We start from the raw sequence: 220,680 nt of genomic DNA, 5'->3' as shown, positions 1-220,680 counted from the left end.
GCTCGCCATCTTCAGTTTCCTTTGGTCAGAACCGTTGGGTTTGACGGAGCGCTGGTAACTTTTGCGGACAGCATGTCCGAAGACGCAAACCGCGCAGCTCTGGCGTTTCGCTCTGAAGTGGATCGTCAGAGCTGGGATGAGGTCACGGAGTCATCCGCGTCTTTGGGTTCTGCTTTTGTGCGTTTCGATACGCAGGTTATTTCGCATAAGCAGATGCTGGACAGGCTTCAGCGTCTTGTTGGCCAAAAAGACTGGTACAATACGCAGCTTCCCACAGGTCGCAAACTGTGGCGTGTACCGACGGTTTATGGAACCGACCTGGCACCGCAACTGACCGATGCCGCAGCCGCCGCAGGGTTAACACCGGAAGAGGCAACACGTCGCCTGGGTCAATCACGGGTGCGGGTTCTGACAATCGGGTTCGCGCCCGGACAACCTTATCTTGGGCCTTTGGGACCCGAGTTCAACATTCCCCGGCTGCAAAACCTGACCCCCATGGTGCCTGAAGGCGCATTGGTTCTGGCCATCTCGCAATTTGTCCTGTTTTCGGGCCCAACACCAACCGGGTGGCGGCATGTCGGGCAAACCGCATTTAGATGCTTTCGCCCGGAGATGTCCGAGACCTTCCCCCTTAGCCCCGGAGACGAATTGCTGTTCGAACCTATATCTCGCGAAGAGTTGGAACATATCCGCGCGAACAATGCAGACGGCAGCGGCGGTGCCACCTACGAGGAAATCGCGCCATGAGCCTGATTGTCCGTCGGATCGGCCCCTCATGCACAATACAAGATCAGGGGCGCATTGGGTATCTGGATCAGGGTTTGTCCCGCTCTGGCGCTGCCGACATATTCGCTTTGCATGAAGGGGCTGCGTTGCTGGGGCAGAGCCCGGACCTTGCGGCGCTGGAAATGGCCGGGATGGGAGGCGAATTCGAAGCCGCGCAAGATATGCACATCGCTTTGACCGGTGCACCAATGCAGGTGACCGTTGATGGTAGCCCTGTGGCCTGGAATGCGTCGCATCATTTGGTCGCCGGGCAAAGACTGGTCATCGGGGCCGCTGTGAAAGGGAATTACGGCTATCTTCATTTAGGGGGTGGAATAGAGTCTGAGGTTTTTCTGGGATCGCGGGCGGCGCATTTAACGGCGCGGATCGGTCAAGCGATACAACAGGGCGACAGGCTGAGCTGTGGCCCTCATGCGGGTAAGAGCGGGTTGAAACTGCAGCCCGCTGATCGGTTTTCAGGTGGCACGTTGCGTGTGGTGGCCAGCTTTCAAACACCGCTGTTCGATCAGGCGACGTTGGATCGGTTTGCTGCGACCACATTCCGACGCGGTGCACGCGCAAACCGGATGGGGATGCAAGTGGACAGTGACGGCGACGGGTTCGCGGCATCGGGGCAATTGAACATATTGTCCGAAGTAATCACCCCAGGCGATATTCAAATGACCGGCACAGGTGATCCGTTCATTCTGTTGCCGGAGTGCCAGACCACTGGGGGTTATCCTCGTATCGCAACCGTTTTGCCCTGCGATATGCCCTGTGCGGCACAGACACCTGCGGGCGGTTTCATCCATTTCGAATTTGTCAGCATGGAAGAGGCCAACGCGTTACACACAGCCTTCCTGTCAGATCTTGCGCGCCTGCCTTCGCGGGTTGAACCTCTGGTCCGTGACCCGCATGACATACCGGACCTGTTGTCCTACCAATTGATCGGCGGAGTGATCTCTGCCACCGATTAAGGAGATATGCCAATGCCAAGCGTCGATCTGAACGCTGATATGGGGGAAAGCTTTGGCCCCTGGAAGATGGGCGATGACGAAAGCCTGCTGAAAATCATCACCTCTGCCAACATCGCCTGTGGGTTTCACGCAGGTGACCCGGATGTGATGGCGACGACCATGCAATTGGCAGCTGAGAACAATGTGGGCATTGGTGCGCATCCCGGTTTTCCCGATCTGCAGGGCTTTGGTCGCCGGAACATGAAAGTGCCCCATGACGCGCTGCGCAATCTGGTCCGGTATCAACTGGGTGCCGCGATGGGCATGGCAAAGGCGGGCGGCACAAAAGTTCGGCATCTCAAGCTGCACGGCGCGTTGGCCAATATGTGCTCGGTCGATATTGATATGGCGCGGGCCTGCTATCAGGGCGCTTTGGATGTGGACCCCGACATTATCGTCATGGTGCTTGCGGTCACAAAGCAGGAAGACGCCGTGCGCGAACTTGGCTGCAAATGGGTGGGCGAGATCTTTGCCGACCGCGCCTACAATGACGATGGCACCTTGGTCGACCGAAGCCTGCCCGGTGCCGTGATCCATGACGCTGATGTGGCCGGCCCACGCATTCTGAACATGGTCCGCGAAGGCGCGATCATAACGGAAAGCGGCAAACGGCTAGAGACCTCCATCGACACGATTTGTCTGCACGGAGACGGACCAACGGCGGTTCAAATCGCCCGTTCCGTCAGGGAAAGCCTGATCAGCGGCGGCGTCGAGGTGACGAAGTTCGTCCGATAACCTTACACACCTTTAGTGCTGCGTTGTCATGAAAAAAGGGCTGTGGAGAACCACAGCCCAGACCCAACAGGAGAGTATTTTGCCGAACCTTATGATGGTCCGATCATGAAACAGGTCACATTGCGGGCCTGCAATCGGCGACACGCCAGATCGGCCTGCTCACGGGTCATGCCCTGAAAAGTTGCGTCAAACCCGCGCGAGCTTTGGTTCACCTTGCGCAGCGTGCCCTCCAGCGTCGTCATTTCTGACAAAGCGGTTTTCAGCAGCACCTTCTCGGCCTCATACCGTGTGGTGTAACGCCCCACATTGACGCCCCACAGATGCCCACCCGACGAAGAAAGCCGGGTGACAACTTCCTGCTCGGGCTCGGGTTGCTTCGCCGTTTCGGTTGAGGCCAGCACCAGATCGGACGGGCGTTGCGCCGGGCGTGTACCCGTTGCTTGTTCAGGCGAGGTGGTCGACGCGATATCTGCCTGGGCTATTGCCGCTGCGATACCGTTGGTGATCCGGTCGCGATTCTGATCTGCTGTCGCCGCCACTGCATTTGCAACCTGAGTCGAAGCGCTTGGGCGCACAACCGGACGCAGGCTGGTTTTGGGTGGCCCGCTCAGGCGTGCGACCTGTGTGCCCAATCCTGCATTACCCGCATAAGCCGGGCGTGCCGGTTTGCGAATAGGTGCACGCGACGGGGCACGACGGAAACCCAGATCCAAAAGCTCGGCCACTTTGGCATTGCGCGATGCGCCCGACTTTCCACCAAAAACGGTCGCTATGATCCGTTCATTTTTGCGCTTGGCTGACGCCACCAGGTTGAACCCAGCAGCGCGCGTATACCCGGTTTTGATGCCATCTGCCCCTTTGTACGCAGCCAGCAGGCGACGGTTGGTATTTGGTACAGTCTTGATCCCGGCATGTGTCGATTGACGCGAGAACAGGTTATAATACTGCGGGTAATCATACAGCAGGTGCCGTCCCAGCGTGGTCATGTCACGTGCGGTGGACAAATGCCCCGACTCGGTCAGACCATGCGCGTTCTTGAAAGTGGTACGGCTCATCCCCATGGCCTTCGCGGTGCGGGTCATACGGCGGGCAAAAGCTGCCTCGGACCCGCTGATAGCGATACCGATAGCGGTTGCCGCGTCATTGGCTGATTTCACCGCAGACGCTCGGATCAGATACCGGAAGGCAATCGTCTGTCCCGTTCGCAGGCCCAGCTTGGATGGAGGTTCTGCCGCAGCTTTCTTGGTGATCCGCACAGGGGTATCCAGCGTGATCTCACCGTTTCGCACCGCTTCGAACGCAATATAAAGCGTCATCATCTTGGTCAGCGATGCCGGATGCAGCCGCGTATCGGCATTGCGCGAATGCAAAACCTCACCGGTGCGGGCGTCAATAACCATTGCCGCATAGGGTGCCGCCATGGGCTTGAGCGGCGCAAACGCCAGCGCACATAGCATCGCTATAAGGAATAAGCCCATTCGGGCCGGAACTGTCCGCCGAATCTGCACGATCTTTGCCTCTGTCTGCCTCGCGCCGCCGGGTTTTCCCGGTCGGCAAAATATATTTTATTGCGTTAAAGGCTAACACAGGGGGGGCATAAAAGAAACTGAAAGCTTCGCTTTTCGCGATTTCGTCATATGCGCCACAAAGCGCTATATGTAGATAAACCAATCGCGCAGACCCACCAAATGCGCGATTGTGGCATCGCTTTGCCGGAGCACAACAAGGTTTTTCCGGGACTGCGGCCAAAAGGCAACATCATCTCAAACTACACACCAGATCGGCCAAGTCGCCCAAATCGCGCAGCTCGCGGAATCGCGGGCTGTCAACCGGGGCGTCAGCGTGCTCAACCTCCCACACCAGACCGTGTGGCACATAAACCCCCCAGCATCCGGCCTGAATCGGGGCCACCACATCCGAGCGCATGGAATTGCCGACCATCATCGCAGACGCCGGACCATCCCCGTGGGATTCGAAAATCGTCTGATAAGTTTCTGCGGTCTTTTCCGACACAATCTCGACCCCATCGAACAAGTCGCCAAGCCCGGATTGGGCCAGTTTACGCTCTTGATCGATCAGGTCGCCTTTGGTGATGAGTATGACCCGGTACGCGTCGGACACGCTCTCAATCGCATCACAGGCATGCGGCAACAGCTCGATCGGATGTGCCAGCATCTCTTGCCCGGCATCGATCAATTGCCGAATAACCGAGGCCGGAACACGATCTTCTGTCACTTCGATGGCGGTTTCGATCATCGACAGAACGAATCCCTTTATCCCATACCCATAGTGACGAATGTTGCGCTTTTCCGCGGCCAGAAGACGCTCCATCAGGTGATCCCGGTCAGCGTGATCCGCCAGCAATTCAGCAAAATGGGCCTGCGTCAGCTGGAAAAACCGTTCGTTGTGCCAAAGGGTATCATCTGCATCAAACCCGATTGTGGTCAGTTTTTCCGTCATCTTATTTACGTCCGCTTGCTCTTTTCACCGGCCATGCCCACGTTATATAAGCGCCAAGATAAACCCCAAGCCTGAATCGGACAGTTACACACGATGCTGGAAAAGACCTGGATGATGTCTGACACACCGGACGACGACGGAGACGCGTCAGTCCTGCTGCAGACGCGCCCAAAAACCAAGCGTCCGCCCCTGTACAAGGTGCTGTTGCTGAACGACGATTACACGCCGATGGAATTTGTCGTGCACGTGCTGGAGCGTTTTTTTGGCATGACCCACGCCCAAGCGTTCGAAATCATGCTGACCGTTCACAAAAAGGGCGTGGCCGTTGTCGGCGTCTTCAGCCATGAGATTGCCGAGACCAAAGTTGGCCAGGTGATGGATTTTGCCCGCAGGCACCAGCACCCGCTGCAATGCACCATGGAACGCGAAGAATAAGGCGCCCCGCCTGTCGCGCCCTCTCCTTTCTCTGCCGGAATTGCCCATGTCCCCTCGCCTGGTACTTGCATTGCAAAACGGTTTGTCGCTGTCGCAACCGCTAACTGTGATCGGCCCGGTGCCAGACCACAACCTGTCAGCGCTCCCCGCTGACGCGCAGGTGGTGCAACCGTTCAAACCTTTTCACGATCATTTTGCGGCGCAAGGCTTTGACACGGTGCCCGAAGCGGACGCACCCTGTCAGGACGCTATCGTGTTTTTGCCACGTGCCAAGGCGCTGGCGCGCGCGATGATCCAGCGGGCGTGTTCACGGGCTGCTGGGGTTGTCGTGGTCGATGGTGCCAAGACTGATGGGGTGGACAGCATATTGAAAGATGTGCGCAAGCGGGTTGATGTCGTGGGCCCCCTGTCCAAAGCACATGGCAAGATTTTCTGGTTTCAGGCTGATGCTTCTGCTTTCGAAGACTGGGCCGCGCCTACGGCGCAGATGGTCGGCGGTTTTCATACAGCGCCGGGGGTGTTTTCGGCAGATGGGATCGACCCGGCCTCGGCCATGTTGTTGAAGTCGCTGCCTTCCAAACTGGGCGCTCGCGTGGCTGATCTGGGCGCGGGTTGGGGTTTTTTGTCCGCAGACGTATTGAAGCGCGATGACGTCAAGTCTTTGCATCTGGTAGAGGCGGATCAGACCGCTCTGACATGCGCGCGCAAGAACGCTTCTGACCCAAGGGCTCAGTTCTATTGGGCAGATGCCGTCACTTGGACAGCACCCGAACCCATCGACACCGTTGTCATGAACCCCCCGTTTCACACCTCGCGCAACGCGGACCCGGCTCTGGGTCAGGGATTTATCGTCTCAGCCGCACGCAATCTAACCCGCAACGGAACCCTTTGGATGGTGGCCAATCGCCACCTGCCCTACGAGACCACACTGAACGAACATTTCGCTCAGGTCACTGAAATTGCCGGAGACAACCGGTTCAAGGTGCTTCAGGCCTCTCGCCCTCGGCGTTAAGGCTCGCTAACCTGCCCCCAATTCAGGAGGATTCGGATGTCCTTTTCCATCGCTGGCAAGACAGCAATCGTAACGGGCGGAGCCAATGGCATCGGGCTGGCCATCGGACGCCATTTCGCGGATGCAGGTGCAAATGTCATGTTCGCCGACATGGACGAAAAGCGCCTGGTCGATGAATTGGGCGAACAGGCAGAAGACGGAAATATCCGTTATTTCGCGGGCGATCTGCGCGAAAAACTGACCATAGCAAACCTGCTATCGGCCACTTTGGATGCTTTTGATCAGGTTGACATCCTGATCAATGGAGCGCGGCAAGTGATCCCTTCGGACCCATTGGACCCTGATGACGACTCGGTGCGCACCCTGCTGAACCAGAACCTGATGCCGGCCCTACGGCTGAGCCAATTGGTTGCGAAACGCATGATCAAACAGGCGGACGGGGACGAGGAAAACCTTGCCGGGTCGATCATCAACCTTTCGTCCATCGCAGCCCGCCGAACACATCCCGACCTGATGGCCTATTCCGTGTCGACTGCGGCGCTGGATCAAATGACCCGATCTCTTGCAGTTGCGCTTGCACCGAACCGTATTCGGGTCAACTCGATCGCATTGGGTTCGGTCATGAGCGCATCGCTACAATCGACCCTGAAGGAAAACCGGGACTTCCGAGACGATATCGAAAAGCACACGCCGCTGGCCCGTATCGCTTCGGCAACAGAGCTGACCGAAACCGCGCAGTTTCTGGCATCCGATGCAGCCGGTTTCATCACAGGTCAGATCCTGACAATCGACGGCGGGCGTACATTGCTTGACCCCGTAGCTGCCCCAGCCCACTAAGACACATGTTCGATACAGAAAAATCCACTGCCTCCGCCTGGTTCCGACAACTGCGCGACGATATTGTCTCTGCGTTTGAAGCCCTTGAAGACAGCCACGACACTGGACCGTTTTCCGATGCAAAACCCAGTCGGTTCGAGGTCAAAGAAACCAAGCGCCAGTCTGAGGATGGCTTGGATGCAGGGGGCGGGTTGATGTCTGTGATGCGTGGCGGTCGCGTGTTCGAGAAAGTTGGCGTCAACATCTCGACCGTCTACGGCACATTGGGTGAACGCGCGCAGCACGCAATGGCGGCGCGCAAGGGCATCCCCGGCATGACCGAGGATCCCCGTTTCTGGGCCTCGGGGATCAGCCTGGTGGCGCATATGCAAAACCCTCATGTCCCTGCGGTGCACATGAACACACGCATGTTCTGGACCCCACACGCCTGGTGGTTCGGTGGCGGATCGGACCTGAACCCCTGCATTGAATATGATGATGACACACGCCATTTCCACGCCACCCAAAAATACCATCTGGATCCGCATGGCGTCGCGCATTATCCGCGCCTGAAAGACTGGGCAGACGAGTATTTCTATATCCCTCACCGCAAACGTGCACGAGGCGTGGGTGGAATTTTCATGGATGACTACTGCACCGGTGACTGGCAGGCCGACTTTGCCCTGACTCAGGACATCGGTCGTGCCTTCCTGCCTGCCTTCCTGCCATTGGTTGAAAAACGGCGCGTTCAGGGTTTTTCGAACGCGGACAAGAACACCCAGCTGGTGCATCGCGGCCTTTATGCCGAATACAACCTGGTCTACGACCGTGGCACCAAGTTCGGGCTGGAAACCGGACATGACCCGGATGCGGTTCTGATGAGCCTGCCGCCGATGGCAAAGTGGGTCTGACGCTCAGAACGTATCCATGATGAAATTGTCATAGCAGTAATTCTGTGCCGACGACGCCGACATGTTTTCCCCAACCCGGCTAACCGTGATCGAATAACCTGGATTGGTATCGGCACCCGGAGGTGGGGTCAGCGAAAATTGCACGGTTCTGACCCCCTTTTCGTAAGCGCGCCAAATGTAGATACGCTGCGAATTTGGCACGCCCAGTGTACGAATCGCATAGTCGCCAATCCCGCACCAGTAAGTTACGGGTGCCGACGATCCAAGAGCTTTGACCTCATAGACCCCATCCGGAAGCGCTGTAATCTCGGTTCGAAATTGTGGCCGGATGTCCAGCCCGAAGCCTACCGCGTCGGCCATTGCGGGCATCAAAGCAAGCGCAGTTGGGGCGAAAATCCTTACAAATTGCATAACTTGAATATCCCGAGAATTGATCATGAGTACTTTGAACATAGCGGCAGCAGTCTTTGAGTAAAGTGGTGCAAACCTGCCTCGACGGTGACTGGGTGGCGCAAGGAATTTTTTCTACCCTTATTGCGCAGAGACGGTACAATAGACCTAAGTTTATGGTTTTAATCATATAATGGCGATCCTGTGAGCAAGAGCTTTCCAAAAGACTGGTTCGATTTCCCGCCCGAGAAATACGCTGACCTTGGCGCGATGTTCTATCTGGCGGGACTTACAAAAACTCATCAGAAACGCACCCTTGCACAGGTGCTGTATGCGTTCGAGACGCCGTTCCGCCTTGGTCAGTATCACATCTTCCGGCAAAACGGATTTCCCCGTGGCTTTGTCACCTTTGCCGGGCTTAGCACTGAGGCCGAGTACCGCTATGCAGTGCAGGAAAAACCGTTGAAGGAAGCGGATTTTACCGGTGGGCCTTCCTTTTGGATCGTTGATCTGGTCGCCCCTTTTGGACAGACGAGCCAGATTGTTGATATCCTCAAGCAAGAGATCCCTCATCCGCGTGTGCGGACAAACCGGATGGACAGCGACATGACGCGAAACCGGATTGTCGAGTGGACTCGGGATCAGGCAGGCGAAGTTCATATGCGCCTGTATCGGAAACGAGAGTTTGAACAGGTGTTGCAGCAGGGCGAAGAATAGGTGGTCTCGGTTACAATCACAGGCGAATTGACCGGCGACGTGACCGGTTCCCCACCCAACGTGGCGATGGGGCAACCGACGTTGGACAATGGCACGTTTACACCCGCAACCCAGACCTGGACCATTGCAACGCCGCCCGCCAACGGCACCGCTTCGATCGACCCGAATACAGGCGAGTGGACCTATACGGTAGACCCAGCCTTTTTTGACAGTCTGGACAACGGGCAGGTGGTTTTCGATACCTTCTTCATCAGTGTAACGGGCACCACGCTGATTGGGCCGTTCACCGTGCCGTTTTCCAACGATCCGGACCCTGTGGCTGTCACGATCAGGATCGAAGGTGTGTGCTTTGCCGCCGGTACGTTGATCGAAACCGAGGACGGCCCGCAGGCCATTGAAACACTGCGCGTGGGCCACAAGGTGGCAACCGCAGATCACGGGCTGCAACCTATTCGCTGGATTGAAAGCAGTGTGCTTGCGCCCGAACGATTATGCACAGAACCTGCAATGCAGCCGGTTCGAATCTCGGCAGGAAGTCTGGGGCCAAACACACCGTGCCGGGACCTTCTGGTTTCGCAACAACACCGCATTCTGGTGAAAGGGCCAAAGGTGGATTTGCTGTTTGGCGCTGCCGAGGCGCTGGTGGCTGCAAAACATTTATGCGACTGGCCGGGCATTTTTGTGGATGCCTCTGTGGAGGCGGTAGAGTACCTGCATATCTTGTTGGATCGGCACGAAATTCTGAATGCGGAAGGGGCGCAAGCTGAAAGCCTGTTTCTGGGGGAAGAAGCGCTTTACACTCTGTCCTCCGACGCGCTTCGGGAACTCGCTGCAATCTTTCCGGACCAGCCAGCCTCGGGTCACACCGGATTTGGCCGCGCCGCGCGTTTGATCCTGCGCGAACATGAGGCGCGCGCGCTTGCCTGAATTTACTGGCCCGCCCCGATACGCCCGCCAACATCCTGCGGCGCCAAGGCAACCGTCTTGATCACCGCGTGACATGGGCTGCCCACCTGCAAGTTTAGCGCCGCAACTGATCGACGTGTGACGCGTGCCAGAACACTACCTGCCGGGGTTGTGACGGAAACAATTGCACCAGGCCCCTCACCCGACCGGATCGAGGCCACCGAACCGCTGAGCACGTTCAACGCAGACAATCCCTCGGGCTTTTGGTTAGACAAGATCACCTCTTGCGCCGGGATACGGATGCGCAATTGCGCCCCGACGTCATGCGCAATGCGCGGCAGGAACAATCGTGCGCCGTTGGCATTCAACTCTGTCAGCCCGTCAGCGTGGTGCTGCGCGACCTGAACTTCCAAAACGGCCCCAACTGCGCGCACCCCTGCGGGGGCCACCGAAGGATCGGCTAAAACCTCGGAAGCGGGCCCATGACGCACGGCTTTTCCGTCTTGAAGCGCAACAACCGAGGTCGCCAGACGCGCGACCTCAGCCGCCGAGTGGGTTACATAGAGAATAGGAACCGACACCTCGTCCCTGAGACGTTCGAAATACGGCAGAATTTCCGCTTTCCGCGCTTCGTCCAGCGCAGCCAGAGGCTCGTCCGCAAGAATAAGGCGGGGACTTGCCAGTAGCGCCCGCCCGATAGCCACGCGTTGTTTCTCGCCCCCAGACAACCCGGCTGGACGGCGATCCAGCAGGTGGCCAATGCCCAGCATAGCAATGACCTTCTCAGGATCTTCCCGCTGCGCCCTTTTCGGAGCAAACCAGCGACCGTAAGCCAGATTTTGCCGTACGGTCAGATGGGGAAATAACCGCCCTTCCTGAAAAATATACCCCAAACGCCGACGGTGCGGCGGCAGCCATTGTCCGCGATCTGTGTCGAACAAAACCCAATCCTCGACCGCCACGCGGCCCGCCTCGGGCCGCAGCAGCCCAGCCACTGCATTGACGATGGTCGTCTTGCCCGACCCCGACCGCCCAAACAAAACGGTCACTCCGGGCGGTGCCTCAAAGCGGACATCCAGATCGAGATCCGGCAAACGATGTTGCAACCGAACGGAAAGGCTCATGACCCGGCCACCCGTGCAGCAGCGCGCCGTCCGACGTATTCTGACAAAAGAAGCGCGCTCATCGCGATAACGATTGAGATAAGAACCAGTCGCGTTGCCGCCGCCTCCCCGCCCGGCACCTGCAGGAATGCATAGACCGCGGACGGAAGCGTTTGGGTCTGGCCGGGGATGTTAGACACAAACGTGATGGTGGCCCCGAATTCGCCCATTGCCTTGGCAAAGGCAAGAATTGCACCGGCAATGACCCCCGGCAGGATCATCGGCAAGGTCACTGTCAGAAAAACCATCGGGCGTGACGCCCCCAGCGTGGCCCCTGCCTGTTCCAGCTTTTGATCCACCGCTTCGATGGACAAGCGTATGGCCCGGACCATCAACGGGAATGCCATGATCCCGGCAGCCAGCGCTGCCCCGGTCCAGCGAAACGCGACAACGATCCCGAACTCTGCCAGAACACGCCCAAGCGGCCCTTGAATGCCAAATGTCAGCAACAACAGATACCCCGTGACGACAGGTGGCAGGATCAGGGGCAAATGCACCAGACCATTCAACACCTGACGGCCGGGAAACCGCCAGCGGGCCAGCGCGTAGGCTACGAATATGCCAAACGGCAATGTCGCCAGCGTCGCCCAGAACGACACGCGCAGAGACAGCTTTAACGCTTCAACTTCGGCAGGGCCCAACCAGTCCACGAGGATCACCCGCCCGGCAGGGAAAACCCCTGCTCTTGAAAAACGGACAACGCCGCATCGCCGCGCAAATGATCCAGAAAGGCCTGTGCTCTACCCTGTGCAGATGATGTGACGGCCGCTGGATATATGATCTCAGGATGCAGGTCGTCGGGAAACGTCGCCAAAACACTGACCCGTGTTTCCACCTGTGCATCTGATCGATACACAATACCCAAGGGCGCAGCCCCTGCCGCCACAAGTGCCAGAGCTGCGCGCACATTGTCGGTCTGCGCCACATGGTCCTGTAATGCGTCCCATTGATTCAGGTTTTGCAACGCGGCTTTGCCGTAGATACCTGCTGGCACGGCATCAACCAGGGCCATCGCCAGAAAACCGCCATTCAATTCAGCCTTTAGGTCGTGACCAGGTTGGATCTCTCCCCAACTTTCTCGACCTGTCGCACCAATCACAACCAGACCATTGCCCAGCAAATCCACCCGTGAATTCGCCCGGATCAAACCGTCCTGCTCCAGTATGTCCATCCAGTCAGGATTCGCCGAGATGAACACGTCCGCAGGCGCGCCCTGCTGAATTTGTCTCGCCAGTACCGACGATGCCGCGTAAGAAACCGTGACACGGTGCCCCGTTTCCGTTTCATAGCTTTCAGCAATCTCGTCCAGCGCTGTCTTCAGACTCGCCGCTGCAAAAACCAAAACACCTTCGGCCCCGGCGCGGACTGGCGCCAACGCCAATACACCTAAGACCAGTGCCACCATCCAGAAACGGCGGGTGAAGGTTAGGGTCATGTACACTCCCGACCAGAAAATTGCAGTCCCTTCGGAAATATCGGAGGGTACAGCCCCCACGCAAGCGCCTTTGAGAAATTACCGAGTTCCGTGCCTCTGCGTTGCAGAAAGTCCAAAAGGGTCAAGGCGTCGATTAGACATGACCATCATCACACCGCGAATATTCAGATTTGCGGCAGCACGGGATTATTCAGTGTTCGGAACTCCAGACGGACAGGGCAACACGGATCGGCCAAACTATAGAATTCAAGAAAATCACTCAGACCCTCTTGCACCCGCCCTCAGGCTTGGCTACATGCAGCGTCACGGGTGATTAGCTCAGTTGGTAGAGCGCTTCGTTTACACCGAAGATGTCGGGAGTTCGAGTCTCTCATCACCCACCATCCTTTCCCCACATTGTATCAAAGTCTTACGCGACTAGCAGCTATAGCTGTGATGCGTATGAAGCTGTGTCCGCTGCGCCTCCGCTGCACTTAGACAGAAAAGATGTCTCCAAAACAGGAGATATGGGCCATGGCAACAATCGTAAAACGGCCTAGCGGAAAGTGGCAGGCGACGGTTAGGAAGGATGGGCAATCCCGATCTAAGTCCTTTCTAAAGCGTGCTGATGCGGCGAAGTGGGCGCGAGAGACGGAGTTGAGCGCGGACAGAGGATTGCTTACCCCAGCCCTCAGTGTGAGCGCATCCGAGATGACACTCGGTGAGTGTGCTGCGAAAATACCGAGATAACGTCACTAGCGAGAAACGGTGTGCGGACAATGAAAGCTATGCAATAAATGGGTTCCTGCGGAAGTACTCCAAGCTAGCCAACAGGAAGGTCAACAAGCTGCGATCCGCTGACTTTGTCCACTATCGTGACCAGCGCATTAAATCCATGAAGGCGGCGACTGTGGTGAGGGAACTGGGTTGGCTGCAGCACGCCCTTGATGTCGCCTGCGAGGATTGGGGGCAGAACCTGCCACAGGGGAACCTGGTCAAGCCTGTCCGGCGACCCAAGATCGACAACCGCCGCGAGAGGCGATTGCAGGAGGGAGAATGGCAGGCTTTGTTGGGTGCCGTGAACCAAGCTCGGTCTCCTTTTATGAAGCCGTTGCTGACGCTGGCTTTGGAGACCGGGATGCGACGCGGTGAATTGCTGTCGATACAATGGAGGCATGTAGGCATTGAGCGTCGGACAGTGTTCTTGCCGCAAACAAAAAACGGTCGCGCCCGTACAGTGCCTCTCAGCCCGAATGCCGTTGCCGTATTGATGGGCCTGCCACGCGGAGAGGACCGTTGTTTCCCCCTGTCTGGTAACTCTGTGCGATTGGCCTTTGAACGCCTCAGACAACGTGCAGGTGTGGTTGACCTTACATTTCATGATATTCGGCACGAGGCCGTGTCCCGCTTTGTGGAAAGCGGTTTATCGTTGGTGCAGGTCCAAATGATCAGCGGACATCGGGATTTGCGGATGCTGATGCGTTACACCCACCTGCAGGCCGATGACATCGTGGCAAAGTTGGCAGCCGTCGAACATGTCTAAATCGGCGTGATGCTGTTCAGGGTGGTCGTAGTCTCTCGATGCGTCAGTTTTTGACCACCCTTCTCCCTATCAAGCGACAACACTGCCCCCCTAGCCTTTTGGCTGTCCGGTGGCTGGCTTTCTGTCCCGCACACATTTGGAAATGACATTAACCCTTCCTCTTTGGAACACACAGGCGCTAACCCTCCGTCTTGTGAACTAACAAGCGTTACCACTCCTTCAGTTGAGCGAAACCCCTCCCTCAGTTGAGCATACAGGTTTCGCTTGGTCAGTGTTGATCGGGTCGCTTAGACGGCTTGGCCTTCCTTCACTCCAATGCGAGTGGAGAAAGTGGTAATTAAGCATAAGTAAATAAACACTAAATCACGCTGACCCGTAAGCAAAGGTACTAAAAAGTAGGCTATTGATCCCTCTAGTTTAGCCATTGCGTGTTCACCGGGATTTTCTCCCAATCGCCCTAACGGGGCAAATCCATCTGCTCGGCATCAGTCAGAGCGTTTTCCAAAAAATGGGTCCAATGGACCAAACACAGGAGACTTTAAGCCCCTCGGTCTATACAAGAAAGGGCCTATACGTCGCCGATCTGGTACTCACCTCAGGGATGAGTGATATTAGCTTAAGACTAAAACTCACTAAGTCTGATCTGGGCTCGATGCGGACCTTCGCTGCAGTACATCCGAACGACCACTCTGCGGACAAAGCGAACGCTCAATCGTTTGACTTTCGCCCCAATCTGTATTCTGGAAGTTTGGCCAAGGCCGATTTCAACGCGTCACCCCATCCATCGGAAACACTGCGAAAGTACTGGTCGTCAGCTTCGAATCTTGACCGCGTACCGCCGTCAAGGCTGTCTTCATCGTAGAGAAGCATGTCAAGCGGAGCCCCGACAGACAGATTGGCCTTAATCGTAGAGTCAAAGCTGACCAGCAAGAGTTTTACGGTTTCTGGGAAGCTCATTTCCGGATCATAGGCGCGCACCAGAATCGGGCGACCATATTTTGTCTCTCCGATCTGAAAGAACGGGGTGTCATCACCGGCCTCGATGAAGTTGCCCTCAGGGTAGATCAGAAACAGGCGAGACGGGCCGCCCTTGATCTGACCTCCAACAATGAGTGTCGCGTGAAAAGCGCTGTCAGCTTGCTGACCGGATCTGGCATGTTCCTCGATGACGTCGTTCAGTGTAGCCGCGACCAGTTGCGCGACTTGAAACATTGTCGGCGCTTCCAGTATGGACGGCGAGCGTTCTTCCGGCACTTTTGTACGTTCTTCCAGAAGGCTTATTGTGGCCTGAGTGGTCGCAAGGTTTCCGGCTGTTAGGATTGTGATCGACCGATCCCCCTCGACTGTCCAATTGAACATCTTGTTGAAGGTCGAAACATTGTCCACGCCTGCATTCGTGCGCGTATCGGACATGAACACCAGCCCGCGATTCAGCCGCATGCCCACAGCATAGGTCATCAAATTCTCCGTTACTGCTGTGCGACCTGCAACTGCACTGTCAATTGCTCGCCCGCTGTACCAATTCTGTTCCCTATTACCGGTGCGGCTTGGGCATAGTCCAGCCCGGTTGCAACGCGGACGTAACGATCGTCAGGTGAGATCCCGTTAGAAACATCAAACCCGACCCAGCCAAGCCCGTCCAAATGCACCTCTGCCCAGGCATGGGTCGCGTCTTGCAGTTCCGTTTCGTTCATCATCAAATAACCGGATACATAGCGCGCTGGCACTCCGATCTGTCGCGCGCATGTAATGAAGATATGCGTGTGGTCCTGACACACGCCGCGCCCAGCTTTGAGGGCATCTTCTGCGCTCCAGCCCGGGTGCGAACTACCAATTTCGTACGCGACCTGAACTCGAATTTTTTCGGAAAGAGCATGCATCTGCTCCAGCGGTTCGCCTTTGGGTAATGCGGCTATCAGTTCGGCAACCCCTTTTCCCGGCGTTGTCTGCTGGGTTCCCCTTTTGAACAACCACAAGGGCGTCGACCCTTCGTGACGCCCCAAGATGCCATTGGTGTCTTCCACCTCAACAACACCTTCAGAGATCAACGAAATACTTTGGGTGTTTGTTTCGAAACTGATCAATTCCACGGTGTTGCGATGGTAGTCTTCAAACGTCAGTTCTTTGCGCCCGCCGGTGATTTCGGTGTTCCAGCTTTCAATGCTTTGATTGCGAAATGACTTTGGCGTCTTCCTCAGCTGCTGCAGCCCGAAGGGAACCGGCGCGTCGAAATCGTATCGTGTCTCGTGTCGAATGTGCAGTTTCATTGGCTACTCGTAGAACCGGTAATCAATCTCGATTTGACGGCTTAAGTTGCCGAGATCCGTCAAAAAATCCTGAATGTACTCATGGAGCCCAAATTCAAAGATATCGGAAATCTTCTGGTCCAGGTATTTTTCGTAGAGAGCATTTGACGCCTCGCATGACGGTCCGGCAAAACCATAGTCCTTCTTCAGGTAAGACAGGTTCTCTTGAATCTTTCTGCAGCAGAAGTGAAGACTGCGCGGCATCCGCTGATCCAGGATCAGGAACCGGGCAATATCTGACGGTCGGGTTTTTTCGCCATGGGTCATTCGATACCCCCCGCCTGCGCCGACGGACCGGAGGATGCTTTCCCATTGGATGTTGTCCAAGGACGAGCCGACCGAGAAGGCTGTGGGCAGAAGTACATAGTATTTCACGTCCAGAATGCGCCCGGTATTGTCGGCCCGCTCGACAAATGTGCCAATGCGGGTGAAGTCGAAAATGTCATTGCGCAGCATTGTTCCCAATGTGGCACCACGGACCAAAGCCGCCTGTTGCCGAATAAGCTCCAGCGTCGCTGGCAGGTCCCGCTCATTCACACGCCGCTTCATGACCTCATCAATCTGCATCCAAGTCGCATTTACAGCACTCCAGACATCGTGGGTCAGCGCGGTTCGAACAAGGCGCGCGTTGTCTCGTGCTTGCTTGATAACCGACTTGATCGAGGACGGGTTGTCAGCGTCACGCAGCATCCAATCGACGGCATTCTCTTTTGAGATGTCATCGTATTTGGCGTGATACCCGTCCAGAACCCCGGCCGTCTTCAGAACAGAGCCCCATTCTTCGGCGGAGTTCTTAGTACGGGTCAACGCCATCCTCTGACCTGTTTCCAGCAGCCTGGCCGTGTTTTCCGCTCGCTCCAGGTACCGGGACATCCAGAACAACCCACCAGCAGTTTTTCCCAGCATGGTCAGTCCTCCAGAACCCAAGTGTCTTTGGTCCCGCCACCCTGGCTCGAGTTCACGACCAGTGACCCTTTCTTCAGCGCTACGCGGGTCAGGCCGCCGGGTGTGATATTGATCCCTTCAGGTGACACCAAAACGAACGGACGCAAATCGACATGTCTGGGGGCAAGGCCCGAACGCGCGAAAATCGGCACCGTCGAGAGCGATAAGGTCGGTTGAGCAATATAGTTGGCTGGCCGCGATTTGAGCTTGTCGCGGAAAGCCGAAATCTCCTTCTTGCTGGCAGTCGGGCCGATCAACATCCCGTAGCCGCCAGACCCGTGCACTTCTTTCACAACAAGCTCGGAAAGATTGTCCAGTACATAAGACAAAGAGCCGGGGTCACTGCACCGCCAGGTAGGAACATTCTGAAGCAGAGGCTTCTCGCCCGTGTAGAACTCAACGATCTCGGGCATGTAGGAATAGATCGCCTTGTCATCGGCAATACCCGTTCCGGGCGCATTGGCGATTGTGATGCCGCCTGCGCGGTAAACGTCCAGAATGCCAGGCACGCCCAATGCGCTATCAGGGTTGAAATTCAGCGGATCCAGGAAGTCGTCATCAACCCGGCGATAAAGCACGTCGATGGGAGTATAGCCTCTGGTGGTGCGCATGCAGACGCGTCCGTCGACAACCCGCAGGTCGTGACCTTCAACCAATTCCACGGCCATCTGATCAGCAAGAAACGCATGTTCGTAATAGGCCGAATTATAGATGCCTGGGGTTAAAACCGCGACAGTGGGTTCCCCGTCTGCACAAGCCGGTGCACAGGCCGCCAGCGACCGTCGTAGATTGCGGGGGTAGTCAGAAACATTCCGAACATTGGTCGAGCTAAAAAGCTCAGGGAACATCTTCAGCATCGTCTCCCGGTTCTCCAGCATATAGCTGACCCCGGATGGCGTTCGGGCGTTGTCTTCCAGTACGAAAAACTCGTCTGGGCCGGTTCGCACCAGATCGACGCCGACAATGTGCGTATAAACCTGACCGGGCGGTGAGACACCAAGCATCTGCGGCAGGAACGCTTCATTTCCGGCAATCATCTCAGCCGGCACACGCCCGGCCCGGACTATTTCCTGACGGTGATAAATGTCGTGTAGAAATGCGTTGATTGCCCGCACCCGCTGTTCGATACCGCGTTCCAGCCGCTGCCATTCGCGCGTTGAAATGACTCGTGGCACGATATCAAACGGTATCAGGCGTTCCTCGGCCTCGGCTTTGCCGTAGACGTTAAAAGTTATACCCGTCAGCCTGAAAACCTCTTCGGCTTCGCGCTGTTTCGCCCTCAGTCGTGATGCGTCTTCCGCATTGAACCAGCGGCCGATCTCTTCGTATGGACCTCTGAGCGATCCATCGCCGTTGAACATTTCATCAAAATACACACTCATGCTTTGAGTTTTACGCATAGATCAGATTTTTCAAGTCATTCAGGCTTGGTTGGAAGCTGCCTTTAGAAGGAGCGTCTAATTTTCAGGCTAACTGGATAATTTCGTGAACTTAACAACGTGGCGTTCTTCGTGTCTCTAATTGAAGTCACATTCAGTGTTTTGAGTTCAACAGTATCTGGTTTTGTACTGCATCCGAACGTCCGCATTGGGCTCAACTCGGTCATTCGCTACCGATCTTAAAAACGTCCGCTTTGGGACCGGACGAGAATTTGCGGCACATTTTTTTGGGAGGGTATCTTACTTAAATGTGTAGCCAATTGCCCCCATACCCCCCACGGCAGGTGACGACCGCTGCGCCTCCGCTGCAAACGCGTTACTGCTCTTAATGAAATTCAGCTTTTAGGTTGAACCAAAACACACTTGCAGCATTGCATTGCTTTGTCGATTGTGAGAGCGTCAAGCTACTGGCAACGCAAGACATCTTTCAATGGGGTGTCGGTGGCGGCAGTGGAAAACAGCACCTTGTTGCACGTGCGGGTTGGGTTAGAGCGCTTCGTTTACACCGAAGATGTCGGGAGTTCGAGTCTCTCATCACCCACCATCCGTTCCAGAAAAACTTCGACACAGACACACCCCTCGGGGCCTAACTCCGTTGTTACATGTCTTGAAAACCTATCGCGAATAGAACCCATCTCGAAGTTCTTTTCTCAAAAGCAGACGCTCAGGGTATTCCTTCAGAAACTGTTCGGGTGGCTTGCCTTCCCATACCTGCGCGTAGACCCGCATCTTGTTACCGCCATATATCTTTGCAAGGTCTTCGTTGGAATAGCCACGGGCCCAAAGGTCATCGGTAATTGCCGCAAGGATTTTGGCCAGTTCGCCGTTACCGGTCGCTCCTTTGTTGAACGCATCGATCATATAGCCGCCATCGTCGTACATACTCGCGTTTGCGGTCGCCCATTGCACGACAAGTTCAAGCGAGAACATGTCATCCGTTGCAATTCCAACGTGGTCAACACCCACAAGCTGGACATAATAGTCGATCATATCAGCGGCCTGCTTAGGTGAGATATCCTCGGGCCAGACACCGTCCATCATCCATTCTGTGAACGTTGGGGAAACGTAGCCACCGGACTTGGCCGCGCGCAGCGCCTCATCGTCGGGAATGGCCCGATAACACCCTTTTAGCGTCGCATTGGGCCCATTCGCGTACAACCCTGCAGGAACCGAGTGCGTGTAAACATAGGGCACGCCGGGATAGTTCTCATCCATGTAGTCCATGGCGTCATTGGCCGTTTTCGAGCCCGTATGGCTTAGGTCCAGGAGGATGCCAAACCTGACCATTTCATCGATGACCGACTTCCCCCAGGGGGTCAGACCAATGTCGCGGCCGTTATAGGCCGCCAACTGCCCAGAACCAGTTCGGAAAATGTCATTGTAAGCCAGGATCATACTTTTGATCCCTATGTCCTTGAGCACGGCCATCTTCCTCAGGTCGCCGTCCAAAATCGTGGCCGTTTGGCTGTTCCAGATCACCGCCGTCTTGCCCTGTATGTGGGCAGCTTCAATATCACGGGTTTCATTCACGATGAGATAGTTTTCCGGTTGCTGGGCCATGGCAGCACGGAAGTGGTAATGTTGATCAAGAAAGGTGTCGAAAGACATATCCGCAGCGGCAAGCGTCATCTCATGCCCGGTGATACCGTTTTCCCGCGCACGCGCGAAGTAAGTGTGCAGCTGCTCGTCTTCAGTCCAGCCAGTGCCATAGGGGCTGGCCAACATGCCGAGGACAATTGTGTCCTGCACAAACTGCTTCGCCTCTTCTGACGCCTCCCACGTCTTGCTTTCCTCGCTCGCATGTAACGCGCCACCAAAAGTGATCGCTATGGCGCTTACGGCCAACAGGGTCTTCATGACAGAGCCTCCTAAGTTGATATGTTTTGCCGCCGCATGAACCCCCTTCAAAAAACGACCCGGGTTCTTAGGCCGAACAGCGTAATGCTGTCCTGAGTGGGGTTCAGCAGCGGGTTGGAAATGAACTGCACCGATGGTGTGATCTGCAATCCCGGTGAGATTGAAAACCGGTAGAAAGCTTCAAGCGTGAACTGTGTCCCGTCTATGCCCCTGGCTTCGGCCCAGTTCAGGCCAACACCAGCCAAATCGGTATTGCGACCGTAATATCCCAGACCGGCAGATATCGACCGATCGTAAAGAGCTGCTGTTCCTTTTGAGGCCCCTGCCCGAAAGAACGGCATCCACTTATTGTCGACAAACCATGCCGCAGAAAATGCAGCGCCATAGTCTTCCGCTCGGCTGCCATCATCAGCCGCATCCGCATGCCAGAGGGTCAAATGGATATTGTCGAAATAGATACGATCAAAGCCGGAAGTGTACCCAAGTTCGAGTGATTTGAAGAGATTGCCGTCGCTGAACACATCGAAATTTGGGTCAGACGGGTCTGCGTTCGCGTCCGACACGCTCGCAACTGCGTAGAGTTTTTCGCTTAGCTTAACCCCACCCGCGATCCCCAATCCTTGATTGGGTGTATTGATCGTCGGGTTGGTGTTGAAGGACAGGTTCTGGAATCCGCTGTAGGGACTGACCAACCCATAGATGTCCACGAAGTCCGTGACATCAATCTGCCCAACTTGCAGCGTCCACGACCCGTTCTCGGCCCTTTGGGTCCAAAACAGGTTGGTAAGTAACAAACCGTTGTCGTTGAACGCTGTCCCCGTGATAGAGAGGGCACCACCATCAAGCCCGAGAAATTGGGGGGCAACGCCGGTATAACTGTGTCGCTGCTCGATCTTGAATGTCACAGAACCACGCTCGGTTGCCTGCCAACTGCCATAGAACCGAGCAATTCCACCGGCCGCTTCACCGGTGCCCAGATCAGCATTTGTGGTTTGGCCAAGCGCCAAGTAATCAATGTTGAATCGAAACCCGTCCTCGGCCAGCCGGTCTTTCCACGTAAACCAACCCGGGGCTACGTTGCGCGGAAAATCTGAACGGTATTGCGGATCGGTCAATCCGTCGCCGGGTTCAAGCTCGGCTTGCACCGAAGAAGGGCCGGACAATCCTTGGGCCGAGGCCGTGCCAGCAGATGAAATTACCAAGGCAGTAAGCAGGTTCTTTATCATTCGGACGCTCTTGCCCCGCCCGTCTTGCGATCACCCGCCGCGCGGATGCGATCAGCGGCACGCTGTTTCCACTCCAACCTGTCCGCCTCGGTTTCTAGGGTTTCAACACTGTCCGTTTCCAGTTGGAATGTCGCGCTCATGGGCATCAGGCCATCCACGACCATCATGCTCTGAACGGACGGGTCAATTGTCAGCCTGCCCGTCAGTCTTACCGGTTCATGATAATAGCTGGGTGCCCAATCGTCGTTCAACCGCACACGGATCATCTGGTTAGGAGGAGGCGGAGGCATGTGGCTGCACATCCCACGCTCTGGCACCAAGTAGGCCACAGGTCGCCCGTCAGGATCACTTGGGGCTGGAATGGCAAAGCCGGCCAGTGTGACGGTCTGGCCGTTATGTTGCGGATTTCCATCCGTTGCTGCTTTTCTTCGGCGTTCTGTCACGACCTCTCGCTGATCGAGCAGCCAGTCGATATCAATGTCCTCTGCGGCCAAAGCATCCTCAGTCTCAGCCAGCAGTTCTTGCCATTTCTGCCGTTCTTCTTCGCTGCCATTGCCCTGCTCCATCCTGCCGCGCAGTCGGACAACAAACAGAACATCGTCGAACTGTTCCGGGCTGAGATCTCGATAAGGGTCTTCAAAGACTTGCGCGGATGGGTCTGGAAGGTCCGCCCAGTCCACCGCAACCCCATTCGCGGCCAACGCGGGGGGAGCACACCAAACCAACCCTGCGACTATTATGGATCGTAACCAATTGCGCATGAACACCCTCCGGCTGCGGTATCAATCAGTCCAGCGTATTTTTGTATATCACGCCATCCTTCATAATCAGGCGGATAGTTTCAGGGCTTTCCGGCCTGGGGTCCGCACCGAACCATTGATCGCCCGTCCCAACGACAGAGAAGTCTTCGAGAGGATTTCCATCAATCAAAAGGATGTCGGCATAAGCGCCAGCTTCGATCACACCAAGCTTTCCAGCCGTATACGGGTTCATAAAGTCACCCGACAAAGCGACCACCTCACCACCTGTCGATGTCAGCGTCACCAACGAGGTGAACGGGCCGAAAAATTCATTGTTCAGGTGTTTTTCGTAGGCAATCTGGATATTGCACGCCTCCACCGACCCTACACAGTCTGTCTGGAACCCTCGCTTCACCGGGCATTCCTTCATGTTGTCGATATAGCCCGCAAACGTGGCCGAGGCAGATTTTGCCTTGGCAAGGCTCGACGGGACGTTTGCCACCGCAGGAATATCAAGCAAACCGGGATCAAAGGCCGTTAGGTTGGTCGTGATGTATGCCCCCTTTTCGTTCATGACCTCAGCGATTTCACAATCGAACGAGAACCCATGTTCGATCGACATCACACCTGCATCCAGCGCATTCAAGATTGCTTCTTTTCGGTAAGAATGCGCCATGACGTAGCTGCCATATTCATTTGCGACTTGCACGGCTGCTTTGATTTCCTCTGGCGATCCAGCCAGCAATTGCCATGGATCAAAGGCAGAAACCACGCCGCCGGATTGCATGAATTTCAACTGCGTGGCGCCCATGCGAAAGTTGTTGCGCGCAAACTTATAGACGTCATCGACACCGCTGATCTCTTGCGCCAGGTTCAGACGGCTCATGTTCGTTTCAGCGCCCGGTGGAGCAGTGAAATTTGCGAAGTCTGCATGACCACCCCGTGTTCCAATAAATGCCCCGGAAGGATAGTACCGGGGGCCGTCGATTTGCCCTGCATCAATGGCCCTTCGCAGCCCGCCATTGGCGCCACCCGCATCCCTGACTGTGGTGAAACCCTGCATCAAATACATCTCGGCCATCCGTGCACCGTGAATGGCAAAGTCCTCCCATGTCGTGTTGGCCTCCATCGCCGGCAGCGTCGGACCCATCAGCATAAGGTGAGCGTGAAGTTCAATGAAGCCGGGCGTCAGCGTTCGCCCACCACCGTCAATGACAGTTGCGTTGGGTGCATCGATCGCGTCGACGGAAACCGCCTTGATCAGATTGCCTTCAACAAGAACACTCGCATTTTCGATACGCTGCTCATTTACGCCATCAAAGACATGGACGTTGGTGAACAACGTTTGCGGCTCGTCCTGATCCTGAGCCGACGCAAACATAGGAAAAGTCAAAACCGCTACTGCAGTCACTGACGCGTAAAAGGACATTCGTGAGCCAGACATAAGGTCCCTCCTCATATTCATGTTTTTATAACTGTAGAGTGGAAACTTTTAGGTCGGTTGCCACTTTTGCATTAAGATGTTCGAATATGAAGGCTAAAGTGGCCACCGAGTAAAACTGCTGGTCCAACCAAAGGTGACAAGCTTGCCGTTCAACTCAACCTCTCAAGAACACAGCGAAGGCTTTATCCGCCTTGCTTTAGCGGCCCCGTTTTTGCAGTTTCTCACCACCCGAGGGATCAATCCACAACCAGCTTTGGATCAGGTCGGATTGAAAGCTGAACTGTTGTCCGACCCTTCTGTCTATGTCCACTCAGAGTTGGTCTATGGTCTGTTGAATGCCTTCTCTGAACTGTCGGGCGATCGATTTCTTGGACTGAATGTAGGGGAAACATTCGATCTGCAAGGATGGCCTCCGTTCGCTGATGCCTTGCAATCGACAACAACGCTTTTCGAATTTTTTGCGCGTTTTGTTGGGCTTGTTCCGCAGGAATCCAACTCTGTGCGGCACAGTCTCGTCATAGAAGCCGACAAAGCGATTTATCGGATCGAGAGACAACAGGAACCAACGGTTCAACCTATTCAGGTCACAGGTTTTGGGGCCGCAATATACGTGCGTCTGTTGCAAACCGTTGTCGGAAGTTCCTGGGACCCCGCGCAAGTGCGTTGGGAAAGCAGATACATCAATGGCCTGCCACTCGACTACAAAGGGATCGAGGTCGGCCTTGGAACCGATCCCGGGATGCAAATCAGCTTTCCCGTGGAATGGCTGTTCCTGAACCACGTTTCAAATGCATCGGCTGCGCCTGTCGCCTCAGTTCGGGAAAAGGAAGAAGTGACCGTGGTCGCTGCATTGCGATCTGTCTTGCGCGACAAGTTGGATGAAACCGATTTAGGGCCAGAAGTGGTGGCCGGGTTGCTGGGTATACCACCAGAACGATTTTCCCGAGCGCTTCAGCAGCAAGGCACAACGCTGCCCCGCGAGATCAAGCGGCTGCGCGTTGATGTCGCCAAAGAACATCTGAAAAAGAGTGCGATGACAATTGCCGAGATTGGACTAACGCTCGGCTATTCGGACAAGTCCCATTTCACCCGGTTTTTCCGCGGGCAAACCGGCACAACGCCGACGCAGTACCGACTGGAACAGAAGTCAAAGTAAACTTCGCAAGATCCCGCGCTGCATCCGCTTACGTTCCGTTTGCGCGAATATCGCCTGAGCAATTGCCGGACTTTTGGTAAACCCGGTTTACCTCGGAAGGTCACTGAGCTGCGCGTTGCTTTCTTTCCGGCCAGAACTCATCAACAACGACATATGCCGCAATGACAAAGAAAGCGGCGCTGGCGACTTGAAAAACGCGCGTGATGCTTTTGACGTCCGCCTCATCCGAAAACGGAGAAATCGACCCGCCATAAACGATAAGCACCGTCGTTAACGCCGAACCTGCCGCTGCAGCCAGCGGGATCTGAGTTTTTCCAAGGGCCCCGAGTGACAGGCAGAAAAACAGGCATACCAGGATCGGTGTCAGAATGACTGGCGCGATGACGTTTAGCTCATAGCAGATGATGGATATTGCCGCTCCGAGAAGGTTTGCTGTCAGCATGGCTTTGGCAACCGTTTTGCCCATCGATGGCATTGCAGCAAGTTGCTGGCTCAGAAGCGCAACAAAGAACAGGACCAACAACGCAGACGCGCCTGAGATAAAAAACGCCATGGCAAACGGCACCGTTACAAGCGACATTCTTACAATCCGCCGATTGGGATCAAAGTCCGAAGACGCCGCGGCTTTCTTCTGAGCGCCAGTCTGAGGTTCGGCGGGTAACAACACAAACATCAGGGTCGATACGAAACCTGCAAATAGCAGGTTCAACGGTATCCAGAACACCAGCACCAACGCCAAATCCTGTGATTGCAAAACAAGATTTGGAATCATCAATGCACCCATCAGGGCGATGACACCGGGCAGAACTCCTGCTCCTGAAACTGACCACATGAAGGACAGGATAATCCCGATGGCCACCAGAATGAGAAACACAACAGGATATGGAGCAAAGACCGACGACAGAAGGAAGGAAATGAACATCAATCCAATCGAAAAGACGAACAGTTTCGCGAAGGCCGCCAAGGGTAAAGCAGCAGGTGCCTGAAGGAACAGGGCGGTGAACACAGCCCCAACCACGGCAAGCGGCCACCCCAGAAACAGACCCAAGGCGAAGACACCGGTCACACCCAGTGCAAGCCGGATAACGGAGTTCCGATCCTCAGTACGCATAGGACAGGATGGACACCAAGCGAATGTAGGTCCGACCGACCATATTCAGCAGCGAGTTGTCGCTCAGATACATGATCACATCAGCCTGGCCGTTTAGTTGGAAGCGAAGATCATCTTCGGCGTTTCCGGCCTCATATCCTGGCAGAACGATCCGCACCGGAAATCGTTCCGGTTCACGCAGAAAGCCTTTGGTGCTGGGCGGGCTTGCCAATTGTCCCGGCTCATCCCCACCACTCAGGGATACGGCCGCGCTAAAACTCTCAATCACGCCCGGAACAATTTTGCCGGGGTGCATGTCCAGCACGACGTCAACCGGCGATCCCACCGAAGCGCGGCCAAGGTTGTTCTCGGTAAAGTAAGCCTCAACCCAGACATCCGTTGCATCCAAAAACGTCAACAGGTCCTGACCGGATCTGGCATATGTACCGGGGGCGATCAAAAGATTGGATATCACGCCCGTCGCCGGGGCACGTAATTCCGTCCATTCAAGGTTCAGCTCTGCATCTGCCAAAGCCGCCAAAGCGCGCTGAATTTTTGGGTTTTCGATACCGTCATCACCCAGCCTTTGCTTGGCTTTTTCCAAATCCGCTTTGGCATTTTCGAAATTCGCTTCAGATTCTGCAAGCTGCCCGCGAGCGTCATCGGCCTTTGAAACGGCGATCAACCCTTTCTTTTCAAGCGCAAACACGCGCTCGGTTTGAATGCGCATCGTATCAAGATCACTTTGCGCCCTGGCCAGTTTGGCTTGTGCAGCGCTTACCTCGGCCGAGGAGGCCCCCACTTCCTGTGTGGCCGCTTCCAGATCAGCTTCAGCCTTGTCGCGGTCGATTTCATAAGGTCTTGGGTCAATCCGAACCAGAACATCTCCTGCCGAGACGACCTGACCGTTTTCAACAAGAACCTCGGTCACTGTCCCAGTGACCTGCGGTACGATCTGGGTCGCGATGGCCTTTACCCTGGCGTTTCCGGTGAACGGTGTTTTTCGGTCAGCGACGAGGTACCAGACCAGAAAGATCAGAATGACGGCCAGCGTTGTCCAAATCGTCTTCCTCATTTTGCTTCTCCGTCCGCAACACCTTCAGTTGCGGGTGGGGAGTCGATCCAGACTTTGAACAACTCATAAAAGACGGCGAACAGAACCGGCCCCATAAATATGCCGATCAGACCGTAAGCCATCATGCCTCCGAGAACACCGATCAGGATAACCAGCATGGGTGTCTCAAGACCCTTTGAGATGAACACTGGTCTCAGGAAGCTGTCCATTATGGCAACGGGAATGGCCAATATTGTGAAGATCAAAGCCGCACCCCCGGACATCGAACTCCATGCGTAGATGATAACTGGCAAAAGAACCAAACCGGGCCCAATCTGAATGATCGAGAGTATCAGGCAGATAAATGCCAACGTTGCAGCCGATGAAATCCCAAAGAGAACCAGCAATATCCAAACAACGACGGCCTGAATGGCCGCCACGCCGATCACGCCTTTGGTCACGTTTCGGATTGTTGCTCCGGCCAGTGTAATGAATTCGCCGCCACGCGGAGCGAAAACACGGTTCGCAAAACGCTGCAAACCTTGAACCAGAGTTGGTCCGGGGCTGAACAAGGCCCCCATGATCAACACGGACAAAGCAAGACCGAGTAGTCCGATACCGATCCCCAGAACCTTACCAAAAAGCGACTTGGTGATCTCAAGGATTTGCGCACCGTATTTTGCCAACGCGCCGTCCAGATTGCGCTCAAACATGCCCCAAACTTCGGAAATTTTGTTTCCGACCAACGGCAGTTCCTTAAGGCCTTCTGGTGCCGGTGGGATTTTCAACTCACCTCTGTCGGCCTGCTCGGCAAAATCTGACCCAAGTTCTGCGGCACCGGATACAGCCGTTGCGACCGGCCCTAGGGTTAACACCAGGCCCAATAAAACCAGGATTGTCGCAGCAAGCTTTTTCCGCCCTCCCATCTTGGATTGCAGCCAATCAAACACAGGGTAAAGCGCGACGCACAGGATCGTGGCCCAGATGACCACACTGGCAAGCGGGGCCACCATGACCAAAGCGCTGTAGAGGAACAATCCGAGAAAGAGCAACCGTATCGCGAGGTCGACAATCTTCGCATCTTGAGTCTTTTCCATACCATCCCTCCAAAAACTTGTTTTGTGTACATTATACTCAAAAAACGTAATATGTATATTTTTTAACCCGCAAAAGACGTTAGCAAGTTGAAGAGTTTAAGAAGCCCGGCCGCGATTTAATTTCATGAAGCGCATTGCGGTCTACGCCAGAGAAGAACCGGCTAAACTTGGCGCTGCTTATTTTTGATTTTTGTCATCGTCCTGCGACAGGATCGTATCCGCCACAGTGGTCGCTGCGGTCACAAAGATACCGAGGCCAACAATGATATACACCATCGTAAAAATCTTCCCCGCCGCGGTTTCAGGAGAAAAGTCACCGAACCCAACCGTGGAGATTGTAACAACAGAAAAGTAGATAGAATCCAGCCAGCTCCAACCTTCGACATAATGGTAAAACACCGATGCCCACAGGATCATACCGGTAGTGAAGGCAAGCAGGCCCTTCACCCTGCCATCCTTAAAGGCGACGCCTATCCCTCGTGTTATTCTGGTTAACGAATTCATAACACCACAATACCTATAAATGCATTTCTACATAGTGTTTTTTGAATTTAACGTCTGAGCGATCATTTTTAGGTCGCTCTTTCCTTCCAGGATCGCATGTTGGTTGGGGTCGAGATTCAACTCAGAAAAATCAATACGCTGCAATCTGTGCGCTTCCCAGATCACCCAGCTCGAAGCAAATGGTGGCGACGCCGTCCGGTTCGCAAACAGAAAAGCCACCGCCCTCAGGGAGCGATGGCGATCTTTTGTGTTCAGAACTTCAATCTGCAACTGGTTAAGTTGCAGATTGATGCGCGCGTTCACGACATCAAGTTAATCCGGCAGGCGACGGTCTAACCACACTTGGAATGCCCGCAACTGCGGCAGGTCATGCAACCCTCGATCATCACCATGTCATACTGACCGCAGGATGGGCAGGCTTTGCCGCGTGGTGCGTCCATGTTGACGACTTGTGCCTGTGGGTCGGATTTCAGACCCATCCCCTCGCCTTCCAGAAAACCGATATTGATCATGTGCTGCTCGATCACACCGCCAATCGCGGCCAATATCGACGGGATGTATTTCCCCTGCACCCAGGCCCCACCACGCGGGTCGAACACGGCTTTCAGCTCTTCGACGACAAAGGACACATCCCCACCGCGACGGAAAACGGCCGAGATCATGCGGGTCAGTGCCAGCGTCCAGGCATAATGCTCCATGTTCTTCGAATTGATGAACACCTCGAAGGGGCGGCGGCGACCTCCGATGACGATATCGTTGATGGTCAGGTAAATCGCATGCTCGCTGTCGGGCCACTTCAGCTTGTATGTGGACCCTTCCAACGCCTGCGGACGGTCCAGCGGTTCGGACATGTAAATCACGTCTCCACCATCGACCTCATGCGGCGCATCTGCGCTTTCTCCCGGCACTTTGTCATCGCTTTCCGAAACGGTCAGGACCGAGCCGGTCACATCATTCGGACGGTAGGTGGTGCAGCCTTTGCAACCCTTATCCCAGGCTTGCATATAGACATCCTTGAACGCATCAAAGCCGATATCTTCAGGGCAGTTGATCGTCTTGGAAATCGAACTGTCGATCCATTTCTGCGCCGCCGCTTGCATCTTGACGTGATCGGACGGGGACAGGGTTTGCGCGTTGACGAAATAGTCCGGCAGTTCTGTGTCACCGAACTTGTCGCGCCACATCTGCACCGCGTAATCCACGACCTCTTCTTCGGTCCGCGAACCGTCTTTCTGCAAAACCTTGCGCGTGTAAGCGTAGGCAAAAACCGGCTCGATACCCGACGACACGTTGCCCGCGTACAATGAGATCGTACCGGTCGGCGCAATCGAAGTCAGAAGCGCATTGCGGATACCATGGTCTCGGATCGCGTCACGCACATCCTCATCCATCTGAAGCATCGTGCCGCTGGCCAGGTATTTCTCGGCGTCGAACAGGGGGAACGCCCCTTTTTCCTTCGCCAAGTCGACCGACGCCAGATACGCGGCGCGGGCGATTGCGTGCAACCAGCGCTCGGTCTGACGCGCCGCGTCGTCTGAGCCATAGCGCAAGCCCAACATCAGCAGCGCATCCGCCAGACCGGTTACGCCAAGACCGATGCGGCGTTTGTCCTGCGCCTCGGCCTCTTGTTCGGCCAGCGGAAATTTCGAGGCATCCACCACGTTGTCCATCATCCGAACAGCGGTGGCGACAAGCTTTTGCAAAGCCTCCTCGTCCAGATGGGCTGCGTCCTCAAACGGGTCCGCGACCAGACGCGCCAGGTTGATCGAGCCCAACAGACACGCGCCATAAGGCGGCAGAGGTTGTTCGCCGCACGGATTGGTGGCGGCAATGGTTTCAACGTAGCTGAGGTTATTGGCCTGATTGATGCGGTCGATGAAGATTACACCCGGCTCGGCATAGTCATAGGTCGCCTGCATGATCTTGTTCCACAGATCACGCGCCTGAACGGTGTGATAGACCTTGTCGCCAAACACCAGCTCCCACGGGCCATCGGCTTTGACGGCCTCCATGAACGGATCAGTTACAAGCACCGACATGTTGAACATGCGCAGACGGGCCGGGTCGGACTTGGCGGTGATAAACTGTTCGATATCGGGGTGGTCACAGCGCATGGTCGCCATCATCGCCCCACGGCGCGAGCCTGCGGACATGATCGTGCGGCACATCGCATCCCAGACATCCATAAAGCTCAGCGGGCCCGAGGCATCTGCCGCGACGCCTTTAACGTCTGCACCGCGCGGTCGGATGGTCGAGAAGTCATACCCGATCCCGCCGCCCTGCTGCATGGTCAACGCAGCCTCTTTCAGCATGTCGAAAATGCCGCCCATACTGTCGGGCACTGTGCCCATGACAAAGCAGTTGAACAGTGTCACCTGTCGCGCGGTACCCGCACCCGCTGTGATCCGCCCCGCAGGCAGGTATTTGAAGTCCTCCAGCGCCTGATAGAACTCTTTTTCCCAATGCGAAGGGTCTTTTTCGACCCGCGCCAGATCGCGGGCAATACGCCGCCAACTGTCTTCGACCGTCTGATCGATGGGTGTGCCGTCCGCTTGTTTAAAGCGGTATTTCATGTCCCAGATCTGCTCGGCGATGGGGGCGGCAAAGCGGCTCATTGGTGATTCCCTGTTCTGAAAGAGGTATCCAGAGTACCCTAAATCACACCCAGACCACAACACCTTGATGACTGCGTACTGTGAGCTACAATATAAAGATCGGCCTTGGGACGACTCTGTGGGAAAGCTGTGGATAAGTACGTAAACCTCATAAAACTGTCTGTCGGGTCAGAAAGCGTCGATACGCTGATAGCCTGGCAGGACAGCAGAAAGCCCCTGTATCATGACGGCTGTCCGCGCCACGTGACCCGCATGTGGCCCAAGCGCGAGGCTGAGATTCTGAATGGCGGCTCAATCTATTGGGTTATCAAAGGCGTGATCCAGTGTCGTCAGCGCATCCTGCGATTGGATGAGGTGATCGGAGAGGACGGCATCCGCCGGTGTGCCATTGTGCTAGACCCCGAGGTCCATCGGACTCAGAACGCCCTGAAGCGCCCGTTTCAGGGATGGCGTTATCTCAAGCCTGAGGACACACCAGCTGATTTGCCCAAAAACCGCGAGCAGGACGATGCCCTGCCGGATGACCTCAACCGCGCGCTGGCAGAGATAGGGGTGCTTTAACGCAGCCGATCCAGCAGGTCAGACAGAACCGCCTTCTCCGTCGCGTCGTATTTAGCAACCCGGCTACGCCACAGCGTGGCCTGCGATTGCAGGATCAGACCGTCAGACAGGATTTTCAGGTGGTTGGCCCGCAGCGTTTCGCCAGTCGAGGTGATGTCGGCGATCGCCTCAGCGGTTTCGTTCATTACCGTGCCTTCGGTCGCGCCCTGGCTGTCGACCAGAGTGTAATCGGCCACACCTGCATCGGTCAGGAACTCTCGGACCAGCCGGTGATACTTGGTCGCAATCCGAAGGCGGTGGCCATGGGTCTTGCGAAACGCCGCCGCCGCGGCATCCAGATCGTCAAGCGTATCGACATCGACCCAACAGGCCGGCGTTGCAATGATCAGATCCGCCTTGCCAAAGCCCAGCTGCGAGATCTCTTCCAACTGCTGTTCCCAACGCGGCAGTTTCTCGTGCACCAGATCAATACCGGTGACACCCATGTGGATCCGCCCCGCCGCCAGTTCGCGCGGGATTTCCCCGGCAGACAGCAGAACCAGCGAGACCCCATCAATCCCTTCGACCTTGCCCGCATATTCCCGATCTGATCCGCTGCGGGACAAAGCAATGCCGCGCTTCTCGAACCACGAGAAGGTCTTTTCCATCAACCGGCCCTTCGAGGGCACGCCCAGTTTCAGGCTCATTGCGCGCCCTCCTCGATCTCGAGCATCAGGTCGGGCCTCAGCACGCCACCAACGGCAGGGATTTCGGCCCCGTTGCCCAATTGCCGGGTCAGCGCATCATAGCGCCCGCCGGTCGCGATCGGAGGCAGATCGGGGCGGCCTTCGGCATAAAAACCGAAAACAAACCCGTCGTAGTATTCCATCGAGGTCCGGCCATACGCGGCTTCAAAATCCAAACGCGCGACATCGACACCACGCGCCTGCAACGCGGCCACGCGGGCCTCCAGCCGGTCCAGCGCCGGGGAGATCTGTGGCAAATCCACCGCGACGTCGCGCAGTTGCTCCATCGCAAAGGGCATGGTCTCACGCACATTCAGCAGCGTTTCCAAGCCGACAAGCTCACTGTCAGAAATCGGCGGGGTATCACGATCCTCGCGCAAAGCTTCGATCCGCGCCTCGATTTCCGAGGCCCGACGTTTTCCGATCATAGGCGCGTCAAATACCATCGGTTCGGTGGCGTTCAGCAGATCAGACCGCAGCTCGGGCTCTGGCGTCCTGCCCGCGTAACGATCCAGCAGAACACGGAATCGGCGTGGCCGCCACAGGTGGCGCATCAGCGCGGCTTTGCGAGGCTCGGTCGTACGCAACCCGGCCACAGCGGCCGTCAGGATACCGATATCCCCGGTGGCTGCACGCAACGGCAAACCGCGCAGTTGTAGCGCAAAAAGCGAGAAGACCTCGGCATCGGCCCCGGCAGGATCGTTCCGGTCAAACACCTCATAGCCGACCTGAATGTATTCATTGGCCCGGTCCGGGTCGTGTTCCTGCCGCCTGAAAACCTCACCCGAATAGGTATAGCGCGCGGGCTCGGCCCCGTCGCTCATATGCATCTGCACTACGGGCAACGTGAAATCCGGGCGCAGCATCTGTTCGCCGCGCAGGGCGTCCGACGTCACATAGGCGCGGGCGCGGATGTCTTCGCCGTAAAGATCCAACAAAGTTTCCGCCGGCTGCAACAGGGGCGTATCCACGACCTGAGCGCCAGCCGCCTCGAACCGGACACGCATCATTGCGGCGCGGGCCTGTATCTGGGAACGGTTGGGCATGGGTCAGTCCTGACTTTCCAGAATTTCGCGCACCTTCGCGACCAGATCACCGCGTGGCACTTCGAACTGGCTGGGGCGCTCTTTCCATTCCTCCAGCGTGGCGCTTTCGGCGATCTTGGCACCAAGGATCAGGTCCTTGATCTGCACGATGCCATTGGCTTTTTCGTCACCGCCTTCAATCACTGCTATTGGAGAATTCCGCTTGTCCGCGTATTTTAGCTGATTGCCGAAGTTCTTGGGATTGCCCAGATAGACCTCGGCGCGAATGCCCGCGTTACGCAGCTCCGCCACCATTGCCTGATAGTCGGCCATCCGGTCGCGATCCATGACCGTGACAACCACAGGACCTGTTGCTTGGGCAGCGATCCGCCCCTTTTCACGCAGAGCAGCCAGTAGACGGTCAACGCCGATCGAGATACCGGTCGCAGGCACTTCCTGCCCGGTGAAGCGTTTGACCAGATCGTCATAGCGCCCTCCACCCGAGACCGACCCGAACTGCCGCTTGCGGCCTTTCTCGTCGAAAATCTCAAAGGTCAGTTCAGCCTCATAGACCGGGCCGGTGTAGTAACCGAGACCGCGTACAACGGACGGATCTATCTCGATCCGGTCCGAACGGTAACCGCCTGCATCCAGCAGCGCGCCAATCTGTTCCAACTCGGCGATGCCATCCGCACCGATCTTGCTGTTGCCCACGGCCGCGCGCAGGTTGGCCAGCGTTCCGGCAGTATCCGCAGCCTTTGAGGTCAAAAACGCAATCACCGGCTCGGCTTGGTCATCGCTCAGGCCCACGCCGTCGATAAATGCGCCTGAGGCATCCAACCGGCCTTTGGTCAGCAGTTCACGCACACCAGCCTCGCCCACCTTGTCGAACTTGTCGATGGTGCGCAGAACGTTGTCGCGCGCGGCGGCGTCCTCGCCCAGGCCCATCGCCTCGAGCACGCCGTTTAGAACCTTGCGGTTGTTGACCCGGACCAGATAGTCGCCACGCGGAATACCCACGGTCTCCAACGTATCCGACAACATCGCGCAGATCTCGGCGTCTGCAGCCATCGAGGCCGTGCCGACCGTATCCGCATCACACTGATAAAACTGACGATACCGCCCCGGCCCTGGCTTTTCGTTGCGCCAGACCGGACCCATCGCATAGCGGCGATAGGGTGTCGGAAGGTCGTTGCGGTGTTGCGCATAAACCCGCGCCAAAGGCGCAGTCAGGTCATAGCGCAAGGCCATCCAATCGCCATTGCCGCCTTCGTCGAATTCCTGCCAGGCAAAGACGCCTTCGTTTGGGCGATCCACGTCGGGCAGGAACTTGCCCAGCGCCTCGACTGTCTCAACCGCGCTGCTTTCCAACGCGTCAAACCCGTAACGATGATAGACACCCGCAATCGTCCGCAGCATCTCGGTGCGCTGCGTGACTTCCTCGCCGAAATAGTCGCGGAACCCTTTTGGCGTTACGGCCTTGGGGCGGGGCTGTTTCTTGGGCTTGGCCATGTGGGGCGTCCTCGGGAGTGTCCTTGTTCCGCGCGCGGTCTATCCCATGGCCCGCATCGGGGCAAGGCGCGCTTTCTCTGGCCATGGCGGCACAGGGTCGCTATGACCGGCACATCAAGGAGAGCACCATGCAGCATCTGGAAGAACAGATCGCCCATCTGACTCGTACGGTCGAAGAACTGAACACGGTTGTCACCCGTCAGCAAGGTGAGATCGACCGCCTGACGCGTCGGGTCGAAATGCTGCTGCAACGAGAGGCAGAACGCGCGCAGGAAGGATCAGGCGGTGTTGTCTTTGGTGACGAACGCCCACCACATTACTGAGGCGCTACAGCCCTAGCGTTGATTTCACCGCATTGTCGACGACACCACCCAAAAGGGCGTTCTTGTCTGCTGCGCACCCCTCGGACAAAGCAGCGATGAAGGTTTCGCGCAGCTGGGTTTTTTCCTCATCAGTCGTCGCGTGGTCTTCGATGTTGATTTGCCGGTTGTAGAGTGAAAGAGCCGTCATCTTCTCAACAACGGACACAACAAAAGCTTCGTCGCCATCTGCCTCTTCCGCAATCGAGGCGCAGGTGTAGTGCATAACAGGTAGTGCGTCCTGCACCATCTGCTCCGCCGCCTCATCAGCCAGCGCAGCGCCGGATAGAGACACGCAAATCCCTGCAACAAAGGTCTTGGTTAGGGTCATACGCATGGCGATCACTTCCAGTTATGTCCGATAATTGCACCGGCTACACCGCCGATGGCCGCCCCTTTGCCGTCACCGATCAAAGCGCCTACGCCAGCACCGATCAAAGCACCTTCAATCGTCTGCTTTTTCTTCTTGTCATCCTTGTCATCCGCCAGACCCGCTGAGGCGGACACCAAAGCCAGCGATGCTGCCGCACCAAATAGAACTGTTCTGAACGTGAGACCTGCAAACGTCATATCAATGCCCTCCCATGGCATGACCTAAAGACATTTCTATCAGATCAGCCTAACGAGGCGCTAACTGTCTGGCAACAAAGCGGTGTCAGATCTCTTCGACGCTCATCACACCTTCCAGCGATTTGATCGCCCCCTTGATCTGCGGGTTGATCGGAAACTCGCGCCCAAGATCCATTTCAACGTCACCCGGCAGGCTTGGGTCCAACAGCAGCAGTTGGATCGGACCTCGCGCTGCGCCTTTGGCAGCAGTCGCGGCGTCTTCCAGCACTTTGGCGACGGTTGACACCGCCTGCGCCTCATCAACGAAAATACGCAGCCCGGTTGCCCCGGCTTCGGCCACCAGCGAATCCGCCGGTCCAACCGACCGACCCAGCAGCTTGAGCTGGTCGGCCTCCATCGTTGCCTCAGCCGTCAGCACAACCTGCGCGCCGGTTTCAAGAAACTCGCGGCATTTCTCCAATGTATCTGAAAACAGCGTGACCTCATAAGCGCCTGTTGGGTCCGAGAGCTGGGCAAATGCAAAACGGTTGCCCTTGGCCGATTTCCGTTCCTGCCGTCCGGCGACAACACCAGCCATCTTGGCGATCAGTGGGCCAGAGCGGGCCTTTTCCATCACCTCATCCAACGTCAGGACCTGTTTGCGTTTAAGCGCAGGCATGTAATCGTCTAGCGGATGGCCGGAGAGGTAGAAACCGATCGCCTTGAACTCTTCGCTCAACCGTTCAGCAGGCAGCCAATCCGGCGTCGGCGACAGGCGAGGTTCAGGTAGGTCATCACCGGCTTCACCAAAAAGAGACACTTGGTTCGAGTTCTTTTGTTCATGAATCGCCGCCGAATACTGCACCAGACGATCAAGGCTTTCGAACACACGGCGGCGGTTTTTGTCGAGCTCGTCAAACGCCCCGGCCCGCGCCAACATTTCCAACGGGCGTTTGCCGACTTTCTTCAGATCCACACGACGCGCAAAGTCAAACAAGTTGACGAACGGTTTTTTCGCGCGCCCTTCAACCACAAGGTTCATCGCCTCGACGCCCACGTTTTTCAGCGCGCCCAGCGCATAAACCAGTTCACCGTTCACTACATCGAACGTCGCGATGGAACGATTCACACATGGCGGCACGTAGGGCAGTTCCAGCCCTTTGCGAACTTCTTCGAAATAGACCGCCAGCTTGTCGGTCAGATGAATATCGCAGTTCATGACACCCGCCATGAACTCGACCGGGTGGTTCGCCTTCAGCCAGCCGGTCTGATAGCTGACCACCGCATAGGCGGCCGCGTGGGATTTGTTGAAGCCATAGTTGGCGAATTTCTCCAGCAGGTCGAAAACCTCGCTGGCCTTCTTGGCATCCACGCCATTCTCGCCCGCGCCTTTTTCAAACTTGGGGCGCTCAGCGTCCATCGCCTCCTTGATCTTCTTACCCATCGCACGGCGCAACAGGTCAGCACCGCCAAGGCTGTATCCCGCCATGACCTGTGCAATCTGCATCACCTGTTCCTGGTAAACGATGATGCCCTGCGTTTCCTCAAGGATATGGTCGATCAGTGGATGAACCGAGGTGATCTCGCGAAGACCGTTTTTCACCTCACAATAGGTCGGGATGTTTTCCATCGGACCCGGACGGTACAGCGCCACAAGGGCCACGATATCCTCGATACAGGTCGGCTTCATGCGCTTGAGCGCGTCCATCATGCCCGAGGATTCCACCTGGAACACCGCCACCGTTTTGGCTGCCGAGTAGAGCTTGTATGTCGCTTCATCGTCCAGCGGGATGGCGTTGATCTGGTTCTCAGCCCCTTCAGCGGGTTCGTAAAGCTCGGTGCCATCGGCAGCGATATGCAGAGGGCGACCGGACTTGAAGATCAGGTCCATGGCGTTCTGGATGACGGTCAGGGTTTTCAGGCCCAAAAAGTCGAATTTGACCAGCCCGGCCTGTTCCACCCATTTCATGTTGAACTGGGTCGCGGGCATATCCGAGCGCGGGTCCTGATACAGAGGCACCAGTGCGTCCAAAGGCCGGTCCCCGATCACCACCCCCGCAGCGTGGGTCGATGCGTTGCGTAGCAATCCTTCGACCTGTTGGCCGTAGGTCAGAAGGCGATCCACCACCTCTTCGTTCCGCGCCTCTTCCCGCAGGCGTGGCTCGTCTTTCAGCGCTTTTTCAATGGAAACAGGTTTGACGCCCTCAACCGGGATCATCTTGGACAAACGGTCCACCTGCCCGTAAGGCATCTGCAAAACCCGCCCGATATCGCGCACGGCAGCTTTCGACAAAAGCGCACCAAAGGTGATGATCTGTCCCACCTTGTCGCGCCCATATTTCTGCTGAACGTAGCGGATCACCTCTTCCCGGCGGTCCATGCAAAAGTCGATATCGAAATCCGGCATCGACACCCGCTCGGGGTTCAGGAAGCGTTCGAACAGCAGCGAATAACGCAGCGGATCAAGGTCGGTGATCGTCAGCGCATAAGCCACCAGCGAACCCGCGCCCGAGCCCCGCCCCGGTCCCACCGGGATATCCTCATCCTTGGCCCATTGGATAAAGTCGGCAACGATCAGAAAGTAGCCCGGGAACCCCATTCCTTCGATAATGCCTAGTTCGAAATCCAACCGTTCCTGATATTCCTCGGGCGTCACCGCGTGGGGGATCACTGCCAGACGTTTCTGCAACCCCTCGTTTGCGATACGGCGCAGTTCAGCCACTTCGTCATCGGCAAATTTCGGCAGGATAGGATCGCGGCGATAGGCCATAAAGGCACAGCGCTTGGCGATCTCGACCGTGTTCTCAATCGCTTCTGGAAGGTCCGCGAACAGCGTCACCATCTCCTGCTGCGACTTGAAATAATGCTGTGCGGTCAGTCGGCGGCGGCCGTCTTGCTGGTCGACATAAGCCCCTTCGGCGATACAGATCAGCGCGTCATGCGCTTCATACATGTCCGAGGTCGGAAAATAGACGTCGTTGGTGGCGACCAGCGGCAGGTTTTTGGCATAGGCCATCTCTACATGGCCGCGCTCAGTCAGGCGTTCCGCTTCTGGCTGGCCGTCCTCACCCGGATGGCGCTGAAGCTCAATGTAAAGGCGATCCGGGAACATGCCCGCCAGCCGATCCACCAGCGCCTCAGCCGCAGGACGTTGACCCTGTTGCAGCAGCATCCCAACCGGCCCGTCCGGACCGCCGGTCAAGCAAATCAAACCGTCCGACCGATCCGCCAGCTCGTCCAAAGTGACCTGTGGCAACTGCCCGCCCTTGTCCACGTAAAGGCAGGAACTCAGCTTCATGAGGTTTTCATACCCAACCTCGGATTGCGTCAGTAACACCAAAGGCGCGGGCGCTTTGGGTTTCTCACCCGGTTGCGCCTGCACGTAGGTCAGATCAACCTGACACCCCATGATCGGCTGCACACCCGCGCCGCTTGCGGTGACCGAGAACTCCAATGCCGAGAACATCGAGTTGGTGTCCGTCACGGCTACGGCGGGCATCTCCATCTTCTCGCACAATGCGGGCAGCTTTTTCAGCCGCACAGCGCCTTCCAACAGTGAATATTCGGTGTGAACGCGGAGGTGAATGAATCGAAGATTACTGCTCATGCGGGGTAAGCTACCCCAGCCTGTCGCGTTGCAAAAGCGCGAACCGCAGCTTTGGAATGCACAAAAAATCGGCGTTGATTATTCGGCTTTTTCAGAAGGTGCTTCGGGATTGAACGGGCTGCGCATTCAAAAAGCGCTTTATTTACAAGTGCCTGCCTTCTACACAAAAGCAGGAAAAGCATGCTGTGCGTTCGTAATGGTACATCATATAGGCAGTTTTTCTTGCCAGATAAGCCGCGCTGTTTCTAACATCTTACGGCAAGCACTTCGCCCGCCGCTCTTTCTACGTCGCATCGAAGGAGGGCCTAAGGGGCGCAACAGGGTAACGCGACGGGTTTCTCGAATGAATATCACGTTTCTTCTGAACGGAGAGACAGTGGAGCTGGCGGATGTCAATCCAACGGCGACCCTGCTGGATTGGCTGCGCGAGGATCGCGGCCTGACTGGCACCAAAGAAGGCTGCAACGAAGGCGATTGCGGGGCCTGCACCGTTATGGTCACGGATGAAGACGGCCACAAGGCACTGAATTCCTGCATCCTGTTCCTGCCCCAATTGCATGGTAAAGCCGTCCGCACCGTCGAAGGCGCCAGGGGCCCGAGTGGCGAAGCCCACCCGGTGCAACAGGCGATGGTGGATCTGCACGGATCTCAGTGCGGGTTCTGCACACCCGGCTTTGTGATGTCGATGGTCGCCAGTCATGCAAATGGCGCAACAGATCACGACACCCAGCTTGCAGGGAACCTGTGCCGCTGCACTGGTTACGCCCCAATTATCCGCGCCGCCAAAACCGCCGAGGCTGAACCAACCCCAAAATGGATCAACGACGACCGGTCCTTCTCTTGTTCACAAATACCTCGGAGGGAGGCCGCAGGCCGGGGGGCAGAGCCCCCCTTCCTCCCCAACAGCGCTGACGAACTGGCGTCTCTGTTTGCCGAGCACCCTAGCGCCACTCTGGTTGCTGGCGCAACCGATGTAGGTCTTTGGGTCACCAAGCAGCTGCGTGATCTGGACCCGGTCATATTCCTCAACCGTTGTGATGACTTGAAAGAAATCAAGATCACCGATACCGAAGCCCGCTTCGGTGCAATGGTCGACATGAACCGCATGGGAGAGGCCCTGGCCGACCTTCACCCGTCCTACGCCGAGATGATCCGCCGCTATGCCAGCGTTCAGGTCCGCCATGCAGCGACCGTTGGGGGCAACATCGCCAATGGCTCTCCTATCGGAGACAACCCACCTGCCCTGATTGCTTTGGATGCAAAACTACATCTGCGCAAAGGGGATGCGCGCCGCTCGATCCAGTTGGAAGAGTTCTTCATTGACTATGGCAAGCAGGATCGTGCCCCGGGTGAATTCGTCGAAGCCGTCAGCTTCCCGCGTCAGCCTGACAGGCTGAAGGCATACAAGCTCAGCAAACGGTTCGATCAGGATATCTCGGCCGTTTGCGGCTGTTTCAATGTGACCGTTTCGGACGGCACCGTCACACAGGCGCGTATTGCGTTTGGCGGCATGGCCGGTATCCCGAAACGGGCAACCCATGTCGAGGCCGCGCTGATCGGCAAACCCTGGACACGCGAGACCGTTGCGGCCGCGCTGCCCGCTTTTGCCGAGGACTATTCACCACTCACGGACATGCGCGCCTCGGCAACTTATCGTCTGGAAACGGCCAAAGCGATGCTGGAACGCTATTTCCTCGAAGACCAGGGCGAGATCACCAATGTGCTGGAGGTGTCGGCATGAGCGTGACCAAACCCCTCCCCCACGACGCGGCACCGCTGCATGTGTCCGGCTCGGCGCGTTATGTGGACGACATCCCGACACCAAAAGGCACGCTGCATCTGGCATTTGGTATCAGCCCGATTGCCAAGGGTAAGATTACCGCGATGGATCTTTCAGATGTGAAGGCCGCCGAAGGTGTCGTGATGGTGATGACGGCCGAGGACCTGCCTTTCGCCAATGACGTCTCGCCCTCGATCCATGATGAACCATTGCTGTCGGACGGCACGGTTCACTATATCGGCCAGCCCGTATTTCTGGTCGTCGCCACCAGCCATCTGGCCGCGCGCAAGGCCGCACGTCTGGGCAAGATCGATTATGCCCAAGAAACCCCAATTCTGACGGTCGAAGAAGCGCTTGCCGCAGACAGCCGGTTCGAGGATGGCCCGCGTATTTACGCCAAGGGCGATGCGGATGCCGCCATTGCAGGCGCGGCACATGTGATCGAAGGCACGTTCGAACTGGGCGGACAGGAGCATTTCTACCTGGAAGGTCAGGCCGCCTTGGCAGAGCCAAATGAAGGCGCAGATATGCTGGTGCACAGCTCGACCCAGCATCCGACTGAAATTCAGCACAAGGTGGCGGACGCGTTGGGCGTTCCGATGCATGCTGTCCGGGTCGAAACCCGGCGCATGGGCGGCGGCTTTGGCGGCAAGGAAAGCCAAGGCAACGCGCTGGCCGTCGCTTGCGCCGTTGCCGCGCGTGCCACAGGCAAAGCCTGCAAGATGCGCTATGACCGCGACGATGACATGATCATCACCGGCAAGCGCCACGCGTTCCGCATTTCCTACAAGGCTGGGTTCGATGAGCATGGGCATATTCAGGGCGTTTCGTTCCTTCACTACGCCATCTGCGGTTGGGCGCAGGACCTGTCCCTGCCCGTCGCCGACCGCGCCATGTTGCATTCGGACAATGCTTATCTGCTGCCCAATGCGCGGATCGAAAGCCACCGGTTGAAAACGAACACCCAATCCGCCACCGCCTATCGCGGCTTTGGCGGACCGCAGGGGATGGTTGGGATCGAGCGCGTGATGGATCACGCCGCGCATGAACTGGGGCTGGACCCGGTCGAGCTGCGTCGTCGGAACTACTATGAACCTGTACATGCAGTTGCTGAAGTCGCGCCTCGGGAGAAACCTCTGGGCCACCCCGACCCGCATGAGGACCTGACCAGCCGCGGCGCGGTGGAAACCGGGAACGCGCCGGTGCGCGCCCTTCCTGCCGGTGGCAACACGACGCCCTACGGCATGGAGGTCAGCGATTTCGAATTGCACGGAATGACCGATGCACTGCTGAAATCCAGCGACTACGCCGCGCGAAAAGCCGCCATTGCGGAATGGAACGCAAAAAATAGCGTGATCAAGAAAGGCATTGCCTTCTCTCCGGTCAAGTTCGGGATTTCCTTCACGCTGACCCACCTCAATCAGGCAGGTGCGCTGGTGCATGTGTACCAAGACGGCTCGGTCCACCTGAACCATGGCGGCACGGAAATGGGACAGGGCCTGTTCCAGAAAGTCGCGCAAGTCGCCGCGTCGCGCTTCGGCATTCCGCTTGAGATGGTGAAAATCACCGCCACGGATACAGCCAAGGTGCCCAATACCTCAGCCACGGCGGCGTCCTCGGGCAGTGACCTGAACGGCATGGCAGTGAAAGCCGCTTGTGATACGATCCGCGACCGGATGGCAGACTATCTGGCGGAACGGCATCAGGCTGATCCATCGATGGTCAGTTTCTCCGATGGTCACGTTATGGTTGGGGAAGAGAAATACACATTCGCCGAAGCCGCAGCGTTGACCTATCAGGGCCGGATCAGCTTGTCGGCGACTGGATTCTATAAAACGCCCAAGATCGAATGGGACCGGATCGCAGGGCGGGGGCGCCCGTTCTTCTACTTCGCCTATGGCGCGTCGGTCTCCGAGGTCGCTGTGGATATGCTGACGGGCGAAAATCGCATTCTACGCACGGACATCCTGCATGACGCGGGCGCATCGCTGAACCCCGCATTGGATATCGGGCAGGTCGAAGGCGGTTACGTGCAAGGCGCAGGCTGGCTGACAACCGAGGAACTGGTCTGGGATGGCAAGGGCAACCTGCGCACACATGCGCCCTCGACCTACAAGATCCCTGCCTGCTCTGACCGGCCTGACATTTTCAATGTCGCGCTTTGGGATGGCGCGAACCGCGAAGACACGATCTATCGCTCGAAAGCGGTTGGCGAACCGCCCTTCATGTTGGGCATCTCAGCATGGCTGGCCCTGTCGAACGCGGTCGCGGCCTGTGGCGATACCTACCCCGCGCTCGACGCGCCTGCCACGGCCGAAGAAGTCTGGCGCGGTGTTCAAAGGATGAAGGGAGGCATCTGATGGGATTTGACCTGGAGGCTTTGAGGGAGGCGGTCGAAACCCATGGACGAGTGGTCCGGGTGGTTATTGCCGGGATCAAAGGATCGTCTCCGCGCGAGGTTGGCGCAGCCATGCTTGTCTGGAAGGACAGTCAAAGCGGCACCATCGGCGGAGGGACGCTGGAATATCAAGCAGCCAAGGCGGCGCGGGCACAGACCCAGGCTTCGCTCCTGACACATCACGCGCTTGGACCCGAGATGGGTCAATGTTGTGGTGGCGCGGTATCGTTGCTCAGCGAGGTCTATGACCGCGCGGCGCTGGAAACGCTGGATGAAACTCTCATCGCGCGCGCCACATCAGGCGAAGAGATGCCGCTGTCGGTCAAACGATTGCTGGCAACTGCGCGTGGTCAGGGGATCACACCTGAACCCCAGATGGTTGACGGCTGGATGATCGAGCCAGTGCACAAACCAAACCGGAACCTTTGGATTTGGGGTGCCGGTCATGTTGGACGGGCTTTGGTGGATGTTCTCTCACCGCTGCCCGACCTTGCGATCACCTGGATCGACACTGGCTTGGATCGGTTTCCCGACACGATTGCCGCCGGAGTTACCACGGTTCCAGTTACCAAACCGGCCGAACTGGTTCGACACGCACCGACCGATGCCGAGCATCTTGTGCTGACCTATTCACACAATTTGGACCTGGAGCTGTGCAACAGGCTGCTTTTACATGATTTCGGCTTTGCGGGACTGATCGGCTCGGCTACGAAATGGGCGCGATTCCGGTCGCGGCTGGCGGCCCTTGGGCATTCGCCCGAGCGGATCAGCCGGATCACCTGTCCAATTGGTGATCCGAACCTGGGCAAACACCCGCAGATGATCGCCGTCGGCGTTGCCGCGCAGCTGTTGCGCCCGGCCCGGCAGAACGAGTTGAAGAAGGACCTGAGCGCGTGACCACTCCACTTCTGAGCCTGCAAGGGCTGACCAAAGCCTATCCCGGTGTCGTGGCCAATGATCAGGTGTCTTTTGACATCGGCGAGGGTGAAGTTCACGCCCTGCTGGGGGAAAACGGCGCGGGCAAATCCACGCTGGTCAAGATGATCTACGGGCTGGTGAAGCCCGACAGCGGCACGATGCTGCTGCGAGGTCAGCCTTTTGCGCCGCCCGAGCCGCGCGCCGCGCGGGCGGACGGGATCGCGATGGTGTTCCAGCATTTCTCGTTGTTCGACGCTTTGAACGTGGCCGAGAATATTGCGTTGGGGATGGAGAACCCGCCACCGATGGGCGATCTGGCCTCGCGCATCCGCGAAGTGTCCGAGACCTACGGATTGCCTTTGGACCCATATCGCACGGTTGGCGATCTGTCGGCGGGTGAGCGGCAGCGGGTCGAGATCATCCGTTGCCTGTTGCAGGACCCCAAACTGTTGATCATGGACGAACCGACGAGCGTGCTGACCCCGCAAGAGGTCGAAATCCTGTTTGAAACGCTGAACAAGCTGCGATCCGAAGGGACGTCGATCCTGTACATCTCGCACAAGCTGGAAGAAATCCGCACGCTGTGTGATCACGCGACGATCCTGCGGCTGGGCAAGAATGTGGGCGAATGCGTGCCTGCTGAAACTTCCGCGCGGGACATGGCCGAGATGATGGTGGGATCAACCCTGCAAACGCCTGAACGGTCGGGGCGCGAATTTGGTGAAATTGCGCTGGATGTCAGTGGACTGTCCGTCCCGTCGCCCTCGGAATTCGGTACAGCGCTGAAGAACATCCACATGACTGTCCGCAAGGGTGAGGTTTTGGGCATCGGTGGCGTTGCCGGGAATGGGCAGGATGAATTGCTGGGCGTGTTGTCCGGTGAAATTCTGACCGCCGCGGATGCGATCAAGTTCAACGGCCAGCGGATCGGCAAGCTCGGCCCCACCGCGCGGCGCAAGCTGGGTGTGCTGACGGCCCCCGAAGAGCGGCTGGGTCATGCGGCAGCCCCGGATATGAGCCTGACGGAAAACGCCTTGCTGACCGGATCGGTGCGGGAAGGGCTGGAAAGCAACGGTTTCCTCAAGTGGGCCGAAACCAAGAGCTTTGCCGAAAAGATCATCAGCGCTTTTGACGTCCGCACGCCGGGTCCAGAGAATGCCGCCCGGTCTTTGTCTGGCGGGAACCTGCAGAAATTCGTGATCGGTCGTGAAGTGCTGCAAAACCCCGATGTTCTGGTTGTAAACCAGCCCACCTGGGGCGTGGATGCTGCTGCTGCGGCATCTATCCGGCAGGCCATTCTGGATCTGGCCGCCAAAGGGACTGCCGTGGTCTGCATCAGCCAGGATCTGGATGAGCTGATGGAAATCTCGGACAGCTTTGCGGCGTTGAATGAAGGACGGCTAAGCGCACCGCGCCCGACTACAGGACTAACCGTGGACGAGATCGGCCTGATGATGGGCGGCGCCCACGGAATGGAGGTGGCGCATGTGTGAACCGTGGCGTCGCCTTCGGCGAGAGTATTTTAAAAAAGATGAAGAACGCAGGGGGATGTGCAGGTGATTGTGTTGGAAAAACGGCCACAGCCGTCCAAGGCGTGGTCCTATGCGACCCCTCTGGTGGCGGTTCTGGCGACAATGGTGTTTGGAGGGGTGTTGTTTGCCATTCTGGGCAAGAACCCGATCGAAGCCATTGGCACCATTTTCTGGGAACCGCTGTTTGGCGAGTTTGCTTTCTACTATCGCCCACAATTGTTGGTCAAAGGCGCGCCACTGGTTTTGATTGCTATTGGCCTGTCTTTGGGCTTTCGGGCTGGTATCTGGAACATCGGGGCTGAAGGTCAGTACATCATGGGTGCCATCTTTGGTGCAGGTGCTGGACTGACCTTTTATCCTTTGGATGCGTTTTACATCTTCCCGATCATGGTGATCGCAGGCGCGTTCGGCGGCTGGCTTTGGGCGATGATACCGGCCTTTCTGAAGGTGCGTTTTGGCACCAATGAAATCCTGGTGTCGCTTATGCTGGTCTATGTGGCCGAGCAGATGCTAGCCTCGGTTTCGCTGGGTCTGCTGAAGAACCCAGAAGGTTTTGGCTTTCCCGGATCGCGCAACCTGCAGCAATATGACAGCGCGCATAATGCCGAGTTGATCGCCGGGTCTGGGATGCATTGGGGCGTGGTTACAGCACTGATTGCTGTGATCTTTGCCTATGTGCTGCTGAACCGGCACATGCTGGGTTTTCACATCCGTTTGACAGGTGAAGCGCCACGTGCGGCGAAATTTGCAGGCGTGAACCCGGCGCGGCTAATCCTGTTCTGTCTGGGCCTGTCCGGGGCACTGGCCGGGCTGGCAGGGATGTTCGAGGTCTCAGGGCCTTCGGGCGTGGTCAGCATAGACTTTAACGTTGGCTATGGCTTCACCGCGATCATCGTTGCCTTTCTGGGCCGCCTGCATCCGGTGGGCATCCTGCTGGCCGGAGGCCTGATGGCGCTGACTTATATTGGCGGGGAAATCGCGCAGTCTCAGCTGGGTCTGCCCGCTGCTGCGATCCAAGTCTTCCAGGGGATGCTTTTGTTCTTCCTTCTGGCTTTCGATCTTCTGACAAACTACCGCATCCGTGCGGCGCGTAGCGAGGTGGCATAATGGACCTTGGTGAAATCAATCCCGTCCTTCTGGTTGCCTCGCTGATGGTGGCCGCAACCCCCCTGCTGCTGGCCGCGATCGGAGAGCTGGTCGTTGAAAAAGCAGGCGTTCTGAACCTTGGCGTCGAAGGCATGATGATTGTGGGTGCGATCAGCGGCTTTGCAATCTCGGTCGAGACCGGGTCGCCCTGGTTGGGCTTTGTCGCGGCGGCCATTGGGGGGGCGGTGCTGTCACTGCTGTTTGTTTTGCTGACACAGGTGGCCTTGGCCAATCAGGTGGCAAGTGGTCTTGCCTTGACCCTGTTCGGGCTGGGATTCAGCGCGTTGATGGGGCAAAGCTATGTGGGTGTCAAACCCCCGAGCATGGGCGAAATCCATATCCCGGTGATCAGCGATATCCCGGTCATCGGCCCGATCCTGTTCCAGCATGACCCGATCCTTTATGTTGGTATCGCTTTGACCGCAGCGGTCTGGGCGACGCTGAAATACACCCGCGTCGGCCTGATCCTGCGCGCGGTTGGCGAAAACCACGATGCCGCACACGCGCTGGGCTACAAGGTCATCAAGATCCGCATCATGGCAATCCTGTTCGGCGGGGCCTGTGCGGGTCTGGGCGGTGCCTATATCAGCCTGATCCGCGTGCCGCAGTGGACCGAAGGCATGACAGCCGGTGTGGGCTGGATCGCTCTGGCCTTGGTGGTGTTTGCCAGCTGGAAACCGTGGCGCGCCTTGTTGGGTGCCTATTTGTTCGGCGGCATCACCGTGTTGCAGCTTAATTTGCAGGCAGCGGGCGTTGCCATTCCTGTCGAGTATCTGGCAATGTCGCCTTACATCATCACGATCCTTGTGCTTGTGATCCTTTCGGCCGACAAGAGCAGCGCACCTGCCTCACTGGGCCGGACCTTCCATGCCTCGAACTAGGGGCCAACTGAACCAACTTGGGGAGTAACACATGAAATTCACTACACTTCTGGCAAGTGCCGCCATGGCACTGGGCCTGGCCTCGGGGGCCATGGCCGAAGACAAAACCAAGGTCGGCTTCGTCTATGTCGGCCCCGTGGGTGACGGTGGCTGGACCTATGAGCACAACAAGGGCCGTCTGGCTGTCGAGGACCACTTTGGCGACAAGGTTGAAACCGTCTTTGTGGAGTCGGTTCCAGAAGGTCCGGACGCTGAGCGTGTGATGACCCAGATGGCGCTGGAAGGCGCTGACCTGATCTTCACCACCTCGTTCGGCTACATGGATCCAACCATCAACGTGGCCAAGAAATTCCCGGATGTTAAATTCGAGCACGCAACCGGCTATAAGACAGCAGACAACGTCTCGGTCTATTCAGCACGTTTCTACGAAGGTCGCGCCGTCCAGGGCCATATCGCGGGCAACATGACCAAGTCGAATATCATCGGCTATATCGGGTCCTACCCGATCCCCGAAGTTATCCGTGGCATCAACTCGGCCTATATCCACGCCAAGAAGGTGAACCCGGATGTCGAGTTCAAGATCGTTTGGGCCTACACTTGGTTTGATCCGGCAAAAGAGGCTGACGCCGCCACCGTTCTGATCGAACAGGGTGCAGACGTGATCCTGCAACACACCGACTCGACCGCGCCGCAGGCTGCTGCACAAGAGGCTGGCAATGTTGTCACCTTTGGTCAGGCGTCTGACATGAGCGAATACGCTCCGTTCCCGCGCGTCTCGTCGATCATCGATGATTGGGCTCCCTACTATATTGCCCGGACCCAAGCCGTCATGGATGGCACTTGGGAAAGCGCCAACACTTGGGATGGCATCCGCGAAGGCATGGTTGCAATTGGCGAGATTTCAGACGCCGTTCCGGCTGATGTGAAGGAAGAAGCCCTGGCACTGAAAGCCGCCATGGCTGCGGGCGAGTACCACCCCTTCACCGGTCCGCTGAAAAAGCAGGACGGCAGCGACTGGCTGGCTGAAGGCGAAGTGGCTGATGACGGCACGCTGGCCGGCATGAACTTCTATGTCGAAGGGCTGGAAGGCGAAATCCCGCAGTAAGTTGCTCGGAAAGTACCATGAAAAGGTCCGCAGGTTTTCTGCGGGCCTTTTCGTTTGCCTCGAAGAACCGGCGCCTGGAGATTCAGAGGTTCTGCTCTGCAACGTGATGCAGGCTGAGGCCCTCAATTTCGCAAGGTGGTGCTTCATTTGTCACCATGGTGTCGATCCTGTCGAAACCCGCGACCTGAAACTTCGGCGATCTGTTCCACTTGCCCACGTCAGCCACCAACAGCGCTTGACGGGATTGCTGCAGGATCATGCGACTGACATCCGCGTCAATGGCCTTGTAGTCCAGCAGCCCATGGTTCGGTGACAAGCCACCTGCCCCGATTACACCAAAATCTGCGCGGAACCTTTGGTAATCCAGCAATGTTTGCCCGCCAACCACATCGCGATCTTCAGGCCGCAGGACACCTGCAGTGAAATGGACCTCGGCCGTGACCGAACCGCAAAAGATGGTTGCGACTTCAAGGTTGTTGGTGACAACAGTCAGATCGGAATGCTCCAGCAAGGCCTCGGCCACGTATTGCACGGTGGTTCCGATGCCCAGCATCACCGTTGCCCCCTGCGGGATCAATTGAGCGGCGGCCTGACCGATGGCGCGCTTGGCCCCTTCGTTCATAACTCGGCGCGATCTGAAGTTCAGATTGACCGGATTGCTGGGGGCCACCACCCCGCCATGTACCCGACGCGCAAGACCCTCGTCGCACAGCGCATTGATGTCGCGTCGAATGGTCTGTGTGGCCACGTCGAATTGCCGGGACAAGTCCGTAATCGATTGCAGACCCGACTGACGGATCAGATCCAGGATCGTCCTTTGCCTGTCGTTCAAGTCCAAGACCCCGCCCCTTTCAGATGTTTGGTGCGATCCAATCCGGGTACAACCCGCTGTCATCAATGTATTTTTGCACGCGTTGGCCGGCAAAAAGGCCGTGATTGGTGATCAGAACTGATCTCCAGCCATGCGATTGCGCCCCCAGAATGTCGGTATGCAACGTATCCCCGACCATGACAATACGACGCAGGTCGACCGCGCCCGACCTGCGTTCGACCTCATGATACACGGATGCAAAGGGTTTGCCGTGAAACTGCGGCTTCAGCCCAAGCCGGGATTGCAAGTCATGTGCGTAAAATCCGGGCTCGCGCGTCAGGCAGGTTTCACGCGGCGCAACCAGATCCGGGTTCGCCACAACAACGGGCCGGGGGTTGCGGGCCAGACTGTCGAGCAACAGCGCCTGACGATCGCTGTTCCAATCCAGCGTGCTCAGAAACAGGATGCCGCCCGCCCGATCGTAGACTTCAATATCGTCCAGCAGTTGAAATGTGGGCACATCGACCTCATCCCCGGCCCAATCAGCAGGGGCGGCAACACCCCAACTCTGACCGCTTGGCAGATGCGGTAAATGTCGCTCGCACACCATTCTGCTGGAAACGATCTCTTCCAACGTAATATCAAAGCCCAGATCCCGGAAAACTTCGCGCGCTTGGGTGGCCGCGTAACTGGCAGCATTGGTCAGCACAAACACTGATTTACCAGCCGCGCGCAGGTCAGAGACGCGCCGGGCCGCACCCGGTATCGGGATCGTTCCCGTATTGAGCACACCATACGCATCAAAGACGAACACGTCGGCGTGATCTGCAATTTCCCCCAGATCGGGGATATGTTGCAACGCGCCCGTTTGGCTTGGCGCTGCGGGCAGGCGATCGCGAATGTCTTCGTACCAGCGAAACGCCATATCCGGCGTGACGGCACGCGAGATGTCGTCCCATATGGGTCCCGATGGCTCTATATTTGGGATCGATGACCGCGTGCTTGTGTCAGCGCTCATGTATTCAAACGACGCCCAGAGGCCGCATCAAATAGATGCAGATCTGACAAAGCCGCCCCAAGTTCCAGTTCACTGCCAGGTTCAGGCATGTGAACACCCTGAAGACGAACACCCAGAGGCGAAGGCGTGCCGTTGGTAGACACTTCGCCATGCACGATCGTGTCCGCGCCAAGCTGTTCGACAAAACCGGTTGTGAGCTTCACGTGCATCGCATGGCCGTGCCCACGGTGAAGATGTTCCGGGCGAATGCCAACATTCACCGATGTGCCTGCCGGTGCCTGAATGGGCGCGTCGGACGCAATCATTTGCTCTCCGATCTGCAAAGAATGCCCATCAGACCCAACCGTTGCGTCGATGAAGTTCATCGCCGGTGTGCCGATAAACTCTGCGACAAAGCGCGTTGCAGGGCGCAGATACAGGTCCATCGGTGTGCCGATTTGTTCGATCTGACCCTCGCTCATGATCACGATGCGGTCTGCCAGCGACATCGCTTCGACCTGATCGTGGGTCACATAGATAAAGGTGCCGTTCAGCCGGGCATGGAGGGCTTTCAGCTCGGCCCGCAATTGGGTACGCAGCTTGGCGTCGAGGTTAGACAGCGGTTCATCGAACAAGAACACTTTCGGTTTGCGTACGATGGCACGCCCCATGGCAACGCGCTGGCGTTGCCCGCCCGAAAGCTGGCGCGGTTTGCGATCCAGATAATCCGACAGGCGCAACGTACGCGATGCCTCGGCAATGCGCTCGGCAATCTCGTCTTTCGGCAGACCTTCGTTTTTCAGGCCATATTCCATATTCGCGCGCACGGTCATGTGCGGGTAAAGCGCATAGTTCTGGAACACCATTGCAATGTCCCGATCTCCGGGTTCCAGATCATTCACACGGCGACCATCAATATCCAGATCACCCGTCGTGATGGTTTCAAGTCCTGCAATCATCCGCAGGATAGTCGACTTGCCACAGCCCGATGGGCCGACCAGTACGATGAACTCACCATCCTGGATCTCGACATTGACGTCGCGCACAGCCGACACGCCGCCGGGATAGGTTTTGCCCAGGGATCTGATGCTCAGATTGGCCATATTATTTCTCGCTTTCCACAAGCCCTTTGACAAAGAGCTTTTGCATTGCAATCACAACCAGAACCGGCGGGATCATCGCCAGAACGGCCGTACCCATGATCAGATGCCAGACCGGCAGGCTTTCACCCGAATTCACCATGCGCTGAATGCCCATAACGATGGTGTAGAGCCCTTCGTCCGTGGTCACCAAAAGCGGCCACAGGTATTGGTTCCAGCCAAAGATGAAAAGGATAATGAACAGCGCCGCGATGTTTGTGCGGCTCAGCGGCAGCAGGATGTCCCAGAAAAAGCGCAATGGTCCGGCGCGATCAATCCGCGCGGCCTCGATCAGCTCATCAGGGATGGTCAGAAAGAACTGACGGAACAGAAGCGTTGCTGTAGCCGAGGCAATCAACGGCACGATCAGCCCTGCATAGCTGTTGAGCAGCCCCATTTTGGTGACCACATCAAAAGTGGGCAGAATGCGCACCTCGACCGGCAGCATCAGGGTGATGAAGATCATCCAGAAAAAGACCATGCGGAACGGAAACTTGAAATAAACCACAGCATAGGCCGAGATGATCGAGATGGCGATTTTGCCGAAGGTGATCCCAAACGCCATAATCGCACTGTTCAGCATCATGCGGCCCAGCGGTACTCCGCCCGCTTCGGGCAGGCCCTGGCTAATCAACAGGGAATAGTTCTGCCAGCCCTGATCGCCAAACCACATCGGGATGGGGGACGAGGACAGCGCACCTGCACTGTGTGTTGATGCCACCAGCGCCATCCAGACCGGAAAGCACAGGAACAGAACACCGGTGATCAGCGCAGCATGGGTCAAGAAGGTCAGGAAGGGGCGATTTTCGACCATCAGTAGTTCACCTTACGCTCGATATAGCGGAATTGGATGAAGGTCATGCCAACCACCAGTGCCATCAGAATAACCGACTGAGCAGCTGAACTGCCGTAATCCTGACCGACGAAGCCGGTGGAATAAACGCGATAGACAAGGATCGAGGTCGCATCGACCGGGCCGCCTTCTGTTGTCGCGTGGATCAGGGCAAAGGTGTCAAAGAAGGCATAGACAAGGTTGACCACAAGCAGAAAGAATGTGGTGGGCGTCAGCAGCGGGAACACAATCGTCCAGAACCGCCGCGCCGGGCTGGCACGGTCAATGGCAGCAGCCTCGATCAGCGATTTCGGGATGCTTTGCAAACCGGCCAAGAAGAACAGGAAGTTATAGCTGATCTGCTTCCACGCCGCCGCGACAATCACCAGCAACAGCGCCTGATCACCATTCACATAATGGTTCCAGTTCACCCCCAAGCCTTTCAGCCAATAGGCGACAATGCCAAGGCTTGGGTTCATCAGAAAATACCAGATCACCCCGGCCAAAGCGGGCGCGACTGCATAGGGCCAGATAAGCAGGGTACGATACGCGGTCGCGGCGCGGATCACACGGTTGGCCGCAACGGCCAAACCCAGCGAGATGCTCATGGCGAGGGCGGCAACCGAAACGCTGAAAATCAGCGTGGTTTTGAATGATCTGAGATAACCGGGGTCGGCAAACAGTTCTGCATAATTCTGCATTCCAACCCAGTTGCGGGAAAACCCAAACGCGTCTTCAACAAAGAAAGAGCTTTCTAAAGCCTGATAGGATGGCCAGAAAAAGAAGATCAGCGTGATGGCGATCTGTGGTGCCACCAGAAGGTAAGGCAGCAGCTTGGATCGGAAGACGACGCGTTTCTGCATGTCGGATCTCAGTAGTCAGTAGGATCGAGAGGATCGAGAACGCGGCCCCCTCAAACCAAAGGGGACCGCGCCATGAGGGGGTATTTTAGCTGTTTGCGTCCTGGAATTTACGCAACAGGGCGTTACCACGTTCAACAGCGTCATCCATTGCGGTCTGAGCGTCTTTTTCACCCGACCAGACAGCTTCCAGCTCTTCGTTGATCACGTCGCGGATCTGAACGAAGTTGCCAAAGCGCAGACCTTTCGAAGCCGGTGTGGGCTCGTTCAGGCTCAGCTGTTTGATGGCGGTATCGGTGCCCGGATCGGTCTCATAGAAACCCTGTTCCTTTGACAGCTCATACGCAGCTGTGGTGATGGGAACGTAACCCGTGGTCTGATGCCAATTGGCTTGCTGCTCAGGCTCTGACAGGAACTGGAAGAACTCGGCCGCGCACTTGTATTCGGGCTGTTCGTGTCCGTTCAGAACCCAAAGGGTCGCGCCACCGATGATCGAGTTTTGCGGGGCATCAGCCAGAGCGGAATCCAACGGCAACATGGTTTGACCGAACTCGAAATCCTTGATGTCGTTCTTGAAGCCGCCATAGTAAGCCGACGAGTTGATCCAAAGCGCGGTTTCACCGTTCACGAACTGACCGCGGCTGTCACCCCGACGACCGCCATAGACAAACAGCCCCTCTTTGCCCATGTCGGCGATACGTTGGATATGGTTTACAACCGCGTCGTTGTTGAAGGTGAATTCGGTCGACAGGCCGGCAAAGCCATTTTCTTCTGAGCCAAAGTCAATGTTATGCCAAGCCGAATAGTTTTCGAGGTTCGACCACGACTGCCAGCCGAAAGAAAACGGCTTTTCAACACCGTTGGCCTTTAGTGCGCGCGCCACCTCTTCCACTTCATCCCATGTCGTCGGAACGGCAACACCCGCCGCGTCCAGAGCGGTCTTGTTGTACCACAGAACCGGGGTCGACGAGTTGAAAGGCAGCGACAGCAGGTTGCCGTCGGTGTCCGTGTAATATGAAATCACAGCCGGCAGATATTTCGACTGATCGAATTCGATGCCCGCGTCTTCCATCAGCTTGTAGACAGGATAGATCGCACCCTTGTCGCCTGCGGCCATCATGGTTGCAGTGCCAACTTCAAAAACCTGAACGATATGCGGCTGCTCGTTGGCGCGGAAGGCGGCGATGGCGGCGGTCATGTTCTCGGTGTAGTTGCCTTTGTAAGTCGAGTTGATCACACAGCTGTCCGACTGTGCGTTGAAATCATCGGCAAACTTGTCGGTGATTTCGCCCAACTGGCCGCCCATGGCGTGCCAGAACTGAACTTCTGCCTTATCGGCGGCAAAGGCGGTAGGCGCAGCGAAAATCGCAGCGGTCGCAGCAGCGTATTTCGTCGTTGTTTTCATTGGATCCTCCAGGCTGGGTCACAAAGCAATGTTGGGGCAGGTCGTGTCAAGATTGACGCCTGACCGCCCTGTAAAGCGATTCTGTAACGTTCACATGAAGTACCACAGTGTTCAAATGAACCAAAACGAAGATTTTCTTCTGACCTTGACGGAAAATACCAAGAGTTCTGTTTCAATTGAACACACAGCGCCCATTTCCGCGAAATAGACCTTTTTGATCACTGGGTGCTGAGCGCAGTTGCATTTGCGTCCGTTTCCAGTGTGTCTTAGGCCAAGGCAACTGAACCTAAAGGCAGAGTCTTGGCGTCCGAGCTGTTTCGGAACACATAATTCACATTTCGATGAAGATTTTACGACTGAAGATCTGTCTTGTGATGTTTTGCAACCGGTTGCGGGAATTGGTCGATAATGCATAATGAACTTACAATGACAATCGCCTCAATGCCCCTTCCCTTTTGCCCTTGGAGCCACCCTTGAGCGTGACACTCAAAGACGTCGCTGCCCTTGCCGGTGTTTCGCGATCTGCTGTCTCTCGCACCTTCACCGAAGGCGCTTCGGTTTCGGCAAAAACACGCAGCAAAGTCGAAAAAGCGGCGCGCGAATTGGGTTACAGCCCCAACGCACTTGCTTCGTCTTTGACGACGGGGCGGACAAAGCTGATCGGCTTGATTTCGAACAACTTCCACAACCCCATTTTCCTTGAGGTCTTCGATCAATTCACACGCGCCTTGCAGGAACGCGGCCTGCGCCCATTGATCGTGAACCTAACGGATGAGACCGAGCCCGCCAATTCCGTCCGCATGTTGCGGCAATACTCGGTGGATGCTGCCATCGTGGCGTCGTCAACGCTGCCGCCGAGCTTTGCCAAAGCTTTTCACGACGCGGGCGTGCCCGTGGTGCATACATTTGGACGTTCGGCCACTTCACCCGAAGTGCATGTCGTCGGCATCGACAACGTGGAATGCGGGCGTATGGCCGCCCGTGAACTTTTGGCACGCGGGTACACACGCGTCGGCTATCTGGGCGGGCCCAAAGACGCGACCTCGGCCCTGGATCGACATCGCGGCTTTATGGAAGAGATGGCTGAGCACCCGGAGATTGAAGTAAACCATTGTTTTGCTGGGGCTTACTCTTTCGAGGCAGGGCGGGTCGAGATGCTGGGCCTTTTGACCAACAACCCAGCCCAGGCTTATTTCTGCGGTGACGACATCCTGTCGATTGGCGCACTTTCAGCGCTGAAGGATCACGGTTTGCAGCCGGGCAAAGATGTTGGAATCATTGGGTTGAACGACATGGAAATGTCGCGCTGGGAAAGCATCGACCTGACGACGATCCACCAGCCGATCAAGCAGATCATTACCTCATCCGTCGATCTAGTTGTCGAGATGTTGAAAGAGCCCCAGCGCTATCCCGAGGCCCGTATTTTCCCCTGCCGGGTGATTGAGCGGGGCACGTTGCGGCCCCGCCCCTGATCAGCGAAACATTGGCGGGCGGGCATCCTGCCACGCACCATCCGCTTTGCCCGAAGCAACAGCCGCATGGACAGCGGCGATGGAGCGGACCCCATCAGCCGCCCCCGGCAGCCCATCCCGGCTTTCACCACGAATTGCATCGGCCAGATCGCAATAGATATTGGCAACAGCCAGCGGGAACCCTTCGGGGTGCGCGATTGCGACCCGAGACAAGCGCTGAACCTCGTCGTGAAGTCCGCCCTCACCCTTTTCGATGATCTGAGTGCGCCCACCCACCGGGGTATAGATTAACTGGTTGGGTTGCTCGGACGCCCAGCGTAACCCGCCGGTTTCGCCAAAGACCTGAATGTCAAAGCCGTGTTGCCGCCCGATTGCCACCGATGACGTCCAAAGGCGTCCAACCGTGCCGCCCTCCATCCGGAAGTTGATCATTGCATCGTCTTCCAGTTCACGGCTCGCGATGGTCGAAGCCATATCGGCGGAAAGGGTCTTCACCTCGTCATCGCAGATAAAGCTGGCCATATGCAGCGCGTGGATACCGCAATCTGCGAACTGCCCCGAGACACCTGCCATCGCAGGATCATAGCGCCAGCGTACACGCGGGTTGTCTGCGTCGGTCGCATCGCCATGGTGGCCATGGCTGAAGTTCGTCACAACCAACCGCACCTTGCCGATGTCGCCTGCACGCACCATCGCACGCGCCTGACGCACCATCGGGTAAGCGGAATAGCAATAGTTCACCGCGCAGATCTTGCCCGAAGCTTCAGCGACGCGGACGATCTCTTCGCCCTCTTCAACCGTCATGGTCATCGGCTTTTCGCACAACACGTTAAAGCCCGCCTCAAGATACGCCTTGGCGATCTCGAAATGAGTCGAGTTTGGCGTGGCGATGGTCACCAGATCAATTCGATCATCCCGGTCTTTCTCGCCCGCCAGCATCTCTTGCCAGTTGCCATATGCACGGTCGGCAGCAACACCCAGTCGTTGCGCGTATTCGCGGCCCGCTTCGGGCCGGTGGTCCAGCGCGCCAGCAGCAAACTCAAACAGCCCGTCAGCCTGCGCGCCCAATCGATGGGCAGGCCCAATCTGGCTGCCTTCACCGCCTCCGATCATGCCCCATCTCAACTTAGCCATGGTCATCGTCTCTCTTTAGAATTTCATAGATTGAGCGATCAGAAATCGCTGATGTCTTTCCATTGTCGCTGGTCTGACGACGCCAAGGCGGCGGCCAGCACGCGGTTGACCTCGTGCCCGACACGGAAGGTCGGCCAGATCGCTTCTCCGGTGTGTATGGCCTGCAGAAAGTCCTTGGCCTCGATGATGATCTGGTCCTGATAGCCGGTGCCGTGACCCGGGCCCTGACAGAAGGGTTCATAATCCGGGTGCGCGGGACCTGTCAGAATCTTGGTGAACCCACGCGCGGCTTCGGGCCCTTCCCGCTTATACAGCCACAGCGCGTTCTGATCCTCCTGATCGAACCGGATTGCGCCCTTTGTGCCTGATATTTCATACGCATAGCCCATTTTACGACCCGTCGCGACGCGGCTGAAATACAGGTTGCCCATAACGCCGTTTTCGAACCGGCACATCATCTGGGCATGGTCGTCATTCGTGACTTCACCTCCGGGCCGAGTTTTATGCACGGTTTCCACATCGGCCATCACCTGAGCAATCGGTCCAACCAGGGCCATCGCTCCGTTCACCATATGCGGGGCCAAGTCGCCGATTGTGCCATTGGCCATGCCCGTTGTGCGCCACGTGGCGGGGGCCTGCGGATCAGCGTAAAAGTCCTCGGTGTGCTCACCCCGGAACCACGTGATGTCGCCGATCTCTCCATCGGCGATCAGTTGGCGGGCAAACTGGCTGGCGGGCGTGCGAATATAGTTGAACCCAACCATGTTCACAGCGCCTGCGGCTTCGGCCGCCGCAACCATTGCCTGACTGTCTTCCAGCGATGCACCCAAGGGCTTTTCACACAACACGGGCTTGCCCAGACCAAAAGCTGCTTCGGCAATCTGACGATGCGTGGATTGCGGTGAGGCGATCACAATGGCTTCGACCATGGGGTCTTTAACCAGCACACGCCAATCGTCAGTCGCGCGTTCAAAACCATAGGCCAGGCGGTAACGTTCAGCGCTTTTGGGGCTGGACGCACAAATGACTTCAAGCCGGGGCCTTAATGCGGTGTTGAAAACCGCGCCAACGGCCGACATGGCAACGGAATGAGCCTTGCCCATATAGCCGCCACCCACAATTCCAATTCCGATTTCAGGCATCTGCAACGGCTCCGAACATATCATTTGCAACCGGTTGCAAAATCAGTATCGTGTGAATCGATTCAGCGCAAGGTCCAAACTTTGCACACCCCACTTTGCCGGAGGACATGACTTGAGCGCTTTGTTAGACGGTATCAAAGGAAACCGCTTCGCCGTTTTCGGGCGTGCTGGCATGGATATGTATGCGGACCCGATCGGTGTCAAAAGCGAGGACGCCGACACCTTCCATGCTGATCTGGGTGGTTCTTCAGCAAATATTTGCGCCGGGTTGGTCAAATTGGGCAGTCAGGCCTCTCTGATCACGTCAGTCTCAGACGATGCGGTCGGTCGCTTCTGCCTGAACCGCTTGCGCCACTATGGCGTAGACACCACCTATATCCGCGTTTTGGGCGGTGAATACCGTATGTCGCTGGCCGTCTACGAAAGCCGGACCGAAAACTTTCAGAATGTCATCTACCGCAACGGTGCCGTCGATTTTCAGGTCACCGAAGAGGACATGGACAAGGTCGATTATTCGTCCTTTTCGGCAGTCATTTCGGCGGGCACGGTCTTTGCATCCGAACCATCACGCAGCGCCACATTCCGTGCGTTCGAAAACGCGCGAGCTGTTGGCCTGCCAATCATATTCGATATCGACTACCGCCCCTACAGCTGGCCTTCGCCCGAGGTAGCCGCCGAAGTCTTGTCGCGGGCCGGTGAAGCCAGCGACCTGATCGTCGGCAATGACGAAGAGTTCGGGTTCATGGCTGGCGGTATCGACAAGGGCTTTGCCAAGGCCAAGCAGCTGGCAGAAAAACCCGGTCGGATCGTCATCTACAAAATGGGCGAAAAAGGTGCCGTCACGCTGCTGGACGGGCAAGAGATCGAAACCGGCATCTATCCGGTCACGGCCGTCAAACCCAATGGGGCAGGAGACAGTTTCATGGCGGGTCTATTGGCCTCAATTGCTGCGGGCCATGACTTGAGGGATGCTGTCATGCGCGGCTCGGCCTGCGCATCGATCGTTGTATCCCAGCCAGGATGCGCGCCAGCCATGCCCACGACCTCGGAATTAGACGCGTTCCTCGCCTCACACTCCGGCCCGACCACATAGGAGACACCCATGCACATCGCGCCCTATGACAATCAGAACAAGCCCATCGTCGATGCCGATGACCCAACGGTTCCGCTGAATTATTTCAACATCGTTAAGCTGAAAAAGGGTGAGGCGTTCGAATACCAGGTTCCCGGCTATGAAACCTGCATCGTACCAGCCACCGGCAGTGTCGATGTGGACGTTGAAGGCGTTGCCTTCCCGAAACTGGGTAACCGGGGCGAAGATGTCTGGGATGGCGAACCCGAAGGCGTCTATGTGCCTGTCGGCGCGAAAGTGCAAATGGTTTGCGTGTCAGATGAAACCGAAGTGTTCATTGCCGGCGCCAAATACGACAAGGTGCTGGACCCGTTTGATGTGCGCCAGCACGACCTTGTTCAATACGGCAGCGACGACACCAAAACCCATCGAAAGATCAAGCATATCCTCGGGCAAAAACAGCACGACAAAGTCGGCCGCCTGTTGGTGAGCGAGCTGTTTACAGTTGGTCAGGGCGGCTGGTCGGGCTTTCCCAGCCACAAGCACGACACCAACCGCCTGCCGGACGAAACGCGCCACGACGAGACCTATAATTTCCGCTTCAAACCCAACTGGGGCTCGGGGCTACAGATGTTGCAACGCGATGATAACGAACCCGGTGACGCCTATCACATCGTCGATGGCTCAACGATCTGCATCGACAAGGGCTATCATCCATGCTGCGTTCTGCCGGGCTATGAGATGTATTATTTCACCATCCTCGGCGGGCTGAGCCAACGCTCGCTGGTGCAGTATTTCCAACCCACACATGCCTATCAGATCGAAACGATCCCGGGCATCAAAGACATGATCGCGAAGTTCAAATGACCCTCGTCACACTGAAAGACGTCCTGCAACCAGCCTATGAACAGGGTTACGCCGTTGGCGGGCTGGTTACCCTCGGTTGGGAAGACATGCGCGCTTATGTGGCCGCTGCAGAAGCCGAGAATGCGCCTGTGATTTTGCAGGCCGGACCCAGCTGTCGCGAACACACACCACTTCCCATTTTAGGCAAGATGTTCCGTTATCTGGCCGAAAATGCCTCAGTCCCGGTCGTGGCTCATCTGGATCACGGGTACACGTTCGAAGACTGCAAGATCGCGCTGGACAGCGGGTTTACCTCTTTGATGTTCGACGGGTCCCGCAAGCCATTGCAACAGAATATTGACGAGACCGCCGCAATTGCCGAAATGGCCCACGCAGCAGGGATTTCCTGCGAAGGCGAAATCGGCTTTGTCGGATATTCGGGCGGCGAAGGATCGAACGGAACGGACCCAGAGGAAGCCGCTAAATTCGCACGTGAAAGCGGGGTGGACGCGATGGCGATTTCGGTTGGCAATGTTCACTTGCAGCAGAACAAAGAAGGTGGCCTGGACGAGGCGCGCATCGCCGAGATTGATGCCTTGACCGAGGTGCCTTTGGTCATTCACGGCGGGTCAGGCGTGCCGGTAGAACAGCGCAGCAAACTGGCACGAGAGACCTCGATCTGCAAGTTCAACATCGGGACGGAACTGCGTATGGCGTTTGGTCACGCCATGCGAGACGCCGTCAATCGTGATCCTGAAAGGTTTGATCGGGTCACCATACTGAAGGAAACCCACGACCCGGTCGAGGCCGCTGCCCGCACCGTAATCCGTGCCTTTGGCGCGCCACCCCAACGATAACGTCCGCGAGCGCCTTTAAATCGTAAAAGCAACCCGGAAGGCCTCAAGCGCCGTTTCCGGGTTGTCTGCTGCGAAAGCCTCCAGACCGACAGGTCCATGATACCCCATGTCATCCAGCGCCCTTGCAACGGCGGCATAATTGATCTCACCGGTTCCGGGTTCACACCGGCCGGGATTGTCAGCAACCTGAACTTCTCCGATCCATGGCAGGCATTTCTTGCACCAACGGACCAGATCCCCTTCACCGATTTGCGTGTGATATAGATCCAGATTGATGCGCAGACGTGGATGATTGACAGACGAAACCAGAGCCAGAACGTCTTCGGTCGACCCAAAGGGACAGCCGGGATGGTCCAGCAGGTTTAGGTTTTCCAACGTGAAAACAACATCTTCCTGTTCCGCCAGATCACAGATACGTTGCAGCGTGTCGCGCGCTGTCAGCCACATGTCACCGGTCACGACGTCATGTTGCCAGATGGGAATTCCACCATCGCCCAAACCAGTACCGTGTAGGTTCAGACGATCCACACCCAAGCGCTTGCCAACCTGCGCTGTCTCGCGCGCAGATCGCAGCAACATTTCAGCCCCTTCATCATCCGCAAGACGCCCCTGAAGATACCCGTTCATGATCGTGTAGTTCGCGCCAACGCTTTCGAGCTTGCCCAGATCCCACGAAGGCCAGTTCCAAAGGCCCACACCAAACCCCATTTCGGTCAGCCGCGCGGCACGCCAGTCTATGGGTTTGTCTAGCCAAAGCATTTCAGCGCACGCCGCAAGCTGAAAGGGTCTAGGCATGTCAGCTCTCCAGATGTTTCGACGTTCTCAGATCGAACCACCTTCGACCATGAAGTTCCCGGCGCTGCACATAGCGGCGTCGTCCGAGGCTAAAAACAGCACCATTCGGGCGACATAAACCGGTTCAATCGGGTCCGGCAGGCATTGCCGGTCCACCTGCTTGGCCAGCGCTTCGGGCGTGACCCACAAGTCTTTCTGACGGTCGGTCATGATCCAGCCGGGCACGACCGCATTCACACGGATTCGATAATCGCCCAACTCGCGCGCCATCGTGCGGGTCAGGCCGTGGACTGCTGACTTGGCCGTAGCATAAGCCGGGAAACCCGCCCCAGCCTCCCACCATGAGTTTGACCCGATATTGACGATCGAGCCTGCACCCTTCGCGATCATGCCGGGAGCCACCGACTGAATGGCAAAAAACATGTGGCGAATATTGGTCGCCATACGCTCATCCCAATACTCAGGCGTCACATCGCGCCAGTCGTGGCGGTCATCATGGGCGGCATTGTTGACCAACACATCCGCTTCACCCAACTCTTCAACCAACTGCCCCATTGCGGCGTTCATCGCCTCAATGTCGCGCAAATCGCATTGGGTAAACGCGTGCTCGCCTTCCAAGTCCGACAGCAGCGCAAGCCCAGCCTCAGCATTGAGGTCTAGGAACCCGACCTTGGCCCCCTGATTGGCAAAGGCCCTTACAGTTTCCGCACCAATTCCTCCGGCCCCGCCTGTAATGAGAACCGTCTTGCCTGCAAGGCATGGGTAATTGGCGAAATCTTTGCTCATCCGTCTCGCTCCATGATCCATTCGACCTCAGGGGCCGGTACAAAACGCCATTTTCGCAAAGGTCCGGCCATGACGTTCAAGTAGTACATCTCAAACCCATAGGGTGCGCCGCAAGGGTGATGACCGCGCGGGACAGTCACAACATCGCCATCGGATACGGCCATCGTTTCATCCAGTTGACCGTCATCGGTATAGACACGCTGAATTCCAAACCCATTGGCAGGGTTGAGTCGATGGTAATATGTCTCTTCCAGGTAGGTGATCCGGGGGAAGTCATCCTCGTCATGGCGATGACTGGGGTATGAAGACCAATGCCCGTTTGGTGTGAAGACCTCTGTCACCATAAGGCTATCGGCATAGTCCTCGTTCTCCATCGCGATGTTATTGATGTATCGCGTGTTCACACCCTTGCCGCGTTCGGTGAGTGTGATGCCATCAGGCCCGATCCGGCGCGCTTCATGACCGCCTTTGCCCGGCGCCGAACACACGGCCATTACGCAATCGGTCTCGGCGACAGCTTCCCATTCGGTGCCGTTGGGCAGGTACAAGCAATGCGGCGGCGTCTTTTCGAACACGTTCATCCTGTCGCCCAACACGCCCCAATCCTGCCCGGCACCAGTGATTTTCGCCTTGCCTTCGACCATCACTAGAATGACTTCCCGGTCTCCTGTGACTTCAGCCGCCCGATCCCCGGCCTTTAGGTGATAAAGCCCAAACCCTACATAACGCCATCCGGCGCTGGCCGGGGTTATGTCATGCACCTTGCCACGGGTGCCAAAGGGTTTTTTGAGCAGGTGTGCCATAGTTCTTCTCCGATTGGGGCGGGCTCAACGACCCGCCCGATTGGGCCTTATGCGGCCTGTCTGTTACGCAAGGCTGACAAAGCATCGGCCAATTCCGACTCGCTCCATCCCTCTGACACAGCGCGGCGCAGGATATCGGCCTGGCTGTCCGGCGCATTGCCACCAACCGGCGGGTCGGTGTCGAGGTTGGTTGGAAAGGGATAGCCCTCGGCGGTTGCTCCGATCGTAGCTTCGATTTCCAAGGCACTCAGATCACCACGTTGTTTCAAGGCCGCAAGTGCAGGAAACACGGCTTGAGACATGGCGGCACGGTCGACGGCTTCCATCGCGCGCCCGAACGCTGACGACACCTGAAGCAGATTGGCCATCCTGTGAATGTCGCTGCTGCTGTTTTCCCCCGCTGCGTGGAAAAGCGCGGGGTTGAAGAACACCGCATCGCCCTTGTTCAGTGGCAACTGGATGTAGGCCTGCTCGAAATGGTCCCTGTGCGCGGGGTCGTGGAAGGCGAGGTATCCGGGCGCGTAAAGCTGCGAAAAAGGTAGCAGCTTGGTTGGCCCGCTTTCGACCGGCATATCGCAATGCGCCACTGCCCCTTGCAAGGTTAGCGCAGCCGTCAGGTGATGGGCATGCGCCGGATACCGCGCTGCGCTGTCCGCAGTCTGGAACCCAAGATGGTAATCCCGATGCGCTTGCTGTGCTTTGCCGCCCGGACGCACCTGATTGACCTGCGCGGTCATCTGGTAATTCGGCCCCAGCCACGCCTCACACGCCGCTGCAACTGCAGCATTGCCGAAATAGAGTGCGAACCCTTCCGGATCACGCAGGCACTGTTTTTGCAGCGCATTCCAGATCCGGTCATTGGCACCTGACGCAGCAAAGTGATCGCCCTCGCCGCCAGCGCCCTCGCGCTCTTCTTCGATGATCTCGCGGAAGACGTCGCTTGCCCGGTCGATCACCGAAGTATCTGCATAGGCACCTTTCAGAACGATCACGCCAGCAGATTTGCCCAGAACCCTTGCCCATTCTGCCAGAAGGGACTTTCGCTGATCGGCATCTGTCAACGCAGTGCGCAACACGTCCATGTCATATACTGGCACGTTCTTTTCCACCGCTACGGCATAAGGAACCGCATCGGCTGTCAGGTTTTGCGAGGTCAACACCTTGAATTCATCCAGATCACAGGATTCCCGGTCGAAATACCCGACATACCCAAGTTCCTGTTGGACCATGACATACTCCTCTCTCATGGCTTCGGTGTTGCCCCGTGGGGCGGTGATTTAAGTGCTGATCTCCAAACCTGCCTTGCCGCAAACTTCGACGATGTGGTCGTAGCCCATTTTGGAGTACTCGTAGGGCGGCGCCTTGGCGGGGTCCTGTTCTGCCTCGACCACGATCCAACCGTTGTAATCCATCGCTTTCAATGCATTTGCGACGGCCTGAAAATCGATGCAGCCATCGCCAGGCACGGTGAAGGCTCCTGCGATCACTGCATCCAGGAAGCTGCGGTTGTTCTCACGCGTGTCTTGCACAACATCAGGGCGGATGTCCTTGAAGTGAACGTGATGTACGCGATCACCCCAGCGGTTCAGCGTGGCCATCACATCGCCACCACCGAACAGCAAATGGCCGGTATCGAAACACAGCTTCAGTTCGGGGCCTGACCCCTCCATCAGCCAGTTCACCTCATCCTCGCTTTCGATGATTGTGCCCATGTGATGGTGATACGCCATCGGCATACCTTGATCAGCCTTCCACTTGGCCAACTCGCTCAGCTTGGCGGCATAGGCCAGAACCTCGTCTTTGGACAATTTGGGGCGGGCATTGACCGGCGTGCCGATCTGCCCCTGAACGGTATTGGAGCATTCGGCATAAACGATGCACGGGCTGTTCAGCGCAACAAACTGCTCTACTTGCTCACGAACAGCAGCCACCTCGGCGTCAAAGTCGTTGACCAAGGTTGCTCCCGAACACCAACCGCCACAAAGCGCGATATCGTTGGCGTCCAGATAGGCACGCAAGCCTTCGGTGTCGCCGGGCATCCGCTGGCCACGCTCGACGCCGGTATAGCCAATCTCGCGCGCTTCTTTCAGCGCCTGTTCCATCGTATAGGCCGCAGTCAAATCCGGCAGGTCGTCATTCTGCCACGCAATCGGAGAGATACCGATCTTCACGCTCATTTCGTGTTTCTTTCCTTGATGGCGACTTCATAAGCCGCGCGTTTTTCATTCACTTCCGGACGGATGCTGACCTCGGGCACAGCCACTTCCCACCACGTTCCGCCATACTCGGTCGAGGGGTACGGGTCGGTGTCGATCACCACAACGTATGGGCCTTTGATGTCACCGCGTTTGGCCAGCGCGTCCTCAAGCTCGGCAATTGAGCTGACCTTGACAGAGGTGGCCCCCATCGCTGCCGCATGGGCCGCAAAGTCGATGGCAGAAGCCGTTTCGTGGACTGTGTGATCGAGAAGGTTGTTAAACTCGGCCCCGCCCGTGCCCATCTGCAAGCGGTTGATGCAGCCGAAACCGCGGTTGTCGGTGACAACAACGGTGAAGGATATCCCCATCATCGCTGCCGTCGCCATTTCGGAATTCGCCATCATGTAAGTGCCGTCACCGGTAAAGCAGATCACATCCCGGTCCGGCTGGGCCATTTTGATCCCCATCGCGCCCGCGATCTCATAGCCCATACAGCTGAAACCGTATTCCATGTGATAGGCCCCTGGGCGCGGTGCTTTCCACAGCTTGTGCAGCTCGCCCGGCATCGTGCCTGCGGCACACATCGCCACGGTGTTTTCATTGGCGGCCCGCTGCACCGCACCGATCACTTGCATATCCGTCGGCAGCGCATTGCTGTCTTTTGGCGCATCGGTCAGCGCATCAACCTTGCCAAACCAGTCGGACTTCAACGTCGCAGGCAGGTCCGGCGCACGATGGTTACCCAACGCTTCAGTGAGTTCTCCCAAACCAACGCGCGCGTCGGATTGCAACGGCATTGCGCCATGCTTTTCGGCATCATAAGCGGCGGTATTCAGGCTGATCAGTTTACGTTCGGGGTTGGCAAACAGACCCCAGGACCCGGTGGTGAAATCCTGAAATCGAGTGCCAACGCCCAGCACAAGATCAGCCTCGGCGCAGATGTCGTTGGCGGGTTCGCCACCAGTCACACCAATGGGCCCCAGGTTCAGCGGATGATCCCATGCCAATGCGGATTTCCCCGCCTGTGTTTCGGCCACCGGGATGTTGTGCGCCTCGGCAAAGCTTTGCAGCGCGGGGGTTGCGTCCGAATAATGCACGCCGCCACCCGCGACGATCACAGGGCGTTTGGCCGCCTTGATTGCCGCCACAGCCCGCGCCAGCTCACCCTCATCCGGGCGAATGCGACGCTGATACCAGACGCGAGGCTCAAAGAAGCTTTCGGGATAATCATATGCCTCGGCCTGTACATCCTGGCAAAAGGCCAAGGTGGCCGGACCGCAGTCCGCCGGGTCCGTCATGGTACGGAAGGCGCGCGGCAAAGCCGTCAGCAGGTGTTCCGGGCGCGTGATGCGGTCGAAATAGCGGCTGACCGGTCTGAAACAGTCATTTGCACTGATGGTTCCATCCGAGAACACTTCGGGTTGCTGCAAAACCGGATCAGGACCACGCGTTGCGAACACATCTCCGGGCAGTAGCAAAACAGGCAGGCGGTTCACATGGGCCAGAGCGGCAGCGGTAACCATATTGGTGGCCCCCGGCCCGATCGACGAGGTCACAGCCATCGCTCGCTTGCGGCCCAGTTGCTTGGCATAGGCAATCGCACAATGCGCCATGGTCTGTTCGTTATGGCCACGATAGGTGGGCAGGCTGTCTTTCACACCATGCAGCGCCTCACCCAAACCGGCAACGTTGCCATGGCCGAAAATGGCCCAGACACCTGCGATAAAGGGCTCTCCGGCCTCGTTCATCTGCGCCCCAAGATAACGCACCAGAGCCTGCGCCGCTGTCAGTCGGACTGTCTTGCTCATCATGATCCCTTTCAACTTGAAACCGCTGCCAGCGGCCCACAGGTTGCTTTTTTACGAAGATGTCAGGCCAATGCCTCAAGCCTGAATTGAGTGTGAGCTCAGGTGTCACCGCCCGTTCGGATGCCCTCGAAAGGGCATCCGGGTGTTCAAAGTTTAGACTGTACCGCCCAAAGACCCTTCCAGCTCGGCCATTTCCTGACCACCGGCCATCAGGTCCTGCAACTGTTCAGGGGTAATCTCACCACGGGTCGCCGTACCCAGCGTTTTGCCTCGATTAAGCACCGTAAACCGGTCACCCACTGCCAAAGCGTGGCGCACGTTATGGCTGATGAAGACCACGCCAACCCCCTGACTGCGTACCTTGTCGATAGTCGCCAGAACGTTCGAGGTTTGACGTACGCCAAGGGCCGAGGTCGGTTCGTCCAAGATCAGAATCTTGGCACCAAAATACACGGCACGAGCAATGGCGACGGTCTGCCGCTCGCCACCTGACAAGGTGCCCACGGCCTGATCCGGCCCGCGCAGGTTGATGCCCATTTTGCGCATCTCTTCCATGCAGACATCATTCGCCTGTTCGACATCGAAGCGCTTCATCAGGCCCTTACCTTTGGTCGGTTCGCGCCCCATGAAGAAATTGCGCGTGACGCTCATCAGCGGGATCATCGCCAGATCCTGGAACACGGTCGCAATGCCCGCCTCCATCGCATCCCGAGGCGTGTCGAAATGCAGCGGTTTGCCTTCGAAGAAGATCTCGCCCTTGGTGGGTTTGTGCACGCCCGACATGGTCTTGATAAAGGTCGATTTCCCTGCACCGTTGTCGCCCAGCAGGCAATGACATTCACCCGGTTTGACGTCAAAGCTGACGCCCGCCAAAGCGATGATGTTGCCAAAGTGCTTTTCGATGTTCTTCATTTCCACGATGGGCGCCACATCAGTCGCCGCATCGCCGTGGTGGAACTTGGTATCTTCGGTCATATCAACGCTCCCCGGTTACGCGTTTACGGATCGCGTTGTTGAACAGAACCGCAATCAACAGCATCGCGCCAAGGAAAACCTGGAACCAGTCCTGATCGAAGTCCGTATACGTCAGTCCGATGACAACCATACCGAAGATGATCGCACCAAAGAACGCGCCAATGGCCGAGCCATAACCACCGGTCAGCAGACAGCCGCCGATTACGGCTGCGATGATCGCCTCAAACTCTTTCTGGAACCCACGACGTGCGTCGGTCGAACCAGCGTCGATTACGGTAATGATGGCGACCAGTGCGGCACAGCAGGCGGTCAGCATGAACAGCGAAACTTTGACCCGGTTCACCGGCACACCAGAGTTTGACGCCGCCGTGCTGTCACCGCCCGACGCGAAAATCCAGTTCCCTGCCGGGGTACGCAACAGCACGTAAGTGGCTGCAAGCGCCAGCACGATGAACCACAGGATTTCGACCGGAATTCCGGGCACTTTAGGCGCACCGCTTTTGAAGGTTTCGATCATGCCTTTCTCGGCCAACCAGGTAAACAGGCCGCCGAAAGCCTCGCCTGAAAAGAACGGAGCCAGCCAGTCGTTCTCAACCACGTCACGAACGCCACGCAACTGCGTCGATCCTCCGGTGGCGGCCTTCAGGCCAACCAACGACAGACCGCGTAGAATGAACAGGAAAGCCAGGGTCACGATGAAGGATGGCAGACCTGACCGGATCACGATGTTTCCGTTTATCGCCCCGACAAATGCTGCGAAAACAAAAGTCATTGGGATCGCGACGATCAGAGGCAACTGCCAGGTGACCACACAGACGCCAAAGAACAGGCCCGCAAACGCCACCATCGAGCCGATGGACAGGTCAAACTCCCCCCCGATCATCAACAGCGCGGCACCGATGGCCAGAATTCCCAACTGTGCGGCAGGTGTCATGAAATTCATGATCCCGGCCAGGGTAAACATCGAGTCGTCTGCTGTGATGGCAAAAAAGATTACCACCAGCACGACACCGGCCATCGCACCGAGTTCGGGCCGCTTCATGAGTTTGGTCATGAAAGGCTCTTTTTTGACCCTTTCGTCCCCGGCGACTTGAGCTGAGTCACTCATCGTTTCCTCCCATTTGGGTTGGAACGGCGCTGCTGCGCCGTCCCAGTTTATTCAGGTTCCGGAATGGATCAGCGAATGCCCTGCGAGGACAGTTCGATCACCTGAGCGGCCTTCTCCTGAGTCACCAGGTTGGGACCTGAAGGAACATTACCACCGGGCATCAGGCCGTATTTGGCGTGCAGGCCCATAAAGTTCACCGACAAGTACCCTTGCAGATACTGTTGCTGATCAATGGCAAAGGCGGCGTCACCGTCCGCGATCGACTGCAGGAAGTTGGCCGACAGGTCAAAGGACGCAACATTCACATCCCGGCCCGAGCCCTTGACGGCAGCAACAGTCGGCTCACCGGCCGAGCTTGCACCCAATGCCATCACAGTATCGACCGCTTCGTTTGCAGCCAGAGCAGCGGCAACTTTCGACTCGATTTCCGACGGGTCATTCGAGGTCGGAAGAACTTCGACATCACCACCGAAACCTTCCGCAAAACCTGCACACCGCAGGTCCAGCGCAACGTTGCCCACTTCGTGGTTCACACAGATCGCCGTTTTGCCACCCATTGCTGCCAGTTCTTCACCAGCGGCCTTGCCGGCGTCAAATTCGTCCTGACCCACATGCAGCAGCGCACCCAGTTCTTTCGAGACGTCCGAACCCGAGTTGATCGAGATCACCGGGATTCCGGCAGCTACGGCACGTTCAATTGACGGGCCAAGCGCATCCGCATCCGGGATCGAGACGATCAGGCCGTCGGGCTCCTGGTTCACGGCAGCATCGATCAACTGCGACATCGCCACCATGTCAAAAGTTTCTGGTGCACGGTATTCGACGTTCACGCCGACATCCTTACCAGCCTGCTCGACGCCGTTTTTCACAACGTTCCAGAATGCGTCGTTGGCCTGGCCGTGCGATACGACCACGATTTCCTGTGCAAACGCAGGTGTCGCCAGGGCCAAAGCCCCTGCAGCTAGCGCGCCTTTCACAAATTTCTTCATTTCAGTTTCCTCCCATGATTTCAGTCTGATCTTAAGTCGAGGGACCAACCCCGATCATCCGGCTGTGCCGAATCTGATTGGCTGCGGCACAAAAACCGAGCTGACGTAAGTTTGAAGAATTTCGATCATTTTGCAACCGGTTTCAAAATTTCTTCCATCCGAACCGGTTGTCCGGATTGCATCGACAGTGTCGCGGCCTCGGCCATGGCAAGCGCGGCAACACCGTCTTTCAACGAAACAGGAACCTTTGAACCGTTCACAACAGCGTCGACAAACGCGGCCCATTCCACCTTGTAAGCGGGCATGTAACGTTCGAGAAAGAAATAGGTTGGCTTTGCCCCGACAACGCCCTCTGCCGTCGATTTGACCACCGTATTTTCCAGCATGTTCTGCGCTTGCAGCAATCCGCCTGAACCCAGCAACTCGACCCGCTGGTCATAACCATAGGCCGCACGGCGCGAGTTCTTGATAACAGCAATACGACCATCTGCATAAGTCATTGTCACCGCAGCGGTATCCACATCACCAGCCGCGCCAATCTCGGCATCTACAAGAGACGACCCGACGGCAGTAATGACAACCGGAACCTCGCCCATAAGATAGTTTGCCATGTCGAAATCGTGGATCATCATGTCCCGAAACAGCCCGCCCGACACTTTGACATAGCTGACTGGAGGCGGTGCCGGGTCAAACGAGGTGATCGACAGCAGCTCTGCTTTGCCGATTTCACCCGCCTCTAAACCTGCTTTCAATGCCGAAAAATTGGGGTCGAACCGGCGGTTAAACCCAATCATCACAGGCTTACTCCGCCCAGACACAGCATGAAGACATTGCGCAGCACGTTCCAAGCTCAGATCAACCGGCTTTTCACACAACACGGCTTTGCCTGCGGCTGTGGCAGCTTCAATCAAGTCAGAATGCGTATCGGTTGGCGTTGCGATCAGAACAGCATCAATTTGGGTGTCTGCAATGATCTCGTCCGACCCACGCGCCTGCGCCCCGTATTCGCCGGCAAGGCTTTCTGCCGCTTCTGGCACGGCGTCTGAAACAGCACAGAGCTTGCTGCTTGGGTGGGCCGAAATGGCCTGCGCATGTACCCGTCCGATGCGTCCGGCGCCCAGCAAACCAACCTTCAACATGCAGCTCTCCCGAATCTAGTTGTTGGACGTAACAATGATTCTGTTTGCAACCGGTTGCAATATCTTTTTTCAACGGATCAGTAATCTTTGCGACGCCCCCTGCGAAGGGGTCTCCAAACAAGGTCTACCGTGGTCTTCCGATGATACACCACGCGCCGAATTCCGCGCATTTGCGCGTCTACGGGAATCCCCCAATTTCCGAACGCGGTGAAACAGGGTAGGTTTCAATTAAGGAACACACACACTACCACTCTGTGACCCCTTAAAAGGGGCTGGCATGACCCCCTCGTCCAGCCCCTTAAACTTTCCGATACCTGTACTGATCAACCCGCCGCATGGTGGCTTCAGAAACATGTCCGCACCCAACGAAACAACGAGTCGTTTTGGCGACAGAGCAAAACGAGACTGCGCGCTTCATTGGTTTCAAGTGTTTCGTATGAAGATGGCGATCCCTGAAGGACTCGAACCCTCAACCTGCTGATTAGAAGTCAGCTGCTCTATCCAGTTGAGCTAAGGGACCGCTGCGCCCTTCTTGCGGTTTTTATTGTCCGGGTTCAAGGGCCAAGCGCATGAAGGCGCTGTTTGGGTCGTCCTGATAGCCAAAGATCGGGCCGCAATAGGAATATCCCAATGTCTCATAAAGCTTGCGGGCGGCTTCATATTCGGAAAGATGGGCTGCTCCGGTCTCCAGAACCAGGGCCTCAATCCCCTCGGCACGTGCCAAGTCTGCCAAGTGCTGCATCATCAGCCGCGCCAAACCACGGCCCCGCGCCTGCGCTAGAATATGCACTGACTTCACCTCGGCGGTTCCGTCGGGCAGCATCTTCATCGCGCCACACCCTAAAGGTTGCTGACCCTCATAAATCGCCCAGAACTGAATCCCCGGCCCGGCCAGCGACTCGGCGTCCATTGTATGGTTGCTTTCGGCAGGACCTGCCGTTTCGCTATGAGCAAAATGCGCGTCCACCACGGCGCGAAGTGCGTCCGAGGTTGGATCGGCCCTGCGAATCTCAATCATTCAGTGGGTCCAGGGGCCGCGCCGGTCGGTGGCGAAATTCTCGCCATAGCCACGGGCGCGCAGATTTGGTTTGCGCTTGTGCGGTTCGCTGACCTGCACTTCGATACCGTTGTCCTTGGCGTAGTCCAACGCCTCTTCCTTGGTGTCGAATTTCAGGCGCACCTGTGTCTGCGTGTCATTGGACGACGTCCAGCCCATCAGCGGATCGACCTCACGCGCCGAGGCCGGGGCGTATTCAAGAACCCATTTGCGGGTTTTGGCCATCCCCGAAGTCATCGCGTTTCGCGAAGGCTGGTAAATCCGTGCGCGCATGTCGCCTCTCCGTACTCACTTGGCTCAGCCGTTTATGCGTCAGAGAGCGTCCGGGGGCAAGATTGCAATTGTCGCGGCTGTTGCCCGCAAACTAATGTCAGAAATTGTCATTGGCCCGGGATAAATCAGAGACACATCAAACGTCGGGACATCACAATGATTCACCAACCGCATGGCATCCGACTGTGTTGAGCGCAATGAATCCGGATCAGCCCTTGCAGACGGACAAAATAAGAACAAATGTAGGGGCCTGACTGCGGAGCCTGCCGATGCCTTACGCCCATTCCGACAAGACCCAACTGACCGCCGACGACGTGCGCGCCCGCCTGAAACTGGAAGGCGGCAAGCAGTTTGTGATGCACACCGAGTTCAACCCGGCAGGTGACCAACCGACGGCCATCAGGGAACTGGCTGGCGGCGTATTGGACGGCGAGCGCGATCAGGTTCTGCTAGGTGCGACGGGGACGGGTAAAACATTCACCATGGCCAAGGTGATCGAGGAAACCCAGCGCCCAGCCATCATCCTTGCACCGAACAAAACACTGGCCGCGCAGCTTTACGGAGAGTTCAAAGGCTTCTTCCCCGAAAACTCAGTGGAATACTTCGTCTCGTATTACGACTACTACCAACCCGAAGCTTATGTGCCGCGCTCGGACACGTACATTGAGAAAGAATCCCAGATCAACGAACAGATCGACCGGATGCGCCACTCGGCCACGCGGGCGCTGCTGGAACGTGACGATGTGATCATCGTGGCGTCAGTATCTTGCATCTATGGTATCGGTTCGGTCGAGACCTATGGGGCGATGACGCAGGATCTGAAGGTCGGCAACGAATACGACCAGCGGCAAGTAATGGCCGATCTGGTCGCCCAGCAATACCGCCGAAACGATCAGGCATTTCAGCGTGGATCGTTCCGGGTGCGGGGCGATTCACTGGAAATCTGGCCCGCCCACCTTGAGGACCGCGCCTGGAAGCTGTCCTTCTTCGGCGAGGAACTGGAACAGATCACCGAGTTCGACCCTCTGACCGGGGAACGCGCCGCGACGATGGAGCAGGTGCGCGTTTATGCGAACTCGCACTACGTGACGCCTAAACCCACGATGCAGCAGGCGATCATCGGGATCAAAAAGGAACTACGCATCCGGCTGGACCAACTGGTGGGCGAAGGCAAATTGCTGGAGGCTCAACGGCTGGAACAGCGCACCAATTTCGATTTGGAAATGCTCGAGGCTACTGGCGTCTGCAACGGGATCGAGAACTATTCGCGCTACCTCACGGGCCGCGCTCCGGGTGAACCGCCCCCGACCCTGTTCGAATTCATTCCCGACAACGCCATTGTCTTTGCCGACGAATCCCACGTCAGCGTTCCGCAGATCGGCGGCATGTACCGGGGAGACTATCGGCGCAAATTCACGCTGGCCGAACACGGGTTCCGCCTGCCGTCCTGCATGGATAACCGACCCCTGAAGTTCGAAGAATGGGACGCCATGCGCCCGCAATCCGTCTTCGTCTCGGCCACGCCGGCCAAGTGGGAGATCGAACAGACCGGCGGCGTCTTCACCGAACAGGTGATCCGCCCCACCGGCCTGCTGGACCCCGAGGTCGAGATCCGCCCTGTCTCCATGCAGGTCGACGACCTGCTGGACGAGGTGCGCAAGGTCGCCGCCAACGGCTTCCGCACGCTGGTCACCACCCTGACCAAGCGCATGGCCGAGGATCTGACCGAATACCTGCACGAACAGGGCATCAAAGTCCGCTACATGCATTCCGACATCGACACGCTGGAACGCATCGAAATCCTGCGCGACCTGCGGTTGGGGGCATTCGATGTGCTGGTCGGCATCAACCTGCTGCGCGAGGGGCTCGACATCCCCGAATGCGGCCTGGTCGCCATTCTGGATGCGGATAAAGAGGGCTTTTTGCGGTCCGAGACCTCTCTGGTGCAAACCATCGGCCGCGCTGCGCGTAACGCTGATGGTCGGGTGATCATGTATGCCGACAAGATCACCGGTTCGATGGAGCGCGCGCTGAACGAGACCAACCGCCGCCGTGCCAAACAGCTCGCCTATAACGAGGAACACGGCATCACCCCCGAGACGGTGAAAAAGAATGTCGAGGACGTTCTGGCAGGTCTCTACGAAGGCGACGTCGACATGAACCGCGTCACCGCCACCATCGACAAACCGATGCACGGCGCGAATTTGGAAGCGCATCTGGACGGGTTGCGCGAGAAGATGCGCAAGGCCGCCGAGAACCTGGAATTCGAAGAGGCCGCCAATATCCGGGACGAGATCAAACGTCTGGAAGCGGTCGATCTGGCCGTCGCCGACGACCCCATGGCGCGGCAATGGGCGGTCGAGAAAGCCTCGGAAGACGCAGTGAAGTCGCGCGGACGGTCAACGGCTGGCAGGCCGGGGCAGCGGGGTGGGAATGTGAAGCGGCGGAAAAGGTAATCTTTTCAACTATTCTTTGGGTTGAATTACCGCAGCGATCATAACATCGTGCGGCAAGGTAAGTCTCGGAAAAATAATGAAGTACCTTTGGTTTCATCTTTTTATTGCTACAACCTTAGCGCTAACGGCGTGTGGTGAAATCCAGGATCACTCAAAAATTAGAACTACTTCTAAATCAATTAACGGCGAGTACATTGCTGGTGTCGGAGATACCGTACTCACCATAGAAAACACTGAAAGCCTACCGAATGCATTTGGGGCAGCCGATATTTTGGGACGAACGCGACCAACAGGGACTACCACTGTGTACTTCAATGGATACTCAAATGGGAAAGCTCAGTTTGTGCGCAGGGACGTTTTGATTCACAGCTCAAAAACTACGGTAAATAGCACGCCGCTAATTGTTAACCCAAGTAGTCAGAGTACTTTCTCAGGAAACATCGGCGGTATTCCTTATTATGGATCCATCAGTACGAGTACCTATCCTATTATTGTTCCTCCGAATACACCTCAGGACCAAGTTGCAGGTATTCGCGACATCAACATTGCGGCCCAAGTTGGTGATCAAATTTTCGTAGCTGGCAGGGATATAATAATCACGGCCGCATCTCCCAACCAGGTTAAGTACACAATTCAGTAATCCACGAGCGCGTAATCCACCCCAACACCCTGCCCAGCAAGCATATTATCCAATGCACTATTCACCGTGCGCACAGCCCGCTATTCACCTGAACCCGATGGGCCTTTCACCCCACAACTTTGATCCCAATCAATACCGAAGAAAAAAATGTCGGCATGCTGGAGTGCATGAAAGTGCAAAACCCAACCGGCGTGGACGCCTATAAACCGGCCCAAATCGCCGAGCTGGTCGAAACCGCAGGCGTTGCCAAGGCGCATCTGTCAGTCGGCCAGACATTGACGCTGGCCATTCTTGCGGGCGTTTTCATCGGCTTTGGCGGCGCGGCCTATACCATGGTCATGACCGGTGTCGATCCGGGCTTCGGACCGGCCCGGTTTCTGGGTGGCGTCGTGTTCTCGCTGGGCCTGATCCTGGTGGTAGTCGGCGGGGCCGAGCTGTTCACTGGCAACGCTCTGATGACCATTGCGGCGGTGGACCGGAAAATTTCACTGCGTGACCTGCTGCGGAACTGGGGGCTCGTGTATCTCGGGAATTTGGTCGGAGCTATTGCACTGGCCCTGGCATTTGCTGCAACCGGATTGCTCGAAGGTCCCACGGGCGCCACAGCATCTGCGATCGCAAATGGCAAAATCGACCTCACTCAGACACAGGCCTTTGCGCGTGGCATTTTGTGCAACGCGTTGGTCTGCCTTGCCGTTTGGCTGAGCTTCGCCGCCAGATCGGTCGTGGGAAAGGTGATGGCAATACTCTGGCCGATTGCGGCGTTTGTTCTGATGGGGTTGGAACACTCGGTCGCCAATATGTACCTGTTGCCGCAAGGCGCACTTGCAGGTGCCGACCTTGGTTGGGGCGCCGTCTTTGGAAACCTGTTTTGGGTTACGATTGGCAATGTTGTCGGCGGTGCGGGTGGCGTTGCGCTTGCTTATCGCCTTGCCTATCTGCACAATACGTCCGGCTGAAAGCGCTGTTCTCGCAGATCAAAAGAAAGGGCGGGTCTGACCCCGCCCTAAGCTTTACCCCTTATCCCAATGTGCAATCACATCATATCCGACCGGTGAGGGCGGGCCTTCCATGAATTCGGCGAAATGGCCCCACAGCTCGGCCACTTTGGGCGCGTTTGCGTTCGAGGTCTCTTCGCTTTCCACCACCGAGATCACATAACCCGATCCGTCCTCGTTCATCACGTTGGTAAAGCAATGCATGCCGGGCATGCCCATGATCTCGGATTTCAATTCGTTCATTTTTGCCGTGGCGGCCTCTCGCGTGCCGGGCTTCATTTTGAATTGGGTAATACGTGCAAACATTACTTTCCTCCCTCACGTGACGGAACTGTCATGTGGCGCAGCCAGGACAGCCGCGCCGCGCGCATCTTAGCACAGGGGCTTGAAATCTCAGATTGATACGTGGGATTTTCGGCCATTTTCAACCACGCACCTCACTGCGCGCAAGCCTCTGACACTTCAGGGTTGCAACCCAGCGTTCCGGGGCCTTGTCTTGCCCTGTTCGGCGGCTACATCCCCTCTCATGCGTGCAATCCTGACTTCTCTGATCCTGGCCACCCCGGCTTTCGCGTGGGAGGCGACGGTGGGCGATATCTGCACGCTTTCGCATGACACAGGTGCCGCGACGATTTTCCTGACCTATGACCCGTCCGCGCCGCTCTATACGCTGACGATTACTCGGAAAGATCAGGTCTGGGCTCAATCGCCGTGGTTTGCAATGCGGTTCGAAGGACGAAACCCCATCGAAATCGCCACCCCACGCCATGTCTTGTCCGACGGAGGATCTGCGTTGACGGTGACAGATACCGGCTTTGGGAACGTGCTGGATGGGTTGGAGTACAACCAGGTCGCCTATGCGTTCACGCAAGACGGGATTGCAGAGTTTCCCCTGATCGATGCAGCGCCGCAGGTGCGTATCTTTCGCACCTGTGCAGGCGCGCATTTGTCCTGAACGGGTTCCCTTTGCCCGCTATGGGCGCACGAATTTGGCGTTACCGACCGAACGTTGTTGGGGCTCTGCGCGGCTTTCTGATTGCGCGGCCCGCGGTACAGGCGTCTCGACAAACCCGCAGGCAACGCCGTCTCCATCAGGGTCATTGCGCGTGTGGTAACCCGGCTGACCTTCGCGGAACGGCCCGATTCCCATGGCTTGCGTCGCGTCACACCCTGCCAGCGCGATCAGGTGGATCACGGCCTCATCCCTATTATACTCGGACACCCGAATGAAAACGCCCACCGCGATCAGCACAGTCGTGAGGGGCAGTAACAGCACCATGACAAGAATACGCACCGGGGACAGTGCCTGTCGGCGCGTGGCCTCGGCCCGCTGGTGCCGACGGGTTGATCTTGGGTTCAGGTCAGGCGCGTCCTGCGTGGGTTTCTTGAACAGCATGACTGGGTCTTACGATGGATATGTGGCAAAGCCGAGGCAATCGGATCGAAAGGTTGGCGGGCCGCCTACTTACGCTCTAGTGTCACTGCGAAACCCTGATTGTGAGGTCTAGCCAAACCGTGACAAGTCCCTACCAAACCCCAGACGAAACGGTCCGCGCGCAAGCCGGAGAGCTTTTGGAGCAGGCCCGTTTCGCTGCGTTGGCTGTTTTGCACCCTCAAACGGGTTTGCCAACACTGTCCCGTATCGCATTGGCCACGGACACGGATGGCTGCACTGTCACGCTGATCTCGTCACTGGCCGAACACACCCAAGCCCTGAACGCCAACCCGAATTGCGCCCTTCTGGTCGGAGAGCCCGAAGACAAAGGCGACCCGCTGACCCATCCCCGTCTGACACTTCACGCTGTGGCGCATTGGGTATACCGGGACATGCCAGAGTATGCCCCGCTGCGCGAGCGGTATCTGAGCCTTAGGCCCAAGGCAAAACTGTATGTCGATTTCACCGATTTCAGTTTTGTCAGGTTTACGATCCGGGATGGGTTGCTGAACAGCGGATTTGGCAAAGCCTACCGCATGACAGCAGAAGATTTTTGACGGTCAGCGCACTACGTGCACAGCGCATCCAGCATGTCGCACGACGTGGGAAGCCGTCGAGCCCAGCAGCAGATCCTGCATTCCCGGTCGGTGCGACGCCATGATGATCAGGTCGGGCTTGTTGGCTTCGGCCCAATCCAGAATCGTGCGACCAGAGTGTCCTTCGATCACCAATCCACGCGCATTTGGCAACTGCGATGCCAATTCATCCAATTCCGTCTGAATCGCCTTGCGTGCTTCGGTCAGGTATTCGGGCGGCATATACGAAATCGCATAGTTCGGAATATGCTCGACCACATGCAGCAATGTCACCTGCGCGTCTGGTGTAGCCAACAGCTGAGCCAGCTTCAAAGGCCCGGAGGTGTCTCTTTCAGCATCGAATGAGATAGGAACAAGAATGTTGTGATACATAGCGTGAGCCTCCGTTTTGCAGGCTCACTTTGAAACATATTAATATTGCAGACTTTGATTCAGGTCAGGAATTTCAGAATGTCTCGGCCACGTCATACATGACCGGCTCAAAGCTTTTGCATAGTTCGTTGATCTTGCGGTTGCGGTCGCGCATCTCAGGCGTCCGCAACATGGCCAGAAAATCTTCGCGCCGTTCCCATTGCGAGTAGTTGGCGATTCGGGTTTGCGCGTCGTTCACATGCAGCCCTGCGGAAACAAAACCCGGCTGCTTGGAAATGAATTCGGCATAAGCGTCGGTCAAGGCTTCCAAAAGGTCCTGACAAGTGCCCGGCGTCATTTCGAAGGTTGTGATAACAGTTTGAACACTGGCGTCTTTGGCGATTTTCGGCATCGGGATTCTCCATTTGCTTTCCTCAGCCTAGCACACCCAACAAAAACGTCGCCTATTTCCTGTCAGCACCGCAAAGCAACTCGAGGTGTTCCTGGCATAACCCGAAGAATTGGCCGCCCTATTTAGAGCGGCCAGTGCTGCTATTATTTTTCCATCCGAATCAACGCAGATACTTCGCCCTTAACCTGCTCAGGCCATCTCAGGGTCAGGCTAGCACCCGGCGACCCCTGCTCGGGCAAAACGTGAGGTGCCGCAAAAACCTGGTTATTGAAGACCCCCGTAAGCCCTCCGAGCACGGTAACGCTATCGCAACTGCGCGCTTTACCATTGAACGGCAGTTCTCCATTCGACGAAATTGGCCAAAACTTGCGACTGAGTTCTGCTGACGCCGGACTCTCAGCGGATGCGCGGTCTTTATTGTGACGCCGTGGTAGGTGTTGTTCTGGAACGTCACATTCGTGTGCCTGTTGTTGTTGAGATCTGCAAAAGATGTGTTCACCCTTTCCACCCGATTTATCGAACCACTGGTGGCCCGAAACTTGTTTCCAGTCACAGCCAAACCATTCAGGAAATGCCCGGCCCCATAAGGACGAATAATGATAAAGCTGAACCAGGACGGCGCCTGACTTGAATAGAAGATATTGTCCGTGATGCTCATTGCGCTGAACGAGAATCCGCTGGTGAAAGCGGGTGAGGCATCCCGTTCATTGGTCCATTCGATGAAACAATTGTCGACGTAGTTTTCGGCAATAGTGGAACTGTTATACGTGCCGATCATGATCAACCCAGCGGTGCGTACGCCTTGCGGAATGCCATCACCTTGGAAAAAATGATTGCCGAGAACCATGTTGTTGTCACCGCCCAGAACGGCAAAGTGTTTAAAGCGCACGGCCTGGTTGTGGCGCAGTTTCACGTCGTTCGAATTGGTGTTCAGCCCGATTGACGATCGATCCGCAACAGGCAAGGACTCTTCCGCCGACAGGAACTGACAATTGTCAATCAGCATCCCCTTGCACCCTGTCGCAATCGAGGTGATCCCCCGGTCTTTTGGGCGGCTGACAAAACAATCCTTCAACTGGAATGTGCCGCCCGACGTGGCCAGCCGAATGGCGCGGCACCTGCTGTTGCACTGAAATTCTATCTGCTCCATGCCGAACTTACGCAGTGTGTTGAAGCCGCTGAAGTCCAGAAGGTATTTTAACGCATGGAACGTGAAGGTTTGCGTACCCGACGCGTCATAGATTGGCGCGTTCAGGATGATCTCACCAGCACCAACGTTTTTTGACCGCACATAGATTTCGCGGCCCACACCACTGCCCTGCACCAACGAACCTACAGGAATATTCGCCACATTGGCCACATTGGTCAGTCGCGTTCTGTCCGAAGGATCATAGGTTGCCACCGATGTGAAGGTCTCGGTATCCCAGGCCGTGCTGCTCTTGACATCGAACTGACCGTTGCGGATCACGCGGCGGGTGGAAAAGCCTTGTTTGTTCGGAACCGCTGCGGCCATATCAATTCGGAGCCGTTACCGAGATTTTGCGACCGCCCAGGTCAAGCGATTCATGATCCGCGTTATTCAGCAACGCCTGAAACGCCTTTTTGAAAGCAAGCTCTTCATCACCGAAGGCCGCAATGTAACTTGGCAGATGGAAATCTTTGGTCAGCAACAGCATCTTGTCATCCGGCATCGTAACGGTGCCTTCAAACTCCATCTCCGAGGTCATGCTGGTGTTTTCCCCAAGATAGTAGTTTCCCTGCGGAACATAGACGCGACGCCCGCCAGCGGCCTGATCTGCGGCCTCAAACGCGGTGGAGTCGTCCGTAACACCATCACCGACCGCGCCATAATCCCGAACATCCACCAGACTGATCATTTCACGAAGGAAGACATTGGTGACGTCGGATATCTCAAGATCATCCACGCGCACCAGGGCACCGTTGGCCCCTTCGATGTCCAAGCCGAAATGGCCATACAACGCGGCAAGACCCCAAGGCATATCCACCCCCGGACGTTGGCCGGTGCCAACTATCGCCGTAATTTCATGCACTGAACCATAACCCGATAGCTGAGTTGCCGGACCCTGCTCCACAACGCCTGCAACATGTGCATCCACTGCACCCCCGGCCCAAGCGGCAATCCGCACCGAAGGCAATGGCCCGCTAATCGCTTTGACACGCGCTTTGATCTGCAGGTAACAACCGGGCAATATCGGCGTCTGCCCCATATAGCGCAGCTGCTGTGTTGTGTTCACTTTCAGAATCTCAAGACAGCCACCAAAATCCGCATCCGAAGGCGCAAAAACCCCTGTGCCGGACCCGCCATAGGTCGGCGAGCCCGGAGTCCCGTCCCCGGCAGACCAGACGGTCAGGCCATTCGCGAATTGAGGTGGCATGAACACGATGCCGTCAGTGATTGCCTTGTTCATTGAAATCCCTTTCTCAATCGCGTCGCGCAGGTCATGCGACGCGTCCAAACCCCGTGTTCAGGTCCACCCCGAACGCGCAAGTCTGGATACCGAAAGGGAATTAACTACGGCTCATCTCACCGTGACGGTGGTGTTGCCTCAAGCCGCAGGGTCAGCGTTACCCAACAATTGAACGCCATTTATTTTCCAACCACCTTCCAAAGGGATCATTTGGTAGTCCAAAATGTGAACGCGCCCATCGCCGTCGGTGATCATGACTTTCTGCCACAATGACCCGGCAATCTCGCGCAGTTCTAGAAAGCGTACATCAGCAGGTCGCCAAACCATGGGATACCCATTGCGGACCATTGCTCCAAAGTTGTCCGGATTTTGGAAGAGCCGCTGAATGTTTGGGCTGGCGAAAGTAAAGGCCGTCGCGAAATCATCGGCCTTGAAGGCTTGTATCTGCGCCGCGATGTTCGCTTCGATTTCAGAACTTTGGGCATACGCCCCCGACACCAGTCCGGCACTCAAGGAAAGAGCAAGCAATAATCGACGCATGGGGCCACCTCCTGCAGATAGGGTAGCCCCAGACCTGTTCAGGTCAAATCAGACCAGCTCTCCGGCCAGTGCTTTGTCGATCAGAGCAATTGTTTCCGGCACACCATACAGCGCGATGAACCCCCCGAAACGCGGGCCTTGCGACGCGCCAAGAAGCACTTCGTAAAGGGCTGTGAACCAGCCGCGCATCGGGTCAAACCGCTCGCGCCCGATCGAATAGACCACCGACTGCAGCGCCTCATCCTCGGTGGGGCCATCATAGGCTTCAAGCGCAGCCTTCAGTGCCTCCAGTGCCTCGCGTTCCTGATCCGTCGGTGCGCGGTGCTTGCGCGTCGGTTTGACGAAGTCGTTAAAATAACGCACAGCGAACCCAGCCGCCTGATCCAGGTCAGGGTGGCTCTCGGCCGTTGCGTTGGGCGCATAGCGGCGAATAAAGCCCCATAGCGTTTCTTTGTCCTCCGCCCCCGATACGGATGCGAGGTTCAGCAACATCGCAAAGGGCACGATCAGCGTCGATTCAGGAACGTCACCACCATGGATATGCCAGACCGGGTTGTTCAACTGCGCCTTCAGATCCTGCCCCGGATAGGCACGCAACTGCTGATGATACTCATCGTAAGCTTTCGGGATCACATCAAAATGCATCCGCTTGGCCGTTTTGGGCTTCTGATACATGAAGTACGCCAAGCTCTCGGTCGGCGCATAGGTCAGCCATTCGTCAATTGACACGCCGTTTCCGGACGACTTCGAGATTTTTTGACCGTTTTCATCCAGGAACAGCTCATAGCTGAAATGCTCGGGCGCACGGCCGCCAAGCGCACGGCAGATCGAGTCATAGATCTTTTCGTTCGTCGCGTGCTCTTTGCCGTACATCTCGAAATCGACACCCAGAGCGGCCCAGCGCGCGCCAAAGTCCGGCTTCCATTGCAGCTTCACATGGCCCCCGGTGACGGGAACGGTCCATTCCTTGCCTGTCTCATCGTCAAAGGTCACGGTGTATGTTTCAGCGCAGACCTTTTTCATCGGCACATACATGACCCGCCCGCTTTCAGGGTGCAGCGGCAGGAAAATCGAATAGGTCTGCTGGCGCTCTTCCCGCAAACTCTTGAGCATGATCGCCATGATTTCATCATAGCGTTCAACCGCACGTTTGAGGATTTCGTCAAACTGCCCGGACTCATAGAATTCTTTGGCCGAGTAGAATTCGTACTCAAACCCAAATGTGTCTAGGAAACGCCGCAGCATCGCGTTGTTATGCGCGCCAAAGCTGTCATATTCACCAAACGGATCCGGCACCGAGGTCAAAGGGCGCTGTAAATGCTGCTCCAGAATCTCCGGGTTCGGCACATTGCTGGGCACCTTCCGCATCCCGTCCAAATCATCCGAGAAACAGATCAGCTTGGTCGGAATGTCAGAAAGCGCTTCGAACGCACGCTTTACCATTGTGGTCCGCGCAACCTCACCGAAGGTACCGATGTGCGGCAGACCCGAAGGGCCATAGCCGGTTTCAAACAACACATACCCCTTTTCCGGAGCACCTTTCTGATAGCGTTTGAGCAACCGGCGCGCCTCTTCAAAAGGCCAGGCCTTGGACGACATCGCGGTTTCACGCAGTTCAGACATTTCAATGTGCTCCATCGGGAAAGGTGCCTTGGTTGCCCCATGCAACCGGACCGGCCCCTCCTATTGTGCCAGTGCAGCATGAGTCAATAAAGCACTGGCCCGTTTCCTGCCATAACTGACCAGAAACCGGTGTTTTCCCATGCTCAAAGGGCTAAAGTCTCCTGCACTACTCCGAATACCCGAACGCTGTCTTCAATAGGCCCGAGACACAGGTTTCACAGCTCAGCCTTACTGAAGCCACAATGCTGGGGCGATTGTACTCTCCGAAACAAAAAAGACACGGGCGGTACGCTCTGACTTGGCCCGCATATTTCACGGGCTTCTCGGGCCATGTATGACTGGGGCAAGATCAGGAACCTTACCGGACCACAGGACAAAAGATGCGACGCGAAACGACCAATCTGATCCGCTTTGTGCTTGAAGACATCGTACCGCCAATCTTACGCGACAGCGCCGCCTTTCACTGGCTTGCTCGTCGGGTCTGGGGTGAACATATCACCCGGCTGGCGGCGTTCCGCGAACGTGCACCGTTTCTGACAGATGAAGAATACGAAACCCTGTATCGCGACCATCCGCGCGTTCATGACGGAACCGACAATTCCGAAGCCTGCATAGATCGGATTGCCAAAGACATCGTGGGCGACAGCATCTGCGATGTCGGTTGCGGCACTGGTGTTCTTTTACAGCGTATCCGTGCCCAGCGCCCAGACATAGCCGCCATGACCGGCGTGGATTTTGTGGTCGACGACGCGGAAGCTCTGGACAACATTACCTATGTCGCCGCGCGGATCGAAGATCTGCCCTTTGACGACAACAGCTTCGACACCGTTATCTGCACTCATGTGATCGAGCACCTGCTGGATTATCGCCAAGCGATTGCGGAACTGCGGCGGGTCGCGCGCAAGCGCGTCATCATTGTGGTCCCGCGTGAGAGGGAATACCGCTACAGCTTCAATCCGCACTTTAACTTCTTCCCCTACACCCACAGCTTTTTGCGCGCTGTACATCCCAGCCCAAGCGTACATGTCTGCGAAGATATCGGGCGCGACATCTATTACTGCGAAGACCGCCCTGTGGATCAAAGCAACGAAAAGCCCGTAAAGGATCAGGCAGCATGAGCGCCACCGCGCCAACGGTATTGATCTGGACGGGCTTGCTGTTGACGCCTGTCATGATTTCCGCCGGTCAGGTGTTGTTCAAGCTCGCAGGTGGGCGGATCGACGGACGCGACGCCACAGGCTTAGTGGGCGTAGTACACACCCTTTTTGATCCTTTTTTGCTTGTCGCACTTGCGATCTACGGATCCGCAACGATCCTTTGGATTTATGTGCTTAGGCATGTGCCTCTGTCGCAAGCTTATCCGTTCATGGCGCTTAGTTTTGTGCTGGTTCCCCTCGCCTCTTGGCTGTTCTTCGGCGAAACACTGGGGCTGCGCTATTGGATCGGGGCCGGGCTTTTGCTGAGCGGAATGGCGGTGATGAATACCTGACCGGTTCAACCTGCCGCACAAACTCGGCAAAACAAGATGTTGAACCTGCCCTGCCCCCCTTCTATCCTGCGCTTTTGAAGAACCCCAAGCAGGATGCACCGAATGACCGAGCAAGTTCCCCACCCGATGTCCCCACAGGATTGCCTTGTGGCGATCATGGTTGCGATTTCGGCATCTGACGAAACGATCCGAACTGCTGAACTGGTCAAGATCGAAGTGGCGGTGAACATGCTGCCGGTCTTCGCCGGATATGACATAGATCGTATGCGCCACGTTTCACAGATCGTGTTTGATCTGTTCGAACAGGAAGACGGGCTGGATGCTCTGTTTGGCCTAATCCGCGACAACCTTCCCGAACGGCTGAACGAAACAGCTTATGCGCTGGCCTGTGATGTTGCCGCCGCAGATCGATCGCTGGCCGAGACCGAGCTGCGTTTGCTGGAAGAAATCCGGTACGAATTGAGTATCGACCGCCTGCACGCGGCCGCAATTGAACGCGGTGCCCGCGCGCGTCACGCCGTCTGACAACAGGCTTCGTCGGGTTTCACGGCTTAACTGCCATATAGCGAGCCCCAGCGTTCAAGCAGTGCGCGTTGCAGCTTTCGCGACCTTCGGTTCCAGCTGCGCGCACCATCCGGACGTTCACGCTGAGCACGTGGTATTTTCGCGCGTTTCGCCACGTCTGCCGTGAAGATAGCAAAGGCCAGGTCGACCCCGTCTGCTGTTGTCAGGAAACCGCCCAGCCCGGAAACAAAGTTCAGTGTCCCTGTCTTGGCGTCAACCTTAACTGGGTGGTTCTTGACGACCCGACCATTCCGATCGGTCAAAGCAAAAGGTTTCATCAACGGGCGCAGTTTCCCTGCCTTCTGTGCGACCACCAAGGCCGAAACCAGATCTGCGGGTACAATGCGCGAAGCATCACCAAGACCGGAATGATCGACCATGGCGATACCGTTCACACCAAAACTCTCCGAGGCCCACCGGTTCATCTCGGCCGCCGACTCTTCCAAATTCCCAGGAGAGACACCCCGTGCCTTTGTCGCCGCCATTCCGACCATCTCAGCCGTCAGATTGGTCGAATATTTCAACATCCCGCGTAGAATGCTCTCCAAGGGATTACTGCGATGCACCACAAGATCCACGCCCTGCGGGCTTTGTCGTGTTACTTGCACCCGCCCCAGCACAATCCCGTTTGATCGCGCCAATGTTCGAAACACATCGCCAGCGTAAAGCGCGGGTTTGCGCACCGGTAACCAGCGAGCTCCACCATTGCCCAGCGCACCCTTCGCCACGGTCCAGCGATCCTGCCGCGCGCTTGGTTGATAAGTATAAATCGGCAGGCTTCGGCTCTCGACGCGCATCGAGGCTACATCCACCGCAGGGACATAACGCGCACTGCGTGCGTCCATGCTGACGTCATATCCTTTGCCCGCGCGCTTCCACTCAAAGTGCACCCGGTTGAAATTCAACGAAATCCCGCTGATGGCAGGACTGTACCCCACATGATCCGGCTGTCCAGGGTCGATGCTGTACACAAATGGCAGCGCGCCGTCATAGACCTTGAACGCACCGCGCACCTCGGTAATGCCAGCCTCGCGCAGGTTGGCCGCCATCGTGGCCAGCGCATCTGTGTCCAGCAAGGGATCTCCACCGCCTACAAGGATTAAATCGCCCTGCAGAATGCCGTTTTCGATCCGACCATCTGCCACCAAACGGGTTTCAAACCGGTGATCCGCGCCCAGAACATCCAACGCGTAAAGTGCGGTCAACGCTTTGCCGACACTGGCGGGGGGCAAGGCGGCCCCATCACCAAACTCCTCCAGCTGCGCACCGGTCGCTACATCCGCAACCGCAAATACAACCTCGCCTTTTAACCCGGCCGCAGCCACCAGACGCTCGGCCCCGCTTAACGGCACCCCACGGATCTGCGGCCTGAGAGAAACCAGAGGTGCCTGCGCAAGACCTGCTGCCGGGATCAGAGATGCCCCCAATCCCCCCAGAAACACACGACGTGAAAATCGATCAGCCATAGCTGAATTAAAATCCCACAGAATAAAACCACACAACCTCTCGCTGAGATTATGCGCCCAAAGGGGCTATTCCGGCAACACTTGCGCGCGCCACTCGCCGCGCGTCCGGATTTCGGTCGAGCTGACATCGACCATAGGTACATTGACGAAACACCAGGCCGGGGCTTGCGCGCGACCCAGCAGATGCCGCGCCTGCCCGTCGATCCGGTACTTCGCATAAAGCCGCGCCGCCGGTGACATCCGGGCCGAGATCCGATCCCTCGGCCGCGCCGCCACACCAACAGGCACGGTATCCATGATCAGCCGCCAGTCTTTCCATTTGTGGAACTGCGCCAGATTGTCGGCCCCCATGAGCCAGACAAACCGAACCTGCGGATACAGCCGCCGAAGCGCTGCCAGAGTATCCGCCGTCGCCCGCGTACCCGTCAGCGCCTCGATATCCGTCACGTCAACCTTCGGGTGCTGCATCACAGCTTTCGCAGCTTGCAACCGCCGCGCCATCGGGGCTGGCCCATGCTCCTTCAACGGATTACCCGGCGATACCAGCCACCACACCCGATCCAGCCCAAACGCCTTCATCGCCTCACGAGTGACATGTACATGGCCTTTATGCGGAGGATCAAAAGACCCTCCGAACAGCCCGATCACCTGCCCGGGTCGCGCATATGGAATATGATAACGCTCCATCCCCTGCTGATGTTCAGAACTCAGGGGGGTTGTCAATCAACAGGTTGCACCGCATCACCCAGCTTGACACGCCCCGGGCGGAGGACTTCGGCACACCAGCCCCCATGCCCACGCACGGCAGAATACCCGCCTTTGCCCAGCGCTTCCTCCATCCGACTGCACGGCGCGCAGATCACGGTAAACCGCAAAATGGCTTCTCCTACCTGAACATCGCGCCCTTTGAGCGCAGCCAGATTGATCCCCGACACCACCAGATTCCGCCGTAGGATTTCAGGCGCAATCGGCCCCTGCCCCAGATACGACCCAATCGCCGTCAAATGTTCCTGCTGGATCAGAGTCACCGCCCGCTTGCCAGCGTGGCCACGGTCGCCGTCGAGCCCGTCAGTGGCGATCAATACGTCGTCCGCAATATTCATCACTGACCGCCTCTCAGACCGAAGGCCGATCCATTCGACACGCCCCGGCTGCGCCCAACCTTCAATCAACTTTGCCAATTCAGACAATCTATACCCCTTGTATGATCAAGCCTGTTTAGGTGAAACCGGCACTAATCGAAATTCACAAAACCACCAGCTTGCCCAGCACGCCCACCTCGGATATCCAACGTTTCAACTCAATTTCCCCGACCCAGAGGACGCGACATGGCCGCCTATCAATATGTCTACCACATGCAGGGTGTCTCCAAGACCTATCCCGGTGGCAAGAAGTGCTTTGAAAACATCCACCTGAGCTTTCTGCCCGGCGTGAAAATCGGTGTCGTCGGCGTCAACGGCGCGGGTAAATCGACGCTGATGAAGATCATGGCCGGCCTCGATACCGATTTCACTGGTGAGGCTTGGGCGGCTGAGGGTGCCAAGGTCGGCTATCTGCCGCAGGAACCGCAGTTGGATGAATCGCTGACCGTCCGCGAAAACGTCATGCTGGGCGTCGCCGCGAAAAAGGCCAAGGTCGACCGCTTCAACGAAATCGCCATGGAGATCGCCGAGAATTATTCGGACGAGCTGATGGAGGAGATGACCACCCTGCAGGACGCGATCGACGCGGAAAACCTGTGGGACCTCGACAGCCAGATCGACGTCTCGATGGAGGCACTGCGCTGCCCGCCGGACGATGCCAATATCGCCAACCTCTCGGGTGGTGAGAAACGCCGCGTGGCGCTCTGCAAACTGCTGCTCGAAGCGCCCGACATGCTGCTCTTGGACGAACCGACCAACCACCTGGACGCCGAGACTATCGCGTGGTTGCAACAGCACCTGATCGACTACAAGGGCACCATCCTGATCGTCACCCACGACAGGTATTTCCTGGATGACATCACCGGCTGGATTCTGGAACTCGACCGTGGCCGGGGTATTCCTTACGAGGGCAACTATTCCGCATGGCTGGAACAAAAAGCCAAACGGCTGGAGCAGGAAGCCCGCGAGGACAAGTCCAAGCAGAAGACCCTGCAGCGCGAACTGGAGTGGATGCGTCAGGGTCAAAAGGCCCGTCAGGCCAAATCCAAGGCCCGGATTAACGCCTATAACGAACTCGCCGAGCAGTCCGAACGCGAAAAGCTGACCCGCGCCCAGATCGTCATCCCCAACGGCCAGCGCCTTGGTGGCAAGGTGATCGAGGTCGAGGGTCTCTCGAAACACATGGGCGACAAGCAACTGATCGAAGGGCTGGATTTCGCCCTGCCCCCCGGCGGCATTGTCGGCGTCATCGGCCCCAACGGCGCGGGTAAATCGACGCTCTTCAAGATGCTCACCGGTCAGGAACAGCCCGACAGCGGCACCATCACACTGGGCGACACGGTCGAGCTGTCTTATGTCGACCAATCGCGCGACGACCTGAAAGACAACGACACTGTGTGGGAGGCGATCACCGGTGGCGCCGAGATCATTCAGCTGGGTGACGCGCAGGTCAACTCCCGCGCCTATTGCTCGTCCTTCAACTTCAAAGGCGGCGATCAGCAGAAAAAGGTCTCTCTGCTGTCAGGCGGTGAACGCAACCGCGTCCACATGGCCCGCCTGCTGAAAGAGGGCGGCAACGTCCTGCTGCTCGACGAACCGACCAACGATCTGGACGTCGAAACCCTGCGCGCGCTGGAAGACGCGTTGGTCGATTTCGCCGGCTGCGCCGTTGTGATTTCGCACGACCGCTTCTTCCTCGACCGGATTTGTACGCATATTCTGGCGTTTGAGGGTGACGCACATGTGGAATGGTTCGAGGGCAACTTCGAGGACTATGAAGAGGACAAAAAGCGCCGGTTGGGACCGGACGCGCTGGAGCCCAAGCGGTTGAAGCATAAGAAGTTTGCGCGGTAGGATGGCAAATGCCTGCCAAACTTGAGCATGATTGCTTTAGGCAACCTCCAAACCCACGTAGTCGGGTTTGGAGGTACATGGACCTGGCCAAGTTTGTGTCGCTTCTTACAACAAGAGCGATGTTCTTTACTCGCGCGGACAAACTTGGGGACAATTTTGAAGGATCTTTGACCAGCGCCACTATCGCTGCAATCGCGACTGTTTCGGAACAGATCATTTCTGAGGCAGAAGACAAGAGCTTTCCAAACGGAACACCCGAACAGCAAATTCGAAATGCATTCAAACAATTTCCAAAAGAGAATTTCGTTAGTTGCTGGCATTTGAATGACCATGAATCAGCCGCAATGTGGAGGCTGTACTCACTCTTAAATCAAGGCCTCGCCATCCAAACTACGTACGAAAAATTGGCTGCCGCTCTGCCTGAAGAGATTTTTTTGGGAGGTGTGATATATGCTGACTACGAAAATGTCGTCATCCCGTTTAACAACACACTATGGCCTGTGATGCACAAAAGGATGAGCTTTCGACACGAGAATGAGGTGAGGGTAGTTTTCCCGAGTTTTGGGAAAACCCCGAACAGCGACAGAATTAATGAGGTCGACTATGGTGTGCAAGTTACGGTTGATCTGAACGAGCTTGTAGAAAGCGTCTTGGTACATCCTGAAAGCCCTAAATGGTTCTTGGAAGTCGTTGCTTCACTCGTGAACCGAAACGGCATGAAAGCCGATGTTCAAAGGTCGAGACTGTCCGAAGCACCTATTTGGTAGCAAGCGTAGGATGGGTGCTTGCACCCATCGCGCCTCAATCCCAATCTACCTCATCAAATGATGGGTGAAATCACCCATCCTACGGTTCCCCGAACGCCCCTTCCGTCCCACAATCGCGCCACTCCGGATCAACTCTACTCGCGCGAATATCGCGATGTATCGACGAACAAGGCCAATCGGTTGGATGCCATCCAGCCAAATTTAAATGCATTAAGACCCCTCCGAGCAACCAAACTCCGGCGCCCCAGTCAAAACTCTAATGGATGATCGCAGTTGCAGCCCTTAAGCTGACCGGTTTCCGCGAAGTTTGCCCAGACCAAACAGCCCGGCCAAAGCGCCGACCAGCAGCAACCAACTGGCTGGTATCGGAACAGCCGAAAGGTTCGCCTGCGCCAAAGTGCCTTCCGTCATGCCACCCTCTTGATCTGTACGTTCCCCCAACAATTCCAGCTCTTCAAAATACCGATTTTCGTCATAGGGTTCAGAGATCAGGGGCAAACCGGGGTTTTCCCATTCCAACTCTTCTTGATGTCTTTCGCTGTCAAAGCCCGAGAGAAGCTCAGACCTAACTTCATCATCCACATTCACGCTTTCCGCCCCATCCAAGGTGGTCAATGCTTCTGATGCTCCGGCCCAGAACAGAACCGCCAATGTGCAAATAACTCTCATAAACGCCCCCACGGCCCTGTAATTAATTATAGCATTTCAGCGTCATTTTTCAAATATCTCAATAATTGAATTGAAATGGAGACTTATAAGATAAAAGGATACCGTCCTAACAAGACGACTCTGATCCTGTGCCTCAAAGGGCCGCAAGCAAAGCTGCGATTCTCAATAGACTCGTTATGCGTTTATTCGGAAACGGGGATAACCACCGGTCGTATGAGCCGGGCACGGCAAGTCCAACCCTTTGATCAAAAACCCCTTGAAACACCGCAATAGGCTCTGGGGCCAAGGTTCAATCCAGGCGATCATCCCTTGCCACATGGCCACCTCAATGCCATATGAAAGGAGCTTACGTTTTTCTATTTCGACCCACTGTCTCCTTTTACGGCGCTCAGTCTATCGATCCAGACAACGACGCCAGGCTGCCGCATCCACGTGGGCAGCACCAAACAGGAGACAACGGATATGCCCGCAGGCACCGTAAAATGGTTCAACACCACCAAAGGCTACGGCTTTATCGCACCCGAAGATGGCGGCAAAGACATCTTCGTTCACATCTCGGCTGTCGAACGTTCGGGCCTGACCGGTCTGGCCGACAACCAGAAGGTCACGTATGAACTGCGCGCTGGTCGTGACGGTCGTGAAAGCGCCGACAACATCCAGCTGGCCTAAGCCAGTCTAAGGGTAAGGCATGGCCTTACCCTTTCCCTCCTGCTCGCCTGCGTGGCGGCCGGAACACATCACGACCACGTGATGTTTGCCCCAGAATTGACCAAGTATCATATCATACTGAAACTGTTCTTAAGTTTCATTGGTCATTCGATGAGGGTTTTCGATGTTTACACGCCGTGTTTTTCTGGCCGGAACAGCTGCCAGCCTGCTGCCGGGAATCGCCAGCGCCAAGAAAGCGGTCGAGTATGATCCGACGCCGCAATTCGTGCGCATCAAAAAGCAATTTGTGCCCGGGCAGCTTCTGGTCGCCCCCCGCTCGTTCTATCTTTACTACGTGACTGAGCCTCGCAAAGCGATCCGCTATGGCTGTGGGGTCGGCAAGGCGGGATTGGAGTTCACCGGGACAGCGACGATCGCCGTGAAGAAGGAATGGCCGACCTGGCGCCCGACCGACGAGATGATCGAACGCGACCCGGTGGCCTATGCAAAGTTCAAGGACAATGACTATGTCCAACCCGGTGGCGGAGATAACCCTTTGGGCGCGCGAGCGCTGTATCTATTCCAGAACGGCGTCGACACATATTTCCGCATCCATGGCACAACGCAGCCGCAAACCATTGGTCATGCAGTGTCAAACGGCTGCGTCCGTATGCTGAACGAACATGTCATTGACCTATACAATCGTGTCCCAATCGGAACAGTGGTCACGGTCGTCTGATCAAAGTCAGGGGGCCGCTGCCTGCCCTACAAGCTCCAGAACGGACGGGCCCAGCGCATCCACGATCCGGGCGACCCCGTCGGCATTTGGATGAATGCCGTCAGCCTGCATGAACTGCGACACTGCGCCGGGATCGCCGTCGGCTGTCAGCCCTTCAAAGAAACTGCTGACGAACAATGCTCCAAAGTCCTGGGCCAATTCGGGATACATGGCGTCAAAGTCCTGCTTGTACTCGGCCCCGTAGTTGCCGGGGGCCTGCATGCCGATAAGCAGAACGGCGACATCACCTGCCCGTGCAACCTCGAGGATTTTGCTCAAATTGGCCCTCGATACGGCAGGATCGATCCCGCGAAGCAGGTCATTTCCCCCCAAGGCAACGATCATTCCATCCACGTCCGGTGTCAGAGTCCATTCCACCCGCGCGGCCCCACCCGCCGTTGTGTCGCCCGAGACACCGGCGTTGATCACCTGCACATCCGCTCCTTGGCCCTCAAGCCAACGGTCAAGCTGAGGTACAAACCCGTCTTCTTCCACCAGCCCATAGCCTTGCGTCAACGAATCCCCCAAGGCGGCAATCACCACTTGCTCGGCTGTGGCCGTGAAACCGCAGAAGATAAACAGACCTGTCATCAAAGCCTTGCGCAATGTGGTGATCGCTCCATATCCCAAAAGACCGCTCCTTAATCGGGTAAACCTATGACATCTGCCGTTCTCACTCTCCAAAATGCTGCTTTGTCTCTGGATGGCAATGCCGGACGGGTCGATATTCTGCATGACATCACGTTGTCTGTGACCAAGGGTGAGACACTGGGCCTGATTGGGCCGTCCGGCTCGGGCAAATCTTCACTGCTGATGTTGATGGGTGGGTTGGAACAAGCGACCAGTGGGCAGATTACCGCGTTGGATCAGGACCTAACCAGCAAGGACGAAGATGCTCTGGCCCGCTTTCGCCGCAACAACATGGGCGTGGTGTTTCAGAATTTCCACCTGATCCCGACCATGACTGCGCTTGAGAACGTGGCTACACCGCTGGAGTTGGCGGGCCAAAAGGACGCGTTCGACCGTGCCGAGGCTGAGCTGGAAGCTGTTGGCCTGTCGCATCGGCGCAATCATTACCCGGCGCAATTGTCGGGTGGCGAACAGCAAAGGGTGGCACTTGCCCGTGCCTCAGCGCCGCGCCCCAAGATTTTGTTGGCGGACGAACCGACCGGGAATTTGGACGAAACAAACGGCTCCGCGATTGTTGATCTGCTGTTCGGACTGCGCCAAAAATACGAGGCCACGCTCGTTCTTGTCACCCACAGCCGTTCTCTGGCGGAACGCTGTGATCGTGTCGTCCGTTTACGCGATGGACGGATTGCAGAAGAAACCCTGCAGGAGGCCGCCGAATGAGCCTGCGACTGGCGGGGCGGCTCGCCCGTCGCGAGCTACGCGGCGGCTTGCAGGGATTTCGGATCTTTCTGGCCTGTCTGGCTCTCGGCGTCGCTGCCATCGCAGCCGTCGGGTCGGTACGGCAAGCCATTCAAACCGGATTGGCGCAGGAAGGTGCTTCGCTTTTGGGCGGCGACGCCCAGCTTGAATTCACCTATCGCTTTGCCGACGAGGCAGAGCGTGCCTGGATGCAGCAAGCATCCGAACAGGTGTCCGAAATCGTCGATTTCCGCTCGATGGTTGTTGTACCCCGTGACGACGGACCGGAGCGCGCACTTACCCAGGTCAAGTCCGTCGACACTGCGTACCCCTTGATTGGTTCGGTCAAACTGGATCCTGACATCACGCTGGATGATGCCCTAAACGGGACATCCGGCTTGCCCGGAGCAATTATGGAGCAAGTGCTGATCGACCGGCTTGGGCTGACTGTCGGTGATCGCTTCAAGCTTGGGACACAGGAATTTATCCTGACAGCCGCATTGGTGAACGAACCCGACAGCGCGGCAGATGGGTTTGGCCTTGGACCGCGCACATTGGTTCGAACCGAGGCGCTACAGACCTCCGGGTTGTTGGAACCCGGTACTTTGTTTTCGACCAAATACCGATTGAACCTGCCAGACACGATTGCTCTTCCCGAAATCGCCGCCGAAGCTGACAAAGCCTTCGACGGCACGGGAATGCGATGGAGCGATGCGCGTAACGGTGCCCCCGGTATTTCCGAGTTTGTCGGTCGCCTCAGCGCGTTTCTGGTTCTTGTTGGACTGTCGGGCCTTGCCGTAGGTGGTATCGGAGTTTCTGCCGCCGTGCGCGCGTACCTGAGCCAAAAAACGGAAACCGTCGCGACCCTGCGCACTTTGGGGGCTGATCGCGCGACGATTTTTCAAACCTACATGCTTCAGATCGGCGTGCTGTCTGTGATCGGAATTGCGCTCGGCCTGGCGCTGGGTGGGCTGGCTCCGCTGCTTCTGGCGCCTCTGTTGGAAAGCCAGTTACCGGTTCCGGCAGTATTCTCGCTCTATCCGCAACCACTGATTGAGGCCGCAATCTATGGGCTGCTCACCGCATTTCTGTTCACGCTTTGGCCATTGGCCAGAACCGAGGACGTGCGGGCCGCAACCCTGTTTCGCGATGCGCTGAGCACAGCCCGAGCGATCCCACGCCCGATCTTTGTCATCGCCACAGGAATTGGACTTGTGTTGCTTGTCACCGTTGCCGCCTGGTTCAGCGGATCCACCCGATTGACCCTTTGGACAAGCGGCGGGCTTGTGGGCGCGTTGGTTTTGCTGACCCTCTCAGCCTACGCCATTCGCAAACTGGCACGGGCCGGAGCGCCTCTGGCACGCGGCCGCCCCGCCCTGCGATGGGCCTTGTCCGCCATTTCAGACCCGCGTGAAGGCGCAGGCTCGGTTGTTCTGTCGCTCGGCCTGGGCTTGTCCGTTCTAGCCGCCGTTGGACAGATCGACGGCACGCTGCGCAACGCGATCTCTGGCAATTTACCGGACGTTGCGCCCTCATATTTCTTCGTCGACATCCAGAAGGACCAGATGCCCGGCTTTACCGATCGCCTGACTTCGGACCCTGCCGTCAGCCGCATCGAAAGCGCGCCAATGCTGCGCGGGATCATCACGCAGATCAACGGCCGCCCTGCCCGTGACGTGGCTGGTGATCATTGGGTGCTGGAAGGCGACCGTGGTGTTACCTACTCCGCCCAGCCCCCGGCAAACGCGAATGTAACCGACGGGGAGTGGTGGGCCGAGGATTATTCGGGCACGCCGCAGGTCAGCTTTGCCGCTGAAGAGGCCGCCGAAATGGGCCTGCAACTTGGCGATCAACTGACCGTCAATATCCTTGGTCGCGACATTACGGCAGAACTGACATCCCTGCGCGAAGTGGATTTTTCAACCGCAGGCATGGGATTCATCATGTCGATGAACCCCTCTGCACTGTCCGGTGCACCGCACAGTTTCATCGCCACTGTCTATGCAGAAGAGCAGGCCGAGGCTGCCATCCTCAGGGATCTCGCCGGCCAGTTCCCCAACATCACGGCCATTCGCGTACGCGATGCCATCGACCGTGTCTCGGGCCTGCTGGCCGGCATCGCCGCCGCTACTTCTTACGGCGCAGGTGTGTCCTTGCTAACCGGGTTTCTGGTCTTGATCGGAGCGGCAGCGGCAGGCGAACCTGCCCGCAGATACGAAGCGGCAATCCTGAAAACCCTCGGGGCCAATCGGGGCCGCATTCTGCGCAGTTTTGGCCTGCGCTCTGTCTTACTGGGGGCCGCCGCGGGCTGTGTTGCCTTGCTGGTCGGCATTCTGGGCGGCTGGGCCGTTGCCACCTACATATTCGAGACGGATTTTGCGGTCATCTGGTCTTCGGCCCTCGGCATTGTTCTGGCCGGGATCGGCGTCACACTTTGCGCAGGTCTTGCCTTTGCGCTGCGCCCGCTTTCGGCCCGACCGGCCCGCATTTTACGCGCCAGCGACTGAGTTCAGCGTACACAGGCCACGGGCTGCAGAAGCTTCAGCAACGGATCGTTGTCACAGACCAAAGCATCCAGCGATACATCATCAAGTGAAGCGTAAAATACCTCGGCCGCGTCTTGCAGCGCCAGCCGCAACCGGCAGGCATCCGTCAAGGGGCAGGTGTTGTCCGCATCCGCAAAACACTCGGCAATGGGCAAGGCCCCTTCGACATGCCGAAAAACGGCACCGATCCGAATTTCTTCCGCCGGGCGCGCCAGGGACATGCCGCCATTGCGACCCCGTTGCGTGCTCAGATAGTTCAACTGGCTCAGTTGATTGATCACTTGTGCCAGATGGTTTTCCGAGATGTTGCACACTTCGGCGATCTCCGCCTTCGTGACCAACCTGTCCGGGTGCGCTGCGCAATACATCAACAGGCGCACAGCGATATTCGTCCGTTTGGTAATCCGCATGAGGGCCTCCCTGAATTCTAGATGCAGCCTTATTGCATGTCCGGGAAAAAAGCGGTTTGACATACATCAATCGATCAAAAGGACGCCTTATCCATGCCTGACCCCTATTTCTTTGGCTATGGCAGCCTTGTGAACCTCGCGACCCATGATTTTCCCGACCCGCGCCCCGCGAAGCTGAAAGGCTGGAAACGGGCGTGGCGCCATACCGATCTGCGTCCGGTCGCGTTCCTGACCGCAATTCCCGACCCCGAGTCCGAGATCGAAGGCATGATCGCCCATGTGCCTAAAAACGACTGGGCCGCACTGGATCAGCGGGAATGGGCCTATGACCGGGTTCCGGCAACGAATTCGATTTCACACCCCCTGACGCATGATGTCGAAATCGCGGTTTATGCGGTGCCCCATGACCGGCACACCGCGCCCAGCAATCACCATCCCTTGCTGCTAAGTTATATTGATGTCGTTGTGCAGGGATACCTGAGGGCGTTTGGACAAGATGGTGCGGACCGGTTCTTTGCCACAACCGACGGCTGGGACGCGCCTGTTGTGAATGACCGGGCCGAGCCGAAATATCCCCGCCATCAACAGCTCAAACCTGACGAAACAGCGTTTGTAGATAACCGCCTGGAACGCGCATCCGTGAAGATTATCCAACCACACCAACAAAAAGAGGCAGACGATTTGCCTGCCTCTTTCAAATTCTAAGCTCACATAGTTTCGGTACGGGGCGATCAGCCCCGTGCGCGGATCACTTGCAGCAAGGGCAGCAGAGCCGCCATTTCCGGCCCCCGCTCCATCCCAGTCAGGGCTTTGCGCAGCGGCATGAACAGGCCTTTGCCCTTGCGGCCTGTCGCCTCTTTCACCGCTTTGGTCCAAGTACCCCAGGTCTCGCCATCAAACGGGCCGTCGGGCAACAAAGCGATCGCCTCGGCAATAAATTCGCGATCTTCATCGGCAATCAAAGGCTCGGCCCCATCGCGGCACAGTTCCCACCAGCCTTTCAGATCGGCCAGAGTTGTGATGTTTTCGCGCGCCATGGCCCAAAAGGGTTCCGCCAATTCAGCCGGAACACCAGCATCCGTCACCGCATCAGCTACATCTGCCAGCGGCAGCGATTGCAGGTGCTTGGCGGTCAGCGGGAACAGGTCCTGTACGTCAAACTTGGTCGGTGCCGCACCAAACCGGTTCACATCAAACCCTTCGATCAATTCCGCCATGTCCGAGCGCAACTCAACCGGGTCAGATGACCCCAAACGCGCCATCAGGCTCAGCAATGCCATCGGCTGCACGCCCTGTTCGCGCAGGTCGCGCAGAGCCAAAGTTCCCAGACGTTTCGACAATGCCTCCCCCTGAGGGCCAGTCAGAAGCGAATGGTGTGCGAAACGCGGGCAGTTGCCACCAAGCGCTTCGATTATCTGGATCTGCGTTGCAGTGTTGGTCACATGGTCCGATCCCCGCACCACATCGGTTACACCCATTTCGGTATCGTCCACAACGGACGCAATTGTATAAAGCACCTGACCGTCACCGCGGATCAATACGGGGTCAGACACCGAAGCAGCATCAATCGAGATGTCGCCCAAAATGCCGTCATTCCAATCGATGCGCTCATGATCCAGCTTGAAGCGCCATACACCGTTGCCGCGTTCGGCGCGCAGGGCGTCTTTTTCGGCATCTGACAGGTTCAGCGCGGCCCGATCATAGACCGGTGGCTTGCCCATGTTCAGTTGCTTCTTGCGTTTCAAGTCCAGCTCGGTCGGCGTCTCAAACGCCTCATAGAACCGACCCATCTCACGCAGCTTGTCCGCAGCTTCGGCATAGCGATCCAAGCGGTCAGACTGGCGTTCAACCTTGTCCCAATGCAGACCCAGCCACTCCAGATCCTGCTTGATGGCATCGACATATTCTTCTTTCGAACGCTCGGGATCGGTATCGTCAATACGCAGGATGAATGTACCGCCAGCCTTGCGGGCGATTAGATAGTTCATCAGGGCGGTGCGCAGGTTGCCCACATGGATGTAACCGGTGGGCGACGGGGCGAAACGGGTGGTTGTCATGGATGTCTCCTGTTGGCGCGGCTCTTGTCACAGGATTGGCTATTTGTCCAGTCGGCAGACCTGTTCACAGCAACGTCAGGTGGCAAGTTCGCGCATAGGACCTATCTAAAGCATTGCTGGCACAGACAGGGAGACCCCAAAATGACTATCAAACTGACCCGCCGGGCTGCACTTGGTGCGGCAGCGGCTTTACCTTTTGCCTCTGCCGCTACGCCAATTCTGGCTGCGGGAACTGAAACCAAAGCGAAATCAACCATCGCCAGATCGTTTGCTCTGGGTGATTTCACTGTCACCACATTGCTGGACGGCAGCGTCCCTCGCGATGACGCCAAAGCGCTGTTTGGCCAGGACGTGTCAGATGAAGATTTCGCAAAGGTATCCGCCGAAAACTTCATCTCACCCGACGTGGCGCAGTTCTTCTTCACCCCGACGCTGGTCAATACAGGATCCGAACTTGTTCTGTTTGACACTGGTTTGGGACAAGGCGGTATTCAGACAGCTTTGGCCGATGCGGGCGTCACGCCCGATCAGATCGACGTGGTTGTTATCACTCATATGCACCCCGACCACATTGGCGGCATGACCACAAATGACGCGCCGACCTTCCCGAATGCACGCTATGTCACGGCATCGTCCGAATACGATTTCTGGTCCGGGATGGAAGCCGGAAACCGTGTCGGCGACATGGTCGCGGCCAAGGTCACGCCATTGGCCGAAAAGATGACCTTTGTCGAGGATGGCGGAGAAGTGTCATCTGGCATCACAGCCATCGCTGCTTATGGACATACGCCGGGTCACACGGTTTTCCATCTCGAAAGCAACGGTCAGCGGCTGGTTCTGACGGCCGATCTGGCCAACCACTATGTCTGGTCTTTTGCGCACCCGGAATGGGGCTTTAGCTTTGACGCCGACAAAGAGGCTGCGACCGCATCGCGGCGCAACGTTCTGGGCATGCTTGCCGCAGATAAGGTGCCGATGATCGGCTATCACATGCCGTTTCCAGCTGCTGGCTTTGTAGAGACACGTGGCGAAGGCTTCCGCTTTGTTCCGGTCAGCTATCAGATGATGGGCTAAGCCACTAATACCCCGGATCCGGTCGCACTTTCGAACCGTCGGTGAACCGCGACAGGCGAAACGTGGCCGGATCCACACAAGGCGTCGTTTCAGCGACAAGATCGGCGATCAATCGCCCGGCACCTGGACCAATGCCAAATCCATGGCCTGAGAATCCTGTGCCAATGAAAAGACCCGGCAACTCATCCACACCTGAGATCACCGGAATGGCGTCAGGCGTAACGTCGATCATTCCGGCCCAACTTTGCACAACTTCGCTGTTAACCAGCGCCGGGAACCCCTTACAGGCGCGGCCCCAAGCGTGCCGCAACGTTTTCTGCGATGGCTCAGGGTTCAAAATTCGGCACTGCTCGAACGGGGTCACATCGGTGGGCAGCCAGCGCCGATCGTGTCGCGCTTCGATCGTCCAGCGTTTGGACAAGCGAAAACGCAGAGATTTCCACTCTTGCGCAAAGGCAGGAAGGAACTGTTTCGCAAGCCGGAAACTGTCGGGCACGATGTCCACTGTGTTTTCGTGGCCAGACGCAATGGTATAGCCGCCGTCAGCGCGTTTGCGGATCGCAAAATCGTCGAACCACAACGCGGGTCCAGGACCATCGTGCACGGGGGATGTGCGAAGGACCGTGTTCAAAACCTTGAGTTGCGGCAGTGCGACACCTGCGTTGCCTGCAAACAACCGCGACCAGGCCCCACCAGCCAGGACAACCCGGTCACAGGCCACTTTTCCACGTTCTGTAAAGACACCCGCGACACGCCCCTCACGAGTGTCCAAACTTCGTACGGCGCATTGCGTCATGATCACTGCACCCCGGTTTCGTGCAGCCTCTGCAATGGCCGGAGCAGCCCATTGCGGCTCGGCCCGACCGTCCTGCGGCATGTAAAGCGCTGTTGTCAAACCCGTTTTATGCCCTTGCAGCAAATCGGAAAGCTCACCGCCGGACACTATCCTGGCCCCGGTTTGCAATCCATCAACATGGCGCATCCACTTTTGCAGGTTGGCTGCGTCTCTTGCGCCAGAGGCCCCAAACAGGATGCCGGATTGGGTATAGCCTGTTTCGCGCCCCAAACGCTCGTCCAGCGTTTGCCAGACGCGCAACGCCTCTTGCATCAGGGGAATTTCCCTTGGGTCTCGCATACCCAGACGCACCCAACCCCAATTGCGCGAACTCTGCTCTGCTGCAATCTGACCCTTTTCACACAAAAGAACAGAAGCGCCGCGTTCAGCCAGCTCTAATGCTGTTGAAACGCCAATGATACCTCCGCCAATGACGACAACATCCACACGTTTGGGCAGGGCCAGATCAGATTCGACGGGGGTTGGTTTGGGTGCGGTCATTAACAGGTCTTACATCAGTCGCTTGGACCAGTATGGAGACCTGCCTACCGTGGATAAGCAATGTGAATTCCGAGCGCTCTTGCAGTATTTTCGACACCTGTGGCCCAGGTGCCGAAATCAGTGTCAGCAAAGAGCGTATTAAGCCGCGCCGGACAACTCTGCCCATTTCTGGCGCAGGATCGCAGACAGCCCGCTTTGCTTACGCGCGGCCTGTGCAGTCACATCTTTCTGAGGCAGCAATCTTGGAAACTCTGTGCGGAAATGGGCGGCGGCTTGCTCGTCCAATTCCCGCTGCTCGTCCAGCATATCGGCTATTGCTGCATCCAACTTTTCTTCATTCAGCTCCTGAGGCGGAGATTCCATCGTCCGCATTCGCATAGGAGCATGAAGCGAATTGTCATATTCCTTGTACATTTTACCACCACACCGTTCACTCAGACATCCAACCCGGGATGCGTCGCTCGTACCGCGAACCAATTTTACGCGTTCCGAATAAATTGCGTCGCACCCGCCCCGCATCGGGCAACTTCTAAGCAAAAATGTGGCAGAAAAATGTCACCGAAACAAGTCTGAGGCAGCTGTAAGTGCCTTAAATCGCACCCGATTTCTCGCGATTTCGGAACAATTGACATCATTTGCGCACGACTGTTTCCGCGCAATCTGACCTTGCCGTGAAACTCAGGTCCGATCGCGCCAACGATTCACAATTGGATAGCGCCGATCCAGCCAGAAGGCCCGCTTGCTCAGGCGCGTACCAGGAGCAGACTGGAACCGTTTGTATTCACTGATGTAAATCAGATGTTCGACCCGCCGGGCCTCTGCTTCGTCATACCCGGCAGTGACGCAGTCGGCGATTGAGCCATCTTGATCGACCAAAATCTCAAGGATACCGTCCAGAACCGGGTAGTCGGGCAAACTGTCGCTGTCCTTCTGGTCTGCGCGCAACTCGGCACTTGGCGGTTTGTCGATAATGGACGGGCGGATCACCTCGCCCTCGGGACCCATCATCCAGTCACGATGATTGGCGTTGCGCCAACGGCAGGTTTCAAACACGCGGGTTTTGTAAAGGTCTTTGATCGGATTATAGCCGCCATTCATGTCGCCATAGATCGTGGCATAGCCCACCGCGACCTCGGACTTGTTGCCGGTGGTCAACAGCATTTCACCAAACTTGTTCGAGATCGCCATCAGCAGCAGCCCCCGCAGGCGGGACTGAATGTTTTCCTCGGTCAATCCTTCGTCCAGCCCCGCAAACAACGGCGCCAGAGTATTCGTTACCGCGGCCCGGCCCTCGGAAATCGGCACAAAATCATAGTGCACGCCCAATGCCTTGGCGACGGCCTCGGCATCATCCAGCGAAGCCTGGCTGGTATATTCCGACGGCAACATCACACAGCGCACGTTTTCGGCCCCGATGGCATCGACCGCGATGGCCGCCACCAACGCAGAATCGACGCCCCCGGACAAACCAAGAAGCGCCTTCTTGAAACCCGTCTTGCCCATATAGTCGCGCAACGACTGCACCATCGCGCGATAATCCTGCTCCCACACATCAGGCTGAGGAACGATTTCGGCAGGCGCGATCAGCCAGCCATCGTCACCACGCTCAAGATCCACGTGTGAGACAGTTTCGTCAAAAACAGGCATCCGAAAGGCCAGCTCTCCACCCGGATTCAAGCCAAAGCTGGCTCCGTCAAAGACCTGATCGTCCTGCCCACCCACCATATTCAGGTAAATCAGTGGCAAACCCGTTTCGACAACACGCGCCACCATATGGTTCAGGCGCACGTCATACTTGTCGCGGAAATAGGGCGATCCGTTGGGGATCAGCAAAAACTCGGCCCCGGTTTCTTCAAGGGTTTCTGCCACGTCCGGGTGCCACCCATCTTCGCAGATCGGGCTGCCAATTCGGAAGTTCCCAACCGAATACGGCCCACCCAGCGGACCGGCATCGTACAGGCGCACTTCGTCAAAAACGGTTTCGTTCGGCAAATGATGTTTCAAGACCTTGCTGGTGATCCGCCCGTTTTTGAGGATCAGGTAGGCGTTGAACAACTTGTCCTCTTCCGCCCAAGGCGCGCCAATGGCAATCGCTGGTCCGTCTGCGCATGTTTTGGCCAACGCCTCGACCGCCGCCATGGCCGCACGGTGGAACACTGGCTTCTGGATCAGATCCTGCGTGTTGTACCCGGTGATGAACATCTCGGGGAAGGCCACCAGATCGGCACCGGCTGCTTTGCCTTGCTCCCAAGCGGTAACCGCCTTGGCTGCATTGCCCTCAATGTCACCCACAGTGGGGTTCAGTTGCGCCAGAGTGATACGGAAACGGTCGGCCATGCTGCCCTCTTGCCTCGTCAGTCCTATTGCCATTTAGCAGATCACCGCGCGAGTAAAAGGCCAATGCGGCAAAAGCCGTTGCCCTGCCCTCGACGGTATCCTAGTTTTGCCTCCAAAGATGCAACCAGCGATGACCCGGCAGGCAGGACCGAAAATGAACGTGATCCGATATTCGATTTTGGCAGCGGGGCTCAGTCTGTCCGCAGTGACGGCGTTTGCACAGGACGGAACAGTCATCATCAAAGATGACGAAGTTGGCGGCGTCTATGAAGGCACCTATGAAAACGGGCTGCGCCACGGGACGGGAACCTACCGGCTGCCCAACGGGTTTGAATACACGGGCGAGTGGGTTGAAGGCGAGATTCAGGGCCAGGGCGTGACCCGCTATCCCGACGGGTCAATCTATGAAGGCAGTTTTTCTAAGGGCCAACCCGAAGGGCGCGGCAAGATCGTTTATGCCAATGGCAGCAGCTATGACGGTGAATGGTCCAACGGATCAATCAACGGCACAGGTGTTGCCGAATTCGCCAATGGCACCCGCTATGAAGGCGAGTTCAGGAATGCCCAGCGGCACGGCAAAGGCGTTCTGACTTTTCCCGACGGATACATCTATGATGGCGACTGGGTTGATGGACAGCGGCAAGGCAAGGCCAAGATCACTTATGCCGATGGCAGCGTGTATGAAGGCGACGTCAGCGCAGGATTGCGCGATGGCACGGGCAAGCAAACCATGCCCGACGGTATGATCTATTCCGGTGAATGGGCGCAGGACCAGATCACCGGCACCGGTCGTCTGACCTATGCCAATGGCGATGTCTATGAGGGCGAACTGGTAGAAGGGCGCCGTCAGGGCAAAGGCAAAGTGACCCACGCGCAAGGCGACGTGTACGAGGGCGATTTTGTCGATGATCGCCGCCAGGGCAAGGGCACGTTCACCGGCACGGACGGCTTTGTGTATACCGGCGACTGGAACCAGGGACAGATCGAAGGTCTGGGAGAGCTGACTTATCCCGATGGTTCGGTTTATGTCGGCGATTTTGTTGCCGATTTGGCTGAGGGGACGGGCCGCATCACCTATCCCGATGGGTCAACCTATGAAGGTGATTGGATCGCTGGCGTGATCGAGGGTCAGGGCACGGCCACTTATGCCAACGGTATGATATACAAGGGCCAGTTCAAGAACGCGCAAAGCCATGGCAAGGGCGTCGTGACGCGCGCGGACGGCTCGGTCTATGACGGCGACTGGGTTGATGGCGTTCGCCAAGGCAAGGGCAAAGCGACCTATTCCGACGGCACCGTCTATACTGGCGATTTTCTGAACGGAAAACGGCATGGCGCTGGGGAAATCGTGACCCCCGCTGGGTTCAAATACGTCGGCGACTGGTCCGAAGGCAAGATCGAAGGCGTGGGCGTTGCTACTTATTCGAACGGCGATGTGTACGAAGGTAATTTTGTCGATAACAAGCGCCAGGGCAGCGGAACGATGCGCTATGCCAACGGGCAGGAAGAAACCGGTATTTGGGAAAACGGAGTTTTGCCGGGCCGGGCCTCTGACCAGCAAAGCGAGTCAGACACCCAGGATCCACAGCCTGCACCGGATGATCAGGCCGAAACGCCCGAGGCCTCCGACGGGTAAACCCTCACCACGGAACGGGTTGCCCGGCCCAATCAAAGAAACCGCCGGTGTCCGCTGGTGTAAGTCCATTGATCACGGATACCAAGTTTTGGGCGGCATCCTCAGGCTCGACGGCTGGATGACGGTTCAAGTATTTCTGCGTGAACGCAGTTTTCACGGTTCCCGGATGCAAGGCGACACAAATCGCCTGTTTATGCGTCCGCGACAGTTCGATGGCCGAGGTATGGACAACTTGATTGACCGCAGCCTTGGCGGCCCGGTAGCTGATCCAGCCCCCCATCCGATTGTCCCCGATGGATCCCACACGCGCTGAAAGAACCGCAAAAACCGACCGCCTCTTGCGGGGCAAAAGCCTATGCGCCCGGCTCAGCACCAAAGCCGGACCTACCGCGTTGAGCGCAAACTGATCCATCATCGCCTTGGCTGAAACCGCGCGAATTGTCTTTTCCGGTGCAGCCCCCTCGATCTCCAACGCCCCGGACGCGACGAGAATCAAGTCAAACGGATCAGGCAACCCGTCCAGCAACAGCAATGCCCGGTCGGGATCAGTCAGATCAAACTCGTCCAATGACCGCGACAAGCCCGTTACCGAGACGCCCTGCGCCTCTAAGGCTCTACAAACCGCTGCGCCAATTCCGCCCGAGGCTCCGATGATCAATGCTGTTTTCATCTGCATCCAGCTAGCTGCGCAGAGGGCACAATCAAGTTGGTCTGGAATAAGAAAGCCAGCGCAGGACCTGTTGGACACAAATTGGTCTTTTCATTCCTGGCGGGCTCTGTATAACCTCAATCCCATGATCAACCGTGCAGATATCCTTTGTGCCGACACCGCCCTGCGCGGTGCGTCTCTGCGTGGCCTACTGATCCTAATCCGCCTCTGAGCGTGCCATCCGGCGCGCCCGCTCAGAGGAGGACGCCAGCGCGCCAAGAAGGCTTTAGGACAGACAAGAAAGAGATTCCCATGACCAACGTGACCGACCAAGACCGCGTCTTGATCTTCGATACCACTTTGCGCGACGGCGAGCAGAGCCCCGGCGCGACCATGACCCATGACGAAAAGCTGGAGATTGCCGAGCTGCTGGACGAGATGGGCGTCGACATCATCGAAGCCGGTTTCCCCATCGCATCCGAGGGCGACTTCAAGGCCGTTTCCGAGATCGCGCAACGTTCTAAAAACAGCCGCATCTGCGGTCTGGCCCGGGCAAACTTCGCCGACATTGACCGCTGCTGGGAGGCCGTGAAACACGCTGAACAGAACCGGATCCACACGTTTATCGGCACCTCTCCGCTGCATCGCGCCATTCCGAACCTGACCATGGATGAGATGGCCGACAAGATCCACGAAACGGTTAGCCATGCGCGTAATCTGTGCGAGAACGTTCAGTGGTCGCCTATGGATGCGACGCGGACCGAGTGGGACTACCTGTGCCGCGTAATCGAGATTGCGATCAAAGCCGGGGCCACAACGATCAATATCCCGGACACCGTGGGATACACCGCACCGGTCGAAAGCGCTGACCTGATCAAACGCCTGATCGAAACGGTTCCGGGCGCGGATGAGGTGATCTTTGCCACCCACTGCCACAACGACCTTGGCATGGCGACCGCGAACTCGCTGGCGGCCGTTGCGGGTGGTGCGCGCCAGATTGAATGCACAATCAACGGGTTGGGCGAACGTGCTGGCAACACAGCGCTGGAAGAAGTTGTCATGGCGCTGCGCACCCGCAATGACATCATGCCTTGGCGCACCGGCATCGACACCACCAAGATCATGCACATCTCACGCAGGGTGGCGACAGTGTCGGGGTTCAACGTGCAGTTCAACAAGGCCATTGTTGGCAAGAACGCCTTTGCCCATGAAAGCGGCATCCATCAGGACGGGATGCTCAAGAACCGCGAAAACTTCGAAATCATGCGCCCAGAGGACATTGGCCTGTCCGGTACTTCTCTGCCGTTGGGCAAACACTCGGGCCGAGCGGCTTTGCGCGACAAGCTTGAGACTTTGGGTTTTGAGGTCGGTGACAACCAGTTGCGCGACATTTTCGTGCGGTTCAAGGATCTGGCCGACCGCAAGAAAGAGGTTTTCGACGACGACCTCATCGCCTTGATGACCATGGATGAGCACGATGACTACCTGCAGCTTGTCTCGATGAAAGTGACCTGCGGCACAGGTGGTCAGGCAGAATCCACGGTCGAGTTGGAAATGGACGGCAAAGACGTTATCGCCACTGAACATGGTGACGGACCGGTGGACGCGACCTTTAAAGCGATCCGGGCAATCTATCCCAACACAGCCCGCCTTCAGTTGTATCAAGTTCACGCGGTCACCGAAGGCACCGATGCGCAGGCTACAGTGTCTGTTCGCCTGAGCGAGGACGGTATGATTGCAACCGGTCAGTCTGCGAACACGGATACGGTTGTGGCCTCTGCCAAAGCCTATATCCACGCGCTGAACCGCCTGATCGTACGGCGCGAAAAAGCAGGTCCCGGTGCTGATATGCGTGAGATCAGCTATAAAGACCTGACCTGAACGGCCCAAGGGCTCCTGCACCCGCGGCGCGCCGTCCCTTCTTGGGTTTTGGGCCCGGCAGCGCGCTTAGGGCGCTGCCGGGCCCAACTTGTTTGACGGCATCTTTAATGCGGGCAAACGAGGCGGGAGCATAGGCAGGTTTCACCCAACTCTGCTCAAAGCTGGTCAAACAAAGCGGACAGACGCTTCATTTCGTCTTCGATGCCAAACGGGGCATTGATGATGAACATACCGGAACCGACCATTCGATGCCCTTTACGAACCGGGGGGAACGTTACCTCGTGACAGACAGCTTTGGGCAAGTTCTGCGACTTCAAAGCACGTATCATGGCCTGGTGGCGCTTGTCCGACAGGATGGGATACCACAACGCTATGACCCCGACATTCCATTTTCGGTGCAGCTTGGCGATGATCCCGGGTAGACGATCATAATCGGTTTTCACCTCATAGCTCGGGTCGATCAGCAGCATCCCCCTGCGTGGTGTGGGCGGAAGCAAGGATTGCGCCAGCGCAAAACCGTCTTGCTGGTAAACCTTGGCCCCATAGGGCGACATGGCCAAGGCCAGAGCGGCATGTTCTTGTGGGTGAAGTTCCGCAAAATGCAAGCTGTCCTGATCCCGCAGCAGATTGGCCGCAACAAGGGGTGAGCCCGGATAGGCAGCATTGCCGTGACGATTTTGAACGCTTTCCAAAACTTGCGCCATCGGATGATCAGGTCCGAACCACCCTTCTTGCTGCGCCCGCTTAATCCCCGCTGCGGCCTCTCCGGTGCGCACGGCCTCCTCCGCATCCAGCTTGTACAACCCTCGACCGGAATGCGTTTCGACATAGCTGAGCGGCTTGTCCTTGCGTGTCAGATAATTCAGCACCCAGGCCAACAATGCGTGCTTTTGGACATCAGCCAGATTACCGGCGTGGTAAATGTGTTGATAAGAGAGCATTTTGCCTTCTAAAGTCCCAATCAATAAGGCGGAAAGGTGCTGATTGTCGCGGAATCAGCCCTTTTACCGGGCGTGATGGCACCCTATAAGTCATCCGTCCCGGAACCGTCGAGTCGCGGGCAGTAGAAAAACCGACATACAGGATCAGGGGAAACATGGGGATCTTTGGCAATCTGGGCGGCCTGTTCACAGCGGACATGGCTATCGACCTTGGAACAGCAAACACGCTGGTTTACGTCAAGGGGCGCGGTGTCATCCTGTCTGAACCCTCGGTGGTTGCCTATCACGTCAAGGACGGTGTGAAAAAGGTTCTCGCTGTCGGCGAAGACGCCAAGCTGATGCTGGGCCGAACCCCCGGTTCAATCGAAGCCATCCGCCCGATGCGCGAAGGTGTGATCGCGGATTTCGACACGGCGGAAGAGATGATCAAGCACTTCATCCGCAAGGTGCACAAGCGTTCGACCTTCTCGAAACCCAAGATCATCGTCTGTGTGCCCCATGGTGCGACCCCGGTCGAAAAACGCGCAATCCGTCAGTCGGTTCTATCCGCAGGCGCGCGCCGTGCGGGCCTGATCGCCGAACCAATTGCAGCCGCGATTGGCGCCGGGATGCCGATCACCGACCCGACCGGGAACATGGTCGTCGATATCGGCGGCGGCACAACCGAGGTCGCGGTTCTGTCGCTGGGTGACATTGTTTACGCCCGCTCGGTCCGCGTGGGTGGCGACCGTATGGACGAAGCCATCATCTCTTACTTGCGTCGCCAACAGAACCTGTTGGTCGGTGAATCCACGGCTGAGCGGATCAAGACCACCATCGGCACCGCCCGTATGCCCGATGATGGCCGTGGTCAGTCGATGCACATCCGGGGGCGCGACCTGCTGAATGGCGTTCCCAAGGAAATCGAGATCAGCCAGGCCCAGGTGGCCGAAGCGCTCTCGGAACCCGTACAGCAGATTTGTGAGGCGGTTATGACCGCTCTGGAAACCACTCCGCCCGATCTGGCGGCGGATATTGTGGACCGAGGCGTGATGCTGACCGGGGGCGGCGCGCTTCTGGGTGATCTGGATCTGGCCCTGCGCGAACAGACCGGTCTGGCCGTGTCGATTGCCGACGAAAGCCTGAATTGTGTGGCTTTGGGCACCGGCAAGGCGCTAGAATATGAAAAACAGCTGCGCCACGCGATTGACTACGAGAGCTGAGGCGCGCACCTTTTAGGGGCAGTCTGAATTCGGCACGAGCAGCACGGGAAGGTAACCTGTGGCAAAAGACCGATCACAGCGCGATGACTACACAACCCCCTTGCGTCGTTTGTTGCTGGGGATCGTGATCCTTTGTCTGTTGGGAACCTTCCTGATCTGGCGCATCGACAGCCCGCGCGTTGAACGGTTTCGCGCGCAAGTGGTGGATGCAGTTGTACCCTCGATGGAATGGGCCATGGTGCCTGTGACTGCGACAGTCAATCTTGTTCGTGACTTCCAAAGCTATCAGCGCCTGAGCGAGCAAAACCGCGAACTGCGCAGCGAACTGCGCCTGATGCGTGCCTGGAAAGAAGCGGCACTGCAACTGGAGCAGGAAAACGCGCGTTTGTTGGATCTCAACAATGTACGTCTTGATCCGCGCCTGACCTATATCACCGGTGTGGTTATGGCCGACAGCGGCTCACCTTTCCGGCAGTCAGTTCTGCTGAACGTAGGCGAGCGCGACGGCATCGTCGATGGGTGGGCCACGATGGACGGCATCGGCCTTGTCGGCCGGATCTCGGGCGTCGGTTCAGATACAGCCCGCGTCATTCTGGTGACAGATGCCACCAGCGCCATACCCGCTACCATCCAGCCTTCGGGACAGACCGCGTTGATCAAAGGGGACAACACGTCGGCACCGGTTGTCGAATTCCTCGAAAGCCGTGAACTGGTCCGCCCCGGCGACCGGGTTATTACATCAGGTGACGGTGGCGTTTTCCCAGCTGGTTTGCTGATTGGCCAGATCGCAACGGATCCGGGCGGCCGGTTGCGGGTGCGTCTGTCCGCTGATTTCGAACGGCTGGAGTTTCTGCGCGTTCTACGCTTCAACTCGGCCCCGATCATTCGGGACCCTGGCGGCATAGTCGGCCCAACCCGGCCTGAAGCCGCCCTGTCGCCTGAAGAACTTAGTGATGGATAAGGCTGCCTCGCATAACTGGGCGATGCGCGGTCTCTACGCAGCGCTGGCTTTTTGTGTGCTGTTCCTGCATTTGTTGCCGCTGGATGCGCAACCAGATCGCTGGCCTTTTCCCGACGTTCTGATTGCCCTAACTTTCGCTTGGGTGCTGCGCCGCCCCGACTATGTTCCAACCTTGCTTGTGGCTGTCGTGATGCTGATGGCCGACCTTCTTCTGCAACGCCCACCGGGCCTTTTGGCGGCACTGGTTGTCTTTGGATCAGCCTATCTGCGTTCGGCGGCACCGGGTATGAAAGATGCCGGTTTCGTCGGAGAATGGATGTCGGTTAGCGTGGTCATCGCGGGTGTGTTTTTCGCGAACAGGATCGTTCTTTCAATCTTGTCCGTGCAACAGGCCGCTTTGTTGCCTGTCATGATCCAGCTCGTGCTGACAATTGCCTGTTATCCGGTCATCGTTGCACTGAGCCAAAGCGTGTTCGGTGTCCGTCGCATGACCGTTTCTGATACCGGCGCGGAAGGAGGTCGGGCATGAAGCCGCGCAAGCCCAAATCACAGGGCCTGGCCTATAAACGCTTGCCACGGCGTGCGCTGTTGTTGGCCGGCCTGCAGGCAGCCTTCATTGGCGGGCTGGCGGCACGTATGCGGTTCATGCAGGTGGATCAGGCCGATGAGTATCGCCTGCTGGCCGAAGAAAACCGCATCAACATCCGTCTAATCCCCCCAAATCGCGGACGGATCTACGACCGCAACGGGCAGATCATTGGCCAGAACTCACCATCCTACCGAATCGTCATTGTGCGCGAAGACGCCGGCGATGTGGATCAGGTGATCGGAAAATTGTCAGAACTGATCCCGCTGAACGATGATGAGATCGAACGCGCCCGGACCGAGATGCGCCGCTCGGCCCCGTTCCTGCCGGTCACGCTGGCCGATCAGGTCACGTGGGAGGACATATCGAAAGTTGCCGTCAATGCCCCCGCCTTGCCGGGTGTCACACCCGAAGTTGGTCTGACGCGGCAATATCCACGCTATGAAGACTTTGCTCATATCGTGGGCTACGTCGGACCGGTCAGTGACTACGACCTCAGCCAGATCGAAGACCCTGAACCCGTTCTGCGAATCCCCCGGTTTCAGATCGGCAAAGTGGGTCTTGAGGCAAAACAGGAAATCTCATTGCGCGGCAAGGCCGGTGCAAAGCGTGTCGAAGTCAACGCAACCGGCCGTGTCATGCGCGAGCTGGACCGACAGGAAGGCCAGCCCGGGGCCGACTTGCAGCTGTCCGTTGACGCGGACCTGCAACAATACGCACAGGCCCGGTTGGCTGGCGAAAGCGCCGCTGCCGTAGTCATCGATTGTGAAACCGGTGACCTGCGCGCGATGGCCTCGGCCCCCAGTTTCGATCCCAACCTGTTTGTGCGTGGTATCTCGGTCGCAGATTACCGGATGCTGACGCAAGATAAGTACCGCCCGCTGGCAAATAAGACAGTTCAGGGTACTTACCCTCCGGGTTCGACCTTTAAAATGGTTACGGCGTTGGCAGCGCTTGAGGCCGGAGTCGTCGGCCCCGGAAACACCGTTTACTGCCCCGGCCATCTGAAAGTCGGCAGCCGTCGCTTCCACTGCTGGAAGCGTGGCGGCCATGGCATGGTGGACCTCAACACTTCACTGAAACGCAGTTGCGACGTGTACTACTACGACGTGGCGATAAAGGTCGGCATCGACAGAATCTCTGAGATGGCCAACACGCTTGGACTGGGCATCAAGCATGAAATTCCTATGTCCGCTGTACGCGCTGGACTGGCGCCCAATCAGGAATGGAAACAAAGGATCCACGGCGAAGAATGGCTAATCGGCGACACCGCAAACGCCTCCATCGGACAAGGCTTTATGTTGGCCTCGCCCATGCAATTGGCTGTCATGACCGCGCGGATCGCCACTGGCCGTGCGGTTTCGCCTCGTCTGGTGCGGTCGATCAACGGGGTTGAACAGCCCAGCGGCGCGGGGGAACCGCTTGAGATCAGTCCCGCCAATCTCAAGTATATCCGCGAAGCGATGTGGTCTGTTTCAAACGACCGTCGTGGCACGGCCTATCGCAGCCGTATTATCGCGGAGGATTTCCGCATGGCGGGTAAAACCGGCACCAGCCAGGTACGAAACATTACCAAGGCCGAACGTGCAGCAGGCGTGATCCGGAACGAAGACTTACCCTGGGAACGCCGCGACCACGCGTTGTTCGTCAGCTTTGCCCCGTACGACAAACCCAAATACGCGATTGCCGTCGTGGTCGAGCATGGCGGCGGGGGGTCCAAGGCCGCAGCCCCGGTGGCGCGGGACATCATGCTTCAGGCCCTTTACAACGGCACACCGCCGCTCGACGCTTATCCGGTTGGCGACCGTGACCGTATCAAGGAACAGCAAAAACGGCTTGAGGGCGACCGTCGCCCCAAAGCGCGTCCTGACGGAAAGGACCGCGCATGAGCTATCTTGAGTACGCGGTCAAATCGACACCGTCGGGATTTCGCAAATTCCTGTACATGAACTGGCCGCTCACCCTGCTGCTGATCAGCACGGCCAGCGCTGGATTCCTGATGTTGTATTCGGTTGCGGGTGGTTCGTGGACGCCCTGGGCCGAGCCGCAGATGGAACGGTTCGGTCTTGGCCTGACTGCAATGTTCATCATTGCACTGGTGCCAATCTGGTTCTGGCGCAACATGTCCGTTCTGGCCTATCTGGGTTCGGTCGCGTTGCTGGTGTTTGTCGAGCTGTTCGGCACCATCGGCATGGGCGCGCAGCGCTGGATAGACCTTGGCTTCATGCGCCTGCAACCCTCAGAGGTCATGAAGGTCGCGCTGGTCATGGTCCTGGCGGCCTATTACGACTGGCTGCCATCCCACAAGACGTCCCGACCGCTATGGGTCTTTATTCCGGTGGCCCTGATCATATTGCCTACCCTGCTGGTTCTGAAACAACCCGATCTGGGCACGTCGATCCTGTTGTTGGCGGCAGGCGGCGGCTTGATGTTCCTCGCAGGCGTCCACTGGGCGTATTTTGCGGCTGTTATCGCTGCGGTGGTAGGTTTGATCGCCGCTGTGTTCAACAGCCGCGGGACCGAATGGCAATTGCTCAAGGACTATCAGTTCCGCCGGATTGACACCTTTCTGGACCCTTCGACCGACCCACTTGGGGCCGGGTATCACATCACCCAGTCCAAGATCGCCCTTGGGTCCGGGGGCTGGAATGGACGTGGGTTCATGCAAGGGACACAGTCCCGGTTGAACTTCCTGCCTGAAAAGCACACCGACTTCATTTTCACGACGCTGGCGGAAGAGTTCGGCTTTGTCGGCGGCATCACCCTGTTAATCCTGTACGCGCTGATCCTTGTATTCTGCATGGTTACAGCGCTTGCGACCAAGGATCGGTTTTCTTCGCTGGTCACTCTGGGCATTGCGCTGAACTTTTTCCTGTTCTTCGCCGTCAATATGTCGATGGTGATGGGCATGGCGCCGGTCGTTGGTGTGCCGCTGCCAATGGTCAGCTATGGCGGCTCGGCCATGTTGGTGCTGATGGCCGCGTTTGGCATCGTACAAAGCGCACATATCCACCGCCCCCGTTGATCTGAAAGGCCCCCGATGCCCGCAAACGTCCTGTTTTCCGCGCGCCCTGCGCTTTGGCCCGTGTATGAGCCGCTGCTGACCAATTTCCTGGCAGAGGCCAATGTCGACGCACGGCTGAGCACCGAGTTTGAGCCGGATCAAGTGGACTATGTCGTCTATGCTCCGAATGGCGGTTTGCAAGACTTCACCCCCTATACGCGATTGAAAGCGGTGTTGAGCCTTTGGGCAGGTGTCGAGAAGATCGCGGATAATGAAACGCTGACTGTCCCATTGGCGCGGATGGTGGATCACGGGCTGACGCAGGGCATGACCGAATGGGTTGTGGGCCACGTCCTGCGCTACCATCTGGGCATGGACCAGCACATTACCGTTCAGGATGGCGTCTGGACCCCTGCTGCCCCGCCCTTGGCCCAAGAGCGTAACGTCTGTATTTTGGGATTGGGCACGTTGGGTGAGGCCGCAGCCCGAGCCCTGACAGCGCTGAACTTTCAAGTCTCCGGTTGGAGCCGTACCGCCAAAGACATTCCCGGCATTGTTTGTCTGCATGGTCCAGAAGGATTACGGCAAGCGCTTTCTCAGGCAGAGATCGTGGTGCTGTTGCTTCCTGATACACCTGCCACAGAAAACGCGCTGAACGCCGAAACGCTGGCCTTGCTGCCTAAGGGCGCGCGGATCATCAACCCGGGTCGTGGCCCGCTGATCGATGACGATGCGCTATTGGATGCCCTGAACACAGGTCACGTCGGCCACGCAACACTGGACGTGTTTCGTATCGAGCCCTTGCCTGCCGATCACCCCTATTGGGCGCACCCGAACGTCACTGTCACTCCGCATATCGCGTCTGAAACCCGCCCGATCACAGCCGCGCAGGTCATTTGCGAGAATATCCGGCGCGGTGAGGCCGGAGAGCCCTTTGTGCACCTCGTAGATCGCACTCTGGGCTACTGAACTCAGGCCGCGATCAAACCGCGGCCTTTCAACAGGGCGTTCACACCCGGCAATCGACCCCGGAACGCCAGATACAGGTCTTCTGCCTCTCGCGACCCGCCGGTGGACAGGATGTTGTCTTCCAGCGCCTTGGCGCGTTCGGGATCAAAGGCACTGCCTGCCTCTTCAAAGGCGGCGAAGGCGTCGGCATCCATCACCTCGGACCACATGTAACTGTAATAGCCCGAGCTATAGCCATCACCGGCAAAGACATGGGCAAAATGGGGCGTGGCGTGGCGCATTCCGATAGCATGTGGCATTCCCAGATCCGCCAGAACTTCGGCCTGTTTTGCCATCGGATCTGCCGGGGCGTCGCCGTCATGGAAGGCCAGATCAACGAGCGCCGAGGCAACATATTCCACCGTCTGGAACCCTTGATCGAAATTGGCGGCGTTTAACACCTTCTGCAGCATCTCTTGCGGCATTGGCTCGCCCGTTTCGGCATGGGTAGCAAATTCGGCCAGAACTTCGGGCACTTCCAACCAGTGTTCGTAAAGCTGGCTGGGCAGTTCTACGAAATCACGCGCAACCGAGGTGCCAGAAATGCTTTCATAGGTCACATTCGACAGCATCTGGTGCAGGGCATGGCCGAATTCGTGGAACAATGTCCGCGCGTCGTCATAAGACAGTAGCGCCGGATCACCTTTGGCAAAATTGCAGACATTGATCACAATAGGTGCCTGAACCTGCGGGAATTTCGCCTGCGCCCGCATCGCGCTGCACCACGCACCAGACCGCTTCGATCCCCGCGCAAAGTAGTCACCGATGAAAACGGCAATGTGTTGCCCGTCACGTGTGACTTCCCAAGCCCGGCAATCCGGGTGATAGAGCGGAACGTCCAGCGGCGCGAATTCCAGCCCGAACAGACGGTTTGCGCAGGCAAAAGACGCCTCGATCATACGATCCAGTTGCAGATAGGGTTTCAGGGCCGCCTCATCCAGATCGTGTTCCGCCTTGCGCCGCTTTTCGGCGTAGTAGCGCCAATCCCAGGCTTCCAGCGGGCCGTTGATGCCGTCTTCCTGCATCATCTGTGTCAGGATCTCGGCGTCAGCATCGGCACGGGATTTTGCCGCTTCCCACACCTGCATCAACAGTTCACGCACACGGTCCGGTGTGCGGGCCATTTCGGTTTCCAGCTTGTAGTCGGCGAAACTGTCATAGCCCAGCAGCTTGGCGCGTTCCTCACGCAGCGCCAAAATCTCGGCAGCGATGTCGCGGTTGTCGGTGTCGCCGCCATTGGCACCACGCGCGGCCCAGGCGCGATATGCCTTTTCGCGCAGGTCCCGACGAGGTGAGAATTGCAGGAACGGTACAATCAGCGACCGCGACAGGGTTACAACTGGCCCTTGTGCCTCTTTCTCTTGCCCCGCAGCGCGGGCCGCGTCCACGACGAAATCCGGCAGGCCCTGCAGATCCTCTTCGGTCAGGTCCATGAACCAGTCCCGCTCATCTGCCAACAGGTTTTGAGTAAAGGACGTCCCCAAAGAGGCGAGGCGCGACTTGATCTCTTGCATCCGGGTATCGTCTTCCCCTGCCAGTGCTGCGCCAGCACGCACGAAACCGCGATGGGTCAACATCAGCACACGCGCCTGTTCTTCTGTCAAGTTCAGATCATCGCGCCGCGCCCATAGATCGGCCACGCGTTTGAACAGCGCCTTGTTCGAGGAAATGCCGGAAAAATGTGCCGACAGCTTGGGGGAGAACTCTCGCTGCAACTCTTCCCGTCTGGGATTGCTGTCTGCCCCTGCAACCGTGAAAAAGACCGACAGAACCTTGTCCAACTGCTCGCCCGCAGCCTCCAAAGCCTCAATCGTATTGGCAAAGGTCGGAGCGTCAGAATTCTCGGCAATCGCCGCGATCTGATCGTTATGCGCCGTCATTGCCTGATCCAGCGCCGGGGCGAAATCATCGTCCGAGATTTCGGCAAAGGGGGCAATTTCAAACGGGGTGGTCCAGCTGGACAGGATCGGGTTGGTCATTCGGATCTCCTTTGACCCTATAGCTAAGTCGCCAAGGCCGGGTGTTCCAGAACCCAAAGCCTGCGTAAAGAAAGGTTAATCGTTCGCGGTGCCGCAGACTGGGCAATCGGCGCGACGGGTCAGCGTTATCTTGCGGCTTTCGCCGTACAGAGCGTCATAGATCAGCATCTCGCCACGCAAAGCCATGCCTGCGCCCGTGATCACCTTGATCGCCTCAACCGCCATCATCGACCCAACAACGCCGGGCAAGGGGCCGATCACCCCGGCTTCGGAACAGGACGGGGCCAGACCGGGGGCTGGCGCCTCGGGGAAAATGCACTGATAGCACGGGGTGCCATAGGCCGGGTCGAACACACTCAGCTGCCCTTCCCACTGCGACAAAGCCCCCGAGATCAGAGGTTTGCCCAGCGCGACGGCCGTGCGGTTGGCCAGATAGCGCGTGTCAAAATTATCGGTCCCGTCAAGGATCAGGTCGAAATCGGCAAACAGATCGGCCGCAATCTCATCGCCCAACCGGCGATGATAGGGCAGAACCACCACGTTCGGGTTCTGCGCCTCCATCGCCTGCTGTGCCGAGAAAACCTTGGGCATGCCGATATCTGTGTCCCGGTGAATGACCTGCCGCTGCAGGTTGGCGTTCTCGACAACGTCATCATCTATGACACCGATTGTGCCCACACCCGCTGCAGCCAGATATTGCAAAGCCGGGGCACCCAAACCACCCGCGCCAATCACAAGAACCCGTGCTTTTTTCAGCTTTTTCTGCCCCGGACCGCCCAATTCGCGCAAAACAATATGGCGGGCATAGCGGTCCAACTCGGTCTCGGTAAATCGGTCGATGGGCATGGCAGGTTCCTGATCTGAAACGGGCTTTGCGCGATTGCGCAAAGCCTTCAGCCCCCTGCCATACACCAAAACAATCGCGCCGAAACCCACAAGGATCAGCCACATTGCCGCCGAGCCGCCTGTCGCCTGACGCAGCGGATGCCCGTCTGGCAAGATCAGATGAGACAGGATCACTCCGGCTAACAGCACACTGACCGAAACCACACGCGCTGTTTTTGACGTGCCGGCGATATAGCCAACACCCCAAAGTCCCGCGGCCAGAACAAAAACCAGCAGCATCAACCGCGCCCGGTTGAGCCAAAGCCGCCGGACCCGCGACCGGTTTCACCCAATTCATCAGCCAGTTCGAATGTGGCTTGCACGACCGGAGCGACTACCAGTTGCGCGATGCGCTCGCCATGAACAATCTCGAACCGGTCCTGGCCCGCGTTCATCACGATCACCCCCAAGGGTCCGCGATAGTCACTGTCGATGGTGCCTGGCGTGTTGGGCAGTGTAATCCCGTGTTTCAGTGCAAGGCCCGAGCGAGGACGGACCTGAACCTCGTACCCCTGAGGTATTTCGATGCGCAGGCCGGTTGGCACGAGAGCGCGTTGGCCGGGTTCCAACACGACAGGGGTGCCACCTGGCAAGTTGGCGCGCACATCCGCACCGGCGGCACCAGCCGTTTCGTAAGACGGAAGCGCGATAGCCGGGTCTGCGCCGTCTTCGCGGATCACTCGAATTGCAACCATGCCCTTGCCTTTCCTTCAGTCTGCCAATGCGTCCGCGATCTTTGCCGCCAGACGCCGGGCAACTTCGTCCTTGCCCAAGCGCGGCCATTCTTCGGCGCCACTGCCCGAGATCAGAATGACCGCATTCTCGGACCCACCCATGATGCCGGTTGCCGGGCTGACATCGTTCGCAACGATCCAATCGCAGCCTTTGCGAAGGCGCTTGGCGGTGGCGTGTTCAACCACATCGTCCGTTTCCGCCGCAAAGCCCACCACCAGCGGCGGGCGGCCCACATCCATCTGGGATACACGTTTCAGAATGTCCGGGTTTTCGGCAAATTCCAGAACCGGCAGGCCATCCCGGCTTTTCTTCAGTTTCTTGTCCGATGCGCTTGCCACACGCCAATCGGCGACCGCCGCCGCGAACACGCCCGCATCGACGGGCAGAGCGGCATCGACCGCGTCAGACATCTGTTGCGCCGTCTCGACCGGTACGACCTGTACACCTGCCGGAGGGGGCACATCTGCGGGACCGGTAACAAAGATCACCTCGGCCCCCAAATCCGCCAGCGCTTGTGCCACAGCGGAGCCTTGCGCACCGGACGACCGGTTCGCGATATAGCGCACAGGATCAATCGGTTCGTGCGTGGGGCCGGAGGTCACGAGCACACGTTTTCCAGCCAAAGGTCCCGCTGTCAGTTGAGCCTCAATCGCCGCAACGATTTCCAACGGCTCGGACATGCGGCCCGGACCGTATTCGCCGCAGGCCATGTCGCCTTCATTTGGCCCAACAAAACGCACCCCATCCGCCTGCAGCTGCTTTAGGTTGCGTTGCGTTGCCGGGTGATCCCACATCCGTACATTCATCGCGGGCGCGCAAAGAACAGGCGTGTCAGTCGCCATCAGAACGGTCGATGCCAGATCGTTGGCCAGCCCAGAGGCCATCTTGCCCATCAGATCCGCCGTTGCAGGGGCCACGACGATCAAATCGGCCGAGCGTGAGAGCTGAATATGCCCCATCTCAGCCTCATCGGTCAGATCGAACAGATCGCGATAGACTTTTTCGCCTGCAAGTGCGGACACGGACAAGGGGGTTACAAACTCTTCCGCTGCGCGGGTCAGAACGGGTGTCACAGCCGCTCCACGCTCGCGCAGCCTGCGGATCAGATCCAGCGACTTATAGGCCGCAATCCCCCCGCCAATGATCAGCAAAATGCGTTTGGATGACAGCATGTTCAGCCCTTCCCGTCCCGGTCGGCCCCGACATTAGGCAAGGCCAGCAGGTAGTTCCAGAGATTAATTTTGCACCTGGAACGCAGCGCAGGGGTCTTCGCGCTCTATCGATGGGCTGTCGATTACCACGTCAAAATCACCATCGATAATCCCGTCCTCGGATTGTCCTATTGCAACAACCTTCCAACCCGGCTGAAGACGCGCAAGATAGGTCGGGATCCCACGATCCTTGCGCGCGTGACCATTGCCGGTGATCACTGCAACCGGTCCGCCGGTTTCTTCCATCGCACGCACCACTGCGCGGGCAAGCACCGCGTCACGCAAGCGTTGAATTGCAACCATCTGAGGCAGCATTTCAGCAGGCAACGCGTCGCAATGAGCGGCCATTTGATCCGCCTCTCGCGCTGCCTGTTCATCGGGTGGCAAAGGGACCGTCAAACCAAATCGCGCCGCATCCGCGCCCAAAGCGGTGGCCGCCCCGCGTTCCATCGCAGCGCGTGCGGCAGTCCTTGGCACCATTGCACCGTACACAGGCGCCGTTGAGGCTTGGAAAACAGGGTAATACATGCTGAGCGGAGGCCATCCGCTTTCAGCCCATTTCAGGATACGACCCAACTCTTCCGGGTCCGACATTGCCTTTTGCGCCAACCGCTGAGCGCCTTCTTCAGTGACCATTTCCCACACAACTGCCGAAGGAGAAAAAGCGGTCAGTGCTGCAGCCTGAATGTGGTGATGGGTGGGGTTGTCGTGCACCTCACCAAGTATCAAGACATCGGCGCCCTGCATCGCAGTCAGCGCGGTGTCAGGTATTAAAGCCTGAGCTCCGCCAGGTCGCACTGCGGCGACCATAAGACCCAGAACACACACAAGAATCGCAAGATGTTTCATGCAATGAAGTGTTGCACCTCGCGCGACTGACCTTCAAGGTTCTTACGCATTTTTGAAAAAGCCGCGGCCTCTAGCTGGCGAACACGTTCCTTTGATAGACCCAGCTCATCTCCAAGGCTTTCCAACGTCCTTGCAGGCTCTCGCAGCTTGCGCTCGCGCACAATGAAACGTTCGCGGTCATTCAGCGCGTTCATCGCGATCAGCAACCACTCGCGCAGTTGCGCCGTATCATGGCTGTGTTCAACAGATTCCGCAGCCTGTTCGCGATCGTCCTCTAACGCATCGATCCACTCGCGCCCATCTTCGTCCGCAGACTGCACCGCATTCAGCGAGAAATCTGAACCGGAAAGACGCCCTTCCATCATTTCGACATCACGCAGGGGAACACCAATTTCGGTGGCAATCATCTGATGAAGCTGGTGACGATCTAACTCCAAACCTTCGGTAGCTGCCTCGCGTTCCAACCGGGCCTGAACCCGCCGCATATTGAAAAACAACGACTTTTGGGCAGATGTGGACCCGGTCCGAACCATTGACCAATTGCGCATCACATAGTCCTGAATGCTCGCTTTGATCCACCACACGGCATAGGTCGAGAAGCGCACACCGCGATCAGGGTCGAACTTGTCTGCCGCCTTCATCAGACCCAGCCCGGCCTCTTGAATAAGGTCGTTCATCGGCGCGCCATAGCGTTTAAATTTAGCTGCCATCGAAATCGCCAGCCGCATATATGCGGTGATCAACCGATGCAGAGCTTGTTCATCACGCTCATCGCGCCACGCGTAAGCCAGCTTTAGTTCGGTTTCCGCATCCAGCAACTCAGCCTTCATCGCTTGCCGGGACATCGAAAAGTCTGTCGCGTTATCCAGTGCCATCAACCTCTCCCCTGTTTTGCAGGCGCTGGCCGGGCTTGCTTTGCCGACCTATGACCGATACGCAAAACAACACTAAGTGGATCATCCAAAGGTAAGAATTGTGTCGTCAGATTTAACCTTGGTTCTTGGGGGGGCTGCCTCGGGCAAGTCGGCTTTTGCTGAAGAACTTATTGTTTCCACAGGGAAAAGCAGGAATTATCTTGCGACATCACAAGTGTTTGATGACGAGATGCGCCAAAAGGTTAAGCGCCATCTGACACAGCGTGGCGACGGCTGGACCACGTTTGAGGAACCTCTTGATCTGGGACCGGTGCTGGCCCGCTTGCCGCACGATCAGATTTGTCTGATCGACTGTGCCACCATGTGGTTAAGCAACCATCTTCTGGCGGAATCCGATCTGGAAGTGGCACAGACCAATCTGCTGGACGCCCTGAACGACTGCCCGGCCCAGGTTGTGATTGTCTCGAACGAGGTAGGTCACGGGATCGTCCCGGACAACGCCCTCGCTCGCCAATTCCGCGAGGCGCAGGGGCGACTGAACATAGCCTTGGCGGCGCAGGCGGATCTGGTCGTACAGGTGACAGCCGGATTACCATCTGTTCTGAAAGGCCAATTGCCATGACGCGCCTGCATCTTGTCCGTCACGGGCCGACACATGCAAAAACCATGGTCGGTTGGTCGGATCTGCCTGCGGACCTGAGCGATACAGCAGCCTTGAGACGCCTGCATGATCATCTGCCGTCCGAGGCAATTGTGATCTCTTCCGACTTGTCGCGCGCTGTAGACACAGCGTCAGCAATTCAGGGGCCGCGCCTTCGCTTGCCTCACAATCCGGACCTTCGGGAAATCCACTTTGGAAGCTGGGAATTGCGCGGCTTCGCCGATATCGAAGCAGAAGACCCTGAACTGGCCTTTGCCTATTGGGATAACCCCGGCGACGTCCGCCCACCGAAGGGCGAAAGCTGGAACGACGTCCGCAATCGGGTCGATACCGCAATCGACGCGCTTGTGGCTCAGCACACGGGGCGCGATCTGGTGATCGTCGCGCATTTCGGCGTGATCCTCACGCAAGTACAACGCGCTTTGGATCTAGATGGGCAGCAAACCTTTTCGCACAGGATCGATAATCTGTCTGTCACAGACATTACCTTAGATGCCAACTCATGGACGGTCGGCAAGATCAATCACCTTCCGTGAACTGACCCCGCACAAATCACTGTTTTACTGGGCCACCGGCCTGCGGCATCGTTCATGCATGACTTATGATCTGTATATCGGTGACCGCCTCTTCTCCAGTTGGTCCATGCGCGGGTGGTTGATGCTTGAGAAATTCAATCTGCCTTACCGCAGCCACATGATTGGCCTGTACTCGGGCAGCATGAAACAAGACATGGAACCGCTGGCCCCAGCCCGTCTGGTTCCCGCGCTGCGCCTGCCCGAGGGAACGGTTTTGGGCGAAAGCCTGGCCATGGCCGAAACGCTGGCCGAGCGTCACCCAGACGCGCAATTGTGGCCTGAAGATCCCGCCGCACGAGCAACCGCCCGCTGGCTTTGCGCTGAGATGGTTGCAGGGTTCAGCGCCCTGCGCGGCCAATGCGCAATGCAGTTGCGGCACGTTTGGAAAGGATTTGTTCCGTCTTCTGGAACGCTGGCAGATCTTGAACGGATTGAGACACTCTGGGCACACGCGCGGCGTATCTCGGGTGCGCAAGACGGTCCGTTGTTCGGCACCTATTCGCTGGCAGATGTGTTCTACACGCCCGTCGCAGCACGGATCATCGGCTATGGGCTGCCCGTGTCCGAGGCGAACCGGGCCTATTGTTTAGACCTCCTGTCGGACCCAGCCGTCAGACAATGGCGCGCAATGGGTATGACAGTTCAGTATGACCCATTCCCCTATCCGCAAGAGTTGTCATCGATGCCCTGGCCGGTCGGAGGGGACTCGAACGCCAAACCGGTATCAGGCGGCCCTTCCCTCAACGAGGCTTGTCCGTATTCCGGCAGACCGGTTGCGGATTTTCTGGAATTGGATGGCCAATGCTGGGGGTTCTGCAATCCATTCTGCCGCGACAAAACTGTGGCTGACCCCGGCGCGTGGCCCAAATTCACCGCCTTGCGCGCATCCGTTAACGACTCTTAAACCACAACCATGGCAGCAACGTCCCGTTAACCAAGAACAGGACTGCCATGGTCGCTCGTGCACATACCGTTGCCTTCCAAGGGGTAGATGCCCGCCCTGTCGAAGTGCAGTGCGCCGTATCCCCCGGCCTGCCCGCCTTTTCCATCGTGGGCCTGCCAGACAAGGCGGTATCCGAAGCCCGTGATCGCGTGCGCAGCGCGCTGAGCGCGATGGCAATCGCCTTGCCCTCAAAGCGGATCACCATCAACCTGTCCCCCGCCGACCTACCCAAAGAAGGCAGCCATTTCGACCTACCCATAGCCGTCGCGCTGCTGTCGGCCCTAGAGATCATTCCAGCCGACGCCGCTGAAAGCACCGTAGCTTTGGGAGAGCTTTCACTCGACGGTTCTCTGGTCCCGGTGGTCGGTGCCCTGCCCGCGGCGATGACGGCGGCGTCTGATGATCGTATGTTGCTCTGCCCCCGCGCCTCCAGCGCCGAGGCGGCATGGGTTGACGCAACGCAGGTGATCGGCGCGGGGTCTCTGGGCGATGTTGTGCGCCATTTCTCGGGCCAATCCCCCCTACCAGCCGCCCAGCCCGGCGAGGTGAACCTGACGCCCAGCGCGCGGGATCTGCGCGATGTAAAAGGGCAGGAACGCGCCAAACGCGCCCTGGAGATCGCTGCCGCAGGACGTCATCACCTGATCATGATCGGAACGCCGGGATCGGGTAAATCCATGCTGGCCGCGCGGCTGCCCGGAATCTTGCCCCCCCTGACCGCAGTTGAGGCTTTAGAGACCTCGATGATCCAGTCCTTGTGCGGTTTGCTGGACGAAGGCGGCATCAATCGCACGCGCCCTTTTCGCGAGCCCCATCATACGGCATCCATGGCCGCAATCGTCGGGGGCGGCAAAGGCGCAAAACCCGGTGAGATTTCGCTGGCTCATAACGGCGTGCTGTTCATGGATGAATTTCCTGAGTTTCCACGCACTGTTCTGGAAACCTTGCGCCAGCCCATCGAAACCGGCGAGGTTATGGTGGCGCGCGCAAATGCGCATGTGAAGTATCCCTGCCGGTTCATGCTGGTGGCCGCAGCCAACCCTTGCAAATGCGGCTATCTGACGGACCCCTCTCGTGCCTGCTCACGCGCGCCGGGCTGTGGTGAGGACTATTTGAACCGCATATCAGGGCCGTTGATGGACAGGTTCGACCTGAGGATTGAAGTACCGCCGGTGGAATTCACTGATCTTGATTTGCCGCCATCCGGCGACAGCTCCGCTACAGTTGCTGTACGGGTCCAAAACGCCCGCGCCATTCAGGCGAACCGATTTCAAGACACCCCACATATGCGCCAAAACGCGGATGCAGAAGGGAAGGTTCTGGAAGAGATCGCAACACCCGATGCCGAAGGTAAAGAGCTGTTGCTGAAAGCGGCAGACCGGTTTGGCCTGTCCGCCCGCGCGTTTCATCGCATTCTTCGCGTGGCGCGCACAATTGCCGATTTGGAAGCATCCACAAACGTGCGCAGAGCGCACGTAGCCGAGGCGCTGAGCTTTCGCATCAGCGCCCGGGTCATGGCTTAGATCTTGGCTTCGATGGCCTGCCAGATTTTTTCGGCGATGTTGACGCCATCAAAGCGCTCAAGCTCTTGAATGCCGGTGGGGGAGGTCACGTTGATCTCGGTCAGATAGTCTCCAATGACGTCGATCCCGACAAAGATCTGACCTTTTTCTTTAAGCAGCGGGCCAATTGCTGCGCAAATCTTAAGATCACGCTCTGACAGACCAATCTTTTCCGGACGCCCGCCCACATGCATGTTGGATCGCGTTTCGCCAGCAGCAGGAACCCGGTTGATCGCGCCAACGGGCTCACCATCAACTAAAATCACCCGCTTATCGCCATTGCTGACGTCGGGCAGAAATTTCTGCACGATCAGAGGCTCACGCGAGAAGCCGGTGAACAGCTCGTGCAGAGATGTTAGGTTGCGGTCATTGGCGTCCAGTCGGAACACGCCTGCGCCGCCATTGCCGTAGAGCGGCTTAAGGATGATATCGCCGTGCTTTTCCTTGAACGCTTTGATCGTTTGCAGATCACGCGCAATCGTTGTTGGCGGTGTCAGGTCAGGGAAATCCAGCACCAGCAGCTTTTCTGGATAATTGCGCACCCAGAACGGATCGTTGACCACCAGCGTCTGACCCTTGAGACGATCCAGCAAATGCGTGGACGTGATGTAGTGCATGTCAAACGGAGGGTCCTGTCGCAACCAGACCACATCGAAATCAGCCAGATCAACCTCGCGTTCGGGTCCCAAGACGGCCGGATCACCTGCGACCCGCTGCACTGTCATGTCGTGGCCACGCGCCGTGATGCGGCCCTCCTGATAAGCCAGTTGATCCGGCCCGTAGAAAAACAACGAATGCCCGCGCGTCTGCGCCTCTTCCGCCAGTCGGAATGAGCTGTCGGCGTTGATGTCCACGGCCCCAATCGGGTCCATTTGAAAGGCGATTTTCATGGCGTGTCCCTCAGTTTCACGCCAGATACATGGCCCAGCAGGCCCTGGGGTTCAATGGGGCTTAGTTGTGACCAAAGGCGTTTTCGATGATTTGAACTGCGCCAGACCCATCCACCAGAGCTGCGTCAAAGCGCACTTCGGTGAGTTGCCCGTTTGGCTCTTTCTCTAGAAACTGAGCAGCTGAGGCGTAGATTCGATCAATCTGCTTGGCGCTGATCCGAGCCGCCGCCTTTTCAAAACTACTGCTTTTCTTGACTTCGATGAACACAAGCCCAGCCCCGTTGCGCGCGATCAGATCGATTTCACCACCCGCGCCGCGCCAGCGTCTATGCAGAATGGCCATGCCACGGCGCTCATAATCCTCAGCAACCCGAAGCTCTGCCGCCTGCCCGGCGTGGTAGGAAACAGAGCCCTGATTTGTCCGCCGACCCATGTCATCATTTTCCCAGCTTCAGAGCTTTCTGGTAAATCGGTCGGCGCGGCAGGTCATACATTTTTGAAACAAGATCCGCCGCATCCCGAACCGAGTGGCTTTCCAACGCTCGCTTCAGTGCCTCTTCTACATCGGATTCATTAACGCTTTGCGAATGGCCGCGATCGACCAGCACAACGATTTCACCTTTGACTGACTTGCCTTTATAATCTTCGGCCAATTCCGCGAGGGTGCCACGGCGGATCTCTTCGAACTTCTTGGTCAATTCGCGACATAGCGCTGCCTGTCGATCCGCCCCCAGAACCATGGCCAGATCTGACAAGCTGGTGGAGACACGTTTTGGGGATTCGTAGAACACAAGCGTGCCGGGAATGTCCTTCAATGCCTCAATCCGGGCGCGGCGTGCCCCGGATGCATTGGGCAAAAACCCTGCGAAAAAGAAAGCGTCTGTCGGAAGACCTGCCAAGGTCAGCGATGTCAAGGCAGCCGACGCACCGGGGGCGCAGGTCACCATGTGCCCGGCCTCAGCCGCCTGCTTGCCCAGATCATAGCCCGGATCCGCAATCAGCGGCATTCCCGCCTCGGACGCATAGGCAACCGATTGCCCCTGCGCCAATGCCTGCATGAGTTTATCGCGCGCACCTGCGCCGCTGTGGTCATGATAGGCTTGAATCCGGCGCCCCTCGAGTGGGATGCCGTGAATCTCCATCAAACGCCGCAAACTGCGGGTGTCTTCCGCTGCGATCACGTCGGCTGATGCCAGAACATCCAAGGCCCTGAGCGTAATGTCGCGCGCGGTTCCAATCGGAGTGGCAACAAAATACAGGCCCGCAGCCAATCTGATCTTTTGGAAATTCAAAGCTGGACCCTCACAGCGTGACGTTTATTATCGCGGCTCGACAGAACAGAGGCATTCATAGCCGTCGGATCAGGGAGTTTTCATTTAGATGTTCACCGTTTGCAAGCCCGTTAGCAAGTTGGCGAAAGCCGCCGCTGCCCTGACAACCGCAGCGTTTCTGGCCGCCTGTGAACCGGGCGGCCTTGGAGGTGGACCGTCGATCAATACTTCTGCTCCGGTTCCGGTGGCCTTGCTTGTGCCCAGCGGATCTGGCCAGTCAGGCGATGCGGCATTGGCGCAAAGCCTGGAAAATGCAGCGCGTCTGGCAATGTCTGATCTGCCCAACGTGACAATTGACTTGCGCGTTTATGACACTGCCGGAAACCCGAACACGGCAACCGCCGTGGCCCAGCAAGCCGTTGCGGATGGTGCCAAGATCATTATCGGCCCGGTCTATGCGCAAGCTGCAAATGCCGCCGGATTGGCGGTATTGAGTAACAACGTCAACGTTCTTTCGTTTTCGAATAATACCAGCATCGCAGGCGGCAACGTCTTTGTTCTGGGCCCGACCTTCGACAACACAGCGAACCGGCTGGTGAGCTTTGCAGGCAGCCAGGGCAAGGCCAATACGGTGATCGTGCACAGCAACGACGCGGCCGGTCAGTTGGGCCAGGCTGCGATTGCCAACGCGCTGGCCAGCAGCCGGGTCAACAACGCCGGTACTGTTGGCTACGACCGCTCGCAGCAGGGTGTTATCAACTCGGTGCCAACGATCAAAGCCACGGTTGATTCGACAGGAGCCGATTCGATTTTCCTGACGGCCACAACGGCCGGTGCATTGCCATTGTTTTCGCAATTGCTGCCTGAGGCAGGTGTTTCGCCCGCAACCACGCAATTTATCGGCTTGACGCGCTGGGATATTCCGCCACAGACGTTGGAACTGCCGGGCGTACAAGGGGGATGGTTCGCTCTGCCTGATCCATCCAAGGCTCAGGCATATCGTCAACGTTACAACGCGACATACGGCGAAGCGCCCCATCCGATCAGCGGGTTGGCCTATGACGGTATCGCAGCCATCGGCGCGTTGGTCAGCCAGGGCAAATCCGATGCTCTGACCTCTGCAGCCCTGACTCAGAACGCCGGTTTCCAGGGCGTTGGCGGCATATTCCGCCTGCGTCCGAACGGCACCAACGAACGCGGTCTGGCCGTGGCCACGATCCAGAACAAACAGGTGGTTGTGATTGACCCTGCCCCACAAAGCTTCTCTGGCGCCGGCTTCTGATCTGCCGGGCGCCAGCCCTGTGCCTGAAACCTCGTTAATCTGCCCCGCTGAAGACATCTTCGACAGTGCCAGCGTCAATGACGCGCTGGCGCTGGCGTTTGAGTCATGCACAGACAACAGCAAAATGCGGGCTGAAACGGTGCGTATTCTGCGCGACGCGCAAAAGGCCGGGCGCGCTGCTATTGCCGAAGCCTTTGGCAAACAACCCTTTGCGGCGCGCGCACTGACGCGGTCCTACACCTATCTAACGGATCAGCTGGTCGGTACGGCGATGCTGGTGTCCAGCACACGCCTACATCCGCTTGCGACGCCCACCCAAGGCGAAAAGATTGCGGTTTTGGCCGTTGGCGGATACGGGCGCGGGGAAATGGCGCCATCTTCGGACGTCGACCTGCTGTTCCTAACCCCCTACAAAATCACAGCCTGGGCCGAGAGCGTCATCGAATCGATGCTCTACATTCTGTGGGACTTGCGGCTGAAAGTCGGCCATTCCTCTCGTACGATCAAAGACTGCTTGCGGCTGGGCGCCGAGGATTTCACGATCCGCACCGCCATGTTGGAACAACGCTATCTGGCCGGTGACAAGGCGTTGGCGGACGAGCTGGACCAACGTCTGAAAAGCGATTTGTTCAAAGGAACCGAACGCGAATTCATCGAAGCCAAGCTGAAAGAACGCGACGAACGCCACCTGAAACAAGGTGAGCGCTACATGGTCGAACCCAATGTGAAAGAAGGCAAAGGCGGTCTGCGTGACCTTCAATCGCTCTATTGGATCGCAAAATATGTCTATGGCGTGCAGGACGTGGCAGAACTCGTTCCTCTGGGTCTGTTCACCCCGGAAGAGTTCGAGACCTTTGTTCAGGCCGAAGAGTTCCTGTGGGCCGTGCGATCGCATCTGCATCTGGTGACGGGCCGCGCCACCGAGCAACTGACGTTTGACATGCAGGTCGAAGTGGCCGCGCGCATGGGTTACGAGGATCGCGCCGGGCGACGGGCGGTCGAGGTCTTCATGCAGCGCTACTTCCGCGAGGCAACTCGGGTCGGTGAACTGACACGGATCTTCCTGACCAAGCTCGAAGCGCTCCACATGAAAAGCGCGCCGTTGTTGGAGCGTATTTTCCGCAGAAGCCCAAGAGTAAAGGCCGGGTACAAAGTGATCCACGGACGTCTGGACGTGGCGGACCCGGAAACATTCCTGCTGGACAAACTGAACCTTCTGCGTTTGTTCGAAGAAGGGCTGCGCACCGGCATGTTGATCCATCCCGACGCGATGCGGCTGGTTAGCGCCAACCTGCATCTGATCGACGATGAAATGCGCAACGACAAAGAAGCCAAGCGCATTTTTCTGGATCTTTTGCTGAAACACGGCAACCCGGAACGTGCTTTGCGACGGATGAACGAATTGGGTGTCCTGTCGGCCTTTTTGCCCGAGTTCGAACACATCGTGGCGATGATGCAGTTCAACATGTATCACAGCTATACGGTGGACGAGCATACCATCCAGTGCATCATCAACCTTGCCCAGATCGAACGCGGAGAACTGGTGGAGTCCCTGCCGCTTGCCTCTTCGATCCTTGAGCGCGGGGTCAATCGAAAAGTGCTGTATGTCGCGTTACTCCTGCACGACATTGCCAAAGGTCGGCCCGAGGATCATTCGATCCTGGGTGCACAGATCGCGCGCAAAGTGGCCCCGCGATTGGGGCTGAGCAAATCAGAGTCGGAAACGGTTGAATGGCTGGTCCGGTATCACCTGCTGATGTCAGACATGGCGCAAAAACGCGATATTTCGGACCCGCGAACTGTTCGTGATTTTGCCAAGGCCGTTCAAACGGTCAAACGGCTGGATCTGCTGACCGTTCTCACCGTCTGTGACATTCGCGGCGTCGGCCCCAACACCTGGAACAATTGGAAAGCCACCTTGCTGCGCGCCTTGCACGCAGAAACCAAGCGTGCGCTGGAAACTGGTATGGAAGACCTCAACCGCGCCAATCGCGGGGCTGAGGCTAAGAAAGCACTTCGCACGGAATTGGCGGGCTGGTCCAAGTCAGACCTCAAAACTGAAACAGCGCGTCACTACGATCCGTATTGGCAGGGCCTCAATCTGGCGACGCATGTCGAGTTTGCTGAGATGCTGCACGCACTGGACCAAAGTGGTGATCCGGGCGCGATGGAGATCAGGCTTGAACCTGACGAAGATCGCGACGCAACGCGGGCTTGCTTTGCAATGGGCGACCATCCAGGGATTTTTGCCCGCATTGCCGGGGCATTGGCCCTTGTCGGCGCAAACGTCGTGGATGCCCGCAGTTACACAACCAAAGACGGTTACGTCACGGATGCGTTTTGGATTCAGGACGCTGAAGGACGTCCTTTCGAAGCCGCGCGCCTGCCCCGCCTGACGCAGATGATCCACAAGACACTGCGCGGCGAAGTGGTTGCCAAGGAAGCCCTGAAATCGCGTGACAAGATCAAGAAACGCGAACGGGCCTTCAACGTGCCGACCCATATCACTTTCGACAATGAAGGGTCCGAAATCTACACGATCATCGAAGTTGATACGCGCGACCGCCCTGGTCTGCTTTATGACCTGACCCGGACGTTGGCGGCGGCGAATGTGTATATTGCGAATGCCGTAATTGCGACCTACGGAGAACAGGTAGTGGACGCCTTTTACGTCAAGGACATGTTCGGACTGAAATACCATTCGGAAAGCAAACAGCGCGGCCTTGAGGCGAAGTTGCGCAAGGCGATCACCGAGGGTGCCGAGCGTGCAGCCTCATGAAGCAAATCCGGTTGATTTCGGGCTTTTTCACGGTTGGCTTCTGGACACTCGCCAGCCGCATTCTGGGATTTCTGCGGGAAATTCTGCTGACCGCGCTAATCGGCCCCGGGCCGGTGATGGACGCGTTTGTCGCGGCCTTCCGCCTGCCGAACATGTTCCGCCGCTTTTTTGCCGAGGGTGCCTTTAACGCGGCCTTCGTGCCCATGTTCTCAAAGCGGCTGGAAGCAGACGAGAATCCGCAGGGCTTTGCGCAGGATGCGTTCAACCTGTTGGCGCTGGCCGTTTTGGCACTGGTTGGGCTGGCGCTGGTGTTCATGCCCGGTCTGGTTTGGCTGACAGCCGAAGGTTTCTATGGTGATGAGCGGTTCGATTTGGCGGTGGACTATGGCTATGTCGTCTTTCCTTACATCCTGTTCATGTCTCTGGCCGCGCTATTCTCCGGTGTCCTGAATGCGACGGGGCGGTTCGCGGCCGCAGCTGCCGCACCGGTTTTGTTGAACATCTTTGCCTGTACGGCGCTGATCGCCGGAGCCCTTTCAGGCGGCGAGGTCATTCGGTGGCTGATCTCGGTTATTCCGGCTGCAGGTATCGCTCAATTGGCGCTGGTCTGGGTTGCAACGGAACGGGCAGGTATCCGCATTCGGCCCGGCCTGCCTAAACTCACGCCCGAGATGCGTAGGATGGTCCGCATCGCGGTCCCCGCAGCTCTGGCGATGGGGGTCACGCAGGTCAATCTGGTGGTCGGCCAATTGGTGGCGTCGAAAACCGAAAAGGCCGTGAGCTGGCTGTTTGCGGCAGATCGACTGTACCAACTGCCGCTTGGCGTGGTTGGTATCGCCATCGGTATTGTTCTGCTGCCCGACCTGTCACGCCGTCTGCGCGCCGAAGACAAAGAAGGTGCGCGCAACGCGTTTTCCCGTGCCGGAGAGTTCATGTTGCTGCTGACCCTGCCTTCGACCGTGGCGTTTCTGGTCATCCCGAACCCGCTGGTCTCGGTTCTGTTCGAACGGGGGCAATTCACCTCTGAAGATACCACAGCCACAGCGCTGGCCGTTGCCATCTATGGCATCGGACTACCTGCCTTCATGCTGCAAAAACTGCTGCAGCCTCTGTATTTCGCACGCGAGAATACGCGTTCTCCGTTTCACTATGCTGTTGTGGCAATGATTGTGAATGCGGCTTTGGCGTTTGGCCTCTTCCCGCTTGTGGGCTGGATCGCCCCCGCCATTGCTGCATCAACAGCGGGTTGGGCCATGGTCGTTCTGTTGGCCATAGGCGCGCGCAACATGGGAGGCGAAGCCCGGTTCGATGACCGGTTCAAACAGCGCGCGGGTCGGATCGTGCTGGCCTCAATTGGCATGGGCGTGGTCTTGTATGCGGCGCTTCTGGCGTTTGGTTGGACGTTGAGTGTTCCCGGTTGGAGATATCTGGCGCTGCTTGTCCTGATTATGGTCGCTGCGGCTTCTTACTTCGGCCTGGGCCACCTCTTGGGCGCATTCAAACTTTCCGAGTTCAAACGCGCCCTGCGCCGCTCCTGATCAGTCGCGGCGTATGCGCCCAACGATTCGATCCCAGGCGCCGGGTGCGACAAGGAAAGAGACGCCGAAACCGGTGGCAAACCCGCCCAGATCGGCGACCCATTCCCAATTGCCGCCAAAGATCAGGCCAAACAGGAATTGAATGCCCATCAGGACGGCAATGAGCTGAAATGCCCGCGCCTGATTTGCGCCAACCAAGGATAGTTTGCGCCACAACAACCAGGTAAATGCGCCGATCAGGCCGTAAACCGGTGGAAACCCTCCGATCAGAGGATAGCGCGGGTCCAGCAGAACGGCATAGGCCAACGCCCCCCCGATACCAGAGACGACAAAGATCAGCAGCATGGGGAAGCCGCCAAACACTTCACCGACCATCTTGCCCATGGCCAGAACGAAAACGCAGACAAACACCGCCTGCGTGAAATTGGCCGAGACAAACGGATAGGTCACGAACCGGATCACATGTTCAAACGGCCAGCGCCCGTTCAGCACCATCCAGTCGAAGATATCCGCCGAAAACGCATAGTGTTGTATCGCGTCCAGCCGCCAGCCGACCGCTGTTGGCCCTCCGACCAAACCGCGCGATCCCAGCGTAAAAGCGAGTTCAATGCCGATGATGAACAGAACCAGCGCCACAACAACGGGCGGCAAAGGGTTCACGGCGGGTGTGTAATGCTCACTGCTCATTGGGCGGGCCTTTCGCGGCTGTTGACGTCCCTGTGCCTCATGGGTAAGCGACGGGGGCTGATTTTTCCAGACGGGAGTTCCCTTCGATGACCGAGACCCAGTTCACGCCGCGCGTGTTTTCCGGCATCCAGCCTTCGGGCGGGCTGACCCTGGGCAACTATCTGGGCGCAATGAAGCGCTTTGTGGATATGCAGGGTGCAGATTTCGAGACCATCTATTGCATGGTCGATCTGCACGCGATCACCACATGGCAGGACCCCGCAGCGCTGTCCCACAACACCCGTGAACTGTGCGCAGGTTTTATCGCGGCGGGCATCGACCCCGAACAGTCGATTTTGTTCAACCAAAGCCAGGTGCCCGAACATGCACAACTGGGCTGGATCTTTAACTGCGTCGCCCGGATGGGGTGGATGCAACGGATGACCCAGTGGAAGGACAAGGCAGGCAAGAACCAGCAGAACGCTTCGCTGGGGCTTTTTGCCTACCCGTCGCTGATGGCGGCTGACATTCTGATCTATCACGCGACCCATGTGCCGGTCGGTGAGGATCAGAAACAGCATCTGGAGTTGACCCGTGATATCGCCATCAAGTTCAACAACGACTTTGGCGTCGACTTCTTCCCAATCACCGAGCCGGTGATCGAAGGCGCGGCCACACGCGTCATGAGCTTGCGGGACGGGTCCAAGAAGATGTCAAAATCCGATCCGTCGGACATGAGCCGGATCAACCTGACCGATGATGCCGACGCGATTGCCAAGAAAATCCGTAAGGCCAAGACCGACCCGGACGCGCTGCCGTCGGATGTTGACGGGCTGGAGGATCGCCCCGAGGCGCGCAATCTGGTCAATATCTACGCGGCGCTGAACGATCAAAGTGTCGAACAGGTTCTGGCCGAGGTCGGCGGCAAGCAGTTTGGTGACTTTAAACCGATGCTTGCCGATCTGGCGGTGGCGAAACTGGCGCCGATCTCGACCGAAATGTCTCGTTTGATGGCAGATCAGGGCGAAATTGATCGCATTCTGGCCCGCGGGGCCGAGCGTGCGCGTGAGATCGCTGCTCCGATCCTGCAAAAGACCTACGAAATCGTAGGCATGGTTGGGTCAGCATCACGCTGATTGCACTGGACCTTTTTCTGACGCCCTCCTAGGTTTGCCCAAAGCTTGGGAGGGCATCATGGCAACAGGCAAGAATATCCGCACATATTTCGAAGGCCAGTGGCATGAAGGGGATGCACCCATCATGCGCGCCGCCGATCACGGGGCCTGGTTGGGGTCTTCTGTCTTTGATGGCGCTCGATATTTCGAGAGCCTTGCACCCGACTTGCATGCGCATTGTGCGCGGGTAAACCGATCTGCAGAAGCTTTGATGCTGACCCCGACTGTAACAGCTGAACATATGGTGGAGTTGGTGCGCGAAGGGTTGCAATCCTACGACGCAGATACCGCCGTCTATATTCGGCCGATGTATTGGGGGATCGACGGCGACCAGACCGCCATTGTCCCACAGGAAAACAGCACGGGCTTTGCCATTTGTCTGGAAGAGATCCCGATGGCACCGGACACCGCCTCGGTCACTTTGACAACCACAAGGTTTCGCCGCCCTGTTTTGGAAAGTGCAGTTGTAAACGCCAAGGCCGGTTGCCTGTACCCCAACAACGCACGCATGTTGCAAGAGGCCCGGTCAAAGGGGTTCTCGAACGCTCTGGTCGCTGACGCGATGGGGAACGTGGCTGAAACCGCAACGGCCAACATCTTTATGGTCAAAGATGGTGAGGTCTTCACCCCGGCCCCCAACGGCACGTTTCTGGCGGGGATCACGCGCGCGCGACATATCAAGAACTTGCGCGACGACGGTGTTGCGGTCCACGAAACGGTTTTGAGTTTCGAGGATTTTCACGGGGCAGACGAAGTGTTCATGTCAGGCAACATGAACAAGGTGACACCTGTTACAGCTCTGGACGATACGCAATTTCAAGTTGGCCCTATTGCCCGCCGCGCCCGTGGACTTTACTGGGATTGGGCTGCAAGCGAACGCTAGCATGTCACTTTGAACGTGTCCGAGTTGCCACAGCGCAACCGCTGGGGCATGATCCCTGAAACTTGAAGAGGACACCCATGCGTAAGTTTCTAGTTGTTCTGGATGACAGCCGCGAATGCCTGAACGCCATGCGCTTTGCCGCGATGCGTGCCGCGCATACCGGTGGCGGAGTGACGATACTGTCGGTGATCCCGCCAGACGAGTTCAACCACTGGATCGGAGTCGCCGAAACCATGCGCGAAGAAGCGCGTGAACGTATCCATGCGCATTATGAGGTTTTTGCAAAATGGATGCGTGACAAACAGAATGTGGAACCGGAACTGGCCATCCGCGAAGGCGATCCGGTGCCACAGATCATAGAACATGTTCAGTCCGATCCCGAGATTGGTGTGCTTGTACTTGGGGCGGGCACGGACAAAAAGGGGCCAGGCCCGCTGGTGACTCAGTTGACAAAAAACTCGGGCAGCCTTCCGATCCCGATCACCATTGTTCCCGGCGATCTAAGCAAAGAAAAGCTGGAAGAAATCACCTGAGGACCGACGATGGCGAAGACGATACAGTTCTGGTTCGAATTCGCCTCGACCTATTCCTATCTCAGCGCAATGCGAATCGAAGCCGCGGCGCAAGCCAAGGGTGTTTCGGTCGAATGGCACCCTTTTCTGCTTGGTCCCATTTTTGCAGCTCAGGGATGGCAAACGTCTCCGTTTAATCTCTACCCTGCCAAGGGGCGGTACATGTGGCGTGACATGGAACGCCTGTGTGCGGCGCGGGGGTTGCCATTAGTACGACCTGATCCTTTTCCGCAGAATTCTCTTTCGGCAGCACGTCTCTCGCTGGCTATTGAAGGTCAAAATGGGCGGGCCGCTTTTGTCAGGGCGGTCTACAGCGCAGAGTTTGGGATGGGGCGCGATATCTCGGATCAGAATGTGCTGATGGATTGTCTGGAAACGGCAGGCTTGCCAACTGACACCTTGGGCCGCGTGCAGGACCCGGACATCAAGGCTGCGCTGTTTGCGCAATCCAACCGCGCTAAAGACCTTGATCTGTTCGGAACGCCTAGTTTTCTGGTCGAAGCAGAGCTGTATTGGGGCGATGACCGTCTGGATGAGGCGCTGGAACACGCGGCTTCAATTTAGAACCGTTCCAAATCTTGACTTCCCGCGCCCCTGCGCGCATATCAGAGGCACATCAGACGGAGCTGCCTCATGTTCATCCAGACCGAATCCACCCCAAACCCGGCCACGTTGAAATTTCTGCCCGGCCAAACGGTGCTTGAGGCTGGAACTGCAGATTTCCCAACGCCGGAAGCGGGCGAGAAATCTCCTCTGGCCAAACGAATCTTTGCTGTTAACGGTGTGACCGGCGTGTTCTTTGGCAACGATTTTGTCACTGTCACCAAATCCGATGAGGTTCAGTGGGATCACATCAAACCGGCGATCCTGGGTGCAGTGATGGAGCACTACCAATCGGGTCAACCCGTGATGGGTGCAGATGCAACTGCCGCATCTGGCCATGCAGAACACACTGGGGAAGACGCTGAAATCGTCAATCAGATCAAAGATCTGCTGGACAGCCGCGTGCGTCCGGCGGTGGCTCAGGACGGTGGTGACATCACCTTCCACGGTTTTGATCGCGGCATTGTTTACCTGCACATGCAGGGGGCCTGCGCGGGCTGCCCGTCTTCGACGCTGACACTGAAGATGGGTATCGAAAACCTGCTGCGTCACTACATCCCCGAAGTGACCGAGGTTCGCCCTGTTGCCGTCTGACCCGACGATTCTGGCATTTGATACATCGGCCGCGCATTGCGCGGCCGCTTTGTTGCGCGGTCGTGAAATCATAACTTCTCGGGCCGAAGCAATGTCGCGCGGGCAGGCCGAACGCCTGATGCCGATGCTCGAAGACATACTTGCTCAGGGTGGTTGCGCTTGGTCCGATCTTGACGCCATAGGCGTGGGTGTCGGCCCGGGTAATTTCACTGGAATTCGAATCTCAGTCTCTGCCGCACGCGGGCTTGCCTTGGGCCTCGGCGTCCCTGCCGTTGGTGTTTCAGGCTTCGATGCCTTGATGGAGCTCGGCGGTGCGGACCAGATTCCATGTATACCAGCCCCGCGCGATCAGGTTTATGTTCAGGCCGTCGGCGATGATCCACGCCTGATGCCCAGGGTAGAGGCCGAGGCACTTGGACCGCTGTTTTCCTGCAATGACCCGGACCAACACGTCCAAGCCATTGCACGTCTGACGGCTGAACGTTGGCGCGATGTCAGCGCACCGCCGGCACCGCTGTATGTCCGGCCCGCAGACGCGGCCCCGTCGCGTGATGTGCCTCCGGTCATGTTAGACGAATGACGCCGCACGACATGGCAACAACTCATGCCGCTGCGTTCACGCAGTCGCGCCCCTGGTCCGCCAGCGAATTTGAAAGCCTTCTGGACAACCCGTTTACGCATTACGTTGGTGATCCGCGCTGCTTTGCGTTGTTTCAGGTGATCGCGGGCGAGGCCGAGCTGCTGACAATTGCGACTCACCCTTCGGTACAACGTCAGGGGCTGGCCCTGGAAACGATGCGTGAATGGCACCGTCAGGCCGCCGCCATGGAGGCAAACCGGGCCTTTCTGGACGTCGCAGCTGACAATGTGGCGGCAATCGCCTTGTATGAACGCTGCGGGTATCATCGCTGCGGCGTGCGGCGTGCGTATTATTCGCGCGAAACGGGTACAAAAACCGACGCTCTGGTGATGGAATGCCGCCTGCCCTAAGGGCAAGTGAACATTTTTTGGACCATTTGGTCAGGAATCAATTGACCATGACGGTTGCAAACCCCCTTAATACCCGCCATCACAACAGTTATGCTCGCTAAACGTGGGTAAACGGGACTAATCTGATCCCGTGCCAACATAAAACTGGGAGACCGAAATGACCCTGATGAAATCCTTGATGAGCGCTGCCGCTGCCGTCGCTCTGACTGCAGGTGCCGCTCTGGCTGAACCGGCGCTGATCTTTGATCTGGGCGGCAAATTTGACAAATCGTTCAACGAAGCCGCCTATAACGGCGCGCAGCGTTGGGCAAATGAGACCGGTGGAAAGTACCGTGAGATCGAAATCCAGTCGGAAGCACAGCGTGAGCAGGCCCTGCGCCGCTTTGCCGAATCCGGTGCAAACCCGATCATCACCATGGGTTTTGGCATGGCTGATCCGCTGTCAGCAGTCGCTGGCGATTATCCGGACACCAAGTTCGTCGCTGTTGACGTGAACTGGCTGGACATTCCAAACATCCGTCAGATTGGCTTTGCCGAGCATGAAGGTTCGTACCTGGTTGGCATGATGGCCGCGATGGCGTCGGAATCGGGCACTGTTGGTTTCATCGGCGGTATGGATATTCCGCTGATCCGTCACTTTGGCTGTGGATACGCGCAGGGTGCAAAGGCTGTGAACCCTGACATCAACGTCGTGGCCAACATGACCGGCACCACTCCGGCTGCATGGAATGATCCTGTGAAAGGATCCGAGCTGACCAAGGCACAGATCAGCCAAGGCGCAGACGTGATCTACGCAGCCGCCGGTGGCACCGGCGTTGGCGTTCTGCAAACCGCTGCCGACGAAGGCATCCTGTCGATTGGCGTGGACAGCAACCAGAACCACCTGCACCCGGGCAAAGTTCTGACCTCGATGCTCAAGCGCGTTGATGTTGCCGTTTATGAAGCAATGAAAGCAGGCGACGACGTAGAAACCGGTATCTTCACCATGGGTCTGGCCGAAGACGGTGTTGGCGTTGCGATGGATGAAAACAACGAAGCACTCGTGTCCGTCCGCATGGCAGACGCTGTAGACGATGCGCGTAGCGCCATCATCAACGGCGACATCAACGTTGTCAGCTATTACGAGAACGACAGCTGCCCGGCACTGCAGTTCTAAAAATACATACGGGGTGGGGGTTTCCTCCGCCCCGTTTTCCACTCTGCCGCGCCGTCCGTGCGGCCCTTTCGGCAATTGAGGACAAGACATGACCGTCCCCGCCATTGAGCTCAAAGGGATTTCCAAAGCCTTTGGGCCGGTTCAGGCCAACAAAGACATCTCCATCAGTGTCGCCCCCGGTACAATACACGGGATCATCGGTGAAAACGGCGCGGGCAAATCCACGCTGATGAGCATCCTCTACGGCTTCTACAAAGCCGACAAAGGCGAAATCTGGATCAACGGATCCAAGACAGATATCCCTGACAGCCAGGCCGCAATCGCTGCTGGCATCGGGATGGTATTCCAGCATTTCAAGCTGGTTGAAAACTTTACCGTTCTGGAAAATATCGTGCTGGGTGCCGAAGATGGCGGGCTGCTCGCCCCGTCTTTGTCCAAGGCGCGTAAAGAGTTGAAAGACCTGGAAGAAGAGTACGAACTGTTCGTCGACCCAGACAAACGCATCGACGAGATCGGCGTCGGTATGCAACAGCGCGTCGAAATTCTGAAGGCGTTGTATCGCAAGGCTGAGATTCTGATTCTGGACGAACCAACCGGCGTACTGACCCCGGCTGAAGCAGATCAGTTGTTCCGCATTCTCGACCGCCTGCGGGCCGAGGGGAAAACGATCATCGTGATTACGCACAAACTGCGTGAGATCATGGAGAATACCGACACCGTCTCGGTCATGCGACGGGGACAGATGACGGCAACTGTCAAAACGTCCGAAACCAGCCCCGAAGAGTTGGCCGAACTGATGGTAGGCCGCAAGGTTCTGCTTCAGGTCGACAAAGTTCCTGCCAAACCCGGTAAACCCATTCTTGAGATTGAAAAGCTGAGCGTTTTCGATTCGACCGGAGTGGAACGGGTCAAAGGCATTGATCTGACCGTCCGCGCAGGTGAAATCGTCGGCATCGCCGGGGTGGCTGGCAACGGACAATCCGAGCTGCTTGAGGTTCTGGGCGGTATGCGCCCGGGCCAAGGTTCGATCAAATTGAATGGTCAGCCTTTGGCACTGAGTGGCGCAGGATCGGACGGTCAGGCCCGCCGCGCCCAGCATATCGCACATGTGCCGGAAGACCGGCAGCGCGAAGGTTTGATTATGGATTTCCACGCGTGGGAAAACGTCGCCTTCGGCTATCATCGTGACCCGGCATACAAACGCGGCATCTTCATGGACAATGCCGCCTTGCGCGCCGATACCGAAGCCAAGATCGAAAAATTCGACGTTCGCCCGCCCGATCCATGGTTGGCGGCCAAGAGCTTTTCTGGCGGCAACCAGCAAAAGATCGTTGTCGCACGCGAGATCGAGCGCAACCCGGATCTGCTGCTGGTCGGACAACCCACACGCGGCGTAGACATCGGTGCGATCGAGTTCATTCACAAGCAGATCGTCGCTCTGCGTGATCAGGGCAAGGCCATTCTGTTGGTCTCGGTCGAACTGGAAGAGATCTTTTCGCTTTCCGACCGGATTGCGGTGATGTTTGACGGACACATCATGGGTGAACGACTGCCCCATGAGACGGATGAAAAAGAACTGGGCCTGTTGATGGCCGGTGTTGCGGGAGAGGCCGCGTAACATGGAAAAAATGCCCAAATGGGCCGATGTCATCCTGATCCCGCTGATCAGTCTGATACTGGCCGCAATCCTGTCGGCGCTGGTCATCCTCGCCATCGGAGAAAACCCAATCGAAGCGGTTCAGCTTATGGTGACCGGCGCGCTGGGGTCGACCTATGGCTGGGGCTACACGCTCTACTATGCGACAAATTTCATGTTCACCGGGCTTGCGGTTGCCGTGGCGTTTCATGCGCGCCTCTTTAACATCGGCGGCGAAGGTCAGGCGATGCTGGGCGGGCTTGGCGTCGCCATGGTCTGCCTTTATGTCGACTGGCCCCATTGGAGCGTTGCCTTGCTTGCGGCCTGCGCCGCATCAATGCTGTTCGGCGCATTTTGGGCCGCCATTCCGGCCTATTTGCAAGCCAAACGCGGCAGCCACATCGTGATCACCACGATCATGTTCAACTTTATCGCAGCCGCGTTCCTGAACTACATGCTGGTCAACATCATGCGCCCGCAAGGATCGCAGGACCCAGCCACCGCACGATTCCCCGAAACCGTTCACCTGCCGACCTTCCAGTCGATGTTCTCAACCGCTGAGAATGTGGTGTTCCGCGGGGCTCCGGCGAACATCACGTTCTTCATCGCGCTGCTGGCCTGTGTCGTTGTCTGGGCACTGATCTGGCGGACCCGCCTGGGGTACGAAATCCGCGCCTATGGCCACTCGGAAACCGGGGCGGTTTACGCTGGTATTTCACCCGTGCGGATCACCATCATAGCCATGCTCATTTCGGGCGCGCTGGCAGGTTTGATGGCCATCAACAACGTGATGGGCGAGGCCGAGCGGCTGGTTCTGAACTCGACCGAAGGCGCGGGCTTTATCGGAATCGCCGTCGCGCTGATGGGCCGATCCCACCCGTTTGGCGTTTTTCTAGCCGCCTTACTGTTTGGCTTCCTCTATCAGGGCGGGGCAGAACTGGCTTTGTGGGCCTCGATCCCACGTGAGCTGATCGTTGTTATTCAAGCGTTGGTCATTCTGTTCACCGGGGCGTTGGACAACATGGTGCGAATGCCGCTTGAAAAACTGTTCCTTGGTATGCGGAAGAGGGCTGAGTGATGGAATTCTTCGTTACCCTCATCCAGGTCCTGGATTCGACCATCCGCCTGTCCACCCCGCTGCTGCTGGCCTGTCTGGCCGGTCTCTATTCGGAACGTGCGGGTATCTTTGACATTGGCCTCGAAGGCAAAATGCTGATAGCGGCGTTCTTTTCCGCAGCCATTGCGGCTGTTACCGGTTCAGTTTGGTTGGGCTTGCTGGCGGGCATTGCAGCTTCATTGTTGCTGTCGGGGCTCCACGGGCTGGCGTCAATTACATTCCGAGGTAATCAGCTTATCTCGGGCGTGGCGATCAACTTTCTCGCTTCGGGTTTGACCGTACTGGTCGCCCAAAGCTGGTTCCAGCAAGGCGGGCGGACACCGTCCCTGTTTGGAGGTGGGCGATTTGAGCCCATCAATTTCCCATTTGCGGAAGCAATCAGCGGTGTGCCGATTATCGGCCCGATTTATTCCGAATTGCTCTCGGGTCACTCGATCCTGGTCTATGTGGCGTTTCTGATGGTTCCGGCGACATGGTGGGTTCTGTATCGCACCCGCTTTGGCCTGCGATTGCGGGCAGTGGGTGAAAACCCGGCGGCGGTTGATACAGCGGGCGTATCCGTCGTTGGCCTGCGCTTCGCGGCAGTCGCGATCTGTGGCGTTTTGTGCGGCATTGCAGGTGCTTATCTGGCCACCGCATTGCAGGCCGGGTTCGTCAAGGAAATGACAGCCGGGCGCGGGTTCATCGCACTGGCGGCGCTCATCTTTGCGAAATGGCGCCCCTGGCATGCCATGTGGGCCTGTCTGCTGTTTGGCCTGTTGCAAGCCGTTGCCCTGCGATTCCAGAATATCGACCTGGGCGGAATTGTGATCCCGGTACAGGTGATGGACGCCCTGCCCTACATCCTGACAGTTGTGATTCTGGCCGGGTTTGTCGGCAAAGCCGTTCCCCCACGTGCCGGTGGCGAACCGTACGTAAAGGAACGCTGATAAGTCCAGTTCAGGATCAATTCTGGGTCCTGTTCGCTGCAGAGCGGCATGCAGAGTTGATTTTGCATGCCGCACCCGCTCTAAGGGGGTATGCAAGTCTATCTGCCCATAGCCAAAGTTTCTGTCAGCGCTTCCCTAACGTTGGGCGGTGCCTTCAAAATCGAAGCTGATCTCGTTTTGCAATCAGAAGACATCTTTGGGCTCATCGAGCCGGGAGGCATGTGACAATGATATACATGCAAAAAACTGCATCAATGGCTTACCAATGGACTGCATGCGGCAGCGCAGCGACGCAAAACACAAAGTGACGGTATTATGTACATTTACCTGCCCATAGCCGAAGTATCGGTGAATGCATTCCTCCTGCTTGGTTTGGGTGGAATGGTTGGCGTTTTGTCCGGAATGTTCGGGGTCGGCGGCGGTTTTCTTATGACGCCGCTGCTGTTCTTCATCGGCATTCCACCAGCGGTGGCCGTTGCGACCGAGGCCAATCAGATTGTTGCTTCGTCCTTTTCCGGCGTGTTGGCCCATTTCCGACGAAAAACCGTAGACCTAAAGATGGGGACTGTGTTGCTTGTCGGGGGCCTGATCGGAGCCGCTTTGGGTGTGGTTGTCTTCAACTATCTCAAAAGCCTGGGTCAGGTCGATCTGCTGGTCAAACTGTGTTACGTCGTTTTCCTTGGCGTCATCGGCAGCCTGATGTTCGTCGAAAGCCTCAGGGCGCTGCGAAAGGCAAAAAGAGGCGGAGCTGTTGCCGCGAAACGCCGTCAACGGGGCTGGATTCATGCCCTGCCCTTCAAAATGCGATTCCGCACATCTGGTCTTTATATCTCGGTCATTCCACCCGTTTTGGTTGGGCTTTGCGTCGGGGTTTTGTCTGCAATCATGGGTGTCGGCGGCGGCTTTATCATGGTTCCCGCCATGATTTACCTGTTGGGCATGCCCACAAAGGTTGTTGTCGGCACATCGCTGTTTCAAATCATCTTTGTGACGGCCTTCACCACGATGCTGCACGCCACCACGAACTATACGGTGGACATTGTTCTGGCGGTTCTGCTGCTGGTTGGCGGTGTGATTGGCGCGCAGATCGGTACTGTGATTGGCGCGCGTATGCCGGCAGAGCAACTGCGCGTTTTGCTGGCTGCTTTGGTTCTGGCGGTGTGCGGCAAGCTTGCGCTTGATCTGCTTCTTGAACCTGCCGAGCTTTATTCGCTTGGAACTGGCGGAGGACACTGAAGATGCTGCGATCACTCATTGCCGTCTTTTGTCTTTTGTGCCTGCCCGCGTTTGCTGCGGAAGAACAGGTTGTCCTTGGTCTTAGCCAGGATCGCGTTGCGATTACAGCGACCTTTGACGGCTCAGAGCTTCTCATTTTCGGGGCCATCAAACGGGAAACCCCGATTCCATCCGGCCCACCGGTCGAGGTCATCGTTGCGGTCGCTGGTCCGTCCGAGCCTGTCACGGTACGCCGCAAAGAACGGAAGCTGGGGATCTGGGTCAACACCGACAGTGTTCTCGTCGATCTTGCGCCCAGCTTTTACGCGGTCGCAACCAGCGGGCCGTTGGATGACATTCTGACTGACACCGAAGATCTTCGTTATCGTATTTCGATAGAACGTGCGATCCGGTCCGTTGGTGCCGCGATGCATATCCGCGGCGCGCAGGATTTCGCAGACGCGGTAGTTCGCATTCGCGAGGAAGAAGACTTGTATTCCATCCGCGAAGACACGGTCGCCGTGGACGAACAAACACTGTTCCGCACCTCAATCGACATGCCTGCCGACCTGACAGAGGGGGATTATGCCGCCCGTATCTTCCTGACGCGCGGTGGCGAGGTGGTTTCGCAGTACGAAACAACCATCGATGTCCGCAAAGTTGGCCTGGAACGGTTCCTGTACAACATGTCGCGTCAGCAACCTGTTTGGTACGGTCTGATGTCTCTGGTCATCGCAATTGCTGCTGGCTGGGGTGCTTCGACGGCATTCCGTCTGTTGCGCGACAAGTGACGGTTATCCCCTGCCGATATAGGGCATGGTCGTCGCCATGACGGTCATGAACTGAACATTCGCCTCAGGCGGCAGGGTTGCCATATGCAGAACAGATCGCGCCGCGTCTTCAACGGCCATGGTCGGGTCAGGCGTTTCCCCCGCTGCCTGCGCCGCGTCCACCAGCCCCTGAACCATCTGTGTCCGGGCGTTCCCGATATCGATCTGCCCGCAGGCTATTCCAAAGCACCGCCCATCCAGAGACAGGCTGCGGGTCAGCCCGGTAATTGCATGTTTGGTCGCCGAATAATGCACAGAGTTCGGACGTGGAACATGTGCAGCAATCGAGCCGTTATTGATGATGCGTCCGCCCTGAGGGTCCTGATGCCGCATGATCCCAAAGGCTTCGCGTGCGCACAGGAACATGCCGTTCAGGTTGACGTTGACGCTTTGATACCAATCCTCCAGCGCAATTTCGTCGATAGTACCGCCCGGTGCAAAGATGCCTGCGTTGTTGAACAAGACATCCAGACGCCCAACCTCGTCCGTAAACTTTCGGAACGCAGTCTTCACTGCCTCAGGGTCTGTTACGTCCGCAGGCAGCGCAACGGAGTTGCCGTGCTTTTGTGCCAGGGCATTCAGCTTATCCGCACTGCGTGCCAACACACCGACGGTCCACCCCTGGGCCAGGAACAGTTCCGCTGTGGCCAGTCCTATACCAGAGCTTGCGCCGGTAACAATAATGGATGTCATGTCTCTTCCGCCTCCAATGTCAGTGACGCCGCCGGGACAGCCCGCAGGTCGTCCACTCGCAGCGGGTAAGTTGGCTTCGACAATCGGTTGCGGACGACCCAGATCAGACGTTCTTGCGCACGCGTAATCGCCACATAAGCCAAACGTTTCCACAAGGGTTGTCCTGCCTCGGTCCGGCCCATCCGGGCTGCGGCATAAATGTCCGGTGCAAAAACCTGAACCGTGTCCCACTGAGAACCTTGCGCCTTATGTATCGTCACTGCCGCACCGTGCAGGAACGTTGCGCCCATACGCGCCGCAAAGGGAATGAACGGTTCTTCCTCATCCGGCTTCTCGATCTGCACAATCGATGCCGCGCTGACCTGAGGGTCTTCGGCACCCATCACATGCAGCCGCGAGAATCCCGGCTTTCGCCCCGGCCCCAGGTACACCACCTGAGCCCCCTTGATCAGCCCACGCGCTTCAAGATCCAGACGTTTTTTGCGATGTTTCAAAGGCAGCTCAATCCCGTCGCAAATCAGCGGTTCCCCTTCCAGAAGCTCGGTCTCTGGTGCGCCATGGACGTTCCTGAACGCCTGAATAAGTCGAATGCGTGTCGCGTTGCGCCAAACCAAAACCGGGCTGCGCGCCATCAGGTCGACCTCGACCCGCTGCCCCCAGACCACCCTGTCGTCACGGCGCGCCGTCTCTTCGACCAAACGCTCGAAGTCTTCAAACCCCATCGCCGGGTCAGCCAGAGCATGGGCCAGATCGAGGATTGGGTTGTCTGCATCCTGTCTGTGAACGCGTTGAAGCGTCAGTTTTCTGGGTTCGGGCAAGGACTCAAAAACCATGCTGCCCGATTGATTTACCGGTGCCAGCTGTGCCGGATCACCGAATAACAAAAGGGTTGGAAAAATCTCTTTCAGATCCTCGAATTGACGGTCGTCCAGCATCGACGCTTCATCGACAAACCCGATGTCCAAAGGTTCGTCGCGCCGTTTCCACCCCGTGATGAAATCCGATCCCCGCAATCCGGCAGCAGCCAGTGCCCCAGGCATGGACTTGTTGTTTTCGTAAAACGCCGCAGCCCGATCCAGGGCTTCATCAGTCAGTCCTTCAATCTCGGGTCGTTCATCGTTGCCCGCCAGCCATTCAGCGATGCGCTCGTATTCCGGGTCGTACACAGGCGTGTAGAGAATGCGGTGAATTGTGGTGGCGGGCACGCCGCGCAGACGCAGAACACTTGCGGCCTTGTTGGTGGGGGCCAGGATAGCAAGGCTACGCTTGTCCCTGGACTTGCGACTTTCATAGTCGCCGGACACGACCTGTACCCCGGTCTCTGCCAGCGCCTTATACAGTTCAGCCAACAGCAGGGTTTTACCAGAGCCAGCCTTGCCGATCACGGCCATTACGCCCGATTTCCCCGCCCCCGGCAGTTTGAGAAGGGCGTCATCTTCCAGATCGACACCTGCTGATCTCAGCATCTCGGCGATGCTGTCAAATGCGGCGGCCTGATCATCCGAGAAGGTTACATATTGCAAAGACATGGCGCGACCCTACAGGGCCGCGCCGACCATCACCAGATGCGGAATGGCGTTTTCAACTGCTTATGCGGACAAGGCAAACCGGTGCTGTTTTTTGGGTCCAAAGCGCTGTGTTGAACCACAGGCGCGACAGTTCGCGCGGGACGCCAGCACGTTTCGCGACGCGGTTGCAATCATCCGCAGAATAAGGCCACAACCCGACCGAGATCCGATCCTGCCCACTGCCCTGAGTGCCCAGAACCTCGGGCGATGAGCCGATCAGACGATAGATACGGATCATACGCGCATCAAACACACCGGCGATGTGAGTCAGGCCAAACCCTTCCATCATTTCGCCGCCGCTCAGCATAATGGCCCCGACCGTATGCGGGCCTGCGTTGCGTGACAGGCAGAACCGTGTCACTTCCCAGATCAACGGGCTGCAAATGGGTTTGCCGCCGTTGAGATCCCCGAAAACCTCGTTGATCATCACCCGACCCGTTGTGGGCAACACCCGCATCGACCCGCCATGACTGCCGTCTGGCTCTTCCCAGATGACATAAAGCGGGTTGAGTGCGTCATACTCATCCCGCTCTTCCCCTGTTCATTGACATGGACATCCCACCCCAGCCGGGTTTTGAACTGATCCGCTCGATCCTTGAACATCCCCTCTGCCAGAGTTGGAAATCTGTGCAACTCATCGGCATATAAATAACGCAACATGACTTGTTCCCCTTGTCGTCCTGTGCGGGAACGAAGGGGGTACAGAGTCGTGGTTAATATTGCGTGTGGGGTGTGCGCTGGTCTTAAACCACTATTAATCCTCGGCTGAGCGCGGTTGCGATTGCATGCGTGGTGTTATGTGCTCCCAATTTCGATCGGGCGCTTTCGATATAGACCCGCAGCGTATGCTCTGAAATCGACAGCGAATGCGCCACTTGGGCACGGCTGTAGCCCAAAGCCAAAAGGGTAATAGCGTCTATTTCCCGTGGTGACAGATTACGTGTGGAATCCGGTTGCCTGTCTTTTTCGAACTCAAGCGCTTTGCGGTTGATGAAATGCGCAACCAAAATCAAATCCCGCCCGTAGGTCGAAATAAAGCGTTGCCAGGTCTGATCATCGCAACTGTGGTTTACGGTGAATAGGGCAAACTGTCCGTTCGGACCTCGGATCGGAATGGAATAGCCTTGATTGCCAACACCGTGGTTACGGGCGTCTTGAAGAAAGGATTTTGCGATCCTGCTTGACCAGTCCAGAGATTTCCAGTCGACCGGATGAAATCTTTGGAAACACCCAAGAATAACCGGATCAATCCGATGGTAGTTCTTATCTCGGTAGCGTTCGTCCCAGGTATCTGAATACGTGGTGTAACCGTACTGATCGCCAGCTCCATCAACCCAGTGATAGGTTAGATGTTCAACCTGAAGAATACTCCGCAATCGCTCGGCGACGTTGCTGAGCTCTTCAAGCGTGTTGGTGTTTTCCAAGTCCAGTAGGATTTGACCTAATTCGACTTCCGTTCCCATCCGCGGGCGCTCGTGCCTCGTTCTTCAGGGACGCAATCTCGGCCGCAGCGATCAGCCTTGTGTCATCCAGCTGCTCGGCAAGCGCGCTCAACCCGTTCGCAACGGCGAAAGCATTGAGGTCCGACAATACGTCCAATATCCACTCATTCTGCGCCATTAGGGTCTCTCTGAAACAGTTAACGAAGCGTTAACACAACCATAACATGTATAGTTTTTTTCGACCTATTCACCGGTTTCTACTCCCCAAAAATAGCGGGGGAAGAAAATGTAAGTGTTTGAAAGTCCGCAAGGCTCTGTCAAAACGCAAATCACCCGCGAACCGGCCAAGCGATTCGCGGGTGTTTTTTGTCTACATTCCCAAAGAGGGATCAATCTGCGTCGAGAACTTCTTCCAGGGTGCGCAAGCCAGTGCGGGGTGCCTGCACAAGGACAGACATGTTGCCCGGCTTATGTTCGTTCCGCAGCATCTTCATGTGCGCCTCGGGCAGATCGTTCCAGGTGAACACTTCTGACATGCAGGGATCCAGGCGACGTTCTACCATCAGCTTGTTTGCGGCAGCCGCCTGTTTGAGATGCGCAAAGTGCGACCCTTGCAGGCGCTTTTGATGCATCCACATATAGCGCACGTCGAAGGTACAGTTGAAGCCGGTAGTGCCGGCGCAGATCACGACCATACCGCCCTTTTTGACAACAAAGGTCGAAACCGGGAACGTGCTTTCACCGGGGTGTTCAAACACCATATCCACATTGTTGCCTTTGCCGGTGATGTCCCAGATCGCCTTGCCAAACTTGCGGGCCTCTTTGAACCATTCGGCATATTCCGGCGTGTTCACCGTGGGCAATTGACCCCAGCAGTTGAAGTCCTTGCGGTTCAGAACACCCTTGGCACCCAAGCCCATGACGAAGTCGCGCTTGCTTTCGTCCGAAATCACGCCAATCGCATTTGCACCGGCCGTGTTGATCAGCTGGATCGCATAGGACCCCAAACCACCCGACGCACCCCAAACCAGAACGTTCTGGCCCGGTTTCAGATCATGCGGCTCATGGCCAAAAAGCATCCGGTAAGCGGTCGCCAGAGTCAGGGTGTAGCATGCTGCTTCTTCCCAGGTCAGGTGCTTGGGGCGCGGCATCAACTGCTGCGCCTGAACGCGAGTGAACTGGCTGAACGACCCGTCCGGCGTCTCATAGCCCCAGATTCGCTGGCTGGGAGAGTACATCGGATCACCACCGTTGCATTCCTCGTCGTCGCCATCGTCCTGGTTGCAGTGGATAACGACTTCATCACCCACTTTCCACCGCTTCACCTTGTCGCCGACGGCCCAGACAATGCCTGACGCATCCGAACCGGCGATATGATAAGGGGCTTTGTGGCCATCAAATGGGCTGATCGGCTGCCCCAGAGCGGCCCAGACGCCGTTGTAGTTGACGCCTGCCGCCATCACCAGAACCAGCACCTCGTTGCTGTCCAGTTCGGGCACGTCGACCACTTCCTGCTGCATTGCAGTATTCGGCTCGCCGTGGCGTTCCTTGCGGATGGCCCAGGCATACATCTGCTTGGGGACAAATCCCATCGGAGGGATCTCACCCATTTCATAGAGGTCCTTTTCGGGTGCCTCGTACGACGCGATACCGCTTTCGGTGTCCAAAGCCATGCTGGCCTCCTTTTTCTCAATACTATTGCCGCAACGCAGAATCGCGCGCTTCACAGACTGGAATATTGGCCGCCAAGTAATATTGCAACCGTTTTCGGCCTTGATTTGTAATTTTATGACCCAGCGGATGCAGAAAGTTATTTTGCAGCCGCAGTATTATCGGATTTCCTGTTGATTGGCACAGAAGCTGCATAATAGCCCAACAGATCCTCACGTTGACCTGAAAGGGTCAGATTGTCCCCCTGGCGGCTTAAGATCCTGCGCTCGACCAACTGATTCACGGCGTTATCCACAGCCGCTCCGTCTTGATCCGACGTGTGGCCGTCTTCGGCCAACATAGACAGTATTTGGGATCGAACGGCCTCTTCAGGCAAAGATCCGTTCTGTTGCAACAACCGGCAAGCCGCAGGGGCTGGAACCAGCGGGATCGCCTGCCCGATGCGTTGCATCAGTTCTCGGGCCAAATCCGTCATGACATCGTCATCGCTGACAGCGCGGAATTCCTTCAGCGAAATCGGAACTCCATATCGCACAGAGGCGACGCCAAATCGCTTGTACCGCCCGATCAGACGCCGCCAGAGCTGCTTGAGTATCCAGCGCGAGATCACGCCGATCCGAGCGCGAAACCGGCGCTCTGACCCCAAGGCAGCGCGGGTCAGGATGGTATCTTCAAGCACCCGGTCATAGTTCAGTGCGACGGGGACAAAAACCACATCACGCCCGTCAGGCGAGGTTCCATCCATAATGTATTTCAGCAAACCCAACTTTGGGCGACCCAGTGCGCCGGTCAGGCTTAAGCCGCCTTCCGGAAACATGGCTTGCGTCACACCAGCTTCGGTCGCATGGCGCACATAGCAGGACAGCACTTGCCGATAGAGCTCGCTGCCTGATTTGCGCCGAATAAAGTACGCCCCCATCGCGCGAATCAAACGGCTTAGCGGCCAAACGCGCGCCCATTCTCCAACCGCATACGACAAGGCCGATTGCTGTGCCGCCAGATAGGTCACAAGCACATAGTCCATATTGCTGCGATGGTTCATCACAAAAACCACGGTTGCGTCCGGATCGATGTTCTTTATCGCAGCCTCGTCTTGATGGCTGAGTCGGACTTCGTAAAACGTATTGCTCAACAGACGGGCGAGACGAATGGCAAAGCTGAAATAGGCAAAAGCGGAAAACGACGGAACAATCTCGCGCGCGTAGCGACGGGCTTTTTCAAAAGCGACGGCCTCGGGAATGCCTTCGTCCTGCGCATGTTGTTGAACCGCACGCCCGACCTGAGGGTCGTAAATCAACTGCTGAATCATGTCGTGTCGCCGCGCCAGCTTAAACGGCTGGATAGGACGTTGAAGCCTTTGATTCAGGCGCGAAACGGCACGTTCCAACCTGCGGCGGAAGAACCAGCGCACCGAAGGGAACAGGAAATGCGAAGCAAAAGTGACCATGGCAAAGACCACGATCAGCAGGAAAAGCCAAAGCGGAAGTTCCACGGTTTGCGTCATGGCGGCACATTGCCACCAATCGCAACTGCCCACAATCTGAACAATTGAAGGATGCCGCAACGCAGCGAATTGACATATCCCGAAAATTGCGCTTTAGAACCTCAAGACGTAATTTTATTGCCCACCGAAGCACGAGGCCCCGCTATGACGCAGACGCAGAAAGATCGCCCCTGGCTCATCCGAACCTATGCCGGTCATTCCACGGCCAAAGCCTCGAACGCGCTTTACCGGGGGAACCTGGCGAAAGGGCAAACCGGTCTGTCCGTGGCCTTCGATCTGCCGACGCAAACGGGCTATGACAGCGACCACACCTTGGCGCGCGGTGAAGTCGGCAAGGTTGGTGTGCCGGTTTGTCATCTGGGCGACATGCGGGTTCTGTTCGACCAAATCCCGCTTGAGCAGATGAACACCTCGATGACGATCAACGCCACTGCCCCATGGCTTTTGGCGCTTTATATCGCTGTCGCGGAAGAGCAAGGCGCAGACGTGTCGAAATTGCAGGGCACGGTTCAGAATGACCTGATCAAGGAATATCTGAGCCGAGGCACCTATGTTTGCCCGCCCAAACCGTCGCTCAAGATGATCGCGGACGTGGCCGAGTATTGCTATACCAACGTTCCCAAGTGGAACCCGATGAACGTGTGCTCGTACCACCTGCAGGAAGCTGGCGCGACACCGGAACAGGAACTGGCCTATGCGTTGGCCACTGCCATCGCCGTGTTGGACGAACTGCGCCCGCGCGTACCGGCAGAAGATTTTCCAGCGCTGTGCGGTCGGATTTCGTTTTTCGTAAACGCGGGTATCCGTTTTGTTACCGAAATGTGCAAGATGCGCGCCTTTGTGGATCTTTGGGACGAGATTCTGCAACAACGCTATGGTGTCGAGAACCCCAAATTCCGCCGATTCCGCTATGGCGTGCAGGTGAACTCGTTGGGTCTGACGGAACAGCAGCCAGAAAACAACGTCTATCGCATCCTGATCGAGATGCTGGCCGTGACGCTGTCGAAAAACGCGCGCGCCCGTGCGGTGCAGTTGCCCGCGTGGAACGAGGCTCTTGGCCTGCCGCGCCCCTGGGATCAGCAATGGTCGATGCGGATGCAGCAGATTCTGGCATATGAGACCGACTTGCTGGAATTCGACGATTTGTTCGATGGCAACCCCGCCGTCGATGCCAAAGTTGAAGACCTGAAAACAGGTGCGCGGGCCGAGTTGGCAAACCTGGACTCGATGGGTGGAGCGGTAGCTTCCATCGAGTACATGAAATCCCGCCTCGTAGACTCGAACGCAGACCGGTTGAACCGGATCGAACGGAACGAAACCGTTGTTGTTGGTGTGAACAAATGGATTGAAGGTGAGGCCTCACCTTTGCAGACCGAAGATGGCGGCATCATGGTTGTCGATCCTGCGGTTGAACAAGAACAGATCGACCGCCTGAGCCAATGGCGTGAAGAACGCGACGACGCAGCAGTCACGGCAGCCTTGGCAGCCTTGCGCGAAGCAGCGCAGACCGGAGCCAACGTGATGGAACCTTCGATCGCTGCGGCCAAAGCAGGTGTCACCACAGGCGAATGGGCGGAAGAGATGCGCAAGGTCTATGGCACCTATCGCGGTCCAACGGGCGTTTCAGGCTCGGTTTCAAACAAAACCGAAGGGTTGGACGATCTGCGCGCTGCGGTCGACGCGGTCAGTGACAAACTGGGTCGTCGTCTCAAGTTCCTGGTCGGCAAACCCGGATTGGATGGCCATTCCAACGGGGCCGAACAGATCGCCTTCCGTGCGCGAGATTGCGGTATGGACATCAGCTATGAGGGCATCCGCCTGACCCCGGAGGAAATCGTGGACGCCGCGCGCGAAGACGACGCGCATGTGATCGGCCTGTCCATCCTGTCCGGCAGCCACCTGCCGCTGGTCGAAGAGGTATTGTCACGCCTGCAAAAAGAAGGGCTGTCCCATATTCCGGTTGTTGTCGGCGGGATTATTCCCGACGAAGATGCCGAAAAATTGAAAGCCATGGGGGTAGCCAAGGTTTACACCCCTAAGAACTTTGAATTGAACGCAATTATGGGCGATATTGTTGTTTTGGCAGACCCCAAGACGCTTGCCGCTGAATAATTGAGGCGTTTACTTCTTTTTTCCCCGTTTCTGTCCTTTAAATCTTTGGGATGGAATAATCCTGTTTTTGGAAATACGGTGCACGCCAATACGCACCGTATTTTAATTCAATCGGAGAGGACTGATGGGGATCAATCTGGAACAAATGTCGCGAAAAGAACTGTTATCTTTACGTGATGAAATAGAAAAAGCGCTTGTCAGCGCCGAAAAACGCGAACGGCAAGAGGCTTTGAAAGCGGCAGAAAAAGCCGCAGCAGAGTTCGGTTTTTCGTTGTCTGAATTGTCCAGCGATGCGCCACGTGGCGGAAAAACGCCTAAAACCAAAGCAAAGTATCGCAACCCGTCGAACCCGGAACAGACCTGGACGGGGCGCGGCCGCAAACCTCAATGGGTGCATGACGCCTTAAAAGCTGGTGCGGATATTTCCGAACTGGAAATTTGATCAAGGTAAATTGAACAAATGACCATTCACATTGGCGCTGAAAAAGGCGAAATCGCAGAAACGGTTCTTTTGCCCGGAGATCCTTATCGGGCCAAATGGGCTGCTGAAACGTTTTTGACAGATATAAAGCAGGTCAATGACGTTCGTGGAATGCTTGGCTTTACCGGAAAATGGAAAGGAAACCCTGTTACTATTCAGGGCAGTGGTATGGGGATGCCCTCTCTTTCCATTTACGTGAATGAACTGATCCGCGATTACGATGCTAAAACTCTGATCCGTATCGGCTCATGTGGCGGCATGCAGGACAGCGTTAAAGTGCGTGATGTCATTCTGGCAATGACATCAACTACGCTCAGCACCCCTTCGCGGGGCATCATGAAAGAGCTGAACTTTGCGCCCTGCGCCGACTGGGGTTTGTTGCAGGCGGCGGCAGCAGCGGCAGCGGCCAAAGGAACACCGACGCATGTTGGCGGGATATACTCCTCCGACGTCTTTTATGACGAGCGCCCGGATCTGAACGAGCAGATGGTGCGTCACGGCATTCTGGGCGTCGAAATGGAAGCTGCAGAGCTGTACATTCTGGCGGCACGCCACAAATGCCGGGCATTGGCCGTACTCACTGTTTCCGATCACCTTTTGACCGGAGAAGCTCTGCCGTCGTCTGAACGCGAGCGCAGCTTTGGTGACATGGTGGAAATCGCCCTTCAGGCGGCTTTCCCGAACACCTGACAATAGGCAGGCACCACTCGGTGCCTGACAGTTTTATCGCCCGTGCGTGCCATCATATTCATTGCGCGCCGGGCTTTGCCATCCCTTCAAATCACCTTCAGCCGGCGCGAATGTTTCGACCAGCAGCGGGAAACAAGCAGCTGTGTCCGAGGAATGCTCGGACGAACAATCCCCGCCCGGGCAAGCACTCAGATTGCCGAGCAGATCAATCTCGGCAAAGAACTCAAGATAATCACCCGGGCGCACGGGTGAGGCTTTCATAAAGTACTGACCTGTATCGCGCGTAAACCCGGTGCACATAAAGACGTTCAGTACGTCATGCACTGCAAGTTCGGCCTCGGCCAGCGGAAGATCCAGATGGTCTGCAAGCGCGCGGGTCAGGTTTGAATGGCAGCAGTGGTGGTATTGCGCACCCGACAACAGATTGCCCGTATACGGATCGCACCGCGTACCGATAACGTCATGGACCGACCCGCCGAAGGCATCGATCCCGTACCATTCCAGCGTGTCCTCAATGATCGTGGCCATGGGGCGCAGATGGGGAAAACTGGACCACATCTGTTCTCCGGTGGTCAGATGCGTTCCATGCAAGGCGCGGGTTTTACCTGAATAGAAACGCTCGGACAGGTCATTGCGATTCCATATGTTCAAATCACCGACCTGTGGGCCTTCGACGGACGTAATTCGAAAAAAGTGCCCTGCCGGCACCTCAAAACAGCGCGCATCGCGCGGGGGAACCAGAACCTCATCCGTTTTGACTGCGTCTTGGCGCAGGGTTCGCATCCACGACACATCAGGTCGCGGTAACGCGTCGTTCGGGTAACAGATTACGGGGGCCAGCGCGCGACGCGCCTCAGCATCTTCGGGAACAGGGATAGGGCGTTCAGAACGTGTCATGCGATGCAGACTGGCGCATAACTCTGCCTGCGAAAAGCAGATAATTAATTGTCGCGCGCCCTCAAACACTGCAAAGGCTGGTCCTGAGAAGTGATTTCAGCGCCGCAGAAGCTGCACCGCCAGACGCCATGGCTTTTGTCCTGGCGCCACCGACAATTACGCGTCAGCGTAGAATGACGTGCGCGCCAGACAAAATAGCCGAATACACCGGCCGCCAGCAGAAGCAGAAGAACAGGCATTGCCTTGCTTTGCCGATTAGCCGTCGTAATTCAAGTCTTTCGGCCCGTATCAGGCTGCGTTTGCGTATTCGAACAACTCAGGCTCTTTGTCAGCTTTCACGGGTTCTGGCACGTAATACGCCCATGCCTGCTCAAGCAGTTCCAACGCTTCTTTCGCGTCGGTTTTTTGTTTGGAAGTGTCTTTGCTCATTGGAGTGATCCTGACTTAATCTCATCACTCCTCCCTGCTCAAAAAAATAAGGCAACGCAGCCGGGGCTGCATCGCCTAAATTTGCAAGTTTGACATGCGCTTAACGCAAAACGCAACGTCGCTTATACAGCGCGTTCCACCATCATCTTTTTGATTTCGGCAATCGCTTTGGCCGGGTTCAGACCTTTGGGACAGGTCTTGGCGCAATTCATGATGGTGTGACAACGATAGAGCTTGAACGGATCTTCCAGCTCATCCAGACGCTCACCCGTGGCCTCATCGCGGCTGTCAATGATCCAGCGATAAGCGTGTAGAAGCGCTGCGGGACCAAGATACCGGTCACCGTTCCACCAGTAACTGGGGCACGAGGTCGAGCAGCTTGCGCACATTACGCATTCATAGAGACCATCCAGCTTCTTGCGGTCCTCGATCGACTGTTTCCATTCTTTCGCAGGGCGGTTGGTCTTGGTTTCCAGCCACGGCATGATCGACGCGTGTTGCGCGTAGAAGTGGGTCAGATCAGGGATCAGGTCCTTGACCACCGGCATATGCGGCAGCGGATAAATTTTCACGTCGCCCTTGATCTCGTCCATGCCGTAAATGCAGGCCAACGTGTTGATCCCGTCGATGTTCATCGCACAAGAGCCACAGATGCCTTCGCGGCAGGACCGGCGGAAGGTCAAAGTTGGGTCGATCTCGTTCTTGATCTTGATCAGCGCGTCCAGAACCATCGGGCCGCAGGTATCCATGTCGACGAAATAGGTATCAACCCGCGGGTTCTGACCGTCATCGGGATTCCAGCGATAGATCTGGAACTTGCGCACATTCTTCGCGCCATCCGGCTTGGGCCAGGTCTTGCCGGTAGTAATCCGGGAATTCTTGGGCAGGGTCAGTTGAACCATGTCAATTCTCCATTCAGCACAAGGCCGCCTTTCAGCCTGTCCGGGCGCGATCAGACGCCCCTCGGTTATAATGGCCCCAATGGGCAATGTTTACGTCGAAATCCGGTGAGAGCCAGTCCGCAACGCGTTGTGGGTCATCTTTGTCGATATCATAGCGCAGGAAGCGAGGATTTCCGTCGAAATAGGTTTCGACTTCGGCATGGTGCACATCGTACATATGCCTCCAGCCCTGTTTCACCTCATCCGCCGTTTGGCCATTTGCCTTGCAGCACCGCTCCAGATAGCCACCGCTGGAATGGCTGGCCCGTGACGTAATCCAGTCCTCGCAATTGCGCGTGTTCAGCACGAAGTAAGCATCCGGGTAAGCCGCGTGCAGTTCACGAAAGAGCCGAGCGCCGTCCAGCATGAAGCGTGAATTGACAAAGGCAATGTCAGTGAATGCCCGGACTGCACCGAACCCGTCCAAGGGCCTGCGCCCCATGGCAATGTTGGTCATCATACGATGCGCTAGGTTTTGTCCCTGTTCATCTTCCCAATGCGCGGACGGAATTCCGCTGTTCAGAAACAGCTTGTGAAACGAAGTCGTCGCACAACGGTTCAACCCGATCAGGATGATTTTGGGGCCACTCGACCCGGACTTCAAAACTTCGACCTTCATGACAAGCACCAAGTACGCGCCATCCGCAGGCTAATTGCCTGCTTCAGGATCGCGGATATTTGGCGCTTGTGCAGCATTGCCTGCTTTCCCTGCCCTTAGAACGTCCGCGCTTTGGGCGCGATTTTCTGAAGGCTGATACCGCCCTGTTCCTCGGTCGTCAGCGGATCAACGATGACCGGGCGATAGCTCAGCTCAACTGCGTTGCCCTCAACCCGGCTGACTGTATGTACGCGCCAGTTTTCATCGTCACGCTCGCTGAAATCCTCGTGCGCGTGGGCGCCACGGGATTCTTTACGCGCCTCAGCACCGACGATGGTCGCCAGCGCATTGGGCATAAGGTTGGTCAGCTCTAACGTTTCCATCAGGTCGCTGTTCCAGACCAACGAACGGTCTGTGACTTTCAGATCGTCCATTTTGGCAGCAATCGCGGTCATCTTTTCGACGCCTTCAGCCATTGTTTTGGCCGTACGGAACACGGCTGCGTCCGCCTGCATGGTTTTCTGCATCTCAAGCCGCAATTCCGCGGTCGCGACCGAACCGTTGGCGTTGCGGACCGCGTCAAACCGATCAAAGGCTTTGTCGACCGACGCCTGGTTCAAAACCGGGTTCGGCGCTTCGGCATCAACGACTTTACCAGCGCGGATCGCAGCCGCGCGGCCAAACACCACGAGGTCGATCAGCGAGTTAGATCCCAGACGGTTCGCACCGTGGACCGAGGCACAACCCGCTTCACCCACAGCCATCAAACCGGGGACAACGGCGGTCGGGTCTTCGGCGGTGGGGTTCAGAACCTCACCCCAATAGTTGGTCGGAATGCCACCCATGTTGTAGTGAACGGTCGGCAGAACAGGGATTGGTTCCTTGGTCACGTCGACACCCGCAAAAATCTTCGCGCTTTCCGAGATACCCGGCAAACGCTCGGCCAAAGCTTCGGCAGGCAGGTGCGACAGATTCAGGTGGATGTGATCCCCTTCCGCGCCGACACCACGACCTTCTCGGATCTCCATCGTCATCGAGCGCGAGACATAGTCACGTGGCGCGAGGTCCTTGTACTGGGGCGCATAACGCTCCATGAACCGCTCGCCTTCCGAGTTTGTCAGATAGCCACCCTCGCCCCGCGCACCTTCGGTGATCAGACAGCCCGAGCCATAGATGCCGGTCGGGTGGAACTGCACAAACTCCATGTCCTGCAATGCCAGACCTGCGCGGGCCACCATACCGCCACCGTCACCAGTGCAGGTATGGGCCGAGGTCGCGCTGAAATAGGCGCGGCCATAGCCGCCGGTCGCCAGAACAACCATTTTGGCGTTGAAGACATGCATCGTGCCGTCGTCCAGCTTCCAGCAGACGACGCCCTGACATTGCCCATCCTCGGACATGATCAAATCGATGGCGAAATATTCGATGTAGAACTCGGCGTTGTTCTTCAGCGACTGACCGTACAGCGTATGCAGGATCGCGTGGCCAGTCCGGTCGGCGGCAGCGCAAGTCCGCTGCACGGCGGGGCCTTCACCGAATTCGGTTGTGTGACCACCGAACGGGCGCTGATAGATCTTGCCTTCTTCGGTGCGGCTGAACGGAACGCCGTAATGCTCCAACTCGTACACAGCCTTGGGTGCTTCCCGCGCGAGGTATTCCATCGCATCGGTATCACCCAGCCAGTCAGACCCTTTGACGGTGTCATACATGTGCCACTGCCAATGGTCAGGACCCATGTTCGACAAGGACGCCGCGATACCACCCTGAGCCGCCACAGTGTGCGAACGGGTTGGGAAAACCTTGGTCACACACGCGGTGCGCAGTCCCTGTTCCGCCATGCCCAAAGTCGCCCGCAGACCGGCCCCACCGGCGCCGACAACGACCACGTCATAATCATGCGTTTCGTATTCGTATGCAGCCATTTCTTTCAGCTCCGGGAATTAAAGGGCAATGCGTGCGATGGCGAAGATGCCAGCCGCTGCTGCGCCGTAGGACAGGCAGGTCACCAGAATGATCAGGACCTTTTCAAGCGTGCCGTGAACATAGTCTTCCAACATCACCTGCGCGCCATCTGCGAAGTGTTTGAAGCCAACCGCCAGCGTCAGCGCTGCAACAATCGCAGGGAAGGGCCGTGAATAGTAGTCCAGAACCACATCAAACGGCTGACCCAGAACCGGGCCAAACGTGAAGACAAACAAAGGCACGAGGATCAGCAGCGCCACCGAGCTGACTTTCATGGCCCAGAAATGGGCGGTGCCGGATTTCGCCGAGCCAAGGCCAGCGGCGCGTTTGCGGTCGGTCAGATAACGCATCTCAGTCCTCCAATCACGCGACGATGACAAGGGTCAGAAGGGTCAACACAACCGACCCGATGACAACGGCCCAACCCAGTTTGGTCGCTGTTGGAAGGTCCAAGCCAAGCGCATTGTCCCAGATCAGGTGCCGCACACCGGCCAGCGTGTGATACCACAGGCCCCAAACGGAAAGAGCCATCACCAGATCCCCGATCATCGAGGTGATTACCCCGTTCGCTATGGCAAACGCTTCGGGCGATGTGGCAGCGGCCAGGAACCACCAAACGATCAGCAGGCCCGCGACTAATAAGGCGTTTCCTGTGATACGGGTCAGGATAGATGTGACCGACGTCAGCTGTGGACGATAGATCGACAGATGCGGCGAAAGTGGGCGATTGCCCCGATTTACATCGGCCATGGCGGCTCCTTTTCGGTTGGCTACCGAACGTTTTACTGTTTTTTGCGACACTGTCACGTGCTGCGGCTGCAAAATACAGCAAATTCGGCTCAAACCGGCGGATATTCCCAATATGTGATCACACAAAATAATGTCGTGATCACATATGACATTCCCCTTCATCAATGTTAGCGATTTCAAAGGCAAAAGGATGTGATCACGAATCTTTTGACGCGTCACTTAAGCCCTGCGGTTTGCTGCGTCACTTCGCGCAACAGTTTTCTGCGAATTCGTTCCGGGTAATCGGCAAATCCGGCCGCTGAAACTACGAATGCACCTTCACCCACAATGACATTCTCAAAGAAATATGCTGTCAGGTCCGGCTCACTCTCCTCAATCGCCAGGGCGTTGACGACAACGCCTCTGTCCCGCAGGGCGGCGTGAACTTGCGTCGGCTCGACGCCTTCATTGGATACCCCGTCGCCGGATAAATCGATCAGATGTCGGGTGCAGTGGGACACAGGCTCGAAGGAGTCGAGCGTTGTCTGAAGCGCTTCCCCAATCGCGGTTGAAAAGTTCCGCCAGATGCGCGGATCCTCAGAAACCTGTTCCGCAAAGCGATCCAAAGCTGCGAAACTGTCGATACGGGTCCAGGGGATCGTGATCCGCTGACGCGACGACCCGGTCCATTGCACCAGCATCAACTGTGCCTGACCGCGGACCAATGCCTCGGATACGATCGGGTCGCGCAGTCCAGCGGCCAGACCGTCCATCTGGATGCGGTACTCGCTGCCGTCGACCGAACCAGACACATCTACGGCCAAGGCCAAAGCCAGATCACAGGCTTGGGCTGCGGGTGCCAGAAACAGACTGGCCACTATCGCGCGAAGGGTATGCATGGTGCAAACCTAGCACGGCTTGCACGCATTGCATTCACATAACTGTCAGTTCGCCTATTGCGGCATCAGCGCCCAATAATCGAGGTCCAGAAGTACGTCCGACACGTACCGACCCTCGTCATTTTTTAACGCGAATGGTGCGCCTCCTTTGGTGGCGACCAGACGTAACCGGATCGCCCCCACGCCGGGTACGCCAGTCTCGGCCTTGTCCAGAACCTCGGACCACGCTTTGATGGTATCACCTGCAAAACAAGGGTTGGCATGCGCGCCACCGTTCAGGCCAACGATCATCTGTGCATTTGCCAAGCCATTGAACGACAGGGTGCGCGCCATCGAAATGACATGACCCCCATAGATCAGGCGGCCCTCAGGTCGAAACGTCAGGTCGAAATGCACTTTGGCGGTATTCTGCCACAGGCGCGTGGCCAACATATGCTCGGCCTCTTCCACGGTCACACCGTCCACGTGGTCGATGGTCTCACCTATTTCATAATCGCCCCAGCGATGCGGCTCACCAGCCAATGCAAAATCGTAGTTCGAGAAATCAAGGCCCTCGGGCACGATAAGGTCCTGAGGATCAAGAACCTTCTTCAACTCGGGAACAACTGTCTCAGGCGCAGGTGCATCGACATTCGCTTTGCGCACCATAACCCAACGAACATATTCGATGACCACCTCGTCCAACTGGTTCAGCCCGCGGGTACGTACCCAGACAACACCGGTTTTCCCGTTCGAGTTCTGCTTGACCCCGATCACCTCGGACACCGAACGCAACGTGTCGCCTGCATAGACGGGCTTTAGCCAACGGCCTTCGGCATAACCAAGATTGGCAACTGCATTCAACGAAACATCGGGCACCGTTTTGCCAAACACCAAATGGAAGGCCGCCAGATCATCGATCGGGCTTTCCGGCAATCCACAATCCCGAGCAAATTCATCCGATGAATACAGCGCATGACGCGCGGGATAGAGCGCGTGATACAAACCACGCTCTCCTTCGGTCACCGTGCGCGGTACGGCATGTTGCAGCACCTGCCCGACGGCATAGTCCTCGAAAAAACGTCCCGGATTTGTCTTTGCCATCACTGCTGTCCCAGTTTCATTTCAGGGGAATAGTCGGCCTCGACCTCTTTGGTCACAGCCTGCGCACAACGCATCACGTTGTTTGCTGTGTCGAAGGCATAGGACGGGTCGCCATACAGCTCCCACCCTTTGGCCAGCGCGTCAGACACTTTGTGACAGAAGGCCGATGTGTCTTCCTCGGTCAACAAACGATAGAGTTTTGCCATTGCCTGAGGTCCTTATGAGCCGAACGGAGACGGGCCGACCAGCCCATGGATATAGCCGATGATCCCCAACAGTACGATCGAGGCCACAAAGAACATCGCGTCCTTACCGTAAGTTCCGGGCTCAGCCGGGCTCCATTCGGGTTCGGACTTGTTGATCACGATCACCTCGACCACGGCCCATGCCAAAAGCCCGCCAAACAGGATGATCGAAGCCAGATCGCCGTTCACCAGCAAATGCGCAAAGGCCCACAGCTTGAAGCCGCCCAGCATCGGATGGCGCAGCTTGTTCAGCAAACGGCCTTTTGTGCCAGCAGGGCTCATCATGTAGATCGCGATCAGCACCAACAGGTTGTTGACGTGGATCAGAAAGGTCGGCGGTGCCCAGACAAAGATGAAATCGGTCATACGATAGCCGAAGATCATCAACAGAATCGACGCGACCAGAGCCAAGGCTACTGCGCCCTTGCCACCGTTGCCCATCGCGGCCCGGCGTTCAGGCGCCACGCGTTTGAACAGGTGCGCCGCCCACCACAGCGCCACACCAAGAATTAGAAGAACAAAGCCCATGCTGGCTTACCCCGCTTGCAAAGCTGAAATCGCCTCTGCTTTTGCCAGAATTTCGCGGGCCGTTGCAACGTGCAGGTTTTCAACAATTTTGCCGTCAACAACAGCAACACCCTGGCCTTGTGCTTCGACTTCTTCAAAAGCCGTGATCTGACGGCGGGCCAAATCGATCTCGTCGTCAGACGGCGCGTAGGCGGCATTTGTGATTTCCACCTGAGCCGGATGAATCAGTGTCTTGCCGTCGAAGCCCATATCGCGGCCTTGTGCGCATTCAGCGGCAAGACCTTCGCCATCCTTGAACGCGTTGTATACGCCATCAACGATGATCAGACCTTCGGCCTTGGCAGCCAGCAGACACAGACCCAATGACGTCATAAGCGGCAGACGGTCCGGGCGGAAACGGGTTTGCAGCTCTTTCGCCAGATCATTGGTGCCCATGACAAAGCCAGTCATCAGAGGATGAGCGGCAATCTCTGCCGCGTTGAGCATCCCGCGCGGCGTTTCCATCATGGCCCAAATCGGCAGATCTCCGGTGATCGCTGCAAGTGCATCCACGTCGGCTGCCGAGTTTACCTTGGGCAACAGAACAACGTCAACATCCATATCTCGCACCGCCTCGGCGTCGGCACGACCCCATTTGGTGTCCAATCCGTTGATCCGCACGATCTTGACCCGCGCCCCGTAACCACCAGTGGCCAAGGCTGCCTTGAGCGTTTCGCGCGCGTTGTCCTTCTCATCTGCTGCGACGGCATCCTCCAGATCAAAGATGATCGCATCCACAGGAAGGGTCCGTGCCTTGTCCAGAGCCCGGTCTCTTGAACCTGGGATGTAAAGAACCGAACGATAGGGGCGCTGACGAGGATCCATGGACCACTCCCATTGAAATAAAGTTGCGCGGAATGGGGCATTTTTTGCCGGAAAGTTCAAGGAGAAATTTGCCGCAGCGCAGCAAAAGCGACGCAACGTGCTTTGCCTTAACCGAATTTCGCCACCTCGGCCCCACCCTGAGCAACAGATGGAATCGAAGGGGTACGGGATGGACAAGACACTGTTCAAGTTGACAATGGGTCTGGGGATCATGGTTCTGGCGGCACAACAGGTACAGGCTGCGGGCCAGAACTGCGCGCCGCGAGAGGACGTGTTGACACGGCTTCATGAAACTTATGGCGAAACGCGCCGGGGCCTTGGGCTGGCCCGGCAAGGCGCGGTTATGGAGCTGTTCGCTTCGAGCGAAAGCGGCAGTTGGACGATCACGGTGACTTTGCCGAACGGGATCACGTGCTTGGTGACCTCCGGTCAGGCTTATGAGGAAGTCGCGGACGCCTTGCCACCGAATGCCTGATTACGTAAGCGCGTCCCAGATCAGTTTGCTGCCCGTTAAGGTCAACAACACGTAGGCAATTCCAAAGAACAGGCGTTCGGACATCATGAAATGCGCCCGAACGCCAATCCATGCCCCAAGAATAGCAAAAGGTGTCAGCAGCAAATCCGCCAGTGCCGTATGCCATGTGAACAAACCCAAAAAGGCGTAAGGCACAAACTTTGTGATGTTGATGACCCAAAAAACCAGCACAGTGCTGGCCTGAAACTCGGTTTTCGACAGTTTTTGTGACAACAGGTATACAGCAGCCGGCGGACCCCCGGCGTGGCTGACAAAGCTGGTAAAACCGGCTACCAGCCCCGCAAACAAACCGGCCGAAGGGGGTAGACGGTTGGCAAAACCGCGCACCCACCCTTTGGTCTGCGCGACGTGCCAGATGACGAAACCAACCGAGATGCCGCCGATCAGTAACCGCAGCAGATCGTCGTCCGTTGCCCGGTAGAGCCATGCACCCAGCGCAACACCCGGTACACCCCCTAAAATCAGCAGCCACGAATCTGCCCAACTCCACCTCTTCCAATAGGGCCCCAAAGTGGCCACATCGATGACCATCAGAATCGGCAGCATCAGCGCCAAAGCCTGCCCCGGCTCCAGTATCAGCGCCAGAATCGACGAAGACGCAAAGGCCACGCCCGAGCCGAAACCGCCCTTTGAGATACCTGCAAATATCACCGCAGGGATCGCCACAGCAAAAAACATCAGGTTCAATTCGAACATGCACCGATCCCGGTTTTGGCTTGTCTCAAAGGCCCTTTAGCGCAATCACACATGGATCCGCAAACGGTATGCGGTTGTATGCCACGTCGCAGAACCCTTGCCTATTGCCGTTTTAGCGACTAGCACGACCGCGATTTCAAAACCGACCGGAGATATTCCAAATGGCCAGACCCAAGATTGCGCTGATCGGCGCGGGGAACATCGGCGGCACGCTTGCGCATCTTGCAGCTGTCAAAGAACTGGGTGACGTAGTCCTGTTTGACATCGCTGACGGACTGCCGCAGGGCAAGGCGCTCGACATTGCCGAGTCCGGCCCATCCGAAGGCTTTGACGCCTTGATGAAGGGCACAAGCGACTATGCCGATATTGCTGGTGCGGATGTATGCATCGTGACCGCTGGCGTGGCTCGCAAGCCGGGCATGAGCCGCGATGACCTGCTGGGCATCAACCTGAAAGTCATGAAGTCGGTGGGTGAAGGCATCGCCGCGCACGCACCCGATGCCTTCGTGATCTGTATCACCAACCCGCTGGACGCGATGGTGTGGGCTCTGCGCGAATTCTCGGGTTTGCCGCACAACAAGGTTTGCGGCATGGCTGGTGTTCTGGACTCGGCGCGCTTCGCACACTTCCTGTCGGAAGAATTCAACGTCTCGATGCGTGACGTCACCGCATTTGTGCTGGGTGGTCACGGCGACACCATGGTGCCTTCGGTACGCTATTCGACAGTTGCCGGCATCCCGCTGCCCGATCTGGTCGAAATGGGCTGGACCACGCAGGAAAAGCTGGACGCCATCGTTCAGCGCACCCGTGACGGTGGCGCGGAAATCGTTGGCCTGCTGAAAACAGGTTCCGCTTATTACGCGCCTGCCACTTCGGCAATCGAAATGGCCGAAGCTTATCTGAAAGACCAGAAACGCGTTCTGCCTTGCGCTGCCTATTGCAGTGGTGAGCTGGGTGTTGATGGTCTGTACGTTGGCGTCCCAACTGTGATCGGTGCAGGCGGTGTTGAACGTATCGTCGACATCAAGCTGAACGAAGACGAGCAGGCCGGTTTCGACAACTCGGTCAACGCCGTGAAAGGCCTGATCGACGCGTGCAAAGGCATCGACAGCTCGCTGGCGTAAAACTGCGTTCAGATTGGAACTCAAGACCGGCCCATTTCTGGGCCGGTTTTCTTTTGCCCAGATTAATCAGGGTCGCGAATGTTGGCGCAAACGTCGCAAATCCTTTTTTTGAATGTGATTTTCGGTCCTCGTTCAGATTTTTCGAATCAATTCATCCGCTGGCTATTTTTGTGATCACACGCTAAAAACCCGTGATCACAAATAGCGAAAATCTTCGCTAAAAACCCATTGGACATCAAAAAACCCTTTAAACTTGACCGCTAGACACCCCTATAACGGTTAAACGCAGTCAGACGGGACAATTTCGATGAACATTCACGAATATCAGGCCAAAGCTCTTCTTCGCAGCTATGGCGCTCCGGTCTCCGATGGTCGCGCCGTGCTGCGCGCCGAGGAAGCCAAAACCGCAGCCGGTGAACTGGACGGCCCGCTTTGGGTAGTCAAAGCGCAAATCCACGCAGGCGGACGCGGCAAGGGTTCCTTCAAAGAAGCCGACGCCGGTGAAAAAGGCGGCGTGCGTCTGACCAAATCGGTCGAAGAAGCCGCCGAGGAAGCCAAGAAGATGCTGGGCCGCACGCTGGTCACGCATCAGACCGGCCCCGCAGGCAAGCAGGTCAACCGCATCTATATCGAAGCTGGTTCGGGCATCGAACGTGAACTGTACCTGGCCCTTCTGGTAGACCGCCAGACCAGCCGCATTTCGTTTGTCTGCTCGACCGAAGGCGGCATGGACATCGAAGAAGTGGCCGCTGCGACGCCCGAGAAAATCCTGTCCTTCTCGGTTGACCCTGCGACGGGGTATCAGCCCTATCACGGTCGCCGCATCGCGTTCTCGCTGGGCCTGCAAGGCGCTCAGGTCAAGCAATGCGTCAAACTGATGAACCAGCTGTATAATGCCTTCGTCGAGAAGGACATGGAGATGCTGGAGATCAACCCGCTGATCGTCTCGGACAGCGGCGACCTGAAAGTGCTGGATGCCAAGGTCGGGTTTGACGGCAACGCCGTTTACCGCCACCCGGATATTGCAGAACTGCGCGACACGACCGAGGAAGACCCCAAGGAACTGGAAGCTTCCAAGTACGACCTTAACTATATCGCGCTGGATGGTGAGATCGGTTGCATGGTCAACGGCGCGGGTCTGGCGATGGCCACCATGGACATCATCAAGCTGTACGGGGCTGAGCCTGCCAACTTCCTCGACGTGGGTGGCGGTGCCACCAAAGAGAAAGTGACCGAGGCGTTCAAGATCATCACCTCGGACCCGCAGGTCAAAGGCATTCTGGTTAACATCTTCGGCGGCATCATGCGCTGTGACGTCATCGCCGAGGGCGTTGTCGCCGCGGTGAAAGAGGTCGGTCTGCAGGTTCCGCTGGTCGTGCGTCTGGAAGGCACGAATGTCGAGAAAGGCAAAGAGATCATCAACACCTCTGGCCTGGACGTGATCGCGGCAGACAACCTGAAAGACGGTGCCGAGAAGATCGTGAAGGCCGTTAAGGGTTAAGCTGCTTGCGGTGGGGTTGGCTTAAAGCCCGCCCCACAGCGCGAACAACTCAGCAAGTGTTTTTTGTTGAGAGGAATCGAAAGAAGCAATCGATCTGATGACCATCCCCATCTTCCTCATAGGTCTAGAACGCGCCACAGGGCGGGCGCGTTTGATGGAGCAGGAACTGCAAAAGGCAGGCCTGTCGGCGACGCGCGTTAATGCTGTTGATTGCGACGCCGCCACCCGTGAGGATTTCCTGCGCGAATGCAAGGCCGAGGGGCCGTGGGGTTATTTCCATACCAAGGATATGGCATGCACCCTCAGCCATGCCAAAGCGTGGGAAGCATTGATCGCCTCGGGCGCGGAGCAGGCGTTGATCCTTGAGGATGACGTGTTTCTGTCACCGGAACTGGCCGATTGGCTGAATGACCCGTCCTGGTGGCCCGCAGATGCCGATATCGTTCGGTTTGAACGCTGGCGCAGCACCAAGCTTTATGTCGCGCTCGGGCGCAAGCGGTTGATCCATCTGGGGCGGGAGCTGCGCCTGATGCGGTCTCGCCATCCCGGAGGCGCTGCATACGCGCTGACACGGCAAGCGGCACAGCATTTTCTGGCACAGAAACCCTATGATATCACGTTGGACGGGCTATTGTTTAACCCGTCAGCCTCACCAGCGGCGCGTCAGATCAATATCTATCAGGTGATCCCGGCCATGGTCGAACAGGGCAACGAAGCGCCCGGGGAATACAATATGGGGGCACCGCGCAGTCGGCCCACAGGCTGGCCATTGGTCCGGCAAAAGATACGGCGCGGCATTGTTGAAATCAGCAGCGGGCTGCGCACCACGGCCAATCTGGCCTTGGGTCGTGCCACGCTCGAAAAAATACCTTATGCGCCGCAGGTTCTGCCGGCGACTGAACCCAATCAATCCAACACCGCCTAGAGAAAGGGACAAAATGGCAGTCCTCATCGACGAAAACACTAAAGTGATCTGTCAGGGCTTTACCGGCTCGCAGGGCACATTCCACAGCGAACAGGCCATTGCCTATGGCACCAAGATGGTCGGCGGCGTAACCCCCGGCAAAGGCGGGATGGAGCATCTGGGCCTGCCCGTGTTCAACTCGGTCCACGAGGCCAAGCATGTGACCGAAGCCAACGCCTCGGTAATCTACGTGCCGCCGCCTTTTGCGGCTGACTCGATACTCGAAGCGATTGATGCCGAGATGGAGGTGATCGTTTGCATCACCGAAGGTATCCCGGTTCTGGACATGATGAAGGTGAAGCGCGCGCTGGAAGGCAGCAAGTCACGCCTGATCGGCCCGAACTGCCCCGGTGTCATCACGCCCGACGCCTGCAAGATCGGCATCATGCCCGGCCACATCCACAAGCGCGGCTCGGTCGGCGTTGTGTCCCGTTCGGGTACCCTGACCTATGAGGCCGTCAAACAGACCACCGATGTGGGTCTGGGCCAGTCCACCTGCGTGGGCATCGGCGGCGACCCGATCAAAGGCACCGAGCATATCGACGTGCTGGAATGGTTCCTGGCCGATGACGAAACCACATCGATCATCATGATCGGTGAGATCGGTGGCTCGGCCGAAGAAGAAGCGGCGCAGTTCCTGGCGGATGAGGCCAAGAAGGGCCGCAAAAAGCCGACCGCCGGTTTCATCGCAGGCCGCACGGCTCCTCCGGGCCGCCGCATGGGTCACGCCGGCGCGATTGTCGCCGGTGGCAAAGGCGGTGCCGAGGACAAGATCGAAGCCATGCGCTCGGCCGGTATTGTCGTAGCCGAAAGCCCGGCGCAGCTGGGTGAAGCTGTGCTGGAAGCGATTGGCTGATATAGCAGCTTCGGCTGTCTAATCGGGGAGGAACGGAACACATGACCTTTAGTGAGGCTGTCAGAACGTGTTTCTCCAAATTCTTCACTTTTTCGGGCCGTGCATCGCGGCCCGAATACTGGTTCTTTTTCCTGTTCGTCGTGATCTGGGGCTTCATCGCCGGGATCATCGACTGGCAGTTCTTCACGCAGGTCTCGGTCACCGAAAGCGATGAGGTGAAATCCGTCACCGCCACGTCCAGCCAACCGGTCCAGAGCATTGTCGGCCTGATCGTCTTTTTCCCCCATCTGGCCGTCGCATGGCGGCGGATGCATGACACCGGGCGCAGCGGGCTTTACGCCTTACTGCCGGTCCTTTTGATCCTTGGCGCCTTTGCGGTTCTGATCTTTGGCATTGGTATTGCCAGCCAGTTCCATGGCGGAACGCTCGACATATTGTTTACCCGCGCAACATTGCTGATCGTCATTCCGACACTTATCGTTCTTTTTGTGTCGCCCCTCCTGGTTCTGTGGTGGCTGACCCGCCCCAGCCAACCAGGCACCAACCAATACGGTCCCAACCCATATGAGGTAGCCCAATGACCGAACACTCGCCCAACTCTGCCTTTCATGCCTCAAGCTTCATGCAGGGGCACAATGCCGAATATCTGGAGCAGCTTTACGCCCAATACACCAAGAACCCTGGTGCCGTAGACGCGGCCTGGGTTGAGTTTTTCAAGGCTATGGGTGACGCCGCGCCGGATGTGCAGCGCGAGGCCGAAGGGCCTTCTTGGGCGCGGACCGACTGGCCGCCCATGCCTGCCGATGATCTGACAGGCGCGCTGACCGGGGAATGGGCCGAGATTGACGCCAAAGCGGCGGGCAAGAAGATCAAGGACAAGGCGGCTGACAAGGGTGTTGAGGTCAGCGATGACCAGATCAAACGCGCCGTGCTGGACAGCCTGCGCGCCCTGATGCTGATCCGGGCCTATCGGATCCGGGGCCATCTGGCCGCAGATCTGGACCCGCTGGGGATGCGCGCGGCATCCAATCACCCAGAGCTGGATCCAAAGACCTACGGCTTTACCGACGCCGACATGGACCGGCCGATCTTTATCGACAACGTTCTGGGGCTTCAGGTGGCCTCGATGCGGCAGATCGTCGAGATTGTGAAGCGGACCTATTGCGGCACCTTTGCGCTGCAATACATGCATATCTCGAACCCCGAAGAAGCCGCTTGGCTGAAAGAGCGGATCGAAGGTTACGGCAAGGAAATCGCGTTCACCAAGGAAGGCCGCAAGGCGATCCTGAACAAGATGGTTGAGGCCGAGGGTTTTGAGAAATTCCTGCACGTCAAATACATGGGCACCAAACGCTTTGGTCTGGACGGCGGTGAAGCGCTGATCCCTGCAATGGAGCAGATCATCAAGCGCGGTGGTGCGCTTGGCCTCAGCGACATCGTCATCGGGATGCCGCACCGGGGGCGTCTGAACATTCTGGCCAACGTGATGGGCAAACCATACCGCGCCATCTTCAACGAATTCCAGGGTGGCAGCTTCAAGCCCGAGGATGTGGATGGTTCAGGCGACGTGAAATACCACCTCGGCGCATCCAGCGACCGTGAGTTTGACGGCAATTCTGTGCACCTGTCACTGACCGCCAACCCCTCGCACCTTGAGGCGGTGAACCCGGTGGTTCTGGGCAAGGTTCGCGCCAAACAGGATCAGCTTGGTGACACGGATCGCACCAAGGTCATGGCCATCCTGCTGCATGGCGACGCGGCCTTTGCCGGTCAGGGTGTCGTGGCCGAAGGGTTTGGTCTGTCTGGTCTGCGCGGTCATAAGACCGGCGGCACTATGCATATCGTGGTAAACAACCAGATCGGCTTTACCACTGCGCCGCACTTCTCGCGCTCGAGCCCCTATCCGACGGATATCGCGTTGATGGTTGAAGCGCCGATTTTCCACGTGAACGGGGATGACCCCGAAGCCGTGGTACATGCCGCCAAGGTGGCAACTGAGTTCCGTCAGAAGTTCCACAAAGATGTGGTTCTGGATATCTTCTGCTACCGCCGGTTTGGTCACAACGAGGGCGATGAGCCCATGTTCACCAACCCAATCATGTACAAAAAGATCAAAACGCACAAAACCACGCTGTCCCTGTACACCGAGCGTTTGGTCAAAGACGGCCTGATCCCCGAGGGTGAGATCGAGGACATGAAGGCCGCCTTCCAGGCACACCTGAACGACGAGTTCGAAGCCGGAAAAGACTATAAGCCCAACAAGGCTGACTGGCTGGACGGGCGTTGGTCACATCTGGACAAGAACAAAGACGAATACATGCGCGGCGAGACAGCGATCACGCCCGAGACTCTGGCCGAGGTTGGCGGCGCGCTAACCCGCGCCCCGGCTGGGTTTGCATTGCATAAGACAGTCGGTCGTCTGCTGGACCACAAGAAGCAGATGTTTGAATCCGGCACGGGCTTTGACTGGGCCACCGGTGAGGCGCTGGCCTTCGGATCGCTGTTGACCGAAGGATACCCGGTGCGTCTGGCTGGGCAGGACGCCACGCGCGGCACGTTCAGCCAGCGCCATTCGGGATTCATCCACCAAGAAACCGAAGAGCGGTATTACCCGTTAAACAACATTCGCGCAGGGCAGTCGCACTACGAAGTGATTGACTCGATGCTGTCCGAATATGCGGTGCTTGGGTTTGAATACGGCTATTCGCTGGCCGAACCCAATGCGCTGGTCCTTTGGGAAGCCCAGTTCGGCGATTTCGCCAACGGCGCGCAGATCATGTTTGACCAGTTCATCAGTTCAGGTGAATCGAAATGGCTGCGGATGTCCGGTCTGGTCACGCTGCTGCCGCACGGGTTCGAAGGCCAAGGCCCCGAACACTCATCCGCACGTCTGGAACGGTTCCTGCAAATGTGCGGTCAGGACAACTGGATCGTCGCGAACTGTACGACGCCCGCAAACTATTTCCACATCCTGCGCCGACAGCTGCACCGCACCTTCCGCAAGCCGCTGATCCTTGTGACACCCAAATCGCTGCTGCGCCACAAACTCGCGGTTAGCACCGCCGAGGATTTCACAACCGGTTCCAGCTTCCACCGGGTGCTGTGGGATGACGCGCAAAAAGGTAATTCGGACACCAAGCTGGTGGCGGATGACAAGATCAAGCGGGTCGTCATGTGCTCGGGCAAGGTCTATTTCGATCTGCTGGAGGAACGTGACGCGCGCGGCATCAACGACATCTACCTGATGCGTATCGAGCAATATTACCCCTTCCCTGCGCATTCGCTGATCAACGAGCTTGAGCGTTTCAAAGGGGCCGAGATGGTCTGGTGTCAGGAAGAACCCAAGAACCAGGGTGCCTGGTCGTTCATTGAACCCAATATCGAATGGGTCCTGACCCGGATCGGCGCAAAACACAAACGTCCGGTCTATGCCGGTCGCGCAACATCGGCCTCGCCCGCGACGGGTCTGGCCAGCCAACACAAAGCCCAACAAGAAGCGCTGGTGAACGAAGCGCTGAGCATCAAAGGAAAGTAAGCGATGACGATTGAAGTTCGTGTTCCCACGCTTGGCGAGTCGGTCACCGAAGCCACTGTTGCCACATGGTTCAAGAAGCCCGGCGATGCGGTCGCCGTGGATGAGATGCTGTGTGAGTTGGAAACTGACAAGGTCACAGTGGAAGTGCCTTCTCCCTCTGCGGGTGTGATGGCAGAGATTGTAGCCGCCGAAGGCGACACCGTTGGCGTTGATGCTCTGCTTGCCACCATCACGGCTGGCGAAGGCGCGGCTGCTGCCCCGGCTGCAGCGCCGGCAGCAGCGGCCACTGCTGCCGCGCCAGCTGCTGCGGGTGGGTCTGTTGATGTCATGGTTCCTACACTTGGAGAATCCGTCACGGAAGCCACCGTTTCAACCTGGTTCAAACAGGTTGGCGACAGCGTCGCGCAGGACGAAATGTTGTGTGAATTAGAAACCGATAAAGTCTCGGTCGAGGTTCCGGCTCCGGCTGCGGGTGTTCTTGCTGAAATCGTTGCGCCGGAGGGTGCAACTGTGGATGCAACCGCCAAGCTGGCGGTAATCTCTGGCGCTGCCGCGGGCGCGGCATCTGTACCTGCTCAGGCGGCAGCAGCGGCCCCGGCAACCGCAAGCACCGGCAAGGACGTGGCGAATGCACCCTCTGCTGAAAAAGCGATGGCCGAGGCCGGATTGTCAGCAGATCAGGTCACTGGCACCGGTCGCGATGGTCGCATCATGAAGGAAGACGTGGCAAAGGCAGTCGCTACGGCTGCGGCTCCGGCGCCAGCACCGGCGGCACCGGCCCCGGCCGCTCAGGCTCCGCGTGCGCCGGTTGCGGCTGAAGACGAGGCCCGCGAAGAACGCGTGCGCATGACCCGTCTGCGTCAGACCATCGCCAAGCGTCTTAAGGATGCGCAAAACACGGCCGCGATCCTGACCACCTATAACGAGGTGGACATGACCGAGGTGATGGCCCTTCGGAACCAATACAAGGACCAGTTCGAGAAGAAACATGGCGTGCGTCTTGGTTTCATGTCGTTCTTCACCAAGGCCTGTTGCCATGCGTTGAAAGAAGTGCCCGAGGTGAATGCCGAGATTGACGGCAATGACATCGTCTACAAGAACTTCGTCCACATGGGCGTCGCCGCTGGCACACCGCAAGGTCTGGTGGTGCCGGTCATCCGCGATGCGGACAGCATGTCCTTTGCCGCGATCGAAAAAGCCATTGCCGAAAAGGGCAAGCGCGCCCGCGACGGTAAACTGTCCATGGCTGAAATGCAGGGCGGCACGTTCACCATTTCGAACGGTGGTGTTTATGGCTCGCTGATGTCATCGCCAATCCTGAACCCCCCGCAGTCGGGTATTCTGGGGATGCACAAGATTCAGGATCGTCCGATGGTCATCAATGGTGAGATTAAGATCCGCCCGATGATGTATCTGGCGCTGTCCTATGACCACCGGATCGTTGACGGCAAAGGCGCGGTGACCTTCCTTGTTCGCGTGAAAGAGGCCCTGGAAGACCCACGCCGCCTGCTGATGGATCTGTAACCATGGCGACACATGTACTCTGGCAGGCCGATGTGGCCGATTTCGACGTCTGGCTGAAAGTCTTCAAGGAAGATCGAAAGATGCGTGAGGCCGCGGGTATCCGCGACCTCCACATCTGGCGCGACCCTGAGCAGAAAGATCATGCGGTGGCATTGTTCGAAATCACCGATTTGGAGCGCGCGCAGAACTTTATCGAGTCAGAAGAACTCGCCATGCACCATGAACGTGGCGGCGTGGCCCATATTCACACAAAAGTTCTGACACCCGTCTGAACACGATGGCGGAGCATCAGGGGTGACACACCTTTTGCACACGCTCCGCCACAGAACTCATACGTACTCAACACGGCGTCTTGCAATGAACGCAGAACTGACAGCACTGACCATGGCCGCCCTTCTACAGGTTCTGCAGTTTGTTCTTATGGCAGTCCCTGCAAATCTGGAATTGGGTCCGGGCAAAACCATGTCACCCCGTGACAGGGCCAGATTGGGCGGGGCCTTGGAAGATCAGCTCTCGGATGGGACAGCGCGGCTCTACCGTGCCCTCAACAACCATTTCGAAGGCTTGATCCTGTTTGCCATAGCTTGTGTCGTCGTCACCGTTTCAGGCAAGGAAAACGCACTGACGGCCACCTGCGCCTGGACCTATCTGGCCGCGCGGGTGCTGTATGTTCCGGCATACTATTTCGGTTGGAAACCGTGGCGCAGCGTCATTTGGTTCTTCGGGTTTCTGGCCACAACCCTCATGCTTTTGGTGGTTTTGCTATGAGACCGCCACCCAATATCCTGTTCAGAGGTTCCCGCCCTGCAACAGCCCGAATTCTCAAGGAGATCTTCCATGGCAAACTATGACGTTATCGTAATCGGCGCCGGTCCCGGCGGCTATGTCTGCGCCATCCGCTGCGCCCAGCTCGGTCTGAAAACCGCCGTCGTCGAAGGGCGCGACACGCTGGGTGGAACCTGCTTGAACGTAGGTTGCATTCCGTCCAAGGCGCTGCTGCATGCCAGCCATCAGTTGCACGAAGCCGAGCATAACTTTGCCAAGATGGGCCTGAAGGGCAAAAGCCCTTCGGTCGACTGGAAACAGATGCAGGCCTACAAGGACGAGGTGATCGAAGGCAACACCAAGGGCATCGAATTCCTGTTCAAGAAGAACAAGATCGACTGGCTGAAAGGCTGGGGATCGATCCCTGCCGCTGGTCAGGTCAAGGTTGGCGATGAGGTTCACGAAACTAAGAACATCATCATTGCGTCTGGGTCCGAACCCTCTTCGCTGCCTGGTGTCGAAGTAGACGAGAAAGTCGTTGTGACCTCAACCGGCGCACTATCGCTAGGCAAGATCCCGAAGAAAATGGTCGTCATCGGCGCAGGCGTGATCGGACTGGAACTGGGTTCGGTCTACAGCCGTCTGGGGGCTGAGGTGACTGTGATCGAGTTCCTCAAGGAAATCACACCAGGCATGGACCCCGAAGTGCAAAAGACGTTCCAGCGCATCTTGAAGAAGCAGGGCCTGAACTTTGTGATGGGTGCTGCGGTGCAAAAGACCGAGGCGACCAAGACCAAGGCCAAGGTCACCTACAAACTGCTCAAGGATGACAGCGAGCACGTGATCGACGCCGATACCGTTCTGGTCGCCACTGGGCGCAAGCCGTATTCCGACGGTTTGGGACTGGACGCCTTGGGTGTTGAGATGACCCAACGCGGCCAGATCAAGGTGGGTTCCGACTGGCAAACCAACGTGCCGGGCATCTATGCCATCGGCGACGTCACCGAAGGCCCGATGTTGGCGCACAAAGCTGAAGACGAAGGCATGGCCGCAGCCGAACAGGTTGCGGGCAAACATGGGCATGTGAACTATGGCGTTATTCCCGGCGTGATCTACACATGGCCCGAAGTCGCAAATGTGGGTGAGACCGAAGCAACCCTGAAGGAACAAGGGCGCGCCTATAAAGTCGGCAAGTTCATGTTCATGGGCAATGGGCGCGCCAAGGCGAACTTTGCCTCGGACGGGTTCGTGAAAATCCTCGCCGACAAGGAAACAGATCGCATTCTTGGGGCTCACATCATTGGCCCGGCTGCGGGTGATCTGATTCATGAGGTCTGCGTTGCGATGGAGTTCGGCGCTTCGGCAGAAGATCTGGCCCTGACCTGCCACGCGCACCCAACCTATTCAGAGGCTGTGCGCGAAGCCGCGCTGGCCTGCGGTGACGGGCCAATCCACTCCTGATCCGATACTTGTGAAACCGGAGTTTTGCGAGGCTCTGCCTCGCGCTCCGAGGTATTTTGAGCCAGATGAAGCGGGGGATCCCGACTTTGTCTGGTTCATAGTTATCCAGGGCAGGTGTGGCAGGGCAGAACCGCTGTTACCATATGGTTTTCCGGGCGCGCCCGTGCCATTCCGCATCATAATGTGCGCCACCTTCGTCGCCGCCGGATGCCTCGGCAAGCAGCTCGCCCACGGTTGGAAGCTGCGCGCTTTCATCCTCGCTGGTCCAGGTTCGAGCCCGCATCAAAGCGCGCGCGCATTGGCTGTAAATTTCGCTGATCTCAATCAGAATAACGGTCGCCGGGCGTTTGCCGTGTTTTTCAAACCGGGCGCGTAGCTCTTCGTCAGCCGTGAGTTTTGCGGTTCCGTTCAATCGAATGACTGTGTTCGATCCGGGCACGAAAAACATCAATGAAACACGTGGGTCGCGCACGATGTTCCGCAGGGAATCCAAACGGTTGTTGCCACGCCAATCTGGCATGGCCAGTGTTCGCGGGTCCAATTCCAGCACAACCGGGCCATTATCGCCACGCGGGCTGCCGTCCACGCCTTCTGGACCGACGGTACTGAGCACACAAAGGCGCGATGCCATAATCCATTTGCGATACAATGGTGTCAGATGACGAACGACCTTACGCAAAGATGGTGCGCCGGGTTTCCCATAGTGGGTTTCCAGCGTTGCAATGTCGTCAATGGTGTCCATCAGGATCAAACCCCACTTCGCGCATCAGTTCATTCGAGCGTGTTTCAATCACATCTTCCAATCGACCAAGAAAATCGTCGCGCTCAACCCCGGGTTCAATTGGCTCAAGAAAATCCACGATCGCGAGGCCGGGTTTGCGCATGACCCCGGTCCGGGGCCAAAACACTCCGGCATTTGTAGCCACTGGCACACAGGGAACTCCGAGACCTTCATAAAGAACGGCTGTACCGATCTTGTACGGTTTCTTAACCCCTGGTGCGACGCGCGTGCCTTGAGGGTAGATCACCAGTTGCCCAGGTTCTGAAAACTCTTTCGCCACGTCCTTTACCATCTTCGCAACCGCTGCGCCGCGCTTGCCGCGATTGACCGGAATACAGCCAAGCCGACGGGCATACATTCCGATGACCGGTGTAAACAGGAGTTCACGCTTCATGATGAACTTCCCATGGGGAATAGCGCTGAAGATCATGATGATATCAAGGAACGACTGATGCTTGGCACCCACGACCACTTCATTGGTTGGCGCGGTACCCCGAACCTCACACCGAATACCCACCATCCAACGGGCCAGCCACATAGTGCTGTGTGCGTACGTTTTACACGCCCTCAGAGCCCCGCGTTTCGAGAACAGGGCGTAAGGCAGAAATACAATGCCAAGGATCAGCATCCAGGCGTAGATCACGATCATGAAGACCAAAGAGCGCACCCACTGAACGGCTTTGAACATCAGGAAAGTTCCTTCAACTTGCGTCGGGCCGCAGCCCAGGTGGCGAAAAAGGCGACAGCCGCGCCAAGAATGGGGATGAGAATGGGCAGCACCCAATCGGTGCCCTGAAAGCCCACCCCGCTCAGAAAGCCGCCGGCATCCGAGGCTTCGGGCAGCAACAAAACGCCCGTCATACCCAGCAAGGTCCCAACAAAGGCACCGAAAAAGGCGCGATAGGTAAAGCGCCGGACAAAAGCCCCGGCGATAAATCTGTCGCGCGCGCCAACCAGACGCAACACCTCGATGATCTGCGCATTGGCCGCCAGAGACGCATTTGCCGCAAGCGTGATCATGGCAGCGGTCGCCCCCCCGATCAGCAGGATCGAGATCCACCCCAAACGCCGTAGCGACATAGCCGCCTCGACAAGAGGTTCACGCCATCGCGTATGATCATCCAGCACCGCGCCCGGCACTTCGGCTCCCAGACGCAAACGCAGCCCCATAACATCCATTCCCGGTTCACCTTCGGTGATTTCGATGAGCTGCGGGATGGGCAAACTGTCCAAAGGCAGGTCCGGTCCGAACCACGGCGACAAAAGCGCGGCCTGTTCCTCGGCACTTAAGGCGCGAGCAGACGCGACGCCAGGTGTCTGGCTGAGCACCGACAAGGCTGCTTCAGTCTGCGCAGCAAGCTGCTCTGCGGGGGCATTGATCCTCAAGGTGGCCGCTCCCGCCAGTTCCGAGGCCCAACGGTCGGCGATCCGGCCAGACGCAAGCGCCAACGCCAGTGCAAACACCACCAGAAATGCCATCGCCCCGGCAACAAACAAAGTCAGATGAGCGGTGTATCCGGTTGGCGGAACGACACGGTTCGCCCGCGAATCGCCACGCAGCAGGGTGTTTACCTCAGCTCTGGTCATAGGTCGGCCCCCGCCAGATGCAGCTTGCGCTGAGAGATGCGCAATACGCGTGCCTGAACCTGGCTTTTGGCCGCGCGGATCAGGCTCATGTCATGGGTTGCAATCAAGACCGTCTTGCCCATGCGGTTCAACTCGATCAGCAGGCGTAGCAGACGTTGGGACATTTCCCAATCCACATTGCCCGTGGGCTCGTCCGCCAAGACAACATCAGGCGACAGGATGACAGCGCGGGCCAAGGCAGCGCGCTGACGTTCGCCTCCGGACAATTCAGGCGGGTGTGCTTCGAGCCGCGCGCCAAGCCCCACCCAACTGAGCAATTCGTTCAGATTGTCCTGTTCTGACGTTTCAGATCGCCCGGACACCATCAGCGGCAAAGCCACGTTTTCCGCAAGCGTCATATGGTCCAAGAACTGACAATCCTGATGTACGACACCGACACGACGACGCAGCACAGCCAGTTGATCCCGGTCAAGTGAGGAAATGTCCTGATCAAATACGCTCAGACGCCCCGAGGTTGGCAGCAGGGCCCCATAACACAGTTTCAGCAGCGTTGTTTTGCCCGCCCCGGACGGGCCGGTCAGAAAGTGAAACGATCCCGGCTGCAATTGAACCGAGACGTCGCTCAGCAATTCGCCGCCACCGTAGGTGTAGCTGACATTTTCCAGCTCGATCACACGTGCCCCCTTTATTTGCCGCTCTTCTTGCCCGAGCAGGGTGGCGGATTCAATGGCTCTACCGAGTCCAATTGGTGACACTTGGCCCATGAAACCGAAAACGCCCTTTGCTGACGGGTCTTAACGGAATATCATCCCTGAAAAAACTATTATCGGCCCATCGCCCGGCCGGGGAGGCAGCATGCGTCTTACATGTCCGAATTGCGGTGCGCAGTACGAAGTTCCTGACGAGGTTATCCCCGAGGAAGGTCGTGACGTGCAGTGTTCCAACTGCGATCAGACCTGGTTTCAGCCGAAGCACCCTGAAGGATCTGTAACCGCGCCAGTCGAAGACGCCGAAGCGCCGGAACAGGAACAGGAACAGGAACAGGTTGAAGCGGCGGATCAGCCGACAGAAGAGCCTGAGACCACAGAAGCGGTCACCTCTGACGTTGCGGACACTTCGGCATCTACGGGCAACGTCGATCCGTCAGTCGCCAATATCCTTAAAGAAGAAGCCGAGCGCGAGGCAGAGTTGCGTGCGCAGGAAGGCAGCAACCTGGAAAGCCAGCCCGATTTGGGATTGGATCAACCGCCAGAGCCCAAGGTCAAGCCCAAGCGACCAGCCGCCTCGGAGACCGCTGTTGACGCTGGTCAAAAAGATGCGCTTCCGGATGTCGAGGCGATCAATTCCAGTATGCGCTCGGATGAGACAGAAGACGCAGGACCCGCCCCGCGCAAATCAGGCGGATTCCTGCGCGGATTTGCGCTAATGCTGATCATCGGTGTGGTTCTGTATCTGATCTACGGCAACGCGCAGCAGATCGGTGAAGCCGTGCCTCAGGCGGACCCACTGCTCAGCTCGTATGTGTCGCTGGTAGATCAGGCACGGATCTGGCTTGAAGCTCAGGCCGGTGCTCAGAACTGAAGTTAAAACCGCTCCAACAGACGCTTGAGGTATTCCAGCTCAATCTCGGGGCGGTCAGTTTCTCCGGTCCGGCGGCGGATTTCATCCAGTAACTCGCGCGCCCGGCGATAAACGTCTTCGCCCTGCAGCAGGTTTTCGTCGGTTGAGATCGAACCACCGGCCCCCGGATTACGGCCCAGAGGATCGCGATTGTTGGCTTGCGCCTCGCCTTCCTGTGTACCCTGTCCCGGCTGGTTTTGCTGGTTCTGGGCCATGGCCTCTCCCAATGAGCGCATCCCCTCGCGCAGCGCTTCCATGGCTTCGGACTGACGATCGATGGCTTCGGCCAGATCGTCTCCGCGCAGGGCCTGTTCCGCCTCGTCCATGGCGCGACCGGCGCGGCCAAGTGCATCCCGGGCCGCGTCACCCTCAGGTGTACCGGCACCCGGCAAATTCTGTTGCTGGCGGTTCAACTCATTGCGCAGGGCCTGCTGACGGTCCGCCAGTGATCCTTGACCCTGCTCGCCCTCTCCCGCCTGATCCGAGCCTTGGCCCTGACCACCCTGGCCTTCGTGGCTTTGCCCCCGGCCAAGCCCGCCATTGCGGCCTTCATTGCCTTGGCTTTCACCGGATTGCGCACCGGGGTTGAACTGTTCTTGCAAGTCGCGGAACGCCTGATCGCTCAGACCTTGCTGTTCGCGCAGGGTTTCAGCCAGACCTTCCATCGCCTGCTGCCCTTCGGATTGTTGACCTTGCCCCTGGCCTTGGGTCACGCGCATGTTTTCCATCATCTGCTGGAACTCTTCCAGCGCCTGCTGGGCCTCGGCCATACGGCCTTGTTCCATCAATTCCTGAATGCGGTCCATCATGCGCTGCAAGTCATCCTGCGTCATCTGAAGGGATTCACCGCTCTGTCCGGGCTGGTTTTCGCCTTCCTGACCATTCTGCTGAGCAAGACGTTGTAGCTGCTGCAGGTAATCCTGCGTCGCTTCGCGCAATTCCTGCATCAGCTCGGCGATTTCTTCGTCGCTGGCCCCGTTTTGCATCGCTTCGGTCAAACGCTCTTGTGCGCGCCGCATACGTTCCAATGCGTCCGCCAAGGTGCCATCCTCGATCAACACGGCAAGCTCCCACAGGGCTTGCGCGATCTCTTCCTGCTGCTCCGGGTTCAGCGCTCCGTAGGTCTGGAAGGCTTCCAGCCGCCGTAAGGCCACCCGCAAGCGCAGGTAAGCAGTGTCCGACCGGAACAAATCCTCTGGCAGGTGAGAGACAGCCCGCAACAGCTGCGCCACGCGCGGTGCGTTGGACCGCGACCAGAGAAGATCACGCCGCTGTTCGATCACCGCTGCCGCCAGCGGGTCAAAGAATCGACGGGCTGGCAAGGCAGTCATAAAAGGCTCGGACGTCGACTGCTGATCTGCCGCATCCACGGCCATCAATGTGATCTTCACTGGCAGATGGGCCCAGGGGTGCTGTGAAAAATCTTCGATCAGATCTTCGCTGAAATCCGCACGGTCACCGGTGATCGGCATTGGCAATTCGATCTCAATCACCTCTCGCGGCTCAGGCTTGATCGTCAGGCCATGACGGCGATCCACCGCCGCCAGATCCAATTCGATCCGGGCTGATCCCGAGACTACGCCATAATCGTCGCTGGCGACATAGGGCAGCTTCATTTGCCCGCCCGCCTCGGCTTTGGCAGATCCGGCAACGGCGATCTTTGGTGTTGCATCGTCGATGACCTGCACGGCCCATTCGCGGCCTGCAGGGCCATCAATGCGCATTTGGCCTGAACGTTCAGCCACGAACTCCTGTTCGGGATCGATTGCAGCCTCAGTCCCCAAGGTCGAACTGTTCTCGGTCAGGCTATGTGCGCCGACCTCACCATACATCCGCAAGGTAATGCGGCTGCCTTTCGGGACTGACAGCTCTGTATCGGCTTGATCCGCAAGATACAGCGTTGGCAGGCCGGTGTATCTTGGGGGTTCAACCCAACCTTCCCATGTCGGGCCTTGCCCCGCATTTGCGGTTCCGGGCGCCATATCGGCCACCGAACCTACGCGCCACAAAGAGCCAAACAGAACCGCCACCACAAACGCCAACAGCGCTGCATAGCGCAGCGCGTAAGGATCACGCGACGCCAACCGCAGGTCAGGTTTGGCGGGTGCAGCAGTTGCGGCGCGCTGCGCCATCCGGTGTTTGTGGGCCTGCCACAGTGCGACCGAGTCCTGATCTGTGGACCCAATCGCCTGATCATCCATCAAGGCCTGGATCGGACGACCGGGCAGCGTCTCATCCAACCGCATGAGCGCATCCGCACGAGACGGTAGGCTAACTCTTCTCAACCCCCAAACACCCGCCAAAACGATCGCAATCAACGACAGCGCGCCCGCGCCCCAAACGACCTCAACGGCAAATTGGTCTTGCAGACCCAGCATAAGCGCCGCAAGCAGGGCCATCAGGATCGAGAACAGCGGCCAGAACGCACGCAATACCTGTTCAGCCACCATGCCCATGTGGGTCAACCACAAGGACAGGCGCGGAATGGGCAGGTTTGATCTGTTGGTCACGGCGGGCCTCCGGGGTTGGGCCCGCGCGGTTATCGCATCAGAGCCACGAAGGTATGGTATCGCGGTTTATGATTTCGTCAAAGCTTGGCCGTTCACGAATGACTGCAAATTGATCACCATTGACCAAAACTTCGGGGATCAGGGGGCGGGTGTTGTATTCGCTGGCCATAACCGCTCCATAAGCGCCTGCGCTGCGGAAGGCGATCAGATCCCCTGATTTCAAAGGCGGCATATTGCGCTGCTTGGCAAAGGTATCCCCCGATTCGCACACGGGGCCCACGATGTCATAGGGTTGCTGTTCAACCCCGGCCGCCGGTTCCTGTACCGCAACGATGTCGTGATGCGCCTCGTACATCGCCGGGCGGATCAGATCGTTCATGGCCCCGTCCAGGATCAGGAAATCCCGACCTTCGCCAGACTTCACGTAAATCACCTTGCTGACCATCAACCCGGCATTGCCCGCGATCAGGCGGCCCGGTTCTATCTCGATCTCACAATCTAGATGTCCGAGTGTCTTCTTGATCAGGGCGCCATATTCCACCGGCAACGGCGGCGCGTCATTCGAGCGGGTATAGGGGATGCCCAACCCGCCCCCAAGATCGAGGCGGCGGATGTTGTGACCTTCAGCGCGCAACTGTTCGGTCAGTTCAGCAACCTTGGAATAGGCCAACTCGAACGGCTCAAGTTCGGTCAATTGCGAGCCGATATGGACGTCGATGCCGATCACCTCCAGCCCCGGCAAGTTGTCAGCATGTGCATAAACCTCGGACGCGCGTGCAATCGGAATGCCAAACTTGTTCTCGGACTTGCCGGTCGCGATCTTGGCGTGGGTCTTGGCATCCACGTCAGGGTTCACCCGAACAGTGATCGGCGCAACAACGCCCAGCTCTAGTGCGACCGCGTTGATCACGTCCATCTCTGGCTCGGATTCGACGTTGAACTGGCGGATTCCACCTGTCAGCGCGGTGCGAATCTCGTCGGCCGTTTTGCCAACACCCGAAAAGACGATCTTGTCGCCTGGAACGCCTGCGGCTTTGGCGCGCAAATACTCCCCGCCCGAGACCACATCCATACCTGCACCGGCTTGCGCCAGGGTCTTCAAAATGGCCTGGTTGCTGGCCGCTTTCATCGCGTAGCAGACCAGATGATCAGTGCCGTCCAGCGCGTCATCAAACAGCTTGAAGTGCCGCTGTAGTGTCGCCGTCGAATAGACGTAAAAAGGGGTTCCGACCGCTGCAGCGATTTCGGAAACAGGGACATCCTCGGCGAAAAGCGCGCCGTCGCGGTAGAGAAAATGATCCATACCCGCGCGCTTAGACCAGAAGGCAACTGCGGATCAATGGATTCCGCACTCAGCGTCCTTGTTAATTTGAGGTGGAAACACCCACACGGCCATAGCCAGAGATTGAAATGCCGCTGCCAGATTGCTTGGGTTCTGCCGAAGGTTCGGGGCGTCGCGCGGATGAGGGTTCACATGCCGCCAGCGCCGCAAATGCCAAAATCAGTCCAACTGTTCTCATGTCAGTGTCTTTTCGTTGAGAGGATCAGCGCGTTTTTGCACGCGCCCTAATTGGGGTATTGGACCCGAGTGTACAACGCAAAAGGGTTCAGAACCCCAGATAAATACCCAACGGCCCACGGCTAAGGCCAACACCCCCTGCAACATAGGTCCCGCTGGTACCAACCCCAATCGTCGCGCTGGCCGTTGGTTGAACTGCTGTGGGCTGCGACGGCTCACCATCGGCCCCGCATCCGGCCAGTATCAGGCCGGATACCACGATCGCCACCACACGAACAGCTGTCATCACACCATCGCCTTCCATCGTTCGATCTGGGCACGCACCTGATCAGGGGCCGTGCCGCCGTAAGACTGGCGCGAGTTTACCGAGTTTTGCACGGTAAGAACAGAATAGACGTCATCGGTGATATCTGCGTGAACCGATTGCATATCCTCCAGCGTCAGATCAGGCAGATCGCAGCCTTTGCTTTCGGCCATGGCCACCAGCGACCCGGTTACATGGTGCGCATCTCGGAATGGCAGGCCCAGAACCCTTACCAACCAGTCAGCCAGATCGGTGGCGGTCGAGAAACCGGACCCCGCAGCCGCTGCCAGGCTGTCCCTGTTGGCGGTCAAATCCTTCACCATGCCTTCCATCGCAGCCAGCGCCAGCATCCAGTTATCGGCAGCGTCAAAGACCTGTTCTTTGTCTTCCTGCATGTCCTTGGAATAGGCCAGCGGCAGGCCCTTCATTACCATCATCAGCGCCGTGTTGGCCCCAAAGATACGCCCGACCTTGGCGCGGATCAGCTCGGCCGCGTCAGGGTTCTTCTTCTGCGGCATGATCGACGAGCCAGTCGAGAAGCGGTCGGATAGCGTCACAAAACGAAACTGAGCAGACGACCAGATCACAAGCTCCTCGGCAAAACGAGACAGGTGGACGGCGCAGATCGACGCGGTCGAAAGGAACTCCAAGGCAAAGTCGCGGTCGCTGACAGCATCCAACGAGTTTGCGGCAGGGCGGTCGAAGCCCAGCGCCTCGGCCGTCATGTGGCGGTCAATGGGGAACGACGTTCCGGCCAGTGCCGCAGCACCCAGCGGAGATTCATTCATGCGCGCACGGGCGTCGCGAACGCGGGACAAGTCACGGCCAAACATCTCGACATAGGCCATCATATGGTGGCCCCATGTCACCGGCTGCGCGGTTTGCAGGTGCGTGAAACCGGGCATCACCCAATCGGCCCCGGCCTGGGCCTGCGCCAAAAGCGCGCGGATCAGGGCCGAAAGGCCCGATTCGGCCGCGTCAAATTGATCCCGTACCCAAAGTTTGAAATCGGTCGCCACCTGGTCATTGCGCGAACGGCCTGTGTGCAAACGGCCAGCGGGCTCACCAATCACCTCTTTCAGGCGCGCCTCGACATTCATGTGAATGTCTTCCAGTGCGGTCGAAAACTGAAATTCACCGTTCTGGATTTCTGACAAAACGGTGAGCAGCCCTTCCCGAATAGCCTCGGCGTCACTATCACTTATGACGCCTGTGGCAGCCAGCATGGCGGCATGGGCGCGCGAGCCTGCGATGTCCTGGGCTGCCATCCGCTGATCGAACCCGATCGAGGCATTGATTGCCTCCATGATCGCGTCTGGACCGGCGGCAAAGCGGCCGCCCCACATCTGGTTCGAGGATTGATCGGTCATGTAAGAAAACCCGGAGTTGATATGCGCCTATTTCGTCTGATCCCCCTTTATATGGCCCTTGCGCTGGGTGCAAACGCCGCTTTGGCGACCGATGCGGAAACGCTTGCCCCCCTGCGGGAAAACAGCCTGAAACGCCTGATCCTGCACAAGGAACCGAAACCCGCCAAATCCATCGAATTCCAGTTGGAAGATGATGGCGGTGTCGGTACGCTTGCGGACTACGAGGGCAAGTATGTGCTGCTGAACTTCTGGGCCACATGGTGCGCGCCGTGCCGCAAGGAAATGCCTCAGATCGCGGAGCTTCAGGAAGAGTTCGGAGGCGACAAGTTTCAGGTCCTGACACTGGCCACCGGTCGCAACTCTCCTGCCGGGATCACCAAGTTCTTTGAAGAAAATGGCATCGAAAACCTCCCGCGTCATCAGGACCCAAGCTCGGCTGCTGCACGGGAATTCGGCGTGATCGCGCTGCCCATTACAGTCATCCTGGACCCTGAAGGTCAGGAAATTGCCCGCCTGATTGGCGATGCTGAATGGAATTCGGACAGCGCCAAAGCAATTATTTCGACGCTTGTGGAAGCCAATAGCTGACGCCTGCGCAGCTTTCCCCTGTTTGTGCTACACTTAAACCGGCCCAAATGGGTCGGTTTTCGTTTGTAACCTTGTGGGAAGGAGGCTGCGATGAAACCGGTGGTTCTTTTGATTGGGAAGCTGCCAAACGTGATCGGCGATGTGGCCAGACAACTGGATCACTTGCCGATTCAATGGCTGGGCGCGCATGACACCGACGAAGTTCGAAAGCAGTTGGATGCCGAACCTCGGATCACCTGCGCCATTTTGGGGGCAGGTCTGGATGACACGATTCGCGGAGAGATGGTTGGCATCATTGCCGCCCGTCGTCCGGATATCTGCATTCACCTCAAGGATCGGGCATCAGGCCCTGATGGGCTGGTGCCCTTTGTCCAACGTGTTGTTCAGTACGAAGTTCTGGAACGTCTGGAACGTACCTGACGCAACGCCACCTTTGACAGCCCCAACGCGTCTTTGCAGGGTGTCCGCAGGAGGATGGGATGCCGTTGGAAATACTATTGGTTCTGGTGGTCGGAGGAATCGCCGGAATCACTTTGCTTTTGCATCTGACGGGCCGCTCAGAACCTTTTGTGCTGACACCCGAAACCGCACGCGCGCAATGGCTGCGGCATGCACCCGACGACACCATCATTGATGTCACGATCTCGAATGACCGCCACGCGGCACTGGTGCGTACCGAAACCGGCGCAGGGCTGCTGTGGTCCTTCGGTGCCGACACTGTGGCCCGGCACTTGCTGGATTTCGATTGGATCGAACACCCCGAAGGCTTTGAAATCCAGTTTCACGACTTCGGCACCCCCGGCACTCTTATCCACCTGGACGAAATAGAGCGCGCCCACTGGCGTCACCTGATGGAGCCCGAATGACCGACCAGATCAGTTTCCCCGATGCCGTTCAGTGGGCGGTTCCCTTTTTTGTGGCCGCGATTTTGGCGGAATTTTTGTGGATCGCCGTCAAAGGCAAAGGCGGGAGATACGAAACGCGTGATGCAGTAACCTCGCTCATCATGGGCGCAGGTAATATCGCGTCCGGGTTTCTGCTGGGCTTCATTGCGTATGGCTTTTTCATGTGGCTGTGGCAGATCACACCGCTGGATCTCGGCACGTCGATCCCGGTGATCATTCTGTGCTTTGTGCTGGACGATTTCCGTTATTACTGGGTGCACCGTTTTGGCCACCGCATCCGCTGGGTTTGGGCAAACCACGTCAATCACCACAGCTCACAGCATTACAACCTGACCACCGCTTTGCGGCAGCCGTGGACTTATACTTTCACGCTGATGATGGTCGTGCGCGCGCCATTGATCCTGATCGGGTTCCATCCGGCCATGGTTCTGTTTGTCGGTGGATTGAACCTGATCTATCAGTTCTGGATTCACACCGAGGCCATCGGAAAGATGCCCCGCTGGTTCGAGGCCGTTATGAACACCCCCAGTCACCACCGCGCCCATCACGGCCGGAATGCACGCTATCTGGATTGCAATTATGCAGGCGTCTTCATCATCTGGGACAAGATGTTCGGGACCTTTGTCCCAGAGCAGGAAAACGACCGTGTCGATTTCGGACTGGTTCACAATATCGGCACATTCAACCCGCTGCGCGTGGCCTTTCACGAATGGGTCGGCATCTGGCGTGACGCGACCCAGCCCGGTCTGACACTACGTCAACGGCTTGGGTATTGCTTTGCCCCGCCGGGATACAGCCACGATGGCAGCCGCGACAGCTCGGAACAGATCAAAGCCAAACACCTGGTCCGTCATCCGGAAGATCGCGGAACGCCCGGGTTTGAGCGTTTCGACGAAAAACTGCCCACTGGACAGGCAGAGCAGGTCTGACACCAGCGAGCGCACACCCTTCGCTCTTGAAATTCAGGCTTTGGGGGCCATATCGAAACTCATCTGTAATCAAAGAGTGAACGAGGGTCGGAATGAACCGTTTGGCAGTCCTTTCAACCTATGTCGGTTTGTCTGGCCTTTTGCTCGCGATGATTACAGCGTTGAACAGCACTGCACCGGCATGGATCGCTTTGGGCTTTGCTTTGATGGTTACAGGCGTAGTAGGAGCGGTGCTGAGTGCGGCTTCGTCCCTTGCCCGCGCCTGGAGCATCTCTCGATAAATCCTGAATCTACTGGCTCCTTAACCGCAGATTCATCTGTTTACCTCGAAACTGTGTCGAAACACCTGCCCCGGACATACCGTCTGTCACGGGCTGATGGGAATCGGCGCTATGGGAAACAAGAAACACACGAATTTGCCCGATGGGTCAGAAAGCCCGCTGAACGCTGCGGTGTCGACACGTGATCGTTCGATTGTTCAGATGGCAACCGAAGCGGTGAAGCACAAACAGTGCAAGCTGGCATTTCAACCGGTCGTGCAAGCAAACGCCCCCAATAGTGTTGCGTTTTATGAAGGGTTCATTCGTGTGCTGGACGAAACAGGGCGGGTTATTCCCGCACGCGAGTTCATGCCGCAACTCGAAAACACCCCGATTGGCCGGGATCTGGATTGCGTTGCGCTGGAATTTGGGTTGCGCACACTGGTGAGAAACCCCGGGATTAGGCTTTCGATCAACATGTCCGCCCGCTCGATCGGGTATTCCAGGTGGTCGGCGACCCTGGATCGGTTCTTAAAGCGTGACGCCGCACTGGGCGAACGGCTAATCCTTGAAATTTCGGAAAGTTCGGCCATGCAAGTGCCGGAACTGGTCATCGATTTCATGGACCGCTTGCAGGATCGCGGCATTGCCTTTGCATTAGACGATTTCGGTGCCAGTAATTTTTGCTTTCGCCATTTTCGCGAGTTCTTGTTCGATGCCGCCAAGATTGATGGGCAGTTTGTCAGGGGGATCAGCAACAATCCCGACAATCAGACACTGGTGCGCGCTCTGATCGCTGTCGCCCGTGAATTTGAAATTCTGATCACCGCCGAATCGGTTGAAACACAGGACGACGCCGCGTTTTTGACGTCCAGCGGCGTGGATTGCCTGCAAGGCTACCTGTTTGGCGCGCCAAGTGTCGCTGCCCCCTGGAGACAGGAAAGCGTTTCAAAAACAGGAAGTTGACCTTTGGTCAGTCGGCAAAAATCGTGCATTTTCAACGCTGAGACAAGCTGTCCGTTGCTGCAAGTGCAGCATTACGCTATTGCATGAGTACTTGAGCGGGGAACACGGGGCGCTCTTGTTTCGGGGGGCTCCTCTCGACCTGCGCCGTCAGAACTTCCGCTGGCCCATGACGGTAAAGGACTGATCATATGACCAACGTAGTAATCGCATCCGCCGCACGTACAGGTGTCGGCAGCTTCAGTGGTTCGTTTGCGAACACCCCAGCACATGATCTGGGCGCCGCCGTCCTGGAAGCTGTTGTCGAACGTGCCGGCGTGGACAAAGGCGAGGTTAGCGAAACCATCATGGGTCAGGTTCTGACAGCCGCCCAAGGACAGAACCCTGCACGCCAGGCGCACATCAATGCCGGTTTGCCGCAGGAAAGCGCAGCCTGGGGCATCAACCAAGTGTGTGGATCGGGTCTGCGCGCTGTCGCGCTGGGTGCCCAGCATATCCAGTTGGGTGACGCTGAGATCGTTGCCGCAGGTGGCCAGGAAAACATGACCCTTTCACCCCACGCCGCCGCTTTGCGTGCAGGCCACAAGATGGGTGACATGAAGTACATCGACACCATGATCCGCGACGGTCTGTGGGACGCCTTCAACGGCTATCACATGGGTCAAACGGCCGAGAACGTTGCCGAAAAATGGCAGATCAGCCGCGACATGCAGGATGAATTTGCTGTTGCTTCACAGAATAAGGCCGAAGCCGCCCAGAAGGCAGGCAAGTTCGCGGATGAGATCGTGCCCTTCACCATCAAGACCCGCAAGGGCGATATCGTGATGGACAAGGACGAATACATCCGCCACGGCGCAACCATGGAAGCCATGGCCAAACTGCGCCCAGCCTTCACCAAGGATGGTTCGGTTACTGCGGCGAACGCTTCCGGCCTGAATGACGGCGCGGCGGCGACCCTGCTGATGTCCGCTGAAAATGCCGAGAAACGTGGGATTGAGCCTTTGGCCCGCATCGCGTCCTACGCAACCGCCGGTCTGGACCCGTCGATCATGGGTGTCGGTCCGATCTACGCCTCGCGCAAGGCGCTGGAAAAGGCGGGCTGGTCGGTTGACGATCTGGATTTGGTTGAGGCCAACGAAGCCTTTGCTGCGCAAGCCTGCGCCGTGAACAAGGACATGGGCTGGGATCCGTCGATCGTAAACGTCAACGGCGGCGCTATCGCCATTGGCCACCCGATCGGCGCGTCGGGCTGCCGTGTCCTGAACACGCTTCTGTTCGAAATGAAGCGCCGGGATGCCAAGAAGGGTCTGGCGACCCTCTGCATCGGTGGCGGCATGGGTGTCGCGCTGTGTGTGGAGCGCGACTAAGTGCACTGAAACCCAAATATCAAAGGGCGTCCGTCGGACGCCCTTTTTTGTTACAAAAGGCTCATACCCCTTGGATGCGACGATATTGCCACCCGAAAAAATCAGATCCACGACGAAACAATATTGCGCACGATCACCTCTCAGAGTAACAGCATTACCAAGACGACTAAAATTGAAGGAGTCATAAATGGCACGTACAGCACTCGTCACCGGCGGTTCCCGCGGCATTGGCGCAGCAATTTCCAAGGCGCTCAAAGCCGAAGGATACAATGTTGCCGCCACCTATGCAGGCAATGACGAAGCCGCCGCGAAATTCACCGAAGAAACAGGTATCAAGACCTATAAGTGGAACGTCGCTGATTATGACGAATCCAAAGCAGGCATCGAAAAAGTCGAAGCCGAGGTTGGCCCCATCGACATCGTTGTCGCCAACGCGGGTATCACGCGTGACGCACCGTTTCACAAAATGACGCCCGATCAGTGGAAAGACGTGATCGACACCAACCTGACCGGCGTGTTCAACACCGTGCACCCCGTCTGGCCTGGCATGCGCGAGCGCAAGTTTGGTCGCGTGATCGTCATCAGCTCGATCAACGGCCAGAAGGGTCAGTTCGCACAAGTGAACTATGCTGCAACAAAAGCAGGTGATCTGGGCATCGTGAAATCGTTGGCGCAAGAAGGTGCGCGGGCTGGCATCACAGCAAACGCGATCTGCCCCGGCTACATTGCAACCGAAATGGTTATGGCGGTGCCCGAGAAAGTGCGCGAATCCATCATCGGCCAGATCCCGGCCGGTCGCCTGGGTGAACCCGAGGAAATCGCACGTTGCGTGGCGTTCCTGGCCTCGGACGATTCGCAGTTCATCAATGGCTCGACCATCTCGGCCAACGGTGCGCAGTTCTTCGTCTGATCCATTGATCAGAAGAAAAAAAGGGCCGGTCCTTTTGGACCGGCCCTTTTTTATCCCGTAAGATCGCGCGCGCTGCGATCAGCGGGAACCGAAAATACGTTTCCAAAACTGCCAAACCACACGGCTGCGTTCTTGGTGAGCGCGCAGGATCGCCATCTGGGCGGCGGGATTTGTCGTCATCTCGATCATGGCCGTCTCCTATTCAAATCAGTTTTGTTTGACCTGAGATGAATATGAGGGTTACGTGGTAAAGCTACAAACGAGCTTTCTTGGGTGTTCAGTTAAGATTTACTTCACTATGAGCGACTATCTTCCCCCGCTTACCGCGCTCCGTGCGTTTGACGCCGCGGCCCGGCATATGTCTTTCGCAAAAGCCGCGGCGGAGCTGCATGTGACGCCAGCGGCCCTGTCCTTTCAGATCAAGTCGCTTGAGGAACATCTGGGCCGACCGTTGTTTCGCCGCCTGAATCGGGCCGTAGAGCTGACAGAGGCCGGGCGCGCTCTGGCACCTGGTGCTGCCGAAGGCTTTGCTACATTGCAAGCCGCTTGGCGCGCCGTGCGCAGGCAGGAAGATGACACCAGCCTGACTGTGACCGCCGGTCCCGCACTAACAGCCAAATGGCTGGCACCGCGGCTTTACGAGTTTGCCCGCGCACACCCTGAGATCGATCTGAAGTTCTCGGCCACTCTGCGCAATATGGACCTTGAGCGGGACGATGTGGATGTCGCCATCCGCTTTGGCAATTCCGCTGACGAAGGGCTGTATTCCGTCCCTGTGCGAAAGGAATGGCTGACCCCGGTCATGACACCGGAACTGGCAGAACAATTCGACACTCCGGAAAGCTTGCGGCACGCCCCGTTGATCCATGACGATTCGATCAATTTCCTGACCCCGCCCTGCGACTGGCCCGCTTGGTTCCGTGCAGTAGGGATCGATTTCACCCCGACCCATGGCGCGCATTTTTCAAATGCCGATCACGCGATTGATGCCGCCGTCGCAGGAGTTGGCGTGGCGCTTGGACGACGCGCCATGATTCTCAAGGACTTGACCGAAGGCCGTTTGGTCGCCCCGTTCAAGGTGGCTTTGGAAACACAGGGGCGTTTCCGGTTTCTTTGTCTTCCAGGGGCCGAGAAGAAACCTCAGATCGCGGCGTTTCGCGATTGGTTCCTGACCGAGATTGAAAAAACCGCGCATATATCGGATGAGTTCAAGATCATACCGATTGAAGAGGTTTCCAACCGATGACCAAAATGCGCGCAACTGCCATCGGTTTTGTGGCCGTCTTGCTTTGGGCTTTGCTGGCTTTGTTCACGGTCGGCTCTGCTCCCACGCCGCCCCTATTGCTGAACACAATCTGTTTTACGATTGGTGGCACGCTTGGATTGATCTGGGCCGCTGCCACGGGCGGGTTGAGCAGTTTGAAACGCGTTCCCTGGACCACCTACTTGTTTGGAGCCTTGGGTCTGTTCGGGTATCACGCCCTTTACTTTTCCGCCCTGCGCATGGCCCCAGCTGCCGAGGCTGGGCTGATCGCCTATCTCTGGCCTTTGCTCATCGTGCTCATGTCGGGATTGCTGCCGGGCGAACATCTACGTGTTGGGCATATGATCGGGGCCTGTCTTGGATTTGCAGGGGCCGCCGTAATTATCGCGGGTGGCGGCGGTGCAGGCTTTCAGGCCCAACACTTGCCCGGATATGCACTTGCGTTGCTCTGCGCTCTGACATGGTCAGGCTATTCCGTTCTGTCCCGCAAGCTGGGCGACACGCCCACCAGTTCGGTCGCAGTGTTTTGCCTAGCAGCCGCGCTGGCATCTGGCCTGCTGCATGTGGCTTTGGAAGACACAGTGTTTCCGGTAACGCCCCTTGGCTGGGCCTCGGTTCTGGCGCTTGGCCTTGGGCCTGTCGGGCTTGCATTCTATGTGTGGGACATCGGGGTCAAGCAAGGCGACATTCAAATGCTGGGAACCTCGTCTTACGCGGCCCCTTTGTTGTCAACGCTGGCTTTGGTTGTGGCCGGGATCGCCGCCCCATCCTGGGGGCTTGCGATCGCGGCCTTGTTGATCACCGGCGGGGCCCTGATCGCGGCCCGCGCCAGCCTGAAATCTTAGGCAGACAGGCGTTCGATCTCTTCCTTCAGTTTAAGCTTTTGTTTCTTCAACTGAGCAATATGGAGATCATCAATGCCCGGCGAGCGTTGGGCTTGTTCCACTTCGAGACCGAGAGATTCGTGCTTTTTCTTCAGTTCCGTCAGATGTGCGCTCACGCTCATTGCGATCCTCCTTGTTTACGTGTCTATAGTTCACGTAAGAAGTTGACCACATCGTTTCCACCCTGTCACGCTGCACAAGCACAGAATCTGTAATAAATCCGACAAAATCGGCTGGTCATTGCCGATTGACGTCAGAACCGGGGCAATGGGGCGGCTTGCCGAAGCACCGCAGAAACCTGCTCGGTATAGCTTTCACCATCCATTTCATGGCGTTCACCCTTGTGCAGAATCAAAGGTGCGTGGAGGCGAAATGCCGCACGACCGCCTTTGCGCGCCCGTAAAATCACCAGTTCGGCCTCACGACCTGTACGTGCACTAAGAGGCAACACTTCAACCGACCCCAGCCTGCCCGTGCAGGCCACTATCATATCCGGCAGGCGATCTGCCTTTTGGATCATATGCAGATACCCTTGCGGAGCCAGACGTTTGGCCGCCACTGAAATCCAGTCCTGCAAAGGTGTGTCTTCTCCCAACGCGATGCTGCGGCCGGTGTCGTTGGCGCGACTATGTGCTCCGGCGCGGTAATAGGGGGGATTGGCAATGACGTGATCGAACTGACGCTGCCGAATGGCTGTTGGCAAAGCTGTCAGGTCTGCTTCGACCAAATCCAGATCTACACCGTTCATTTCTGCGTTCCGACGCGCCAAATCTGCATAGGCGGGCTGTAACTCGACCCCGGTCAGCTTCAGACCCGGCACCCGAGCGGACAGGCACAGAATAGCGGCCCCCGCGCCACAGCCCAGCTCTAACACCGACTGGCCGGTCCGGGCAGGCACTGACGCGGCCAGAAAAACGGGGTCTACGCCAGCGCGATAACCGGCTTCGGGTTGCAGCAGTCGAACCCGGCCACCCAGGAAATTGTTACGGGTCAGTTCTTTGTCTTCAAAGCGGGTCATCGGCCCAGCGGAATCTCGTTATCGCGCATCACACGTTCGGCGCGAGTCAGATCTTCGGACCGCACCATCAGGCGGCGCGGAAAGATTCCGATACCACCTTCGAGGATGCTCATATTTACGTCCATCTGAAAGCAGTCTATATCCTCGCCTTCAAGAAGAGCGGATGCAAAGGCCAGGATTGTCGGATCGGTACTGCGCAATAGTTCTTTCATGGGGATGGATGTAAGGGCAAGGCGAGGCGGAAGTCGAGCCTTGTATCAGGAGTGTGATGACCGTCGACATGATTTCAAAACCGCATGAGCGCCTCGCCGAATTGTTGGCGGGCGAGATGGAGGCCGTGAACGGCCTGATCCGCACGCGGATGGCGTCGGACCATGCGCCACGAATCCCAGAGGTGACACAACATCTTGTGGAAGCGGGCGGAAAGCGACTGCGTCCGATGCTGACATTGGCGGCGGCGCGCTTGTTTGGGTATACCGGTGATCACCATGTGCGGCTTGCGGCCACGGTCGAATTTATCCATACCGCGACGCTGCTGCATGACGATGTGGTAGACGAAAGCGCCCAACGGCGCGGTCGTCCCACTGCAAATTTGCTGTGGGACAACAAATCCAGCGTTCTGGTCGGCGATTACCTGTTTTCACGCAGCTTCCAGCTGATGGTCGAAACCGGCTCGCTGCGGGTGCTGGACATTCTGGCCAACGCCTCGGCCACGATTGCCGAAGGCGAAGTGCTGCAGATGACAGCAGCTACCGATCTGCGTACGGATGAGAGCGTCTATCTGCAGGTCGTTCGCGGCAAGACAGCCGCCCTGTTTTCCGCCGCAACCGAAGTGGGTGGTGTGATCGCTGGCGCTTCGGAAGAACAAGTTAAAGCTCTGTTCGATTACGGCGATTCATTGGGGATTGCCTTCCAGATCGCAGACGACCTGCTGGACTATCAGGGCGACAGCAAAGCAACCGGAAAGAACGTGGGCGATGATTTCCGCGAGCGCAAGCTGACCCTACCGGTGATCAAAGCCGTGGCCCAAGCAACACCGGACGAGCGCGCATTCTGGGAGCGGACGATTGAAAAAGGCCGTCAACAGGAGGGCGATCTGGATCATGCGCTGCGCTTGATGGGCAAATACGCCACGCTGGAAGAGACCCGGCAGGACGCCTTGGGTTGGGCGAACAAGGCCAAGGCGTCGCTGGATGTGTTGCCGGATCACGAAATTCGCAGCCTGCTGCGTGAACTGGCAGACTACGTGGTCTCGCGTCTCAATTAAGCTGAGTGGCGCGGCACCACCAATCAGGATGCGCTGCGCCGATCTCATAGGCTGCGAAATGCGCGTCTTTCATCGTCGGATACAGCGCAAAGCAGGTTGACCCTGACCCCGACATACGCGCGATGAGGGCGCGATTTGTCGTTTGCAGTGTGTCCAGAACCTGTTCAATCTTGTGCGCAGCGCCCGTGGCGGGCACTTCCAAATCGTTACGCTGATCGCTTAGCCACAAGGCGCAGTCGGTGGCGTTTTGAAACTCAGGGATATGCTCAGGCATCCGCGGATTGTCTCTGCTGGCCAGTGCCTTGAAAACGGCCCCAGTTGGCACATGCACATTCGGGTTGACCAACAACGCGGGCAAGGGCGGAAGGTTTACAGCACCCAGTTGATCACCAATGCCCTGCATTCTGATCGCTCGGCCTTCCTGACAGACGGGCACATCTGCCCCAAGTGACAGGGGCAGGTCCGGCGGAGCGTCATAACCCTGCCCAGCCAAAGCCCCAAGCGTGGCCGCAGCATCTGACGAGCCGCCCCCAATGCCCGCTCCGTGGGGCAAGGACTTGCTGAGATCGATATGCCCGGTCCAACCCACACCTTCGGCAGCTTTCCACACCAGATTGCGGCTGTCCGCGGGGACGCCATCGGCAAACTCGCCGCGTACATCCATGGACAATGCGGGGCCGGGTTTGAACGTCAGTTGATCGCCCAAATCAGCAAAAACCACCAATGAATCCAACAGGTGATAGCCATCTGTCCGGCGGCCGGTCACATGTAGGGTCAGGTTGATCTTGGCTGGCGCAAACGCCTTAATTTCCATTAGCGACCTTCAAAGGCTCTGCACCTTCTTCGGCCAAAACGGCATCCAGCCCAACTTCGATCTTGCGGCGAATGCGCTCTGGGTCGGCTTCACCATCCATATCCTCGGGATCAATGAAGGACAGCGCCCGTTTCCACTGGAATTCAGCCTCGCGCGCACGGCCTACGGCCCAGTAGACATCGCCAAGATGGTCGTTCACCACCGGATCGACAGGCATCAGCTCAACAGCGCGCTCCATCTGTTCGACCGCTTCGTCATAACGACCCAGACGGAACAGGACCCAGCCCAAGCTGTCGACGATGTAGCCACTGTCCGGGCGGGCCGCGACGGCACGCTGGATCATGTCCAGCGCCTCGTCCAATTTCTCTTTACGCTCGACAAGCGAATAGCCCAGATAGTTCAGAACCTGCGGCTGATCAGGGTTCAGCTCAAGTGCTCGTCGGAAGTCAGCTTCGGCCTGATCCCACTGTTTCAGCCGCTCATGGCTGATGCCACGGGCATAGTGCAAGAACCAGTTGCCGCCTGCTGCGTTGTCCGTCAGCCCGATTGCCGTGTCATAAGACGTCACTGCCGCCTGATAGTTTTCCTGACGTCGCTGCAGATCGGCCAAAGCCACGTGCACACCCGGAAGGTCAGGGTCTTGTGCTGCAAGGTTTTGCAAAACCTCAACGGCGGCATCGGTTTTGCCTGAGCGGTCCAGAACCTCGGCCCGACCCAACTCGGCCGCGTGATGATCGTTGCTGTCCGCAGGGACCATACGATAGGCCGCAACCGCCAGATCATATTGCTCCAGTTGATCCAGAAGATCGGCGCTCAACAGAATGGCATCCACGTGGTCAGGGCGTAGAAAACTGGCCAATCGTGTATAGAGCAGAACGTAGTCCGGCGACGCCTCAGAGTTCAGCGCGGCACCAACGGTAAAGAAAATCTCGGCCATGCCATCCCGCGCCGAGCGGGCATGGGTGAAGGGGAGTGTTTCACCCGCCTCCAGCTGGCTGGTGTAGGTTTCGATGGTCGGGTCGCTACCAGCAACAAATACGTCCTCAAGAAACTGAAGGGCGTCTTCGTTCTGATCCAGCTGGGACAGCACTTCGGCTCGCGCCAAAGCCGCCCGACGCGTAAAACGCGCCACCGCACCGTCATTGTCTGCAAAGATGGCCTCGGCCCCTTCAAAATCGCCGATCGAGGCCAATGCCATGGCCTTGTGATACAACGCAAACTCTTTCAGGCCGTCTTGCGTGGCTACCGTATCGAACTGCTGCATCGCCTTGGTCATTTCACCCTGGCCCAAATGGGCCCAGGCGACCATCAACCCGTCCACCAGCGGTCCAACGCCCTGAGTTTCCGGATTGCGCGTTAAAAGGACGTCATACTTGCCATCTGCAACCAAATTGGCCGCAATCGCCATGCGCGCGGCCTGGCTGGGCAGGTTCGCTTCTTCGATCTGCTCAGCAACAGGTAAGGCACGTTCAATCTCGCCAAGCGCAAGGCGTGCCACCACAACGCTTTCCAAAAGCAACGGGTTCTGTGAATCGAACTTCAGCGCCTGTGCATAGTACCGCTCGGCAGCGGTATAATCACTTTCGTAAATTGCCTGCCGCCCGGCCAGATACGACCCTGCGCCCGAGTCTGAGAATGCCGGGACTGCGACCGACGACATGAGCAGCACGGACAGAGCCGCGCGACGAACCAGGGAAACCACCGAAATCCTGCCTTGCTATCGTTGACTGACAAACAAGCTAGGGCTTTGGCTGGCAAGAGGCAATGGCAGAGCCTTCACGACCCTGCCAGTGCCCAGTTTTTTGCTTACATGTTGGGATAGTTCGGACCGTCCCCACCCTGCGGCGTGGTCCAAGTGATGTTTTGGCTTGGGTCCTTGATGTCGCAGGTTTTGCAGTGCACGCAGTTTTGGAAGTTGATGACGAATCGCGGGCCCGCCGTTTCATCCTCGACCACCTCGTAAACGCCAGCCGGGCAATAGCGCTGCGCTGGTTCGTCAAACTTGGGCAGGTTGACCTTGACCGGCACTTCGGGGTCGGCCAGGCGCAGGTGGCAAGGCTGGCTTTCCTCGTGATTGGTCGCGGCGAAGGACACGTTGGTCAGGCGATCAAACGACAGCACACCGTCGGGCTTCGGGTAGTCGATGGGCTGGTGCTTGCTTGCATCTTCGGTCGAGTCTGCATCGTTTTTGCCGTGTCCGACCGTCCCGAACAGCGAGAAGCCCAGCGTGTTGGTCCACATGTCCAGACCGCCCAGCATCAGCGATGCGGTCAGACCCCATTTCGACCAGATTGGTTTTACGTTGCGGACCTTCTTCAAGTCGCTGCCGATGGGACCATCGCGCACTTCGGTCTCGTATGCGGCCAGCTCATCACCCGAACGCTCGGCCTTGATGGCGTCGAACGCGGCCTCTGCCGCAGCCTTACCTGACAGCATCGCGTTGTGGTTACCCTTGATGCGCGGCACGTTGACCATGCCCGCCGAGCAACCCAGAAGCGCCACACCCGGTGCCACCAGCTTAGGCATCGACTGATAGCCGCCCTCGGTGATCGCACGCGCACCATAGGCCACGCGCTTGCCGCCTTTCAGCAGGTCGGCCACCATTGGATGGTGCTTGAAGCGCTGGAATTCCATGTAGGGATACAGGTGCGGGTTCTTGTAGTTCAGGTGAACCACGAAACCGACATAGACCTGATTGTTTTCAAGATGATAGATGAACGACCCACCACCCGCATTGCTGCCCAGCGGCCAACCCATTGTGTGCGTGACCGAACCTTCTTTGTGCTTGGCCGGGTCGATCTCCCAGATCTCTTTCATGCCAACGCCGTATTTCTGCACTTCTTTGCCAGCTTGCAGATCGTATTTGGCAATAACTTCTTTGGACAGCGAGCCGCGCACGCCTTCCGACAGGAAGACATATTTACCATGCAGCTCCATGCCCGGCTCAGTGTTAGGCCCGTACGAGCCGTCAGCTTCCAGACCAAAGACACCGGCGACAACGCCTTTGACTTCGCCATTTTCGCCATAGACCAGTTCCGAACACGCCATGCCCGGGAAAATCTCAACGCCAAGCTCTTCTGCCTGTTCCGCCATCCAGCGGCAGACATTGCCCATCGAGACAATGTAGTTGCCGTGGTTGTTCATCAGCGGCGGCATCGGGAAGTTGGGGATACGCAGCTTGCCGGCTTCGCCCAGCATGTAAAAGTTATCTTCGTGCACAGGCACGTTCAGCGGCGCGCCCTTTTCTTTCCAATCGGGGATCAGAGCGTCCAGACCGCAGGGATCAAGCACCGCACCCGACAAGATATGCGCGCCAACTTCCGAGCCTTTTTCCAGAACAACAACGTTCAGGTCGGCATCCAGCTGTTTCAGACGGATGGCCGCCGACAGGCCCGCGGGGCCTGCACCCACGATCACCACGTCGTATTCCATCGCTTCGCGTTCAATCTCGGCCATCGCGGGCTCCTTAGCTAACTTTCCGAATTGGCGCTTTCTACATGCGGTCGGCGCAATTTTGTTTCACGGCTGATTACATGGTTGCAAAGACCTTGGTCAATCGAAACACGGCGTAACAATGCCGCTATTCGACACTTCAAGCCTCTGGTGTGTCCCCCATCAGATACCTGGGACCGCTACCATTGGATTTTACCCGGTCATCGGGGTTGTAAAGCGCACATTTTGGCAGGCTGAGACACCCACACCCGATGCACCCATCCAGATTGTCGCGCAACCGCGTCAGCGTATCGATTCGCTGATCCAGATGAGCGCGCAACTGCACGCTTATGGCCTTCCAATCCTGCGGCGTTGGGGTGCGGTTTCCAGGCAGACCCGACAGCACCTCGCGGATTTCGGGCAGGGTCAGACCAAATTGCTGCGCAATCATCACAAAGCTCAACCGTCGGATATCTGCGCGCTGATAGCGCCGCTGTCCGCCCGAGTTGCGCCATGGCGAGATCAAGCCCTGCGCCTCATAGTAACGGATAGCTGACACCGCCAGCCCGGTACGCCGGGCCAGTGCACCGATTGCCAGCCCTTCTGAAACAGCCATCACATCCTCAAAAAAATACCTTGACCTAAAGTTAGGTTTAGAAATTAGCTTGAGTCGGGACAAGCCTAAAAACAGGAGATCCCATGATGGCAACGCTTGAACACACCAACTTCACTGTCCGCGACCCGCAGGCTTCAGCCGCATGGATGGAGCAGGTCTTTGACTGGAAAACCCGCTGGGAAGGGCCGGCAACCTTGGGTGGCTACACTGTCCATGTGGGCAGTACGCATACATATCTGGCGCTGTATGCGCCGCAAGACCCCAAACCCCTGGCCAACAGCAGCTATGACGTTGTTGGCGGCCTCAATCATGTGGGCGTGTTGGTGGAAGATATCGATGCGACCGAAGCCAAAGTTCGAAAAGCAGGGTTTGAGCCTCATAACCACGCGGATTACGAACCGGGGCGCAGGTTTTACTTCCGTGACGATAACGGTATCGAATTCGAGGTTGTACAATATGATTGAGATGATGTGGCTTTGCACCCCTTCGCAGCGATGGCACAGATCCCGGCACCCTGATCATCGCCACAGACCGCAGCCAAAATCCACACGACGGCGCGAAGTCGCGAATTGATCGCTGCAACTGCTGTCCCCTCTTGCAATTCACGCAGTATTTGGGTCAGGTAACTGCCAACCCTACATTCGCCCCGACGCTTCCGTGCGGCGGGGCGACTCAATTTATACGTGGACGTAGAGAGTATGGAAAAGATCCCGATGACGCCTACGGGCAATGCCGCGCTTGCGGCTGAGCTGAAGAACCTCAAATCCGTTGAACGCCCGGCGATCATCGAAGCGATTGCTTCGGCACGCGAGTTGGGCGACCTGAAGGAAAACGCCGAGTATCACTCGGCCCGTGAAAAGCAGGGTTTCATCGAAGGTCGCATCAAAGAGCTGGAAGGCATTCTGTCGCTGGCCGACGTCATTGATCCGGCAAAGCTGTCTGGGGCAGTCAAGTTCGGCGCAAAGGTGACCCTGGTCGATGAAGACACTGATGAAGAGAAAACCTGGCAGATCGTTGGCGAGTACGAGGCCAATATTGAAGCCGGTCTGCTGAACATCAAATCCCCCATCGCCCGTGCCCTGATTGGCAAGGACGAAGGCGACAGTGTTGAAGTGCGCACCCCCGGCGGCGTGCGTTCTTATGAAATTCTGAGTATCGAGTACGCCTGACCGGAGCGCATGTAATGTCGGGGCCCAAACCTGACCCGGAAACTGAAAAACCGACCTCGCTGGGCATCTATGATCGCCCAAAGACACCGGCTTTGACTGAAATTGAGATTGCCGCACTGGTGCTCAGCTTGATCTGGCTGGTGGTGTCGGTTGTCTTTCTGGTGCTTCCGGAACAGGGTCAAAACGGTGGGTTCATCGTTACCTTTCTGGCGGTGTTTATGCCCGTGGCCATGATCTGGGTCGCAGCTACGGCAATGCGTGCCAGCCGGGTCATGCGCGAAGAAAGCGCACGGCTGCAAACGGCGATTGATGCCATCCGGCAGGCCTATGTGGCGCAGCAGCAGCGGGCCTCGAGCACCTATGAACCTGCTGTGAGCAAAAAGCTGGACGAGATCGCTGCGGCCACCCGGAAAACGGAAAACGCGCTGGCGACGTTTTCAACCAAGCGCACCAGTCCGACCGCCAGTGCGACGCAGGCCTCTGCCCCTGGCGACCAAACCTCGCTGGAGCTGGGAACGCCTGCGGAAGACATCGCGCCGCCGCTCAGCACAGCCATTTTCATCCGGGCTCTGAACTTCCCGGAAACGCAGGATGATACCGAAGGGTTCAACGCCCTGCGCGTCGCGCTGAAAGACCGCAAGACAGCGCAGCTTGTGCAAGCCTCGCAGGACGTTCTGACGCTGCTCAGCCAGGAAGGCATCTATATGGATGACCTGCGTCCCGACATGGCCCGGCCAGAAATCTGGCGCCAATTCGCCCAAGGCACACGCGGTCGCGCTGTGGCCGCGTTAGGAGGCGTCCGCGACAGGTCCTCACTGGCGCTGACAGCAGCACGGATGAAACAGGACCCGATTTTCCGCGACGCTGCCCATCATTTTCTTCGCCGTTTTGACAAGATGATGGCCGAGTTCGAACCCAACGCAAGCGACGCGGAACTCAGCGCGCTGGGTGAAACGCGTACTGCAAGGGCCTTTATGTTGCTGGGTCGCGTGGCAGGAACCTTCGACTAGGAATGTGCCACCGGCCAAGACATCTTGGTCGCGCTGCTAAAGCCGAAGAGGTATTTGAGCGGCCCGGTTTTTTCCTCACCCACTGGCCGGAACCCTTCGCGCTCGTACAAGGCCCGGGCGCGCGGGTTGGTATCGATCACATCCAGCTGAACCTCGGACATGCCCTGATCGCGGGCCTCTTGTTTAATGGCATTCAAAAGGGCCGTACCCACACCTCTGCCTCGGGCATCAGCAGCGACAAATATTCCGTCCATCTGAAAGACCTCCGGTTTCAGTTCACGTTCCAGCAGGCTTAATATGCAGGCGCGCCACACGGCCCCGAACCAGCCATAGGTTCCGGCAAGATCAGACATACTGCCACCAGCCAAACCGCCGTCGCGCGTTTTGAACCCCGCCAGCCCCAACATATGACCCGCGTCATCGCGCGCGACGAGCGCGAAATTCGGGTTCAAAGCGATTTCAATGAAGGCCAAACCCTTTTCATCTGGCCCCATGACCTTATGCAGCTTGGCCGAAAACGCCTGCCAGAACAGCGCCGCTGCCTGCGCGCGTTCGTTATCAGCGAAGCCGGATGAAATCGCGATGCTCAAATACCAAAGCTCCCATACGGTATGAAACGCACGGTATCGCCCGGTTTGATCTGCCGCGCGCCATCTTCGATTTCGACCAGCCCTTCGGCCCAGCTGAGGCCACTGATCCGGCCCGAGCCTTCCGAATGAAACACTTCGGCCCGTCCATCGCGCATCCGGGCGCGCAAGTATTCACGGCGGCCCGGTTTTTTGCGTTTCTCGAACGCGGCAGGAACGTCAAACCCTTGCGGTTCCGTCCAGCCTCCGCCTGACATCAAGCCCAGCGCAGGACGCGCAAAGATCAACGTGCAGACCATGGCAGCAACCGGGTTGCCCGGCAGGCCAAACACCGGCACGCCTGACCACAAACCCAAAGCCAGTGGGCGCCCTGGCTTTAACGCGATCCGCCAGTGCTGCATCGCCCCCGCCCCTTGCAACAAGGCGGACACATGATCTTCATCGCCTGCTGATGCGCCTCCGCTGGTCAGGATCACATCAGCCTGTGCTGAGGCTTGATCCAACCGGTCCCTCAAAGCATTCCGATCATCTGCAACACGCCCCATGTCAACTGGCACAAATCCCATGCGTTCGATCAACGAAAGCAGCATCGGGCGGTTGGCATCGAAAATCTGTCCCGGACCTGCGCTTTCTCCGGGTTCGATCAACTCATCACCGGTCGAGACCACTGCCACACGCAACGGCTGACGCACATTCACCTGCGCGATACCCACAGCAGACAGCAACGCGAGATCGGCAGGAGTTAACCGACGCCCGGCGGGCAAAGCCACATCACCTGCCACCACATCTTCGCCCGCGCGCCGCGTGTTCGCGCCTTTTTTCAGCGGGCCGCGGAAGGCAATATGGCCGTCTTGGACCGTGACATCCTCTTCCAGAATAACCGTGTCCACACCATCAGGCAGTGCTGCGCCCGTCAGGACACGCAAAGCCAGGCCGTCGGGCACGTGACCATCAAACGGTATTCCCGCCGCCGCGCGCCCATCAATCAACGGCATGACCTGAGCGCCTTCCGGGACGGGACCCGCAAACCCGAACCCGTCCACTGCCGTGTTAGGCTGGGGCGGATTTGAGCGTTGGGCGATCACATCCTCGGCCAGAATGCGGCCACTTGCCTTGGACAGCTCAAGCGTTTCCACTGACGTGATCGGATGCAATCTGTCGCGCAGATAGGCCAACGCCTCGTCTACAGGTGTCCACTCCACCCCGGCAGGCAACGCGAAACAATCGTTTCGCAATGGCGGCGGGGCTATGTTCGGCTTGTCCTGAGCTACACCCAATATCCAACCTTCCTCTGCCGCTGAGACATTCAATTGCGCATCCAACTCCTGCTCTGTCAAACGTGACAGAGTCAAGGCGACCTGTTCGACCTGCCAGGCATCCTTGATCCTTCCCTGAGGAGGTTTGCCTAAGTTGAGCGAGGGCCAGATTTCTACAAAAGCAACTTGCTTATCCAGTGTTTCAAACGGCCAGACCGCGATCTTTCCCGCGAAAAGGTGGCGGAGGCGGTTTAGAACCGGAAGCCCCATCATCACCTGCCCGCCAACAGCCCCCGCACCTGCCATCTGCCAGCAGGTAAAGCTGCCCCTGGCCAAGGTTTCTACATCGCGGCGGTCCGGGAAAGGATTGGAATAGTCCGCTTTTCTGCGCGGTAGACCGTCGATGTCACGACGCAAACCGTTCATCCAGAACGGGCCTTTTCCGCCAAACTTCAGGTTGATCCGGCCTGCCAGATCAAATCGGTTATTCGCCTTGGGCGTATCCTCAATATGCCGCTCGAACCAGTCCCACAAAACCAGAGGGTCGTCCGAACCCGTCACCGCCCGGGCAAACCCCGTTGGATAGCCAAACGGGAAATCGAACCCCAGAAACAGGCGGCGACCGGCCTCAAGCTCGGTACGGATCAGGGCCTGAAGCCACTGTTCGGCGACCTCCCTGTTGCGCAGGTACTCGGGTTCTAAAAAACGCCCTTCACGCACAATGCTGGCCCAAATCGCATCTTTGCGCGGGGTCGGCCCGGTGTCGTTTCCGCCAGACCAATCCACCATGGCAAAGGTCTGGAACAGACTCACAAACCGACCTCTTTGAGGATGAAGTCGGCAATTCCGGCAGTGTCGTCCAAGTCGAAAACCGGGCGGTCCAGATCTAGCGGAGTGTCGCTGGCCACGGCCCGAATGGTCTTGTTCTTTGGGGCCATCAGCGCATGGCCCGCCTCAGCGCGGAAAGCTTCGATCTTGGGATGGTCTTCGCGCTTGAAACCTTCAATCAGCACCAGATCAACCGGTGAAAGCCGGGCCAACAGATCGGCCAAAGGGGGCTCTGGCGTGCCGCGCAGCTCTTGCATCACGGCAATGCGCTGACCTGAGGCAAGCAGAACTTCACTGGCCCCTGCCATGCGGTGGCGGTGACTGTCGGTGCCGGGTTGATCCACATCGACACTGTGATGCGCATGTTTGACAGTCGACACCGTAACGCCCCGGCCTGTGATCTCGGCCACCAGCCGTTCCATCAGTCCGGTTTTGCCAGCATTCTTCCAGCCGGTGACGCCAAAGACCCTCATGCCTGCTCCAACAATGTTCGGGCGCGATCCAGATCTTCCGGCGTGTTGACGTTGAAGAACGGGTCAAACGGGTCGGCGTCGAACAAAGCCTCTCGCCCATCATGTTTATCAGTCCACAGCACCACCTTGCGCAGCCCGTCCGTCAGCGCCGCCCGCAGATCGTCGCGCAGCGCGACGGGCCAGAGGCCAAAGGTTGGATGCCGGTTAACCCGCTTGCCACCGCCGGATTTCAGCGCCTCGTCCCCGGTGCGCGGGGTTGTGGCCAGAACCAGAGGGTGCGCCTGCCCCGCTGCTGCATCTTGCAGCCGCACCACTAAATCGCGTGGGAAGAACGGCGTGTCAGCAGCAGCGGTCACAATGCTGTCCGCGCCTTGCTCTGCCGCCCAGTCGAGCCCGGCCAAAACCCCGGCCAAAGGCCCCGCAAACCCTTCGATTGTGTCAGGAAGCACAGGCAGGTTCAGGTCGGAAAACCGCTCGGGGTCGCCGTTGGCGTTCAGAGCCAGCCCACTGACCTGTGGCGACAAACGGTCAATCACATGTGAGAGCAAGCTTTGCCCATTGATCTGCAACAGGCCCTTGTCACCGCCGCCCATCCGGGTCGCCTGTCCACCTGCGAGGATGACGCCCAAAGGCTTTTCTTCCACGTCACTCATTGGCACTCTTCCGACGATGCTTCTTGTCTTCGACCGCAACGGTTGACGGATCCACGTCGCGCAGCAGGCGGTCCTCGCCCGACAGGCAGACAAAGCGCTGTCCGCGCATCCGGCCAATCAGGGTCAGCCCAACCTCGCGCGCGATCTCGACGCCCCAAGCGGTGAAACCCGAACGAGACGCTAATACAGGGATACCCATCATAGCTGTTTTGATCACCATCTCGGATGTCAGGCGACCTGTAGTGTAAAGGATCTTGTCCGCCGCACCCTCGCCTTCGGACAACATCCAACCCGCGATCTTGTCGACGGCGTTGTGGCGGCCCACATCCTCCATGTAGACCAGCGGGCGGTTTTCATTACACAGGACCGTGCCGTGAATTGCCCCCGCCTCAAGATACAGCGACGGCGTGCGGTTGATTTTAGAGGCCAGATCGTAGAGCCATGAGGTTCGCACCTGAACCTGCGGTAACTGCACGTCCTCAAGCCCCTCCATCATGTCGCCAAACACCGTTCCGACGGCGCAGCCGCTGGTCCGGGTCTTTTTCTTCAGCTTGTCTTCGTATGATGTCTCGCGCGCTGTTCGCACAACAACGGTCTCAAGCTCGTCGTCATACTCCACACGGGTAATCTGATCATCCGTAAGCAGCATCCCCTGATTGCGCAGGAAGCCCAGCGCCAGATATTCGGGATAGTCACCAATCGTCATAGCCGTCACGATTTCCTGAGAATTGAGGAAGATCGTCAACGGGCGTTCCTCGACCACCGAGATCTGGCTGACCTCGCCGTTCTGGTCCACACCCACAACCGCACGGGTCAGGCGAGCGGCGCCGGGATCGGGCGCGATAAGATAGTCTGACAGGTCGAGTTCCGTGGCCAATTGCAACCCCTTCTCAAGACAGTTACTGCTGCATGCGTCACCATAGGATTTAGCCATGGCCACTGCCACATCCAAGTCGTACTTCTGGAAAGGTTTTCGAGACGGGACGCCCTTTGTCTTTGTCGCCGTCCCCTTTGGTCTGTTGTTCGGCGTTTTCGCGACCGAAGCCGGGTTGGATATTGTTCAAACCATCGCCTTTTCGGCGACGGTGTTTGCCGGAGCCGCCCAGTTCACGGCGCTGCAACTTTTACAGGATCAAACTCCAACAATAATCGTGTTGATCTCGGCGCTGGCCGTGAACCTGAGGGTCGCGATGTATTCCGCGTCGCTCACGCCCTATCTGGGTGCGACCCCCCTGTGGCAGCGCGCCTGTGCCGCCTATCTGATCGTTGATCAGTCTTATGCCTGTTCGATTGTGCGGTTCGAGAAAGAGCCTGACCTGACAATCCCCCAGCGCATGGCATATTTTTTCGGCTCGGTTACACCGATCACGCCGCTTTGGATCTTGGCGACCATCATCGGCGCTGTCCTTGGCGCGCAAATCCCGGAAAGTTGGGCGCTGGATTTTGCTCTGCCGATTACTTTTCTGGCCATGGTCGGTCCGATGATGCGCACCCTGGCACATGTAATTGCGGCCCTGGTCGCCATAGTCGTCGCGCTGCTGACAGTGGGTGTGCCGTACAATCTGGGTCTGTTGATTGCCGGGATGGCCGGGATGATGGCCGGTGCACAAGCCGAACTGATGCTGGAACGGAGGTCGCCGTCATGACCCAGATCGACCCGACCACCATGTGGATCATTATTGTGGGCCTGGCGGTGGGCAGTTACGCGCTGCGATTTACCTTTATCGGGCTTGTGGGCGATCGCCCGATGCCGCCCTGGCTGCTGCGTCACCTGCGCTATACGGCCGTCGCCATTCTTCCCGCCCTGATAGCGCCTCTGGTCGTTTGGCCCTCGGCCACCGAAGGTCAACCGGACCTGCCCCGCATGTCAGCGGCAGCCGTTGCATTGGTTGTGGGGGTGATCAGCAAAAACGTTCTGGCGGCCATCTTTTCGGGGGCCGCCACGCTGTATGGATTGCTGTATCTACTGACTTGAATCCGCGTCTATCTGGTTGAGAAGCGCATTGTTCGCAGCCAACCCTTTTTGCAGATCGGCATCGTCATTTTCACGGTACTCTTGCGTTACGACACCTGGAATTTGACCGAACTGATCCGACAGTTTCACAGGGTAGAAGGTGACTTCGATCTGTTCGAACCCCGGCACCTGCTTCAACAACTGCGCGGTTGAATTGGTACAAAACGCCCCGGCAACCGGGCCGGATTGTTTGGCCAGTTGCAGGGCAATTTCAGCCTGCTGCGGGGTCACCTGAATTGTCTGAATGCGGGCATAGTGCGTCTCGCGGGCGTGTGAGCTGCGATAAGCTCGCTCGACCGCCGGGGTAATGCCATAAAGAACGTCGTCCTTTATCGGAACCACGTCCGCACGAAACGAACCGGCTGGATCAAAGATCACCCGTTCGCTGCCCGAAATCATCAAGGATGTATGCGCACCCGAACCAGTGCGCGTGTTGATCATCGTGTACAGTGTCAGCGTCGATGGACCCTGCGCGCTGTAGGATCGCGCAACAATTTCTGCTCGATCCGCTTGCGGGCGATTCGAGCTTGCGCAGCCAGCCACAGTTGCTGCCAGAAGGCAGGCGATCAAAACCCTGAACAACGTTGCCACCCGAAATGCTTAGGAGGCGAAAACCGCCAGGAACAGACACAGGAAAGCAATCGCAACCACACACCATGTGGTGGCCTTGATGAAACCGTTGAAAGTTTTGGTTTGGACGGTGATGTCCATTTCGCCGTGCTTGTGTTCAGCCATGAGTCTCAGAATCCCAGTTCGCGTGTTTGATCTGTTGGATAATAGAAAACCAAACGCCTGTCACCACGTCATTCGCGCGCAGGGTATGCTTACCTGAGGATCGAACACCCCGGATACCCAAACCCCCACCGCCACGGCAGGCCACTGCATGGCCCACCGCCAAATCGCACGGCACCATACATCGCATCCGCTGTAATCGCGTGCACGTCGCGAATCTGCTTGGGCGTCATGTCGTAACGGTCGGCGTAATCTTCAGCATAGCGATTTCCGTGTTCCACCACACAAGCATGCAAGGCATCATCCGCTGCAAGACGCGCATCATAGCTTTCCTGTGCCGTCACCGCGCCGCCCGCGTTGTGGTAGGCTTGGTCATGGGTCACGCAACAGTATTCCCACGGTGGGTGCTCTTCATACAGTTCACCAACTTGCGGAAATTGCTTGGCTACCCAGCGCCAACTGGCCGACAGTCCGCCCGAACAGCCATCTGTTTCAAAAGCAATCAATGCGGCGTCCAAGCTTTGATCCACCAGCGCGCGGTGCGACGGCATCTCAAAACTGCGCATCAAATCCTGAGACAAGGCAGGCAGAGGCAGCAATGATACGAACAATGCTAAATTAAGGGCTTTCATCGCGCATTGCCTCAGTATCGACCTGCAATCCAAACGTTGTTGCTAGCCACAGCAACAACCGCTCACCCGGCCCCATTTCAGCGCGCACGCGCAAGACCTCGTTGGCCATTGCAGGGCGGTCGGTGATTAACCCGTCCACACCCATCGAGGCCATTTTGGACATCTGCAACGGATCATTCACCGTCCAGACGTAAATATCCTTGCCCGCATCCTGCACCTTGCGGATCAAACCCGGTGTCACCATCCCTGCATTGACCGCGACGAATTCGCCTTCCAGGCCCGACAGGTCCCCAACGGCAGTGGCCGCCAACACGCCGGACCGCCAGTCGGGGCGCAACTTTTTCATCTTTTGCACCGCCGGATACTTCAGGGACATGGTGGCAATGTCGTCCTGCATCCCCAGTTCTTCCACCAGATTGATCACCCGATTTTCCAGATCGACATCGTGACCATAGTATTTCAGCTCAATCAGGACCTTGGACTTGCCCTTGGCCGCTTCCAAAACCTCGCGCAGGGTCGGCGTGCGTTCCGAGGCATATTCCGGCCCGAACCAGCTGCCAATATCGATGTCGGCCACGTCCTCCATAGTGGCGTCCCAGACCTTCAGGTTGACGCCTGCCAGCTTCATGAAATCGCTGTCATGGGCCACGATGACCACATCATCGGCCGTTTCCTGCACGTCAATCTCGACCCAATCCGCGCCATCCTCGATCGCCTTCAACACCGCAGCCATGGTGTTTTCAGGCCGAATTGCCGCCGCACCCCGGTGGCCGATCACCTCGGCGTGATCCGGAGCCTGCACACGTGCCAGCAGGCCCTGCCCGAACCAAAGGCCAATACCCAATGCGGCCAGCGCCGCTGCGACGGTTAAAAATACGGGCGCGCGGATTTTCCTGGGTTCAGGGTGAGCAACTTCCTTGGCCTCTGAGTCAAAAAAACCATCCAGCAAAACGGCAAGTGCGCCCAACGCAGTCGCCGCCAGAACCAACCCCGCCAAAGACCAAAGCCCTGCGATGATGAGACTGAAGATCAGCGCAAGCCTTAGGCTGCCGCCTTCCTGTATCGGCACCAGCGCAAACAAAAGGCTGGCCACCCCTGCGATCAAAGCCGCAATGACAAGCCGCGTCGCCAGCCACAGGGCAAGTTCGATCTTTAATCGCCCACGCTGGCCTTCCATCCTCTGCTCGCTTTGCGAGAAAGCCACTCGTGGCGACGCATCTTCAAACAGCACCAGATGCAGGGCCAGTGCCCAACCGGATAGACGTCGGATCAAAACCCAAGCCAGCGCCAGAACCACCAATCCAATCAGGACCACCGCCACCTGAAAGGCGGGCGGATGGAAAGTCAGGTAGTAGTTGATGTCATATTCCGTCAGCGTCCACCACGCGATCAGCCCCGCGGCGGCCACAAATGGCAGGGCAAGCAACAGCACGCGCAAAATAAACCGAACCGCAAACCCAAACAGCGCCGGAAAGCGGGACAGGTTCAGCGCCAGCGCCGCGCTGCCCGCGCGCCAAGGGTCGCTTTCGCCCATGCGCAAAGACCCGGCCATGACCGAGAACACAAAGACTTCGGCCAGCAAAAACAGGCTGAGAACCGCGATGCCCGCGATAAACCCTGCCGGAGACAACAGGAACATTGCAATGTCTTGATCCGTCAGCGCCGTCTGATCCGACAGCGAAACCGCCAAGTTGACCGCCACCGCGACACCTGGCGCGATCAGCGCCACCAGCAGCAGACGCACAGCAATATAAATCGGGACAAAGACCATACGCCGGGCCCAGGCCCCGGCATAGGCATGTGAAACGGCTTGAAAAAATCTGCTCACGCGGCGGCCTCCGAAATGATGCACTCATTCAAAGGCGCGCAAGCGTGAATTGCAAGTCAGCTGTCTTCCAGATCAGCAGCCAGACGGAATCCGATACGGTTGGCGGGCTTATCTTCGACCGATTTGGGCAACGCGCGCAGCATCACGTTCAACTGGCTGACATGCTGCACCAATTGCGTGCGGGCCCCTGCCCCGTCCGAGCCATAGAACGTGATCATATCGGGGTCGAAATATCCCATACCTTCGATCCGCATCACGCCAGCATCCCCACCGGTAAAGCCCATTGCGACCTCGTGGTCGCCATCCAGTGTTTTTTCAAAGTTCTGGATATACATGATCAGTCGCTCATAAGCCCATTGCGCGGGGCTTTTGTTTTCCACCGGCTTGTTCAAAGGCTCAGGAAGGGTTTTGGTACCGGATTCGGCTTTTGGATCGGCATGAACCTCGTGGCAGCGCGGCAAAGCGGCGGCTTCGGCAGCCTCGGCCGAGGTTTCAATCTGGTCCTGCATTCTTTTCTACCCTTTGCGCTGATACAGCCAAGCCCCGTCAGCACGCTGCGTTCGGGTCACAGCGTCAATGTGATAGAGATGGTTCATATGTGCAACCGCCTCGACCAGCGCGAGCCCATATTCACCGTCGCGGATTGTGCGTTTGAATAGCGGCAGAAAACAATCGGCGGCGGATTTCGGTTCGTCCAGATGGTCCAGCAAACGCTCCAACGCGCTGTGGTGGTTGTCGATCAGCTGTTTCATGCGCAACGGCAGACCGGTAAAGGGCAGTTTGTGACCCCCCAGAACAAGATGATCCGGCCGGGCCAGCGTCTGAAGTCGCTCGCACGCCTCCATCCAAGCTGAAACCGGGTCGGCCATGGGCTCGGTTGCATAGACACCCAGATTGGGGCTGATCGAGCTGAGGATCTGATCGCCACTAAGAACCAGATTGTCATCGCGACTCCAGAACGTGGCATGTTCCGGGGCGTGGCCATTGCCCATATGCACATCCCAATCGCGCCCGCCCATGCGGATCACGTCGCCCTGCTGTATGCGCGTAAAGCCCAGCGGCATGGGATAGACGGTGTCGGCAAAATTGAATGGGCGATCCTGCATTCTTGCGTTCAGCACTTCGGGTGACATGCCAGCACTGCGATAGAAATCAAGCGTCTCCTGCGGCCATGTCTCTTGCACATCCAACGTCAGCATCCGAGCAAACAACCATGACGTTCTGCTGGTCACCAGCTCAGCCCCGTGTTCCGACTGAAGCCACCCGGCGTTGCCCACGTGATCGGGGTGATGATGCGTGACAACCACGCGTTTTATCGGTTTGCCCGACAACGGGCCATCCATCAGGGTCTGCCAGATGCGCCGTGTCTTGTTCGATGACAGGCCAGTGTCAATTACCGTCCAGCCATCACCATCGTCCAGAGCATAGATATTGACGTGATCCAGAGCCATTGGCAGCGGCAAGCGCATCCAAAGAACCCCCTCGGCAATCTGGATAGCCTCGCCCGGTGCGGGCGGTTCGGCCCACGGATTTCTGATTCCCAATACGCGATCCCCGTCCATCAGGCTGCCAACTCGTCCACGCTCAGCGCAAAAAGATCATCCGCCCCACCCTGAGCACGGGCCAAAAGACCAGAATGCTCGGGAAGCAAAGCGTTGATATAGTATCGCGCCAACTTGGCCCGTGGTCCATCAGGGTCAGCCAGAGCTGCGGTCAGGTGGTAATGCCCGCCCAGCACGCGGGCAAAAGCCTGCAAATACGCCGCCGCACCTGCAAAGCGGTCGTTCATATTGTTCTGCGCCACAAGCCATTCGGTCGCCTCGCGCAGTGTTTCAGTGGCCTCCCAGACCGGACCGGCCAAATCGGGCATAGTGGCGCGGGCGCGCTCGGCCTGATCCTCTATCTCGTCCAGAAGGTTCGACGCCGCCTCGCCCCCATCCATCATCTTGCGTGCGACAAGATCCATCGCCTGAATTCCGTTTGTACCTTCGTAAATCGCAGTCACCCGGACATCGCGATAGAACTGCGCGGCCCCGGTTTCTTCGATATACCCCATGCCGCCATGCACCTGAACACCGGTTTCGGCCACGCGTATGCCTGTTTGCGTTCCAAACGCTTTGCCAATCGGCGTCAACAGGGCCGCGCGCGCAACCCAGTCTGCGTCTCCGGTGGCCTCGGCCATGTCTATCGCGGCAGCATTGGACACCAAAATGGCACGCGCCGCGAAAACATCAGCCCGCATGTCCATCAGCATGCGACGCACATCCGCATGGTCGGTGATTGCACCTGAAGGCGTTTTGCCCTGCTTGCGATCCTGCGCATAAGCCAGCGCATGTTGATAAGCGCCTTCCGCAACGCCGACGCCCTGTCCGCCCACGCCCAGACGCGCGTTGTTCATCATGGTGAACATTGCGGCCATGCCACCATGCTCTTGTCCAACAAGCCAGCCTTTGGCTCCATCATACTGCATCACACAGGTGGGTGAGCCGTGCAGGCCCATTTTGTGCTCCAGAGATACCACATGCAGGTCATTGGCTGCGCCAGGGTTCCCGTTTGCATCCGGCAGGTGCTTTGGCACCAAGAACAGGGATATTCCTTTTGTGCCGGGCACACCATCCGGCAAACGGGCCAGCACCAGGTGGCAGATATTCCCGGCAAAGTCGTTGTCACCCCACGAGATGTAAATCTTTTGTCCTGTGATCGCATACGTCCCATCACCGTTCGGCTCAGCCTTGGTGGTCAATGCGCCCACATCCGAACCAGCCTGTGGTTCGGTCAAGTTCATTGTTCCCGACCACTCACCCGACATCAATTTGGGCAAATAAAGGGCCTTAAGGTCTTCACTGGCGTGATGTTCCAGCGCCTCAATCTGGCCCTGGCTCATCAACGGCGCGACCTGCAAGGACAGGCACGCTGCGCTCATCATCTCGTTCACCGCTGTTGCGATCGTTATCGGCAAGCCCATTCCACCGTGTTCGGGATCACCGCTCATGCCAATCCACCCCCCCTCGGCGATCGCCTTCCAGCCCGCTGCAAATCCCTCGGGGCTTTTGACCACGCCGTTTTCAAGACGCGCAGGATCCAGATCACCAGTGCGCTGCAACGGGGCCATAACCTCTTCACACATCTTTCCGGCTTCGGTCAGGATTGCGCTCACCACATCGACGCTGGCCTCGGCGAATTTTTCGGTCGCAGCGATCTGGTCGAACCCGACCACATGGTCCAGCAGAAACTGATAGTCTGAGATTGGGGCGCGATAGGGCATGACAACTCTCGAACGTCTAGAGGATCAGAATACGTCGACGGGCTTGGAATCAGGGACAAGCGCCGGTAAGCGTATGGGTCTTGATCGATTACCTACTGTTCCTCATGTTTCAGGCAACCAAAACGCGGCGTCACCAGATATGATCTCATCCGGCACTCAGGAACTGACGGCTGATCCCGACGGCATCGCGCGGGCGGCAGATTTGTTGCGTCAGGGCCTTCTTGTCGCCCTGCCCACCGAAACGGTTTATGGGCTAGGCGGAGACGCCAGAAACGGAGAGGCCGTCGCGTCGATTTACGAAGCCAAGGGGCGGCCCAGCTTCAACCCGCTGATCGCCCATGTCGCCTCGGCCAGCGCGGCGCAAAGGTTTGTGCAATGGTCCGATCAGGCCGAACAACTGGCGCGCGCCTTCTGGCCCG

Annotated in this window: 220 protein-coding genes, 2 tRNA genes and 3 pseudogenes (2 of these 225 only partly in view); 102 read left to right on the top strand and 123 right to left on the bottom strand. The window is 57.5% G+C overall.

Going from position 1 to position 220,680, the window contains the following annotated elements:
- The 3 genes in view from GS646_RS02695 to GS646_RS02685 are tightly spaced (at most 12 nt apart) and all read left to right on the top strand, a layout consistent with a single transcriptional unit that may run on beyond the window.
- Positions 1–747 carry the 3' portion of an allophanate hydrolase subunit 1 gene (locus GS646_RS02695; protein WP_171184226.1) on the top strand. Its footprint begins 3 nt before the window's first position, so only the last 747 of its 750 coding nucleotides appear in the window; its start codon lies beyond the left edge, outside the window; its stop codon occupies positions 745–747.
- Positions 744–1,742, top strand: a complete 999-nt coding sequence (locus tag GS646_RS02690) for a biotin-dependent carboxyltransferase family protein (protein ID WP_171649049.1) — start codon at positions 744–746, stop codon at positions 1,740–1,742. The genes GS646_RS02695 and GS646_RS02690 overlap by 4 nt, the downstream gene beginning before the upstream one ends.
- A 12-nt stretch (positions 1,743–1,754) precedes the next feature.
- Complete coding sequence (locus GS646_RS02685; protein ID WP_171649051.1) at positions 1,755–2,516, top strand: LamB/YcsF family protein; 762 nt, start codon at positions 1,755–1,757, stop codon at positions 2,514–2,516.
- Positions 2,517–2,605: 89 nt separating this feature from the next.
- On the opposite strand, the gene GS646_RS02680 is transcribed toward GS646_RS02685, so the two are convergent.
- Positions 2,606–3,994, bottom strand: coding sequence for a D-alanyl-D-alanine carboxypeptidase family protein (locus GS646_RS02680; RefSeq protein ID WP_171649053.1), 1,389 nt, complete (start codon positions 3,992–3,994; stop codon positions 2,606–2,608).
- Between the two features lie 280 nt (positions 3,995–4,274).
- Positions 4,275–4,976 carry an HAD family hydrolase gene (locus GS646_RS02675; RefSeq protein ID WP_171649055.1) on the bottom strand — a complete coding sequence of 234 codons (702 nt, stop codon included), beginning with the start codon at positions 4,974–4,976 and terminating at the stop codon, positions 4,275–4,277.
- Between the two features lie 93 nt (positions 4,977–5,069).
- Between GS646_RS02675 and clpS the strand changes: the two genes are divergently transcribed.
- From clpS to hemF, 4 genes are read left to right on the top strand one after another with little or no spacing between them, the layout of a single operon-like run.
- A complete protein-coding gene (gene clpS, locus GS646_RS02670; protein WP_171093379.1) occupies positions 5,070–5,411 on the top strand; it encodes an ATP-dependent Clp protease adapter ClpS in 342 nt (113 codons plus the stop codon).
- Between the two features lie 46 nt (positions 5,412–5,457).
- Positions 5,458–6,423 carry a class I SAM-dependent methyltransferase gene (locus GS646_RS02665; protein ID WP_171184218.1) on the top strand — a complete coding sequence of 322 codons (966 nt, stop codon included), beginning with the start codon at positions 5,458–5,460 and terminating at the stop codon, positions 6,421–6,423.
- Positions 6,424–6,459: 36 nt separating this feature from the next.
- Positions 6,460–7,260: an SDR family NAD(P)-dependent oxidoreductase gene (locus GS646_RS02660; protein ID WP_171184216.1), complete on the top strand. Its 801-nt coding sequence runs from the start codon at positions 6,460–6,462 to the stop codon at positions 7,258–7,260.
- Between the two features lie 5 nt (positions 7,261–7,265).
- A complete protein-coding gene (hemF, locus tag GS646_RS02655; protein WP_171184214.1) occupies positions 7,266–8,150 on the top strand; it encodes an oxygen-dependent coproporphyrinogen oxidase in 885 nt (294 codons plus the stop codon).
- A 3-nt stretch (positions 8,151–8,153) separates the two neighbouring features.
- On the opposite strand, the gene GS646_RS02650 is transcribed toward hemF, so the two are convergent.
- On the bottom strand, positions 8,154–8,510 hold the full coding sequence (locus GS646_RS02650; RefSeq protein WP_253284752.1) for a hypothetical protein: 357 nt from the start codon (positions 8,508–8,510) through the stop codon (positions 8,154–8,156).
- A 234-nt stretch (positions 8,511–8,744) separates the two neighbouring features.
- Here GS646_RS02650 and GS646_RS02645 point away from each other — a divergent pair, with 234 nt between their 5' ends.
- Positions 8,745–9,257, top strand: coding sequence for a toxin-activating lysine-acyltransferase (locus GS646_RS02645; protein ID WP_171184212.1), 513 nt, complete (start codon positions 8,745–8,747; stop codon positions 9,255–9,257).
- Complete coding sequence (locus GS646_RS02640) at positions 9,258–10,184, top strand: Hint domain-containing protein (protein WP_171184210.1); 927 nt, start codon at positions 9,258–9,260, stop codon at positions 10,182–10,184.
- A gap of 2 nt (positions 10,185–10,186) precedes the next feature.
- Here the strand turns inward: GS646_RS02640 and modC are convergent, their stop codons facing one another.
- From modC to modA, 3 genes are read right to left on the bottom strand one after another with little or no spacing between them, the layout of a single operon-like run.
- The gene (gene modC, locus GS646_RS02635) at positions 10,187–11,287 is read right to left on the bottom strand and encodes a molybdenum ABC transporter ATP-binding protein (protein ID WP_171184209.1); all 1,101 of its coding nucleotides are present in this window, start codon (positions 11,285–11,287) and stop codon (positions 10,187–10,189) included.
- Positions 11,284–11,976: a molybdate ABC transporter permease subunit gene (modB, locus tag GS646_RS02630; RefSeq protein ID WP_171184206.1), complete on the bottom strand. Its 693-nt coding sequence runs from the start codon at positions 11,974–11,976 to the stop codon at positions 11,284–11,286. The genes modC and modB overlap by 4 nt, the downstream gene beginning before the upstream one ends.
- 5 nt (positions 11,977–11,981) lie before the next feature.
- The gene (gene modA, locus GS646_RS02625; RefSeq protein WP_371732013.1) at positions 11,982–12,761 is read right to left on the bottom strand and encodes a molybdate ABC transporter substrate-binding protein; all 780 of its coding nucleotides are present in this window, start codon (positions 12,759–12,761) and stop codon (positions 11,982–11,984) included.
- A 307-nt stretch (positions 12,762–13,068) separates the two neighbouring features.
- Between modA and GS646_RS02620 the strand changes: the two genes are divergently transcribed.
- From GS646_RS02620 to GS646_RS23185, 3 genes and pseudogenes are all read left to right on the top strand, one after another.
- Positions 13,069–13,144, top strand: a tRNA-Val gene (locus GS646_RS02620).
- Between the two features lie 317 nt (positions 13,145–13,461).
- Positions 13,462–14,283, top strand: a complete 822-nt coding sequence (locus GS646_RS02615; RefSeq protein ID WP_216600422.1) for a site-specific integrase — start codon at positions 13,462–13,464, stop codon at positions 14,281–14,283.
- Between the two features lie 545 nt (positions 14,284–14,828).
- Positions 14,829–14,888: pseudogene (locus tag GS646_RS23185) on the top strand (DUF3604 domain-containing protein); the annotation flags it as partial.
- 103 nt (positions 14,889–14,991) lie between these two features.
- Here GS646_RS23185 and GS646_RS02610 read toward each other — a convergent pair.
- From GS646_RS02610 to GS646_RS02575, 8 genes are all read right to left on the bottom strand, one after another.
- A complete protein-coding gene (locus GS646_RS02610) occupies positions 14,992–15,741 on the bottom strand; it encodes a peptidase (protein WP_171184204.1) in 750 nt (249 codons plus the stop codon).
- A gap of 11 nt (positions 15,742–15,752) precedes the next feature.
- Complete coding sequence (locus tag GS646_RS02605; protein ID WP_171184203.1) at positions 15,753–16,550, bottom strand: transglutaminase family protein; 798 nt, start codon at positions 16,548–16,550, stop codon at positions 15,753–15,755.
- 3 nt (positions 16,551–16,553) lie between these two features.
- Complete coding sequence (locus GS646_RS02600; RefSeq protein WP_171184201.1) at positions 16,554–17,495, bottom strand: alpha-E domain-containing protein; 942 nt, start codon at positions 17,493–17,495, stop codon at positions 16,554–16,556.
- Positions 17,496–17,497: 2 nt separating this feature from the next.
- Positions 17,498–18,916, bottom strand: a complete 1,419-nt coding sequence (locus GS646_RS02595; RefSeq protein ID WP_171647322.1) for a circularly permuted type 2 ATP-grasp protein — start codon at positions 18,914–18,916, stop codon at positions 17,498–17,500.
- A gap of 672 nt (positions 18,917–19,588) precedes the next feature.
- Positions 19,589–20,830 (bottom strand): membrane dipeptidase, encoded by a 1,242-nt coding sequence (locus tag GS646_RS02590; protein WP_171184198.1) that lies wholly within the window; start codon positions 20,828–20,830, stop codon positions 19,589–19,591.
- 47 nt (positions 20,831–20,877) lie between these two features.
- Positions 20,878–22,056, bottom strand: a complete 1,179-nt coding sequence (locus GS646_RS02585) for a carbohydrate porin (protein WP_171184195.1) — start codon at positions 22,054–22,056, stop codon at positions 20,878–20,880.
- Positions 22,053–22,817 (bottom strand): DUF3299 domain-containing protein, encoded by a 765-nt coding sequence (locus GS646_RS02580; protein WP_171184193.1) that lies wholly within the window; start codon positions 22,815–22,817, stop codon positions 22,053–22,055. Before GS646_RS02580 ends, GS646_RS02585 begins: the two co-directional genes overlap by 4 nt.
- A 25-nt stretch (positions 22,818–22,842) precedes the next feature.
- Entirely contained in the window at positions 22,843–24,240 is a 1,398-nt protein-coding gene (locus tag GS646_RS02575; RefSeq protein ID WP_216600423.1) for an amidohydrolase family protein, read from the bottom strand.
- Between the two features lie 142 nt (positions 24,241–24,382).
- Here GS646_RS02575 and GS646_RS02570 point away from each other — a divergent pair, with 142 nt between their 5' ends.
- Entirely contained in the window at positions 24,383–25,396 is a 1,014-nt protein-coding gene (locus GS646_RS02570) for an AraC family transcriptional regulator (protein WP_171184191.1), read from the top strand.
- A gap of 100 nt (positions 25,397–25,496) precedes the next feature.
- Here GS646_RS02570 and GS646_RS02565 read toward each other — a convergent pair whose 3' ends face one another.
- From GS646_RS02565 to GS646_RS02540, 6 genes are all read right to left on the bottom strand, one after another.
- A complete protein-coding gene (locus GS646_RS02565; RefSeq protein ID WP_171184189.1) occupies positions 25,497–26,507 on the bottom strand; it encodes a DUF2955 domain-containing protein in 1,011 nt (336 codons plus the stop codon).
- Positions 26,497–27,561 (bottom strand): HlyD family secretion protein, encoded by a 1,065-nt coding sequence (locus tag GS646_RS02560; RefSeq protein ID WP_171093418.1) that lies wholly within the window; start codon positions 27,559–27,561, stop codon positions 26,497–26,499. The genes GS646_RS02565 and GS646_RS02560 overlap by 11 nt, the downstream gene beginning before the upstream one ends.
- Positions 27,558–28,637: an AI-2E family transporter gene (locus GS646_RS02555; RefSeq protein WP_171184185.1), complete on the bottom strand. Its 1,080-nt coding sequence runs from the start codon at positions 28,635–28,637 to the stop codon at positions 27,558–27,560. Before GS646_RS02555 ends, GS646_RS02560 begins: the two co-directional genes overlap by 4 nt.
- Positions 28,638–28,814: 177 nt before the next feature.
- The gene (locus GS646_RS02550; RefSeq protein ID WP_371732012.1) at positions 28,815–29,084 is read right to left on the bottom strand and encodes a potassium channel family protein; all 270 of its coding nucleotides are present in this window, start codon (positions 29,082–29,084) and stop codon (positions 28,815–28,817) included.
- An 84-nt stretch (positions 29,085–29,168) separates the two neighbouring features.
- Positions 29,169–29,444: a hypothetical protein gene (locus GS646_RS02545; RefSeq protein ID WP_171184181.1), complete on the bottom strand. Its 276-nt coding sequence runs from the start codon at positions 29,442–29,444 to the stop codon at positions 29,169–29,171.
- A 29-nt stretch (positions 29,445–29,473) separates the two neighbouring features.
- Entirely contained in the window at positions 29,474–31,756 is a 2,283-nt protein-coding gene (locus GS646_RS02540) for an adenosylcobalamin-dependent ribonucleoside-diphosphate reductase (protein WP_171184179.1), read from the bottom strand.
- 129 nt (positions 31,757–31,885) lie between these two features.
- On the opposite strand from GS646_RS02540, the gene GS646_RS02535 reads away from it, so the two are divergent.
- Positions 31,886–32,317, top strand: coding sequence for a DUF1489 domain-containing protein (locus GS646_RS02535; protein ID WP_171184177.1), 432 nt, complete (start codon positions 31,886–31,888; stop codon positions 32,315–32,317).
- On the opposite strand, the gene hisG is transcribed toward GS646_RS02535, so the two are convergent.
- From hisG to hisS, 3 genes are read right to left on the bottom strand one after another with little or no spacing between them, the layout of a single operon-like run.
- Positions 32,314–33,003, bottom strand: a complete 690-nt coding sequence (gene hisG, locus GS646_RS02530) for an ATP phosphoribosyltransferase (protein ID WP_171093427.1) — start codon at positions 33,001–33,003, stop codon at positions 32,314–32,316. The genes GS646_RS02535 and hisG overlap by 4 nt on opposite strands.
- Positions 33,000–34,088: an ATP phosphoribosyltransferase regulatory subunit gene (locus tag GS646_RS02525; protein WP_171647324.1), complete on the bottom strand. Its 1,089-nt coding sequence runs from the start codon at positions 34,086–34,088 to the stop codon at positions 33,000–33,002. The genes hisG and GS646_RS02525 overlap by 4 nt, the downstream gene beginning before the upstream one ends.
- Before the next feature lie 3 nt (positions 34,089–34,091).
- Positions 34,092–35,579 carry a histidine--tRNA ligase gene (gene hisS, locus GS646_RS02520; RefSeq protein ID WP_171184173.1) on the bottom strand — a complete coding sequence of 496 codons (1,488 nt, stop codon included), beginning with the start codon at positions 35,577–35,579 and terminating at the stop codon, positions 34,092–34,094.
- Between the two features lie 128 nt (positions 35,580–35,707).
- Between hisS and GS646_RS02515 the strand changes: the two genes are divergently transcribed.
- The gene (locus tag GS646_RS02515) at positions 35,708–35,902 is read left to right on the top strand and encodes a SlyX family protein (protein WP_170573549.1); all 195 of its coding nucleotides are present in this window, start codon (positions 35,708–35,710) and stop codon (positions 35,900–35,902) included.
- 4 nt (positions 35,903–35,906) lie between these two features.
- Here GS646_RS02515 and GS646_RS02510 read toward each other — a convergent pair whose 3' ends face one another.
- From GS646_RS02510 to dnaE, 3 genes are all read right to left on the bottom strand, one after another.
- Positions 35,907–36,275, bottom strand: coding sequence for a YmgD family protein (locus GS646_RS02510; RefSeq protein ID WP_253746491.1), 369 nt, complete (start codon positions 36,273–36,275; stop codon positions 35,907–35,909).
- 5 nt (positions 36,276–36,280) lie between these two features.
- Positions 36,281–36,508, bottom strand: coding sequence for a YMGG-like glycine zipper-containing protein (locus tag GS646_RS02505; protein WP_171093435.1), 228 nt, complete (start codon positions 36,506–36,508; stop codon positions 36,281–36,283).
- Between the two features lie 85 nt (positions 36,509–36,593).
- Positions 36,594–40,094 carry a DNA polymerase III subunit alpha gene (dnaE, locus tag GS646_RS02500; RefSeq protein ID WP_171647326.1) on the bottom strand — a complete coding sequence of 1,167 codons (3,501 nt, stop codon included), beginning with the start codon at positions 40,092–40,094 and terminating at the stop codon, positions 36,594–36,596.
- A 343-nt stretch (positions 40,095–40,437) separates the two neighbouring features.
- Here dnaE and xdhA point away from each other — a divergent pair, with 343 nt between their 5' ends.
- The 7 genes from xdhA to GS646_RS02465 all read left to right on the top strand — a co-directional run bounded on the left by xdhA (position 40,438) and on the right by GS646_RS02465 (position 49,854).
- Complete coding sequence (gene xdhA / locus GS646_RS02495; RefSeq protein WP_171184169.1) at positions 40,438–41,835, top strand: xanthine dehydrogenase small subunit; 1,398 nt, start codon at positions 40,438–40,440, stop codon at positions 41,833–41,835.
- Positions 41,832–44,234, top strand: a complete 2,403-nt coding sequence (xdhB, locus tag GS646_RS02490; RefSeq protein ID WP_171647328.1) for a xanthine dehydrogenase molybdopterin binding subunit — start codon at positions 41,832–41,834, stop codon at positions 44,232–44,234. Before xdhA ends, xdhB begins: the two co-directional genes overlap by 4 nt.
- The gene (xdhC, locus tag GS646_RS02485) at positions 44,234–45,169 is read left to right on the top strand and encodes a xanthine dehydrogenase accessory protein XdhC (protein WP_171184165.1); all 936 of its coding nucleotides are present in this window, start codon (positions 44,234–44,236) and stop codon (positions 45,167–45,169) included. Before xdhB ends, xdhC begins: the two co-directional genes overlap by 1 nt.
- Positions 45,166–46,683, top strand: a complete 1,518-nt coding sequence (locus GS646_RS02480; RefSeq protein ID WP_171647330.1) for an ATP-binding cassette domain-containing protein — start codon at positions 45,166–45,168, stop codon at positions 46,681–46,683. The genes xdhC and GS646_RS02480 overlap by 4 nt, the downstream gene beginning before the upstream one ends.
- A gap of 63 nt (positions 46,684–46,746) precedes the next feature.
- The gene (locus GS646_RS02475; RefSeq protein ID WP_171184161.1) at positions 46,747–47,829 is read left to right on the top strand and encodes an ABC transporter permease; all 1,083 of its coding nucleotides are present in this window, start codon (positions 46,747–46,749) and stop codon (positions 47,827–47,829) included.
- A complete protein-coding gene (locus tag GS646_RS02470; protein WP_171647332.1) occupies positions 47,829–48,749 on the top strand; it encodes an ABC transporter permease in 921 nt (306 codons plus the stop codon). Before GS646_RS02475 ends, GS646_RS02470 begins: the two co-directional genes overlap by 1 nt.
- Positions 48,750–48,780: 31 nt before the next feature.
- Positions 48,781–49,854, top strand: a complete 1,074-nt coding sequence (locus GS646_RS02465) for a BMP family ABC transporter substrate-binding protein (RefSeq protein WP_171184156.1) — start codon at positions 48,781–48,783, stop codon at positions 49,852–49,854.
- A gap of 82 nt (positions 49,855–49,936) precedes the next feature.
- On the opposite strand, the gene GS646_RS02460 is transcribed toward GS646_RS02465, so the two are convergent.
- The 6 genes from GS646_RS02460 to ugpB all read right to left on the bottom strand — a co-directional run bounded on the left by GS646_RS02460 (position 49,937) and on the right by ugpB (position 55,898).
- Complete coding sequence (locus tag GS646_RS02460; RefSeq protein WP_171184154.1) at positions 49,937–50,692, bottom strand: DeoR/GlpR family DNA-binding transcription regulator; 756 nt, start codon at positions 50,690–50,692, stop codon at positions 49,937–49,939.
- A gap of 13 nt (positions 50,693–50,705) precedes the next feature.
- Positions 50,706–51,683 (bottom strand): HAD-IIA family hydrolase, encoded by a 978-nt coding sequence (locus tag GS646_RS02455; RefSeq protein WP_171184152.1) that lies wholly within the window; start codon positions 51,681–51,683, stop codon positions 50,706–50,708.
- A complete protein-coding gene (locus GS646_RS02450) occupies positions 51,680–52,765 on the bottom strand; it encodes an ABC transporter ATP-binding protein (RefSeq protein WP_171184150.1) in 1,086 nt (361 codons plus the stop codon). The genes GS646_RS02455 and GS646_RS02450 overlap by 4 nt, the downstream gene beginning before the upstream one ends.
- A gap of 1 nt (position 52,766) precedes the next feature.
- Positions 52,767–53,615 carry a sn-glycerol-3-phosphate ABC transporter permease UgpE gene (gene ugpE, locus GS646_RS02445; RefSeq protein WP_171184148.1) on the bottom strand — a complete coding sequence of 283 codons (849 nt, stop codon included), beginning with the start codon at positions 53,613–53,615 and terminating at the stop codon, positions 52,767–52,769.
- Positions 53,615–54,496: a sn-glycerol-3-phosphate ABC transporter permease UgpA gene (gene ugpA, locus GS646_RS02440; RefSeq protein ID WP_171093456.1), complete on the bottom strand. Its 882-nt coding sequence runs from the start codon at positions 54,494–54,496 to the stop codon at positions 53,615–53,617. Before ugpA ends, ugpE begins: the two co-directional genes overlap by 1 nt.
- Positions 54,497–54,581: 85 nt before the next feature.
- Positions 54,582–55,898, bottom strand: a complete 1,317-nt coding sequence (gene ugpB, locus GS646_RS02435) for a sn-glycerol-3-phosphate ABC transporter substrate-binding protein UgpB (protein ID WP_171184146.1) — start codon at positions 55,896–55,898, stop codon at positions 54,582–54,584.
- Between the two features lie 473 nt (positions 55,899–56,371).
- On the opposite strand from ugpB, the gene GS646_RS02430 reads away from it, so the two are divergent.
- Positions 56,372–57,370, top strand: a complete 999-nt coding sequence (locus GS646_RS02430; protein ID WP_171184144.1) for a LacI family DNA-binding transcriptional regulator — start codon at positions 56,372–56,374, stop codon at positions 57,368–57,370.
- Here the strand turns inward: GS646_RS02430 and GS646_RS02425 are convergent, their stop codons facing one another.
- A complete protein-coding gene (locus GS646_RS02425) occupies positions 57,371–58,504 on the bottom strand; it encodes a Gfo/Idh/MocA family protein (protein ID WP_171184142.1) in 1,134 nt (377 codons plus the stop codon). It lies immediately after the preceding gene.
- 38 nt (positions 58,505–58,542) lie between these two features.
- Positions 58,543–59,646, bottom strand: a complete 1,104-nt coding sequence (locus GS646_RS02420) for a Gfo/Idh/MocA family protein (protein ID WP_171647334.1) — start codon at positions 59,644–59,646, stop codon at positions 58,543–58,545.
- 112 nt (positions 59,647–59,758) lie between these two features.
- Here GS646_RS02420 and iolC point away from each other — a divergent pair, with 112 nt between their 5' ends.
- The 3 genes from iolC to GS646_RS02405 are packed head-to-tail and all read left to right on the top strand — an operon-like array spanning position 59,759 to position 62,421.
- The gene (gene iolC, locus GS646_RS02415) at positions 59,759–60,739 is read left to right on the top strand and encodes a 5-dehydro-2-deoxygluconokinase (protein ID WP_171647335.1); all 981 of its coding nucleotides are present in this window, start codon (positions 59,759–59,761) and stop codon (positions 60,737–60,739) included.
- A 9-nt stretch (positions 60,740–60,748) separates the two neighbouring features.
- A complete protein-coding gene (locus GS646_RS02410; RefSeq protein WP_171184139.1) occupies positions 60,749–61,585 on the top strand; it encodes a 5-deoxy-glucuronate isomerase in 837 nt (278 codons plus the stop codon).
- Positions 61,582–62,421, top strand: a complete 840-nt coding sequence (locus GS646_RS02405) for a class II fructose-bisphosphate aldolase (protein WP_171184137.1) — start codon at positions 61,582–61,584, stop codon at positions 62,419–62,421. The genes GS646_RS02410 and GS646_RS02405 overlap by 4 nt, the downstream gene beginning before the upstream one ends.
- 15 nt (positions 62,422–62,436) lie before the next feature.
- Here the strand turns inward: GS646_RS02405 and GS646_RS02400 are convergent, their stop codons facing one another.
- The 13 genes from GS646_RS02400 to GS646_RS02340 form a co-directional block, all read right to left on the bottom strand.
- Positions 62,437–63,216 (bottom strand): TIM barrel protein, encoded by a 780-nt coding sequence (locus GS646_RS02400; RefSeq protein ID WP_171184135.1) that lies wholly within the window; start codon positions 63,214–63,216, stop codon positions 62,437–62,439.
- Positions 63,217–63,243: 27 nt separating this feature from the next.
- On the bottom strand, positions 63,244–64,002 hold the full coding sequence (locus GS646_RS02395) for an SDR family NAD(P)-dependent oxidoreductase (protein ID WP_171647338.1): 759 nt from the start codon (positions 64,000–64,002) through the stop codon (positions 63,244–63,246).
- Positions 63,999–64,805, bottom strand: a complete 807-nt coding sequence (iolB, locus tag GS646_RS02390; protein WP_171184131.1) for a 5-deoxy-glucuronate isomerase — start codon at positions 64,803–64,805, stop codon at positions 63,999–64,001. Before iolB ends, GS646_RS02395 begins: the two co-directional genes overlap by 4 nt.
- Before the next feature lie 47 nt (positions 64,806–64,852).
- Positions 64,853–66,034, bottom strand: a complete 1,182-nt coding sequence (locus GS646_RS02385; RefSeq protein WP_171184130.1) for a phytanoyl-CoA dioxygenase family protein — start codon at positions 66,032–66,034, stop codon at positions 64,853–64,855.
- A gap of 48 nt (positions 66,035–66,082) precedes the next feature.
- Positions 66,083–66,982, bottom strand: a complete 900-nt coding sequence (iolE, locus tag GS646_RS02380; protein ID WP_171093480.1) for a myo-inosose-2 dehydratase — start codon at positions 66,980–66,982, stop codon at positions 66,083–66,085.
- Positions 66,979–68,811, bottom strand: coding sequence for a 3D-(3,5/4)-trihydroxycyclohexane-1,2-dione acylhydrolase (decyclizing) (gene iolD, locus GS646_RS02375; protein ID WP_171647340.1), 1,833 nt, complete (start codon positions 68,809–68,811; stop codon positions 66,979–66,981). Before iolD ends, iolE begins: the two co-directional genes overlap by 4 nt.
- Positions 68,812–68,964: 153 nt before the next feature.
- Entirely contained in the window at positions 68,965–69,786 is an 822-nt protein-coding gene (locus GS646_RS02370; protein WP_171093484.1) for an ATP-binding cassette domain-containing protein, read from the bottom strand.
- 1 nt (position 69,787) lies between these two features.
- A complete protein-coding gene (locus GS646_RS02365; protein WP_171093486.1) occupies positions 69,788–70,894 on the bottom strand; it encodes an ABC transporter permease in 1,107 nt (368 codons plus the stop codon).
- 68 nt (positions 70,895–70,962) lie between these two features.
- Positions 70,963–71,883: a sugar ABC transporter substrate-binding protein gene (locus GS646_RS02360; protein WP_171184126.1), complete on the bottom strand. Its 921-nt coding sequence runs from the start codon at positions 71,881–71,883 to the stop codon at positions 70,963–70,965.
- A 125-nt stretch (positions 71,884–72,008) separates the two neighbouring features.
- Positions 72,009–73,022 carry an inositol 2-dehydrogenase gene (iolG, locus tag GS646_RS02355; protein WP_171184123.1) on the bottom strand — a complete coding sequence of 338 codons (1,014 nt, stop codon included), beginning with the start codon at positions 73,020–73,022 and terminating at the stop codon, positions 72,009–72,011.
- Positions 73,023–73,465: 443 nt separating this feature from the next.
- A tRNA-Arg gene (locus GS646_RS02350) sits at positions 73,466–73,542 on the bottom strand.
- Positions 73,543–73,563: 21 nt separating this feature from the next.
- Complete coding sequence (locus GS646_RS02345) at positions 73,564–74,040, bottom strand: GNAT family N-acetyltransferase (protein ID WP_171184092.1); 477 nt, start codon at positions 74,038–74,040, stop codon at positions 73,564–73,566.
- Positions 74,041–74,352 (bottom strand): ETC complex I subunit, encoded by a 312-nt coding sequence (locus tag GS646_RS02340; protein WP_171105518.1) that lies wholly within the window; start codon positions 74,350–74,352, stop codon positions 74,041–74,043.
- 269 nt (positions 74,353–74,621) lie between these two features.
- Between GS646_RS02340 and uvrB the strand changes: the two genes are divergently transcribed.
- The 3 genes from uvrB to GS646_RS02325 all read left to right on the top strand — a co-directional run bounded on the left by uvrB (position 74,622) and on the right by GS646_RS02325 (position 78,407).
- Positions 74,622–76,808: an excinuclease ABC subunit UvrB gene (uvrB, locus tag GS646_RS02335; RefSeq protein WP_171184090.1), complete on the top strand. Its 2,187-nt coding sequence runs from the start codon at positions 74,622–74,624 to the stop codon at positions 76,806–76,808.
- 76 nt (positions 76,809–76,884) lie between these two features.
- Complete coding sequence (locus GS646_RS02330) at positions 76,885–77,448, top strand: hypothetical protein (protein ID WP_171184088.1); 564 nt, start codon at positions 76,885–76,887, stop codon at positions 77,446–77,448.
- 167 nt (positions 77,449–77,615) lie between these two features.
- Positions 77,616–78,407 carry a formate/nitrite transporter family protein gene (locus GS646_RS02325; RefSeq protein WP_171184086.1) on the top strand — a complete coding sequence of 264 codons (792 nt, stop codon included), beginning with the start codon at positions 77,616–77,618 and terminating at the stop codon, positions 78,405–78,407.
- Between the two features lie 54 nt (positions 78,408–78,461).
- Here GS646_RS02325 and GS646_RS02320 read toward each other — a convergent pair whose 3' ends face one another.
- Positions 78,462–78,752 (bottom strand): hypothetical protein, encoded by a 291-nt coding sequence (locus GS646_RS02320; protein WP_171093500.1) that lies wholly within the window; start codon positions 78,750–78,752, stop codon positions 78,462–78,464.
- Between the two features lie 220 nt (positions 78,753–78,972).
- Here GS646_RS02320 and GS646_RS02315 point away from each other — a divergent pair, with 220 nt between their 5' ends.
- Complete coding sequence (locus tag GS646_RS02315; RefSeq protein WP_171647342.1) at positions 78,973–79,401, top strand: excinuclease ABC subunit B; 429 nt, start codon at positions 78,973–78,975, stop codon at positions 79,399–79,401.
- An 18-nt stretch (positions 79,402–79,419) separates the two neighbouring features.
- On the opposite strand, the gene GS646_RS02310 is transcribed toward GS646_RS02315, so the two are convergent.
- Positions 79,420–79,842, bottom strand: coding sequence for an excalibur calcium-binding domain-containing protein (locus GS646_RS02310; protein WP_171184082.1), 423 nt, complete (start codon positions 79,840–79,842; stop codon positions 79,420–79,422).
- Between the two features lie 119 nt (positions 79,843–79,961).
- Here GS646_RS02310 and GS646_RS02305 point away from each other — a divergent pair, with 119 nt between their 5' ends.
- Positions 79,962–80,438, top strand: coding sequence for a pyridoxamine 5'-phosphate oxidase family protein (locus GS646_RS02305; RefSeq protein WP_171184080.1), 477 nt, complete (start codon positions 79,962–79,964; stop codon positions 80,436–80,438).
- Positions 80,439–80,441: 3 nt separating this feature from the next.
- Here the strand turns inward: GS646_RS02305 and GS646_RS02300 are convergent, their stop codons facing one another.
- The 5 genes and pseudogenes from GS646_RS02300 to GS646_RS02280 form a co-directional block, all read right to left on the bottom strand.
- Complete coding sequence (locus tag GS646_RS02300; RefSeq protein ID WP_171184077.1) at positions 80,442–80,849, bottom strand: universal stress protein; 408 nt, start codon at positions 80,847–80,849, stop codon at positions 80,442–80,444.
- Positions 80,850–80,922: 73 nt separating this feature from the next.
- Positions 80,923–81,240, bottom strand: a complete 318-nt coding sequence (locus GS646_RS02295) for an antibiotic biosynthesis monooxygenase (protein WP_171093509.1) — start codon at positions 81,238–81,240, stop codon at positions 80,923–80,925.
- Between the two features lie 143 nt (positions 81,241–81,383).
- Positions 81,384–83,669 (bottom strand): annotated as a pseudogene (locus tag GS646_RS02290) (glycosyl hydrolase family 28-related protein).
- A gap of 138 nt (positions 83,670–83,807) precedes the next feature.
- Positions 83,808–84,209 carry a DUF4864 domain-containing protein gene (locus GS646_RS02285; protein WP_171184075.1) on the bottom strand — a complete coding sequence of 134 codons (402 nt, stop codon included), beginning with the start codon at positions 84,207–84,209 and terminating at the stop codon, positions 83,808–83,810.
- Positions 84,210–84,257: 48 nt separating this feature from the next.
- Complete coding sequence (locus GS646_RS02280; protein WP_171647344.1) at positions 84,258–85,832, bottom strand: lysine--tRNA ligase; 1,575 nt, start codon at positions 85,830–85,832, stop codon at positions 84,258–84,260.
- A 380-nt stretch (positions 85,833–86,212) separates the two neighbouring features.
- Here GS646_RS02280 and GS646_RS02275 point away from each other — a divergent pair, with 380 nt between their 5' ends.
- The 3 genes from GS646_RS02275 (at position 86,213) to GS646_RS02265 (ending at position 87,846) form a co-directional block, all read left to right on the top strand.
- Positions 86,213–86,950, top strand: coding sequence for a class I SAM-dependent methyltransferase (locus GS646_RS02275; protein ID WP_171184072.1), 738 nt, complete (start codon positions 86,213–86,215; stop codon positions 86,948–86,950).
- Entirely contained in the window at positions 86,947–87,321 is a 375-nt protein-coding gene (locus GS646_RS02270; protein ID WP_171093518.1) for an EamA family transporter, read from the top strand. The genes GS646_RS02275 and GS646_RS02270 overlap by 4 nt, the downstream gene beginning before the upstream one ends.
- Before the next feature lie 102 nt (positions 87,322–87,423).
- Positions 87,424–87,846 (top strand): tellurite resistance TerB family protein, encoded by a 423-nt coding sequence (locus GS646_RS02265; protein ID WP_171184070.1) that lies wholly within the window; start codon positions 87,424–87,426, stop codon positions 87,844–87,846.
- Between the two features lie 26 nt (positions 87,847–87,872).
- Here the strand turns inward: GS646_RS02265 and dacB are convergent, their stop codons facing one another.
- The 3 genes from dacB to GS646_RS02250 form a co-directional block, all read right to left on the bottom strand.
- Entirely contained in the window at positions 87,873–89,351 is a 1,479-nt protein-coding gene (gene dacB, locus GS646_RS02260) for a D-alanyl-D-alanine carboxypeptidase/D-alanyl-D-alanine-endopeptidase (protein WP_171647346.1), read from the bottom strand.
- Positions 89,352–89,417: 66 nt separating this feature from the next.
- Positions 89,418–90,038, bottom strand: a complete 621-nt coding sequence (locus tag GS646_RS02255) for a nicotinate-nucleotide adenylyltransferase (RefSeq protein ID WP_171184251.1) — start codon at positions 90,036–90,038, stop codon at positions 89,418–89,420.
- 32 nt (positions 90,039–90,070) lie between these two features.
- Positions 90,071–90,454: an MOSC domain-containing protein gene (locus tag GS646_RS02250; RefSeq protein ID WP_253759574.1), complete on the bottom strand. Its 384-nt coding sequence runs from the start codon at positions 90,452–90,454 to the stop codon at positions 90,071–90,073.
- A gap of 225 nt (positions 90,455–90,679) precedes the next feature.
- Between GS646_RS02250 and ettA the strand changes: the two genes are divergently transcribed.
- Both ettA and GS646_RS02240 read left to right on the top strand, forming a co-directional pair.
- Complete coding sequence (gene ettA, locus GS646_RS02245; RefSeq protein WP_010442471.1) at positions 90,680–92,347, top strand: energy-dependent translational throttle protein EttA; 1,668 nt, start codon at positions 90,680–90,682, stop codon at positions 92,345–92,347.
- Between the two features lie 77 nt (positions 92,348–92,424).
- The gene (locus tag GS646_RS02240) at positions 92,425–93,114 is read left to right on the top strand and encodes a DUF2971 domain-containing protein (RefSeq protein WP_171184065.1); all 690 of its coding nucleotides are present in this window, start codon (positions 92,425–92,427) and stop codon (positions 93,112–93,114) included.
- 282 nt (positions 93,115–93,396) lie between these two features.
- Here the strand turns inward: GS646_RS02240 and GS646_RS02235 are convergent, their stop codons facing one another.
- On the bottom strand, positions 93,397–93,783 hold the full coding sequence (locus GS646_RS02235) for a hypothetical protein (RefSeq protein ID WP_171184062.1): 387 nt from the start codon (positions 93,781–93,783) through the stop codon (positions 93,397–93,399).
- Positions 93,784–94,245: 462 nt separating this feature from the next.
- On the opposite strand from GS646_RS02235, the gene GS646_RS02230 reads away from it, so the two are divergent.
- Together GS646_RS02230 and GS646_RS02225 are read left to right on the top strand one after the other, a co-directional pair.
- Complete coding sequence (locus GS646_RS02230; protein ID WP_171093536.1) at positions 94,246–94,452, top strand: cold-shock protein; 207 nt, start codon at positions 94,246–94,248, stop codon at positions 94,450–94,452.
- Positions 94,453–94,615: 163 nt separating this feature from the next.
- The gene (locus GS646_RS02225) at positions 94,616–95,170 is read left to right on the top strand and encodes a L,D-transpeptidase (RefSeq protein ID WP_171647348.1); all 555 of its coding nucleotides are present in this window, start codon (positions 94,616–94,618) and stop codon (positions 95,168–95,170) included.
- A 6-nt stretch (positions 95,171–95,176) separates the two neighbouring features.
- Here GS646_RS02225 and GS646_RS02220 read toward each other — a convergent pair whose 3' ends face one another.
- Positions 95,177–95,839 carry an arylesterase gene (locus GS646_RS02220; protein WP_371732011.1) on the bottom strand — a complete coding sequence of 221 codons (663 nt, stop codon included), beginning with the start codon at positions 95,837–95,839 and terminating at the stop codon, positions 95,177–95,179.
- 27 nt (positions 95,840–95,866) lie between these two features.
- Here GS646_RS02220 and GS646_RS02215 point away from each other — a divergent pair, with 27 nt between their 5' ends.
- Both GS646_RS02215 and GS646_RS02210 read left to right on the top strand, forming a co-directional pair.
- Complete coding sequence (locus GS646_RS02215) at positions 95,867–96,562, top strand: ABC transporter ATP-binding protein (protein WP_171184058.1); 696 nt, start codon at positions 95,867–95,869, stop codon at positions 96,560–96,562.
- Entirely contained in the window at positions 96,559–99,087 is a 2,529-nt protein-coding gene (locus GS646_RS02210) for an ABC transporter permease (RefSeq protein ID WP_171647350.1), read from the top strand. Before GS646_RS02215 ends, GS646_RS02210 begins: the two co-directional genes overlap by 4 nt.
- 2 nt (positions 99,088–99,089) lie before the next feature.
- Here GS646_RS02210 and GS646_RS02205 read toward each other — a convergent pair whose 3' ends face one another.
- Positions 99,090–99,536, bottom strand: coding sequence for an Rrf2 family transcriptional regulator (locus GS646_RS02205; RefSeq protein ID WP_171184054.1), 447 nt, complete (start codon positions 99,534–99,536; stop codon positions 99,090–99,092).
- A gap of 93 nt (positions 99,537–99,629) precedes the next feature.
- Here GS646_RS02205 and GS646_RS02200 point away from each other — a divergent pair, with 93 nt between their 5' ends.
- Positions 99,630–100,241 (top strand): gamma-glutamylcyclotransferase family protein, encoded by a 612-nt coding sequence (locus tag GS646_RS02200; RefSeq protein WP_171184052.1) that lies wholly within the window; start codon positions 99,630–99,632, stop codon positions 100,239–100,241.
- 26 nt (positions 100,242–100,267) lie between these two features.
- On the opposite strand, the gene gltX is transcribed toward GS646_RS02200, so the two are convergent.
- On the bottom strand, positions 100,268–101,593 hold the full coding sequence (gene gltX, locus GS646_RS02195) for a glutamate--tRNA ligase (protein ID WP_171647352.1): 1,326 nt from the start codon (positions 101,591–101,593) through the stop codon (positions 100,268–100,270).
- Between the two features lie 141 nt (positions 101,594–101,734).
- Between gltX and GS646_RS02190 the strand changes: the two genes are divergently transcribed.
- The gene (locus tag GS646_RS02190; RefSeq protein WP_171647354.1) at positions 101,735–102,667 is read left to right on the top strand and encodes an MBL fold metallo-hydrolase; all 933 of its coding nucleotides are present in this window, start codon (positions 101,735–101,737) and stop codon (positions 102,665–102,667) included.
- A 4-nt stretch (positions 102,668–102,671) separates the two neighbouring features.
- Here GS646_RS02190 and GS646_RS02185 read toward each other — a convergent pair whose 3' ends face one another.
- From GS646_RS02185 to GS646_RS02175, 3 genes are all read right to left on the bottom strand, one after another.
- Positions 102,672–104,003 (bottom strand): FAD-binding oxidoreductase, encoded by a 1,332-nt coding sequence (locus GS646_RS02185; RefSeq protein WP_171647356.1) that lies wholly within the window; start codon positions 104,001–104,003, stop codon positions 102,672–102,674.
- Between the two features lie 138 nt (positions 104,004–104,141).
- Positions 104,142–104,366, bottom strand: a complete 225-nt coding sequence (locus GS646_RS02180; protein WP_171093553.1) for a hypothetical protein — start codon at positions 104,364–104,366, stop codon at positions 104,142–104,144.
- A 315-nt stretch (positions 104,367–104,681) separates the two neighbouring features.
- Complete coding sequence (locus tag GS646_RS02175; RefSeq protein ID WP_171184044.1) at positions 104,682–106,340, bottom strand: NAD+ synthase; 1,659 nt, start codon at positions 106,338–106,340, stop codon at positions 104,682–104,684.
- Positions 106,341–106,494: 154 nt separating this feature from the next.
- On the opposite strand from GS646_RS02175, the gene GS646_RS02170 reads away from it, so the two are divergent.
- On the top strand, positions 106,495–107,976 hold the full coding sequence (locus tag GS646_RS02170) for an MORN repeat-containing protein (protein WP_171184042.1): 1,482 nt from the start codon (positions 106,495–106,497) through the stop codon (positions 107,974–107,976).
- A gap of 4 nt (positions 107,977–107,980) precedes the next feature.
- Here GS646_RS02170 and GS646_RS02165 read toward each other — a convergent pair whose 3' ends face one another.
- Positions 107,981–108,646: an SDR family NAD(P)-dependent oxidoreductase gene (locus GS646_RS02165; protein ID WP_171184040.1), complete on the bottom strand. Its 666-nt coding sequence runs from the start codon at positions 108,644–108,646 to the stop codon at positions 107,981–107,983.
- Positions 108,647–108,937: 291 nt separating this feature from the next.
- Here GS646_RS02165 and GS646_RS02160 point away from each other — a divergent pair, with 291 nt between their 5' ends.
- Positions 108,938–110,506: a 2-isopropylmalate synthase gene (locus tag GS646_RS02160; RefSeq protein WP_171184038.1), complete on the top strand. Its 1,569-nt coding sequence runs from the start codon at positions 108,938–108,940 to the stop codon at positions 110,504–110,506.
- A 155-nt stretch (positions 110,507–110,661) separates the two neighbouring features.
- On the opposite strand, the gene GS646_RS02155 is transcribed toward GS646_RS02160, so the two are convergent.
- Positions 110,662–111,447, bottom strand: coding sequence for a 23S rRNA (adenine(2030)-N(6))-methyltransferase RlmJ (locus GS646_RS02155; RefSeq protein ID WP_171184036.1), 786 nt, complete (start codon positions 111,445–111,447; stop codon positions 110,662–110,664).
- 155 nt (positions 111,448–111,602) lie between these two features.
- Between GS646_RS02155 and GS646_RS02150 the strand changes: the two genes are divergently transcribed.
- The 6 genes from GS646_RS02150 to GS646_RS02125 are packed head-to-tail and all read left to right on the top strand — an operon-like array spanning position 111,603 to position 118,169.
- Complete coding sequence (locus GS646_RS02150) at positions 111,603–112,649, top strand: rod shape-determining protein (protein WP_039523195.1); 1,047 nt, start codon at positions 111,603–111,605, stop codon at positions 112,647–112,649.
- A gap of 58 nt (positions 112,650–112,707) precedes the next feature.
- The gene (mreC, locus tag GS646_RS02145; protein ID WP_171184035.1) at positions 112,708–113,610 is read left to right on the top strand and encodes a rod shape-determining protein MreC; all 903 of its coding nucleotides are present in this window, start codon (positions 112,708–112,710) and stop codon (positions 113,608–113,610) included.
- Positions 113,603–114,139, top strand: coding sequence for a rod shape-determining protein MreD (locus GS646_RS02140; RefSeq protein ID WP_171647358.1), 537 nt, complete (start codon positions 113,603–113,605; stop codon positions 114,137–114,139). Before mreC ends, GS646_RS02140 begins: the two co-directional genes overlap by 8 nt.
- Positions 114,136–116,085 carry a penicillin-binding protein 2 gene (gene mrdA, locus GS646_RS02135; RefSeq protein WP_171647360.1) on the top strand — a complete coding sequence of 650 codons (1,950 nt, stop codon included), beginning with the start codon at positions 114,136–114,138 and terminating at the stop codon, positions 116,083–116,085. Before GS646_RS02140 ends, mrdA begins: the two co-directional genes overlap by 4 nt.
- Positions 116,082–117,221 carry a rod shape-determining protein RodA gene (gene rodA / locus GS646_RS02130; RefSeq protein ID WP_171093572.1) on the top strand — a complete coding sequence of 380 codons (1,140 nt, stop codon included), beginning with the start codon at positions 116,082–116,084 and terminating at the stop codon, positions 117,219–117,221. The genes mrdA and rodA overlap by 4 nt, the downstream gene beginning before the upstream one ends.
- Positions 117,222–117,236: 15 nt before the next feature.
- Positions 117,237–118,169: a glyoxylate/hydroxypyruvate reductase A gene (locus GS646_RS02125; protein WP_171647362.1), complete on the top strand. Its 933-nt coding sequence runs from the start codon at positions 117,237–117,239 to the stop codon at positions 118,167–118,169.
- Between the two features lie 2 nt (positions 118,170–118,171).
- On the opposite strand, the gene GS646_RS02120 is transcribed toward GS646_RS02125, so the two are convergent.
- The 6 genes from GS646_RS02120 to GS646_RS02095 all read right to left on the bottom strand — a co-directional run bounded on the left by GS646_RS02120 (position 118,172) and on the right by GS646_RS02095 (position 124,742).
- Positions 118,172–120,187, bottom strand: coding sequence for a M3 family metallopeptidase (locus GS646_RS02120; RefSeq protein WP_171647364.1), 2,016 nt, complete (start codon positions 120,185–120,187; stop codon positions 118,172–118,174).
- A 75-nt stretch (positions 120,188–120,262) separates the two neighbouring features.
- Positions 120,263–121,312, bottom strand: a complete 1,050-nt coding sequence (locus tag GS646_RS02115) for a molybdopterin-synthase adenylyltransferase MoeB (protein ID WP_171184022.1) — start codon at positions 121,310–121,312, stop codon at positions 120,263–120,265.
- The gene (gene dut, locus GS646_RS02110) at positions 121,312–121,767 is read right to left on the bottom strand and encodes a dUTP diphosphatase (protein ID WP_171184020.1); all 456 of its coding nucleotides are present in this window, start codon (positions 121,765–121,767) and stop codon (positions 121,312–121,314) included. The genes GS646_RS02115 and dut overlap by 1 nt, the downstream gene beginning before the upstream one ends.
- A 15-nt stretch (positions 121,768–121,782) precedes the next feature.
- Positions 121,783–122,979, bottom strand: coding sequence for a bifunctional phosphopantothenoylcysteine decarboxylase/phosphopantothenate--cysteine ligase CoaBC (coaBC, locus tag GS646_RS02105; protein WP_171184019.1), 1,197 nt, complete (start codon positions 122,977–122,979; stop codon positions 121,783–121,785).
- Positions 122,980–123,042: 63 nt separating this feature from the next.
- Positions 123,043–123,867 carry a ChaN family lipoprotein gene (locus tag GS646_RS02100; protein ID WP_171184017.1) on the bottom strand — a complete coding sequence of 275 codons (825 nt, stop codon included), beginning with the start codon at positions 123,865–123,867 and terminating at the stop codon, positions 123,043–123,045.
- Positions 123,864–124,742 carry an RNA polymerase factor sigma-32 gene (locus GS646_RS02095; RefSeq protein WP_171093586.1) on the bottom strand — a complete coding sequence of 293 codons (879 nt, stop codon included), beginning with the start codon at positions 124,740–124,742 and terminating at the stop codon, positions 123,864–123,866. Before GS646_RS02095 ends, GS646_RS02100 begins: the two co-directional genes overlap by 4 nt.
- A 100-nt stretch (positions 124,743–124,842) precedes the next feature.
- On the opposite strand from GS646_RS02095, the gene cobU reads away from it, so the two are divergent.
- Genes cobU through GS646_RS02075 form a run of 4 tightly spaced genes read left to right on the top strand, consistent with a single transcriptional unit; the run spans position 124,843 to position 128,444 of the window.
- Positions 124,843–125,364: a bifunctional adenosylcobinamide kinase/adenosylcobinamide-phosphate guanylyltransferase gene (gene cobU / locus GS646_RS02090; RefSeq protein WP_171184015.1), complete on the top strand. Its 522-nt coding sequence runs from the start codon at positions 124,843–124,845 to the stop codon at positions 125,362–125,364.
- Complete coding sequence (locus GS646_RS02085; RefSeq protein WP_171647366.1) at positions 125,361–125,939, top strand: histidine phosphatase family protein; 579 nt, start codon at positions 125,361–125,363, stop codon at positions 125,937–125,939. Before cobU ends, GS646_RS02085 begins: the two co-directional genes overlap by 4 nt.
- Before the next feature lie 58 nt (positions 125,940–125,997).
- On the top strand, positions 125,998–126,882 hold the full coding sequence (locus tag GS646_RS02080; RefSeq protein ID WP_171647368.1) for a glutathione S-transferase: 885 nt from the start codon (positions 125,998–126,000) through the stop codon (positions 126,880–126,882).
- 47 nt (positions 126,883–126,929) lie between these two features.
- Positions 126,930–128,444, top strand: coding sequence for a YifB family Mg chelatase-like AAA ATPase (locus GS646_RS02075; protein ID WP_171647370.1), 1,515 nt, complete (start codon positions 126,930–126,932; stop codon positions 128,442–128,444).
- Here GS646_RS02075 and gshB read toward each other — a convergent pair.
- The 3 genes from gshB to rsmI all read right to left on the bottom strand — a co-directional run bounded on the left by gshB (position 128,441) and on the right by rsmI (position 130,665).
- Positions 128,441–129,373 carry a glutathione synthase gene (gene gshB / locus GS646_RS02070; protein WP_171184007.1) on the bottom strand — a complete coding sequence of 311 codons (933 nt, stop codon included), beginning with the start codon at positions 129,371–129,373 and terminating at the stop codon, positions 128,441–128,443. The genes GS646_RS02075 and gshB overlap by 4 nt on opposite strands.
- A 61-nt stretch (positions 129,374–129,434) precedes the next feature.
- Positions 129,435–129,806, bottom strand: coding sequence for a YraN family protein (locus tag GS646_RS02065; protein ID WP_171184005.1), 372 nt, complete (start codon positions 129,804–129,806; stop codon positions 129,435–129,437).
- Positions 129,807–129,810: 4 nt separating this feature from the next.
- The gene (gene rsmI, locus GS646_RS02060) at positions 129,811–130,665 is read right to left on the bottom strand and encodes a 16S rRNA (cytidine(1402)-2'-O)-methyltransferase (RefSeq protein ID WP_171647372.1); all 855 of its coding nucleotides are present in this window, start codon (positions 130,663–130,665) and stop codon (positions 129,811–129,813) included.
- A gap of 88 nt (positions 130,666–130,753) precedes the next feature.
- On the opposite strand from rsmI, the gene GS646_RS02055 reads away from it, so the two are divergent.
- Genes GS646_RS02055 through murJ form a run of 3 tightly spaced genes read left to right on the top strand, consistent with a single transcriptional unit; the run spans position 130,754 to position 136,243 of the window.
- The gene (locus GS646_RS02055) at positions 130,754–131,926 is read left to right on the top strand and encodes a penicillin-binding protein activator (protein WP_171184000.1); all 1,173 of its coding nucleotides are present in this window, start codon (positions 130,754–130,756) and stop codon (positions 131,924–131,926) included.
- The gene (locus GS646_RS02050; RefSeq protein WP_171183998.1) at positions 131,886–134,705 is read left to right on the top strand and encodes a [protein-PII] uridylyltransferase; all 2,820 of its coding nucleotides are present in this window, start codon (positions 131,886–131,888) and stop codon (positions 134,703–134,705) included. Before GS646_RS02055 ends, GS646_RS02050 begins: the two co-directional genes overlap by 41 nt.
- Positions 134,702–136,243 (top strand): murein biosynthesis integral membrane protein MurJ, encoded by a 1,542-nt coding sequence (gene murJ / locus GS646_RS02045; protein ID WP_171105503.1) that lies wholly within the window; start codon positions 134,702–134,704, stop codon positions 136,241–136,243. The genes GS646_RS02050 and murJ overlap by 4 nt, the downstream gene beginning before the upstream one ends.
- Here the strand turns inward: murJ and GS646_RS02040 are convergent, their stop codons facing one another.
- Positions 136,244–136,930 (bottom strand): rhomboid family intramembrane serine protease, encoded by a 687-nt coding sequence (locus GS646_RS02040; RefSeq protein WP_171093608.1) that lies wholly within the window; start codon positions 136,928–136,930, stop codon positions 136,244–136,246. It abuts the gene before it with no gap.
- Positions 136,931–137,016: 86 nt separating this feature from the next.
- Here GS646_RS02040 and trpS point away from each other — a divergent pair, with 86 nt between their 5' ends.
- The 13 genes from trpS (at position 137,017) to GS646_RS01975 (ending at position 148,570) form a co-directional block, all read left to right on the top strand.
- Positions 137,017–138,045 carry a tryptophan--tRNA ligase gene (gene trpS, locus GS646_RS02035; protein WP_171093610.1) on the top strand — a complete coding sequence of 343 codons (1,029 nt, stop codon included), beginning with the start codon at positions 137,017–137,019 and terminating at the stop codon, positions 138,043–138,045.
- A gap of 58 nt (positions 138,046–138,103) precedes the next feature.
- Positions 138,104–138,967 (top strand): branched-chain amino acid aminotransferase, encoded by an 864-nt coding sequence (locus GS646_RS02030; RefSeq protein WP_171647374.1) that lies wholly within the window; start codon positions 138,104–138,106, stop codon positions 138,965–138,967.
- Between the two features lie 77 nt (positions 138,968–139,044).
- Positions 139,045–139,500 (top strand): universal stress protein, encoded by a 456-nt coding sequence (locus tag GS646_RS02025; RefSeq protein ID WP_171093614.1) that lies wholly within the window; start codon positions 139,045–139,047, stop codon positions 139,498–139,500.
- A 9-nt stretch (positions 139,501–139,509) separates the two neighbouring features.
- On the top strand, positions 139,510–140,103 hold the full coding sequence (locus tag GS646_RS02020) for a 2-hydroxychromene-2-carboxylate isomerase (RefSeq protein ID WP_171183996.1): 594 nt from the start codon (positions 139,510–139,512) through the stop codon (positions 140,101–140,103).
- A gap of 69 nt (positions 140,104–140,172) precedes the next feature.
- On the top strand, positions 140,173–140,736 hold the full coding sequence (locus tag GS646_RS02015) for a NifU family protein (RefSeq protein WP_171647376.1): 564 nt from the start codon (positions 140,173–140,175) through the stop codon (positions 140,734–140,736).
- Positions 140,726–141,316: a tRNA (adenosine(37)-N6)-threonylcarbamoyltransferase complex dimerization subunit type 1 TsaB gene (gene tsaB, locus GS646_RS02010; protein WP_171647378.1), complete on the top strand. Its 591-nt coding sequence runs from the start codon at positions 140,726–140,728 to the stop codon at positions 141,314–141,316. The genes GS646_RS02015 and tsaB overlap by 11 nt, the downstream gene beginning before the upstream one ends.
- A gap of 11 nt (positions 141,317–141,327) precedes the next feature.
- Positions 141,328–141,726, top strand: coding sequence for a GNAT family N-acetyltransferase (locus tag GS646_RS02005; protein WP_253746493.1), 399 nt, complete (start codon positions 141,328–141,330; stop codon positions 141,724–141,726).
- Positions 141,727–141,883: 157 nt separating this feature from the next.
- Complete coding sequence (locus tag GS646_RS02000; protein ID WP_171093623.1) at positions 141,884–142,882, top strand: BMP family protein; 999 nt, start codon at positions 141,884–141,886, stop codon at positions 142,880–142,882.
- Between the two features lie 88 nt (positions 142,883–142,970).
- Complete coding sequence (locus GS646_RS01995) at positions 142,971–144,500, top strand: ABC transporter ATP-binding protein (protein WP_171647382.1); 1,530 nt, start codon at positions 142,971–142,973, stop codon at positions 144,498–144,500.
- Between the two features lies 1 nt (position 144,501).
- The gene (locus GS646_RS01990) at positions 144,502–145,596 is read left to right on the top strand and encodes an ABC transporter permease (protein ID WP_171647385.1); all 1,095 of its coding nucleotides are present in this window, start codon (positions 144,502–144,504) and stop codon (positions 145,594–145,596) included.
- Positions 145,596–146,564, top strand: coding sequence for an ABC transporter permease (locus GS646_RS01985; RefSeq protein WP_171093630.1), 969 nt, complete (start codon positions 145,596–145,598; stop codon positions 146,562–146,564). The genes GS646_RS01990 and GS646_RS01985 overlap by 1 nt, the downstream gene beginning before the upstream one ends.
- Positions 146,565–146,879: 315 nt before the next feature.
- Positions 146,880–147,800 (top strand): sulfite exporter TauE/SafE family protein, encoded by a 921-nt coding sequence (locus GS646_RS01980; protein WP_171093632.1) that lies wholly within the window; start codon positions 146,880–146,882, stop codon positions 147,798–147,800.
- Between the two features lie 2 nt (positions 147,801–147,802).
- Entirely contained in the window at positions 147,803–148,570 is a 768-nt protein-coding gene (locus GS646_RS01975; protein WP_171183984.1) for a TIGR02186 family protein, read from the top strand.
- A gap of 3 nt (positions 148,571–148,573) precedes the next feature.
- Here the strand turns inward: GS646_RS01975 and GS646_RS01970 are convergent, their stop codons facing one another.
- From GS646_RS01970 to GS646_RS01945, 6 genes and pseudogenes are all read right to left on the bottom strand, one after another.
- Positions 148,574–149,302, bottom strand: a complete 729-nt coding sequence (locus GS646_RS01970) for an SDR family oxidoreductase (RefSeq protein ID WP_171183982.1) — start codon at positions 149,300–149,302, stop codon at positions 148,574–148,576.
- Positions 149,299–150,831 carry an ATP-dependent RecD-like DNA helicase gene (locus GS646_RS01965; RefSeq protein WP_171183981.1) on the bottom strand — a complete coding sequence of 511 codons (1,533 nt, stop codon included), beginning with the start codon at positions 150,829–150,831 and terminating at the stop codon, positions 149,299–149,301. Before GS646_RS01965 ends, GS646_RS01970 begins: the two co-directional genes overlap by 4 nt.
- A 60-nt stretch (positions 150,832–150,891) precedes the next feature.
- Positions 150,892–151,530 (bottom strand): annotated as a pseudogene (locus tag GS646_RS01960) (acyl-homoserine-lactone synthase).
- 83 nt (positions 151,531–151,613) lie between these two features.
- A complete protein-coding gene (locus GS646_RS01955; protein ID WP_171183979.1) occupies positions 151,614–152,333 on the bottom strand; it encodes a LuxR family transcriptional regulator in 720 nt (239 codons plus the stop codon).
- A 368-nt stretch (positions 152,334–152,701) separates the two neighbouring features.
- Positions 152,702–153,985, bottom strand: coding sequence for a crotonyl-CoA carboxylase/reductase (gene ccrA, locus GS646_RS01950; protein WP_171093644.1), 1,284 nt, complete (start codon positions 153,983–153,985; stop codon positions 152,702–152,704).
- Between the two features lie 137 nt (positions 153,986–154,122).
- The gene (locus tag GS646_RS01945; protein ID WP_171183977.1) at positions 154,123–155,487 is read right to left on the bottom strand and encodes a 1-acyl-sn-glycerol-3-phosphate acyltransferase; all 1,365 of its coding nucleotides are present in this window, start codon (positions 155,485–155,487) and stop codon (positions 154,123–154,125) included.
- Positions 155,488–155,631: 144 nt separating this feature from the next.
- Between GS646_RS01945 and GS646_RS01940 the strand changes: the two genes are divergently transcribed.
- The 3 genes from GS646_RS01940 to deoD all read left to right on the top strand — a co-directional run bounded on the left by GS646_RS01940 (position 155,632) and on the right by deoD (position 158,770).
- Entirely contained in the window at positions 155,632–157,599 is a 1,968-nt protein-coding gene (locus GS646_RS01940) for a protein meaA (protein WP_171183975.1), read from the top strand.
- A gap of 124 nt (positions 157,600–157,723) precedes the next feature.
- On the top strand, positions 157,724–158,041 hold the full coding sequence (locus GS646_RS01935; RefSeq protein ID WP_171093651.1) for an H-NS family nucleoid-associated regulatory protein: 318 nt from the start codon (positions 157,724–157,726) through the stop codon (positions 158,039–158,041).
- Positions 158,042–158,059: 18 nt separating this feature from the next.
- A complete protein-coding gene (gene deoD, locus GS646_RS01930) occupies positions 158,060–158,770 on the top strand; it encodes a purine-nucleoside phosphorylase (protein WP_171183973.1) in 711 nt (236 codons plus the stop codon).
- Between the two features lie 33 nt (positions 158,771–158,803).
- On the opposite strand, the gene GS646_RS01925 is transcribed toward deoD, so the two are convergent.
- The 12 genes from GS646_RS01925 to GS646_RS01870 all read right to left on the bottom strand — a co-directional run bounded on the left by GS646_RS01925 (position 158,804) and on the right by GS646_RS01870 (position 167,945).
- Entirely contained in the window at positions 158,804–159,667 is an 864-nt protein-coding gene (locus GS646_RS01925) for a DUF1989 domain-containing protein (protein WP_171647387.1), read from the bottom strand.
- 288 nt (positions 159,668–159,955) lie between these two features.
- Entirely contained in the window at positions 159,956–160,096 is a 141-nt protein-coding gene (locus GS646_RS01920; RefSeq protein WP_171093657.1) for a hypothetical protein, read from the bottom strand.
- A gap of 122 nt (positions 160,097–160,218) precedes the next feature.
- Complete coding sequence (locus tag GS646_RS01915; RefSeq protein ID WP_050604073.1) at positions 160,219–160,998, bottom strand: succinate dehydrogenase iron-sulfur subunit; 780 nt, start codon at positions 160,996–160,998, stop codon at positions 160,219–160,221.
- Positions 160,999–161,029: 31 nt separating this feature from the next.
- Positions 161,030–161,656: a sulfotransferase gene (locus GS646_RS01910; protein WP_171183970.1), complete on the bottom strand. Its 627-nt coding sequence runs from the start codon at positions 161,654–161,656 to the stop codon at positions 161,030–161,032.
- A gap of 95 nt (positions 161,657–161,751) precedes the next feature.
- The gene (gene sdhA, locus GS646_RS01905) at positions 161,752–163,557 is read right to left on the bottom strand and encodes a succinate dehydrogenase flavoprotein subunit (protein WP_171647390.1); all 1,806 of its coding nucleotides are present in this window, start codon (positions 163,555–163,557) and stop codon (positions 161,752–161,754) included.
- A gap of 18 nt (positions 163,558–163,575) precedes the next feature.
- A complete protein-coding gene (gene sdhD, locus GS646_RS01900; RefSeq protein WP_050604070.1) occupies positions 163,576–163,947 on the bottom strand; it encodes a succinate dehydrogenase, hydrophobic membrane anchor protein in 372 nt (123 codons plus the stop codon).
- 13 nt (positions 163,948–163,960) lie between these two features.
- Positions 163,961–164,347, bottom strand: coding sequence for a succinate dehydrogenase, cytochrome b556 subunit (gene sdhC / locus GS646_RS01895; RefSeq protein WP_171093663.1), 387 nt, complete (start codon positions 164,345–164,347; stop codon positions 163,961–163,963).
- 215 nt (positions 164,348–164,562) lie between these two features.
- On the bottom strand, positions 164,563–165,225 hold the full coding sequence (locus GS646_RS01890) for a DUF1194 domain-containing protein (protein ID WP_171093665.1): 663 nt from the start codon (positions 165,223–165,225) through the stop codon (positions 164,563–164,565).
- A 54-nt stretch (positions 165,226–165,279) separates the two neighbouring features.
- Entirely contained in the window at positions 165,280–166,308 is a 1,029-nt protein-coding gene (locus GS646_RS01885) for a MaoC family dehydratase (protein WP_171183965.1), read from the bottom strand.
- Entirely contained in the window at positions 166,308–166,514 is a 207-nt protein-coding gene (locus tag GS646_RS01880) for a DUF1737 domain-containing protein (RefSeq protein WP_171093669.1), read from the bottom strand. Before GS646_RS01880 ends, GS646_RS01885 begins: the two co-directional genes overlap by 1 nt.
- Before the next feature lie 12 nt (positions 166,515–166,526).
- Positions 166,527–167,081 (bottom strand): NnrU family protein, encoded by a 555-nt coding sequence (locus GS646_RS01875; protein WP_171183963.1) that lies wholly within the window; start codon positions 167,079–167,081, stop codon positions 166,527–166,529.
- A gap of 6 nt (positions 167,082–167,087) precedes the next feature.
- The gene (locus GS646_RS01870) at positions 167,088–167,945 is read right to left on the bottom strand and encodes a CoA ester lyase (protein ID WP_171183961.1); all 858 of its coding nucleotides are present in this window, start codon (positions 167,943–167,945) and stop codon (positions 167,088–167,090) included.
- Between the two features lie 169 nt (positions 167,946–168,114).
- On the opposite strand from GS646_RS01870, the gene GS646_RS01865 reads away from it, so the two are divergent.
- Positions 168,115–168,420, top strand: a complete 306-nt coding sequence (locus tag GS646_RS01865; RefSeq protein ID WP_171183959.1) for a hypothetical protein — start codon at positions 168,115–168,117, stop codon at positions 168,418–168,420.
- On the opposite strand, the gene GS646_RS01860 is transcribed toward GS646_RS01865, so the two are convergent.
- A complete protein-coding gene (locus GS646_RS01860; protein WP_171093677.1) occupies positions 168,421–169,176 on the bottom strand; it encodes a sulfite exporter TauE/SafE family protein in 756 nt (251 codons plus the stop codon). It abuts the gene before it with no gap.
- A 161-nt stretch (positions 169,177–169,337) separates the two neighbouring features.
- Between GS646_RS01860 and mdh the strand changes: the two genes are divergently transcribed.
- The 10 genes from mdh to lpdA all read left to right on the top strand — a co-directional run bounded on the left by mdh (position 169,338) and on the right by lpdA (position 180,906).
- Complete coding sequence (gene mdh / locus GS646_RS01855; protein ID WP_171183957.1) at positions 169,338–170,300, top strand: malate dehydrogenase; 963 nt, start codon at positions 169,338–169,340, stop codon at positions 170,298–170,300.
- Between the two features lie 307 nt (positions 170,301–170,607).
- Complete coding sequence (gene sucC / locus GS646_RS01850) at positions 170,608–171,801, top strand: ADP-forming succinate--CoA ligase subunit beta (protein WP_171183956.1); 1,194 nt, start codon at positions 170,608–170,610, stop codon at positions 171,799–171,801.
- Positions 171,802–171,898: 97 nt separating this feature from the next.
- Complete coding sequence (locus GS646_RS01845) at positions 171,899–172,726, top strand: glycosyltransferase family 25 protein (RefSeq protein WP_171183954.1); 828 nt, start codon at positions 171,899–171,901, stop codon at positions 172,724–172,726.
- A 13-nt stretch (positions 172,727–172,739) separates the two neighbouring features.
- A complete protein-coding gene (gene sucD, locus GS646_RS01840) occupies positions 172,740–173,621 on the top strand; it encodes a succinate--CoA ligase subunit alpha (RefSeq protein WP_171093685.1) in 882 nt (293 codons plus the stop codon).
- Positions 173,622–173,662: 41 nt separating this feature from the next.
- Positions 173,663–174,202, top strand: a complete 540-nt coding sequence (locus GS646_RS01835) for a DUF805 domain-containing protein (protein ID WP_171183952.1) — start codon at positions 173,663–173,665, stop codon at positions 174,200–174,202.
- On the top strand, positions 174,199–177,156 hold the full coding sequence (locus GS646_RS01830) for a 2-oxoglutarate dehydrogenase E1 component (protein WP_171183950.1): 2,958 nt from the start codon (positions 174,199–174,201) through the stop codon (positions 177,154–177,156). Before GS646_RS01835 ends, GS646_RS01830 begins: the two co-directional genes overlap by 4 nt.
- 3 nt (positions 177,157–177,159) lie before the next feature.
- Entirely contained in the window at positions 177,160–178,680 is a 1,521-nt protein-coding gene (gene odhB / locus GS646_RS01825) for a 2-oxoglutarate dehydrogenase complex dihydrolipoyllysine-residue succinyltransferase (RefSeq protein ID WP_171183949.1), read from the top strand.
- A 2-nt stretch (positions 178,681–178,682) separates the two neighbouring features.
- Positions 178,683–178,952: a hypothetical protein gene (locus GS646_RS01820; RefSeq protein WP_171093694.1), complete on the top strand. Its 270-nt coding sequence runs from the start codon at positions 178,683–178,685 to the stop codon at positions 178,950–178,952.
- A gap of 85 nt (positions 178,953–179,037) precedes the next feature.
- On the top strand, positions 179,038–179,448 hold the full coding sequence (locus tag GS646_RS01815) for an MAPEG family protein (protein ID WP_171183947.1): 411 nt from the start codon (positions 179,038–179,040) through the stop codon (positions 179,446–179,448).
- Positions 179,449–179,517: 69 nt separating this feature from the next.
- Positions 179,518–180,906 (top strand): dihydrolipoyl dehydrogenase, encoded by a 1,389-nt coding sequence (gene lpdA / locus GS646_RS01810; protein WP_171179119.1) that lies wholly within the window; start codon positions 179,518–179,520, stop codon positions 180,904–180,906.
- A 136-nt stretch (positions 180,907–181,042) separates the two neighbouring features.
- On the opposite strand, the gene GS646_RS01805 is transcribed toward lpdA, so the two are convergent.
- From GS646_RS01805 to GS646_RS01790, 4 genes are read right to left on the bottom strand one after another with little or no spacing between them, the layout of a single operon-like run.
- Positions 181,043–181,648, bottom strand: a complete 606-nt coding sequence (locus tag GS646_RS01805) for a pyridoxamine 5'-phosphate oxidase family protein (protein WP_171183945.1) — start codon at positions 181,646–181,648, stop codon at positions 181,043–181,045.
- On the bottom strand, positions 181,635–182,375 hold the full coding sequence (locus tag GS646_RS01800) for a 1-acyl-sn-glycerol-3-phosphate acyltransferase (RefSeq protein ID WP_171183943.1): 741 nt from the start codon (positions 182,373–182,375) through the stop codon (positions 181,635–181,637). Before GS646_RS01800 ends, GS646_RS01805 begins: the two co-directional genes overlap by 14 nt.
- Positions 182,375–183,274, bottom strand: a complete 900-nt coding sequence (locus tag GS646_RS01795) for an ABC transporter permease (protein WP_171183941.1) — start codon at positions 183,272–183,274, stop codon at positions 182,375–182,377. Before GS646_RS01795 ends, GS646_RS01800 begins: the two co-directional genes overlap by 1 nt.
- A complete protein-coding gene (locus tag GS646_RS01790) occupies positions 183,271–183,948 on the bottom strand; it encodes an ATP-binding cassette domain-containing protein (RefSeq protein WP_171093705.1) in 678 nt (225 codons plus the stop codon). Before GS646_RS01790 ends, GS646_RS01795 begins: the two co-directional genes overlap by 4 nt.
- Before the next feature lie 181 nt (positions 183,949–184,129).
- Between GS646_RS01790 and GS646_RS01785 the strand changes: the two genes are divergently transcribed.
- Positions 184,130–184,855, top strand: coding sequence for a zinc-ribbon domain-containing protein (locus tag GS646_RS01785; protein WP_171647392.1), 726 nt, complete (start codon positions 184,130–184,132; stop codon positions 184,853–184,855).
- Positions 184,856–184,857: 2 nt separating this feature from the next.
- Here the strand turns inward: GS646_RS01785 and GS646_RS01780 are convergent, their stop codons facing one another.
- The 5 genes from GS646_RS01780 to argH form a co-directional block, all read right to left on the bottom strand.
- Positions 184,858–187,350, bottom strand: coding sequence for a TIGR02302 family protein (locus GS646_RS01780; protein ID WP_171647481.1), 2,493 nt, complete (start codon positions 187,348–187,350; stop codon positions 184,858–184,860).
- Between the two features lie 91 nt (positions 187,351–187,441).
- Positions 187,442–188,707 (bottom strand): diaminopimelate decarboxylase, encoded by a 1,266-nt coding sequence (gene lysA / locus GS646_RS01775; RefSeq protein ID WP_171647394.1) that lies wholly within the window; start codon positions 188,705–188,707, stop codon positions 187,442–187,444.
- A 61-nt stretch (positions 188,708–188,768) separates the two neighbouring features.
- On the bottom strand, positions 188,769–188,924 hold the full coding sequence (locus tag GS646_RS01770; RefSeq protein WP_171093710.1) for a hypothetical protein: 156 nt from the start codon (positions 188,922–188,924) through the stop codon (positions 188,769–188,771).
- 87 nt (positions 188,925–189,011) lie between these two features.
- Entirely contained in the window at positions 189,012–189,209 is a 198-nt protein-coding gene (locus GS646_RS01765) for an argininosuccinate lyase (protein ID WP_171093711.1), read from the bottom strand.
- Complete coding sequence (gene argH / locus GS646_RS01760) at positions 189,209–190,597, bottom strand: argininosuccinate lyase (RefSeq protein ID WP_171183934.1); 1,389 nt, start codon at positions 190,595–190,597, stop codon at positions 189,209–189,211. The genes GS646_RS01765 and argH overlap by 1 nt, the downstream gene beginning before the upstream one ends.
- Positions 190,598–190,618: 21 nt before the next feature.
- Here argH and GS646_RS01755 point away from each other — a divergent pair, with 21 nt between their 5' ends.
- The 10 genes from GS646_RS01755 (at position 190,619) to GS646_RS01710 (ending at position 198,628) form a co-directional block, all read left to right on the top strand.
- Positions 190,619–191,185, top strand: a complete 567-nt coding sequence (locus GS646_RS01755; protein WP_171093715.1) for a TlpA disulfide reductase family protein — start codon at positions 190,619–190,621, stop codon at positions 191,183–191,185.
- A gap of 90 nt (positions 191,186–191,275) precedes the next feature.
- The gene (locus GS646_RS01750; protein ID WP_171183931.1) at positions 191,276–191,605 is read left to right on the top strand and encodes a hypothetical protein; all 330 of its coding nucleotides are present in this window, start codon (positions 191,276–191,278) and stop codon (positions 191,603–191,605) included.
- Positions 191,606–191,664: 59 nt separating this feature from the next.
- Positions 191,665–192,051 (top strand): hypothetical protein, encoded by a 387-nt coding sequence (locus tag GS646_RS01745; RefSeq protein WP_171093718.1) that lies wholly within the window; start codon positions 191,665–191,667, stop codon positions 192,049–192,051.
- Complete coding sequence (locus tag GS646_RS01740; protein ID WP_171183929.1) at positions 192,048–193,019, top strand: sterol desaturase family protein; 972 nt, start codon at positions 192,048–192,050, stop codon at positions 193,017–193,019. Before GS646_RS01745 ends, GS646_RS01740 begins: the two co-directional genes overlap by 4 nt.
- 92 nt (positions 193,020–193,111) lie before the next feature.
- A complete protein-coding gene (locus GS646_RS01735) occupies positions 193,112–193,300 on the top strand; it encodes a hypothetical protein (protein WP_171183927.1) in 189 nt (62 codons plus the stop codon).
- A gap of 111 nt (positions 193,301–193,411) precedes the next feature.
- Positions 193,412–194,245, top strand: coding sequence for an EAL domain-containing protein (locus GS646_RS01730; protein ID WP_171647396.1), 834 nt, complete (start codon positions 193,412–193,414; stop codon positions 194,243–194,245).
- A gap of 188 nt (positions 194,246–194,433) precedes the next feature.
- The gene (locus tag GS646_RS01725; RefSeq protein WP_171093726.1) at positions 194,434–195,609 is read left to right on the top strand and encodes an acetyl-CoA C-acetyltransferase; all 1,176 of its coding nucleotides are present in this window, start codon (positions 194,434–194,436) and stop codon (positions 195,607–195,609) included.
- A 187-nt stretch (positions 195,610–195,796) separates the two neighbouring features.
- The gene (phbB, locus tag GS646_RS01720) at positions 195,797–196,519 is read left to right on the top strand and encodes an acetoacetyl-CoA reductase (protein ID WP_171093728.1); all 723 of its coding nucleotides are present in this window, start codon (positions 195,797–195,799) and stop codon (positions 196,517–196,519) included.
- A gap of 298 nt (positions 196,520–196,817) precedes the next feature.
- Positions 196,818–197,765 carry a transcriptional regulator GcvA gene (locus GS646_RS01715; RefSeq protein ID WP_171183922.1) on the top strand — a complete coding sequence of 316 codons (948 nt, stop codon included), beginning with the start codon at positions 196,818–196,820 and terminating at the stop codon, positions 197,763–197,765.
- Complete coding sequence (locus GS646_RS01710) at positions 197,762–198,628, top strand: DMT family transporter (protein ID WP_171183920.1); 867 nt, start codon at positions 197,762–197,764, stop codon at positions 198,626–198,628. Before GS646_RS01715 ends, GS646_RS01710 begins: the two co-directional genes overlap by 4 nt.
- Here the strand turns inward: GS646_RS01710 and GS646_RS01705 are convergent.
- From GS646_RS01705 to GS646_RS01695, 3 genes are all read right to left on the bottom strand, one after another.
- On the bottom strand, positions 198,625–198,789 hold the full coding sequence (locus GS646_RS01705; protein ID WP_083445267.1) for a YdcH family protein: 165 nt from the start codon (positions 198,787–198,789) through the stop codon (positions 198,625–198,627). The genes GS646_RS01710 and GS646_RS01705 overlap by 4 nt on opposite strands.
- A gap of 131 nt (positions 198,790–198,920) precedes the next feature.
- The gene (locus GS646_RS01700; protein ID WP_171647398.1) at positions 198,921–199,685 is read right to left on the bottom strand and encodes a tRNA1(Val) (adenine(37)-N6)-methyltransferase; all 765 of its coding nucleotides are present in this window, start codon (positions 199,683–199,685) and stop codon (positions 198,921–198,923) included.
- Complete coding sequence (locus GS646_RS01695; RefSeq protein WP_152456800.1) at positions 199,682–199,897, bottom strand: DUF2007 domain-containing protein; 216 nt, start codon at positions 199,895–199,897, stop codon at positions 199,682–199,684. The genes GS646_RS01700 and GS646_RS01695 overlap by 4 nt, the downstream gene beginning before the upstream one ends.
- Before the next feature lie 56 nt (positions 199,898–199,953).
- On the opposite strand from GS646_RS01695, the gene GS646_RS01690 reads away from it, so the two are divergent.
- Complete coding sequence (locus GS646_RS01690) at positions 199,954–200,952, top strand: polyprenyl synthetase family protein (RefSeq protein WP_171183916.1); 999 nt, start codon at positions 199,954–199,956, stop codon at positions 200,950–200,952.
- Here the strand turns inward: GS646_RS01690 and GS646_RS01685 are convergent.
- From GS646_RS01685 to soxR, 4 genes are all read right to left on the bottom strand, one after another.
- Positions 200,945–201,766: a 4-(cytidine 5'-diphospho)-2-C-methyl-D-erythritol kinase gene (locus GS646_RS01685; protein WP_171183914.1), complete on the bottom strand. Its 822-nt coding sequence runs from the start codon at positions 201,764–201,766 to the stop codon at positions 200,945–200,947. The genes GS646_RS01690 and GS646_RS01685 overlap by 8 nt on opposite strands.
- Positions 201,756–203,426, bottom strand: a complete 1,671-nt coding sequence (locus tag GS646_RS01680; RefSeq protein WP_171184245.1) for a tetratricopeptide repeat protein — start codon at positions 203,424–203,426, stop codon at positions 201,756–201,758. Before GS646_RS01680 ends, GS646_RS01685 begins: the two co-directional genes overlap by 11 nt.
- Positions 203,427–203,572: 146 nt before the next feature.
- Positions 203,573–205,222 carry an electron transfer flavoprotein-ubiquinone oxidoreductase gene (locus GS646_RS01675; RefSeq protein ID WP_171105493.1) on the bottom strand — a complete coding sequence of 550 codons (1,650 nt, stop codon included), beginning with the start codon at positions 205,220–205,222 and terminating at the stop codon, positions 203,573–203,575.
- Positions 205,223–205,358: 136 nt separating this feature from the next.
- On the bottom strand, positions 205,359–205,814 hold the full coding sequence (gene soxR, locus GS646_RS01670; protein WP_171647400.1) for a redox-sensitive transcriptional activator SoxR: 456 nt from the start codon (positions 205,812–205,814) through the stop codon (positions 205,359–205,361).
- 83 nt (positions 205,815–205,897) lie between these two features.
- On the opposite strand from soxR, the gene GS646_RS01665 reads away from it, so the two are divergent.
- The 3 genes from GS646_RS01665 (at position 205,898) to GS646_RS01655 (ending at position 207,993) form a co-directional block, all read left to right on the top strand.
- Positions 205,898–206,278, top strand: a complete 381-nt coding sequence (locus GS646_RS01665) for a VOC family protein (RefSeq protein ID WP_171183909.1) — start codon at positions 205,898–205,900, stop codon at positions 206,276–206,278.
- Between the two features lie 234 nt (positions 206,279–206,512).
- Positions 206,513–206,983: a transcription elongation factor GreA gene (greA, locus tag GS646_RS01660; protein ID WP_171093746.1), complete on the top strand. Its 471-nt coding sequence runs from the start codon at positions 206,513–206,515 to the stop codon at positions 206,981–206,983.
- 14 nt (positions 206,984–206,997) lie between these two features.
- Complete coding sequence (locus GS646_RS01655; RefSeq protein WP_171183907.1) at positions 206,998–207,993, top strand: hypothetical protein; 996 nt, start codon at positions 206,998–207,000, stop codon at positions 207,991–207,993.
- Here the strand turns inward: GS646_RS01655 and GS646_RS01650 are convergent.
- From GS646_RS01650 to GS646_RS01630, 5 genes are read right to left on the bottom strand one after another with little or no spacing between them, the layout of a single operon-like run.
- Complete coding sequence (locus tag GS646_RS01650; protein ID WP_253746494.1) at positions 207,990–208,583, bottom strand: GNAT family N-acetyltransferase; 594 nt, start codon at positions 208,581–208,583, stop codon at positions 207,990–207,992. The genes GS646_RS01655 and GS646_RS01650 overlap by 4 nt on opposite strands.
- Positions 208,580–210,625, bottom strand: coding sequence for a gephyrin-like molybdotransferase Glp (gene glp, locus GS646_RS01645; RefSeq protein WP_171647483.1), 2,046 nt, complete (start codon positions 210,623–210,625; stop codon positions 208,580–208,582). Before glp ends, GS646_RS01650 begins: the two co-directional genes overlap by 4 nt.
- Before the next feature lie 20 nt (positions 210,626–210,645).
- Positions 210,646–211,137 (bottom strand): molybdopterin-guanine dinucleotide biosynthesis protein B, encoded by a 492-nt coding sequence (gene mobB, locus GS646_RS01640; RefSeq protein WP_171647403.1) that lies wholly within the window; start codon positions 211,135–211,137, stop codon positions 210,646–210,648.
- Positions 211,134–211,790, bottom strand: coding sequence for a molybdenum cofactor guanylyltransferase MobA (mobA, locus tag GS646_RS01635; protein WP_171647405.1), 657 nt, complete (start codon positions 211,788–211,790; stop codon positions 211,134–211,136). The genes mobB and mobA overlap by 4 nt, the downstream gene beginning before the upstream one ends.
- On the bottom strand, positions 211,783–212,724 hold the full coding sequence (locus tag GS646_RS01630) for a formate dehydrogenase accessory sulfurtransferase FdhD (RefSeq protein ID WP_371732009.1): 942 nt from the start codon (positions 212,722–212,724) through the stop codon (positions 211,783–211,785). The genes mobA and GS646_RS01630 overlap by 8 nt, the downstream gene beginning before the upstream one ends.
- Here GS646_RS01630 and GS646_RS01625 point away from each other — a divergent pair.
- The gene (locus GS646_RS01625) at positions 212,723–213,436 is read left to right on the top strand and encodes an AzlC family ABC transporter permease (protein WP_171183901.1); all 714 of its coding nucleotides are present in this window, start codon (positions 212,723–212,725) and stop codon (positions 213,434–213,436) included. The two genes, GS646_RS01630 and GS646_RS01625, sit on opposite strands and share 2 nt — an antisense overlap.
- A complete protein-coding gene (locus GS646_RS01620; RefSeq protein WP_171183899.1) occupies positions 213,433–213,765 on the top strand; it encodes an AzlD domain-containing protein in 333 nt (110 codons plus the stop codon). Before GS646_RS01625 ends, GS646_RS01620 begins: the two co-directional genes overlap by 4 nt.
- Here GS646_RS01620 and GS646_RS01615 read toward each other — a convergent pair.
- The 7 genes from GS646_RS01615 to GS646_RS01585 form a co-directional block, all read right to left on the bottom strand.
- Positions 213,754–214,386 carry a hypothetical protein gene (locus GS646_RS01615; protein WP_171183897.1) on the bottom strand — a complete coding sequence of 211 codons (633 nt, stop codon included), beginning with the start codon at positions 214,384–214,386 and terminating at the stop codon, positions 213,754–213,756. The two genes, GS646_RS01620 and GS646_RS01615, sit on opposite strands and share 12 nt — an antisense overlap.
- A gap of 18 nt (positions 214,387–214,404) precedes the next feature.
- Positions 214,405–214,539: an aa3-type cytochrome c oxidase subunit IV gene (locus tag GS646_RS01610; protein WP_050604020.1), complete on the bottom strand. Its 135-nt coding sequence runs from the start codon at positions 214,537–214,539 to the stop codon at positions 214,405–214,407.
- 89 nt (positions 214,540–214,628) lie between these two features.
- Positions 214,629–215,168: a hypothetical protein gene (locus tag GS646_RS01605; protein ID WP_171183895.1), complete on the bottom strand. Its 540-nt coding sequence runs from the start codon at positions 215,166–215,168 to the stop codon at positions 214,629–214,631.
- Complete coding sequence (locus tag GS646_RS01600; RefSeq protein ID WP_371732008.1) at positions 215,155–216,996, bottom strand: glycerophosphodiester phosphodiesterase family protein; 1,842 nt, start codon at positions 216,994–216,996, stop codon at positions 215,155–215,157. The genes GS646_RS01605 and GS646_RS01600 overlap by 14 nt, the downstream gene beginning before the upstream one ends.
- A gap of 56 nt (positions 216,997–217,052) precedes the next feature.
- Positions 217,053–217,505, bottom strand: a complete 453-nt coding sequence (locus tag GS646_RS01595) for a DUF6173 family protein (protein WP_171093764.1) — start codon at positions 217,503–217,505, stop codon at positions 217,053–217,055.
- A 6-nt stretch (positions 217,506–217,511) separates the two neighbouring features.
- The gene (locus GS646_RS01590) at positions 217,512–218,558 is read right to left on the bottom strand and encodes an MBL fold metallo-hydrolase (protein ID WP_171183893.1); all 1,047 of its coding nucleotides are present in this window, start codon (positions 218,556–218,558) and stop codon (positions 217,512–217,514) included.
- Positions 218,558–220,261 (bottom strand): acyl-CoA dehydrogenase, encoded by a 1,704-nt coding sequence (locus tag GS646_RS01585; RefSeq protein ID WP_171183890.1) that lies wholly within the window; start codon positions 220,259–220,261, stop codon positions 218,558–218,560. The genes GS646_RS01590 and GS646_RS01585 overlap by 1 nt, the downstream gene beginning before the upstream one ends.
- A 139-nt stretch (positions 220,262–220,400) precedes the next feature.
- Between GS646_RS01585 and GS646_RS01580 the strand changes: the two genes are divergently transcribed.
- Positions 220,401–220,680 carry the beginning of an L-threonylcarbamoyladenylate synthase gene (locus GS646_RS01580; protein ID WP_171647485.1) on the top strand. Its footprint extends 671 nt past the window's final position, so the window shows 280 of its 951 coding nt (coding positions 1–280); the start codon lies at positions 220,401–220,403; the stop codon falls past the right edge of the window.

Source organism: Ruegeria sp. HKCCD4315 (genome assembly GCF_013112245.1).
Taxonomy (GTDB): Bacteria; Pseudomonadota; Alphaproteobacteria; order Rhodobacterales; family Rhodobacteraceae; genus Ruegeria.
This window is presented reverse-complemented; position numbering and strand designations above follow the sequence as displayed.

Excerpts from the sequence above, each read along its gene's own strand:
- GS646_RS02690 (WP_171649049.1), top strand. The coding sequence starts at position 744 with ATGAGCCTGATTGTCCGTCGGATCGGCCCCTCATGCACAATACAAGAT.
- GS646_RS02685 (WP_171649051.1), top strand. The coding sequence starts at position 1,755 with ATGCCAAGCGTCGATCTGAACGCTGATATGGGGGAAAGCTTTGGCCCC.
- GS646_RS02680 (WP_171649053.1), bottom strand. The coding sequence starts at position 3,994 with ATGGGCTTATTCCTTATAGCGATGCTATGTGCGCTGGCGTTTGCGCCG.
- GS646_RS02675 (WP_171649055.1), bottom strand. The coding sequence starts at position 4,976 with ATGACGGAAAAACTGACCACAATCGGGTTTGATGCAGATGATACCCTT.
- clpS (WP_171093379.1), top strand. The coding sequence starts at position 5,070 with ATGCTGGAAAAGACCTGGATGATGTCTGACACACCGGACGACGACGGA.
- GS646_RS02665 (WP_171184218.1), top strand. The coding sequence starts at position 5,458 with ATGTCCCCTCGCCTGGTACTTGCATTGCAAAACGGTTTGTCGCTGTCG.
- GS646_RS02660 (WP_171184216.1), top strand. The coding sequence starts at position 6,460 with ATGTCCTTTTCCATCGCTGGCAAGACAGCAATCGTAACGGGCGGAGCC.
- hemF (WP_171184214.1), top strand. The coding sequence starts at position 7,266 with ATGTTCGATACAGAAAAATCCACTGCCTCCGCCTGGTTCCGACAACTG.
- GS646_RS02650 (WP_253284752.1), bottom strand. The coding sequence starts at position 8,510 with ATGGCCGACGCGGTAGGCTTCGGGCTGGACATCCGGCCACAATTTCGA.
- modC (WP_171184209.1), bottom strand. The coding sequence starts at position 11,287 with ATGAGCCTTTCCGTTCGGTTGCAACATCGTTTGCCGGATCTCGATCTG.
- modA (WP_371732013.1), bottom strand. The coding sequence starts at position 12,761 with ATGACCCTAACCTTCACCCGCCGTTTCTGGATGGTGGCACTGGTCTTA.
- GS646_RS02610 (WP_171184204.1), bottom strand. The coding sequence starts at position 15,741 with ATGACCTATGCTGTGGGCATGCGGCTGAATCGCGGGCTGGTGTTCATG.
- GS646_RS02605 (WP_171184203.1), bottom strand. The coding sequence starts at position 16,550 with ATGAAACTGCACATTCGACACGAGACACGATACGATTTCGACGCGCCG.
- GS646_RS02600 (WP_171184201.1), bottom strand. The coding sequence starts at position 17,495 with ATGCTGGGAAAAACTGCTGGTGGGTTGTTCTGGATGTCCCGGTACCTG.
- GS646_RS02595 (WP_171647322.1), bottom strand. The coding sequence starts at position 18,916 with ATGAGTGTGTATTTTGATGAAATGTTCAACGGCGATGGATCGCTCAGA.
- GS646_RS02590 (WP_171184198.1), bottom strand. The coding sequence starts at position 20,830 with ATGAAGACCCTGTTGGCCGTAAGCGCCATAGCGATCACTTTTGGTGGC.
- GS646_RS02585 (WP_171184195.1), bottom strand. The coding sequence starts at position 22,056 with ATGATAAAGAACCTGCTTACTGCCTTGGTAATTTCATCTGCTGGCACG.
- GS646_RS02580 (WP_171184193.1), bottom strand. The coding sequence starts at position 22,817 with ATGCGCAATTGGTTACGATCCATAATAGTCGCAGGGTTGGTTTGGTGT.
- GS646_RS02575 (WP_216600423.1), bottom strand. The coding sequence starts at position 24,240 with ATGTCTGGCTCACGAATGTCCTTTTACGCGTCAGTGACTGCAGTAGCG.
- GS646_RS02565 (WP_171184189.1), bottom strand. The coding sequence starts at position 26,507 with ATGCGTACTGAGGATCGGAACTCCGTTATCCGGCTTGCACTGGGTGTG.
- GS646_RS02560 (WP_171093418.1), bottom strand. The coding sequence starts at position 27,561 with ATGAGGAAGACGATTTGGACAACGCTGGCCGTCATTCTGATCTTTCTG.
- GS646_RS02555 (WP_171184185.1), bottom strand. The coding sequence starts at position 28,637 with ATGGAAAAGACTCAAGATGCGAAGATTGTCGACCTCGCGATACGGTTG.
- GS646_RS02540 (WP_171184179.1), bottom strand. The coding sequence starts at position 31,756 with ATGAGCCGCTTTGCCGCCCCCATCGCCGAGCAGATCTGGGACATGAAA.
- hisG (WP_171093427.1), bottom strand. The coding sequence starts at position 33,003 with ATGAGCCTGAAACTGGGCGTGCCCTCGAAGGGCCGGTTGATGGAAAAG.
- GS646_RS02525 (WP_171647324.1), bottom strand. The coding sequence starts at position 34,088 with ATGCCCAACCGTTCCCAGATACAGGCCCGCGCCGCAATGATGCGTGTC.
- hisS (WP_171184173.1), bottom strand. The coding sequence starts at position 35,579 with ATGGCCAAGCCCAAGAAACAGCCCCGCCCCAAGGCCGTAACGCCAAAA.
- GS646_RS02515 (WP_170573549.1), top strand. The coding sequence starts at position 35,708 with ATGCAGCATCTGGAAGAACAGATCGCCCATCTGACTCGTACGGTCGAA.
- GS646_RS02510 (WP_253746491.1), bottom strand. The coding sequence starts at position 36,275 with ATGCGTATGACCCTAACCAAGACCTTTGTTGCAGGGATTTGCGTGTCT.
- GS646_RS02505 (WP_171093435.1), bottom strand. The coding sequence starts at position 36,508 with ATGACGTTTGCAGGTCTCACGTTCAGAACAGTTCTATTTGGTGCGGCA.
- dnaE (WP_171647326.1), bottom strand. The coding sequence starts at position 40,094 with ATGAGCAGTAATCTTCGATTCATTCACCTCCGCGTTCACACCGAATAT.
- xdhA (WP_171184169.1), top strand. The coding sequence starts at position 40,438 with ATGAATATCACGTTTCTTCTGAACGGAGAGACAGTGGAGCTGGCGGAT.
- xdhB (WP_171647328.1), top strand. The coding sequence starts at position 41,832 with ATGAGCGTGACCAAACCCCTCCCCCACGACGCGGCACCGCTGCATGTG.
- xdhC (WP_171184165.1), top strand. The coding sequence starts at position 44,234 with ATGGGATTTGACCTGGAGGCTTTGAGGGAGGCGGTCGAAACCCATGGA.
- GS646_RS02470 (WP_171647332.1), top strand. The coding sequence starts at position 47,829 with ATGGACCTTGGTGAAATCAATCCCGTCCTTCTGGTTGCCTCGCTGATG.
- GS646_RS02465 (WP_171184156.1), top strand. The coding sequence starts at position 48,781 with ATGAAATTCACTACACTTCTGGCAAGTGCCGCCATGGCACTGGGCCTG.
- GS646_RS02455 (WP_171184152.1), bottom strand. The coding sequence starts at position 51,683 with ATGAGCGCTGACACAAGCACGCGGTCATCGATCCCAAATATAGAGCCA.
- GS646_RS02450 (WP_171184150.1), bottom strand. The coding sequence starts at position 52,765 with ATGGCCAATCTGAGCATCAGATCCCTGGGCAAAACCTATCCCGGCGGC.
- ugpE (WP_171184148.1), bottom strand. The coding sequence starts at position 53,615 with ATGGTCGAAAATCGCCCCTTCCTGACCTTCTTGACCCATGCTGCGCTG.
- ugpA (WP_171093456.1), bottom strand. The coding sequence starts at position 54,496 with ATGCAGAAACGCGTCGTCTTCCGATCCAAGCTGCTGCCTTACCTTCTG.
- ugpB (WP_171184146.1), bottom strand. The coding sequence starts at position 55,898 with ATGAAAACAACGACGAAATACGCTGCTGCGACCGCTGCGATTTTCGCT.
- GS646_RS02425 (WP_171184142.1), bottom strand. The coding sequence starts at position 58,504 with ATGGCTAAGTTGAGATGGGGCATGATCGGAGGCGGTGAAGGCAGCCAG.
- GS646_RS02420 (WP_171647334.1), bottom strand. The coding sequence starts at position 59,646 with ATGCCTGAAATCGGAATTGGAATTGTGGGTGGCGGCTATATGGGCAAG.
- GS646_RS02410 (WP_171184139.1), top strand. The coding sequence starts at position 60,749 with ATGCACATCGCGCCCTATGACAATCAGAACAAGCCCATCGTCGATGCC.
- GS646_RS02405 (WP_171184137.1), top strand. The coding sequence starts at position 61,582 with ATGACCCTCGTCACACTGAAAGACGTCCTGCAACCAGCCTATGAACAG.
- GS646_RS02400 (WP_171184135.1), bottom strand. The coding sequence starts at position 63,216 with ATGCCTAGACCCTTTCAGCTTGCGGCGTGCGCTGAAATGCTTTGGCTA.
- GS646_RS02395 (WP_171647338.1), bottom strand. The coding sequence starts at position 64,002 with ATGAGCAAAGATTTCGCCAATTACCCATGCCTTGCAGGCAAGACGGTT.
- iolB (WP_171184131.1), bottom strand. The coding sequence starts at position 64,805 with ATGGCACACCTGCTCAAAAAACCCTTTGGCACCCGTGGCAAGGTGCAT.
- GS646_RS02385 (WP_171184130.1), bottom strand. The coding sequence starts at position 66,034 with ATGGTCCAACAGGAACTTGGGTATGTCGGGTATTTCGACCGGGAATCC.
- iolE (WP_171093480.1), bottom strand. The coding sequence starts at position 66,982 with ATGAGCGTGAAGATCGGTATCTCTCCGATTGCGTGGCAGAATGACGAC.
- iolD (WP_171647340.1), bottom strand. The coding sequence starts at position 68,811 with ATGAGCAAGACAGTCCGACTGACAGCGGCGCAGGCTCTGGTGCGTTAT.
- GS646_RS02370 (WP_171093484.1), bottom strand. The coding sequence starts at position 69,786 with ATGACCGAAGATACCAAGTTCCACCACGGCGATGCGGCGACTGATGTG.
- GS646_RS02365 (WP_171093486.1), bottom strand. The coding sequence starts at position 70,894 with ATGAGTGACTCAGCTCAAGTCGCCGGGGACGAAAGGGTCAAAAAAGAG.
- GS646_RS02360 (WP_171184126.1), bottom strand. The coding sequence starts at position 71,883 with ATGAAGAAATTTGTGAAAGGCGCGCTAGCTGCAGGGGCTTTGGCCCTG.
- iolG (WP_171184123.1), bottom strand. The coding sequence starts at position 73,022 with ATGTTGAAGGTTGGTTTGCTGGGCGCCGGACGCATCGGACGGGTACAT.
- GS646_RS02345 (WP_171184092.1), bottom strand. The coding sequence starts at position 74,040 with ATGATTGAGATTCGCAGGGCCGATCCAACCTCGGACGCACTTCGCGCC.
- GS646_RS02340 (WP_171105518.1), bottom strand. The coding sequence starts at position 74,352 with ATGCGCGCACGGATTTACCAGCCTTCGCGAAACGCGATGACTTCGGGG.
- uvrB (WP_171184090.1), top strand. The coding sequence starts at position 74,622 with ATGCCTTACGCCCATTCCGACAAGACCCAACTGACCGCCGACGACGTG.
- GS646_RS02330 (WP_171184088.1), top strand. The coding sequence starts at position 76,885 with ATGAAGTACCTTTGGTTTCATCTTTTTATTGCTACAACCTTAGCGCTA.
- GS646_RS02325 (WP_171184086.1), top strand. The coding sequence starts at position 77,616 with ATGAAAGTGCAAAACCCAACCGGCGTGGACGCCTATAAACCGGCCCAA.
- GS646_RS02320 (WP_171093500.1), bottom strand. The coding sequence starts at position 78,752 with ATGTTTGCACGTATTACCCAATTCAAAATGAAGCCCGGCACGCGAGAG.
- GS646_RS02315 (WP_171647342.1), top strand. The coding sequence starts at position 78,973 with ATGCGTGCAATCCTGACTTCTCTGATCCTGGCCACCCCGGCTTTCGCG.
- GS646_RS02310 (WP_171184082.1), bottom strand. The coding sequence starts at position 79,842 with ATGCTGTTCAAGAAACCCACGCAGGACGCGCCTGACCTGAACCCAAGA.
- GS646_RS02300 (WP_171184077.1), bottom strand. The coding sequence starts at position 80,849 with ATGTATCACAACATTCTTGTTCCTATCTCATTCGATGCTGAAAGAGAC.
- GS646_RS02295 (WP_171093509.1), bottom strand. The coding sequence starts at position 81,240 with ATGCCGAAAATCGCCAAAGACGCCAGTGTTCAAACTGTTATCACAACC.
- GS646_RS02285 (WP_171184075.1), bottom strand. The coding sequence starts at position 84,209 with ATGCGTCGATTATTGCTTGCTCTTTCCTTGAGTGCCGGACTGGTGTCG.
- GS646_RS02280 (WP_171647344.1), bottom strand. The coding sequence starts at position 85,832 with ATGTCTGAACTGCGTGAAACCGCGATGTCGTCCAAGGCCTGGCCTTTT.
- GS646_RS02275 (WP_171184072.1), top strand. The coding sequence starts at position 86,213 with ATGCGACGCGAAACGACCAATCTGATCCGCTTTGTGCTTGAAGACATC.
- GS646_RS02270 (WP_171093518.1), top strand. The coding sequence starts at position 86,947 with ATGAGCGCCACCGCGCCAACGGTATTGATCTGGACGGGCTTGCTGTTG.
- GS646_RS02265 (WP_171184070.1), top strand. The coding sequence starts at position 87,424 with ATGACCGAGCAAGTTCCCCACCCGATGTCCCCACAGGATTGCCTTGTG.
- dacB (WP_171647346.1), bottom strand. The coding sequence starts at position 89,351 with ATGGCTGATCGATTTTCACGTCGTGTGTTTCTGGGGGGATTGGGGGCA.
- GS646_RS02255 (WP_171184251.1), bottom strand. The coding sequence starts at position 90,038 with ATGGAGCGTTATCATATTCCATATGCGCGACCCGGGCAGGTGATCGGG.
- GS646_RS02250 (WP_253759574.1), bottom strand. The coding sequence starts at position 90,454 with ATGAATATTGCGGACGACGTATTGATCGCCACTGACGGGCTCGACGGC.
- ettA (WP_010442471.1), top strand. The coding sequence starts at position 90,680 with ATGGCCGCCTATCAATATGTCTACCACATGCAGGGTGTCTCCAAGACC.
- GS646_RS02240 (WP_171184065.1), top strand. The coding sequence starts at position 92,425 with ATGGACCTGGCCAAGTTTGTGTCGCTTCTTACAACAAGAGCGATGTTC.
- GS646_RS02235 (WP_171184062.1), bottom strand. The coding sequence starts at position 93,783 with ATGAGAGTTATTTGCACATTGGCGGTTCTGTTCTGGGCCGGAGCATCA.
- GS646_RS02230 (WP_171093536.1), top strand. The coding sequence starts at position 94,246 with ATGCCCGCAGGCACCGTAAAATGGTTCAACACCACCAAAGGCTACGGC.
- GS646_RS02225 (WP_171647348.1), top strand. The coding sequence starts at position 94,616 with ATGTTTACACGCCGTGTTTTTCTGGCCGGAACAGCTGCCAGCCTGCTG.
- GS646_RS02215 (WP_171184058.1), top strand. The coding sequence starts at position 95,867 with ATGACATCTGCCGTTCTCACTCTCCAAAATGCTGCTTTGTCTCTGGAT.
- GS646_RS02210 (WP_171647350.1), top strand. The coding sequence starts at position 96,559 with ATGAGCCTGCGACTGGCGGGGCGGCTCGCCCGTCGCGAGCTACGCGGC.
- GS646_RS02205 (WP_171184054.1), bottom strand. The coding sequence starts at position 99,536 with ATGCGGATTACCAAACGGACGAATATCGCTGTGCGCCTGTTGATGTAT.
- GS646_RS02200 (WP_171184052.1), top strand. The coding sequence starts at position 99,630 with ATGCCTGACCCCTATTTCTTTGGCTATGGCAGCCTTGTGAACCTCGCG.
- gltX (WP_171647352.1), bottom strand. The coding sequence starts at position 101,593 with ATGACAACCACCCGTTTCGCCCCGTCGCCCACCGGTTACATCCATGTG.
- GS646_RS02190 (WP_171647354.1), top strand. The coding sequence starts at position 101,735 with ATGACTATCAAACTGACCCGCCGGGCTGCACTTGGTGCGGCAGCGGCT.
- GS646_RS02185 (WP_171647356.1), bottom strand. The coding sequence starts at position 104,003 with ATGACCGCACCCAAACCAACCCCCGTCGAATCTGATCTGGCCCTGCCC.
- GS646_RS02180 (WP_171093553.1), bottom strand. The coding sequence starts at position 104,366 with ATGGAATCTCCGCCTCAGGAGCTGAATGAAGAAAAGTTGGATGCAGCA.
- GS646_RS02175 (WP_171184044.1), bottom strand. The coding sequence starts at position 106,340 with ATGGCCGACCGTTTCCGTATCACTCTGGCGCAACTGAACCCCACTGTG.
- GS646_RS02170 (WP_171184042.1), top strand. The coding sequence starts at position 106,495 with ATGAACGTGATCCGATATTCGATTTTGGCAGCGGGGCTCAGTCTGTCC.
- GS646_RS02165 (WP_171184040.1), bottom strand. The coding sequence starts at position 108,646 with ATGAAAACAGCATTGATCATCGGAGCCTCGGGCGGAATTGGCGCAGCG.
- GS646_RS02160 (WP_171184038.1), top strand. The coding sequence starts at position 108,938 with ATGACCAACGTGACCGACCAAGACCGCGTCTTGATCTTCGATACCACT.
- GS646_RS02155 (WP_171184036.1), bottom strand. The coding sequence starts at position 111,447 with ATGCTCTCTTATCAACACATTTACCACGCCGGTAATCTGGCTGATGTC.
- GS646_RS02150 (WP_039523195.1), top strand. The coding sequence starts at position 111,603 with ATGGGGATCTTTGGCAATCTGGGCGGCCTGTTCACAGCGGACATGGCT.
- GS646_RS02140 (WP_171647358.1), top strand. The coding sequence starts at position 113,603 with ATGGATAAGGCTGCCTCGCATAACTGGGCGATGCGCGGTCTCTACGCA.
- mrdA (WP_171647360.1), top strand. The coding sequence starts at position 114,136 with ATGAAGCCGCGCAAGCCCAAATCACAGGGCCTGGCCTATAAACGCTTG.
- rodA (WP_171093572.1), top strand. The coding sequence starts at position 116,082 with ATGAGCTATCTTGAGTACGCGGTCAAATCGACACCGTCGGGATTTCGC.
- GS646_RS02125 (WP_171647362.1), top strand. The coding sequence starts at position 117,237 with ATGCCCGCAAACGTCCTGTTTTCCGCGCGCCCTGCGCTTTGGCCCGTG.
- GS646_RS02120 (WP_171647364.1), bottom strand. The coding sequence starts at position 120,187 with ATGACCAACCCGATCCTGTCCAGCTGGACCACCCCGTTTGAAATTGCC.
- GS646_RS02115 (WP_171184022.1), bottom strand. The coding sequence starts at position 121,312 with ATGCTGCTGGTTTTTGTTCTGGCCGCGGGACTTTGGGGTGTTGGCTAT.
- dut (WP_171184020.1), bottom strand. The coding sequence starts at position 121,767 with ATGGTTGCAATTCGAGTGATCCGCGAAGACGGCGCAGACCCGGCTATC.
- coaBC (WP_171184019.1), bottom strand. The coding sequence starts at position 122,979 with ATGCTGTCATCCAAACGCATTTTGCTGATCATTGGCGGGGGGATTGCG.
- GS646_RS02100 (WP_171184017.1), bottom strand. The coding sequence starts at position 123,867 with ATGAAACATCTTGCGATTCTTGTGTGTGTTCTGGGTCTTATGGTCGCC.
- GS646_RS02095 (WP_171093586.1), bottom strand. The coding sequence starts at position 124,742 with ATGGCACTGGATAACGCGACAGACTTTTCGATGTCCCGGCAAGCGATG.
- GS646_RS02085 (WP_171647366.1), top strand. The coding sequence starts at position 125,361 with ATGACGCGCCTGCATCTTGTCCGTCACGGGCCGACACATGCAAAAACC.
- GS646_RS02080 (WP_171647368.1), top strand. The coding sequence starts at position 125,998 with ATGACTTATGATCTGTATATCGGTGACCGCCTCTTCTCCAGTTGGTCC.
- GS646_RS02075 (WP_171647370.1), top strand. The coding sequence starts at position 126,930 with ATGGTCGCTCGTGCACATACCGTTGCCTTCCAAGGGGTAGATGCCCGC.
- gshB (WP_171184007.1), bottom strand. The coding sequence starts at position 129,373 with ATGAAAATCGCCTTTCAAATGGACCCGATTGGGGCCGTGGACATCAAC.
- GS646_RS02065 (WP_171184005.1), bottom strand. The coding sequence starts at position 129,806 with ATGGGTCGGCGGACAAATCAGGGCTCTGTTTCCTACCACGCCGGGCAG.
- GS646_RS02055 (WP_171184000.1), top strand. The coding sequence starts at position 130,754 with ATGTTCACCGTTTGCAAGCCCGTTAGCAAGTTGGCGAAAGCCGCCGCT.
- murJ (WP_171105503.1), top strand. The coding sequence starts at position 134,702 with ATGAAGCAAATCCGGTTGATTTCGGGCTTTTTCACGGTTGGCTTCTGG.
- GS646_RS02040 (WP_171093608.1), bottom strand. The coding sequence starts at position 136,930 with ATGAGCAGTGAGCATTACACACCCGCCGTGAACCCTTTGCCGCCCGTT.
- trpS (WP_171093610.1), top strand. The coding sequence starts at position 137,017 with ATGACCGAGACCCAGTTCACGCCGCGCGTGTTTTCCGGCATCCAGCCT.
- GS646_RS02030 (WP_171647374.1), top strand. The coding sequence starts at position 138,104 with ATGGCAACAGGCAAGAATATCCGCACATATTTCGAAGGCCAGTGGCAT.
- GS646_RS02025 (WP_171093614.1), top strand. The coding sequence starts at position 139,045 with ATGCGTAAGTTTCTAGTTGTTCTGGATGACAGCCGCGAATGCCTGAAC.
- GS646_RS02020 (WP_171183996.1), top strand. The coding sequence starts at position 139,510 with ATGGCGAAGACGATACAGTTCTGGTTCGAATTCGCCTCGACCTATTCC.
- GS646_RS02015 (WP_171647376.1), top strand. The coding sequence starts at position 140,173 with ATGTTCATCCAGACCGAATCCACCCCAAACCCGGCCACGTTGAAATTT.
- GS646_RS02005 (WP_253746493.1), top strand. The coding sequence starts at position 141,328 with ATGGCAACAACTCATGCCGCTGCGTTCACGCAGTCGCGCCCCTGGTCC.
- GS646_RS02000 (WP_171093623.1), top strand. The coding sequence starts at position 141,884 with ATGACCCTGATGAAATCCTTGATGAGCGCTGCCGCTGCCGTCGCTCTG.
- GS646_RS01995 (WP_171647382.1), top strand. The coding sequence starts at position 142,971 with ATGACCGTCCCCGCCATTGAGCTCAAAGGGATTTCCAAAGCCTTTGGG.
- GS646_RS01990 (WP_171647385.1), top strand. The coding sequence starts at position 144,502 with ATGGAAAAAATGCCCAAATGGGCCGATGTCATCCTGATCCCGCTGATC.
- GS646_RS01985 (WP_171093630.1), top strand. The coding sequence starts at position 145,596 with ATGGAATTCTTCGTTACCCTCATCCAGGTCCTGGATTCGACCATCCGC.
- GS646_RS01980 (WP_171093632.1), top strand. The coding sequence starts at position 146,880 with ATGTACATTTACCTGCCCATAGCCGAAGTATCGGTGAATGCATTCCTC.
- GS646_RS01975 (WP_171183984.1), top strand. The coding sequence starts at position 147,803 with ATGCTGCGATCACTCATTGCCGTCTTTTGTCTTTTGTGCCTGCCCGCG.
- GS646_RS01970 (WP_171183982.1), bottom strand. The coding sequence starts at position 149,302 with ATGACATCCATTATTGTTACCGGCGCAAGCTCTGGTATAGGACTGGCC.
- GS646_RS01965 (WP_171183981.1), bottom strand. The coding sequence starts at position 150,831 with ATGTCTTTGCAATATGTAACCTTCTCGGATGATCAGGCCGCCGCATTT.
- GS646_RS01955 (WP_171183979.1), bottom strand. The coding sequence starts at position 152,333 with ATGGGAACGGAAGTCGAATTAGGTCAAATCCTACTGGACTTGGAAAAC.
- ccrA (WP_171093644.1), bottom strand. The coding sequence starts at position 153,985 with ATGGCTTTGGACACCGAAAGCGGTATCGCGTCGTACGAGGCACCCGAA.
- GS646_RS01945 (WP_171183977.1), bottom strand. The coding sequence starts at position 155,487 with ATGACGCAAACCGTGGAACTTCCGCTTTGGCTTTTCCTGCTGATCGTG.
- GS646_RS01940 (WP_171183975.1), top strand. The coding sequence starts at position 155,632 with ATGACGCAGACGCAGAAAGATCGCCCCTGGCTCATCCGAACCTATGCC.
- GS646_RS01935 (WP_171093651.1), top strand. The coding sequence starts at position 157,724 with ATGGGGATCAATCTGGAACAAATGTCGCGAAAAGAACTGTTATCTTTA.
- deoD (WP_171183973.1), top strand. The coding sequence starts at position 158,060 with ATGACCATTCACATTGGCGCTGAAAAAGGCGAAATCGCAGAAACGGTT.
- GS646_RS01925 (WP_171647387.1), bottom strand. The coding sequence starts at position 159,667 with ATGACACGTTCTGAACGCCCTATCCCTGTTCCCGAAGATGCTGAGGCG.
- GS646_RS01920 (WP_171093657.1), bottom strand. The coding sequence starts at position 160,096 with ATGAGCAAAGACACTTCCAAACAAAAAACCGACGCGAAAGAAGCGTTG.
- GS646_RS01915 (WP_050604073.1), bottom strand. The coding sequence starts at position 160,998 with ATGGTTCAACTGACCCTGCCCAAGAATTCCCGGATTACTACCGGCAAG.
- GS646_RS01910 (WP_171183970.1), bottom strand. The coding sequence starts at position 161,656 with ATGAAGGTCGAAGTTTTGAAGTCCGGGTCGAGTGGCCCCAAAATCATC.
- sdhA (WP_171647390.1), bottom strand. The coding sequence starts at position 163,557 with ATGGCTGCATACGAATACGAAACGCATGATTATGACGTGGTCGTTGTC.
- sdhD (WP_050604070.1), bottom strand. The coding sequence starts at position 163,947 with ATGCGTTATCTGACCGACCGCAAACGCGCCGCTGGCCTTGGCTCGGCG.
- sdhC (WP_171093663.1), bottom strand. The coding sequence starts at position 164,347 with ATGGCCGATGTAAATCGGGGCAATCGCCCACTTTCGCCGCATCTGTCG.
- GS646_RS01890 (WP_171093665.1), bottom strand. The coding sequence starts at position 165,225 with ATGCATACCCTTCGCGCGATAGTGGCCAGTCTGTTTCTGGCACCCGCA.
- GS646_RS01885 (WP_171183965.1), bottom strand. The coding sequence starts at position 166,308 with ATGGCAAAGACAAATCCGGGACGTTTTTTCGAGGACTATGCCGTCGGG.
- GS646_RS01880 (WP_171093669.1), bottom strand. The coding sequence starts at position 166,514 with ATGGCAAAACTCTATCGTTTGTTGACCGAGGAAGACACATCGGCCTTC.
- GS646_RS01875 (WP_171183963.1), bottom strand. The coding sequence starts at position 167,081 with ATGGGCTTTGTTCTTCTAATTCTTGGTGTGGCGCTGTGGTGGGCGGCG.
- GS646_RS01870 (WP_171183961.1), bottom strand. The coding sequence starts at position 167,945 with ATGGATCCTCGTCAGCGCCCCTATCGTTCGGTTCTTTACATCCCAGGT.
- GS646_RS01865 (WP_171183959.1), top strand. The coding sequence starts at position 168,115 with ATGGACAAGACACTGTTCAAGTTGACAATGGGTCTGGGGATCATGGTT.
- GS646_RS01860 (WP_171093677.1), bottom strand. The coding sequence starts at position 169,176 with ATGTTCGAATTGAACCTGATGTTTTTTGCTGTGGCGATCCCTGCGGTG.
- mdh (WP_171183957.1), top strand. The coding sequence starts at position 169,338 with ATGGCCAGACCCAAGATTGCGCTGATCGGCGCGGGGAACATCGGCGGC.
- sucC (WP_171183956.1), top strand. The coding sequence starts at position 170,608 with ATGAACATTCACGAATATCAGGCCAAAGCTCTTCTTCGCAGCTATGGC.
- GS646_RS01845 (WP_171183954.1), top strand. The coding sequence starts at position 171,899 with ATGACCATCCCCATCTTCCTCATAGGTCTAGAACGCGCCACAGGGCGG.
- sucD (WP_171093685.1), top strand. The coding sequence starts at position 172,740 with ATGGCAGTCCTCATCGACGAAAACACTAAAGTGATCTGTCAGGGCTTT.
- GS646_RS01835 (WP_171183952.1), top strand. The coding sequence starts at position 173,663 with ATGACCTTTAGTGAGGCTGTCAGAACGTGTTTCTCCAAATTCTTCACT.
- GS646_RS01830 (WP_171183950.1), top strand. The coding sequence starts at position 174,199 with ATGACCGAACACTCGCCCAACTCTGCCTTTCATGCCTCAAGCTTCATG.
- odhB (WP_171183949.1), top strand. The coding sequence starts at position 177,160 with ATGACGATTGAAGTTCGTGTTCCCACGCTTGGCGAGTCGGTCACCGAA.
- GS646_RS01820 (WP_171093694.1), top strand. The coding sequence starts at position 178,683 with ATGGCGACACATGTACTCTGGCAGGCCGATGTGGCCGATTTCGACGTC.
- GS646_RS01815 (WP_171183947.1), top strand. The coding sequence starts at position 179,038 with ATGAACGCAGAACTGACAGCACTGACCATGGCCGCCCTTCTACAGGTT.
- lpdA (WP_171179119.1), top strand. The coding sequence starts at position 179,518 with ATGGCAAACTATGACGTTATCGTAATCGGCGCCGGTCCCGGCGGCTAT.
- GS646_RS01805 (WP_171183945.1), bottom strand. The coding sequence starts at position 181,648 with ATGGACACCATTGACGACATTGCAACGCTGGAAACCCACTATGGGAAA.
- GS646_RS01800 (WP_171183943.1), bottom strand. The coding sequence starts at position 182,375 with ATGTTCAAAGCCGTTCAGTGGGTGCGCTCTTTGGTCTTCATGATCGTG.
- GS646_RS01795 (WP_171183941.1), bottom strand. The coding sequence starts at position 183,274 with ATGACCAGAGCTGAGGTAAACACCCTGCTGCGTGGCGATTCGCGGGCG.
- GS646_RS01785 (WP_171647392.1), top strand. The coding sequence starts at position 184,130 with ATGCGTCTTACATGTCCGAATTGCGGTGCGCAGTACGAAGTTCCTGAC.
- GS646_RS01780 (WP_171647481.1), bottom strand. The coding sequence starts at position 187,350 with ATGGGCATGGTGGCTGAACAGGTATTGCGTGCGTTCTGGCCGCTGTTC.
- lysA (WP_171647394.1), bottom strand. The coding sequence starts at position 188,707 with ATGGATCATTTTCTCTACCGCGACGGCGCGCTTTTCGCCGAGGATGTC.
- GS646_RS01770 (WP_171093710.1), bottom strand. The coding sequence starts at position 188,924 with ATGAGAACAGTTGGACTGATTTTGGCATTTGCGGCGCTGGCGGCATGT.
- GS646_RS01765 (WP_171093711.1), bottom strand. The coding sequence starts at position 189,209 with ATGACAGCTGTTCGTGTGGTGGCGATCGTGGTATCCGGCCTGATACTG.
- argH (WP_171183934.1), bottom strand. The coding sequence starts at position 190,597 with ATGACCGATCAATCCTCGAACCAGATGTGGGGCGGCCGCTTTGCCGCC.
- GS646_RS01755 (WP_171093715.1), top strand. The coding sequence starts at position 190,619 with ATGCGCCTATTTCGTCTGATCCCCCTTTATATGGCCCTTGCGCTGGGT.
- GS646_RS01750 (WP_171183931.1), top strand. The coding sequence starts at position 191,276 with ATGAAACCGGTGGTTCTTTTGATTGGGAAGCTGCCAAACGTGATCGGC.
- GS646_RS01745 (WP_171093718.1), top strand. The coding sequence starts at position 191,665 with ATGCCGTTGGAAATACTATTGGTTCTGGTGGTCGGAGGAATCGCCGGA.
- GS646_RS01740 (WP_171183929.1), top strand. The coding sequence starts at position 192,048 with ATGACCGACCAGATCAGTTTCCCCGATGCCGTTCAGTGGGCGGTTCCC.
- GS646_RS01735 (WP_171183927.1), top strand. The coding sequence starts at position 193,112 with ATGAACCGTTTGGCAGTCCTTTCAACCTATGTCGGTTTGTCTGGCCTT.
- GS646_RS01730 (WP_171647396.1), top strand. The coding sequence starts at position 193,412 with ATGGGAAACAAGAAACACACGAATTTGCCCGATGGGTCAGAAAGCCCG.
- GS646_RS01725 (WP_171093726.1), top strand. The coding sequence starts at position 194,434 with ATGACCAACGTAGTAATCGCATCCGCCGCACGTACAGGTGTCGGCAGC.
- phbB (WP_171093728.1), top strand. The coding sequence starts at position 195,797 with ATGGCACGTACAGCACTCGTCACCGGCGGTTCCCGCGGCATTGGCGCA.
- GS646_RS01715 (WP_171183922.1), top strand. The coding sequence starts at position 196,818 with ATGAGCGACTATCTTCCCCCGCTTACCGCGCTCCGTGCGTTTGACGCC.
- GS646_RS01710 (WP_171183920.1), top strand. The coding sequence starts at position 197,762 with ATGACCAAAATGCGCGCAACTGCCATCGGTTTTGTGGCCGTCTTGCTT.
- GS646_RS01705 (WP_083445267.1), bottom strand. The coding sequence starts at position 198,789 with ATGAGCGTGAGCGCACATCTGACGGAACTGAAGAAAAAGCACGAATCT.
- GS646_RS01700 (WP_171647398.1), bottom strand. The coding sequence starts at position 199,685 with ATGACCCGCTTTGAAGACAAAGAACTGACCCGTAACAATTTCCTGGGT.
- GS646_RS01695 (WP_152456800.1), bottom strand. The coding sequence starts at position 199,897 with ATGAAAGAACTATTGCGCAGTACCGATCCGACAATCCTGGCCTTTGCA.
- GS646_RS01690 (WP_171183916.1), top strand. The coding sequence starts at position 199,954 with ATGACCGTCGACATGATTTCAAAACCGCATGAGCGCCTCGCCGAATTG.
- GS646_RS01685 (WP_171183914.1), bottom strand. The coding sequence starts at position 201,766 with ATGGAAATTAAGGCGTTTGCGCCAGCCAAGATCAACCTGACCCTACAT.
- GS646_RS01680 (WP_171184245.1), bottom strand. The coding sequence starts at position 203,426 with ATGTCGTCGGTCGCAGTCCCGGCATTCTCAGACTCGGGCGCAGGGTCG.
- GS646_RS01675 (WP_171105493.1), bottom strand. The coding sequence starts at position 205,222 with ATGGCCGAGATTGAACGCGAAGCGATGGAATACGACGTGGTGATCGTG.
- soxR (WP_171647400.1), bottom strand. The coding sequence starts at position 205,814 with ATGGCTGTTTCAGAAGGGCTGGCAATCGGTGCACTGGCCCGGCGTACC.
- GS646_RS01665 (WP_171183909.1), top strand. The coding sequence starts at position 205,898 with ATGATGGCAACGCTTGAACACACCAACTTCACTGTCCGCGACCCGCAG.
- greA (WP_171093746.1), top strand. The coding sequence starts at position 206,513 with ATGGAAAAGATCCCGATGACGCCTACGGGCAATGCCGCGCTTGCGGCT.
- GS646_RS01655 (WP_171183907.1), top strand. The coding sequence starts at position 206,998 with ATGTCGGGGCCCAAACCTGACCCGGAAACTGAAAAACCGACCTCGCTG.
- glp (WP_171647483.1), bottom strand. The coding sequence starts at position 210,625 with ATGGTGGATTGGTCTGGCGGAAACGACACCGGGCCGACCCCGCGCAAA.
- mobB (WP_171647403.1), bottom strand. The coding sequence starts at position 211,137 with ATGAGGGTCTTTGGCGTCACCGGCTGGAAGAATGCTGGCAAAACCGGA.
- mobA (WP_171647405.1), bottom strand. The coding sequence starts at position 211,790 with ATGAGTGACGTGGAAGAAAAGCCTTTGGGCGTCATCCTCGCAGGTGGA.
- GS646_RS01625 (WP_171183901.1), top strand. The coding sequence starts at position 212,723 with ATGGCCACTGCCACATCCAAGTCGTACTTCTGGAAAGGTTTTCGAGAC.
- GS646_RS01630 (WP_371732009.1), bottom strand. The coding sequence starts at position 212,724 with ATGGCTAAATCCTATGGTGACGCATGCAGCAGTAACTGTCTTGAGAAG.
- GS646_RS01620 (WP_171183899.1), top strand. The coding sequence starts at position 213,433 with ATGACCCAGATCGACCCGACCACCATGTGGATCATTATTGTGGGCCTG.
- GS646_RS01610 (WP_050604020.1), bottom strand. The coding sequence starts at position 214,539 with ATGGCTGAACACAAGCACGGCGAAATGGACATCACCGTCCAAACCAAA.
- GS646_RS01605 (WP_171183895.1), bottom strand. The coding sequence starts at position 215,168 with ATGAAAGCCCTTAATTTAGCATTGTTCGTATCATTGCTGCCTCTGCCT.
- GS646_RS01595 (WP_171093764.1), bottom strand. The coding sequence starts at position 217,505 with ATGCAGGACCAGATTGAAACCTCGGCCGAGGCTGCCGAAGCCGCCGCT.
- GS646_RS01590 (WP_171183893.1), bottom strand. The coding sequence starts at position 218,558 with ATGGACGGGGATCGCGTATTGGGAATCAGAAATCCGTGGGCCGAACCG.
- GS646_RS01585 (WP_171183890.1), bottom strand. The coding sequence starts at position 220,261 with ATGCCCTATCGCGCCCCAATCTCAGACTATCAGTTTCTGCTGGACCAT.